Raw genomic sequence first — 230,686 nt, 5'->3', positions numbered from 1 at the left:
AATACGTTTGTTACGTTTTTTAAGTAACTGAAGTTTTATTTGTTTCTGTCTTTGTGCTTCGTTTAATAAAGTATCTTCCTCAATAACTACTTCTACAGGAATTGCGCTGTCTAGAGTAAGGATTGCTTTTTGAATTTTATTTCTGTCTTCGGTAATTTCAAAATCTAAAGGTTTAGATTTTGCAAATTTCACTAAATCGGCTTGTTTTAATACACGCTCTAAGTTCTCGACAGTTTCGGGTGTTAAAGCCATTTTTTTCTTTACAGAAGCAGCTCTAATTCCTTGTATTAACTCAGAAGTGGTGCTTTCCATTGCTGGAATTTCGATAGCTTCCTCGATATAATTTCTAGCAATATCGGTTAATTCACTATAATAAGCTTTGACTTCACCTTTTTGCCAAAGTTCTTTTTTCTCTAATGTGTTAAGCAAACTTGTTGCTTTCTCGATAGGAGTTTTATAAACTTCTTCTTCAATTTTCTTTTGTTGTCTTTTTTTGATAAACCAATATACAAAAGCACCAATTCCTAAAATTAAAGCTAGAATCAATAGGTATTTCCACCAATTTCCAATTCCATCTTCAACTTTGGTTATGTCTTTAATGTCATACATTTTTTGTTGCAAGGTGTCTACTTTTACATTTGCAACTTCTACTCTGATAGAATCGGATAAGTACGATTTTTTATCAATAATAATTGGAATACTAGGAATGGTATATCTTCCAGAATCAAATTGAGTTAAACCATATTTTTTAATCAATTCATAACGGTCTTCTTTCTTGACAGTATCAATTGGGTACGATTTAATTACCTCAAGAGGTCCGATATTTTTAAGTTTAGGGAAAACTACTTTCGACTTAGCATCGACAGAGGTTTTGATTGTTAACTTAAACTCAGCTCCAATTTTATTTTTAGTAGTATCTATGCTCGTCTCAATTTGTTTTTGTTGCCCAAAAACAGTTGCAGATAGCAAGAATAAAAATATGTAAAGTTTTAATTTCATTTGATTTTTTTGATTTCAGATTTTAGTCTAAAACAGATGCTTAAAAATGGAACGTTGATGATACAGATTTAAGCGGATTTTCTTTTTATTTTTTTCTTCAGATTATATTTAAAAATCTAATTTTCTAACAATCTAAGAAGTCTAATAATCTAATTCTTTATCTCGATTTAAAATAGCCTAATAGTTTGGTTACATAACTTTCGTCTACACGAGTATTTACAACACCAGCGCCCGATTTGCTAAAAGTTTCTTTAAAATAAGCTACTTTGCTATGGTAATGTTTTTCGTAATTTGCTCGTATTGTTTTAGAACCTGTATTGATTAATTGTGTTTTACCAGTTTCGGCATCAAGCATTGAAACCATCCCGATGTTTGGTATTTTTTCTTCTCGAATATCATATACTCGAACACCTGTAATATCGTGTTTTTTGGATGCAATTTTTAAAGTATGCTCATAATCATCAGACATGAAATCTGAGATTACAAAAACAATAGCTTTCTTTTTTTGTGTACCCGATAAGAACTTTAATGCTTGTGCAATATCGGTTTTTTGACTTTTAGGTTCAAACTCGATTAATTCGCGGATAATACGTAATACGTGTGATCTTCCTTTTTTAGGTGGAATATACAATTCGACTGTATCCGAGAATAATATTAAACCAATTTTATCATTATTTTGGGTTGCCGAAAAAGCCATTGTAGCTGCGATTTCGGTTACAATATCTTTTTTAAACTGATTTTTAGAACCAAAACTTTCAGAACCCGAAATATCTACCATAAGAACCATGGTAAGTTCGCGTTCTTCTTCAAAAACTTTTACGTGGGCTTCATTATAGCGTGCGGTTACATTCCAATCGATAGCACGTATATCATCACCATATTGGTACTGACGCACCTCGCTAAAAGTCATACCACGACCTTTAAATGAAGAGTGATATTCTCCCGAAAAGATATGATTACTCAATCTTTTGGTTTTGATTTCTATTTTACGTACTTTTTTTAATAGGTCTTTTGTATCCATTTTTTCGGATTGCAGATTTTAGACTTTAGACTTTAGATTCCGAGTTAATAAATACTTTCTAGATTGCAAATTTTAAATCTGCAATCTAAAATCTAAATTTTTTTAAGGTACTTCAATCTCATTTACAATTTTATTGATGATGTCTACAGAAGTGATATTCTCAGCCTCTGCTTCGTAAGTAATACCTACTCTGTGGCGTAATACATCGTGTACAACTGCACGTACATCTTCTGGAATTACATATCCACGACGTTTAATAAAAGCATAACATTTTGCTGCATTAGCTAAGTTGATACTTCCACGCGGAGATGCTCCAAAACTGATAAGTGGTTTTAGATCAGCTAATTTATATTTTTCAGGGTAACGTGTTGCAAAAATAATATCAAGAATATATTTCTCTATTTTTTCGTCCATGTAAACTTCACGAACAGCTTCTTGTGCACGTAAAATTTGCTCAACAGAAACAACAGCATTTACTTTTTCGTAGCTTCCTTTTAAATTCTGACGAATTACAAAACGTTCTTCGTCGATTTTTGGGTAGTCAATTACAGTCTTAAGCATAAAACGGTCAACTTGAGCTTCTGGCAGTTGATATGTTCCTTCTTGCTCAACAGGGTTTTGTGTTGCAAGTACTAAAAACGGACGGTCAAGTTTGAAAGTCGTATCGCCAATAGTAACTTGTTTTTCTTGCATCGCCTCCAAAAGTGCTGACTGAACCTTTGCCGGAGCACGGTTAATTTCATCGGCAAGAACGAAATTGGCAAAAATTGGTCCTTTTTTGATAGAAAATTCATTTTGCTTGATGTTGTATATCATCGTACCAACAACATCGGCAGGTAATAAATCGGGTGTAAATTGGATACGGCTAAACGAACCTTGTACTGCTTGGGAGAGTGTATTTATCGCTAATGTTTTGGCTAATCCAGGAACACCTTCTAATAAAATATGGCCTTGACCTAGTAGTCCAATTAATAAACGTTCGACCATATGTTTCTGGCCCACAATAACTTTGTTCATCTCCATTGTGAGAAGGTCTATAAAAGCACTTTCTCTTTCAATTTTTTCATTGATCGCTCTAATGTCTAAAGTCGTTGTATTTTCTTCCATATAAATATTTTTAAAACCTTGAATTTAATGCCTTACTTTTGAGAGTGCAAATTGAATATTTTTTGAGAAGTAAGATGTTAAAGAATGGTTAAAACTTCGACCAAAGCTCTAATTTTAAGGTTGAATTGTGATTCTATTTTTATATTTTTAAGAACTTTGATGATTATGTTTTAGAAAGCAAGATTTATTACTACAAATAATGTTATATTACCATGAGCAAAACGCTATTATCGCCTATAATTGTGGGCACTATGAATTGGGGAGTTTGGGATAAAAATCTGACTCCGAAAGAAATGGAAAATCTTATCCAGATATGTTTAGAGAATAAAATAACCACCTTTGATCACGCAGATATTTACGGTTCATATACTACCGAAGCTGATTTTGGAAAAGCATTCGCAGCAAGTAAAATTTCAAGAGAGAAATTACAACTGATTTCGAAGTGCGGAATTCAGATGATTGCCGAAAAGAGAAACAATAAAATTAAGCATTACGACTATTCTAAAGAATATATTATTTGGTCAGTAGAAAACTCTTTAAAGAATTTAAAAACGGATTATTTAGATGTTTTTTTACTACACCGACCAAGCCCTTTAATGCAAGCAGATGAAATTGCTGAAGCTGTTGAGAAATTAAGAACTGAGGGTAAGATAGTTGATTTTGGATTGTCGAATTTTACAACTTCACAAACAGAATTAATTCGCCAAAAAATCGATGTTAGTTTTAATCAAGTACAATTTTCGGCTACAAATTATGAGCCGATGGTTGACGGTAGTTTTGATTATATGCAAATGCACGGAATTCGTCCGATGTCATGGAATCCGTTAGGAACTGTATTTAGAGAAGATAATAAACAAACAAGAAGATTAAAGAAATTATTGGCAACATTGGTTTCTAAATATAGTTTAGGTTCAGATACTATTTTGCTAAGTTGGATTTTAAGACATCCTGCAAAAGCTATTCCGATAGCAGGAACAGTAAACGTAGCCAGAATTCAATCTTTAATGAAAGCTGTAGAGTTAGAATTAGATAAAGAAGATTGGTTTGCTATTTGGTCAGAAAGCATGGGAGATGATGTGCCTTAATTTTTAGTGTTGAGTTAAATCCTTTTAAAAAAATATGTGCCACAGATTTCAAGAAAATATTTTAGGACTTTGACACCCGAGCGATAGCGAACGGACGAAGTAAAGAGTTGCTAACTCAGGATTGTCTATAAAAGGGACGCGGATGATACGGATTTACAAAAGTAAAGCCGCGGATTAAAACTGATTTCAAAACAATCAAAAATAAAATCCGTTTTAATCCGTGTTTTCGCGATAGCGAATCCGCATAATCTGCGTTCCTTTCGCAAAGAGTTAGATAGAATTAAGAACTCTAATGATTTTTAATCTGTGGCAATAAAATAAAAACAAGCATGAAAAAAACAGTTTTAATTACTGGAGCCACAAGCGGTATAGGTAAAGCCACTGCACAATTAATGGCGAAAAACAATTATAAAATTATTCTTTGCGGAAGAAGACATGATCGACTATCAGAACTTGAGACAGAGCTTTCAGAATATACAGAAGTGCATACTTTGACATTTGATGTTAGAGATAAAAAAGCAGTTTTGGAGCGTATTGGTTCTTTGCCTGAATCATTTTCTACGATAGATGTTCTTGTTAATAATGCAGGAAATGCACATGGATTGGATCCAATTCAAACAGGTGATTTAGACGATTGGGATGCAATGATTGATATTAATGTGAAAGGGCTTTTGTATGTTTCTAAAGCGATTATTCCGCAAATGACAGCAAGAAAATCAGGACATATTATCAATATTGGTTCAACTGCTGCCAAAGAAGTGTATCCAAACGGAAATGTTTACTGTGGTACAAAACATGCTGTTGATGCAATAAGTCAGGGAATGCGAATTGATTTAAATCCTTTCGGAATTAAGGTAGGAGCAATTCATCCTGGAATGGTTGAAACAGAGTTTAGCGAAGTACGTTTTAAAGGAGATACTGATAGAGCCGCGAATGTTTATAAAGGATTTACTCCGTTGCAAGCAGATGATATTGCTGATATTATTCATTTTGTAGTTTCAAGGCCTTATCATGTAAATATTGCCGATTTGGTGGTTATGAGTACTGCTCAGGCATCATCGACGATAGTAAAAAGGGACTAGCTTAGATTTTTAGACTAACTTAGACTTCTTAGATTTGAAGTTTATGCAATCCAAGTAATCTAAGAAGTTAAAGATTCAAAAGTCCGACAGTCTAAGAAGTTTAAAATTCTAACAATCTAAGAAGTCTAAAAAAAATGATCAATAAGCGCCTTTTAATAAAAAACCTACTCGCTCATAATGATGAGAGTAGTTTTTATGATAAAAAAAGGCAATTAAATTTGCATTCTCGCGAAGGGAAAGCTAAGTTTTTAAAGCATATTTGTGCTTTGTCGAATTCTAATCCTACTAATAATTCTTATATAGTTGTGGGGGTTGAGGATCAGGATAATGAGATTGTAGGAGACGACTTTTTTGACGATAGTCGAATTCAGAATTTAGTAAATGCTTTTCTCGAAAATCCACCAAAAATTCAATACGAAAATGTGCCTTTTCCTAATCTCCCAAAAGATAAAGTAATAGGATTGGTTACAATTAAGCCTAAGAGGAAAATATCTTATTTTAAAAAAGGAATTCATACCATTGTTGCTAATAGTGTTTTTATTAGGCGAGGAAGTAATTCGGTTCCGGTTGAAGAAGGAGAAGTTGAGAAGAATTATCAGAATACCGAAACTGTAATTGGGATTGAGAATAGTTCTCGTAATAGTATAGAATATACGCTTGATGGTGTAATCGACTTTATGAATTATCGACATAAGGATATGTCGCCAAAATATAAGGTCTTTAAAGAGTTATTTGTTATTTGTTGGGCTGGAGTCCCTAACAAATCCCGCGATAAAACGTTTTTATCTCGTGTTGATATCGAACTGATAAATGAGCAAATTAAGTTGTTTTATTCGGCACAAGACGTAGTTACAATTACTTTTGATGAAGATACTTTTACTATTCTCGAATATGTTCCGTTAGGGTTAAATGACAAAACAAGTTATTATCCGCTGGAAAAACAAACAATTCATTTTTTTGATAATGGCTACTATAAAATAGATAGAGAAATACTTTTTCAACCGCCAGAGTTTAATCGAAAAATGCTTTATCATATATATAATTCAAATATTGCATTGCTTGCTAAATTACAAAAAGGACTTGTCTTGTCTAATCGTGAGATGCAAGATTTAGAAAACTTACCATCAACTTTTATGATTTGTTATCTTAATGGTTTTGAAGATGCAAAGCAAAAACTAATTGATGCAAAATTGCTTTTAAAGCCTTTCACGCAAGTGTATTTGTCTTTTAAAGAAGCTTTACGAATTTTGAGAAAGATGAAATATGATGTTCAGTCAGAAAGGGACTGAGGTTCTGAGAGGCAAAGGTTCAAAGGTTTTCTGTAGAGATGCACCGCAGTGCGTCTAACTTATAAAGATCTAATCTTTTAAATTCAAATAAGAATTATTTAAAAACTAAATACTCATTTACTTTATCATAAGGTAATACTAATTCTTTAGGCCCGTCGGCATACGAAGCAGCTTCATAAGAATTGTAATAAAGTAGCAATCCATCTTTAGTATAAAAAATATTTAAAGGCAGATTGAATTTTTCATTTTCGAACATTAGCCCAGTTGCATTGATACTTCCTGTTGCAGGGATCTTATATTTGTTTCTGAATTCTTTTTCGGCGAAAGCCTTAAAATCTTTTTCGTTTTTAAATAATTGATTGTTTGTAATTGTTTTTCCCGTTTTAGGGTTAAACAATAAAGAACGATATCCTTGGTAACCATGAGCGCCACCAGTAAAGGTGTAGTGGTTAATTTTTATATTTAAAATACTATCCGATTGGTATTCTATATTACCTTCAACTTTGGCTTCCCAACCAAATTTATCTTCAGGGAATTTTTTCTGCATTTCCTCGTAAGAGTTAATGAAGGAAGCAGCTAAATTGTTATAGTCGGTTGATTGAAATGGTTTGTCTCCAAAATAAACGATTTCTTTTAAAACAGAAAACACCTTTTTATTAATGCTGTCTGCTACAATTGGAATATTTTGAGCGATTGGAATTTTTAAACTAATCTGAGGACAATTGCTTTTGCATGGTAAAGTTGATTTCTTTTCGAAGGCTTGTTCTTTAAAAGAAAGTTCTCGAGAGCAACTTGTTAAAATGAAAAGGGTTACGAATAAAAAAGTGTAATGTCTCATCTTGAAAAGTGTTAATTAAATACAAAGGTATTAACTTGTAATTTGATTAAAATAAATTAAAGGGTAAATTTGTAAAAGATTTAGTGCTTTAAAATATAAAGATATGAAATTGTCAAGATTTAGAGCATAAAATTATAATTAAGTAAAAACAGTGCCATATTGCATTAAAAAAATAAATATTATCTACATATGAAATTCAATACAAAAGTTATACATGGTGGTCAGCATCATGACCCAAGTACAGGGGCAGTAATGCCTCCGGTGTATCAAACATCAACATTTATCCAAACAAGTCCAGGGCAACCTCTTGGAGATTATGAATATAGTAGAGCGTCAAACCCAACAAGATCTGCTTTAGAAAATGCTTTGGCTAGTATTGAAAACGGAACACGTGGATTGGCTTTTTCATCAGGATTAGCTGCTACTGATTGTGTTTTGCGTTCGTTTAAAGCCGGTGATGAAATCATTGCTATGGATGATTTGTACGGAGGAACATACCGTATGTTTACAAGAATTTATAAAGATTCAGGAATAAAATTCCATTTTGTAGATATGAATGATATCGCAAAATTTGAATCTTTAATAAACGAAAACACAAAATTGGTTTGGGTAGAAACACCAACAAATCCGTTGATGAAATTGGCAGATATTCAAGAAATTGCCAAAATAACAAAAGAAAAGAAAATACTATTTGCTGTTGATAATACTTTTGCAACACCGTATTTACAAAAACCTTTAGATTTAGGAGCTGATATTGTAATGCATTCTGCAACTAAATATCTAGGCGGGCATTCAGATGTTATTGCTGGTGCTTTAATCGTAAAAGATGAAGCTCTAGGTGATCAGTTACATTTTCAGCAATTTGCTACAGGAGCTACTTTAGGACCAATGGATAGTTTCTTGGTTTTAAGAGGAATTAAAACGCTTCATTTACGTGTGCAAAGACATTGCGAAAATGGAGAAAAAGTAGTTGAATTTTTAAGTAATCACCCTAAAATAAAAACAGTTTATTATCCGGGATTACCTAATCATCCTTTTCATGAAATTGCTAAAAAGCAAATGAAAGCTTTTGGAGGGATGGTTTCTTTTACTTTTACTTCTGGAAAGAAAGAAGACTCGATTGCTTTCTTAGAAAAATTGAGGGTATTTACTCTGGCTGAATCTTTGGGTGGAGTAGAGTCTTTAGCAAATCATCCTGCTTTAATGACTCATGCTTCGATTCCTGCAGATAAGAGAGCGGAAGTTGGAATTACAGATGATTTAGTTCGATTAAGCGTAGGTATTGAAGATGCTGAAGACTTAATCGCCGATTTAAAGCAAGCTTTAGAATAATAGACAAATTAGGAGAAATAAAAAACGCCAACATTTATTAAATGTTGGCGTTTTGTTTTATGTAGAAGTTTCTAATAATCTAAGTAATATACATATCCTAATGTAAACCAAACTTGAGAATCATTGGATTTGTTTTCTGTAAATACTTTGGAGTTTGGGTTTAATCCATCTATCCAGTCAGAGTTGTAAAATTGAGCTCTCATTTCAAATAATAAGTCGTGCATAGGAGCTAATTTAAAATGTGTTCCGATACCAGCGGTTAGTGATAATACGGTTCCGCTTTCGCTAGAAAACCCGTATGGATGACCGTCTGAAGGAACTAAGTATTTGTAAAAAGTAGTTGCAGGATTTCCTAAAGGACCAAGTGAAGAGCTTACTTTAGTATTGTAATAACTAAATTGAACTCCTCCACTTATATAAGGGCTAAAGCTTCCTATAGTATTTTCGTAATCATGCATTTTCATAAATGGCGAATACTCTAGTTGGGTACCAAGATTTGCAACGGATGTTTTTCCGCTCATGGCTTTAAGCTGGATAACTCCTATTTTAGTAGGGTTGCCGTCAACTGTTTTTCCAAAGTGATCAAAATTTGTTTGGTTGTATGAAATTTCAGTTCGTACTTTAAAGTGCTCGTTGAAATATGCTTCGCGTCTTGAATTGTATGAGAAATTTAGAAAGTGTACTACCCCAACACCAAACCCGGTGTTTTTGGTATTTGTTGTGTTGTCATTTCTTTGTCCATAGTCGGACTTGAAAGCAGAGGGGCCAAAAATCACACCAACTTCATGAGCTAGCCTCGATTGCGCCTCGGAATTGTATGAAAAAATAAACGAAATTAATAGTGAGATTACTGTGTTTTTGAACATTAGGTTTAAATTTCTTTTCGCGACAAAGATATAAATATCCCTCACAAATCATAAAATTTTCAAAAAAAATAAAATTGGTAAGGAGACTGTTGTTTTGGCACTAAAACTATAACGTTTTCGTATAAGATATTGCGTTAAAAATATCTATTTTTAAAAATATGTATTAATAATACAATTCTACTCATAATTTATAAAATATCAACCCCAATTTCTTTATTAGACGTATATTTGTGGAAAATAACAAAAGAACGCTTTTATGTGTGTTTTTTGTTGTTTGGTTGAGTAAATAATAAAATTAATTTATTTGATAATTTTTTTAGAAAATGAAACAAAAAATAAATGAATTTATGGCTCTTGTAGAGTCAAAAAATCCAAATGAACCTGAGTTTATTCAGGCAGTTAGAGAATTTGCTGAAACAGTAATTCCTTTCATTGCTGAACAAAAAAAATATGACGGTAAGAACTTGCTTCTTAGAATTGCAGAGCCGGAACGTTCTATCATCTTTAGAGTGCCGTGGGTTGATGATAAAGGAGAAATTATAGTAAACAGAGGTTTTAGAATTCAGATGAATTCGGCAATCGGACCATATAAAGGTGGAATTAGATTTCACCACACAGTAAACTTGTCAGTTTTGAAATTTTTGGCTTTCGAGCAGGTTTTCAAAAATAGTTTAACTACACTTCCTATGGGAGGTGGTAAAGGAGGTTCTGATTTTGATCCTGAAGGAAAATCTGACGGTGAGATTATGCGTTTTTGTCAATCGTTTATGACGGAATTATGTCGTCATATCGGACCAGACTTAGATGTACCTGCTGGAGATATTGGTGTTGGAGCTAGAGAAATCGGATACTTATTTGGTCAATACAAAAGAATCAAAAATGAGTTTACAGGAGTTTTAACTGGTAAAGGAATTGCTTATGGTGGTTCATTAATCAGACCAGAAGCTACTGGATATGGTGTTGTATATTTTACAGATCAAATGTTACGTACTATCGGACACGAGATTAAAGGAAAAAGAGTTGCAATTTCAGGTTTCGGAAACGTTGCTTGGGGTGTGGCTTTGAAAATAAATGAATTAGGAGGGAAATTGGTGACAATTTCTGGTCCTGATGGATACATTTATGATGAAGAAGGAATTTCTGGAGAGAAAATCGAGCATATGGTAGAAATGAGAGCAAGTGGGAATAACAGAGCAGAAATGTATGTTAAGAAATATCCAAACGCTCAATTCCATAAGGGGAAAAGCCCATGGGAAGTAAAAGTAGATATTGCTATTCCTTGTGCTACTCAAAACGAATTAACGGGAGAAGATGCTAAAAAACTAATTGATAATGGTGTTTTATGTGTTACAGAAGCTGCAAACATGCCTTCGACACTTGATGCAATTAAATTATTCTTAGATAATAAAGTTCTTTTTGCTCCAGGAAAAGCTGCAAATGCTGGTGGAGTTGCTGCATCTGGATTAGAAATGACACAAAACTCAATTCGTTTGAACTGGACTAGTGAAGAAGTAGATCTTAGACTAAAAGACATAATGGTAGGAATTCATAACCAATGTAAGAAATACGGAGTTGGTCCAGATGGTTACGTAAATTATGTAAAAGGTGCTAATATTGCTGGATTTGTAAAAGTGGCAGACGCTATGCTTGCTCAAGGAGTAGTATAGTTTTTTAAATATATTTAAGATGCCTCCATTCGAGTTTTCGAATCGGAGGCATTTTTTATTTATATCAGAACGAAATTCTAATACTTTCGTTTGTATTATATTTGTGGAACCAATTGTATAGGTATAGATAATGGAAAAAAAGTTTCTTTACGGTTTGTTCTTATTGCTCATGCAATTTGGTTTTGCGCAAAACAAATTATTATGGCAAGGTTATTTTTCTTATAACCAAATAAAAGATGTTTCGGATTCGCCTACGGCAATTTATGCTGCTACCGAAAATGCATTGTTTTCTAAAAATACCGCAACAAATATTGTTAAGACTATAAATACTGTTGACGGTCTTTCTGGTCAGGCTATTTCATCTTTATATCATAGCGAATCATTTCGTAAAACACTCATTGGCTACGAAAACGGATTAATGATAGTTATTAACGAAGTTGATGGAAGCATTATAAAAGTGGTTGATATTATTAATAAACAACTTCCTGCTAATCTTAAAAAAATTAATCATTTTATGGAATATGACGGAAAGGTTTATGTTTCATGTGATTTTGGAATTGTTCAGTTTAATCTCAAAACATTGCAGTTTGGAGATACTTATTTTATTGGAGACAATGGAGCTCAGATTAGTGTAAGACAAACTACAATTTACAACGGATTTATTTACGCGGCGACCAATAGTGGTATTAGGAAAGCTAATGTTGCGAATCCTAATTTAGTCGATTATACTCAATGGGCATTAGTAACTGCGGGCGATTGGTCGAGTGTAGAAACAAATGACACAAAACTTATAGCTATTAACGCATTAGGTAATATTAATAGCTACGATTCGGGTTCTAATATTTTTGTTGGTTTTATGTCGCTTCCTCAACCATCAAAAGATATGAGAGCTAAAAATCATAATTTGTTTATAACCACTTCAAGTGCAGTTTATGTGTATAATAACCAAATGGTTTTACTACGCCAGATAAATAATAGTGATGTTTCGGCTACGGGATTGAGTTTTACTTGTGCGACTGCGATAGGTGATAATATTTATATTGGTACAAATGAAAGCGGACTTTTTGTGTCTACACTTTCGGGAGCTTCTATGTTCGAAAACACAATGCCAGCTGGGCCATCATTGAATAATATTTTTGCTATTAATGTTACTCCAAATTCACTTTGGGCAGTTTATGGTACTTATGATGTTGCTTATAATCCATATCCATTGGATAGTTATGGGATTAGTAAATACAATACCGCAGGATGGTTAAATATACCATACGAAAAATTGTTTCAGGCTAAATCAATATCAAGGATTATTGTTAATCCTAATAATGAAAATCAAGTATATGCGAGTTCGTTTTTCTCAGGATTATTAAAAATAGATAATGAAACCCCTTCAATTTTATATAATCAAGCAAATAGCGGATTAGAGACGCTTACATTTGTAGGACCCAATTATATCGATGTTAGGATAAACGGAACTGCTTTTGATAAATCAGGAAATTTATGGATAACCAATAGTTTAATCAAAAATGGATTAAAGCTTTTGAGAACTAACGGACAGTGGCAAACATTTCCTATTAGTACAGTTCTTATCAAAGGGGAGGACGCTAGTTTTAGTAATATAGCTATAGATAAGAATAGTACAAAATGGATTGGTACAAACAAAGATGGTGTAGTTGGTTTTAACGAAGGTTCAAATACATTCAAAAAGATTACTGTAGGCCTAGATAATGGGAATTTACCAATTGCAGATGTAAGAGCGGTTGCTGTTGATGCTAAAAATCAGCTTTGGATAGGTACAACAAGAGGGCTTCGTGTTTTGAGTAATGTGAATAATTTTCAAACAGAAAATCAACTAAAAACAAATCCTATAATTATAATGGATGATGGTTTGGCTCAGGAATTACTTTATGAGCAATTTATCTCGGCAATTGTTGTAGATGGTGCAAACAATAAATGGATTGGAACCTCAGATTCTGGAGTGTTTTTTGTTTCTCCAAATGGACAGGAAACCAAATATCATTTTACTATAAATAATTCGCCATTACCAAGTAATCAGATTAATGATATTGGTATTAATAGTGTTACCGGAGAAGTTTACATTGCGACAAACAAAGGAATGGTTTCGTTTAAAGGAATCGCTACCGAAGCCAATGAAAATTTAAACAACGTATATGTGTATCCTAATCCTGTACGTCCAGAGTTTTCTGGGACGGTAAAAATTGCAGGATTACTCGATAAAGCCAATATTAAAATTACAGATATCGAAGGTAATTTGGTTTACGAAACTACATCCGAAGGAGGGACAATTGAATGGGATACAACTGCTTTTGGAAAATACAAAGTGGCCTCTGGTGTGTATATGATTGTAGTTTCTGCTCAAGACGGAGGAGAAACCAAAGTTAAGAAAGTAATGATTATTCGATAGTTTTCAATATCAGTTTTTAGTTTCAGTCTCAGTAATCTGTACAGAGCTTTTAGTTCTAAAAATCTAAGTAAGTCTAAAAAAAATATAAGAAGTCTATTTTGCAAGTAAAAACCAAGGCAATTGTCATTTCGGCTATAAAATTCCAGGAAAAAAGCTTGATTGCCAAGTGTTTTACACTTTCGCATGGGTTGAAAACTTATTTTGTTAGAGACGCTTTTTCAACCCGTAAATCCAGCCAGAAAATTGCTTATTTTCAACCTTTAACTATTCTTGAAATTGAAGCAGTACATAAAAATAAAGGTACATTAGAAAATTTTAAGGAGATAAAAATTGGAACACCTTTTCAAACCATTCATACTGATATCGTAAAAAGTACGATTGTAATGTTTTTGTCTGAGATTTTGCATTACTCAATTCAGGAAGAAGAAAAAAACGAATCACTTTTTATTTTTTTAGAAACAGCTTTGTTTTGGTTAGACCAACATGATGAAATTACCAATTTTCATCTCATTTTGATGCTGGAAACCACTAAATACTTAGGTTTTTATCCTGATGTTTCAGATGCTGATCTACCGTTTTTTGAAATGAACGAAGGTGTTTTTACGCTTTTTCATGGGTTAAGTGCTCTAACTGAACATGAAACTAATTTGTTTAAAAAGTTAATAGATTTAAAGTTTGATAACGACCAAAAGACCTTTCATGTTATTGAGCGACAACTACTCCTGAAAATTTTAATAGACTATTATAGTTTCCATCTCGATGGCTTTAAAAGGCCGAAATCACTAGAGGTTTTGAAAGAAATATTTTCTTAAAAACCGAATCCTATTTTTATATATTTGCGCTGGAATTTTTATAAAATTTTGAAGTTTTCATTCTTTTATAATTAATTTCAAGAACATTATTCATTCTTAACTATAAAATTTTAAAAAACCAAACATGAAGAAAATTACTTTTTCGATTATGCTACTTTTATTAGTGAGTATTTCGGCTTTTTCCCAAAGGAAATATGACGAAATCGTAAACACAGACAGTGCTGTACAGGATTTGGTACAGAACGGGATTACAGGAATTGTTGTTTTTAAAGAAGGAGGAACTGTAAAAGGTTTGGATCCTGAAACTAAAAAAGTGGTGTGGACTTTGACCAAAGAGGATTTTGGAGGTAAATCAGCAGCAGATATCATAGGTGATACAGATCTTACAAAACTTTTTGCTGATAAAAGTACTTTAACAAACGTTGCCGGAAGTCCTTATGTTGAAGCTTACATAAATAGTAAGTACATTATCATTAATACTGATACTGGAAAAGTAGTTTATAATTCATCTAAAGAATCTTTTTGGGTAACACAATCAGATTTTATTCCTGAAACAAATGAGTATTTGCTTACTTTGAAAAAAGATGGCGACATGGCAATTGCATTATTGGATATGACGACAGGTGAGTTAAAATGGAATACTACTGTAGACAAAGCAAAATCATTATTTAGCTTCTCTTTCAGAGAATCCGTAAATACAAATATTGCTACAGTTCACGGATCAGTAATTTACTATTTACTATACGGAAAATTATATTCTTTTGACAGAGCGACAGGAAAGTTAAACTGGAAAGGTGAAGAAGATTATTCGAAATTCTTTTTAACTCAAAATGATAAAAATATTGTTGTAGTGAATAACACTGGAACTTTTTCGACAAAACAATATTTGAATGTTTTGAATACAGAAACAGGAAAAAGTATCTGGAAAGAATCAATCAAAACAAAAAGAGTTGTTTATCTTGAAGATTGGGGAACAAAAATATTAGTTGCTCACTATAGTGGTTTTAACTTTTTTGATTTAAAAACAGGTGAAAAAATCTGGAAAAAAGATGCACGTGGAGATGGATTGAAAAGAGTAATTCCTATCGATCAGGATTTCTTATATGTTGCTGAAAACGAAATGATGTTAATTAACAAAGACGGAGAAAAACTTTGGAAAAAATTCATCGAAATTTCTGATGATAAAGAAGATCCTATTTATTACTTAGGAAAAGTTGGTGAAAAAGTAATGTACCTTACTGGGACTTACGGGAACATGGTTGATTATAAAACAGGAGCTAAACTTTGGAAACGTAACATCAATTTTGATAAAAATCGTCCAGTTTTGCCAACTTATGACGAGGCTACAAATTCTTACTTAGTATATAATGACGAGAAATTGTACAAATTTGATCCAAGCATTAGCGACAAACCAGAACCATTTGCTAAAGTAAACATCAAAAAAGAAAAAGAATTAAACAGTATCGAATTATTTCCTTGGGGAGTTGTGCTTTCTGGGCCACTTGAAGTAATGGGAGTTAACATGGATGGTACGGTTAAGTATCACCTTACATACTCACAACCTGGAGAAGGAACAAGACGTCTTCTTAAAAGTGCAGCCATTGTTGGAAGTATCGGTTTAGGAGTTGCTGCAGGAGTAAGTGACTTTAAAGGATCTGAGGTAACAATGACTTACCGTGATTCTGAAGGAAAGATGAGAACTTCAGTAGTGAAGGAAGAAGATAAAACGAATAAAGATCAGGCAAAAGCTTATGCGGCAGGATCAGTAGCTCTAGGTATTGTAGCAGCTAAATTTAATTCTCGTTTTAATGCAATGAAACAAAACAGAGACTTCTCTTATATTTTTGCTAAAGCAGAAACGGGAGAAAAAATTCTTGTAAAAGTGAGTAAAGTAGACGGAGTTGAGGTTGATAAAATTATTTTCACAAACAATAAACCAGTTTACGAAGTAGATCCTGCGACACAAAACATTTTTTATGTGTCTGATAAATCTATTCAAATTTTTAATAAGAAATAAAAACCTTAAAGCCATCAGGATTTACTTCTGATGTTTTTTTTTTTTGCCTATGAAAAAAACATTACTCTTGCTACTTTTTTTGGCCTTCTCAGGAATTCAGGCACAAGAAAAAGTAAGCTATAAGAAAAAGAAATTCTTTCTCCCTTCAATTGTTTATTCAAAATACCCAATTCTTGATAATGTAATATCGCAAACCTCTTTTTATCAAATCGATAAAGGTTTGATTAGACAAGAACAATATTTAAAGAAAAAATATTTTGATATAGACGGGTACATAAAAGAACCTGTGAATGGGAAGCTTAAGATTTACGTAACTATTGCAATGCCTAAGTTTACAGCAACCAAGATTGATAGTACATATGATAAAAAAAGTAGAGCATGGGTATATCAGCCGTCATCACAATTTGATGTAAAGGTTAATATAGAAGTAAAATGTGCAGATAAACTGATTCTTTCGGAGGCATTCGTTACTTCTGAAGCATTTAATCTAAAGGCTACATATAGAAGGTCAGATTTAAAGACGATAGTGACGGAAAACAATAAAAAACTTCGAGATGAAGATTTAAAAGAAGCATTCGATGATGATTCGGGAGTTGAAGATGTGATATATTATTCAATGGATAAAGCTCAAAATTTTCTAAATTATAAATTGAGATATTATAAAACAGAGACCAAAGAAAAGTTTGAGTTTATGACATCCAAAGGGCATCCGGAATACAAACAGATGTTGGATTTTGAAAACGAAATAACAGCTCAACTTGAAAAAGTAACTCTTGAAAAAGGACTTGATGAAAAGTTATTAGCGCCACATTTAGCATATCTTGATGGATTGTTGGTTAAATACCCACAAACTCCCGAAAATGAAGCTATCCGCTTTATAATTACAAATGATTTAGCATTAACTTATTTGTTATTAGAGAACAAACAAAAAGCATTGTTTTATGCCGATTTGCTTATTAAAAATGATAAAAGAGACTCTAGAGGTTCAGATATTATAGATAGAGCTAATACGGCTGATTTTGTTGATAAAAAAATAAGAACCCATACTAATCGTTTTGTTGATTTGAAAAAGCTAGGCTTTAAGATAAGTGAAGAAAAAGAAGAATTAAGACTTGCTTTCTTTGAAAAAATAGATAGACAAGAAGCTGATTGGGAACAAGAAAAAGCGACAAGAGTTGATTTTTTGGAAAAGAGTAGAATTCAGAGAGATAATATGCTTGATTCTATAGCTTATCAGAGCAATCCAGATTTGTTAGCTAAAATAATAAACAGATTAGGAGGAAGCGAAAAACTAAAAAAAATAGACAAAACACATCTAACATCTAAGTTAGTATTAGAGGAAAGTAATGTGCCTCATACAGAGGAAAGATGGGCGACTTCGACAAATTTTTTACTTAAAAAGAAAATGCCCGAAACTTATTATCAAATAGTAAATGGTCCGGAATCTTGGAGCCATGACGATAGAGAAAGTGGAGTAGGAGCAAAATGGAAAAAATCATCTTCAACAGATTATTCAAATCATTCTGCAAATCTTGATCCGATTAATTTGATTACTGGTTTTAGACTTGATTTATGGAATAAATACGAATTATTGGGAGAGGAAATGATTGCAGGACAGCCGTGTTATCATTTAACTTATTTTGAGAAAACATTAAATTCTAGCAATAGAACAATCCCGAAAACAGAACATCATCTTTTTATTGACAAAGAAAATTTTAATATCGTTTCAGTTGAGAAAACAGAATTTGATGATGGAAATAAAAGTTTCTTCGAAAAGAGAACTTTCAAAGATTATCGCGAAGTTGTGGCTTTGAATAATGGTAAAGTTCCATATAAGATTCAATACGAAATAGAAGATTTTTACGGAGACACATTGTATGAAGAGCAAAGGGATAAAGTAGAGATTAATCCTATGTTTGCTAACCGAATTTTTATTAAAGAAGTATACTTCGGGTCTTTTAAATAAAGATTAAGACTATTAATAAAGGCTCTTTTTTGTAATAAAAAGGGTGTTGTATTTTTATTTTCAGACACATTAAGAAATATTTTCTTGAAGATTGAATCCCTAGGGTTTTCGGTTTTTGAGGAAATATTTCTGCTTAAATCAATAACTATTTTTTGATAAATGCGGAATTATAAATGTATTAACAAATTTAATTAGTGAATTGGTGGCTAAAAAAATCAAAATTCCTTACTTTCGCACTTCGATTTAAGAAAAGGATAAAATGAGCACAAAATTTACTGAATACAAAGGACTTGACTTGCCTACTGTAGCGTCTGAAGTACTTGACTTTTGGAAGAAAGAAAATATATTTGAAAAGAGTGTAACTACTCGCGAAGGTGCAGTGCCTTACGTATTTTTTGAAGGTCCACCTTCGGCAAATGGATTACCAGGAATTCACCACGTGATGGCGCGTGCTATTAAAGATATTTTTTGCAGATATAAAACTCAAAAAGGTTTTCAGGTAAAACGTAAAGCAGGGTGGGATACTCACGGATTGCCTGTAGAGTTAGGTACCGAAAAAGAACTAGGAATTACAAAAGAAGATATTGGTAAAACAATTTCTATCGAAGAATATAACGAGGCGTGTAAAAAAACCGTAATGCGTTATACCGACGTATGGAATGACCTAACCGAAAAAATGGGATATTGGGTAGATATGGAAGATCCATATGTAACGTATAAACCAAAGTACATGGAGTCGGTTTGGTGGCTTTTAAAACAAATCTATGATAAAGGTTTGATGTACAAAGGGTATACAATACAACCATATTCTCCAAAAGCAGGAACGGGATTATCTTCGCATGAAGTAAACCAACCAGGAAGTTACAGAGATGTAACAGATACAACTGTTGTAGCTCAATTTAAAGCAACTACAGAAACATTGCCAAGTTTCCTTCAGGGATTTGGAGATATTCATATTTTGGCTTGGACGACAACTCCTTGGACATTGCCTAGTAATACAGCATTAACAGTTGGGCCAAAAATCGATTATGTTTTAGTAAAAACTTTTAATCAATATACGTTTGAGCCTATTAATGTAATTCTAGCTAAGAATTTAGTTGGAAAACAATTCAGTAAAGGTTTCTTCGAAAGTAGTGAAGCTGCTGACTTTGAAAATTTTGCAGCAGGAGATAAAAAAATCCCATACCAAATCTTAACCGAAGCAAAAGGTTTAGATTTAGTTGATATTCGTTATGAACAATTATTACCTTTCGTTTTACCATATCAAAATCCAGAGAATGCTTTTAGAGTAATCTCAGGAGATTTTGTAACTACCGAAGACGGAACAGGAATTGTGCATACCGCACCTACATTTGGAGCAGATGATGCTAAAGTAGCAAAAGAAGCTAAGCCAGAAGTTCCGCCAATGTTAGTATTGGATGAAAATGGGAATCCAGTTCCTTTGGTAGATTTACAAGGGAAATTCACTTCGCATGTGGGTGAATACGCTGGGAAATATGTAAAAAATGAATATTATGACGAAGGTACAGCGCCAGAACGTTCTGTTGATGTAGAAATAGCCATTCGTCTTAAAGAAGAAAATAAAGCATTTAAGGTAGAGAAATATGTACACAGTTATCCACATAGCTGGAGAACTGATGAACCTTTATTATACTATCCACTAGATTCATGGTTTGTAAAAATCACAGATGTAAGAGATAGAATGTTTGATCTTAACGAAACTATCAACTGGAAGCCAAAAGCAACTGGAGAAGGACGTTTCGGGAATTGGTTAAAAAATGCTAATGATTGGAACTTATCGCGCTCTCGTTATTGGGGGATTCCATTACCAATATGGAGAACTGACGATAAACAAGAAGAAGTTTTAATTGGTTCAGTTGAAGAATTATATAATGAAATCGAAAAATCTATAGTAGCTGGTTTTCAAAAAGAAAATCCTTTTAAAGGTTTTGAAATCGGAAACATGAGCGAAAGTAATTATGATTTAATCGATTTACATAAAAATATAGTAGATAAGATTACTTTGGTTTCTCCAACAGGAAAACCAATGCAGCGCGAAGCTGATTTAATTGATGTTTGGTTTGACTCTGGTGCAATGCCTTATGCGCAATGGCACTATCCTTTTGAGAATAAAGATAAAATTGATGGAAATAAAGATTTTCCAGCCGATTTTATTGCCGAAGGAGTAGATCAAACTCGTGGATGGTTTTATACACTACATGCAATCGGAACATTAGTTTTTGATAAAGTAGCTTATAAAAATGTTGTTTCAAACGGATTAGTTTTGGATAAAAACGGACAAAAAATGTCTAAACGTTTGGGTAATGCAACAGATCCATTTAAAACACTAGAAGAATTTGGTCCAGATGCAACACGTTGGTACATGATTTCGAATGCAAATCCGTGGGATAATTTGAAATTTGATATTGAGGGAATTGCTGAGGTTCGTCGTAAGTTCTTCGGAACATTATATAATACCTATTCATTCTTTTCGTTGTATGCAAACATCGATGGGTTTAAATATGCAGAAGCAGAAATTCCGTTAAACGAAAGACCAGAAATTGATCAATGGATTATTTCTGAATTAAATACTCTTATCAAAGAAGTAGATAGCTTTTATGCCGATTATGAGCCAACAAGAGCAGCTCGTGCAATTTCAGACTTTGTACAAGAGAATTTAAGTAATTGGTATGTTCGTTTATGTCGTCGTCGTTTCTGGAAAGGCGAGTATGCACATGATAAAATAGCAGCATATCAAACACTTTATACGTGTTTGTTAACTATAAGTAAACTAAGTGCTCCAATTGCTCCATTTTTTATGGATAAGCTTTACAGAGACTTAACAACTTCGACACAGTCAGAAAATTATGACAGTGTACATTTGGCAGAGTTTCCAAAATACGTTGAAAACTTTGTTAATAAAACGTTAGAAAGCAAAATGCAGAAAGCGCAAACTATCTCATCACTTGTTTTGTCACTTCGTAAGAAGGAAATGATTAAGGTACGTCAACCATTGCAAAAGGTAATGATTCCAGTACTTGACGACAATCAACGTAGTGAAATTGAGGCAGTTTCGGAGCTTGTAAAAGCCGAAGTTAACGTGAAAGAAATCGTTCTTTTAGATGATGCTTCTGGTATTTTAGTAAAGCAAATTAAGCCTAATTTTAAAGCATTAGGACCTCGATTTGGTAAGGATATGGGATTGATTTCCAAGGAGATACGGTCTTTTACGGCGCAGCAAATCAGCCAGTTAGATAAGGAAGGCTCGTTAGATATTGTTATTGCAGGAAATAATGTAACTTTATCATTAGAAGATGTCGAAATTACATCGCAAGACATCGAAGGTTGGTTGGTTGCAAATTCAAACGGAATAACAGTTGCGCTTGATATTACAATCACGGAAGAGCTAAAAAATGAGGGTATCGCAAGAGAGTTGGTAAATAGAATTCAGAACATCCGTAAAGATTCAGGATTTGAAGTAACCGATAAGATAAAGGTACAAATAAAGAAAAGCGGTATATTAGAAACTGCAATTCTTAAAAATGAAGACTATATTAAGTCTGAAACATTAACAGATAGTTTGGTTTTCTTAGACGAATTAGAAAGCGGCATAGAAATTGAATTTGATGATATTAGAACAATGATATTAATTTCAAAATAATATAAAAATGGTAGATGAAATTACAAGATACTCTGACGCTGATTTAGCTGAATTCAAAGAGATCATTTTGAGCAAAATACAAAAAGCGCAAGCAGATTTAGACTTGATTAAAAGTGCTTACATGAATGACTTAAATAATGGTACAGATGATACATCACCAACATTTAAAGCATTTGAAGAAGGAAGCGAAACTATGTCCAAAGAAGCAAACTCACAGTTAGCTATCAGACAAGAAAAGTTTATTCGAGATTTAAAGAATGCGCTATTCCGTGTAGAAAACAAAACATACGGTGTTTGCAAAGTAACAGGAAAGTTAATCGGAAAAGAAAGATTAAAAATAGTTCCTCATGCTACAATGAGTATTGAAGCTAAAAATTTGCAACGATAATGTTCAAATAAAAACAAAGCGCTCCTATTTAAGGAGCGTTTTTTGTTTTGTAATAAATCGTAAAGAATTATTTTAGGATATAAGAGAAGAAGTTGAAAAATATTAGTTATGATATTTAATTAACAACTATCTTTAAAAAGACAGTTGTTAATTAAGAAAGTAATGCTGTTACGCTAGATTTTTTTCTAAATCAGTTTTGTATTTTCTTAAAACAGCTCTTGTCATTCCTAGATTGGCTTTTGTTGAGTCTGCGACTAAATAAACCATGAACTTATTATTTGGCGAAATGTCAATAATGTGAATTTGGTTGGTAAGAGTGATCAAGATGTCCTCGATGTCTTGTTTTAAATTTAAGGCTTTTACAGCGCTTAATTTAGCTTTAACAACCTCAAGGTTATATGCGGAAGCTAATTCAGGATCAAATGCCGAATCGATGCTTATATTGCCATAACTTAACCCTGTCTCAATCTCGGTTACAGCTACAGCTATAAAACCATTAACATTTGTTTTCATTTCAGTTAGAAAAACATTTAAAAAGTCGTTGCTCATAATTTTGGGGATTTATTGGTTATTAATTATTTTAAAAGACTGATTTTGTTAAGCTGAGTGGCTAATTCATCGATATTGCGCAGAAACAACCCGAGATTACTACCATCATTAGAGAAAACAATAATGCTATGAGAATTATTTATTTTATTCATCACAGCAACTCCATTGGTAGTTTTAAGGTATAATTGTTTTAATAGTCCCTTGTCCAGGTCTGTAAGGAATTTATCGCTCATAGATAGGATAGCGTCGCTCATTGCGGCAACACTATCGCTATAATCTAAGTGCAAAGAGGTGATCAATTTTCCTTTTGTACCCGATATAAGTGCTGATGTTGATTTGGTTTGAATTAAAAACTCATTTAGCAAGGAAGTGATTTCATTCATTGTGTGGAGATTTGGGGAGTTGTTAAAAAATAATTGATTAAGCTAATTTAATTAAAAAATCATTGCTTTATCATGTATTATCTCGTTAATTTATTTAACAAATATAAATTTTTTGCGTATTATTGTAAGAAGGAAATAGAAGATTAAGCTAATATTAATTTAAGTTAAAACGTTATGGCTAAAGTGTTGAAGTTTAAAGATGTGAAATCGGATGTTGATAGTAGAATAAAAGAATTTGATAAAATAAGGATTAAGCTTAATGTTGCTAAAGCAAAAAAGGCACAGAGTAATATTGAGAAGGCTACAGAAGGAAAAAAAGAAGCCAAAGGATTGTTCAATTCAATCTCAAGTTTTTTTTCTGAAGGATCGAAGCCAGTTAGAAATAACGGAAAATAATAATGAAACATTTTGTTACGAAATAATTAACGCTCTTAAGGGGGCGTTTTTTTTGATTTAATTGTTACTTTTGCGCCAATAAAAAATTATAAAATGTCACTACGAAGAGCGTATTTACTTATTTTCATTATTTTACTTATTGATCAGGTTTCTAAAATTTACATAAAAACCAACTTTGTTTTAGGCGAAGAGGTAGAGGTTTTTAAATGGTTTAAGATTCTTTTTATTGAAAATGAAGGAATGGCTTGGGGAACAAAAATTCCAGGGGAATATGGGAAATTGATTTTAACCGTTTTTAGGATTTTTGCCGTTTTTGGTATTGGGTACTGGTTATATGATTCGATTAAAAAGCATAGCTCAACATATCTAGTTGTTGCTATTTCTTTAATTTTGGCAGGAGCTGCAGGAAATATTATAGATTCTGTTTTTTATGGTGTAATATTCGATGATAGTTATAATAATCTAGCAACACTATTTGCTCCAGAGCATTACGGAACTTGGTTTCATGGTAAGGTAGTAGATATGTTGTATTTTCCTATTTGGGAAGGATATCTGCCAACTTGGTTACCAGTATGGGGTGGACAACAATTTAAGTTTTTTAATGCAATTTTTAATTTTGCCGATATGGCAATTTCTACAGGTGTGGGTATTTTAATTGTTTTTAATAAAAAAGCATTTAACAAACACTAATAAATTTACTTTATAGAATTTTAGTTTTTTGCAACCGAATAGTTCTCGGGATGTTTTATTTTTACAGTTCGAAAAAATTAAAAAATGCAAAGACCTTCCTTCTCTATATATGATGCATCCGCAGGTTCAGGAAAGACATATACCTTAGTTAAGGAATATCTTAAAATTATACTTTCGGCTCCTAAAAATGATGCGTATCGCAATATCCTTGCAATCACGTTTACGAATAAGGCAGTTCATGAAATGAAAAGCCGTATTGTAGGCAGTTTATCTGAGTTTGCCAAAGAAGAGCCTTCCGCGAAAGCGATAGATTTAATGGAGGATTTGGCTAGGGAAACTGGACTTTCAATCATTGAGCTAAAAACAAAATCACAAAATATCATTAAGCATATTATTCATAATTATGCTGCTTTTGATATTTCTACAATCGATAAATTTACTCATAAAGTTATTCGTGCTTTTGCGCATGATTTAAATTTACCTATGACTTTTGAGGTAACTCTGGATACAGAAAATTTACTTATTGAGGCTGTAGATGCAATTATAGCACAAGCAGGACAAGATGAAACTTTGACTAAGTTGTTGGTTGATTTTACGATGGAGAAAACCGACGATGATAAAAGTTGGGATGTTTCTCGTGAAATTCTTGATACAGGAAGATTAATTTTAAATGAAAATAATCGAAATGAGATTACTCATTTTCATGATAAATCAATAGGAGAGTTTGTCGAAATAAAAAAGAAGTTAAAGGAGTTATGTAAAGATCTGGAAGAAGAGAATGCTGGTTTTGCTACAAATGCACTTTCTTTAATTGAAAAGAACGGAATTGATTTAAAATCTTTTTCAAGAGGAACATTTCCAAATCATCTAGAAAGTATTAGAGATGGAAAGTTTAATCCTAAGAATAAAACATTTCATGAGTTTGATGATATTGCGATTAATAAAACGGCCAAAGACAAGGCTATAATAGAAAATATTATTCCTGAATTACTTCAGATTCTGGATAAGATTTATAAGAACTTTGAAAAAAGAGATTTTTACAAGGCATTCCTCAAAAACATCACGCCTCTTTCGTTACTGAATACAGTAAGTAATGAATTGGAAAAGATTCAGAATGAACAAAATGTTTTATCTATTTCTGAGTTTAATGCAATTATTCATCGCGAAATTCAAAATCAACCTGCGCCTTTTATCTATGAACGTTTAGGTGAAAAGTACCGTCATTTTTTTATTGATGAGTTTCAGGATACTTCCGAAATGCAATGGCAGAATTTAATTCCGTTAATTGATAATGCACTTTCAGGTCAAGATGATTATGGAGTAAAAGGGACTTTGATGATTGTGGGAGATCCAAAACAATCTATTTATCGCTGGCGAGGAGGGAAAGCGGAGCAGTTTATTGAGTTAAGCAAGGATTTAAATCCGTTTAATAATCCAGATAAGAAAATAACACATTTAGATACTAATTATCGTAGTTATAGTGAGGTTATTGAATTTAATAATGGCTTTTTTAAATTAATCTCTTCAGAGTTTGAAAATGCCGATTATAAAGATTTATATGAAAATCATAGTTATCAAAAAACAAATGCAAAGAAAGGTGGATATGTAAATATTTCGTTTCTTCCTGCGATTGATAAAAATGAACAAATTGATGAAGATGCAGTTCTGGAGAAAACAGATTTGTATGTTTTGGCAACTTTAAATACGATCCAGAAAGTATTACGTGAAGGGTTTGAGTATAAAGATATTGTTATACTGACTCGTAAAAGAGATCAAGGTATCGCTGTCGCGAATTATCTCACGGAGCAAAACATTCCGTTATTGTCATCAGAAACTTTAATGATTCAAAATGCAACCGAAGTTCGATTGATTGTTCATTTATTAAAGTATTTGAATAATAACGCAGATTTAGAAGCTAAAGCTAATTTTTTGCATTTCTTGACAAAGAATATTGATATAAAAAAACCTGTTCATGATTTTATAGCCGAAGGGATGAACGAAAGGAATGAAGCTGCTTTTGAAAAATGGTTAGAAAAATTTGATATTTCGCTTTCGTTCGAAAATATCCGAAAGAAATCACTTTATGAAGCAGTAGAAACTATCGTTTCTAAATTCGTGCGTCTGGAATATAATAATGCCTATGTTCAGTATTTTCTTGATATAGTTTTAGAGCGAGATATTAGGAATCAAGCGGGGATTTCCGATTTTTTAAGTTACTGGGATAAGAATGCAGGGAAATTTAGTATTCCGTCACCCGAAGGGAATAATGCCGTTCGTATCATGACAATTCATAAATCTAAAGGATTAGAGTTTCCAGTGGTAATTATGCCTTTTGCAGAAGAAGATTATAGTCGAAAACCCAAAGATAAGTTATGGTTAAATGCAGAAGAATCAGATTTTGGGTTACCAAAAGTATTAATAGATAATAGTAGTGCGGTGGCTGGTTTCGGAGAAGATGCAGCTGTTGTTTTTAATTCAAAAAAACAGGAAGAACTTCTTGATAATGTAAATGTTTTATATGTTGCCTTAACTCGTGCTGAAGAACAATTATATGTCATTTCACAAGAAATAAAGCCTAGAAAAGATGGAGAATTTCCGGGTAATATGGCCTCTTTTTTTATAAAATATTTAATTAATGCAGGCGTTTATGATGAAGGTAAGTTAGAATATGAATTCGGAAATTCTAAAAAATTATCCTCAGGAGCTAAGCATTCTTCATTTACCAAAACGATTCCGCTAGTTTCTGAAGTTTTAAATCCTAAGAATATTAAAATCGCGCAACGTGAAGCATTAATGTGGGGTACGCATCAGCAAGAGGCGATATCTTATGGGAATGTAATTCATGAAATCTTGGCTTTTGTAAAATATAAATCAGATATTGATTTAGCAATTGTAAAAGCATTAGAGAGTGGGTTAATTACTTTTGATCAAAAAGAGATAGTTTTAAAAACAATTCAGGAAATTGTAAATCATCCAGAAATCAGTATTTGTTTTGAGGAAAATAATAGAGTTTTGAATGAAGAAACGATAATTCAAAAAGAAGGAAAGATATTGAAGCCAGACAGAGTGGTTGTCACTCCAAGTGGCGAAGCTTTTCTTTTAGATTATAAAACAGGATTGAGTAATCCTAAATACAAGCAACAAGTAGAAGAATATCAAGTTGCTATTGAAAATATGGGTTTCAAAGTGTTAAAAAAAGCATTGGTGTATATAGGAACCGATATCGTTGTAGTAAATTTGTGAAAAAATTAATCAGACGTTAAAAAATAGAATCAGACTAACTTGTTAAAATTTAACATATTAAATAAATAAAAATGTACGGAAAAATTAAAGAGCATTTGCAGAATGAATTGCAAACTATTGAAGAAAACGGAATTTTTAAAAAAGAAAGAATTATAACTTCTGCTCAAGATGCTGAAATAACAATTTCTACAGGAGAGAAGGTTTTAAATTTTTGTGCCAATAATTATTTAGGATTGTCTTCGCATCCAGAAGTAGTTCAAGCAGCAAAGGACGCGATGGATACTCATGGTTTCGGAATGTCATCTGTACGTTTTATATGTGGAACGCAAGATATTCATAAAACATTAGAGAAAAAGATTGCTGATTTTTACGGAACAGAGGATACAATTTTGTACGCAGCAGCTTTTGATGCTAATGGAGGTGTTTTTGAGCCTTTATTAGGAGAGAATGATGCAATTATTTCAGATAGTTTAAATCATGCTTCTATTATAGATGGAGTTCGTTTGTGTAAAGCAGCTCGTTATCGTTATGAAAATAGTAACATGGAAGACTTGGAGCAACAGCTAATAAAAGCAAATGCTGCAGGAACTCGTTTTAAGATTATTGTTACGGATGGTGTATTTTCTATGGATGGACTTGTAGCTCCATTAGATAAAATATGTGACCTGGCAGATAAATATGATGCAATGGTTATGGTAGATGAGTGTCATGCTGCTGGATTTATTGGTGCAACAGGAAAAGGTACTCTTGAGGCAAAAGGAGTAATGGGTAGAGTTGATATTATTACAGGAACACTTGGTAAAGCTTTAGGTGGAGCCATGGGAGGTTATACAACAGCCAAAAAAGAGATTATAGAGTTGTTACGTCAAAGATCAAGACCATATTTGTTTTCAAATTCATTAGCACCTGCAATTGTAGGGGCTTCTATAAAGGTGTTTGAGCTTTTAGAAAAAGATACAGTATTAAGAGATAGATTAGAGTGGAATACTAATTATTTTAAAGAAGGTTTAAAGAAAGCTGGCTTTGATATAATAGATGGTGATTCGGCTATCGTTCCTGTTATGTTATATGATGCAAAATTATCGCAAAATATGGCAAATGAGCTTTTAAAGGAAGGAATTTACGTAATTGGGTTCTTTTTTCCGGTAGTTCCTAAAGAAAAAGCAAGGATAAGAGTGCAGTTGTCTGCGGCTCATACTAAAGACCATTTGGATAGAGCCTTAGCGGCTTTTGTTAAAGTAGGCAAAATGTTAAAAGTTGTATAATTCCCACTTTTTACACTTCTTAATGCTTTTTTTTAACATTTCATTTTGTAGTTAAAAATTTACGCATTACTTTTGTCTATAATTAACTAAATTGTAATTAAATAAATTAAGTATGAAACATCTTAACAAACTTTTAGTTGCTGTGATGATGGCGATGGGTTTAACTTCTCACGCACAAGACAGTAACAATCCATGGGCGATCTCTTTTGGAGTTAATGCCGTTGACACAAGAACAAGTTCTGGTGCAGGGAGTGGTTTCTTTGATCAACACTTCTCTCAGCCATTTGCAGTGAAAGACAACTGGAATATTCTTCCTTCTGTATCTTATATTAGCGTATCAAGATATGTAGGTAGTAATTTTTCTGTAGGATTGCAAGGTTCTGTGAACAAAATTGATAAATTAGTTACTTTTGCTCCAACAGCTCCAGGACATGATTCAAGAGGAAATGTTGTAACTAATCCTGGTGATTTGATGTATTATGGAATTGATGCTACTATTAAATATAGCTTCCAAGAATTAATCAAATCTAAAGTAATCGATCCTTCGTTATCTGTTGGTGGAGGTTACACATTCTTCGGAGATAGTAGTTTTGGTACAGTTAATCCAGGTGCTGGAGTAACTTTCTGGTTTACTGAAGCTATTGGTCTTGAGTTAGCTACAAAATACAAATGGGTTGCTTCTCCTAACGAGAATAAAATTGCTGACAGATCTGTTTTCCAACACACTGCTGGTATCGTTTTCAAATTTGGAGGTAAAGATACTGACGGTGATGGTATCTACGATAAAGATGATGCTTGTCCAGATGTTGCTGGTTTAAAACAATTCAACGGATGTCCTGATACTGACGGAGACGGAATCGTTGACGCAAGTGATGCTTGTCCTACTGAATTTGGTTTAGCTGCTTTAAACGGTTGTCCTGATAGAGACGGTGATGGTGTTGCTGATAAAGATGACGCTTGTCCAGACGTATTTGGTTTAGCTGCTTTAAAAGGTTGTCCAGATGCTGACGGTGATGGTATTGCTGATAAAGATGACAAATGTCCTACTGTAGCAGGTCCTAAAGAAAACGGTGGATGTCCTTGGCCAGACGCTGATAAAGATGGTGTACTTGACAAAGATGACGATTGTCCTACTGTAGCTGGTCCAGCTAGTAACAGAGGTTGTCCAGAAGTAACTACTGCTGTATTAGATGATCTTAAAGTTCAAGCTAGAGCGGTATTCTTTGACACTGGAAAAGCTACTTTCAAAAAAGGTGATGCTCAAACTCCAGCTAGATTAGATGCTATCAAAGAAATCCTTAAAGATTATCCAAATGCTAAATTCAGCATTGAAGGACACACAGATAGTACAGGTTCTGCAAAAATTAACGATAAATTATCTCAAGAAAGAGCTGATGCTGTAATGAACGCATTAATCGCTAGAGGTGTTAATCCAGCTAACTTATCTGCTAAAGGATTCGGTTCATCTCAACCAGTTGCAAGTAACAAAACTGCTAAAGGTAGAGCTGAAAACAGAAGAACAGAAATTAGACACGTAGGTTCTAAATACGAAGGTAAATTGTAATTTACTTTTCTAAATAATTTTAAAAAGCCATTCTTAATTGAATGGCTTTTTTTATTTTTATACAATGACAGAGACTTACTTTTTAGATAAGATTGCAAAGGTTATTATTGAAAACTATTCGGATAAATTGGCCGAAACCACAATTGTGTTGCCGAATAAAAGAGCTAAAATTTTTCTTATTGAAGCTCTAAAAAAACAAATTACTAGTACAGTTATTAGCCCGAAAATAATTAGTATAGAAGACTTTATCCAAGATATAGCTTCTGTGCGTTCAGTCGATTCTATAGAATTGTTGTTTGAGTTTTATGAAGTTTACTTATCTGTTACAGAAAAACAAAACCAACAGTCATTTGAGTTGTTTGCAAACTGGGCAAAAACATTATTACAAGATTTTAACGAGATTGATCGTTATCTGTTAGATCCGTCTCACGTTCTTTCTTACCTTAATGATATTGAAGATATCAAAAAATGGGGGATAGAGGTTGAAAACAAAACACAGTTATTAGAGAATTATATAGATTTCTGGAAGTTGCTTCCTAAATACTATGAATCGCTGTATGCTCATTTGTTGAATAAACAAATCGGTTATCAAGGATTAATTTATAGAGAAGCGGTTAATAATATAAATCATTTTACGAATTCAGTTCCGGGACAGCATTTTGTTTTCGGAGGATTTAATGCTTTAAATGCTGCAGAAGAAAAAATCATTCAACATTTAATTGCTTCAGATCAAGCTAAGATTTATTGGGATATCGACAGAGTATTCTTAAATGATCCTTATCATGACGCAGGGTTATTTGTACGACGTTTTAAGCAAGATTGGAAACATTATAAAGCCAATGATTTTGAGTGGATATTCGATGATTTTTCTCAGTCTAAAAATATACAAGTTATTGGAACGCCAAAAACAATCGGTCAGGCTAAAATAACAGGTAGTATAATAGAAGAAATAATCACTAACAATCCAGGTTCGTCATTAGATAAAGTTGCTGTAGTATTAGGAGATGAGAATTTATTGATTCCGCTTTTATATGCTTTGCCATCTACAGTTGGAGCTTTAAATATTACGATGGGGTATTCTAGCAAGAATAATCCAACACAAATTTTAATTGCAAAGTTGTTTAAAATGCATACTAATGCATTGTCTAGAAATGGTGCTTCTTATGTTTTTTATTACAAAGATGTTTTAGATATACTAACGCATCCGTTAGTCGAACCTTTTGCAAATGTAAAAGAGTTGGTAAAAAAGATAAATCAGAATAATTATACTTTTATAACTCATTCTAAAATCATTGAACTTAATGATGACCCTTCTGATTTATTTTTGCTGCTTTTTCAGAAATGGGATTCGGGTTCAGTTGCGGTTTTAAATAATATTTCTACCCTTTTACTTGTAATAAAAGAGAACCTAAGTAATGACAGCGAAGAAGATAAAATAGCCAAGACGTTTGTTTTTGCCATTTTTAAAGTAATAAATAAATTAATAAACTATTACTCTCAACATAAGCATATTGATAAGATAGAAACGCTCTATGCTATTTATAAACAGGTTATTGATGTTGCCGAAGTTTCGTTTGAAGGAGAACCTTTAAATGGTTTGCAGATAATGGGAGTTTTAGAGAGTCGTGTCTTAGATTTTGATACTGTTATTGTCACTTCTATGAACGAAGGGAAATTTCCAGCAGGAAAATCAATGAATTCGTTTATTCCTTATGATGTAAAACGCGAATTAGGTTTGCCAACTTTTAAAGAAAAAGATGCTATCTATACATTTCACTTTTACCACTTATTGCAACGCGCCAAGAATATTTATTTGCTATATAATACCGAAAGTGAAGGGTTAGATGCGGGAGAAAGAAGCCGTTTTATAACACAACTAGAAGTAGAGAAAAAGCCAAAACATAATTTGACTCAGGAAATTTATAATGCAGTTTTACCAGAAACGGCTTATCAGCCCATGGTTGTTCCGAAGTCTGAAGCTGTAATGACACGTTTAAAAGAAATTGCAACTGCAGGATTCTCGCCATCAGCGTTAACGAGTTACATTAGAAATCCGATTCAGTTTTATTTCCAAAAAATATTACGAATTCGTGAGGTCGAGGAAGTAGAAGAGAATATCGCTTTAAATACGTTAGGAACTATTATTCACGAAACATTAAAGGCACTTTACGAGCCTTTTATTGGGAAGCTTATCTCTGAGAGCGATATTGCAAATTGTTTCAAATTATTAGACGATGAAGTACTAAAACAATTTAAAGTAGTTTACAAAGAGGGAGAAATTAAAAAAGGACGTAACCTTTTGGCTTTTGAAGTTGCTAAACGTAATGTTACTAATTTCTTAAAAGTTGAGTTAGATAGTATTAAAGATGGCGATGCGATTAAAATTTTGGCAATCGAAGAAACTTTCGAAAGAACATTAACGCATCCAAGTTTACCATTTCCTGTATTGATAAAAGGAAATGTCGATAGGATTGAACAACGTAACGGAATTATTAGAATTATAGATTATAAAACAGGTAAGGTCGAAAAGGCTAATGTTGTTCTCAAGAATTGGGATGGGCTTACGGCAGATATAAAAAACGACAAAATTATTCAGGTTTTGGCGTATGCTTTTATGTATGAAAACAATGCTCAAGGATTACCTATCGAAGCTGGAATTATTTCTTTTAAGAATTTAAAATCAGGATTTTTACCTTTTGGATTTAAGGAAGAGAAGGATGTTAATATGATTATTAGTAATGAAATAATGCATAATTATTTGGAGCAAATCGTGTTATTGCTCAATGAAATATTGGATATTGCAATTCCTTTTGAAGAAAAAATACTATGAGTGCAATAACCAAGAAGTTAGGAAATACTTTTGAGTTTTTTAAAAGTACAATAGCCATTAATTTGGCTGTGAGTATTTTGCCTTTGCTTTTTGGAGGGCTACTTGTTTTTAATTATTCGGTTGTGAGTTTTGGCTTTGCCATAAGTTTAGCGGTAAAAGAAATTAATTCTAAAAATGAATATTTATTTTATTTCAATAATGGTCTTTCCAGAGGAGCACTTTGGTTTTATTCCTGGTGTTTTAATCTGGTTTTTCTAATATCCGGAATTTTCATTTTTAATCTAATAAATAGATTATTTTGAAAAGACATATTTTAGAAATCGACAGTATTAAAAAATCTTTTGGTGATAAAATAATTCTTTCCGATGTTTATTTGCAATGCGAAACAAATGATATTATCGGGCTTTTGGGAAGAAATGGTTCAGGAAAATCTACTTTTCTTAAAATTATTTTCGGAGTTATATCTGCAGATTTTAAGTTTGTTAGAGTTGATGGTGTTATGAAAACCAAGACCAAAGAATTAATGAATGAATTAAGTTATCTGAGTCAGGATAATTTTATTCCAAATAATTTTTCTGTCAAAAAAGCGATTCGACTTTCGATTGCAAAAGAAAGGATTGATTCGTTTTGTAATGACGAAATGATAAAGAGATTAACCGACAAAAACATTTCGCATTTGTCTGGAGGCGAATTGCGTTATCTCGAAATAAAGCTTGTGTTAGAGAATTCTTCAAAATTTGTATTACTTGATGAACCTTATAACGGATTATCTCCTTTGATGATCGAAAAAGTAAATCAATTAATTATAATGAATTCGTCTAAAAAAGGAATCATAATATCAGACCATAATTATAGAAATGTAATTAGTATTTCGACAAGATTAGTTTTAATTAAAGATGGAAAACTAAATCATCTAAAAGATAAAAACGAACTCATAGAAAAAGGATATTTAAGTTCTGAGATGATTTAAATCGTTTTAAAAAAATCTAATAAAACGGTAGTTAATTCCGTTTCATTTTCGATCGAACTCATATGTCCGTCAGGAAAAGTTACAAGAGATACATTCGTATTTTCTATTTGTAAGATACTTTCTTCGTAATTTAAAACAGGGTCTTTTTCTCCTAAAACTAATAACATCGGGAAAAGATTAGTGTGCAAAATAATTTCCTTGTCTTTTCTTATTTTCATTCCTTCTAAGGATGCAATTATTCCCTGAAGAGGAGTTTTTAGAGCTTCCTCTTTTACAAGTTCTATAGTTGTGGAAAGTCTTTCTCGGTTGTTTTCGCTAAACAAATTCCCAATGGCAAGACCTATAAAAGCAGCATAGTTTTGTTTAACGGCCTTAATAGCTCGATTTCGGTTCAACTTTCGTTCCGCACTATCAGGTTTAGAAGTAGAATTTAATAAAACCAAACCTTCTACCTTTTCTGTATATAATTCGGCGAAAGCCAAAGCAACATAACCGCCCATCGAATGACCTACAAAAACAGCCTTATCGATGCCAAGATGAGATAAAACCTCATTAACCACATCGGCATTATCCTCCATGGTATGAACGTAACCTTGAGGTTCAGTTTTTCCATGACCTAATAAATCGATAGTAACGACACGGTAATTTTTAGAAAATGCATCAACATAATGATTCCACATCGTTTTGTTTTCTAAAAAGCCATGAAGCAGAACAATGGTCGTTCCTTTTCCTGTGTCTGAATATGAAATGTTGGTGTTTTTAAAAAGAATATTTTTCAATGAGAGTATATTTAATAATGCAAAAATAAAGGTTTGTTGTGTAAGGAAAAGAAAAACGGCCAACATTTCTGAAAGCCGTTTTCTAATTTTATGATTTTAAGAAAGAATCAATTTCGTCAAAATATTTTTCTTTAGCGTCCAGCCAGCCGTAATGTTTGCAATTTTCTAGTAAAACCATTTTTGAATTAGGAAAAGCTTTTAACGCAATTTCGCCAATTTCTTTACTAATTACATCTTGCTTTCCTTGAATAATCAGTACTGGTTTCTTAAAAGATTTTAGCTTGTCTTTACAATCAAAATTTATCTTTTGTAAATCACCCCATACTAAAGAATTTATAGTCGAATTTCCTTGAGTAAGTCTTTCGGCAATAACAGGGATAAATTTTTGGTTGTAAACATACGCAGGAGCCATTGCTCTTCCTCTTCCAATTTTGGCTGTATATGTTGTGTCGCCTTTTTCGATTTTGTTATTCCAGTATTTTAAGGAATCTTTTTCAGTAGAACTTAAATTTTCCTGAATAATGTCTCCACCTTTTAATAAGCTCAAATCTATTCCGCCAGACGATGATAAAATTAATTTATTAATGCTGTTAGGATAAACCGTTGCGTAATAAGAAGCAAGCATTCCTCCAAAAGAATGTCCAAGAATATCCCACTTTTTTATATTCAAATGTTTTCTCAAAGCTTCAATATCATCAGCCATTAACTTCATCGAGATTGTTTCGGCATTCAGATTTTTGAGTTTTGATTTTCCAGTTCCTCTTTGGTCATAAATAATGGTTTGATACTTTTCGGCCAAAATTTTTGCCAAAGGTTCAAAACCATTACTATTCATTCCGGGACCACCATTTATTATCAAAATAGGATAGCCCTTGCCAAATACCTTATAATAGGTTTGGCTAGCATCTGTGTTTTTTGCAAAACCTTCAGTTTGAGCAAATGAATGCGAAATAAATGATAAGAATATAAAAAGGAATACTTTTTTCATCATCGAGATTAAACGTTCATCAAGCTTTCTATTTCATCAGCTTCGATAGGGATGTTACGCATTAAATTAAATGGTTCTCCAGTTTCCTGAATCACAACATTATCTTCTAAGCGAATACCAAAACCTTCGGCAGGAATATAAATTCCAGGCTCAACCGTAAAAACCATATTAGCTTTCATTGGTTCGTGTAGCAATCCATAATCATGCGTGTCTAGACCCATGTGGTGAGAAGTTCCGTGCATGAAATATTTTTTATATGCAGGCCAATCAGGGTTTTCATTTTGTACATCGGCTTTATCAATTAGTTTTAAATCTAATAATTCCGAAGTCATTATTTTTCCAACCTCTACATGATATTGTTTCCAAAGCGTTCCAGGTGTAAGCATTTTTGTAGCTTCATTCTTTACGCGTAAAACAGCATTGTAAACAGCTTTTTGGCGCGCCGAGAAAGAACCCGAAACAGGAATAGTACGCGACATATCGCTAGAATAATTAGCATATTCGGCAGCAACATCCAGCAAGATTAAATCTCCAGCTTTACATTGTTGGTTGTTTTCGATATAGTGTAAAACATTTGCATTATTCCCCGAAGCAATAATCGGAGTATAAGCAAAACCTTTAGAGCGATTACGAATAAATTCGTGAATAAGTTCCGCTTCAATCTCGTATTCCGTTACATTAGGTTTTACAAAAGGCAATAATCTTCGGAAACCTTTTTCGGTAATATTACAAGCTTGCTGAATCAAATCGATTTCTTCGCTTTCCTTTACCGAACGAATGCGTTGTAAAATTGGGTTACTTTTAGCAACCTGATGAGCAGGATAACGCTCTTTCCACCATTTTACAAAACGAGCCTCACGAGTTTCAGTCTCAACAGTTGCACGATAATGCTCATTAGTATTAATGTACATAGTATCGGCATAAGTCATCATTTCGTTCAGAACCTTATGAAAATCCTGTAACCAATAAACCGTTTTAATTCCCGAAACTTCAAATGCACGTTGTTTAGTAAGTTTTTCCCCTTCCCAAACAGCAATATGATCATTAGTTTCTTTCAAAAACAAAATCTCACGCTGATTTTCGTACGGAGCATCAGGAAAAAGCAACAAGACGCTTTCTTCTTGATCCACACCACTTAAGTAAAAAATATCTCTATGTTGAGCAAAAGGTAATGTACTATCGGCGCTAACTGGGTAAATATCATTTGAATTAAAAACCGCTACACTATTAGGCTTCATTTGAGCCATGAATTTTTCGCGATTTTTTATAAAAAGAGAGCTGTTTATTTGATGATATTTCATGTTAATTTAGTTTTATACTTTGAATACTCAAAAATACTAATTTTAGAAATACGAGATTGGTTTGGTTTATTAAAAATTTCTTATTTGTTTGGGAATTTTTTCTCTACACAATGCTCACACAAACTTGTCTTTCTGAGGAACGAAGAATCTCCACTAGGAACTCGGCAAAGATTGACGATTTTGATTACGGAGTTTCTCGCGAAGATTTCTCCTCTGTCGAAATGACAATATTGAGAAAATCTTAGTAACTCAGAACCTTAGAATCTTAATAATGGCGTGTCCCTCCGGGTCGGGCTTTCGGCTATATCTTTTATTGCGCTATCGCTTCATAAAAGGATACCGCTTCTATCCCTCACGCAAACTCGGTTTCATAAGTAATTTATCGTTTTGAGGTTAAAATCGATTTTTTGAATTATGGTATTTTGTATATTGCAGTGTAATCAAAACTATTCGATTTATTTAATATGGAAATAATAAAAAATATTAATGAAATATTTTCAAATAGAGAATTAGCGACAATAGTTTGGCTCGCAATTATTCTTATCTTAATAAATTTAAATAAAGAAATTAGAAATTCAGCTTTTCAGGTTATCAAAGCATTTTTTGTAAAACAAATTTTACTTGTATTTTTTTTATTAGCCGTTTATGCTTTTTTTATTGTTTTGTTTTTAAAATATTATCGATTTTGGGATTTTACTTTACTGAAAGAAACCTTATTTTGGTTTTTTGGCTTTGCACTTATGACACTTTTTAAATTGGAAAAAGCGAATGAAGCGTCATTTTTTTTTAAGATTCTAATTGAAAGTTTTAAACTAACAATTTTTTTAGAATTTTTCCTGAATTTTTATACTTTTAGTTTCGTTACAGAAATGATTGTAATTCCGATTTTTACTTTTGTTTTTTTAATGAATTTAATTTCAGAAAACAAAGATGAGTATAAGCCTGTCTTTAAATTAACTAAAATAGTTATTGGATTTGTTGGTGCATTTTATATTGTTTTTGCTATTTATAAATTCATTTTTCATAACGAAAATATTCTAAGTGTTCATAATCTTAACTCTTTGATTTTACCAGTTCAACTTACGATTTTGAGTATTCCTTTTTTTTATTTCCTATCGCTTTATAGTAACTATGAAAGGCTTTTTTTAAGAGTAGAATTTATGAATAAGGATTCTGCAGTTCAACGTAACTTGAAGCTACAAATTCTAAAAAAAGCAAACATAAATCTAAGTAAGCTAAAAAAAATAGATGAAAAACTTACGGGATTTAATTTGTTTGAATTAACAGATATTAACCGAAAAGATGAAAACTCCAATAATGCGGATTTGTAATCCATACCCATAACAATAATCAAATCCATAAAAAAAACCGAAGCAATCAAACTTCGGTTTTTCTATAAATATATTTTTGTAAAAATTATTTCTCGCTTAGTAATTTTTCTAAAAGAGCTACTTTTTCTTTTTCAGCCTGAACCAATCTTTCATAAAGTTTTTCATTTTTATCAAAAGCTTCAAGAAGTTTATCAAGCGGATTAAAAGTGCAATTTTGATTTATAGAAGAAGAACCATTATCATATGTATTTCCAATAATATTAAAAACAGCTTCTTCCGAAAAGTTTCTTATCACTTCGGCGGGAACGCCCAAAGCTTCGGCAATTGCTTTTAGTTTTTCATCATCAACGCTTTCGCTTCCCTCAATAATAGATATAGATTGTTGCGTAGTACCAATCGCAAGAGCAAGGGCTTCTTGTTTCATGTCTCTAAGCTCTCTGATTCGGCTTATGTTTCGACCGATATGTCTTGGTTTTGTTTCTGTGCTCATAGTTCAAAGATATTTAAAAATCTGTTACATTTTTGTTTTCGGTAGAAAACAAGCCTTTGTTTGTGAGATACATTTTACGATTTGTTTCCCATGATGTAAAAATACAATTTTTCAGACTATTGTTGATTTTGAAAAGAATATTTCTAATTTGTATCGGTTTTTATGATTCCTGTAAATGACAAGATTTTGTAATATTGTTGTATCAAAGAACAACCAAAAATTATGACAATAGAAAAAGCAAATATAACCGACCACGAAATCTTAACAGAAATAACCAAAAAGTCAAAAGCATATTGGGGATATTCGGCAGAACAGATTTTGCAATGGGATAAAAATCTAACAATTACCAAAGAGTATATTAAAGATAATTATGTGTTTAAGTTACTAGGCGAAGATTTAATTATTGGCTATTATTCCTATTTTATTGAAGAAAAACATAATGTAATACTAGACAACTTATTTATAAGACCAGAATATATTGGGAAAGGATTCGGGAAATACTTAATGGACGATTTTTTAAATAGGATTAAAGAAAGTAAATTCGAAAAAATAACACTCGATTCAGAACCAAATGCAGAAGCATTTTATTCGAAAGTCGGATTTGTAAAAGTTGGCGAATTCGAAACTTCAATAAAAAACAGATTCATGCCAATTATGGAAATGAAACTGGAAGAAAATACGAAATAAATAGGATTAACCTGTTTTAATGTAATTAATTTTAACACATAGAAGCATAGGTTTTTGTATTTTCAAAAAAGGCGCTTCGCTTGTTTAAAATACACAAAGCTTGCTATGTGAAAGAAATGTATTTCTTTTTTGTGCTCTTTTTTACACATATAAATCTATGTTTCTATGTGTTAAATGAAACTTTATGACCTAAGCAAAGCAAATAGGTAAAGTTATCACACTCAAGGGGCGTGTTAAATTATTAATACATACATTAGAATATATAAAATAAGGTAATAGAAAATGAATAAGTCAGGTTTTGAATTAATTACTATAAAAGAAATTAAAATAGAATATCCTTTTTTGATAGAGCGAGAAGGCTTTGATTATTTTGAAGAATGGGAAGATCAGGATTTCTTTCTTGTAGCACGACAAGAGATAAATTATGATGGTAATTTCTATTTAGACCTTTATGAGGATAAAGAGAAAAAATGGCTTAGTAATCTATTAAACCTGTCATTAAAAGAAATTGATACAAGAAGAATAGAAGGCATTTTAATAAACGGAGATTTCTCGACAAACGGAACAATTATAAATGCCGAAGGAGATTATGGTCCTTATGTTTATATAAACGGTAATGTTACTTGCCAGAGTTTGCTATTAGGAGGTTCTTATACCGAAATAATAGGGAATGTTAAGGCAACAGAAGTTGTAATGACATCTTATAATCACGGAAATTTTAAATGTACAGGACTTATAGAAGCGCCCGTTTTTATAGTCGAAGACCATTATACAACATTTGCGGAGCGTAAAAATGATTTGTTTTATTACAATGATAGAGCAGACGATTTTGATGCCGAAAACGAATGTCAATACGATGAAGTTTCAGGAGAAGATATTATCTCGATAGAATTGCGAAAACATCTTGATAATCCGTTAATAGAAACCTTCGAAGAATTAAAAAGGGAATTAGAATTTGGAGAATTGGTTCTTAAACAAAATAATCCTCCTGCAAAAACTTATGAATATTGGCACAAAAGAGTATTGTCAAATTATAGAGATCTTAAGTTGGTTCCAAAAGAATTTAAAACCGAAGAACTTTGTAATCAGGTATTAAATATTACCTACCATGCTTTGCCATTTATTGATGAGAACTTAATAACGTTTGAATTCTGCGATAAATTAGTTGACAAAGATGGTTTTGCAATTCAGGTTATTCCAGATGAATTTATGACAAAAGAACTTTGTTTTAAAGCAGCTGAAAATGGAACAATGTTAAGATTAATTCCAGAAGAATATTATTCTGAAGAATTGATTCTGTTAGTTTTCAAGAATGGAAAACATCAACCGGATATTAATGATGTTCCTTCAGAGTTTATTACCGAAAGTTTGCTTAAAGAATATGTGAAAATTGGAAAAGGATTATGGCTTGATAAGGCTTGTAAAGAAAATGAAATTGATAAATTATCTATTTTAAAACAAGTTATAGATTCTGGAATAGAATATTTGGATACTGTTTTTGGGAATCATTTTAGTAAAGAAATAGTCGATTATGCTTTTTCTGTTTATGGTAGTAAAAGCAAAGAGAATTGGAATAAATATGTTGAAAAATATAAGGTTAAATTTGAGCGTTTAGAGTTGAATAATTATTTAAGTAATAATGAATGAACTTATAATTGAGAGTAAAGGAATTAGAACCAATCAATATTTTATACCGCCTTTTGAGTTAAGGAAAGGAGAACTAGTTGTTATTTATTTGGGAGGGGGTTTACATTTTGATATAATGAAAGCAGAATTAATAGCTATTTTTGCAGGAAGAGCCCATCACGAAAATGTAAAGATATATAAGCCTTTGACTTTTGCGGAACCTTTTAAAGAGTCATTTTTCAGAAGAATGTTTCATCCTGTTACGGTAAGTAATTATTTGAAGAAAAATTCAGATCCAAAAAGTACAATGATTTCAAAAATATTTGAAATTGATACGTTTGCTAGAAAAGACAAGATGAATGATCTCGATACTAGTCAAAAAAAGAGACTTTCGTTGTGTTCAGTTCTTTCAAGAACAAGAAATGTAGTTTTTGACCTGAGGGGAGAAGGACCTGTAGGAGCAAATGAAACAGTTAAGTTTTTAAATGGCGAGATTAAAAATGATGGTGCAGCAATTTTAATTGATTGGGCAGATGATATGAAAGATAATTGTTCGAAATTTATAGCGATTGAATGGTTGTTGGATGATGAAGAATTAAGAAAGATGGGCAATAGAAGTTTAAAACTTTCTCAAATGTATTAGCTAAAGTGGGCGCTTTTAATGAATATGGATTCGAAAATAAAAATCAGGAAAATAAAATTTAGAAATATTTAATGAAAACATTTCGAACCCGAATAATTTAATAAATTGCAGTAAATAATTATCCAAATAAAATAGATTGAAAAAACATTTAAAATACCTGATTTATCTTTTTCTGGCTTTTGTCGTGATTGCAGGTGATGGTGCTTTGAGTTTTCAATCAAAATCAGCCGATTATTATCAGTCTTCACTTATTAATGTAAGCAGAGAATTAAATTTTAAAGACTCTGGTTTATATGTTTACAATCAAGTAAAAACTCAAGGAAAGACTTTCTTTCCAATTCCTTTAAAACTCGTAGAATTTACAGCTGTTTTTAGCTTTCAAATTAACATTGTTTTAAAGTTGCAAAGGCTTATTTATCAAAAATTAAGTTTATTTGTGGCTCAGTCTGTTTTTATAAATGAAATAATCACTTCCAATACTCCTTATTAAAAGTTTGTACAACGCTTAGGGAATCTTTTCTAGGCATTTATGCTATTCAAGCATAATGGTGATAAAAAAATGTCTAATCATTTATCATTTACAAAATGTATAAACGTAATAATAAAATACGCTTAGAGCAATCTAGGCGACCAATACTTTGGCTAAAAAGAAAAGTAATCCTAATTATAACCGCATTCATGCTCGGAATGGCAAACGGAATGAATGTACACGATGAAGCTCTTAAAGGAAATCAAAATTATACAGAACAACATAAGAAGGATTGATTTGTTGTTTAACCGCAAAGGGCATAAAGTTTTGTAGTATTGGAATTGTTTGTAGACCTTTGTCAAATTTTTAAACTTTGACAAAGGTCTTAATTTACAATTCAAATTTAAAGTTTGTCTTGTTTGTCTTTTCAACTAAAAAATGGCTTATGCAAAAATTTATTATCGGAACAAATGATTTTGGAGTTGGAGAAGTAACTTGCAAAATTGATAAAGAAAATTCGATTATTAACAACTTGACAATTGTTGCTGATGAGGAAACTTTTGAAAAATTATCTGATGATGAGGATGGTGAATGGTTTTGGTTGTTATACCCTCCTCGACTTTATTTTAAGGAAATTCCTTTTGAATTAAAAGATGATAAAATAGAAATTATAATTACCGAGGAAATTCTTGATAATTGTGATGTTGCCCTTTATTTAATGGAACATAATGATATAGGAGGAAAGTTTATAATTAACAAAAACGGAATATTTGTATTCGAAGGTTGTACATATATCTCAGGTAAAGAAGTTAAATTAGAACTAGAAGTGAATCTCACATTATAGAAGAAACCATCTTCAAAATTCTGAATTTTGAAGATGGTTTTTAATTAATTGTATTGATTGATTAAGATTTTAATCAATCCATTTATAATATCTCGCCCCAATTAAATTAGGGATTTCTTTTTCGATTCTATCTAAAACCCATTCGTTTTTAGGAGTTCGGATGCTTTGTTTTGGTAAGTTTTGTATTTTTTTCAGGATAAAAGTATGTTTAATTGGTCTAGCAAAGAGAAAAGATAGTAGTTGGAGAAGTTTTCTTAAATGAATCTAATTATGGATTAAATTTCTTACTTTCGCCGTGTTCAATAAATTATGTAAAAATTTAATTATTGAATCGTTTATTAACAATTAAAAACCAAGATTCATATCTATGAAGGCAAAATTCTACCAATTTACAATCTTATTATTTATTTCTTTTTTAATATTTTCATGTGCTTCAGATGAAAAAACGGTGCCATTGAGTACCGAGAATAAAATTCTATCATTTAATATTATTAAAGGAGATGTTTCTAAGCAGTTTGATGTTTTAGAAGGCTCGGTAACAGGCAAGGTAGCTAGCGACTTTGAGTTGAATGATATAAAAATATCCGTTTCAATTCCTAAAGGGGCGACAATTAGCCCTGATCCAAGTATAATCAAATCTATTACAGGACCATTTAATCTTACTGTTACTGCCGAAAATGGAGATAAGAAAGCGTACGAGATATCGATAAAAAGAGAATTAAGTGTAGATAATTTTATTTTAGAGGCTAACATTAATACTCCGTATTTTGTAACTAGTCCAAAAATTGATGGAGAAACTGGAATCATAACAAAGAGATTGCCAGAATCTGTTGATTTGAAAAATTTAAGTATAGATTTAAAATATTCAAAATATGCTACAATTACACCTGACCCAAGGACTGTTAAAGATTATTCGTCTCCAGTAAATTTCACAGTTAAGTCTGAATCTGGAGTAGAAAAAGTTTATCAGGTTAAGTTAGAGCACATGGATATCAATAAATTTGAATCATGTTCTGAGGCCAATGCTTGGAAATGGTTTGGGGGGGATGACAGAACTAATGTTCCTGATTTTTTACCTTATGATAGGAATGTTGGAACAGGGCAAGCAATTGTATTGAATAAAGATTTAAGCCCTTCTGTTTTTAGTATACATCTTCGTGAAGGTTTCCGTTATGATAAGACTAAAACCCAATATGGGAAAGCTGTTACGTTAAAGTTGATTATAAGGGATGGAAATAATAAAATATTAGCGTTTACTATGACAGATGTTTCTGGGCAGTTTAATGGAGGATTTATTCCATTTAATTTAGAAAAATTAAATCTTTTTTTAGAAGCTGGTAAGACATATGTTTTTTACTGGTACTTGGTAAATGGGGAATCATTAGGTGTTATGGCAGCTAGTTCTGCTAATAAAAATTCTGACTCTGGATTCTGTTTTAGCAAAGGTTATTATGGACAGTCTAAAATTAGTGAAAATAATACTCTCGAAGATTTTAGTGTTTGGGGCGAACAAGAAGGTTGGCATTTTAATATTCAGTTAGAAGGTAAAGAATAAAAAGTATATATAAAAAAAAACTGAAGCATTTTACTTGAAATAGCTTCGGTTTTTTTTTATAATTTAATTGATTTATTGTGTAGTAGATATGTCAATTATGTTTGTAAACCTTTGTCAAAGTTTTAAACTTTGACAAAGGTCTTAATGAAAAGCTTTGCGAACTCTGCTGTTTTCAACATTACGTAGATAGAAGCCTTAGCGCACTTTGCGGTTAAATTTAAAAGTGTAACATAAAAAAACCGAAACTTAACGTTTCGGTTTTAAATAATTTAATCAACCCATTTATAATATCTCGCCCCAATTAAATTAGGGATTTCTTTTTCGATTCTATCTAAAACCCATTCGTTTTTAGGAGTTCGGATGCTTTGTTTTTGTTCTTTTTTGTGAAGCTTTTCATAAGTTTCAAAATCAATTTCGGTGCTTTTTTCTAAAGTCTCAAAAAGTTTGGTTTCAGTAAGAGCAGATTTCCATTCCGGTTGAATTGTTCCTTCAAAAACTTTAGATTTTGATCCGCTTCCGTAAGCTAGAAAGCCAAATTTAGTTTCGGTAACTTCTTGCTTTGTGTCATAAAAATGAGCCAAAGTCGATAATAATCCCATAAAAATAGATCCTGTATAAAGGTTTCCTATTAAGGAAGAGGCTAACTCAGCAGGTTGCAATTTATCGGTAACAAAGGTTCTGTATTTTTCGGATTTGCTTATTTCTTTTAGTTTATTTTGGTATTCAGCTGTTGATTCATCTCCCGAAATAATTTTAGAATTGTTGTCTAGAGCATAAATTTCAGATAACATTCTTCGTCCTTGAAAAGAATATGGTAAATGCATGATGATACTTTTCCAGGAATTGTAAACAGTCTCAGAAGTGTTTTTTAATTTCTTAAAAGAAAAATAAGCATTACGAGTACGATCCATATAACACTGATTCGAGTATTGTCCGTCGAAAACTGGTTGGTCTTTGTGGATTTCTATTTCGGCTTCAAGATTGTCAAACCAAGATTCATTGGTTACATTTCCTGATATAGATTCTTTCGAAATTGTTCGGTATGGTTTAAAAAAGTCGAAAACACCTTTAGTACTTGTCGCCCAATTGTTTTCGAAAGCAATAATTCTTGGATTTGAAGTTACAAGCATTGCAAGAGCTCCAGCGCCTTGGGTATATTCTCCAGTTGAATTTAAGTCATATTTTGCAAAATCGGTAGTAACAACAATCGCTTTTTTAGTTGGATTCAATTTTACAAAATCAATACAATTTTGTAAAGCATCTACGCCACCAATACAAGCAAATGTAAAATCGACAACATCACATTCGGCCAAAGTATCTTCGCCAAATTTTTGTTCTATCAAAGCAATCAAAAATGAACTAATAGGTTTAGAGCTATCAATAGCACTTTCGGTTCCAACATAAATACGACCAATTTCGCTTAAATTAATCTTATTTTCTTCTATTATTTTGGTTAAAGCATTTGCTCCAAAAACTACGGTATCTTGATAAGTGTCTGGAAGGGTCATTTTAATTAAACCCAAACCTTTTTCTAGTTTTTCGGGTTCTATATTTCTGGCGGTTGCCAATGTTTTTATAGGTAAATGTATTTTGGCTACATCAAATGTAATAGCATCAATTCCTGTTTTCATTCTGGTTTTTTTGAGCCGATAAAGGTAAAATTAAGCTATCAAACTTCGATTGTTTTAAAAGGATAAAATTCGGTTTTGGTATACTTTTGAGGATAACAAATTAAAATGTTGAAAAAAATATCAATTTGGTAATTATATAAAAAGTAGGTTTTTGTTAAAACAACCTTAGGAAAAAATCTATTTTATTGTTTTTAAATAATTTGCAATAAAATCATTTAAAACTCTTTAAAATCATTATAAATAACAACGAAATGGTTGTAGTTCATGTCTATTTGAGTTATTTTTGTCTAATTTTTTAAAACAAACTACTTAAACACTTATGGCACAATCTGCACTATTGAATGCTTCCATCTTAAAGAAAGTGGCTATGGCTCTTTCGGGAATATTCTTAATCACGTTTTTAGCGCTGCATGTTTCCTTAAATTTCATTTCTATTATTAGTGAAGATGTTTTTAACGAAGCTTCTCACTTTATGGGATACAATCCGCTGATTCAATATGTAATGCAACCAGTTTTGGCAATCGGAGTAATTTTCCATTTTGTAATGGGATTTGTATTGACGTTGCAAAACAGCGCTGCAAGACCAATTGCATATGCAAAATACAACGGAGCTGCAAATGCTTCTTGGAGTTCTAGAAATATGATTATTTCTGGATTGGTTATTTTAGCATTCTTAGGATTGCATTTTTATGATTTTTGGTTTCCTGAGGTTGCCTACAAATATATTGCAGGTACAGCACCAGATGCTACGAGATATTATGGAGAGTTAGTTCATAAATTTCATGACCCAATTCGTACAGGGTTATATTGCATTTCTTTTGTGTTATTAGGATTTCACCTTTGGCACGGATTCAGTTCTTCTCTTCAATCTATGGGAATGAACAATAAGTACTCAAGATCTTTAAGTAGATTCGGTTATGGATTTGCGGTAGTAGTACCAGCACTTTTCGTTATAATCGCATTATTTCATCATTTCAATAATTAATATAAATTATAATGGCATTAGATTCAAAAATTCCACACGGCCCAATATCGGACAAATGGACAGATTATAAAGATCATATTAATTTAGTAAACCCTGCTAACAAACGTAATTTAGATATTATCATTGTTGGTACAGGTTTGGCTGGAGGTTCAGCTGCGGCTACTTTGGCTGAGCAGGGATATAACGTAAAAGCTTTTTGTTTTCAGGATTCACCAAGACGTGCGCACTCTATTGCAGCACAAGGGGGTATCAACGCAGCAAAAAACTATAAAGGTGATGGTGACTCTGTTTACAGATTATTTTATGATACTGTAAAAGGTGGTGACTACCGTGCGCGTGAAGCAAACGTTCACCGTTTGGCTGAAGTTTCGGCTAATATTATCGACCAGTGTGTGGCTCAAGGGGTGCCATTGGCAAGAGAGTATGGTGGTCTTTTAGATAACCGTTCTTTTGGAGGAACTTTAGTTTCTCGTACTTTTTATGCACAAGGACAAACAGGACAACAATTATTGTTAGGAGCTTATTCTGCAATGAACCGTCAGATTGGTCGTGGAAAAGTAAAAATGTACAACCGTCACGAAATGCTAGATATAGTTATCGTAAACGGAAAAGCGAGAGGAATTATCGCTCGTAACCTTGTTACAGGAGAAATAGAAAGACATTCTGCTCACGCGGTAGTAGTTGGTTCTGGAGGATACGGAAACGTATTTTTCTTGTCAACAAATGCTATGGGAAGTAACGCAACAGCAGCTTGGAAAATACATAAAAAAGGAGCGTTTTTTGCAAATCCTTGTTATACACAAATTCACCCAACTTGTATTCCGGTTTCAGGAGATCACCAGTCTAAATTGACTTTGATGTCTGAGTCGTTACGTAATGATGGTCGTATTTGGGTTCCTGCAAAACAAGAAGATGCTAAAGCAATCCGTGAAGGAAAGAAAAAAGCAACTGATTTATCTGAGGCTGAAAGAGATTATTTCTTAGAAAGAAGATATCCTGCTTTTGGTAACTTAGTACCTCGTGACGTTGCGTCTCGTGCTGCAAAAGAAAGATGTGATGCTGGTTTTGGAGTTAACAAAACTGGAGAAGCTGTTTACTTAGATTTCGCTGCAGCGATTAAACGTTACGGAACTGAAGAAGCTTTCGTAAAAGGTTTAGATGATAAAGATGCTGCTTTGGTAACTAAATTAGGAGCTGAAATCGTGAAAAGTAAATACGGAAACTTATTCCAAATGTATTACAAAATCGTCGATGAAGATCCTTATACTACACCTATGATGATTTACCCAGCGGTTCACTACACAATGGGTGGAACTTGGGTTGATTATAACTTAATGACTACAATTCCGGGATGTTTCTCAATCGGGGAGTCTAACTTCTCTGATCACGGAGCAAACAGACTTGGAGCTTCTGCTTTAATGCAAGGTTTAGCTGATGGATATTTCGTATTACCTTATACTATTGGAGATTATCTTGCTCCGGATATTAAAATGGGAGAAATTTCTACAGATTTGCCAGAATTCGTAGCAGCAGAAAAAGAAGTAAAAGATCAAATCGATAGATTTATCAATAATAAAGGAACTCATTCTGTAGATTATTTCCATAAGAAATTAGGAAAAATCATGTGGGATAAAGTAGGTATGGCTCGTAATGCTAAAGGTTTAGCTGAAGCTATTGTTGAGATTGCTGCTTTACGTGAAGAGTTTTATAAAGATGTAAAAGTGCCAGGAAGCGCTAACGAATTTAATCAGGAATTAGAGAAAGCGACACGTGTTGCCGATTTCTTAGAGTTAGGAGAATTATTCGCGAAAGATGCATTACACCGTAATGAATCTTGTGGAGGTCACTTCCGTGAAGAATACCAAACAGAAGAAGGAGAAGCACTTCGTGATGACGAAAACTTTGCATACGTTGCAGCTTGGGAATACAAAGGAAAACCAAGTGATGCCGTATTACACAAAGAACCTCTGGTTTACGAAAACATTAAATTAGTTCAAAGAAGCTACAAATAAGAATTTGGTCGAAAGCCCAAAGTCTTAAAGTCCAAAAGACAAATGCGTCAAGTGACTTTCGACTTTTGGACTTTATGACTTTCAAACTAAAACGGTATGAAACTTACATTAAAAATATGGCGTCAGAAAAACGCCCAAGATAAAGGGGGAATTGTTGATTACCCAATCGACGGAATCGAACCAGATATGTCTTTCCTTGAAATGCTTGATGTTCTTAATGAACAATTAATCAACAAAGGAGAAGAGCCAGTAGCATTTGACCACGATTGTCGTGAAGGAATCTGTGGTATGTGTTCTTTATTCATTAACGGAGAAGCACACGGACCAGACAGAGGAGTAACTACTTGTCAGTTACACATGCGTATGTTTAAAGATGGCGATACGATTTTTATCGAACCATTTAGAGCAAAAGCTTTCCCAGTAATTAAAGATTTAGTTGTTGACAGAAGTTCTTTTGACAGAATTCAACACGCAGGAGGTTTTATCTCGGTAAATACTTCAGGTAACACAATTGATGCTAATACAATTCCGATAAACAAACATGATGCAGATAAGTCTTTTGATGCTGCTGCTTGTATTGGTTGTGGAGCTTGTGTTGCAACTTGTAAAAACTCATCGGCAATGTTATTCGTTGCTGCAAAAGTATCTCAATATGCTTTATTGCCTCAAGGTAAGATTGAAGCTGTTGATCGTGTTTTAAACATGGTACACCAGATGGATCACGAAGGTTTTGGTAACTGTACTAATACTGGAGCTTGTGAAGTAGAATGTCCTAAAGGGATTTCTCTAGAGAATATTGCACGTATGAACCGTGAGTATTTATCTGCAAGTTTAAAAGGATAAATCTAAAATAAAATTCAATTTAGTTTTTATAAAAAACGCATTCGCCGCGGCGAATGCGTTTTTTTGTTTCTGTCTATTCGTAATATAATTGAGAGGCACTTATTTCTTGCTTTTCTTTACCTTCTTGTCGGATAAAGCATTGTAATGTCGAACTTCCTGCAGCGTCAAAATAACTGATGTTTATTTTGTGAAATCCTTTTTCGAGTTTTGTTGCTCCAAAAGCTTCATTAATCCAATGTCTTCCGTCATTATCAACAATTAGCTGATTATCTATAAATAATTTAGCACCGTCATCTACAATAGTAGAAAACTCATATTGTGCTGTTTCGGGAATATAGATATAACCTTCAAATTTTAACCCCATATATAGGTTTTCTTTTGATTTGTATCTTTTCATTTCGATTACTCCTTCGTGAATTCCAGATTTTGTAAATTTTATAGTATCTAGTTCAAGTGTTTGTTGAACGAGTTTGTTTGTATAGGAATATTTTAATCCATTTTTAGTAGGCTTAATAGCCAAAGCTGGTTGAGTTTCGGAATTTTTAACGGAAATTGTGGTAATAGAACTTCTTCTCCCGCTAGGGCTTATTTGGACTACTTTGATGTTTCTAAACTCTCCTTTCGGAATGTAAACTGTAACGGGTTTTGTGTATTTGCTGGCTGTTTCATCTGGATTGTAGCCATCGATTGTATAGAAAATTTGTCCGTTTTTAATTGTTGGTTGCATCTCTAATATATATTTAGAAGCTATAACAGTAGTATCCTGAATCCCAAATGGAGTAGGGACCTTATAGAGTCTTTTTTGAGATTCTAATTTTTCTATATGATGCGGAAATCTTTTCAGTATTAAATTTGGATAATTTTTATTCTTCGTTTCTGTCCAAGCTATTTCTGCAAAAGGAAATAATCTAGGGTAAAGCATATAATTTAGCTTCGCAGGACTAGTTACATATTCTGACCATATATTTGCCTGAACTCCATGAATGTATTTTTGCTGTTCTATAGTTAAGCTATCTACAGGAGTAGGGTTGTAGTTGTATACTTCGTGTACGGTGGTTAATCGGCCTACAGATAATGGTTCTTGTAAAGAATAGCCTTGATTATGGTCAAAATAAACATAATCTTCAGGGGTCATTACTACTTTGTGTTTGTCTCTGGCGGCAGCAATTCCTCCAGATTCTCCACGCCATGACATAACCGCAGCATTAGGAGCAAGACCTCCTTCTAGAATTTCATCCCATCCAAAAATCTGTCTTCCGTTTGCATTTAGAAACTTTTCCATGCGTTTGATAAAATAACTTTGTAGCTCATGTTCGTTTTTTAAACCAAGGTCTTTTATTCTTTTTTGACAATTTGGGCATTTCTCCCATCGTGATTTAGGACATTCGTCTCCGCCAATATGTATGTATTCACTAGGAAAAAGAGCCATTACTTCTTTTAAAACATCTTCTAAGAAAACAAAAGTTTCTTCTTTGCCTGCGCAAAATACATCTTCGAAAACACCCCAAGATTCAATTAATTTTAAGTCTGTAGACGGAAAGCAAGCTAAGTTTGGGTAAGCGGCAACAGCTGCGGATGCATGCCCTGGCATTTCGATTTCGGGAATAACGTTTACAAAATGTTCTTCGGCAAATTTTACAACATCTTTTATTTCTTCTTGTGTATAATATCCTTCGTAGGGAATGTTATCAAAAAATCTAGGAAATCTTTCAAATTTGTTTCCTACGAGGGTTTGTGCTCTTTTTGATCCGATTTCGGTAAGTTTTGGGTATTTTTTTATTTCGATTCTCCAGCCTTGATCATCTGTTAAATGCCAATGAAAATTATTTAGTTTGTAATAAGACATTTGTGCAATGAAGTCTTTAATTACATCTGCGGAGAAAAAGTGACGACACACATCTAGATGTAATCCTCTATACGGATATCTAGGCTGGTCGATAATCTCAACGCATGGTAATTTAATCTGTGAACTTGCAGTTAAGTTATTTGGTAAAAGCTGAAGCAAACTTTGAACTGCATAAAATAATCCTTGTTCTTGACCGATAACAGAAATGCCTTTTGCAGTAATATTTATTTTGTAGGCTTCCTTATCTGCTTTCGCGGAAGCGGGTTCTGTAGAGAATTGAACCAAAATATCGGCTTTCTTTTTAGGAGTATTTTTGTTTATAACAGATTCGAAAAGTTGAGCTGTTTTGAGTTCTTTGGAAGTGTATTTATTATTCTTGAAAACAATTTTTATTTGTCCTTTTATAGCGATGCTATCACCTGTTGCTTTGTAAAAATTTGGTGCAGGAATTATAGTTGAGTTATTTAAAGATTCTTGTGCATTCCCAAGAGAATAGCACAGTGTTAAAATAAATAGGAGGATTTTTTTCATGTTAGAGTTTTGGTTGGTTAAAAACAAATTTAAAGTTTATAGTGACGTAAATTGATTGTTTTGCAAAAAAATTGCACTACGTGTTTCTGTGTGTAATGTGTTGTAAATGATAATATTGTGTTATATGTGGGTGAGTTTTTTATTCATGCGAGCAATATTATTGCATTATTTGTGTACTTTTGTTATAATAAATGGAAACGCATGAATGATAATGAATTGGTAAATTACACCAAGGAAGAAAGAAAAGCTCATATCTTAAAAGAGATTAACTTACATACCCGAGTGAGTTTCGACACACTTTCTAATCAATTGTTTGTTTCTGAGGATACTATTCGAAGAGATATAAATGAACTTGAAGCGGAGTCATTATTGATAAAAGTGAAAGGTGGTGCTATGACTAAAGCCTACCATCATTCTTCGGTAACACAAACTTACGCTGGTGAATCTAAACAAATAATTGCAAAAAAAACCGTTGGATTACTTCATGACGGAATGGTTTTGTTAATTGGTGGAGGAACTACAATTAGAGAGTTTATTCGTTTAATTCCTAATGATTTAAATCTTACCATTTTTACCGTAACGGTTTTATCTGCTGTAGAGCTTTTAGATAAACCGAATGTAAAAGTCATAATGATTGGAGGGAGTATTTCGCCTTATAGTCAGATGTGTGTGAGTGGAGATGTGTATCATCAGTTATCAAGTATTAAGGTTGATTTATTAATTTTAGGAACAAATGCATTAGATATCAAGGGAGGTTTTTCCGACTCTGATTGGGAAACTGTTCAGGTAAAGAAAGCAATGATTCAAGCTTCTCAAAAAACGGCTATACTTACCATATCCGAAAAATTGGATACGGTTTTAAAAATGAAAATCGCCAGCTTATCCGAAGTAGATTTTGTAATAACTGAGGTTGATCCTAATCATGAAAAACTTCAATCGTATAAGCAGGCTGTTCCAAATTTGACTTTTATTTAATGCCAATTCTTTATTAGGAAGTCTATCCAGTTTTGGTGAAAGATTTTTTTCAAATCCTCTTCGGAATAACCATTACTTCTAAAAATAAAAACTAATTTTTGTAAATCGGCGATAGTGTTTAGGTCGTATGGTGTTTGTTCTGTACCGAATGCACCATCTAGATCTGAACCTACGCCAATATGATTTGCATTTCCTGCCAATTGGCATATATGATCCATGTGTTTAAAAACGGTTTCGAGATTACATTGCATCCCAAGCGGAGTAGAAACGCCTCGTTCCCAATTTGGTACTAACATCCAAGCATCTAAAGCACCACCAATTACTGCTCCTCTAGAAATGAGTTCCTTGATTTGCTCATCACTATATTGTCTGTTATGATTTACTAAGCTTCGGCAATTATTGTGGCTTGCCCAAACAGGCCCGTTGTAATTTTCTAATGCTTGCCAAAAAGCATCATCGCATAAATGTGTTGCATCCAGAATAATATTTAGGCGCTCCATTTCTTTAAGCAATTCGATTCCGTTTGCACCCATTTTTCCTGTAGAGTCAGTTCCGTTAGCATAACGACCTGGGCCGTAATGTGCAGGACCAATAGCTCTTAGTCCGTAATTGTATGCTTTCTCTACATACGAAATGTCAATAAGAGAATCTGCACCTTCGAGACTTAAAATATAACCAATAGGTTTCTTGTCATTTGGTGTGCCATCATTCCATAATTCAACTTGTTTTAGGAGTGATTTCTTATCGGTAATTGCAACCATTTCGCCTTCTTCTTCCATGCATTTGTACCATGAAACTTGCGCTTGTGTTTGTGCCCAAGCTTGTTGTGGTGAGTTCCAACCAGGAATTTTGCTATCGGGTTTAACAAATCGTGCTATTTGAGTTGCTACTACAATACCGATGTTTCCTTTTCTTAAATCAGGAAAGGATACGGTAGCTTTTTCTCTATCGGGTTTGTCATTCATTCCTTTTTCTAAATGACGTAATGTTGATACATCATTTCTTAAATCTCTGTTCCATTCCATAGCATTCATGCTTAGGTCTAGATGTGCATCAAATATGAACATAGTGTTGCATTTTATTTTTAAATACTTATTTTTTTATTACGGGCAAGAACTATCCATTGGTTATAAATTTCTTGCTGGGTGTTTACTACTTGAACTGTTTCGTACAGAGCACAAGTAGGGCAAATGTGGTATGGAATAGCATAAATGGTATCGCCTAATTTGTATTGTTTGTTTCCTTTGTTTTCGAGAACTAAATGCTCTTCGGAATGGGATATCGGAACTAATTTGTTATCATTTAAAATTGTCAAACGTTTGTCTAGTGGATTTTCTGAAGCTACAGATTTGTATCCAATATCGATGCATAAAGTATTTTCTGAAGGCTTAGAAATTATTGTTCCCACTAAAACTGCAGCAGGTTTAAACTGTTGCTCAGGCAAATTAGTTTGATAATTAATATCCCAGAATACAAATGTGCCTGGACTAGATTCTACATTTTCCTGAGTAGCATAAAATGGAAAAGTATTAGAGCCGCCTGCGACAATTTTTAGTTTGTGACCAAGTTTTCGCTCAAGCGTAAAAAGTTTATTTTTTATTTGAGTAAATGTATCTGATGCTTCTTCAATTCGTTGTTCGACTGTACCTTTTAAATGACCATCATAAATATGTAATCCTAAGAAATTGATATTTGGTAATTGAGTTATGGCGCTAGCTAAATTATCCCAATTGCTTTTAAAATTTACTCCAGTTCTGTCCATTCCAGCATTTATATCTAGATAGATATTTAGCTTTAGGTTGTAGTTTTTTCCTAGTTCAGATAGTTCGTTTGCCGTATCAATGTTATCAATAATAGTCGAAAAATTAAGACTAGAATATTTATGTAGTAACGTGATCCAGCGTTTTTGTTTTAATCCTGTAGGTTGGTAGGCTAGTAGTATATCTGGAACATTATGAATGGCACATAATTCGACCTCAGCAATAGTTGCGCATTTTACTTTATTGATTTGATATGTTCTAAACAAATCAAGGACTTCTCCTAGTTTGTGTGTTTTTATATGTGGTCTTAATTTTTGAATGTCACCGTTTACGGATTCAATTAAGTGCTCGATATTGTATCGAATACGGTCGATATAAAGTGCTAAGAAAGGAGTGTCGATACGTGTTCCTGGATTTATTTCCCACCAATTATTTCCCATGTTTTTTTATTTTCTGGATTTTTCAACTACTGCAATTAAATTTTTAAAAGCTTCAAATGATTTATCATAATCTAGTTGTGATAACATTTCTTTGGAGAACAAATGAGAGCCAATCCCCACGCAAACAACTCCTACTTTAAACCAGGATTTTAAGTTGCTTTCTTCTAATGTTACTCCGCCTGTTGGCATTAGTTTTAAATTAGGAAACGGCGCTTTTATGGCTTTTACATAACTGGGTCCTCCTATTTTATCAGCAGGGAAAACCTTAACTATTTCGGCTCCTAATTTATTGGCATGGAGAACTTCGTTTAGAGTAGCAGCACCAGGAATCCAGTATAAATTATTCTTTAAACAATAATTTCCTATTTCTAAATCGGTATGTGGGCATATAATACAATCTGCACCAAGTTTATGGTACGTTTCGGCATCATTTACGTTTAAAACTGATCCAACAGCTAATTTTATATCTAGGTTGTTTGCGTTTTTAAAACTTACCATTTGGGCAAAAACTTCTTTTGCATCATCGGCACGTGCAGCAAATTCAACGATTTTAATTCCTGAATCTGCAGCGGATTGTAATATGATTTCGGCGGTTTTAATTCCGATTTGTGTAACTAAAGGAAGTACTCCTTGCGTTTTTAAAATATGGTACATTTTATAACTATGTTTTATCTATTAATTCTATTGCTTGAGCCGTTCTTAATGAAATGGTTTATCTCTTCGGGTGTAGTTATGGCAAAATCTCCTACTACGCTTTGTTTTATAACGCCACAAGCGGTTGCCCAATCTATACATTCTTGTCCTGATAGGTTGTTTTTAAGGCTGTAAAGTAATCCTGCAGTAAAGGCATCTCCTGAGCCAATCTGGTCGGTAACTAAATGTATAAGGTATTGTTTTGATTCGTAAAAGTTACCTTCATGAAACAGCATTCCTGAATACAAATGGGTTTGTCCTTCTGATTTTCTGAAACTCATTGCCAGTGTTTGCAGATGGGGCATTTTTTCTTTTAGCAATTCATACGTTTTTAGAAACCTATTAGAATCGGAATCGTTTTTATCTGTTTTAATATCAAAATATATTTCTGTTGAGTCTAAATCGGCTACAGTAATTGTGCTGTAATAAAGTAGTTCGGGCATAATCTCTGAAGGACTTTTTCCGTATTGCCATAATTTTGTACGGAAGTTAAAGTCGGATGATATGGTTATGCCTTTATTATGAGCTGCTAATATTGCTTTTTTACAAACTAAACCAGCCTCATTAGAAACTCCCGGACTAATGCCTGACCAATGAAAATGGGTTGTGTTTTCTAAAACTTGATCCCAGTTTATTGCATCTTCGGCAATAGTTGCAAAAGCCGAATTATTACGATCGTAAATTACCTGTGATTGCCTTATTTGGTTACCAGATTCTATAAAATATAAACCTATTCTATCTCCTCCATAAATACAATCTGTGGTATTTACATTGTATTTATGGAGTTCATTTAGTGCAAGTTGAGATAGATCGTTGCTAGGTAAACGTGTTATGTAATTGGTATTTATGCCTAATTGAGAAAGTAGTACACAAACATTTGCTTCGGCTCCTCCTATATGAACCTGCATTTCTTTGGCTTGCGTAAATCGATTGCCATTGGCTATGCCCATTCGTAATAGAAGTTCTCCAAATGTTGCAATTTTTGTTTGTGGGGTATTTGTATTCATAGTTATTATTTTTTTGCTACAGATTTCAGATCAAACATTTAATGTTTTTTTTACCATTAAGATATTAAGCCCGACTTTTTAATGAAACTTAATATCTTAATGGTTCAATTAAAAAAAATTAATGTTAATCATTTTAATCCGTTACATAACTTTTTTAATATAATTCGAAAATTGCTTCTACTTCTACAGGAATATTGTCGGGTAAAGAGCCCATTCCTACGGCGCTTCTTACTCCAATTCCGTTTTCTTGCCCCCATATCTCAGCAAATAATTCGCTGCATCCATTAATTACATAAGGATGGCGTAAAAAATCTGAAGTACAATTTACCATTCCGAGTACTTTAATTACTCTTTTTACTGCGTTTAGACTATCAAAATTGGTAACAATTGTAGACAACATTGTTAAGCCTACTTGTCTTGCAGCTAGTTTACCTTCTTCAATATCCATGTCTTCTCCAATTCTTCCTATAATTAAAGACTTATCATCTTTAACAGGCCCATGGCCAGATAAATATAAATATTTACCATCGACTAAGTATGGTTTGTATATACCCAGCGGTTTAGGAGCTGGAGGTAATGTTAGACCAAGTGATTCGAATTTTTCTTGTGGTAATAAGCTCATAATATTAGTGTATAAAAATGTTTAATATAAATATAAAAATAATTCCAAGGACGGATACTAAGGACTCCATCACTGTCCAGGATTTAATAGTGTCTTTCATGCTGGTACCAAAGTATTCCTTGAACATCCAGAATCCAGGATCATTTACGTGAGAACACATAAGGCTACCTGCGCCTATAGAAAGAACCAATAAGTTTGGGTCTAATGATTTTAATTGTAATAAAGGTACTAAAACTCCAGCAGTCATTAAACCAGCTGCAGTAGCTGATCCTACACAAATCCTTATTAATGCCGCTATTAACCAAGCAAGTAGGTAAGGGTGGATGTCAATTTGTATTAAAGATTCAACAATGGTTTGGCTTACGCCGCTTACCATCATTACTTCTTTTAGACTTCCGGCTCCGCCAATAATAAGCACTATTAATGCAACATCTTTTATTGCAACGGCATATTCATCCATGATAGTTTTCATGTTTTTTCCTGTACGAAAACCTAATGTATAGGTGCAAATGATTAATGAAATTAACATGATTATGCTTGGGTCGCCTATGGTTTTGCATAGTAGTTCGACTTGCTCATTTTTCCAAATTAATGGTAATAAGGAAGTGATTGTTAAACCAAATACCGGAAATAATGAAGAAGCTATACTTGTAAAAAAGCTAGGTCTTGCCCCATGATTTGTTGGTTCTTCGGTTGGTACAATAGTATTTTTAGTATCAGATTTAATATTCTTAAGTGTGTTTGAGAATAATAAGCCTGCAATAAGTATTGTTGGTATAGAAACAATAATACCGTAGGTTAGAACTAAACCAATATCGGCACTTAAGGTATTGCTTAAGGCCATTGGTGATGGGTGAGGCGGTAAAAAACCATGTGCAACCGAAAGTGATGCAAGCATTGGGATACCTATATATACTTTGGGTAGTTTAAATTGATTGGCTACAGAAAATATTAAGGGAACTAAAAGTATAAAGCCTACACTATAAAATAAAGGGATTCCAACAATAAATCCTGTAATCATTAAACCTAAGCGTACATATTTTTCGCCTGTCCATTTCATAACAGTTTCTGCAATTACAGATGCAGCTCCCGAAGAAACGGTAAGTTTACCAATACAAGTACCAAAAATGATAATTAAGGCAATTGAGCCTAGCATATCACCCAAACCTTTCTGAACGGTTTGTGTTAACGTTATTATTGGCAAGCCTAATAATAGGCCTGCCAATAATGATGTTATAATAAAGGCGATAAATGGGTTGATTTTAAACCAAGTTATTTGAAGCACTAAAAAGATAATGCATGCCGAAAGAATTATAATACTCATTTAATTTATTTATATTATTGTTTATCCCACCACATTCTTGTTGTGAACGCATCGCTGCCCTGACGCTTAACTGCTTCTGCTAAGTTAGCAGAATTAACAGAATATTCGGCAGTAGGATATTTAAAACGCCTTGGTATTGTGCCGTTTGTCACGTTTCCGGGAAAATTTACAGGAGTTAATATTGGGTAACCAGTTCTTCTCCAGTTTGCATAAACCTCTTGTTCATCTACAAATAAAGCAATCCAGAATTGAGTATGTATCTGATTCATTTTTTGATCAAATGTACCGCCTGCTAAATATGGATTTGCAGTTAAGTATGGCGTTGCATCAGTTATGGCATAAGATGGAGCATATATTCCAGCATTTAGGAAAGAAGCTCTTACAGCTTTTTCGTATAAACTTTGGTCAGATTCTCCCGCGTACCATCCTCTAAGAACTGCTTCTGCCAGATATAAATTGGTTTCGGCATTACTAAGTATCATAAGGGGAGAATCAACCTTAAAGACTGTACTTTGGTTTGGTTCAGAGTAAGTCGCTTGTTCAATTGGGGTAGGTGCTATTTTTGTTCCATTCGGGAAACCTTTTTGTATTGCAGGACTTGTGTTTTGTACATTACCTTGCCAAACACCTGCATATACACTAATCCTTGGGTCGTTAGTTGTTTTTAATACATCGATAAAGGTTTTGCTAAGTTTTCCGCCTTCATTATTTTTTTGTCCATTAGAATCTTTTACAAAATCAAGATTTCTTGGGTCTAAGGCCGAAGGGTTACGGTTTATGTCGTTTGGTCCGTCGTAATATCTCATTACAGCATTATCGGCACCATTAAGAATTACTCCACCAGCAATTGCTTTGGTTACCCAGGTTTTAGAAAGCGCTGGGTCAACTTTAGATAATCTCATTCCTAAACGAAGCATTAAGGAGTATGAAAATTTCTTCCATTTATCAATATCGCCTTTGTATATTAAATCAGCTCCACCATAACTAGGTTTAGCTGTTGTTAATGCCAATGCTGCTTCATCTAATTCTTTTAGTAAGTCTTTGTATATAAACTCCTGACTATCGTATTTAGGTAAAAAAAGTAGATCTGAATTTCCTTTCGCAGCTTGAGAGTACGGAACGTCTCCGTATAGATCTGTAACACGGTGAAACAAATATGCTCTCCAGATTCTGGCAATATTATACCTGTTTACGTTTTCTGGATTATCCTTTAATGCATTTATTACAATAGTAACTTCGTTTATAGAATTTGGATATATTCTTGCAAAAAAAGCAGAGTAATATACTTCGTTATCAAGGTATTTGTCTCCAGCTCCTGATGCTTCTTTGTAGGTTGAATAATGTTGCATCATTTGACCACATTCAATAATCGAAGTGAAAAAATAATTATTGTTTAATCCGTCAAGCTGAGATCTACTAAATATAAAATTAGGTGTAGGTTTATCTACCGCATTTGGATTTGTATTCGTGTCTTCAAAATCTTTAGTACAAGCTGATATACTTAATAAAAGGATGCCTGCTATATATAGGGTTGTTATCTTTTTCATATCTTTTATTTTTATATTTTAACATTTAAGCTTAAACCAAAACTTCTGGTTCTAGGCACACCAAATTGTTCTATACCTTGAGCATTACCTGCACTAAAAACAGATTCAGGATCTACGTTTGGAGTCTTCTTATAAAGAATGAATAAATTTCGGGCAACAAATGAAATGGATGCTGATTGAATTACAGATAGCCCTTTTATTCTGTTAATAGGTAATTGGTATCCGATAATTACTTGTCTCAGTTTTACAAAACTAGCATCATAAACAAATTCTGATGTTATGTTTTTTAAACCATCATAATATGTTCTTAAGTTTTCTGGAGTAATAACCATATCTACAGTTCCGCCGTTTTTATCGACACCTTTTATTGGTAAACCATTTTCACGCCCTTCCAGAGTAAGTTTTGTTAATCCCATACGTGTACCATATAAGTCGGTTCCAGAATATAAGCTACCTCCAAATTTAGCATCTATCAGGAAGCTGAATGTTATTGCTTTGTATCTAAACTCATTACTAAGTCCTGCTCCCCAAGGATGTACTCCCTGACCTAATTCTTCTAGAGGGCCTCTTTCTGTAGTTGCAGAACCTCCGCTTACATTATAAACCGTATTTCCGTTTGCATCTTTAAGAGGTTTGTATCCTTTTATAATGCTATAAGGCCTGCCAACATCACTTGTAATAAGGGCATAATTATTTACAGAAGTAGCCATTGTTATAGAGCTTAATTGCTCTGTTAGTTCTTCGACAGTATTTTTGTTGTAAGATCCATTGAAAGTAACATCCCATGAGAAATTCTCAGAACTCATAATTTTTCCATTGATTAAAAGCTCTACACCTTCGTTTCTCATTTTACCAATATTTAATAATGAAGTACTTGCTCCTGATGCATTAGAGATAGTCGTTTCTACAATATCATTGGTTGTTTTACGATTGTACCAAGCAAAATCAATATTCATACGATTATTAAAAAAGCCTAAATCGGTACCTAATTCAAATGTTGTCGAAGTTAAAGGGCTTAATGTAGGGCTAGGTACTCTCGAGCTTGTCGGAGCTTGTATTTGTTCCCCGCCATGTCCGCCTTGCGTCATTGTGTATGAAGGGTTCAATGCGTATGGGTCTGGAGTTGCTCCTCCTACTTGTGCCCATGAACCTCTTAATTTTGCAAATGAAACCCAGCTTGGCATTGTTAATATATCCGATACTATTAAGCTTGATCCGATAGAAGGATAAAAAATAGTATTGTTCTCTTTAGATAAAGTAGAGAACCAATCCTGACGTCCAGTAAAGTTTAAAAAGAATACATTTTTATAATCTAAATCTATTGCACCGTAAACAGAGTTAGTCTTGGTTTTTCCGTAAGGATATGTATAGCTTACAGTTTTTAAATTTGTTAGCGAGTAGAAGTCGTCAAGAACAAATCCTGTTCCGTCTACTCTTACTTCGTCTCTTAATGTAGTTCTTGAGTTAACTCCTAATAATGAGCTTAACGAAATTCCTCTGTAGATGTTTTTCTTGTTGTAATTAAGTATTGCTTCTGAATTTATATTGGATAATATCATTTTTGAACCTTGAACATAACCATCAGGAGTATTTAAAGATGTTTTAGGGATGTATCCAAAGAACTCATAGTTTGTGTAATCTTGACCTATACGACCTTGCAAAAATAAATCAGGTGTGAAATTTAGCTTTACGTTTGCCATCCCAACAAAACGATTTTTAGTATCGTTATTTTTGATCCTATTTACTACAAATTGAGGGTTTGTTGCAACAGGAACAGGATTCCATGCTACCTCCCTTCCGTTTTCATCATATCCAGGTGCTAAGTTTCTTATGTCTACCGTATTTGCAATTAAGTAAGTTCCCCAGTTAGGGTTTGCTTCAGCATCAGATACAGTTGGTCTGTTGTTTGATTTTTCTAGATTGTATTGCGTTACTACATCAAATTTTAGCCAATCGGTTAGGTTTACATTACTTGCTAAATTGATTGTCTTGCGATTAAAGTCGGCGTTAGGTACAATTCCTTCGCTATTCATATTAGAGAACGAAAGACGACCACTAGCTTTATCAGTACCTCCCGATAATGCAATCGAGTTTATATAAGTAGTTCCAGGTCTGTAGAAATTTTTAATATTATCTTTTTGTGGGCTATAAGGTCTTTTTACTCCATCAAATTGAACTACATCAGTTCCGTCCATTTTAGCTCCCCAAGACCAGCGTCCTGTTGCTATGGCTTCATTTTTAGTTAATGGTTTTTTACCAGCATCTCCAGCTCCGTATTCATATTGCCAATCTGGTATAACTGCAGGAGTTTCTAAAGTAAAAGATGTGTTATAGTCTATCCCGATTCCTTTTTGAGCAGAACCTCTTTTGGTTTGAATCAAGATTACTCCATTTGCGGCATTAGCACCATATAAAGCTGCGGCAGTTCCTCCTTTAAGAACAGTTATAGATTTAATATCGTCAGGATTTATTAATGCAGTTCCATCTCCTCTGTCAACATTTAATTTTGGAGAGCCAGGTGCATTTCCAGTTCCAGGTAAATTAAGTTGCGTGTTGTCTATCGGTAAATCATTTACAACATACATAGGTTGGTTATTTCCGTTTAAGGAACCATTTCCTCGTATTACAACTCTTGTAGAACCATTTGGTCCTGTTGCAGTACTACTAACATTTACTCCGGCAATTTTACCAACCAAAGCGTTAGATATATTGGCTTCTTTTGCTTTATTAAACTCAGATCCTTTTAGCTCGGTTACTGCATAGGTTAGAGATTTGCTTACTTTTTTTACACCCAATGCAGTAACAAAAACTTGTTCTAAAACATTTTCAGATGGTTTTAAACTTATAAGTAATTGATTTGTGCCATTTATTTTAGATTCGCTTGTTCCGTATCCCATATAGTTAACTACAACAAAACTTTCGTTTTCAGGAACATTTAGTTTAAAGTTTCCGTTTTCATCTGTAATTGTTGCTATTCTATTATTGCTTTTTGCATATACGGTTGCTCCAGCAATTGGCATTCCGTCATCTTGGCCTACTACTTTACCAGTTATCTCAATTTGACTTGTGCTTTGCTCTAAAGAATGCTTTTTTATTGCATTTCCATGTGCGTTTATTGTAAGACTCATTCCTCCAATAAATACTAAAGATAATAATTTGGTTTTCATAATTTTCTGGTTTTCATGGTTTTAAGTTTTGGTTGGTTATTTGTTCGTGGTCAAATATATATAATTTATTCTCACGATTTGAAATATTTTTGCAATATTTTGCAAAAATATTGCAATATTTTTTTACATACTGTTTTTTTATTCCCAAAAGTGTGATGTTTATTGGGTTGGACGATTTTTAAGAGAGAAATAGCTTTGAGCTAAAGTCAAAAGGAGTGATTTGTTTTAAAAAAGAGTATTTTTACAATATGAAAATCGCACTAATTCAAACAAGTCTTTACTGGGAAAATCCAGAAAAAAACAGAAATTATTTCGAGCAAAAAATTAATGAAATCAACGAAGCTGTTGATTTAATTGTACTTCCCGAAATGTTTTCTACGGGATTTACTATGAATCCTTCTCGCGTTGCCGAAAAAATGCAAGGAGAGACTGTTTCGTGGTTGAGGTCATTAGCTAAAGCTAAAAAAACAGCAATTACCGGAAGTTTGGTAATCGAAGAGAACGGTAATTTTTATAATAGATTATTGTTTGTTTTTCCTTCGGGAGAAATGCAACATTACGATAAACGACATTTGTTTACCCTTGCAGGAGAAGATAAAATCTATACCAAAGGAACTCAGAAACTAATAGTAGATTATCTGGGCTGGAAAATTTGTCCGCTTATTTGTTATGATCTTAGGTTTCCTGTTTTTTCCAGAAATGCAGAATCTTATGATTTGCTATTATATGTGGCAAATTGGCCAAAAGTACGTACCAATGCATGGGATACATTGCTGAAAGCACGTGCTATTGAAAATGTAAGTTATTCGATAGGTGTAAACAGAATTGGTTTGGATTATCATGAATACGAGCACATAGGGCACTCGCAAGTAATAGATTTTCTTGGGGAATATTTAATTAAACCCCAAGAAACAGAAGGTGTTTTTATTACGGAACTAGATAAAGAAAAAATGTACGAAACAAGAAAAAAACTTGATTTCCTAAATGATAGAGATCAATTTATAATCGAGGGATTATAATTTATTTCTTTTTATCATTTTTCTTCTTGTCTGTTTTTTTATCGATATCTGGATTGTAAGGAATGCTTAAATCAAAAACTTGATCAACATCCCAATTGGCTCTAACATCGACTTCTTTTGAGAAATAAATCACCTCTTCGGCATATCTTTTTTCTAAAAAGTTTCCTGGATCGTATTGTTTATTTTTATTATCGTCATAAATCGCACGAAGAGTAAACAAAGTTGGTTCCAAAAGGTCAAATTCTATTTTGGTATTGCCTTCAGTATATTCGTTAGCAAGAATAGTTTCTCCTTTTGAATTTGTTAGTTCAATGATTATAGGAAAACGTTTTGCGTTTTGTAAATTAAGAGTTAGATTCCCGTAATCGGCAGGAGTTCTTGTTGTTAAAGTATATTTTAAAGTATCGTTTGTCTTTTCGTAAAAATCAATTAATGCTCCAGGCAAAAGAGTAAATGTATATTTTTCCGAAGGCTCTTTTTTGAAGTCGAAGAACAGATGCTGGTTAAAATCATCATATTCAGTTTTGAAAGGAACTGCGACAGAATCTTTGTTTATTAATTTTATTTTCGATTCATCAAAACGAACTAATGGAGTTCCGCTTTCTAATGTAAATCGATCTCTAAAATGTAAGACTCCGCTTTGTAATGCAGTAATGTGTACAGTGTCTTTCTTTTGATCTTTTACTTTAAATGTGTAATTTTTTTTGTAATTGTCTTTATTAATTTCCATTGATAAAGAATCTACTTTTAGTGGTTTATACCATACCTGAAGGGAGTCTTTTTTAGGAAACTGAGTTACAATTGTTGGGAGAACTTCTCCATTGTTTTTTAAGATAATTTTAGGTCTTGAGTTCTTAAAATTTTGTTTTCCATCATAACCTACAATAAGTCTGTTGCCAGAAACTTGTGCTGGTTTATATGTTTTTAAAGGAAGAACTTCTTTAAATAATTCTAATTCATAAATAGTATCATTAGGTATAGTAATAGGGTGTTTTATGAATCCTATTTTGTCATCCTTAGGGTTGAATTTGTTGTTGTTTCCTTTATCTTTTAGGGCAACCAAAAGATATTTTCCAGCCTTTAGATTTTCTAATCTAAATGTTTTTAAACTATCTAAAGTGTTGGTAATGTATCGTGGGTTTTGTTTGTAAACAACAGAGTCTTTGTAGGTGTCGTTTATTTCATAAAGCATTACAGATACAAAAGAATCTGATTGTTTGTCATGCGCATCTTTTATTTTTCCGCCAAGGGCTAATGAGTCTATGTAGCTTCCTGTAGAAAAAATGTACTTAAATTGGTTGTACGGATTTCCCTCGTTATTATCAGTAATACTTTGCCCGAAATTAAAGCTATAAGTAGTATTAGGCTGTAAAGTGTCGTTTATTTTTATAGTAATGTATTTGCTAGCCGTAGTTGGGGTTATAAGTGGCTCATGCTTCATTGGTGGCGAAATAATCAATTGTTTATTCGCGTTTTTAATTTTTACATACTCATCAAATGTCAGTTTTATGGTGTTTCCTTTAAATTCGGTACTGAAATTTTTAGGAACACTAGATAATAAAACAGGCGCAAGAGTGTCTTTTAATCCCCCAGTTATGCTTCCGCGTTTAGCGCAACTTACCATTAATAAGGTCAATAAAAAGAAAATATATTTTAAGATGCTTTTCAACATAATCGGTTTAGATTTTTATTGCACAAAATAACAATTATATTTGCTTTAATCGAAATTTTTTATCGAATTATTGGGAGTTCTTGCTTCAGATTGAAATAAAGGGAGTTCGGATTTATCTTAAATTATTTATAGATAAACCTGTTTGTATTCTTTCGCTAAAATAAAATGTATCCTTACATTTGACAGTAAATTTAATTTAGAATATTTTGAAATTTCGCATTGTTTTTAGTGTTTTGTTTTTATTATTGCTTTCATGTAATAAACAAGAAAAACCAGTTGCAGCTTTTTATTATTGGAAAACTATCTTCAAATTATCTACAGCAGAGAGAGAAGCTTTACAGCAAAATAATATCAGTAAGGTTTATATTCGATATTTTGATGTCGATTTACATCCAAAAAGTCAAGAAGCATTTCCGCTTAGTCCAATTCATTTCGAAAATAAAACAGAAAACTTAACGATAGTTCCAGTAGTATACATCAAAAATAAAGTGATGTTAAAAAAAGGAATAAATGTAGATAGTCTGGCTAAAAAAACATTTGATTTTATCGAGTTAATAAATAAGAAAAATGGAATCTCGTGTCAGGAAATTCAAATCGATTGCGATTGGACATTGGCAAGTAAATCAAATTATTTAAAATTTATAGAAACTTTCAAGAAGATATCTCAAAAAAAACTTTCGGCTACAATACGGTTGCATCAGGTAAAGTATTTTGAAAAAACTAAAATTCCAAATGTAGATACGGGAGTTTTAATGTATTACAATATGGGAACAATTGCGCCAGATTCTCTTAATTCAATTTACGACAGAAGAGTTGCGCAACGTTATATAAAGAGTTTAAAAAAATATCCTTTACCGCTTGATTTTGCTTTGCCAATTTATTCCTGGGCGGTACATATTCGAGACAATAAAGTAATAGGATTAAAAAGTAAAATGAATGTAGAAGAATTGCAAAATGATGCTAATTTTGTACTAAGTCGAAAAAAATATTTCACTGTAAAGAACTCAAATTATAAAAATGGGACTTTTTACAAACAGGGTGATATTTTAAAAATGGAGATGATATCGAGGGATGATTTGCTGGAAATGGCTTCCGATTTAGAAGAGAATACAGTTCAATATCCTAAAGAAATTATTTTTTACGACTTAGATGAATTCAATTTAAAAAATTATGAAAAAAATGTTTTTAAACAAGTTCTTTCTTGTTTCTAGTGGTGTTTTATTATTTGCTTACGGTATAATTTATGCTTGCGGAGGAGGTGATGATTGGGGAATGGGGTATAGTTCTAATTTTACTCCCGAAACTTTTGTTGAGAAATCATATAGACCATTATTTTTATCAGGAGAAGTTTTTTACGGAATCGGTTTTGATACCGAACATAATTCTAGATTTAATGATGATATTAAATCAGATTGGAATGCTTACTTAAAAACTAAAGTTGATACTGCTACAGTAAGTTATTTTTTAATAGGAGATAATACATCAAGTTATTCGTATGATAAAGAAAAAGCTTCAAAATATAAAGGAGAAATTGAGCAACTTCATGTTTTTTTTAAAAACAAAAAAGCGAATCAGTCTTCTTTAAAATGGGGTAAGAAAATAAACCTGAAAGATGATAAAACAAAAGCTTTTATTGAGTTTTTATATTTGGCACAAAAGATAGAAACAGTTTCAGTCGGAGAAAATTATTGGAGTTATGAGCCAAGAGTAGCTGATACTTTTGATGATTTTAAAATGATCCAATCTATCGAAAATGTATACAATACCATATCAGATCCGTTCCTGAAAAACAGATATTGGTTTCTTACTATGAAAGCTTATTTTTATAGTAGTAATAAACAAAAAGCAATTACATTTTTTAATAAAACTGAAGCATCAGTTCCTAAAAATGTATTGTATTATCGTGCGCTTGCTTATGTGGCAGGAATAAATCACCAACAAGGTAAATATCCGGTATCTAATTATTTATATGCACAAGTATTTGATAAATGTCCAGAATTGAGAGTTGTTACGGCTTATAGTTTTCGCCCAGAAAATGAAGCAGATTGGAATAAATCTTTGGCTATGGCCAAAAATAATAAAGAAAAAGCAGCACTTTGGGCAATTCATGGATATTATAAAGATGAAGCGCAGGCAATTGATAAAATTTACCAATTAGACCCTAAAAATCAACACTTAAATTATTTGCTTACAAGATTGGTTAATCAACAGGAGCAAGGAATTAATAATTCATTTGAGTTGGCTAAAGTTAATTCTGAGGGTTCTACAGATTATAGTGCACCTGCAATAAAACAAACTGTTGCAGAAAACAAAAAAGAAAATCAAGCTAAAATTGATATTAAGGCATTCAATTTAGTGTCTAAGATAGCTGCAACAGGAAATACAGAAAAACCTTATTTGTGGGATATTGCTTTGGGGTATTTGCAAACATTAAAAGGAGAGTTTGCTAAAGCAGATGACAATTTTACGAAAGCAGAAAAAACAATGCCTAAAACAGAGTTGGCAAATAATCAGCTTAGGTTGCTTCGTTTTGTGAATAACATGAGTAAAATTGATAAGTTAACTTCTAAAAATGAAAAAACAATCCTTAAAGATTTAAATTGGTTGTATCAAGAACTTCCAAAGCAAAAGGTAGGTGATTTTCGCTATGAAAACGCTTCTAGTTGGAGTAAAACGTATTTGATGACACTTTATACAGAGCAGAAAGATTATGTAATGGCAGAATTGTTTGCAAATACTTCGGCTTATGGTTATTGGGGAACGGGGAATTCTTTTTACGATGTCGAGAAGAATTTGTTAGGAATGAAAGCATTTTTGGCTAAGCCAAATAAAACTGAAATAGAAAAAATAGGTTTTAGTATTTATAATCTGAGTTTAAATAACATTAATAATTTTCAGGCAATACAGGCAACGTATCAAAATAAAATTCCTGAGGCAATTGCTTTCATGCAGCAAACGGATACATTACAAAATGCGGTTTTTTACGGAAATCCATTTAATGGTAATATAAAAGATTGTCACGATTGTGATCATTCAGCATTTCAAAAAAAGAAATATTCTCAAATAGAGTTTTTAACGACAATAAAAACGATGCAAGATAAACTTGCAAAAAATGAAGATGTATATACGAATAGCTTATTGTTAGGAAATGCATTTTATAATATTACACATTTTGGAAACGGAAGAAGTTTTTATGAAATCGGAATTGTTGGGTATGGTTCAAGTCCATATTCGTTTAGAGATTCTATGAAAAAAATGATTACAAATTGCTCGGTTCCTAAAATGTATTATCAAAAAGCGCTTGAAGCTGCGACTACAAAAGAGCAAAAAGCAAAATGTGTTTATATGCTGGCAAAATGTGAGCGAAATGAATATTATAATAAAAAGTATAATTTGGCAAAAAACTGGTGGGATGTTCCGGATGATAAGATTAATTTCTTAGCGTGGAATAATTTTAAAATTTTGAAAAAAGATTATTCTGATACAAAATATTATCAAGACGTAATTGCCGAATGTGGTTACTTTAATACATACGTTAATCAATAAAAGAATCGGTGTTTTTTAAATCAATTTAAGATGATGAATAAAATAGAACATATAGGAATTGCAGTTAAAGATTTAGAAGTCTCGAATCTTTTGTTTGAAAAGCTTTTCGGAGTTCCTGCATATAAATCAGAAGCAGTAGAAAGCGAAGGGGTGATAACTTCGTTTTTTCAAAACGGACCAAATAAAATAGAGCTTCTGGCTGCAACAAATCCAGAAAGTCCGATTGCTAAGTTTTTAGAGAAAAAAGGAGAAGGGATTCATCATATAGCTTTTGATGTAACAGATATCATTGCCGAAGTGGAGCGTTTAAAAAATGAAGGTTTTGTTGTTTTAAATGAAACTCCCAAAAAAGGAGCAGACAATAAATTGGTAGTTTTTTTACATCCCAAAAGCACAAATGGAGTTTTGATTGAGTTGTGTCAGGAAATTAAATAATTTTAGAGTATTTAATGCGTAAGTTAGAGGTTTAGTAATCAGGTAGTTTTGATTTTGCTGAAATTATTAACGAAATTAATGTAAAAATCATCCCCAAATATTTGCTACAAATGAAAAATAGTAGTAATATTGCAACCTCGAAACCGGTCCTATAGCTCAGCTGGTTAGAGCACCTGACTCATAATCAGGTGGTCCCTGGTTCGAGCCCAGGTGGGACCACATTTTAAGCTTAAAAGCCTTTGCAGCAATGTAGAGGCTTTTTTTGTGGCTTTTTTTAAAAAACAACAGGGAATTTTTTTAAACCTCTTACAATTGTACTAGCTCGCCATTCGGGAGGGTTGGATTTGGTGTCAAATTTTATGTTTGGCAAGCGTTTTAAGATGGTATTTATGGCTATCTCGCATTCTAAACGCGCTAAAGGCGCTCCGATACAAAAATGGATTCCGTAACCAAAAGCAAGATGTTGAGATGATTTTCTCGTGATATCAAACTTTAGTGGATTGTCAAATTGAGTTTCATCTTGATTTGCAGAGGATAATAATACTAGTACTCCTTCTCCTTTTTTAATTGTGATATTATTGATAACGATGTCTACTGCAGCCAATCGCATTGTTGAAGTTAATACTGGTCCATTGTATCTCAGTATTTCTTCGACGGCGGAATGAATTAAATGAGGATTGTTTTTTAACAGATTTAGTTGTTCTGGGTGAGAAAGTAAAGCGTGTATTCCGTTACCGATTAAGTTAACTGTAGTTTCATGGCCGGCAATTATGAGTAAGAAGATTGTTGCGTAGAGTTCGTCTTCTGTCATGTGATTCTTGGTTTCTTCAAGTTTTAAAAAAGAACTGATGAGGTCATTACCTGGTTTTTTTCTGCGTAAAGCAAAGATATTTTTTAAATAATCAGTAAAGGCTTGTGAGTTTTCATTGATGGATTGTTTGTTTTTCTCGGTTATTTGGACTTCAATTAAAATATCAGACCAATTCCTGATTTTTTCTCGATCTTCGATCGGGAGGTCTAATAATTCTGTAATTACGATAATGGGTAATTGGTATGCGAAATCATCGATGAAATCTATTTTTTGGGTATTGTAAATGGTGTCTATTAATCCATTGGTGATTTGTAGAATTCGAGAACGCATCTCTTTGATTATTTTTGGAGTAAAAGCTTTTTTAGAAAAATTTCTTAAGCGGGTGTGTTGAGGTGGGTCTTTGGCAAGCATATGCCACCTTCGGAGTACGTAGGCGGGAGTGTTTCTTTCTGTTTTTCCTTTTAAGGGTTCATTAGTTGATGATCTTAAATTGTCAGGAGATTTAATAAATCTGGAATCTCGTAATACATTGGTTATATCGTCGTATCTAGAAATTAGCCAGACGGGGAATTCGTCTCCTAGTGTAATTTGCTGAATCGGAGCTGTATTTCTTAGTTTTTGAAATGTTAGTTCAGGGTTTGCAATAAATTCAGGGTTATAAAAATCAATCGGAACCTGTGGTTTTGTAGTGTAAGGACAGGTGTTTTGGTTTTCGATAAAGTTTGTCTTGTCGTTAATAACAGGATTTTTCATGGTAGGTATTTTTAGTGGAGTTGCGTTTGGGGTGAAACTCATTATAAAAATACGTAAAAACTAATTGAAACAACTGTAATGTATTGATTTTTAATTATTTAAATATTATAGATGCTTTTGAATTTGATAAGTGGAGCTAGAAGTTTGATATTTAAAGATGTGTTTTGTCGGTGCCTTATGTAGGTTTTTTAGTGCATTAGGTGTTGCAGCGAATATGTGTGTTTAAAATAGAATTTGCTTGTATTCAGTAAGTTGTGTGTTTTTAAAGGTGTGAGTTGTTTTGGTCTTTGGAATTTGTTAAAGCTTTTTTTGTTAAGGTGTTGCAACTTTCTATTAAATTTATACATTTGTCCGGCAATTTTGTTTTGAGTTTTTCATTGCAGGATTTAATAAAAAAAAAACAGATTTCCTTTATTTATTGTGTTGAACTCAGGTAGCTAATATTTTTATATGAAAATTATTTCAAGTAAGTTTTTAATGGTTTTTTTCTTGTTGTTTAATATGGCTACGGCTTTGGCGGGTCCGCCACCAAGCCCTCCCCGAAAAGGACCACCGTTACCACCAGTACCTATTGATGAAAATCTAGTATTGCTGCTTGTAGGAGCATTATCATTCGGAATTTATAGTATATATAAATATAAATTAAAACAAAAAACTCCAGCATAACTGGAGTTTTTTGTTTTTTTAATGCTTTTATTTTTTAGTTGTTTTTGTATAATCTGGATACGTATTTTCCAATCACATCAAACTCTAAATTTATTTTAGTTCCAACTTTAAAATCTTTGAAATTAGTATTCTCAAAAGTATAAGGGATAATGGAAACGCTAAATTGATTTTTCTTAGAATTTACAACTGTCAAGCTAACTCCGTTTACGGTAATTGATCCTTTTTCGATTGTGATATTGCTTAGTTTTTCGTCGTACTCGAAAGTGTAGTTCCAGCTTCCGTTTGCTTCTTCTATTGCTATGCAATTCCCTGTTTGGTCTACGTGACCTTGTACAATATGTCCGTCAAGACGGTCGCTAAGTTTCATACCTCTTTCTAGGTTAACGATGTCGCCAGTTTTCCAGTCTCCAATATTTGTTTTTTGTATTGTCTCGGCGATGGCTGTAACGGTGTAAAGTGAATCCTGTATATTTACAACTGTTAAGCAAATACCATTGTGGGATACGCTTTGGTCAATTTTAAGTTCATTTGTAATGGTAGAATCTACAGTTATATGAAGATTGTCTCTGTCTTTTCTTATTTCGGTTACTTTGCCAAGGGTTTCTATGATTCCTGTAAACATTTCTTATTTTATTTTACTAAATTTGCACATCAAAATTAGTAATAAATAACCTGAGGTCATGATAAAAAATGCAGAAAATATAATCGTTGGAATTTCAATAGGAGATTTAAACGGTATTGGAAGCGAAGTTGTACTTAAAACATTCGAAGATTCTCGGATGCTTGAGCTATGCACACCAGTTATTTTTGCAAATGTAAAAATCCTTTCTTTTATCAAGAAGAATTTCACGTCATCAGTAATGTTGCATGGGATCGATAAATTAGATCAGATTTTGCCAGGGAAAATTAATGTATTTAATCTTTGGAGAGAAGGTATTGATATTAATCTGGGGACTAATGATGATAAAGTGGGGGAGTATGCGATAAAATCTTTTGTTGCTGCTACTAAAGCTTTAAAAGAAGGGGTGGTAGATGTTTTGGTAACGGCACCTATTAATAAGTATAATATTCAATCGGAAACATTTAAATTTCCTGGACATACTGATTATTTGGATCAAGAGTTAGAAGGTAATGCTTTGATGATGATGGTTCAGGATAATCTAAGAGTTGGTTTGTTAACAGATCATATTCCGCTAAGTGAGGTTGCATCACATCTTACAGAGGAATTAATAGAGCGTAAAATCCAAACAATTAAGCAGTCACTGATTCAGGATTTTAGTATCAATAAGCCGAAAATTGCTGTTTTAGGAATTAATCCACATTGTGGTGATGGAGGAGTAATTGGTAAAGAAGATGATGCGATTTTAAAACCAGCTTTAAAGAAAATATTTGATAAAGGAACATTGGTTTTTGGACCTTTTCCAGCAGATGGTTTTTTTGGGAGTGGTCAATATGAGAAATATGATGCAATTGTAGCAACATATCATGATCAGGGATTGGTTCCTTTTAAAACGTTGGCATTTGGTAAAGGAGTTAATTATACTGCAGGTTTAAACAAGGTGAGAACCTCACCAGATCACGGTACAGCTTATGATATTGCAGGAAAAGATGTTGCGGATTACAATTCATTTAAAGAGGCTGTTTATTTAGCAATAGACATATTTCGCTCTCGTAATCAATATGAGGAGATTAGCAAAAAACCTCTTAAAATAAAAGAAAAACAGTTATAAACAAAAAAAGGTGAATAAGATTATTAGTTTTACAATAATTTTATATCTTTGCACCCCGATTCAGACTTCTATGGTTTAGAATATGAATTAGGAAAAATGATGTTGAAATGAGCAAGACAAAAGAATATTTAATTCCTTTCGTAGGATTAAAGTTAGGGAAACACCATTTTGAGTATCAAATAAATAATGTGTTCTTTGAGAACTTTGAGTATGAAGAATTTCAAAATTCTGATATCAAAGTAAATGTAGTTTTAGAGAAGAAAAGCAACATGTTAGAGTTGGGTTTCAAACACAAAGGTACTGTAAATGTACCATGTGACTTAACAAGCGAAGATTTTGATTTACCTTTAAAAGGTAGTATGAAGTTGATAGTGCGTTTTGGAGAAGCTTTTAATAATGACAATGAAGAATTGCTTATTCTGCCTTATGGTGAATTCGAAATAGATATTGCACAATATATCTATGAAATGATTGCACTTTCGGTTCCTCTAAAAAGAATTCATCCAGGAGTTAAAGATGGAAGTTTAAAAACGGAAGCTTTAGATAAACTAAATGAATTAACTATAAAAGAACAAAAAGTAGAGAGTACAAAAGAAGAAGATATTGACCCTCGTTGGGACAAATTAAAGAAACTATTAACGGATAAATAATATAGTAAAATGGCACATCCTAAGAGAAAAATCTCGAAAACAAGAAGAGATAAGAGAAGAACACATTATAAAGCTACTGTAGCTCAAATCGCTACATGTCCTATTACTGGAGAAGCACATTTATACCACAGAGCTTACTGGCATGAAGGAAAAATGTACTACAGAGGGCAAGTTGTTATAGATAAATCTGTAGCTGTTGCTTAATACATTTTTGTAAATGATATTAGAACTCTCACTATGTGAGAGTTTTTTTTGTTAGTAATAATTTTCGTTATTTAAGAAAATTAAGACATTACGTTTAGAATTTTTTTTGTAATTTTCAAGTCTTTTAAAAATTTTTCAAATACTAGTATTTGAAAGGAAATAATTGAATATAATGAATACAATCACAGCCGCAATAACCGCTGTTGGAGCTTATGTTCCAGACTTTGTACTTTCAAACAAAGTCTTAGAAACTATGGTAGATACCAACGATGAATGGATTACTACCCGCACCGGAATAAAAGAAAGAAGAATTCTTAAAGATACTGATAAAGGAACCTCATTCCTTGCTATAAAAGCAGCACAAGATTTAATAGCCAAAGCAAATATTGATCCTTTAGAGATTGATATGGTAATAATGGCAACCGCTACAGCAGATATGCCAGTAGCTTCTACAGGAGTTTATGTTGCAACAGAAATTGGCGCAACAAATGCATTCGCATACGATTTACAAGCAGCTTGTTCTAGCTTCCTTTACGGAATGTCTACAGCTGCAGCATACATTCAATCAGGAAGATATAAAAAAGTATTACTAATAGGGGCAGATAAAATGTCTTCGATAGTAGATTATACAGACAGATCAACTTGTATTATTTTTGGAGATGGAGCAGGAGCAGTATTATTTGAACCAAATTACGAAGGTTTAGGCTTACAAGACGAATACTTGCGTAGTGATGGAGTAGGTCGTGATTTCTTGAAAATATCAGCTGGTGGGTCATTAACCCCAACTACTTTAGAAACGGTTCAAAATAATAAACATAATATTATTCAAGACGGGAAAACTGTATTTAAATATGCTGTTACCAATATGGCTGATGCAAGCGAATTAATTCTTAAGAGAAATAATTTAACAAATCAAGACGTAAATTGGTTAGTGCCACATCAGGCAAATAAGCGTATCATTGATGCTACTGCACACAGGATGGACTTAGAAGACTCAAAAGTATTAATGAATATCGAAAGATACGGAAATACAACATCGGCTACATTACCATTGGTACTTAGCGATTTTGAGCATTTATTCAAAAAAGGAGATAACATTATTTTTGCCGCTTTTGGAGGTGGATTCACTTGGGGATCTATTTACCTAAAATGGGCTTACGATAAAAAATAAATTTAAACTAAAAACGAATATTATGGATTTAAAAGAAATTCAAAACCTAATCAAATTTGTAGCAAATTCGGGAGTTGCTGAAGTAAAATTGGAGATGGATGATGTTAAGATCACCATTAGAACTACTTTAGAGGGGAATGTAACAGAGACTACTTATGTACAACAATTACCTACTCAAGCTACATTACCACAAGCTGTAGTGCCACAAGCTATTCCGGTAGTAACAAATACAGAAGCTCCAGCAGCAGCTGAAAATTCTAAATTTATCACTATAAAATCACCAATTATTGGAACTTTTTATAGAAAACCTTCACCAGACAAACCAGCTTTTGCAGAGGTAGGTTCAACAATTGCAAAAGGAGATGTACTTTGTGTTATTGAAGCAATGAAATTATTCAATGAAATTGAATCTGAAGTTTCTGGTAAAATTGTTAAGATTTTAGTAGACGATATGTCTCCAGTTGAGTTTGATCAACCATTGTTTTTAGTAGATCCATCATAAAAATTTAGATTTTAGATTTTGGATTGTAGAAATTTTCTATAATCTAATGATCAAACTATCTAATTATCTAATTATCTAATTTTAAAAAGATGTTTAAAAAAATATTAATTGCGAATAGAGGGGAAATTGCACTTCGTGTAATTCGTACATGTAAGGAAATGGGGATTAAGACTGTTGCAGTTTACTCTACAGCCGATGCCGAAAGTTTGCATGTTAAATTTGCAGATGAAGCAGTTTGTATAGGTCCTCCTCCGAGTAACTTATCGTATTTGAAAATGTCAAATATTATTGCTGCTGCAGAAATTACTAACGCAGATGCAATACATCCGGGATACGGATTTCTTTCTGAAAATTCTAAATTTTCTAAAATATGTCAGGAACACGGAATCAAATTTATTGGTGCTGCTCCTGAAATGATTGACAGAATGGGAGATAAAGCTTCTGCTAAAGCTACAATGAAAGAAGCAGGAGTTCCTTGTGTACCAGGTTCAGATGGATTATTAGAATCATTTGAACAAACACAAAAATTAGCTGAAGAATTTGGTTATCCAGTAATGCTTAAAGCTACTGCCGGTGGTGGTGGAAAAGGTATGAGAGCTGTTTGGAAACCTGAAGAACTTCAAAAAGCTTGGGATAGTGCACGTCAAGAATCACTTGCAGCTTTTGGTAATGACGGAATGTACCTTGAGAAATTAATCGAGGAACCACGTCATATCGAAATTCAGATTGTTGGTGATGCTTATGGTAAAGCATGTCACCTTTCTGAAAGAGATTGTTCTGTACAACGTCGTCACCAGAAATTAACTGAAGAAACTCCTTCGCCATTCATGACAGATGATTTGCGTGCTAAAATGGGTGAAGCTGCTGTAAAAGCTGCTGAATTTATTAAGTATGAAGGAGCTGGAACAGTAGAATTTTTGGTAGATAAACACAGAAATTTCTATTTCATGGAGATGAATACACGTATTCAGGTTGAGCACCCAATTACAGAACAAGTTATTGATTATGACTTGATCCGTGAGCAAATTATGGTGGCAGCTGGAATTCCAATCTCAGGAAAAAATTATTTACCACAATTACACGCTATAGAATGTCGTATTAATGCTGAAGATCCTTATAACGATTTTCGTCCTTCGCCAGGAAAAATTACTACGCTTCATATGCCAGGAGGGCACGGTGTACGTTTAGATACTCACGTGTATTCAGGATATAGCATTCCGCCAAACTACGATTCTATGATTGCTAAATTGATTACTACTGCACAATCTCGTGAAGAAGCAATTAGCAAAATGAGAAGAGCCTTGGATGAGTTTGTAATCGAAGGAGTAAAAACTACAATTCCTTTCCATAGACAATTAATGGATGATCCACGTTATATTGCAGGAGATTATACAACTGCTTTTATGGACACATTTAAAATGAAAGATCCAGAATAAAACTTTACTATATTATTCTAAAAGCCTCACAGCAATGTGAGGCTTTTTTTTGTTTCCGCCTTTTCTTAATGAAAAAGTGTGTACTTTTTACACACTTTTTATCCAGTTTACACACTTTATGATTGTGTGTAACATGATTTATTTTATTTAAATAGCTAAAAATCAACATGTTGTTATGTTTTGTGATTTGTTGAATTTTGCGGCATAATAATTTCTTTATCTGAAGTGTAAAACAACACAAATAATTTAAAATCTATTATTATGAAAAAGTTAATCTTATCAGCCGCAATCGTATTAGGAAGTCTATCTTCATTTGCAACAACTTTACCAACTTCAGTTTTAGATGTTAAAACAACATCAGTTCAAGAGGAATATACTGAAGTAAAAATCGAAGAAGTACCAGCGCCAATTACAGCAGCTTTGAAAAAAGCATATCCAGATGCAGTACTTACTAAAGCATATGTAAATGCAAACAAAGAGTACAAACTAGATGTAACTGTAGGAGATAAAGTAGGAAATCTTTTTGCAGATGCTACAGGAAATTGGATTAAAAAATAATTCAATCTAGAAACTATAAACCCAAAATAAAATAAAAACATTAAAAATATATCATTATGAAAAAGTTAATCTTATCAGCAGCAATCGTATTAGGAAGTTTGTCTTCATTTGCAACAACTTTACCAACTTCAGTTTTAGATGTTAAAACTACATCAGTTCAAGAGGAATATACTGAAGTAAAAATCGAAGAATTGCCAGCAGCTATCACAGCAGCTTTGAAAAAAGCGTATCCAGATGCAGTTCTTAATAAAGCATATGTAAATGCAAACAAAGAATATAAACTAGATGTTACTGTAGGAGATAAAGTAGGAAATCTTTTTGCAGACGCTACTGGAAACTGGATTAAAAAATAATCTAACTTAGTGGTTTAAAATAAATTAAAAACATTAAAATCTATTATTATGAAAAAGTTAATCTTATCAGCAGCAATCGTATTAGGTGGTTTATCAGTTAATGCTGCAACTGTAGCTAGTACACAACCAACAGTAAAAGTAATTAGTATTCAAGATGAGTACACAGAAATTGGAGCAGATGCACTTCCTGCAGAAGTAAAAGCGACCCTTGAAAAATCTTTTCCGGGAGCAAAACTTGAGAAAGCATACAAAAATGAGAAAAATGTGTACAAACTAGAAATCGCTCATGGTGATAAAAAGTATACTATTTTTTCTGATGCATCAGGAAATTTGATAAAGAAATAATTACAAGCCAAATAAATTAAAACATATATCATTATGAAAAAGTTAATCTTATCCGCAGCAGTTGTTTTTGGGAGTTTATCAATTTACGCAGCAACTATAACAACTACAGAGCCAGTTACTAAAATTGTAACAGTGCAAGATGGTTATACAGAAGTTAGTGTAGATGCAGTACCGGTACCGGTAAAAACAGCTTTACAAAAGGCTTATCCGGATGCGAAACTTGATAAGGCATATGTAAATGAAAAAAAAGAATATAAATTAGAAATTTCAGTTGGTGACCAAAAGGCTACTGTCTATTCAGATGTCAATGGCAATTGGATAAAAATATAATTTAGGTAGATTAGTTTAGGTTTTTTTAAAGAGAGATTGCATTTGCAATCTCTTTTTTTTTGCAAAATTTTATGAGAATACAATTATTTTAGTCTTATTTTAGCCTGAAAAGCCCAAATACTAATGCCGAAGATTTTATTAATAGAAGATGATATTTCGTTTTGTAAATTGTTAGATAAATTTCTAACAAAAAAATCATACACAGTCGTGACTGCTTTTTCTGCAGCCGAAGCACGAAATATAATCAAAGAAGAATCTTTTGATCTTATTATTACAGACTTGAGGCTTCCAGATTCTGATGGGATTGGTTTGATGTCTGAGTTTAAAAAAATGTATCCTGAAATTCCGGTTATTTTAATGACAGGATATTCAGATGTAAATACTGCTGTAAAAGCAATTAAAAATGGTGCTGCAGATTATATCTCGAAACCATTTAATCCAGAAGAAGTTTTACTTGTAATTACAAATGCTTTACAAACCTCACCTGAGGTCCCTGAGAAAGAACAAAAAACTAAAGTTCAGAAAAAATCTAGTGGATTTGAATTTGTAAAAGGAATTTCTAAAGCTTCAAAAAAATTAGCAGAACATATCGAGTTAGTAAGTCCAACGAATATGTCGGTTTTAATTATTGGCGAAAGCGGTACAGGAAAAGAGATCATTGCCAAAAGTATTCATGAACAAAGCCCCAGAAAAGGCAATAATTTTATTGCGGTAGATTGTGGTGCAATACCAAAAGAATTGGCTGCAAGTGAGTTTTTTGGTCATTTAAAAGGTTCTTTTACTGGAGCGGTAACAGATAAGATAGGTTATTTTGAAGCGGCAAATGGAGGAACAATATTTCTGGACGAAATTGGGAATCTTTCGTATGAAAACCAAATTCAGCTTTTAAGAGCTTTGCAGGAACGAAAGATAAAGCCTGTAGGAAGTAATAAAGAAATCGATGTTGATATACGTATAGTAACGGCGACCAATGAAGATTTGCGCGAAGCTGTAAAAAAAGGAGACTTTCGTGAGGATTTATACCACCGAATTAATGAGTTTTCTATACATTCGCCTTCATTGATTGATAGGGAAGAAGATTTGATGTTATTTGCAGATTTCTTTCTTGAAAAAGCCAATGAACAATTAAATAAAAATATCATAGGTTTCTCTGCCGAAGTAATTGCTATTTTTCAGAAATATAGGTGGCCAGGTAATTTAAGGGAACTTCAGAATTGCGTGAAGCGGGCAACACTTTTATCACAAGGAGATTTTATAGAAAGTAATGTATTGCCAATAGAATTTTTTCATGTTGAAAAACAAGTTCCAAATGATTTTTCATTATCTGAAAATGAAAAAGAAGCTATTATTCATGCTTTGGCAAAAGCCAAAAACAATAAATCGGAAGCGGCAAAAATGCTTAAGATTACTAGAAAAACATTATACAATAAGCTAAAACAATACGATATAGATTAAGCTATTTCTTTTTCTAAGATTAGGAGTAGCGAATTAATCTCTGTTTTTAATGTATCGAAAATTGTTTCTAGATCAGTGTCAGTATATTTCTTGCGCTCTAGATTATCCAGAATTTTACTGATTTCAGAAGCTTGAATTTGTTTAAACATCGGAGCTATTCTATGTGCAATAGCTCTTATCTCAATCATATCTTTCTCGGCAATACTTTTTTCTAAAACTACTAGGTTTTCCTTTGTTGTTTTTATGAAAGTTTTAAGTACTTCTTGCAAGGCATCTTTATCATTCGATAAAAATGATTTTAAAGGGGCAAGAGAGAATCCTTTTTCTAAATCGGTATTATCACTTTCGTTCTCTTCTTGATTAATCTCAGACGAATTATCAAAGAGAAAAAGTATTGTTTGTAATAATGCTTTAGGCGAATATGGTTTTTTTACAACAGTTGTAAATCCTGCATTGGTATAAACGTCTAGATCTAGATCATCTCTTCCTGTTAAAGCAATTATAGGTTGGTCTTTATATTGAGAATTACTGCTTTCTTTTAGTTTTTCTAAAAACTGAAAACCATCAACTTCTGGCATTTGAATATCTGTTATGATAAAATCAAAAGGAGTATTTTCTATAGCTTTTAATGCTTCATTGGCATTCCCAAAAGCTAAAACCGTGTAATTATGTTGTTTTAAAACCTCAGAAGTTAAGCCTAATAAATTGCTATCGTCATCTATTACAATTGCAGTTTTGGCACTAATAATAGGAGCAATATGAATTTCTTTATTTGTTTCTTCAAACTCAAATTCTGTATTAGTATCGAAAACTAACGGAAGTTGAATTTCGAAAGTACTACCTTTTCCAAAAACACTTTTTAGATGTAAATCACCACCCAAAAGAGTTGCTATCTTTTTAGATATTGCAAGTCCTAAACCTGTACCGCCATATTTTTTTTCTATATTTTCATTTGCCTGAGCAAATTCCTCAAATACAAGATTCTGATTTTTTTTCTCAATCCCGATACCTGAATCTTCTACTTTTATAAAAACGAATCCTCCATTATGATTAATTGTAGCATCGATTTTTATAAAACCTTCTTCGGTAAATTTATAGGCATTCCCTATGATATTACTTAAAATCTGTTTTAATCGAAACGAATCTCCAATTATTCTTTGGTTTAATCTTTCGTCAGTTTTAATAATGAGTTCAATGTCTTTTTGTTTGTAAACCGATTGAATATTTTTAGCCACATCGGTTATAATTTCAGGAAGTAAGAAAGGTTTTTTCTCAATGGCAATTTTCCCTGCTTCGATTTGAGAAAAATCAAGTAAGTCTTGCACTAATTGCGAAATGTATTCTGATGAATTTTTGATATTCCTTATAAAATACGATTGCTTCGTATTTAAGTCAGAATTGCCTAAAAGTTCGGTATAACCTACAATTGTACTTAATGGTGTTTTTAAATCATGACTTACCGTAGAGATAAGTTGTTCACGACTTTTTAAGAGATTCTTAGTCTTAAAATTGGCAATTTCTAATTGTTTCTTATATAGTTGTGTTTTAGAGTAATCGCTGGCAATAAGTATAGAGAAAAAGACCGTAAGCAATAAACCAACAACGGCTGCTCCAGTTACAATTTGATTAATTTTTTTTAATGATTTTTCTTTATCAGTATTATATTTTATCGAGTTAATTATGATTTCTCGTTCAATAATTCGCAATACTTTTCGGAGTTGTTCCGATATTAAAATTTCATTTTTAAGTAATTTATTCTCCTGATAATTTAGAGATTCTTTTTTCTTTTCCGTTTCTCTTTTTACAGAGCTTAATAATTTTTTGGATGTAGATAAAATTGAATCTGATGCTTTTTTGCTTAACGTATTTGTGCTATCATCTGGGATATTTTGGTTGAGGTAATCAACATATTTTTGGAGTACATTACGCTGATAACTTCCTAATTGCCCTGGATTTTTTGTAAAATCTTCAAGTTGTAATTTACGTAAAGAAAATTCTAGTTTGGTTAATTCGTCTATGGCATTGTTTACCGTAACTTCATCATTAGCTTTGCTTTTGATGGTTTTTAATTGACGAATGTTTTTGGTTTTTTCGGCCAATAAATAATTTACGCTATCTAGCAAAACAATTTGCGATTGCGTAGTAACAATTTTTTTTAAAGAATCTATTCGAATTCGTAAAGAGTCAGATTCCTTAATGTAGTGTTCAAAGTCTGATTCCGAATTAGACTGAATTGTCTTTCGGGCAAGACTTTCTGTTTTGTATACATTCGAAAAAAGCTGACTAACTTTTAAAATTTTAGTCTTTTCAAAAGCAATTTTACTTTCTATTTTCGAATAAATAACGTTTTCTGAATATAAAACCCACCCCACACTAATTACAAGCGAAGCTAATGCTATATAACTTATAAAAACTTTAAGCGGAATGTAACTCTTCTTACTTTCCATATTATATGGTTGAAATAATTAGTATGGGATGTGTTTTTAAATTTTAATTATAGTGTTTCGTTTAACCATTTAAAGAATTCACCTTGCCAAACTTGAGCATTTTGTGGTTTTAAAACCCAGTGATTTTCTTCAGGGAAATACAATAATCTACTTTTTATACCACGTAATTGAGCAGCCTGAAAAGCTTCTTGAGATTGACCAATTGGCACACGGAAATCTTTTCCTCCTTGAATAATCAAGATTGGTTTGTTCCATTTTTCAACATGGTTTATTGGGTTAAAAGTAGTGTATGTTTTTTGAGCAGCTGCATTATCTTTTTCCCAATATGGACCACCAAAATCCCAGTTGTTAAAGAAAACTTCTTCGGTAGTACCAAACATACTTTGTGTATTAAAAACACCATCATGAGCTATAAAAGTCTTGAAACGATTGTTATGTATTCCAGCTAAATAGAAAACAGAATAACCACCATAACTTGCACCTACGCAACCTAAACGAGCTTTGTCTACATAGTTTTCTTTGGCAACATCATCAATAGCCGATAAGTAATCGTCCATAACTTGTCCGCCCCAATCTTTACTAATTTGTTCGTTCCATTCTACACCATGACCAGGCATTCCGCGACGGTTTGGAGCAACAACAACATAACCTTTAGCAGCCATTAATTGGAAATTCCAACGGAAAGAATACGATTGTGTCAAAGGAGATTGAGGTCCGCCTTGGCAAAACAAAAGAGTTGGATATTTTTTTGAAGCATCAAAATTTGGAGGTAAGATTACCCAAACCAACATTTTTTTACCATCAGTTGTAGTAACATAACGTTTTTCAGTTTTGCTTAAAGCCAAAGAATTGTAGGTAGTTGTGTTTACGTTTGATAATTGTTTCCAAGTATTTTTCTTTAAGTTAAAAGAGAAAATTTCATTGGCATGATTCATATCAGATCTTGTAAGGATGATATTATCATCTGCAAAACCTACGATGTCATTCACATCAAAATCACCATTTGTAAGCTGACGTACATTTATAGCAATTTTTGTTAATCCAGGAAAGTTTACTTCAAATAATTGTTTTGTACCATCAATAGGAGCGGTGAAAAATACTTTTTTACCGTCTTTACTCCACATAAAACCATCAACAGTTCCGTCCCAATTAGCTGTTAGGTTTGTTTTTATACCTTTAAAATCAACAATAATGTCGTTTTTATCAGCCTCATAACCATCACGTTTCATTTGTAACCAAGTAAGGTTTCCGGTTGGCGAAAATTGTGGAGCCATATCGTAACCTAAATTTCCTTCGGTTCTATTTGTTGTTTTACCAGTTTCTAGATTATACTCGTAAATATCAGTATTAGTAGAAATAGCATATTGAGTTCCTGCTTTTTTCTTGCTTACATATAAGATACTTTTGCCCTCAGGTGACCAGATATAATCTTCATCTCCACCAAAAGGTTTTTGCGGACTATCAAAATTTTCACCTTTTAAGATATCAGTTCCTGCAGCGCCATCTTTGTTTTCTTTGTAAAAAACATGATTAAATTTACCTTCGTTCCAAGTATCCCAATGGCGGTAATCTAGTCCATTGTATATTTGAACATCTGATTTATCTAGGCTAGGGTAAAAATCTTTTCCTAAAACTTTATCGATTTTTACTTCCTCATTATACACTAAAAACTTTCCGTCTGGTGAAATGTTTTTATCTGTTAAAACGGTTTTTGTATCCGAAATTTCGGTTGCATTTCCACCATTTACAGGTAAAGTATAATATTTTGATTGCGAATTATTTTCGGCAACAGATGGTGTTGTAACCTTATAAACAACGTTTTTTCCATCTTTGGAAAGTCCAAGTGCAGTAACTCGTCCTAATTTCCATAATAACTCTGGTGACATTACATTCTGTGCCATGGTGCTTAAACTCATCATTACTAAGGTTGTAAATAGTACTTTTTTCATAAACTTAATCTAAAAATTTTAAGGTTTTAAAAGTACAAAATTAAATCCAGCAAGCTGGCTATCGTGCATCGCAGATAGTCTTAAATAAAATATAAAGTTAACTCATGATTAAGACGTGTAAAATGGTTTTATTTAAAAAGTTTAACCATGTAAGTGATATAAGTTCATTTAAATTTTATTTGTTTGAGGTCATGTTTATATGGACTTAAATTTCTTATATGGTTTAAAAAAACATTATTTTTATAAAAAATATCGAAATGGAATTAAGCTATTGGGAACTCAAAAATTGGTTTACAAATGTAGATTTCACCATCGTAGGTAGTGGAATCGTAGGTTTGCATGCAGGATTGCGCTTACGCGAAAAATTTCCAAAAGCCAAAATTCTGATTCTCGAGAAAGGAATGTTACCACAAGGAGCGAGTACCAAAAATGCTGGTTTTGCTTGCTTTGGGAGTCTTTCGGAAATAATAGAAGATCTAAAAACGCATACTGAAGAAGATGTAATCAAACTTATCGAAAAACGCTGGAGAGGATTACAATTATTACGTAAACGCTTGGGGGATTATGCAATAGATTTTAAACCTTATGGAGGATACGAATTATTCCTAAAAGAAGATGAAAATGGATATGAAGAATGTTCTAGCAAATTATCTTTTGTAAACGAAATTCTCAAGCCACTTTTTAAAACTGACGTTTTTGCCAAAGAAATAGATCGTTTTGAGTTTAAAGGCATTCATGAGTATTTGGTTTTTAATCCTTTTGAAGGACAAATTGATACAGGTAATATGATGCAGGCATTGCTAAAAGAAGCAATCGAGGCTAATATTTTAATCTTAAACCAACAAACGGTAACTTCCTATTTAGACACGGGGAATAATGTAGAAATTGGGCTGAAAGATTTTAGTTTTACTACAAATAAAATTCTTTTTGCTACCAATGGATTTGCAAACACACTTACAAACGGAGGAGTAAAGCCTGCTAGAGCACAAGTTTTAATTACAGAACCAATTCCTGATTTAGAAATTAAAGGTACATTTCACTTAGACAGAGGGTATTATTATTTTAGAAATGTAGGTAATAGAATTTTATTGGGAGGAGGACGGAATCTGGATTTTGAGACTGAAACTACAACGGAATTCGGGAACACAGAAATAATACAAAATAAATTGGAAGATTTGTTGAAAAATGTAATTTTACCGAATCAAAAAATAGATATCGCTCATAGATGGAGCGGGATAATGGGAGTAGGAAATAGCAAAAATCCTATCGTAACTCAATTATCCGAAAATGTATATTGCGGCGTTCGATTAGGAGGGATGGGAGTGGCAATAGGAAGTTTAATAGGAACAGAATTAGCAGATTTAATATAATGGCGACTAAAAAAGCAGCACCAAAAAAAACAACACCGAGTAAAACAAAACCAGCATCAAAAAAGAATAATCGCTCATTTGGGAGCAAAATAGTTCGTTTCTTTTTCAAGCTATTTTTGTGGTTCTTCGGACTTTCAATATTTTTTGTGGTACTCTTTAAATATGTTCCTGTACCATTTACACCTTTAATGATTATTAGAGGTATTGAGAACAAAATGGCCGGTAAAGAAAATTACTTTAGCCACGATTGGGAACCAATAGAAAACTTATCTGTAAACTTACAAAAAGCGGTTATTGCCAGCGAAGATGGAACTTTTTTAACACATAATGGTTTTGATTTTAAAGCATTGCAAAAAGCATATAAGAGTAATGAGCGTGGTAGAAGAATAAGAGGAGGAAGTACCATATCACAACAAACTGCCAAGAATGTCTTTTTATGGCAAGGAAAGAGTTATTTCCGTAAAGGACTCGAAGCTTATTTTACAGTTTTAATCGAGTTGGTTTGGGGAAAAGAGCGTATTATGGAGGTATATCTTAATAGTATCGAGATGGGCGATGGCGTTTATGGAGCCGAGGCTGCAGCTCAACATTGGTATCGCAAGAGTGCTAAGAGCCTTACGCCTATACAAGCTGCAGGAATTGCTGCAATCTTACCGAATCCGCGTAAATTTAAAGCAACTGGATCTTCTAGTTATATAAATAAAAGGAAAAATAAAATTGTTAAAATAATGCGTAGCGTTGGTAAACTTAATTATGAATGATACCAAGAAAAGCATTTAGCATTCTTTTTATTTTAACTGTCACGGTTATTTTTGCGCAAGGCAAAACCAAAGAGATAGGACTGATTACCGATAATGATTTATATACATCGTCTAAAAATGACATGTATTATACCAATGGTATAGAGCTTTTTTATCGTTTTTTGTCAAAGAATGAGAACGAAAAAATAAATAAGAAAATAACAGAATTTCGTCTGGGGCAATATATCTACAATCCGAGATTTATTAATAAGTCGGCGGTTGATAAAAATGACCGTCCTTTTACAGGGTATCTTTTTGCGGAAGTTGGTCGAAGTTTTTTTTATAAAAGTGAATCGGTTTTAAAAACAGATTTCCAGTTAGGTTTCATGGGACCGAATGCTTTAGGGAAAGAAACTCAGGAAAGTTTTCACCATTTAATAGGCTACAAAAACGTATATGGTTGGGAAAATCAGCTTAGTAATGCTTTTGCCGTGCAGGCGCATGTTATGTATTCTAAGAAATTATTCCCAACGAAGCACAATGATTTTGTTGATCTTCATTTTCAGTCTGAAGCAAATCTTGGAACCATTTTTACAGGAGTTTCTACAGGATTATTAACCCGTATAGGTTTTAAGAGATTGCTCCCAATTTATGATTCTAATTTGCACGATGCTTCTGTAAGTTTTGAACCGCAATATAATATTAGAGAATTTTACTTTTATGCGATGCCAAGTGTTAATTATCAGTTTTACGATGCCACGATTCAAGGCAGTATGTTTAGTGATAAAAGCCCAATAACTTTTGATCTAGAACCGCTTCGTTTTAATGCGGAGTTTGGTTTAAAATACCGCCACAACAATTTTAATATGTCTTATTCTTTCATCTATCGAGGCAGAGAATTAAAAGGCGATCCTTATAATACCAATACAGGATATTTTTTCGGCTCGATTAGATTTGGGTATTTGTTGAAGTAAGTTTTTTTAAAGTTGCTAAGGTTCTGAGATACTGAGATTCTAAGGTTTTCTTGGCTGGCGCGCAATGTCATTTAAGTTAAAGAAATATTTCCAATACTTTTCGGAATAAATCTCTCGCAAAGACGAAAAATCGCAAAGAAATCTCCGTGGCTAGTGCGAGCGTCTCTCTCGTATACAATTTAAATTAAATCTTTCAAATCTCCTAGTATCCATCATTTATTGTTACATTATTAAAGAAAGCATTATACATTGTAAAATAGCCGAATTGTGAATCTTGAAAACTAATATCGGCAACGACAAAATTAAGTAGTTTGTTTGGGAGTTTTCTATACAGAAATTTATCTTCAATTATCGTTTCAATTTCTAAAACTAATTCATTTATTTTTCTTGTTTCTGTATTTTTATTCTCTAATTCAGTGATTTCAGATTCGGAAAAAAATATTTCAATCATATTCTTCTGTACATTGATTACATAGTAAGGTATTATTATACTTATAAACAATGATATTGTATATAATTCCCTACCTTCAATGATTGACACATTAAACGTCATGCATCTATCTTTCAAATGGAACAATGAGAAGTCTGCAAATTTTTTTAAAGTTTTATCATTTTCAAATTTTTCAAGAATACTATTGCTAGAAACTTTTCGATCCTTGGTATCAAAATCAGTTACTATTTGATTTAATCTTTTATATTCCTCACTAACTAAATACTTGTCTTTTTCTGTATAAGCACATATATTTCGAGGATAGAGTAAATGTATTAAATTAGTTAAGGTTTTTGTAATCATGAAGTTGGAGTTGTTTTGAATCTTCTACTATGAAAAAAATATATAGTATTAAAGAAAATAACAATATGGTTGTTTTTACTAGGAAATATGTAAATCTTATAAATTATTTCTAATCTGTCTGCTTTTTATGAAATAGAAAACAGTACCAATTATCAGAATTGGTAAAACAAGATAATAGTAACTCACAAAATGGTAAGCGCCATTATAGCTAACCAAATAAAAATAATCCGCAAGATAAAGATAGACAGATAACAAAATACAGAGCGCCACAAAAATTAAATAGTATTTAGTAATTGAATCTATTTTTAGATATGAAATCGGTGTCAAAAACATCAATAAATATTTTAAATAATTTCTCTCTTGAGATTCCTCTAGATGTTTTTTTAGTTTTTTTATTAAAATTTCCCTCAAATAAAAAACTGTTCCAATAATAAAAGCAGCAACCACAAAAAAGAAATAACTTATTAGATAGTAAGTGTCATACAAATTAATGGTATAGAAATATTGATAAAAGTAAAAATAGATAAATAACAAAATGCAGAATGTCACAAAAATTAAATAATTTCTATTTAGTGTTTTCATATACTTTTATTGTTTAAAAAAAACATACATTTTGAGATGCTGCTTTTTCTTTAATTTGAATTATAATTTTATAATGTTTTTTTTATCTTTAAGATTACTTTATTTTTTTATACAAAAAAGTAACGATATGAAGTATCAAAGAAAAAAACAGTACAATTGTTGCCACTGGTAAATAAGTTAGCAGATAAAAAGTATCATGAATATTGATGTCTAAACAATATTCAGTTGGATAAATACAACCATAGGTTAACAAACTTATTCCTAAAACTAAAAAGAAGCAAATAAAATATTTCATAATCTCCGTATAGTATTCATCTCAAAAGAATGCGTTGAAAAAAGTAAAACCCTCAAATTTTTTAAACTTGAGGATTTATGTTCAATTTATTTTTATTGTTTTGTTAAAACGATTTGATTTATAGGCATAATTTGTGAAGAGATACCTTGAGGGCAAGAACTAGACGAAATCATTATTTTTTCAGGTAATAAGTATAGTTTCATCTTAGTATTATTGCTATTTTTTAAAATCTCTATATATATTGTTCCTAGCTGTCCACAAGCACTTTCTCTCCCAACATAATCTAAATGATAAGTTGATTTCTGAATATAATCTCCTTTAATTATCAAATAATTATCATCTGATAGTGTCATTGTATTTTCAATCTGTGTTCCATTAGCATTTGTGATAATGTAACGCATTAGTAAGACATCTTCTTTAGTAAGCCCTGAATAGTTGTTTACAAATTTATCAATTCTAAAATTGTAAGTTTTATTGTCATAAGTACCTATCCAAGTACCAACATATTTATCCAATAAATTATTAATATCTTTTAAGTAAGTATTGTCAGGAATCCCATTTTCTGCTAATCGGTAATCTATGGCTTTTTCAATAGGAATAATTTGTTGTGCTTTACACGATAAGTTTGCTATAATGATAAGGCTAAGTATTATTATTTTTTTCATGTTATATGCTATTAAGTTATTGACAAGGTGTCGTATTTAGTTTGTTATTTGCATCTAATGTTTTGTTTTCACTCTTTCCATCTTTTTTAATTTTATACAAAGATATTCCCTTGATTCCTATATTGTCATTTAAGAATTTTAGAAAACCTAATTCATTTCCGTCTTTTTTGATAGCAGCTTTGTAAGTTGATTTGAGGGCTCCCCAATTATAATCTGTTTTTACATCTTCAATATTACCTGTAAAACGTAGAGTATAATCTCCCGTACTTGAGACCATAGTACCAAAAATATTTTCGATAGGAATTTTATTAATTTTTGCATTAATTAATAGTAACAGGAATTGTTGCACATCTGCTGGAGAAAACATTTTTATTGGTGCTTCCTGTTCAGGATTACCATCTTCATCATATTTACCATTTTCATAAGGATCTATATGCACGTGCATATATCCGACAATATCAGGTTCAATAGTAAATTCTAATGAGTTTATATTAGTTCCTCCACTGCCGTTTTGTAATTCCTTAAATGTACCATCCTTTTTCTGTGCAAATCCACTTTCTTTTTTTAAACTTGTTTTTGTTTTTAAAACATCCATTTTTGCTTTGAATTCAGGGTTTAAATTTTGATTCTTAATACTTTCACAAGGATTAACAGTTGTTGTTGGTGGAACAGTACCGCTACCACCCCCACCTCCTCCAGGTGAAGTAAAACCGCTAGGATTTGTTCCTCCAGTTACAGGAGTGCGTGGTCCAAAATAGGCACTCGGAGCTCCATTCGGGGGAGTTGAAGTGTTTTTAGGAGGAATATTAACATTTCTTAATTGCACTGGGTCACCTAAACCTCCAGGACCTGTTTGACACATATCATCAACACATGGAAGAATAGCAGGGGCTTTGCCTGTCTTTTTATCAATCGAAACTACTGCTACAATTCCATTTTCAACGACTTGATTGTTTTTAAATCTAGATGCTCTTACAAACCCCGTTTTTAAATCCCATGCAGCCATGTAGCCATTGAAATTTCCTTCTTCAATTGTTTGACTGCCTGAGGGAACATCTTTATCGGGATATATCTCGAATAATAATGCTTTGTAAGCTCCTGCACCCAATTTATAAAGATATAATTTTTGTGACCAAATTTCTGTTTGGTCTTTTTTTAATTCATTAATTGGTACAATAATAGTCTCTGTTCCATCTTCTGATTTTGTCAGGTTTGCTTCATTCCAGTTGTATTCTAAATTCTGAAATAATTCATAATTAATACCATTAGATTCATATTTATCAAACCATGTTTTTGCTGATAGAATATTTTTTGTCTGAGGTGTTTGTTCATCAGTAACTAATTTTTCAGTTTCACACCCTAATATGATGAGAAGAAAAGAACATAGTAATACTTGTGTAATTCTTTGTAATTTGTTTTTCATTTTTCACTGGTTAAGTTGTTTAATTTTAAATTGTTGAATTATTAAAATTTGAAATCTTTCATGAAATTATACAAAAAAAAACAAGTCACTATCCAAAACTAACAATTGAGTATTATTGCGTAATAACTTTCTATAAATCGATTAAAATGGATAAGATTTATTGTTTTTTTGAAAAAATAATATCTTTTAGATATACATGTAAAATCATTTATTAGTTCATAACATGATTTAGTTTTTGTAATAAGAGTGGTATTGTCATTGCAGACCGTTATGCAAGGTTTGCGACTTTGTAGTGACTACGAGAGAGAAATATAGTTTTGGTAGAAAAAAATAAAAGAAAAATAAATTGGGGCGGGTGTAAAAACAATTACATGATAAATCAAAAAAAAGCCATTCTAAATAGAATGGCTTTTTTGATTATTTGCAAATCAACGTTTATCGCTGTTTATGTATCGTTTTATTTCTCTTTCAATAATTTTTCTAAATACTCCACTTTTTCTTTTTCAGCCTGAACTAGGCGTTCGTAAAGTTCAACTACTTTATCGAGAGGATTGAATGTGCAACTATTATTTCCAAAATTCCCAAAGTTTCCTTGGCTGTCATTGAAAGTATTAAAATAAGTAATCATATTTTCTTCTGAAAAATTCTTTATTGCTTCTGCGGTTACACCAAGTGCTTTTGCAACTTCGATAAGTTTTTCTTCATCTATAGTTTCACTGTTTTCTATGGCTGATATAGCTTGTTGGTTTGTTCCTAAAGCTTGTGCCAAAGCTTCTTGTTTCATATCTCGAAGTTCACGAATACGGCTTATTTTTCGTCCTATATGATTTGGTTTTGTTGCTGTGCTCATAATTCAAAGGTATTTAAAATTCTTTTACAAAATAATTTTTAGTAAAAAACAGGGTTGTTTCGGTACGATACAATTTTGACTAGTTTACTATCGCATAATCTATCTTTTTTGCTGTAAACAAAAATACAATTTTTCATACAAGTATTGTAAGATGAAATGGTTCTTATAAAATCTAAAACTTCTAATCTAGCCCCGATGGAAACGGCATCCTTTTTATCCGTCTTTTTTGCGGATAAAAAGATATAGTGTACAGCGGGAGGGAAAGGTGTTTTTGAAAACGGAACTTTCTGCTTCTTAAAAAAAATAAGCCGCAATCAGGTAATAGTGATTACGGCTTTATATTTGTTTTTTCTTGAACATTTTTAATTTGTATTTAATTTCTACGTACTAATTCAGAAATATTTAAAAATGTTATATCATAAAAAAACAAATAACAATACTCTGTTTATTTAAACAGAGTAATTTAATTATCTCATAAGACTCTTAATGTGAATAATTGTTACGGTATTAGTAAAAAATTTTTTAAAAAGAATAAAATAAATTAAGCGAGTCCAGTAAAATCAAAGAAATTGTTTGTGATTTTGTTAAAACAAAAAAGCCGTAAATCATTTAATTAAAAATAATTTACGGCCTTTAGGCTCATTTTTATTTGAGCAAGAATTTTTGGGAACCTATTGTTTTATGTAATTTCCGGGCAGGTGTCCTTTTGATTCCATTTTTGTATCTGATGTTTTTACAAAACTAAAACGGATTATAGAACCTTCTTTTCCTTGAGAAAAATCGGATACATATAAATTTGGTGTAGAAGATATTTCTTGTGCTAATACATTAGTAAATTTAGTTGTTTGCTTGCTAAAGGAGTAGGAATTACCATCTGTGCTATATTTTATGTCGCGTTGGGTAAAGGTTAATGTTGCTCCAGTTGCCTCGTCTTTCCAGACTCCTTGTATCCAGGTTGGGGGACTAAATATACCGCTGGTGTCTTCATCGCTAGAAGAACATGATGATGTAATGATGATTAAACTAAATAATAGGAGTAATTTTTTCATGCAAAATATTTTAAAGTGATTAAAAAAAATAATGAGGTATAGTAAGAGATTAGGCTCTTTCTATAAGAAATTTACTAAATTCAAAAAACGTACCACTTATAGAGGTTAACTACATTTTAACTCTTATTTTATTGGGAATTCTAACCGACTTATGTTTTATAAAGGTTTATAATCGAAAAGAAAACTTCGTTTGTGATAATTAGATAACAGTGTATTTATTTTCCTAACTTAGTTTTTTTAATATAGAAATTAAAATAAATTAATTAGTGTAAATGATTGTATTTCAGTTTATTGGTGTTTGTTTTTAAAATAAATGAAAAATATTTTATTTAATTTGTCCAATTCTGGAAGTTCGATTGTTATTAGAGTATAACAATTAAAAATTTAAACAAAATGGAAACAAGAATCAACATTCAGGAAAAAGGACAAAGTGCATTAAAACCACTTTTTGGAATTGGAGCATATTTAAAAAAATCTGCGGTAGAGGAAACATTATTAGAATTAGTTTACTTTAGGGTATCACAAATTAATGGTTGTGCTTATTGTTTGGATATGCACTCTAAAGATTTGCGTGCCAAAGGAGAAACTGAGCAACGTTTGTATGGCTTAAGTGCGTGGCATGAAGCTCCATATTATACCGTGAGAGAAAGAGCTGCGCTGGCTTGGGCGGAAGCATTAACAAAATGTGATGTGCCAGATTCTGTTTACAACGAAGTAAAAGGTCAGTTTTCTGAACAGGATTTAATAGATTTAACTCTGGCGATTACAACTATCAATACTTGGAATCGTATTAATCTTGCATTTCCATTTGGAGTAGGAACATATCAGGTTGGACAATTTGGAGGATAATTAAAATATAATTTTATTAAAATAATAAGAAATGGAAGAATTTGTATTGATATTTAGAAGAGATAGTATAACCAAAGAAATACAACCTTCGCCCGAAGAAATGCAATCATCAATTAAGTTATGGCAAGATTGGCTTGGCGGAATCGCTGCTCAGGATAAATTGGCTAGACCGCTACAACGCTGGGATGGTGAAGGAAGAGTTGTAAAACAAAATAATAATGTAACCAATGGGCCTTTTGTAGAAATTAAAGAAGCTATAGGCGGTTTAATTATGATAAAAGTTGCCAATTATGATGAAGCTGTAGAAGTTGCCAAAGGTTGCCCTATCCTTTTATGGGGCGGAAATGTAGAAATACGAATGGCTGTTGTTTTTGAAGGTCATTAACTAAAAATAAAAAATGCTTTTGTGTGTAATAAAAGCATCAGGATTTGATTTTATGGAAGACAATCAGCTTTTACCACATTTATTTAGAACAGAGTATCGGAAAATAGTTTCGGTGCTCTGTTATTTATTTGGGATTAATCATATCGAAATTGCCGAAGATATTGTGAGTGACACATTTCTTTCGGCTACCGAATTATGGAGTTTAAAAGGAATTCCCGAAAACCCGACCGCTTGGCTTTATACGGTTGCCAAAAATAAAACCAAAAATTATTTAAAGCGTGATGCTCTTTTTGAACAAAAACTTTCGGTTGAAATAAAACATAATGCTCCCAAAGCCGAAGAAATCGAGATAGATTTGTCTAGCAAGAACATTGCAGATAGTCAGCTTGCTATGATTTTTACGGTTTGTGATCCTTGTATTTCACAGGAATCGCAAGTTGCGCTTGCGCTAAATTTACTTTGTGGTTTTGGTATCCAGGAGATTGCCGATGCATTTTTGACTAATAAGGAAGTTATTTACAAACGTATAAATCGAGCGAAAGACAAGTTAAAAACCGAGCAAATAAAAATTGAGCAGCCTACGCCAAATGAAATCGATAAAAGATTAGATACGGTTTTAACAACGATATATTTATTGTTTTCGGAAGGGTATTATTCGACTTCTCAAAATGCAATTTTGCGCAAAGATCTTTGTGTAGAAGCAATGCGACTATGTTACTTGCTTATCGAGAATGAAGGAACTAATAAACCAGCTGTAAATGCTTTGTTTGCTTTAATGTGTTTTCATTCTTCGAGATTTGAAGCTAGAATGAATGAAAATGGGGAAACGATTTTATACGAAGATCAGGATGAAACACTTTGGAATATAGAATTAATAAATAAAGGAAAAGAATATTTGAGTAAATCCTCTACAGGGAATAAAATCTCAAAATATCATCTCGAAGCAGGAATAGGGTATTGGCATACACATAAAGAAGATTCTTCCGAAAAATGGGAAAACATTTTGCAATTATATAATAGTTTACTGATCTTGGAATATTCGCCCATTGCAGCTTTAAACAGAACGTATGCTTTGGCAAAAACTGGCGGGAAAGCTGTAGCCATAAAAGAAGCCGAAAAATTAAATCTCTCCGATAATCATTTTTATTATTCGTTATTGGGTAATCTATATACTGATGTCGATAATGAGAAAGCATTACAGCATTTTAGAACAGCTTTAAAACTAGCCAACACAACTGCTGATAAATCGACAATTACTAAAAATATAGAAAATCTTGTTGTTTAAGAAAAATAATCAGCATTTAATGAAATCAAAAAAGGGTTCAGCTTTAATTAAAAAGCAGAACCCTTTTGTTTTTAAACGTACAGGATTTTATTCTTCGTTCTTTTTCTCTATATGTTCTTCTGGACTGTCGATTCCTTTTAAATAAGTTGGTAAATTTAATCCTGCCATATTAAACAAGTCGTTTAATGGAGGAACAGTTTTCATCATTCCTGAAACAAAGTTTGCAGTAGATGAATTACCGTTTTCACTATTTCCACTGCCAGAATCCCAAACAGTAATTTTATCAATTTTAATGTTTTTAACAGCCTCAACTTGTATTCTTACTAGTTCTGGTAGTTTTTCTAATAAAAGTAATTGGAATGCTTTACTTGGATCTCCACCAGCCGCAGCAACTACTTCTTTATATCCATCTGCTTGCTTAGTTAAGATTTCAAAAAGTCCTTTTGCTTCCGCTTCCATTTTTGCAAAAATAGCATCGGCTTCCCCTTTAGCATTTTCTCTTGTCGTTTCTGCAGCAGCTTGTGCTTCGATAATAGCTCTTTGTTTAGCAATTTCGGCAGGAATTACAATGTTTGCAATTTGTGTGGAGCGTTCTCTTTCCGAACGGGCTAACTCGGCTATTTGTTCAGCTACATAAGATTCTTCTAGTGCTTTTGCTTGTTGTACTTTTTCGGCAGTTATTGCAATACGTAATGACTCAGCTTCTTTTTCTCTACGAAGTGCTTCTGAATTTGCAATAGCAATTCTTGCTTGGTTTTCTCCCTCTATAGCAATCGCGTTAGCTTCGGATGTTTTAACTCTGGTATCTCTGTCTGCTTCTGCTTTTCCGATTGTTTCATCTTTTGCAGCAGTTGCAATACTAATTTCTCTGTCTTTTTGAGTAATAGCAATCTTTACGTCTCTATCTCTGTGGGTTTCGGCTATTTGAGTGTCTTTTTCTCTATCTGCTAATGCTTTCCCCGTTTCTCCTATTTTTTCTTGTTCAGCTACACTAATTTTGGCTTCGTTAATTGCTTTTGCAGCAGCTTCTTTTCCTAGTGCTTCAATGTAACCTGATTCATCTTTAATGTCGGTAACGTTGACGTTGATTAATTTTAAACCGATTTTTTTCAATTCGCTATCAACGTTTTTCGAAATATTATCAAGGAATTTATCACGGTCAGAGTTGATTTCTTCGATAGTCATTGTTGCAATTACCAAACGTAACTGACCAAACAAAATATCTTTGGCTAATTCCTGAATTTGCTCAGATGATAATCCTAAAAGTCTTTCAGCAGCAGTATTCATACTATCAGATTCAGTAGAAATAGCAATTGTAAAACGACAAGGAACATCTACTCTAATGTTTTGTCGGCTTAAAGCATTTGTTAAGTTTGCTTCGATAGATAAAGGCTTTAAATCTAAGAATGAATAGTCTTGAATTACTGGCCAGATAAAAGCACCTCCACCGTGAACACATTTTGCTGATGTACCTCCAGTACGTCCGTAAATGACTAATATTTTGTCAGACGGACAACGTTTGTATCTCGATACTAATGCTGAGATTGTTGCAAATAAAACTACAGCTGCAACTACTATGATTATCATTGGTGTCATCATGTTTTTTAAATTAAATTGTTTCTACTATTAGAATATTATCGTTTTCTATTTTTACTACTTTCACTACTGCGCCAGACGCGATTGTGTTTTTTTCGGTCATTGCATCTAATTCGTGAAATGCACCATTTACACTAATCATAATCTTGCCTCTTCCTTTTTTACTTTCGGGAATGGTTAAATAAACTTCGGCTGTTTTGTTTAATGTATTTATGATTTTAAAAGAATTGTCTTCGGCTAATTTTTGTAGTTGTTTGATAATTATGAAAAACAAAAAGACAAACACAATCCCCACTAAGAGCGCTAAAATGACAATTAAAGTTTTGTTAGGAACGGTTGAATAAAAGGAAATTCCTGTCCAGCTAAAACCTAGTAGAAAATTAATTAAATTCCTTAAAGAGAATAGTTGGAACGGTGCGTCAGCTCCTCCTAAATCATTATCAAAATCAGCATCAAGCCCGTGTAAAGAATCAGCCCCGATGAATGATAAAATAGTTTGAATAATAAAGATTACACTGGTAGGTATAGCAACAAACCAAAAGGCACGAAGTAAAGGGTCTAGGTTTTCTAGCATTTCCATAATTGTGATTTTTTTTAGCTAAAAAGCTTTAGGTTCTATGATAAAATAGATAGCGATTTGTATTTGCTATTTATGATAAAATTTTTTGCAAAAGTAGAACTAGTTTAAATCAGGAAAAGCCACAATAAGATTTTAAAGCAAAAGAATAAGTTTAAAATTATGTGGTTGATTTTTAATGGATTATGTAAAAATAAGAAACCCTTGCAAAAACTAATTTACAAGGGTTTGTTTTTTTATTTTGTGGAGAATATCGGATTCGAACCGATCACCTCTTGCCTGCCAGGCAAGCACTCTAGCCAAATGAGCTAATCCCCCAATGTGTTTACAAATAAAGTCAATTAATTCTCAAAAAACAAATTTCAAATAGTATCGGCTGAAAATATTCTTAAAACCGTAACTTTACAATAAAAACAACAATATGAGTTCAGAAAATCAAAATGGTTTACTTCATACCATAATCCAAAATAAAATAGCAACTATTGAGTTTGGTCATCCGGCTAGTAATTCTTTTCCTAGAACTTTGCTTAACAGACTAACTAAGGAAATTGATAATTTGAGTAAAGATAAGTCTGTAACAGTTATTATTTTAAGAAGTGAGGGAAGTGGCGCTTTTTGTGCAGGAGCTTCTTTTGATGAACTTCTAGCAGTTGAAAATGAAGAACAAGGAACGGAATTTTTCTCTGGATTTGCACATCTTATCAATGCTATACGTAATTGCTCCAAAATAATTATTGGGCGTATTCATGGTAAATCTGTTGGAGGCGGAGTTGGTATTGCTGCTGCTTGCGATTATGCTTTTGCAACACAAGACAGTTCTGTTAAACTTTCTGAGCTTGCAATCGGGATTGGACCTTTTGTTATAGAACCAGCAGTTTCTAGAAAAATTGGAAAAACTGCAATGACCGAAATGACTCTTGCTGCCCACGAATGGAAATCGGCGATTTGGGCAAACCATAAAGGTCTTTTTGCCAAAGTACTTGAAAATGAATTAGAATTGGATGAAGAATTATCTCATTTTGCTTTAAAATTAGCAAGTTACAATCCAGAAGCTTTAGCCGAGATGAAAAAAGTTATTTGGGAAGGAACCGAAAAATGGGATTCATTACTTTTTGAGCGCGCTCGTATTTCAGGAAAATTAGTTTTGTCTGATTTTACTAAAAAGGCCTTAGCACAATTTAAAAATTAATAATATGAATATTGCTTTATTCGTTCAGAAAGTGGATGTTGCGGAGAAAATTAAGTCGGCTCCTGATGCGAGTTATCAAATAGGAGTAGTTATAGGCTCCTTTATTCCGTTTGTAATTTTGGTAGGAGTTGCTTACTGGATGTATAGTAGAGCCAAAAAAAGAGAAAAAAACGGTTTTTAATTTTGTAAATTTGCAATCTAAAATACAACTCGATGAGTAATATCAGAATTACAAAACAATTTAGTTTCGAAACAGGACATGCGCTTTACGGATATGATGGAAAATGTAAAAATGTTCACGGACATAGTTATAAGCTTTCTGTAACTGTTATTGGTTCGCCAATTACAGACCGTGATAATGTAAAGCACGGAATGGTAATTGATTTTTCGGATCTAAAGAAAATTGTAAAAGAAGAAATCGTAGATCAGTTTGATCACGCTACCGTTTTTAATGAAACGACACCACATATAGAATTAGCAAACGAACTTAAAAATCGTGGACATCATGTAATTCTAGTTAAATATCAGCCTACAAGTGAAAATATGGTTGTAGATTTTTCTGAAAGAATCATCAAAAGATTGCCAACAAATATCTCTCTTTTCTCTTTAAAACTTCAAGAAACTGAATCATCATTTGCTGAATGGTACGCAAGCGATAATTTGTAATCGAAATCTATTTTCATGCAATTACCCAATAATAAAAAAGTATATTTTGCTTCCGATCAACATTTTGGAGCACCAACACCTGAGTTAAGTTTTCCGCGCGAACAAAAATTTGTGGCGTGGCTTGATGAGGTAAAAAAAGATGCTGAAGCAATTTTTTTATTAGGTGATTTATTTGATTTTTGGTTCGAATATAAAACTGTTGTACCAAAAGGATTTATTCGCGTTTTGGGTAAATTGGCAGAAATTCGCGATAGCGGAATCCCTGTTTATTTTTTTGTAGGGAATCATGATTTATGGATGAACGATTATTTTGAAACCGAACTTAATATTCCTGTTTTTCACGATAATGCAGCGTTCTCTTTTGGAGGAAAAACATTCTTGATTGGTCATGGCGACGGAAAAGGTCCTGGAGATAAAGGGTATAAAAGAATGAAAAAAGTCTTTACAAACCCATTCTCAAAATGGATTTTTCGTTGGCTTCATCCAGATGTTGGTGTAAAATTAGCACAATACTTATCTGTAAAAAATAAATTGATTTCTGGCGACGAAGACGTTAAATTCTTAGGTGAAGAAAACGAATGGTTGGTATTGTATGCCAAACGCAAACTAGAAACCAAACATTATAATTACTTCGTTTTTGGTCACCGTCATTTACCTATGATTATTTCTGTAGGTGAGGATTCTAATTATGTTAACCTAGGAGATTGGATAGGATATTTTACCTACGGTGTTTTTGATGGTGAAACTTTTGAACTAAAAGAATTCGGGAAATAATTCTCTTGCTGATTTAACCATTTAAGTTATATAAGTTCATTTAAGGCAAGTATTCTAAACTTATATTTTCTTATATGACTTATATGTTTAAAGTGATCTAATAATTATTTTTTCTTAGTTGGGTAAATAGCAATTTTATGTGTTCTTAGCATATAATTGGAATCTTTGGTTGCTTTAGAAAGTCGGAAGCTAATTACTCCAGATGGTTTTTTCGGCATATGACATTCTATACAATTATCCTGCAATAAATTATCCGAGATTGTTTTAACGGTTGCTGTATTGTGTTTTACAGTGTTATGGCAACTCATGCATATTTTGGAGTAAGTAGCTAAGTTTTTAGTTGCATTTTCATGTGGATTATGGCAAGAAATACAATCCATAGTTTCACTTTTTGTAAAACATTTGCTTTGCGATAATAACTTAAATTGATTTCCGTGTACATCAAAATCGGTTGTATCGGTTGCACTATGCGAACTTCTAAAATACTCTGAAAGATTGTCTCCAGGTTTAAAGTCAAATCTGGATTTCATTTTCATTCCGTCATTTCCAGAATGGCATAATGCACAAGCGTCTAATTTTTGTTGTCTGGTTAATGATTTATAAGTAACAATCTTTTTTGCAACTTTTAAGTCAGGAAATTTCAAGTGTTGGTTTACGTGTTCTTTGGCAGGACCATGGCAACGCTCACAATCAATACCATAAACGATTGTTTTTTTATTAATGACATCTTCCACATCCATAGACATAAAATTCTTGTCTTTAGAGTTTTGGTCTATATTTCGGCTGCTTATATTAGAACTATGGCAGGCATAACAATCTTTAACTACCTTTCGGTCAAAATAAGGTTTTTCAGCCGAAAATCCAGGACTTGTAGCCCAACTATGAACAGATGTATAATAGGAAAGCGGTAATTCGTATGTATTGTTATTACGCCAGAATACGGAAGTTTGAGCGTGTTTGGTTCCGAAAACTATTTCGAGTTTATGAGCTTCAACTTCTTTTCCGTTTTTGTATAAAACCTGATAAAGACTATCATTTCTTTCTTCCATGACCATTTTGGTGTTTTTATCGTAAATAAAAACATGATCTCCTGAATTAAAATTACCTAAAACATTCCCTTTTATTGCTGCTGCGGTAGCTTTGTAGTGTGAACTTTGTATTGCTTTTTGATATACGGCTTGATGACATTGTATGCAGCTTTCGGAGCCAGCATAATCGGTTCCGCGAGGATCAATATATTCATCGGATTTATTGCTGCAGTTAGATAATAAAACGACTAAAAATAAAAGGATAAAAAGCCTGCTGGTATTTTTCATTAATGTAAATATACTTTTTTTTGAATAAAATCAAAATACATTTAATTATGAAAAGATAAGTGTTAAAAAGATAAGAATCTGTCTTAGTTTAAACCAACTCCATAAACATATTCTTCAAGTTCAATTTTAAATAAAGATCCTTTTACCAAATCCTCAATCGCTTTTAATTCTTCCATCGAAACGGCTAAATCTATTTGTGTACAAGGCGTTTTTAGCAAAAACTTATGACATTTGTTTTTTAAAGCACATTCATCACAACATGCATTTGTAAGCAAACTATCTTCGATTAAATCGTCAAAATCTTTTAGCTCAGCTACTGAAAAATAAAATCCTGTTTCTTTAAAAATCAGTTGTATTTTGTCAAAAAGAGTCTCATTATGGTTTTTCCAATAAAAGGAAATCCCAAAGTCGTTATGATATATTTGTTCTATTTCTCTCATGTTCTTCAATTATAGAAACAAATATAATTATTATTTATATCAATTCTAAATAAAAAAATCACAAAATAGGTTAATTTTTGTTAACGAAATAAATAGCCTAAAATTAGATTAGGTGAATTTTGATCAACATTCTTAATAATTGCATTAAGAAGGGGAAATGAACCATATAAGTTATACAAGTAAATATAAGACGAAACTTATTTGCGCAAAACTTACATGAACTTATATCACTTATATGGTTTTATATAACTGAACTAAATGATTTAAAAATTGTCTGATTTATTTAAGCCACTTATAAATGCTATCTAGAAATTCTTTTTGCTGGTCTACAAATAGGTAATGCGAACAATTGTCAATAAGTACAAAGTTTTGTTTTCCTACAATATTCTTTAAAGCATCGATTTCCGAAACAGAAAATATACCGTCTTGTTTTCCATATATGGCATAAATAGGCATTCTTTTCTTTTTTAATTGCTGTAGAATAGGTTTTGTGTCGATATTGTTTTGTTTTTCATTTTTATAAAACAAGAGAGGAGCATTTTTATTTCGGATATTCGTTTTGTAAAAATCACTTATTTCATATTGATGATATAAAGCTTTAGATTCAACTGTAGGTTTTGGAATTTTAAAGAAGTTATTTTCTCCAGCCAGTTCAAAGCATCCTTTTCTGTATTCGGCAGAATTTTTGTCGAGTTTTTCTACATGAGAAACTTTATCTAGCATAGCTAAATCATTATTTTTAGTATAGATTTTTTTGACAGAATCCAGAATATGATTGTATGTTTTTTGTTGCGAAAATAAAGCACCAGCAAGAACAAGTGATTTAATTTTTTCAGGATATTTTTGTACATAAAGTGTAGCAACCAATCCTCCAAAACTATGTGCGAGTAATGTTGCTTTTTTTAGATTGTAAGTTTTATAAATAGTGTTTAAATCCTTAAAAGCTTCATTATAGGTAAATGTCGCATTTGTATCTATAGATCTTCCTTCGCCTCGACGATCATAAGCAATTACATAAAATCCTCTTTTCGAAAGTTCTTCGGCTGTATTAGTGCCTTCAAAAAGAGTAGCGTTTCCACTTGGTCCACCATGGATAAATATAATCGGGCTATCCGTTTTGTTTCCGTATGTTTTTATATATAGTGTTTGAGCATTCGTTAAAAATGCCAAAAAGAGAAACGAGAATAAGAATGTTATTTTCATTTATTAGTTTGTATTTTGATGATCATCCATGTCTTTTTGTAAATCTAGGTTTCTGAAAGTTGGAGATGCTATTCCAAAACCTAAAACAGTTAATAGCGTCATGCTTCCGCCAAAGACAACTGAAATTACAGGTGTCATTAATTTAGCAGTTAAGCCACTCTCAAAAGCTCCTAATTCATTAGATGAACCTACAAACATAGAGTTTACAGCAGCAACACGACCACGCATATGATCTGGTGTTTTAAGTTGTAGAATGGTTTGTCGGATAACAACCGAAATTCCATCGGCAATACCACTTAAAAATAAAGCAGCAACTGAAAGCCAGAATATGGTAGAAACTCCAAATAGAATAATACACAAACCAAAAACAAAAATGGCTGCTAAAAGTTTCATTCCTGCTTTTTTATATAAAGGAACATAAGCAGAAATTAGCATTGTAATAAAAGCGCCTATTGCTGGTGCGGCACGCAATATACCAAAACCTTCTGGGCCAACTTTTAAAATGTCTTGAGCAAATATGGGTAATAAAGCAACAGCTCCACCAAAAAGAACGGCTACCATATCAAGAGATAATACTCCTAGAATGGTTTTATTATTGAATACAAACTTGATTCCTTCTTTTAAACTATCCATGACTGGCTCGCCAATTTTTGGATTCAAAATAGGTTTGGTGCTTATTTGTGATAAGGCAATTAAAGCAAAAAGGGAACAGGCAAAAACAGAACACATAGACCAATGTACGCCAATCCAGTTGATAGAGAAACCTGCAACTGCAGGGCCTAAAACTGAACCTACTTGCCAAACTGAACTACTCCAGGTTGCAGCATTTGGGTATAATTTTTTAGGAACAATTAAAGATATAAGAGAAAAAATAGTTGGGCCTAGAAAAGCTCTAACTAATCCGCCTAGGAAAACTAAAAAGTAAATAGAATATAAAATAGCATCTTTAGAAAAACCACTTACTACTTTTGGCCATGTCAATAAAAATAAGCCAAAACTAATAACCGAAAAGCCTAAAATACATTTGACCAATAGACCCTTTTTTTCTTTTTGATCTACAATATGACCAGCAAATAAAGCCATTGAAACTGCTGGAATAACTTCCATTAAACCTATAATTCCTAACGAAAGAGGATTTTTGGTTAAACTATAAACTTCCCATTCGATTACGATAAATTGCATTGACCAAGCAAAAACCATAGCAAAACGCAATAATAAAAAAACATTGAATTCTTTAATACGCAATGCTGCGTATGGATCACTTTTTTTTGCCTTATCTTTCATGTTACTGGATATCTTTTAACATTAATTGGATTGAAACGTTGCCATTCCATTCGTTTTCTGAGATGCAATATGCGGCTTGAAACTCTTTTTGATTAGTTGCTAAGTCTAGTTTTTTACCTAAACCAAATCCTATTGCCGAAATTCCTTCGGAGTTGTTTTGCTTCACAAAAAGTTTAAGATGATCTTCATCTGCTCCCATTGCTTTTGCGTAACCTGTGTCTTTTACGTTTTTTGTCATAAAAACAGGAGTCATATTAAGAGGACCAAAAGGTTCGAACTGTTTTAAAATCCGAATTAGTTTTGGGGTGATATCCGTAAAGTTAATTTCGGCATCGACCTCAATTTCGGGAGTTAGCATTTCGGGTAGAATAGTTTTTTCTACTTGTCTTTCAAAAGCTTCTTTAAAAGCAGGATAATTTTCTTCTTTTAGAGTCATTCCGGCAGCATACATATGTCCTCCAAATTGTTCTAAATGAGAGGAACAAGCATCTAGAGCATTATATACATCAAAACCTTTTACAGAACGGGCAGAAGCGGCATATTTATCACCACTTTTTGTAAAAACAAGCGTAGGGCGATAATAGGTTTCTATTAATCTAGAAGCCACAATACCGATTACGCCTTTGTGCCAGTCTTCCTGAAAAACAACTGTAGAGAAACGATCTTGTTCCTGATTTTTTTCTATTTGCTGAAAAGCTTCTTTGGTAATTTGTTTGTCCAGATCCTTACGATCGGCATTATATTTTTCTATTTCTGATGCAAATTGTTGTGCTTGCTCAAAATCAAATTCAGTTAATAATTCTACAGCGTGATTACCGTGCTTAATACGACCAGCCGCATTAATTCTTGGGGCTACGATAAAAACAACATCGGTAATGTCGAGTACTTTTTTCTTTACTTGGTGAACCAAAGCCTTAATTCCGGGTCTTGGATTACTATTAATAACTTGTAAACCATAATAAGCCAAAACTCTGTTTTCGCCTGTCATTGGTACAATATCCGCAGCAATTGCAGTTGCAACCAAGTCTAAGTAAGGAAATAAATCGTCAATAGTTTCATTACGATTTGTACCTAAAGCCTGAATTAATTTAAAACCTACGCCACAACCACATAACTCGTCATAAGGATAAAAACAATCTTCTCTTTTTGGATCTAAAACGGCAACAGCATCGGGAAGAAATTCTCCCGGACGGTGGTGATCACAAATAATAAAATCGATGTTTCGTTCTTTTGCGTAAGCGATATGATCAATAGATTTTATACCGCAATCGAGCGCAATAATCAGCGAGAATCCGTTATCGTCGGCAAAGTCAATTCCTTTAAAAGAAATTCCATAACCTTCGGCATAACGATCCGGAATATAGGTTGCTACATTCGGGTAATGCGATTTTAAGTAGGAAGAAACTAAAGAAACCGCTGTTGTACCATCGACATCATAATCGCCAAAAACAAGAATATTTTCCTGATTAGCAATTGCTTCCTCTATTCGGGAAACGGCTTTGTCCATGTCTTTCATCAAGTATGGATCATGAAGATGTTCTAACGACGGGCGAAAGAAATTCTTGGCATCGTCAAAAGTTTCGATGCCACGTTGGATTAAAAGTGTTGCTACAAAATCTTCTACATTTAAAACTTGAGCTAAATGTTTGATTTTATCTTCAGAAGGTTTTGGTTTTAATGTCCAACGCATTGTTAATTTTAGATTTTAGAGTGTAGATTTTAGATTCTAGATTTCTGAAATCAAAAATCATTAATCAAAAATCTTAAATTTTTTATCGGTTTTACCTTTGTCAAAGTTTAAACTTTGACAAAGGTTTTTGATCTAGAGTTGCTTCGGGAGAGATTGTTTGCGTGGTTTCGACTCCGCTCAACCTGACAAAAAGGAACGTCTATTTTTTATTTCAATTCCAATGCTTCACCTTCAAACTTAATTCCGTCCCAACCTAAGTTGATGAAATTTCTAATGTTTTGATGATTACTTCCGTTTGGATCTCCTAGAACTTCTTCGAAATAAAAAGCTCCAAAACATGCTAAAGTTTCTTCCTTAGAAAGGTTTTGTAATTTTGCGAAAGAAAATAATTTACAAGAACCTGAGTTTTCACCAGCAGCATTGTGTTGTGTTCCGTTCTGGAAAGCAGTTGGAGTAAACGTGTAATTTTCTTCGATTACAGCAATAGTTTCAGGGAAAGTTATTTCGGTTGGAGTTTGTTTTAGTTTTTCTAAAAAGGCTTGTATGCTCATGATATGTATTGTTTTTCTGCTTTGCAGTTTAAGGTTTTCATGCCACAGATTAAAATGATTAGAATGATTTTTTTGCCACGAATTACTCGAATTTACACTAATTAAATTCGTGATAATTCGTGACAAACTTTTTATTAATCTGTAATAATCATTTTAATCTGTGGCATAAATATTTTAATCTTCTTCGTCTTCTTTGTCGTCCTTAGAAAATTTACTTTTCTTAGGCTCTTTTATTATTGTTTTTCCGGCAACAACTACAACAATTTCTCCTCGTGGAGCTGTTTTTTCAAAATGAGCTAACACTTCTTTTGCCGTTCCACGAACGTTTTCTTCATGTAGTTTTGATAATTCTCGGCATACACAAACTTGTCTGTCTTCACCAAAATACTGAATAAATTCAGCTAAGGTTTTAACGAGTTTATGTGGAGAAACATATAAAATCATGGTTCGGGTTTCTTCCGCAAGAACTAAATAACGGGTTTGTCTCCCTTTTTTATCAGGCAAGAAACCTTCAAAAATAAATTTGTCGTTTGGTAATCCGCTATTTACAAGTGCAGGAACAAAAGCTGTTGCACCAGGTAAACATTCTACTTCGATTTTGTTTTCGACGCAAGCACGAGTAAGTAAAAAACCAGGATCGGAGATTGCAGGAGTTCCCGCATCCGAGATCAAGGCAATAGTCTCACCCGCTTTTAATCTTGCAATTAAGTTCTCGGTAGTTTTATGTTCGTTATGCATATGATGGCTGTGCATATGCGTGCCAATCTCAAAATGTTTTAAGAGTTTGCCACTTGTACGAGTATCTTCGGCTAAAATTAAATCTACTTCTTTAAGAATACGAATGGCTCGAAAAGTCATGTCTTCTAGATTGCCAATAGGCGTAGGAACGATATATAATTTAGACATAATTTTTTCTGAATTCTGTTTAATCAATTTTTAGTTAACACAAATTAAAATAGATTGCAAGTGCTTTAAAAAACACGCTAACAAATAATTCTATTTAACTCTTTGCGAAAGGAACGCGGATTATGCGGATTCGCTATCGCGAAAACACGGATTAAAGCGGATTTTATTTTTGATTGTTTTTAAATCAGTTTTAATCCGCGGCTTTACTTTTGTAAATCCGTATCATCCACGTCTCTTTATAGACAATTTAAGTTAGTAACTCTTTATTTCATCCGTTCGCTATCGCTCGGGTGTCAAAGTCCTAAAATATTATCTTAAAATCTGTGTTTTATTTTTATGAGAATTTTTTCTCGATAATAGCTACGAAACGTTCTGCATATTCGTCTTTTCCATCCCAGTTGTTGTAATCTGGTTTCACCATGTTTTCAAGAAACTCATTGGCTTCACCAAAACTATCAAACGTGATTAATTGGTTTAAAACACGATTGTAATCTTCTGGACTGTTCCCAAAAAGATGTTTTGTAAATGCAATACGGTCGTTTAGGTCAACATGAAATCCTTTTGAAAGTTTTTCGTTCAAAGAAACTGGTTTAGGTTCTTCTAGAACTGCTGTTGCAGCTACTTCTTTCTTTTTCTCTTTAAATTCTGGAGCAGGCGTAACAGGTGATACAGCTTCAAAACTATCTACTTTTACAAACGTAGCATTGCTATAATCGATACCCATTAAGTCTTCAAAAGAAATATGTACTACATCAGATTTTACTGGAGTTTCTTCTTTTTCTTCTTCTATTTCAGAAGTTAGCTCAAATGCTGGAGCAAAATCTAGAACTGGAGTTTCTACTACTTTCTCGATTTTTTCCTCTTCGGCTTTTATTGGTTCAGGAATTTCGGCAACAATTTCTTCTGTAATCTCTTCCGTTTTGGTTTCGATTACTTCTTTTAAAAATGGTTCCGGAATTTCTTCGTCAGCTTCTTCGATTTCCGCAACAACTTCTTCTTCTATAATCTTTTCCGTTTTGGTTTCGATTACTTCTTTTAAGAAAGGTTCAGGGATCTCTTCGGTAGTTTCTTCAGTTTCTGCAGCAACTTCTTCTATTGCCTCTTCGGCTTTAGTTTCGATTACAGTTTCTTCTACAACTGGCTCAGGAACTTCTTCGATAGGAGTTTCCACAATTTCATTTACAATGATCTCTTCTTTTGCAGTTGGTTCTTCTATTACAACAGTTTTTTCTGGTTGTATAGTTTCTTCTTTTTCAAACGCAGTTTCTATGGTAGCATCTATTTGGCTACGACCAATAGTAGGTTTAGTATCTTCAAAATTCTCATCAATAAATTTTAAAACCGCCAATTTTTCATATAATTTCTGCGTTTCAAGATATAATTGATTGATATCGGACTTATTTTTAAGTTTTAAAATTCGATGTGCAATGCTGATTAAATCGGCTTCCAATTTTTTTTTCATAACGTTTGAAAATTATAATGTGTTAGGCATGTTTATTAATGAGTATTCTCCTTGATGAAATCGAAAAATGAAAGAAACATTGTGCAATATTTTTTTTATTTCTTTAAAATGCTGCTCCCGAATCTTTGATTTGATAAAAATTTTCTACTTTTGAAAAAACGTAAAAGTATCGAATTTTTATGTTGATTTATTACCAGTACAAAGTAATAAAAACTATTCATCTTTAAAGGTAGAAAAATACAAAATGTTTCTCGAAAATACAGTAAATCACAAAGAACAATTTGGATGGATTGAAGTTATTTGTGGGTCAATGTTTTCGGGTAAAACCGAAGAATTAATTCGCAGATTAAAACGAGCTCAATTCGCCAAGCAAAAGGTCGAAATTTTTAAACCAGCTATTGATACCCGCTATCATGACGAAATGGTTGTGTCGCATGATGCAAACGAAATTCGTTCAACACCAGTTCCTGCAGCAGCTAATATTGCTATTCTTGCACAAGGCTGTGATGTTATCGGGATTGATGAAGCTCAGTTTTTTGACGAAGAAATTATTACCGTTTGTAACGACCTTGCTAATCAGGGAATTCGTGTAATTGTTGCAGGATTGGATATGGATTTTAAAGGGAATCCGTTTGGTCCAATGCCGGGACTTATGGCAACAGCCGAGTACGTAACCAAAGTTCATGCAGTTTGCACAAGAACAGGAAATCTGGCAAATTATAGTTTCCGTAAGACTGATAATGATAAATTAGTTATGCTAGGTGAAACCGAAGAATATGAGCCTTTGAGCCGTGCCGCTTATTTTAATGCCATGAAAAAGAGTCAGGAAAAATAGAATTTAATTTCATTTAAGCTTTAATAAACAATGCAAGAAAAGAAAAGTAAAAAGCAACAGAATATTTTATTGTTAGTTGTAATTGGAATTGCGGTAGCTTTGGCTGTTTATTTTCAGTTTTATCTTTCTGAAAATGCTAGTGAAGTAAAGACTGAAGTAACAGAGTTAGTTGGGAAATATAATAAAAATTGTCCATTAACAATTCAGGAAGGAATACGTTTAGATAGTGTGAGCTTGCCTGAAAAAAGAGTTGTTCAGTATAATTTGACATTGATGAATGTAGCAAAAGAAACTGCAGAAATTAATGTAATACAAGAAGAAATCAAAAAAAGTCTGCTTAGTACTGCTAAAGCAAATTCGGGACTTCAGGTTTTTAGAGACAATGATTTTTCCCTTATTTATAGTTATTACGACAAAAAGAAAGAGTTTTTGTTTAAAATAAACATATTGCCAGATCAGTATAAATAACGAAATTAAAAATAAAAAAGAAAACCCGACAACTATTAATTGTCGGGTTTTCTTTTTTGTGTTTAACTTATAAAGAGTCTAAACGTATGTTTTCTTAATTCTTTAATGGTCAAAAATTACATTTTTTTTCTCATTCTTGCTACAGGAATATCAAGTTGCTCACGATATTTTGCAATAGTTCTTCGGGCTATAGGATATCCTTTTTCTTTTAGGATTTCGGCAAGTTGATCATCCGGAAGAGGTTTTCTTTTGTCTTCTTCTTCGATTGTATTTTGTAAAATCTTCTTGATTTCCAAAGTCGAAACATCTTCACCCTGATCATTCTTCATCGCTTCCGAGAAGAATTCCTTTATCAGTTTTGTTCCATAAGGAGTTTCTACATATTTGCTGTTTGCAACACGCGAAATGGTCGAAATATCCAACCCAACCATATCGGCGATATCTTTAAGAATCATCGGTTTTAGCTTGGTTTCGTCACCATCCAAGAAGTATTCTTCCTGATAATGCATAATTGCATTCATGGTTACAAATAGGGTTTCCTGACGCTGACGTATGGCATCTATAAACCATTTGGCCGAATCTAGTTTTTGCTTTATAAATTGTACTGCATCTTTTTGAGCGGTCGATTTATCTCTGGAATCCTTATACGTTTGCATCATTTCCTGATAATCTTTAGAAACATGCAGCGAAGGAGCATTTCTTCCGTTTAAGGTTAATTCAAGCTCGCCATCTACAATACGTATGGCAAAATCGGGAACTACATTCTCAGTAACTTTATTGTTTCCTGTAAATGCACCACCTGGTTTAGGATTTAATTTTTCTATTTCGTGAACAGCTTTTTTAAGTTGCTCATTCGAAACATTATATTTTTGTAGCAGTTTATCGTAGTGCTTTTTAGTAAAAGCATCAAATTGGTTTTCGATAATATCAATTGCCAGTTCTACGTATTCTGTTGGAGTTCGGTGTTTTAACTGCAATAACAAGCATTCCTGTAAATCACGTGCACCAACGCCCGAAGGTTCTAGTTCATGAATTACATTTAGCATTTTCTCGACCATTGCCTCATCGGTATAAATACCTTGCGTAAATGCCATATCGTCTACAATATCAGGAATACTTCTTCTTATGTATCCCATATCATCGATACTACCTACAAGAAATTCGGCAATTTCGCGTTCTTCATCATTTAAGATAAAGGTATTTAACTGATTAATTAAGTCTTGATGAAAACTAACAGGCGAAGCAAAAGGAGTTTCTCTTTCTTCGTCATCGCTATAGTTATTCACTTGAGTTTTATAATCTGGAGTATCGTCGTCGCTTAAGTATTCGTCAATATTTATATCGTCTGCTTCAATTCTGTCCGATTCAGCATCGTCATAATCGTCGTAGTCTTCATTGGCAAATTCATCCGCTTCATATTCCTCTTCTTTTCCTGCTTCAAGAGCCGGATTTTCGTTCATTTCTTCTAATAAACGTTGCTCAAAAGCTTGCGTAGGCAATTGAATTAACTTCATCAGCTGAATTTGCTGAGGAGATAATTTTTGGGATAATTTTAAATTTAAAAATTGCTTTAGCATTTATAATGTTTAATCGTTTATTTGTTTAATTGTCAATTCGGTATTCGTGAAAATCGGTTAACCGAATGAACGATTAACCGATTAAACTTTTTTTAGAATTCAGCATTTCCAGGAGTTCTCGGGAAAGGAATTACGTCTCTAATATTTGTCATTCCTGTTACAAAAAGAACAAGTCTTTCAAACCCAAGTCCGAAACCTGCGTGAGTTGCAGATCCAAATCTTCTGGTGTCTAAATACCAAGATAATTCTTCTTCGTCAATCTCTAAAGCTTTCATTTTTTCGATCAAAACGTCGTAACGTTCTTCTCTTTCAGATCCACCAACGATTTCTCCAATTCCAGGGAAAAGGATATCCATTGCACGAACCGTTTCTCTTCCTGGCTCCGTGTTATCGTTTAAACGCATGTAAAACGCTTTAATATTTGCTGGGTAATCAAACAAAATTACCGGACATTTAAAGTGTTTTTCAACCAAGTAACGCTCGTGTTCTGATTGTAAATCAGCTCCCCATTCGTTAATGATATATTGGAATTTTTTCTTTTTATTAGGAGTAGAATCTCTCAAGATGTCAATAGCTTCAGTATAAGAAACACGTTTAAAGTTGTTCTCTAATACAAAGTTCAATTTCTCTAATAGAGCCATTTCGCTTCTTTCTGCTTGAGGTTTAGATTTTTCTTCGTCAAGAAGTCTTCCTTCCAAGAATTTTAAATCATCCTGACAGTTGTCTAAAGCATATTTAATTACGTACTGAATAAAATCTTCAGCCAAATCCATGTTGTCATCAAGGTTGTTGAAAGCAACTTCTGGCTCAATCATCCAGAATTCAGCAAGGTGACGAGAAGTATTAGAGTTTTCTGCTCTAAAAGTTGGTCCAAAAGTATAAATCTGACCCAAAGCCATCGCATACGTTTCACCTTCTAATTGTCCCGAAACCGTTAAGTTCGTTTCTTTTTCGAAGAAATCTTCTTTATAGTTTACTTTTCCGTCTTCAGTTCTTGGTGTGTTGTCAAAAGGTAAAGCCGTAACTTTAAACATTTCTCCAGCACCTTCAGCATCAGAACCAGTGATAATTGGCGTATTTACATACACAAATCCTTTTTGTTGAAAGTAGTTGTGAACCGCAAATGATAATACCGAACGGACACGCATAATAGCACCAAACATATTGGTACGTACACGTAAATGTGCATTCTCACGTAAGAAATCCAAACTAGGTTTGTTTTTTGGTTGTATCGGGAATTTTTCTGCATCAGAATCTCCTAAAATCTCCAATTTGTTTACCTGAATTTCATATTTCTGACCAGCACCTTTACTTTCAATCAAAGTTCCTATTACAGAAACTGCAGCACCAGTAGTGATTCTTTTTAAAGTTTCATCAGGTGTATTTTCAAAATCAACAACACATTGTATATTATTAATGGTAGAACCGTCATTAAGCGCAATGAACTGATTATTTCTAAAAGTTCTTACCCATCCTTTTGCATTAACCTCCTGAAGCGTCGTAGTACTGTTTAATAAGTCTTTAACTTTTGTGTGTCTCATTTTAATTTTAGAATTGATATTAAAAATTGTCTTTCAATCGAAATGCAAATATAATCGAAATGTTTGTAATTGCCATATTGAGATGTTAAGTAAGGAGCTATTTCCTACTATCCGCTATATCTTTATGTTTTTAAAGAAAAAACATAAAGGATGCCGCTACTATTAGGGCTAGAATTGGGAATAAATTAGATAATGTGTCTAATTAGATAATTAGGCAATTAGAAAATGTATAAATCCTACAAGGTTTTAGAAACTTTGCGGGATTATAAAAACAAACCCCGATAGAAATTTAATTCTGTCGGGGGGGTAATTTCATTCACATATTATCAAATACTTATTGAGCCATAAAGCCTAACCAAGTCAGTAATATTATTAACATTGTAAAAAAACCTATAATTAGAATAATAACAAATGCTATTTTTTTCAAAAATAAAAAAATAGGGCTTTTTGGTCTTATACCCGCTACAGCTCCAGTATTACCATTAACGTAAAAGATATTTTTCTGACCATTATAGTCATATGTAGCAACGTAAAGAGGTAACAAGATATGTTTGAATTTTATATCGTTGTATTGACTCTGGATAGACTTAATTGTTATATTACTACCTATTCCAAATTGAGAACTAATTTTACTTCTAATCGCTTCGTCAACAGCTCTTTTACCTACGTAAAACCCTTGTTTTAAGCCTAGTTTGTATTTCTCAACAATATAATCACTTAAGTATTGGTCGTTGGTATTAACGAGATTCTTTGTGATCCAAGGGCCTACTTTTGCTAATAAATTAGCATCAACAGTTCCAGAAGCAGGAACTACGACATCATCAAAAAAGAGCGATAGATTGCCCGACGTAGATTGAAGATAAGTATTGTTGCCATTTACTTGTTTTTTCTCTAGCGCATAATTTGTATTGGTTTGCACGTCAAATGTCCAATGAGGAACATAAACTGCAGATAAATCTATAAAAGAAGGTTGTATTTTTTTTGTAAACCAAGTGTTTTTTGCCCAATTATACCCCAATTGGGCTGCCTTTTGTTTATCTATTTTAAAAGGTAATAAATATTGAGGTTTAATGGCGCGATCTTCCTTTGTACTAGCATCTATTAATGGAGTGCTGCAATACGGACAATCAGAAGATTTTGAATTTATGTTTATTGTCGAAGCTGCACCACAACTTTTGCATTGTAATGTTTCTTCTACAACTGAATTTTCAGACTCTAATTTTTCAAGATAAGCTACAAAATCATTTTCCTTGATGATAGTTTGTTCTTGCGGAATGATGTTTTTGGTATTACAATATTCGCACATCAAAGTTGTTGTACCAGGCTTATATTTTAATCCAGCTCCACAATTAGAGCAGTCGAAAGCTTTTAATGTTTCGTTTTTAATTTCGGCGTTTTCCATTTTATAGATTAGATGTTAGGTAGAGGAGGAGGCATTTGGGTAAATAAATTTTGTAACCCAGGAACACTCGACGCTTTTTGCCATCCCGTCATTCCTTGATTCCATACCAAAGTATCTGCTACGAGTTGTCCTTTTTCTATTAAAAGCGAAAGTTGACTTTCGTCAAAAGGTCCTGCTTGTGCATTATTAATAGCAACAAAATAAGTCACTCCTGTTGTTGGTAAAGGTGGAGGAGCTTGAGGAGGAACCTGGTGACTTGAAAAAGAGGAGAAAGATGTTGTTTGAAACGGCTCTTCAAAAGCTTGCATCATTTGTCTTGCCATATTCATACCTGTTCCAAAACTAAAGGCAGTTCCTGCTATTCCAGACGGATTTTCGGCAGCTTTTTCAATAGACTGAGCTGTTTTATATTGTGTGAACTTTTTCATGTCAATCTTGTTAAGACGACTTAATTCAAAAATCTCTTTTTTAATTTCCTCTGGCATAGAGGTATTTTCTAGTAAGAATTTGCTAAGCTCAATTCCGTAGGCTGCAAAATCATCTTTCATGATAGCAAAGATGGTAGCCGAAAGTTCGTTAGTATTGCCTACGTAAGATTCTATAGGTAAGTTGGCTTCGCCTATGGCATCGGTAAAACGAGATACTATAATGCTTTTTAATTGCTCGTTAATCTCTTCGGTAGTAAAATGCCCGTCAGTACCAACAATTTCTTTTATGAATTTTTGAGCATCGACAATTTTAAATGTATACGTTCCAAAAGCTCTAATTTCGAGCATTCCGAAACGATCATCATTTAAAATTAGAGGATTTTTAGTTCCCCATTTTTGATCGATAAAATTTCGGGTGTTTATAAAGTAAACTTCAGCTTTAAACGGACTATTAAAATCGTATTTCCAACCTTTTAAAGTAGATAGAATAGGTAAGTTTTGCGTGTTTAAGTTGTAAGTTCCTGCATTGAAAATATCGGCAATCTTACCTTCATTCATAAAGATGGCTTGCTGGCCTTCTCTAACAATAAGTTTACTATTGTTTTTTATTTCATTCTGAAATCTTTCAAATCTGTAAACAAGAGTGTTATTACTATTGTCTATAAATTCGATGATATCTAGAAACTCATTTTTTAACCTATCAAATATTCCCATTTTAAATCTAATTAATTTAGAAATCAAATGTAAGAATAATTTGTTTTCTTTTAAAATGGGTTAATTAGATAATGTGCCAATTAGATAATGTGAAAAAGACCTTGCAGGATTAAAAACCGAAATCATATAAATAAAAAAATCCGTTTTGTAAAAAACGGATTTTTTTATAGAACCTTAGAACCTCAGTTTAATTTCTTCTTCCTCCCATATAAATAGAGATATAATATAATAAAGTAGCAATCGAACCAATAGCGGCTACTACATATGTTCTTGCAGCCCATTTTAAAGCATCTTTTGCACCAGCTTGTTCTTGTTGTGTAAGCATTCTTTTGTTCTCAAGCCAAGCAAGAGCACGATTACTAGCATCATATTCTACAGGCAAAGTCACAATCGAAAATATTGTTGTTGCTGCAAAAATGATAATCCCAATTAGTAATAATTGCGGAAAGCTACGAAGCATAAGGATACCTGCAAGCAAAATCCATTGCATATAAGTCGAAGCAACACTCACGATCGGTACCAATTTAGAACGCATTGTTAACCACTCGTAACCTACAGCATGTTGTACCGCATGTCCGCATTCGTGTGCAGCAACAGCTGCCGCAGCGGCATTACGCTGGTTGTAAACGGCCTCACTTAAATTTACTGTTTTATCTACTGGATTATAGTGGTCTGTTAGCTGACCAGGAGTCGAAATTACTCTAACATCACGAATACCGTTATCGGCAAGCATTTTTTCGGCAATCTCTGCACCGCTCATTCCGTTTTGCAATTGCAATTTCGAATATTGTTCGAATTTACTCTTTAGTCTTGAACTAACTAACCAGCTAAATAACATAATCGCTCCAGCAAGAATTAAATAACTCATTCCCATATCTTTTGTTTTTTAGTTTATTATTTAAAGTTACTAGATAAATAGCAATTTCTGAACCAAATTATAAAAATGTCATTTTGTCATTTTAAACTTTATATTTAGTTTAAAAGGTTGTTTTTAAGAAGATGTGTCATTAATTCGGCAACATTTTTCATTTTATATTTTTGCAGAATGTTTCGTCTATGTGTTTGTACAGTCAAAAAACTTAAAAATAATTCATCGGCAATTTCCTGAGTCGATTTTCCTTTAGAGAGTAATACCGCAATATCTTTTTCTCTGCGACTAAGACTCGGAACTTGTTCTAAATCTTCAGATAATGGCTGGCTAATAATTGTTTTTACTTCGTCGCTAAATACAATTTCGCCATCGATAGCTTTATAAATGCAACGTTTAAACTCTTCAAAAGAAGCATTTTTAAGGATATAACCATTTCCTCCGTTTTGGATAAATTGCATGACCAAGCTTCTTTCAGATTGACTGCTTATGCCGATTATTATTACTTTAGGATATTTTTGCTTAATTGTTTTACATAAATCGGTACCGTTGATTACAGGCAAAAAAATGTCCATCAAAATTAAATCGACTTGGTTAGTTTGGATATAATCAAGAAGTGTAATTCCAGACTCAAATGTTTGGATAATCTCAATGGCATCTAAATCGGATAATAATCCCGAAACTCCCGAGATTACAATCGGGTGATCATCTACAATAACAGTTTTATAAGTCTTCATGTTTTACTTTTAATTCGATATAGGTAGAAGTTCCTTTGTTTTCTTTGCTCTCAATTTCTAATTTTCCGTTTAAGAATTCTACACGGTTTTTAATATTTCTTAAACCCATTCCGGTATTGTCTTTTAATCTAGATACATCAAAACCAATTCCGTTGTCTTCGACAGTAATAAAAAACACATTCTGATTTAGAGAACAAGAAACTAAAATTTGTGAGGCATTAGCATATTTTAATGCATTGTTTAATAATTCCTGAATAATTCTGTAAATCATGATTTCATAATTCTTAGGTAAATTCTGGTTTTGTACTAAATACTGAAACTCTATATTAGTTTTTGAATTAGTGTTGGCTATGCATAAATCTCTTAACGCATTCTCTAAGTTTAATTTTAATAAACTTTCGGGCATTAAGTTTTGAGAAATATTTCTTAGTTCTTTAATTGAGTTGTCTAATAAAGTTCCGACTTCTACTTTATTTGTAGCATTTTCTTTTTCGGCTAAATTCATATGCATTTTTAATCCCGAAAGCATACTACCAAGTCCGTCATGTAAATCTCTTGCGATTCTTTTTCTTTCTACTTCTTCACCTTCTATCAAGGCGTTTGAAACAGATAGCTTTTTCTGGTTTTCGAGTGCGGCTAACTCTTGTTGGTGATTAACTTCTTTTTGGAAACTTAATTTTTTTTGATTTTTGTTTAATATCCATAAAAATAAAACCGTAAGAAATAAAACGAATGATAACACACCAAAAAGGATAGAGTTTAAACGATTGTTATTTGCTAATAAAGCTGCTTTATCGTTTTGTGCTTGTAGGAGTGTTATTTTTTTCTCGCTTTCAGCTTTTTTATATTTAGCTTCAAGCTCTACTATTTCATTCTGAAATTTAGATTTATTCAAACTATCATTTACAGTATTGTATTTATTAGAATAGAAATAAGCTTTTTCATGATTTTTGGTTGCATTATAAACTTTTGCTAATTCATTATAATAATTTTTTTTATCTACAATAAACGGAGTGTTCACTAAAAGATATTCCAGATTTTTTTTAGCCTTTTCGTAATCTTTTAATTTGAAAAGAACCTGATATTCTGCAAATTTTAATCGGTTTAAAGCAATTAGATTTTGATGCTTTTGGGCTGATTTAATTCCTTTTTCATAACTTTCTAAAGCTTTAGAGTGTTGGTTTTGTTTTGCATAATATATTCCCTCTGCATAAAAGTAAGAATCGTTAAGGTTTGATTCTGGATATTTTGATAATTTAGAATATGCTTTGTCTAATGTTTTTTTTGCATCATAAAAACGCTTCAATTCTATCAGATTTTCAGCATTAATAATGTAGGTTTCCATTTTAGATTCTGCTAGAGTAGGAGATCTTTTGGTTGCTTTTTCGATGTAATATTGCGCTTCATTTAGATATTCACTTGCCTTTTCGCGTTCATTCGTATTCATAAAAATAATAGCAATGGCTTTGTATAAACTACTTATTAGTTCATAATCGCCACTTTTCTTTGCAACAGGAATAGCTTCGTAAACTAATATTTTCATATAGCCTTTTTCATTGTTTTTCCTTTGTTGCATGATACCATAATTCTGGAGTATAATGGCACGTAATCTATAGGCTTCGGTATTATTGTATTTTTTTAATTTATTATTGGCTTCAACTAATGTTTTTTCATAGCCATCAGCATCACCTTTTTCTAGAAAACTAAAAGCATTATAATAAATAGAAACATCTTTTAAAAAAGGGAATTTCATTTTTAGCTTATTGGCGTCTTGCAAATATTCTTTAGATTTTTTTATGTCCTGTACCATTAGGTACAATTTAGATAATCTAAAACTGTATAACGTTTTTAAACTATCAGACGGGGTGTTTTTAGCAACTCTGGCAATACTGTCTATATAAACGCTATCATCATCTAGCGAAAGTATAACTTGTGAGTAAGTGGTAGTTGAGAATAATATAAGGGATAAATAAAAGTAGATTTTGGACATAAATTGTGTTTTATCAAATTTATTAAAATTAAATTTTTATCAAAATCTTTTTCAATTTTTTACCTGATATCAGGTAGAATAAATTACATTTTATCAGGTATTGTCCTATTTTTTGTTCAGGTTTATATTTGTTAAAATGATTATTAAACATAAATAAACCCAAAGAATTCAATCATGAAAACGACTTTAAAAAAAATTATGTTCTTGCTAACCTTGGTTTTTGTAACTGCATCATGTAGTAGTAGCGACGACAATAATGAGGCAGAACAGGTAACTAAATCAAGAGATGTAAAATATGAAATAACAGGAAATTTTACTGGAGAACTTAGCGCAGTTTATTTTGATAAAGGCGGAAATCCACTAAACGAAGATGTTACTAGTCTTCCTTGGACTAAACAAATTACTGTAGATGCAGGTGTTCCAGGAATAACATTCAGCTCAAGCGGTCATGGTGGCGTTAAGGATCAAACATTAACTGCTAAAATCTATGTTGGCGGAGAAGTAGTAAAAGAATCTACCGCAAAAGCAAACAATGACGGAATCATTGTTGTAACTCTTGCACCTTATCTTTTTCCAAGATAATATCCTAAGAATGGTTTGTAAATAAAAAAGCAAGGAATGTAATTTTACAGACCTTGCTTTTTTTTATTCAATTGATTGTTTTAAAAAGGTGTTATCGATATTACAAGTTTGTTCTTAACTGATTGTTTATTTCTTCAAATCTAGAAATTAGATTGTTGATTTTAGTATTTTGTTTTTTGATTTCTTTAGGTCTTAAATAAAACCATACTATTCCTATCCAGAATAACATTATTACGTAAGTGAAAATTCCCCAAAACAACGACATCTTCAAGGCATATTCGTACATGTATAAACACAATCCGGCGCCAAGTAATATAAAGTACAAACTCAATATGGTCGATTGTAAGAACTGTTGCTTTGTTTTAATCGAAATTAATTTCTGTAGGTAATCGTTATTGCTTTGGGTACTGTCAATACTTTTATAAAACATAGCCAGTTTATTGTAAACGAATAAATACATCGTCATTGCCAGAACGGTTAAAATAATACCGATTTTGGTCGAAATATATTCAGGTTGATAATGATACCAAATAAAAATTATAAAAGCACTTGTTACTATAAGTAAGATATTTGTTAGCATCAATTTTTTTAAACTTCCTCTTTTAAACTGTTTTAGTTTAGAAAGTAACTCATCTATATTGGGCTGACTTACGGTTTGTTTTTTCCATAAATCTTTAAAGTCTATATTATTGTCCATTTTCTTTAAATTTTAGAGTTAGTTTTTCTTTAATTCTATGAATTTTCACTCTTATATTCGCTTCTGAGAGACCTACAATTTTGGCTATTTCGGCTTGCTTTACATCTTCTAGTTCGAGCGAAATAATAATACGATCGGTTTCTGGTAACTCGGCAATGCATTTGTATAAAAATTGAATTTGTGGTTCTAGCGAATATTCTTTTTCCTCGGTAATATGTATCGGAAGCTCAGATTTAGGGAAACGTTTTCCTTTTTCTATTTGTCGTAAACAATTATTAGAAGCAATCTTAAAAATCCATGTTCCAATACTAGCTTCGTTTCTAAAAGTGTGAAGCTTTTGCCAGACAATAATAAAAGTTTCCTGAGCTATATCTTGCGCAATGTCATAATCATTTACGTAACCCATGCACAACCTAAATATCTTTTGCCAATAAGATTTGTATAATTCTTCAAACTCCATTATTTCGATTTTACAAAGTTGGATAGTTGGGCTAAATACCAATCTTTATCATCATACATAATAAAATGTAATCCTTTGTTAGCATATTGAAGATTGGCTGTTTTTAAGTTTTTATATTGTGATTCAATAGCAGGTTTCATGTTTACAAAATAAGCTTCAAGTAATATAAGAGAAGGACATTTTATGGTTGCAATTTTATCTCTTAAATCAGTATTGGAGAAATCGCAAAACATTTCGGCAAATGTCTTTCTGTCGGATTTTACGCTCCAACTAAGTAACAAATCTCGTTTAGTAGCATCTTCTAAAAGTCTTGGAAGGTATTTTTTTTGATTTTCAGAAAATTGTTCATCAGACATTGATGTCATTTGATTTACTATCGGAGTACAATCATTATTTTCTTTTGTTTTAAAAGAAGGATCCATGAGAGCCGATAAACAAGGTAGAGCATCGACTACTACAATTTTACCGATTAGTTCCGGATAATCAGCGGCGAGAGCTAATGCGAGTCCGCCACCCATACTATGACCAACTATAATTGGGTTTTCGATTTTGTTTGCTTTTATGTAATTAGCGATTTCTGTTTCCCAATTTATAAAAGAAGGATTTGGTTGAGGTTTTACTCCTGCAAAACCAGCCATTGTAAAAACATAACAGGTAAAATCTTTTTCGAAGTTAGATTTTGTTTCATTCCATACGTCTCCAGAACTTGCAAATCCTGGTAAGAAGATTATAGATTGTTTTCCTTTTCCGGTTTTGGTAATTTCAAACGGATACGATTTTGTTTGTCCGAATACATTTAAACACAATGCTGAAAATAAAAGGGCGATAACCAAGAAGATATACTTTTTCATTTTAATAGTTTTAAGTTGTTAAATGATAGAATTCGCCTTTTAGATACAAGAGTTATTAAAATGTTACAAAAGTTAGAAATATTTTTTAATTAATTGTTATTTAGTTGTTTGTATGTGTTTCGGTTGGGCTTGTAGAGACGCACTGCAGTGCGTCTCCACATAGATGATCGTTTCCTGAAAAACGTACAGACGTAAGACGCACTGCGGTGCGTCTCTACAATAATACGTGGGTAAATATTGGCGATTCTCTTTGTGGAATTTATTGTGGTGATCCTTTGACTTCGCTCAGGAGGACAAACTATACGCAAAAAAAATCCTAATTCTAAATTTTAGAATTAGGATTTTAAATCTTGTGAAGACGCACTGCGGTGCGTCTCTACAGGTGTATGTGTATATTGTTATCCAACCAAATTAATGATTTTTCCAGGAACGATAATTACTTTGTTTGGTGTTCTACCATCCAATTGTTTTAAGGTTCTTTCGTCTTTCATAATGATTTCTTCGATTTGCGCTGCAGTTAAATCCAAAGGCAATTCGATTGTAAAACGCATTTTTCCATTAAACGAAACTGGATATTCTTTGCTGCTTTCTACTAAATACTTAGGCTCAAAAGTAGGGAATGCAACAGCTGCAATAGATGTTGTATGACCTAATAACGACCATAATTCCTCAGCGATATGTGGTGCATAAGGCGAAATTACAATTGCCAAAGGCTCAAGTATAGCACGAGAATGACAGTTTTGTGTAGATAATTCGTTTACGCAAATCATAAACTGAGAAACAGAGGTATTGAAAGAGAAACTCTCAATATCTTCTGCTACTTTTTTAATGGTTTTATGTAATGATTTTAAGTTGTCTTTTGTTGGTTCGTCATTGGTAATAATTAAGCCATTATCATCAAAATACAAACGACATAGTTTTTTCAAGAAACCAAATACTCCCGAAATTCCAGCAGTATTCCAAGGTTTAGCTTGTTCTAATGGACCTAAGAACATTTCGTATAAACGTAAGGTATCAGCACCATATTCATTACAAATATCATCTGGTGTAACTACATTATAATATGATTTCGACATTTTTTCGACCTCACGACCTACAATATATTTACCGTTTTCATCAAAAATAAATTCGGCAGTATTAAAGTCCTCTCTCCAAACTTTAAATTTTTCAATATCTAATTCATCTGAAGAGTTTACAAAATGAACGTCAACACGAATTGGTTGTACATTTTGACCTTCAATTTTATTTTTAGAAATAAATGTATTTGTACCTTCAAGTCTGTAAACATAAGCCGTCGTACCCAAAATCATTCCCTGATTAATCAGTTTTTTGAATGGTTCTTCAGTTGGAGCAAAACCTTTGTCTTTTAAAAATTTATTCCAAAAACGAGAATATAATAAATGTCCAGTTGCATGCTCGCTTCCTCCAATGTACAAATCGACACTTTCCCAATAAGCCAAAGCTTCTTTGCTTGCAAATTCGTTTTCGTTATGCGCATCCATATAGCGCATCCAGTACCAAGAACTTCCTGCCCAACCTGGCATAGTGTTTAGTTCAAGAGGAAAAATCGTTACATGATCTACTAAATCAGTATTTACAACTGTATTCGTTTTAGTATCCCAAGCCCAAACAGCCGCATTTCCTAAAGGTGGCAATCCGTCTTCGGTTGGTAAATATTTCTCTACTTCAGGCAAAATAATTGGTAAATGTTGCGCCTCAATCATTTGTGGCAATCCATTTACATAATATACAGGGAAAGGTTCTCCCCAATAACGCTGACGTGAGAATACTGCATCACGCAAACGGTAATTGGTTTTTCCTGTTCCTTGTCCTATTTTTTCTAACTCAGCAATTGCTAATTGAGTTGCCTTTTTATAATTTAATCCGTTTAAGAAATCAGAATTTGCAATTTCTACATTGTCTTTTGAACCATAAGCTGCCTCAGAAATATCAACATTAGCAAAAATATTCTTGATTTCTGGCATTCCGTTTTGACCTTTAAAGAAATTTGCAAAAGCATAATCTCTTTCGTCTCCACAAGGAACCGCCATTACTGCACCAGTTCCGTATCCTGCCAAAACATAATCGCCAATCCAAACCGGAATTGGTTCTTTTGTAAAAGGATGCTCCGCATAAGCTCCTGTAAATACTCCCGAAATAGCTTTTACATCTGCCATACGCTCACGCTCAGAACGTTTTGCCGTTTTTTCGATGTACGCTTCAATCGCTGCTTTTTGTTCAGGAGTTGTAATTTCTGCAACCAAAGGATGTTCTGGTGCCAAAGTCATAAAAGTAACCCCGAAGATAGTATCAGGACGAGTCGTAAATACTTCGATATTGTTAGTTTCAGGTTTAATGTTTAAAGTTGCTTCAGTTTGAGAACTGTTACTTAAAACTGGGAACTTTACTAATGCTCCAACCGATTTCCCTATCCAGTTACGTTGGCTTTCTTTGATGCTTTCGCTCCAGTCGATATCGTTAAGACCTTGTAACAAACGTTCTGCATAAGCAGAGATACGCATGCTCCATTGTGTCATCTTTTTACGGATTACAGGATAACCACCACGCTCAGAAACTCCGTTTACGATTTCGTCATTTGCCAAAACAGTTCCTAAACCAGGACACCAGTTTACTTCTGTTTCTGCCAAATAAGTTAATCTGTATTGTAATAGAATTTTTTGTTGCTCATCTGAAGAAAATGATGTCCATTCGCTTGACGAAAAGCCTATTATATTATCATCGCAAACTGCATTTACAGTCGCATTTCCTTCTTTTTCGAAAATAGAAACTAAAGTCGAAATATCTTCGGCTTTATCAGCATCTTTATTGTACCAAGAATTGAACAATTGGATGAAAATCCATTGTGTATGCTTGTAATAATCAGGATTTGAAGTACGAACTTCTCTGTCCCAATCAAATGAGAATCCTATTTTATCTAATTGTTTTCTGTATCCAGCAATTTGCTTTCCTTCTTTATCTACACCACCATCGATATTTACACGAGTAGTATCTTCCGGACGCTGACCTGTTTGTATAGCATATTGCTCAGCAGGTAATCCGAAACTATCGTACCCCATTGGGTGTAAAACATTAAATCCTTGGTGTCTTTTAAAACGAGAATATACATCTGAAGCAATATAACCTAGCGGATGTCCAACGTGTAATCCCGCTCCAGATGGATAAGGAAACATATCGAGTACGTAATGTTTCGGCTTTTCGGAATTATTTTCGGCTGCAAAAGTTTTATTGTCTGCCCAATATTTTTGCCATTTGGCGTCTATTTCAATCGGATTGTACTTCATTATAAAAGGTTCAAAGTTGCAAAGTGATAAAGATTCAAAAGTTTATCACTGAATTATAAGTTCGCAAATTTACGTTTATTGTGCATTGTACCAAAGTAATTTTTCAAGATATAGGATTAATGATAAAAATCAGTATTTAAAAGAACCTGGACACTTAATTTTGTGTTTTGCAGATAGAAGAGATTTTTTTGATTTTTCAACATTTAAGCAATTGAAAGAATAGTTTTACTTAAAATTTGAGTATTTTAGAGGAGTTTTTAAAAGATAAATGGGAGATAATAAAAAATATTCTATCGAGGTTCGACTTTGGATTGAAGAAGCCGAAGGTCCTTTTTTAGGTATTGGTAAGATTTGGTTATTAGAGAATATAAAAAAAACAGGATCTATTACTAATGCTGCCAAAGAGATGAAAATGGCATACAGACAAGCTTGGCAATTGGTTGAAGAGATGAATCAACGTGCCGAATCTCCTTTGGTGGAGAAGCTTTTGGGCGGAAAAGGTGGTGGAGGTGCACGATTGACAGAAGCTGGCGAAAATGCAATTACAGTATTTTATGAAATCGAAAAAAGAATTAAAGATTTTGCTCAAAAAGAAGTTCAAAATTTAAAGTTCTAATTTTTTTAATAATCAGTATTCATTTTAAAACACACTGCAAGGGTTGACTAATTGTAATCCAAAATATAAATGCTAACCATCAGTATTCTTTTAAAAACATACTGAAAAACTATTGAAAATTATGAAGCTAAAAATTATAATGTTTTTATTATTTCCGCTCATTGGCTTATGCCAAAAAAATAATTCAGTTGTAACAGATTCAGTAAAACCTACTAATATGTTTATGCTTGGAGAAGTTATTATAAAAAATAATAAAAGCAAGGACACACTAAATAGGGTGACGACCAAAAAAATGGAGTCGCAAAATAAAATGGATGTTTCTCAGGCATTAAATATGCTTCCGGGTGTGAGTTTAACTGCTTCGGGGCCAAGAAATGAATCTATGGTTTCGATTCGGGGGTTTGATTTAAGGCAAGTTCCAGTTTATATGGATGGAATTCCGGTTTATGTTCCTTATGATGGTTATGTAGATTTGGCTCGATTTACCACTTTTGATCTTGCTGCGATAGATGTTTCTAAAGGATTCTCGTCAGTACTTTATGGTCCGAATTCGCTTGGAGGAGCTATTAATCTTATTTCCAGAAAACCTTCAAGAATATTAGAATATGATGGTTCGTTTGGTATGATTAATTCTAATGGGTATAAAGGCAATATTAATATAGGTTCTAATCTGGGGAAGTTTTATGTTCAGGGAGGATATTCGTATTTGCATCGCAATTCGTTTAGAATGTCGTCTAATTATGTTCCTTCTAAAAACGAAGATGGAGGCGAAAGAGACAATTCCTATCGTACGGACCAGAAAATTAGCTTTAAAGTAGGGTGGACTCCAACCGAAAAGAGCGAATATGCAATAGGGTATATTAATCAGCAAGGCGAGAAGGGAAATCCTGTATATGCGGGCGATGATGTATTGAACTCGCTTTATGCAAAACCTCGATATTGGCAATGGCCTAATTGGGATAAGGAGAGTTATTATTTTATCTCCAATTCAAATTTTGATGATAAGAACAGTTTTAAAACTAGAATATACTACGATAGATTTAAAAACACATTAGATAGTTATGATGATAATACGTATTCTACCCAAACTAAGCCGTACGCTTTTCAGAGCAATTATAACGATTATACGTATGGAGGGAATCTGGAATATGATACCCAAATAATCCCGAAAAATGACCTTAAAATCGCATTTCATTTTAAAGAAGATGTGCATCGGGAAAATAACCTTGGCGAACCTGTACGCAATTTTGTAGACAATACAATATTGATTGGTATTGAAGATGTTTATAAAATTTCGAACAAATTTACATTGGTTCCCGGAGTGAGTTACAACATCAGAAAAAACAAAGAAGCCGAAGATTATAATAGCACAACAAAAGTAATTTCTGATTATCCAACGGCAGATGCTAGTGATGCCTTTAATGCGCAAATAGGATTTTTTTATCAGCTAAATGAGAATCAAAAACTAGGAGCAACCGTTTCGCAGAAAACACGATTTGCAACAATCAAAGACCGATATTCGTACCGAATGGGAACTGCAATTCCTAATCCTGACCTGAAACCAGAAAAAGCGGTAAACTATGAAATAAATTATACCGCAAATCTTTTTAGTAAAATAACATTTCAAACAGCTGTGTTCTATAGTTCGCTTACCGATGCGATTTTAAATGTAAGTAATGTTGCGCCGGGGAAATCGCAAATGCAAAACTTTGGCGAAGCCGAATACATGGGAATTGAAGCGCAACTGAATTATTCGCTTTTGCAGAATTTAGCTTTTAATGTTAATTACACTTACGTGGAAAGAAATAACCTGACGGATCCTACCATTCATTTTACCGATGTACCAAATACTAAAGTTATGGGAACGGTAGAATACGAGCCAATAAAATACCTGAGATTAATAGCTAACTCTGAGTTTAATTCGTCTAGAATTAGTACTAGTTATGGTACGAGAGTTCCAGATTACACCCTTTTGAATCTTTATGGTTCGGGTAAAATTGCTAAAAACTTTAACATCGACGCTGGAGTAAATAACATATTTGATAAGAACTATAGTCTTGTAGAAGGATATCCTGAAGAAGGGCGCAACTTTTTTGTGACACTTCGTTTTTTTAATAACTAAATCAAAAATAAATTTATATGAAAACTCAAAATTACATTCTCATTCTATTAATCGCATTTTCATGCACGATGTGTAATTCTTCTAAAAAAGAAAAAGAAGATACTATTACAACTGAAAAAGTTTCAGAAACAGATAACGATAAACATCCTGTTCTTACGCCAGCTGATAGCTTAAAATTAGTAAATCACCAAATAGAAGTAAAGGGAGAAGTTGAATTTCCGTTGCAATTAACGGTAGATTCATTGCGTAAAATGAAAGTGGCTACTATAACAGATTTTAAAGTAGTTTGCCAGAGCGGAGAAGTTAAAAAAGATGATAAAACCTGCAAAGGAGTTTTGCTAAAAGATATCTTGGAGAAGGCAAAAATTAAACAAAGTGGACATAAAGACCGTAATTTTTATATTGTAGCAAGAGCTTCAGATGGGTATATGGCAACGTTCTCGTGGGCAGAAATTTTTAATAATCCAACAGGAGAAAATGCCTATGTTCTTTTTGAAGAAAATGGTAAGCCTGTAAAAAACGGAGAAATGATTACGATTTGTAAAAACGATATAAAAACGGGTCCACGTCATGTTTCCTGGCTTAAAAGTATCGAAGTTTATAAAGTTAAGTAAGGCTCTGAGTTGCTAAGATTCTAAGTGGCTAAGGTTTTTGAGGATCTAACCGCAAAGTGCGCAAAGGGGTACGCAAAGTTCGCAAAGCTTTGCGTTTTTATAAAACTATATATTTAAAACCTTTGCGCGCTTTGCGGTTAAATTAATTTTAAAGGCTCTAAGTGGCTAAGATTTTTTGAGGATCTAACCGCAAAGTACGCAAAGGGGGACACAAAGTTCGCAAAGTTTTGAAAATTAGTGCAATTAGTATAATTGGCAAACTTTTTTAAAATCCTTTTAATCTGTGGCGAAAATTAACCGCAAAGTGCACAAAAGGGTACGCAAAGTTCGCAAAGCTTTGTGTACTTTGCGTTTTTATAAAACTAAATATTTAAAACCTTTGCGTGCTTTGCGTTTAAATCAACACAAAACTTTTCGCACTTTGCGGTTAAATCAACTTTTTATTCGATGACTAATTGTATAATTAAAGTATAAAAGTTCGTTATAAGCTGTAAATAATGAAATTCTTTATTATTTTTACCACATAATTTAAGCAAACTATGAGTTCTAACTTTGATAAATTTCAAAAACGCAGGTTAATTTCCTCTTATTTTTCGGTTGTATTAAGTGTATTTCTGGTTTTATTCCTTTTGGGAGTACTAGGATTGTTCATTATTAATTCTAAAAAATTAGCAGATGATTTTAAAGAAAAAATCGCAATGACGGTTTTCTTCAAAAACGAAGCTAATGATAGTATTATAAAGGCATTTAATACCGAATTGAAAAAAGCTCCTTTTGCAAGATCGTTTGTTTATGTTACTAAAGAAGCTGCTGCTAAACAACATACCGATATTATTGGCGAAGATTTCCTAACGTTTCTAGGAGAGAATCCATTGCTGAATTCTTACGATATTCACTTAAAAGCCGATTACGTTGTTAGAGATAGTATTACTAAAATAGAAACTAACTTACGTAAAAATACTATGGTTTCGGATATTGTTTATGACAAACAATTAGTAAATCTGGTTAATGATAACATCAAAAAAGTAAGTATGTGGATTTTAATTATAAGCGGATTTTTAACTGTAATTGCAGTACTGCTTATTAATAGTTCATTACGTTTATCGATACATTCTAATCGATTTATTATTAAAACAATGCAAATGGTTGGTGCTACAAAATCGTTTATTCGTAAACCATTTGTAATGCGAAGCATTAAATTAGGATTAATTGGTGCTGGTTTGGCAATTGTTGCTTTAATCGGACTTTTAATATATGTAAACACAAACTACCCAGGACTTGGAATATTAGATGATAAAGGTCTTATAGGCTTAGTATTATTGGCAGTTTTAGGAATCGGAGTTTTAATTACTTGGTTAAGTACACACTTTGCTACACAACGTTTCTTGAACTTAAGAACCGACGATCTTTATTAATTTTAGATTGCAGATTAACGATTTTAGAATTTTTTAAAAATAAAAATGAAAAATAAAGAAGAACAAAAAAAACAGGAATTCCTTTTTGATAAAGTAAACTATAAAATTTTATTAGTTGGGATTGGTGTAATTGCATTAGGATTTATCTTAATGGCAGGTGGAGGAAGTGATGATCCAAATGTTTTTAATGAAGCTATTTTTAATTTCAGACGTATTCGTTTGGCTCCAACTACAGTTTTGATTGGCTTTGGAATCACAATTTATGCTATTCTTAAAAACCCTAAAACAGACTAATTAGTCTCCTTAGGCATTTTAGATCTTTAGATTATTAGATTAATCTTTTCTGAAAAATCTAAGTAGTTTAATATTCTAAACAATCTAACAATCTAATAAATGGATACTTTACAAGCTATTGTTTTAGCCATTATTGAAGGAATTACAGAATTTTTACCTGTTTCTTCAACTGGCCACATGATTATTGCCTCTTCTTTTTTTGGGATTGCCCATGATGATTTTACAAAACTTTTTACAATTGTAATTCAGCTAGGAGCAATTCTTTCGGTAGTAGTTTTATACTTTAAACGTTTTTTTCAAACACTAGACTTTTACTTTAAATTATTGGTTGCTTTTATACCAGCAGTAGTTTTAGGATTATTGCTAAGTGATTTTATAGATGGTTTATTAGAAAATCCAGTTACAGTTGCAATATCACTTTTACTAGGAGGACTTATTTTATTAAAAGTTGATGAATGGTTTAATAAACCAAATACAGCCGAAACATCACAAGAAATAACCTATTTGCAAGCTTTTAAAATAGGAATGTTCCAGTGTTTAGCAATGATTCCTGGAGTTTCTAGAAGTGGAGCAAGCATAGTAGGAGGAATGTCGCAAAAACTAACAAGAACTACAGCTGCAGAATTTTCATTCTTTTTAGCAGTTCCTACAATGTTTGGAGCTACTGCCAAAAAATGTTACGATTATTATAAAGCAGGATTTGAATTATCACATGATCAAGTTAATTTATTGATTATTGGTAACATTGTAGCCTTTATAGTAGCGCTTTTAGCTATTAAAACTTTCATTGGATTTTTGACTAAAAATGGATTCAAAGTATTTGGATATTACCGAATTATTGCTGGAATTGTATTGTTGCTAATTCATTTCTTTATTCATCCGCTTACTATTATATAATGAACACTCCCGAAGATTTTTTAAACGGACAAATTTTACTAATAGATAAGCCATTAAATTGGAGTTCTTTTCAGGCAGTGAATAAGTTAAAATATGCACTGATAAATAAAGTTGGACTTCCGAAGAAATTTAAAATTGGTCATGCAGGAACATTAGATCCTCTGGCTACAGGATTGTTACTTATTTGTACAGGTAAGTTTACCAAAAGAATTACCGAGTTACAAGGTCAAGCCAAAGAATATATGGGAACTTTCTTTATAGGAGCCACCACACCTTCTTATGATTTAGAAACCGAAATCGATCAGACTTTTCCAACGGAACATATCGATGAGGTACTTATTCATGAAACGGTAAAACAATTTTTGGGCGAAATAGATCAAAAACCACCTATTTTCTCGGCTATAAAAAAAGATGGAGTTCGTTTGTACGAGCATGCGCGTGCAGGAGAAACTATCGAAATTGCAAGTCGTAAAACTACAATTCACGAATTTGAAATTACAAGAATTGCACTTCCAGAAATCGATTTTAGAGTAGTTTGCAGCAAAGGAACCTATATTCGTTCATTAGCTTTTGATTTTGGAAAAGCAATGAATTCGGGTTCTCATTTAACTGCTTTAAGAAGAACCAAAATTGGTGATTACGATGTAAAGAATGCAACTGATGTTATTTTGTTTGAAGCTTCTTTAGGGTTGAACAAAGAATAAGCTATTTCAAAAGAAATTTGTTTTAAATTTTTAGTTAACTTTACTATTATGAAAATCAAAAAAAATAATTCCGATAATCTTGCGATACCTGGTAAACCAATGTCTCAAAAAAAATTTGCTTCAATGATTAAAGAAGCAGAAGGCGGAGCTTTTTATTCATTAGAAGAGTCTAAAAAACATTTTCAAGAATGGAAATCCCAAAAAAAGAAGTAGTTACTTCTTCACTTTTTGATTTTGTTGATCTTCCTTCAATTCATGAATATGGAACCGAAACTTTTGGTTTAAAACTTGCAGATTATTTTATTGAAGAAATATATTCTTATTTAGGTAATTTATCTAAAGATTACTTACTTCATCCAGAATGCCATCATCTTAAAACTAAAACTAAGAAATATAGAAATATTATCTTAGGTTCTTATCTAATTATTTATCGTATAAGACCCAATAGAATTGAAGTTTTAAGAGCTTTTCATGGAAGTCGTTCTCCTAAGATTATTGAGAAGATTAGAAAAATGGCTATTGATTAAGTTTTAATAGAATATCCATAACAATCAATCTTCATAAAAATAAAATTAGCACATTACAAATAAGATATTGTAATGTGCTAATACCAGAGTATCGCTATTCCATAATTGAGTGTTTTGAGGTTAATAATGAGAAATGTTTTTCCCTCCAAACAAGAAACGCGAAAAAAAATCGTAAAACTTTTCAAATAACTTTTTCATAATAGTGTATTTTTTAATTGTTAGATATTAAATAAACACCAATAAATAGAGCAAATCAAAAAGTAAATAATAGATTGGGACTATAGCAGCAAGTTACAAAAAATAAATTATAAATAAATATTTTTTCACTGTATAATCCTTGTTGTCAATATGTTAGTTTTTGGCTTGTGTGTTTTTAAATTTTTTATTTAAAAAACACAATCAGTTATGCTTCCTGTTTTTCCATGATTTCCATAATTTCATCTTGTGTAGAAACTCCTTTATCATGCAAATACCATAATTGCAAATTGGTTTTGATCGTTTCATCAAAAGCTCCAAATTCTTTTTTGTAGTTACTTACTAAATCGGTTGCTCCTTTTGGGCGAGGTCCCCAATCGGCAAGAACTTCGAGTTTTTCCTTATCGATTATGATTAATTTTGGGATTGCTTTTCCTCCATTTGTCAAAAACAAATTCATTAAATCTGGATTTTCGTCACGAAGCACAATTTTTAATTCGATTTTGTTTTCAGATTCTGCAGCCATTTTATAAATAATAGGCAAAAGTTGTGCAGCATCTCCACACCAACCTTCAGAAATAACAAGCCAAATGTAATTTTTGCGAACGTTTTGTAGCTTAGAAATTGTTGTTTCAGTAATTTTTATTGTTTTTTCCAGCCTGTTCATTCGAGTTTCATTCAAGCTACTATAATGAGTTAAATCTTCAGACTGTTCTGCGCCTGTTGATTTTCCTTCGGATAATAAATCGGTAACTAGTTTTCGGTATTCGGTATATGAATAACTGTTGGACAAGGCGTTGGTGATACTCTTTTGCATAAACTTTATTTTTTTTATGAAATACAAATTTACAGCTTTAATAGAAACTGATAGTGACTTTTGTCATATTGAGAGCTAAATACATTGTTTAAATGAACCTTTTATGCAAAAAATAGAAGATAAATTAATTTTTGTAAAACACTATTTTTAAAAATGAGAATATGTCTATATTTGCACAAACCAACGCAACATAGAAATGAAATACAAAAGAATTCTTCTTAAATTAAGTGGAGAAGCTTTAATGGGAGATTTACAATACGGAATTGACCCAAAAAGATTGGACGAATATGCCGAAGAAATTAAGCAAATTCATGCAAAGGGAGTAGAAATTGCCATTGTAATTGGAGGAGGAAACATTTTTAGAGGAGTTTCTGGGGTAAGTTCAGGAATGGATAGAGTACAAGGCGATTATATGGGAATGTTAGCTACTGTAATTAACGGAATGGCATTACAAGGCGCTTTGGAAAATAAAGGAATGTTAACACGTTTGCAAACGGCTCTAAAAATAGAATCAATTGCAGAACCTTATATCAAAAGAAGAGCAGTACGCCACCTTGAAAAAAACAGAATTGTAATTTTTGGTGCAGGTACAGGAAATCCTTACTTTACAACAGATACAGCAGCAGTTTTAAGAGGTATCGAAATTAATGCAGATGTTATCTTAAAAGGAACTCGTGTAGATGGTGTTTACGACTCAGATCCTGAGAAAAACGCATCAGCTGTAAAGTTTGATTTTATCTCTTTTGAAGATGTACTTAAAAAAGGATTAAATGTAATGGATACTACAGCTTTTACATTAAGTCAAGAAAATAAATTACCAATTGTAGTTTTTGATATGAACAAAATCGGAAATTTATTGAGAATTTGCGAAGGCGAAAATATCGGAACTGTAGTAAATATATAGTATTCAGTTACAGCTTATGGTCGTTATTGTCGACTTAAACTGAGAACTGAGATTGAAAACTGAAAACTTAAAAATATGACTGAAGAAATCGAATTTATCTTAGATAGCACTAAAGAATCAATGGCAAATTCTATTGCGCATTTAGAAAAAGAATTTCTAAATATTCGTGCAGGAAAAGCATCTCCAGCAATGCTAGGAAGTGTTTTTGTAGATTATTATGGTTCAGCAACACCACTTTCGCAAGTAGCTAAAATTAGTGTTCCAGATGCAAGAACAATTACTTTGCAACCATTTGAAAAAAACATGTTGCAAACAATTGAAAAAGCAATCATGGTAGCTAACATTGGTTTTAATCCTATGAACAATGGAGATGTGGTTATCATAAGTGTTCCACCATTAACAGAAGAGCGTCGTAGAGATTTGGCAAAACAAGCAAAATCTGAAGCAGAAGATGCTAAAATCGGTGTGAGAAACGTTCGTAAAGACGCTAACACAGATATTAAAAAATTAGAAAAAGAAGGAACTTCAGAAGATGTTTGCAAAAGCGCAGAAGAAGAAGTACAGAATTTGACTAACAAATATATTAAACTTATTGATGAATTATTAGCTGCTAAAGAAGCTGAAATCATGAAGGTTTAATATTTTCATAACGATTAAAAAATCCGTCTTGTTAATTTTATACGAGACGGATTTTTTTATTCTTACTTTTGTGTACCAAAGCCAATTTATAATATTGTTTTCTGTATGAAGTTATTGTGTTTCTTGACATTGTTTTTCACGCTTTCTATACAAGCGCAATTCCAGATAAACGGAATTGTAACAGAAAACGCTACCAATAAACCACTTCCTTTTGCAACGATCGTTACTGATGGTGGGATGAATACCATTACAGATGTTGACGGAAAATTTACACTCCAATCGATTTCTAGCATCGAATATTTTTCGGTTTCTTATATTGGTTACGCATCAATCACAATTTATACTTCGCCTAATAAGAAGTTTTATAAAATAAGCTTAGCCGAATCGACAGATGCTTTAAAAGAAGTTGTTATTTCAAACGAGAATCCTGCTCTCGAAATTATAAGAAAAACAATTGCAGATAAGAACAAAAATAACCCACAAAAGAAATTAACGAGTTTTGAGTATAAAACCTATAACAAATTAATTGTAACGGCTAATCCTGATTCTATAAACTCAAGATTAGATTCTATTTTTGTACAAGAAGCCATAGGACGAAGATTTATTAAGGTAGATTCTGCCAATTATAAATTCAAAGAGATTTCTAATAAGCAGCATTTATTTCAAACAGAAAAAGTATCTCAATACCAGTTTGGAAACAAAAAACTAAAAGAAACCATTCTGGGAACAAAAATGGCAGGTTTCAAGCAGCCTATTTATGAAATTATAGCATTTAATCTGCAGTCGATTTCTATATACGATTCTAATTACGAACTTTTCGAAACTAAGTATAATAGTCCAATTGCCAAAGATGCTTTAAAAGACTACAACTATAAGTTGCTGGATACCGTTATGATACAAGGAAGGCAAACCTATATGGTTTACTTTAAAAACCGAATGAAGAAATCTGAATTAGGTCTGGAAGGAGTTCTTTATATTGATCAGGATAGTTATGCTATTGCAAAAGCTGTAATGCGTATAAAAGGCGTACTCGATATAAGCGGAATTCATGAGTTTGATTATATTCCGGAGGAGAAAATTTGGTTTCCAAAAAATACAACCTTCAAGATTGTAAAAGGAAAGAATGACGACGATATTAAAATTCTTGGCGGAACAATTCAGTTTGATGGAGATGCCGAACAAGAAGACACACACAGAAAAAAAGGAGCTTCGGATTATACTTATTTAATGTCCGAGAGCAACAATTTTGATGTTCATTATAACACACCAATAGAAATAAAAAATCCATCTATCTATATTGAGGTAAAGGATGATGCTATAAAAAAAACAGAGAGTTTTTGGAACAAATATCGAAAAGATAGTTTAGATATTCGCTCACAAAAAACGTACATGCTACTGGATAGTATTTCGTTAAAGAAAAGAGTTGAAAGTAAAATTAGGTTTGGTCGAAAAATAATTAATGGTTATTTGCCAATAAGTGTAGTAGATTTAGATTTAAGGAAACTCTTTAGCTATAATAATTACGAGGGATTTCGCTTTGGTTTAGGAGGAGTTACAAATGAACTATTTTCTAAAAAATATAAGATTGGTGGTTATACAGGTTACGGAACCAAAGATGGGAATTTTAAATACAACCTGGATTTATCCACCAGAGTCGAAAGATTTTCGAATACATGGGTAGGAGCATCATACACCAATGATGTAAGAGAGATTGCGAGTACCGTTTTTGCCGTAGATAAAAGAATGTTTAAGTTGTATGATCCTCGACCTATAAATATTAGTACATTTTATAATTATGTTAGTTGGGCTAGCTATGTAGGTACGCGTATTGTACCTAAGACAGAAAGCATTTTTGAACTTTCACGCTCCTTTATCGAACCCAAATTTGATTATGTCTATAATTTAAACGGAAGATTATATACCAATTATGTTATGACAACGGCAATGTTATCATTGGCATGGAATCCGTTTAGTGATTATATGCAAACACCAAACGGACGAATTGAGACAGAAAAAAGATTTCCGAAGTTTACGATACAATACACACAATCGTTGCCTAAAGTGATGGAAAATGATTTTAATTTCTCTAAAATAGATTTTAAAACAGAGTATGAGAAAAAATATCTAAACGGGCAAAAAACAAGTTTACTCTTGCAGGCTGGATATGCTATGGGCGATGTACCAATTACACATTTATACAATACCTCTCCGAATAATATTACCAAAGAAACAATGATTCAGAGAATTACGTTTGCAGGTAGAAACAGTTTTGAAACCATGTTTTTTAATGAGTTTTTCTCTAGCGAATATGCTATTTTTCAGGTAAAGCACGGATTTAATCGTTTTAAAATCATCAAGAAAGTAAGGCCATCATTGGTATTGGTTTCGCGTATGGCATGGGGAAATATGAAAAATCCAGAGCAACACGTTGGGATAGATTACAAGACATTAAATAAAGGATTTTTTGAGTCTGGTATAGAAATTAATCAAATATTTAATGGTTTAGGATTAAGCGGATTCTATCGCTACGGACCAAACCAACTACCAAAATTAGAAGACAATATTGCCATTAAATTAAGTTTTGTGCTTAATTTGGGTATCTAGATAAAAAAAATCCCATTCGTAACGAATGGGATTTTTAAAACTATTAAGGTTTAAGAATTAAAACCGACGGCGTATTATTAAGCCATGTGCTTTGAGATTCGATTAGTTTTTTCCAGCTGTCTAAACTAATAATCATTAAATCTTGATTTTCTAAAAACTCTTTTTTAATAGTTCTATCAGACATTAGCATGATATGATTTGGGGCAATTTGTTCTATAGATCGAATGGTTTCCTGCATTTCGCGTGTGCTTTTTAATTCTCCACTCGCATCTAGAATAGTAATTTGGGAGCCATTATTGTTAATTAACTTCTTAGCATATTCGATAAGGAATGCATCTTCTTTGCTAAAAATAGGCATGAAAACCTGATTTATTTCTTCCAATTCTTTATCGATAAAAATCCCAACTGGCATTTTGCTTTTGGCAATAACGTGTCTTGTTCTTTCATCAAAAGGAGAATTTTCAAACAATCCTTCCTTTCCTGTGAATTTATCTATTAAACGGTCTGGATTTACGATTCTGGTCGTGAAACCAAGGATCTTACCTAACAACGTTCCGTCGAAAATAGATTGTCCTAAACTAACCAATAATAAATCATATTCGCCTTGATTTGCTGTTTCGGTTATATCAGCATCAATATCATTAGATACTTTAAAAAGACTAACCATGTTTTGGTTTAAAACTTCAGACTCAGAAATAACAGGCAGCAGCATTTCTCTTTCATAATCTTTCACTTCAAACGAGTGTAATTCAGAACTCAATGATAAGTGCATTGCAGTTACAATAGTATTATCAGGTTGTTTTTTAGTCAAACTATTTGCAATTCGCAATAAAGTTTTTCCTTTTTCGGGAGTGTCAAATGAAAATAGAATTTTGTATTTGCTTTTATTACCTATTTCTTCTGGAATAATGGTCTTTTTATCTTTAAATATAAAATTGATAAAGTCTAAAGCTGGACCAGTCATAAATGTAGTAACCAGCGCCATGATTACCATCATAGTAAAAATTTCGGTAGATAATACGCCTAAATCATAACCTATGTTTAGCACCACTAACTCCATTAAACCACGAGTATTCATTAAGGCACCGATAGCTAAACTATCTTTCCAGTTTTGTCCCACAAATTTGGCTGCAAGTGCGCTTCCAAAGAATTTACCAACTACAGCTACAGCAATAATTACTCCCGTAACTTTCCATAAATAAGGATCGTTTAATAAGCCGATTTGCGTACGTAATCCTGTAAAAACAAAGAATAAAGGAAGTAAAAGTATCACAGATACATCTTCTACTTTTTCGATAAAAATATTACGGAATTTATTGTTTTCTGGCATAATCGCTCCTGCTAAAAACGCACCAAATAAAGCGTGGATTCCTATTAGTTCTGAAGCGTATGAAGAAAATAAAAGTGTTAAGAAGAAAATAGCAACAACTGGTTTATTTAAACTTTCACGAGTTGAATTTAAGTCGCCTACACGTTTTAAAAACGGACGAACTATTTTTAGCATTACAATTACATACAAAATAGCTAATCCTATTACATATAATGAACTTGTAAATGAACCTGCTTTTACAATCGCAATTACTACAGCCAGAATACACCAAGCAGTAATATCATCGGCAGCAGCACACGTTATGGCGATAGTACCGAGTTTAGTTTTTTGTAAACCTCGTTCCTGAACAATTCGAGCCAAAACAGGAAATGCTGTTATGCTCATGGCGATACCCATAAATAGTCCGAAAGAAGAAAATTCGACTCCTACTGGAGCAAAAGTATGATAAATGAAATAAGCTAGTGTTAGACCTAAAGCAAATGGAATTACAATACTTGCGTGGCTAATTACAACAGATTCATGCGCTTTGTTTTTTAGTACTTTTAAGTCTAGTTCCATACCAATTACGAACATGAAAAGGATTAAACCAATCTGACTTAAAAATTGTAAGTTTCCTAAGGATTCTTTTGGGAATAAAGTGGCTGAGAATTCAGGAAAATACATTCCGATAAGAGATGGCCCTAAAACAATACCTGCAACCATTTCTCCAATTACCGATGGTTGCCCAATTTTTCTAAAAACCCATCCAAAGAAACGTGCTACCAAAATAATCGTAATAATCTGGGCAAGTAAAATAGCAAGCGGATGTTGTAGATTTTCGATCATTGCCGAAATAAAATCATTCCAATGGCTATTCTCTGTTTTTTTTACAACGATTTCCCTTCCTATTTCTAATGCTTTTCCTTTTGAGATTACCAAATAGATTAAAGTCGAAAACCCGCCAATAATTATTAGATAAAATAATGAGTTTTTGATGTTTTTCATATCACGTCATTTTGATTTATTGTGCAAATATGAGAAGTGACTTTTAAGGAAAAAAGTAAATCAGATGCTAATTCCCTTTTGATGTAATAAGACGGAAAAACTTTGTAATAAGTTATATTTTTACTTTAAGTAAAAAGTCTGATCGATACGTTTCACTTAAAGAAAGAGTGATATTTTCTCCGTTTTTTTTCTGATGAAGTAGTACAATTTCATTGTGATTAAAGAATTGTATAGCATTCATGGCAATGATTTCCTTTTTATTAACCCGACAAAAATGAGCGTCTGGTAATTGTTTTAAAAGGGTGTCAAAATTGATGTTTTTTAAGGTAAGCTCACTACCATCTGTAAGTAGCACCGTTTTATCCCGACTATCTGTTGTGGCAGTTTTTATGTATTGAATTTGATTAAAATACAATAAGGTTTTGCCTTTGTCGGTGTTTAAGTGCATGAATTTTTTTGTAGCCTCAGGTTTGCTGAATTGTTCAAGCGCTTTAGAAATTGCTTTTTGCAAACGTTCTATTTTTACAGGCTTTGTAATATAATCTACAGCATCAATATTAAATGCTTCGGCAGCATAATCTTTATAGGCAGTACAAAAAATGATTAATTTATTCTCAAGTAAATTGGCAAGACTCAATCCGTCAATTCCCGGCATTTCGATATCTGAGATTAATAAATCGAAATCAAGATTAGGAATTTCGGCTAGTAATTTTTCGGGATTATTAAACGTTTTTACAATCTCTAATGCTGGAATTTGCTCGCAAAGCATCTTTAGATAAGTTAAACCAAGTAACTCATCATCCAGTAGTAAGCATTTGAGTTTTGTATTCAAGTAGATTTATTTTTAAATGAGCAATGTAAATATCGTTCTCTACAAATTTATCAAGTTTGAATTGATTTTTATAGATAATTTTTAAGCGTTGTTCTAATGTGGTGTTTCCGATACCGCTTCGTTCTTTTTTTAATACTTTTTTATCAGATATTTTATTAGAAACCGTCAAAGAAAAATGATTGTCTTTAAATTCGAATATTACCGAGATAAAAGCATCTGCATTTTGTATATCGGCATGTTTAAAGGCGTTTTCGATTAAATCGATAGAAATTAAAGGAGCGAGTAAAGGTTGGTCATATAATTTTTCGTCTTCACCGATAATGGTCTTCACCTTTAATTCAAAAAGCGGGCTTATTTTTATTTTATTGATTTCGATAAGATTCAGCGCAAACTCGATTTCTTCTTTAGGTGTTACAAGTTTTTTTTTGCTTTCGTAAAGAATATAATCTAGCACATTTGCCAGTTTGTCCAGAGCAAAATAAGTTTGGTACGCATGAGATTGAATCGAATTAAGAATATTCTTGAAAAGATGCGGATTTAGTTTAGATTCTAATGTTTCCAATTGCAAATCATTTACTTTCATCTCGAGTAAGTAAAAATTCTTTTCGGCTATTTCTTTTGCTTTTCTGGATTGAATTAATTGATAAACGATATAACCAATTAAAACTACTAGCAAAAGAATTATTGCTAGTAGAAAATTAGTTATAGTATTGCTTGTTTGCATGTTATTAGTGGCTAGAAACAAATTTTAACCCAATAATTGAAGCTATTAAAGTTGATAAGAAAAATATTCTCCAGAATGTTGCTGGTTCTTTAAAGATAAAAATCCCAACCAAAACAGTTCCTACAGCTCCAATTCCTGTCCAGACAGCATAAGCCGTTCCTATAGGTAAAACCTGAGTTGCTTTAAATAATAACACCATACTTATAGTAAGGCATACAAAAAATCCAATCATCCAGTAGGTCGATACCATTCCGGATGTTTCTTTGGCTTTGCCAAGACAAGAGGCAAAACCTACTTCGAATAGCCCAGCTATTATAAGTAAAATCCAATTCATTTTTTAGGGTTTAATAATTAATACAGAAGGCACATTGCTTAACCAGGTGCTTCTGGAATCGACTAAGGCTTTCCAGCTTTCAAGACTAATAATCATTAGGTCTTGTTTATCTAAAAATTCCTTTTTGATGATGCGGTCGCTCATCATTGATATGTTTTTAGGGAATTTTTGCTCTAAGGTACTAATAGCACTCTTAATTACAAAATTAGACTCTATGTTTCCGTTTACATCAAGAATCATGATGTGTGAATTGTTATTGAAAATTAGCTTCTGAGCATAATCTATCAAGAACGTATCTTCGACACTAAAGATTGGTATAAAAACGTAATTTACATTTTGCAATTCTTTGTCAATCAATATACCTAAAGGCATTTTGGTTTTCGAAACAATCAATCGGGTTCTTTCGTCAAAAGGAGAATTTTGGAACAATCCTTCTTTACCTATAAACTTGTCTATAAGCCTGTCAGGATTAATAATTCGGGTTGTAAAACCAATTACTTTTCCTAATAATGTTCCTTCAAAAATAGATTGTCCTAAACCAACCAGTAATAAATCGTAATTACCTTGATTGGCAATGTCGGCAATATCGCTTTCGATGTCTATGGTTGCTTTAAAAATAGTGGTGATTTCCTGTTTAAGAATTTTTGATTCTTCGACAAGCGGAATAAAACTGTCTTTCTCTTTATCTTCAATATTAAAAGCATGCATCTCGTCGCTTAAAGATAAGTGCATTGCTGTAACTTGAGAGTTATCTTGCTGTTTCTTGACCATACTATGTGCCAATCGCAAAAGAGACTTTCCTCTTTCGTTGTTTCCAAACGAAATTAAAATTCGGTATTTATTACTAATCGAAGGTGTTTCGAGAACAGGAGCTTCTTTGGTTTTAAACACAAAATCGATTAAATCCAGAGCAGGCCCAGTCATAAAAGTAGTTACCAATGCCATGATAACCATCATTGTGAAAACTTCTGGAGTTAGTACTTTAAGCTCTAATCCTATATTCAACACGACGAGTTCCATTAAACCTCTTGTATTCATTAAGGCTCCAATGGTTAAGCTGTCTTTCCAGCTTTGTCCTACGAATTTGGCTGCAAGTGCGCTTCCGAAAAATTTCCCAACAACAGCTACCAAGATAATCATTCCGGTTACTGTCCATAAATAAGGATCATTTATAAGTCCTATTTCGGTTTTCAAACCCGTAAAAACGAAGAAAAGCGGTAGTAATAAAATTACCGATACATCTTCGACTTTCTCGATAAACATGGTTCGGAATTTAGGAACATCAGGCATGATTGCTCCAGTCATAAATGCGCCAAAAAGAGCATGAATGCCAATAACTTCAGTAGCGTATGAAGAAACAATAAGTGTAAGTACAAAAATAGCAACTACAGGTTTGTCTATATTTGATTTTGCTCCGTATAAATCACCAATTCTTTTTAAGAATGGTTTTACAATGTATAACATTGCCAAAACATAAATAACTGCTAGAAAGATGATGTAAATTGAGCTAACAAAAGTCCCAGCTTTTACAATAGCAATTACCACAGCAAGCAAACACCAGGCAGTAATATCATCGGCAGCAGCACAAGTAATAACAATTGTACCTAATTTGGTTTTATGAATACCTCGTTCCTGAACGATTCTTGCTAAAACGGGAAATGCCGTAATGCTCATGGCGATTCCCATAAATAAACTAAAGGATAGGAATTTTACACCTTCGGGAGCAAATTGGTTGTATACAAAATAAGCGAGCCCGATACCTAATGCAAAAGGAATTACTATACTGGCGTGACTTATTACAACGGCTTCATTGGCCTTGTTTTTTAATGCGTTTAAGTCGAGTTCCATTCCTATTACAAACATGAAAAGTATTAAACCAATCTGACTTAAAAACTTTAAGTTTCCTAAAGATTCGACAGGGAATAGCGCCATTGCAAATTCAGGGAAATACAAGCCTAATAAGGACGGACCAAGAGCAATACCAGCAATGATTTCGCCTATTACAGATGGTTGCCCGATACGTTTGAAAATCCACCCAAAAAAGCGGGCGACAAAGATAATTGTTATAATTTGGGCTAATAATATTGCCAGTGGGTCTTGAAAATTAGATTGCATCGAAGAAATAAAATCTTGCCAAGAACCTTTTCCTGTACCTACAACTTCTATTGTTTTATTTGCCTCTAAGTATTTACCTTTAGTAATGATCCAGTAAATTAAAGCTGTAAAACCTCCGGTTACTCCTATATAAAACAATGCGTTTTTGTAGTTCTTCATCCTATATTTTAAATAATGTAATTATTTTCTCAAAAATAATACAAATATGAGAAAAGGTAGCTAAGAAATCGTATCAATTTCAATTAACTTATTGTAAAAAAATAACTATAATTTATATAAATATCAGTATAAAAGTGCATTCAAATTTTAACCTTTCCTGTGTTTTTCACTACATTTGCAACCATTTTTAATACTTTTATGAGAAAGAAATCAAATGTAGGTTTCTGGGAATCCATTGCCAGAATCATACTTAAAAATAGAATCCTAATATTAGGGATTATTATTGCAATTACACTTTTCCTTGGCTATCAATGGAAAAACCTTGCCATGACATATACAGAGGCAAACTTGCTTCCAAAAGAGCATATAGCAAATAAAGATTATCAAAAATTCTTAGATAAGTTTGGAGAAGAAGGAAATCTTATCGTTATAGGTTTTAAAGATCCAACTTTTTTTACACCAAAAAACTACGCTGCCTGGAATGAATTAATGACAGGTCTAAAGAAATCTAAAGAAGTTGATTTGGTGGTTTCTTTAAATGATTTAAAGAAATTAGAAAAAGATACTGTAAACGAAAAATTTGTTCTAGCTCCGTTTATTGATCAAAAAAAAGCACTAGATCCTGAATATCTAAAAAAGGTACAATACGACTTGTTTCATAATTTGCCGTTTTATGAAGGGTTATTGTTCAATAAAGAAAGCGGAAGTATTCGGTCTGCGGTTTATATGAACAAAAAGCTTGTAAATACAGCGGAGAGAAAAACGTTTATTCTTGAAAATTTAGTTCCTAAAATCGATAAGTTTGAGAAAACAACCGGAATCGATTTGCGTGTTTCGGGAATGCCTTACATCAGAACGATCAATGCAGATAACATGAAAGGCGAAATTGGTCTTTTTATAGGCGCAGCTTTGCTTACAGTTTCTCTGATTTTCTTTTTCTTTTTCCGTTCGTTCAGAGCTACTTTTATTTCTGTTTGTATCTTAATTGTCGGAGTAATATGGTCCTTTGGAACACTAGGATTATTTCATTATAAAATCACGATCTTAACGGCTATAATTCCGCCTTTAATAATTGTTATTGGTATAACCAACTGTATTTTCCTGATTAATAAATACCAGCAGGAAATAAAATTGCATAACAATCAGGCAAAAGCATTACAGCGTATTATTTCTAAAATTGGAGTTTCAACTCTAATGACGAATCTAACTACTGCAATGGGATTTGCGACTTTTATGATTACGGGCAATGACTTACTTTTTGAATTTGGATTAGTAACATCAATAAATGTTATTTCGGTTTATTTACTAACGCTTTTAATTGTGCCAATTGTGTACAGTTTTATGTCGATTCCAAAAGAAAAACACTTGCATCATTTAACTAAAACCTACATTTCGGTACTATTGGATTGGGTAGAGAGTGTAGTGAAAAACAAACGTAAAGTTATATATACCATCTACGGATTGCTTTTGCTGTTTAGTATTATTGGGGTATCGCAAATGAAAGTTTCTGGAAGTTTGATTGGAGAAATGCCAAAAAGCGCTTCTTTCTTTAAAGATATTTTGTTTTACGAAAAGGAATTTAATGGAGTGATGCCATTAGAAATTATGATTGACACCAAACATAAAAAAGGAGTCATGAAATTATCGACAATGCGTAAAATGGACGAGTTGCAGGCTACAATCGAAGGAATGCCAGAATTATCTAAACCAGTTTCTATAGTAAATTTGGTTAAGTATTCAAAGCAAGCCTTTTATAATGGTAATCCCGAATATTACCAATTGCCAACTTCGCAAGAGCAAACATTTATTTTAACGTATGCTAAAAATGCGACCAAAAATAGCAAAGACAATTTAATGAAAAGCTACGTAGATTCGACAGGGCAATACGCTCGAATCACGACTTTTATGAGAGATATAGGTACAGATGAAATGGCTAAAGTCGAGAAGAAACTTCATTCTAAAATAGATGAAATTTTTCCGAAAGACCGTTATGAAGTTACAATAACAGGTAAAGCATTAGTTTTCCAGAAAGGGACTTCATATTTAGTAGATAATTTAATTGAATCACTAATTTTTGCCATTTTTGTTATTGCAGTACTTATGTTGTATTTGTTCAGATCGTTCAAAATGGTTTTTGCTTCGGTTATAACAAATATATTACCACTTTGTATTACATCTGGATTAATGGGGTATTTTGGGATTCCGCTTAAGCCATCAACAATATTAGTGTTTAGTATTGCATTTGGGATATCTGTAGATAATGCAATTCAGTTTATGGCAAAATACCGACATGATTTGTTACAGAATAATGGAAAGGTGAAAAAATCAGTTTTCAGTGCATTAAGAGAAACTGGAATAAGTACTTTTTATACTTCGGTTGTATTGATCTTAGGATTTGCAACGTTTACACTTTCAAGCTTTAGCGGAACAATCGCATTAGGAGGATTAATTTCCTGTACGCTGGCATTTGCGATGTTTGCAAACATATTAGTCTTACCAGCTTTGGTATTGACATTTGAAAAGAAAAAGGCAAAAAAAGAAGATAATATAAAAGGAGAGATTTAATCTCTCCTTTTTTTATAAATATATTTCAGGAAGTTATAACTGAATTTGTCTGTCGATTTGTTGGTCTAACGAGATGAAGGTTTCTGTTCTGGAAACGCCCTCAATTGCCTGAATTTTGGTGTTTAATAACTGCATTAAATGTTCGTTGTCACGACATATTATTTTAATTAATATCGACCAGTTTCCTGTTGTGTAGTGGCATTCGAGAACTTCAGGTATTTTTTTTAATTCTCTTACAGCTTCTGGATTTCGTGCAGCTTTATCAAGATATACACCTACAAACGCCATTGTGTTATATCCAAGAACTTTATTGTTTACGGTAAATTTTGAGCCAGATATTACACCCGATTGTTCTAGTTTGCGTAATCGCTGGTGGATTGCTGCACCCGAAATTCCGATTTTATTAGCAATCTGTAATATTGGTTTTCGTGCATCCTCCATTAAGTGTCGCAAAATTTCTTTATCGATACCATCTATTTCTATAACGAGTGAGTTGATTTTCATGTATTGTGATTTGAAACTAATTTGAGTAGTTTGGTTAAAGATAGAAACCAAATTTAATGATAAAACTTTAATTTTATACAAAACAATCCCAAACTTGTCATTTCGACGAAGGAGAAATCTCCACGAGTAGCTATCCTATTTTTATTATAGCCCATGGTTTCAACCGTGCGGTACAGATTGTGAAAATGCATTGCGCTCCAACGGTTGAAACCGTTGGCAATGTCTGCAATGTGTTATTGGTGTTTGTAATCTGTTATTGGGTTATTATTTTGATAAAAGCACAAGTTTAAAGTTTTTCTCCGATATTATCTCATTCTGGCGGAGTCGAAGAATGAAATCGGAATCTTTGTCAAAGTTTAGAACTTTGAGAAAGATGGGTTGGGATTAAAGTTGAAATAAAACAAAAATTTCAAGTTATAAGTGATGTAGGTTTTTGTATTGTTTGAAGTTAGGATTTGAGCATAAAAAAAGCCGCGAATTTCGCAGCTTTTTTATTTATTTAGATAAAAGGATTATTTTCCTTTATTTGCTTCAGCAATATATTTTTCTAATGCCATTGTCATTGATGGAGTCTCTGGAGTTGGAGCAAGAATATCTATTCTTAAACCATAATCTAAAGCCTCTTTTTGAGTCGTGCTTCCAAAAACTGCTATCCTAGTATCATTTTGTTTGAAATCAGGAAAGTTTTTAAATAATGATTTTATTCCCGTTGGGCTGAAAAAAGCTAAGATGTCATAATAAACATCTGCCAAATCAGATAAATCGCTCATTACAGTTTTGTAAAAAATTGCTTGAGTCCAATCTACTTTTAAGTTATTTAAAGTAATAGGAGCATCCGCATTTAATTGATCAGAAGCTGGTAGTAAGAATTTTTCGTCTTTGTACTTTTTGATTAATGGAGATAAATCTGCAAAATCTTTTGCACCAACATAAATTTTACGTTTTCTGTACACTACATATTTTTGTAGGTAAAAAGCAACGGCTTCCGATTGACAAAAATATTTTAATCCTTCAGGAACTTTATAACGCATTTCCTCAGCTACTCTAAAAAAATGATCAACAGCGTTTCTGCTTGTTAATATGATTGCAGTGTAATGATTAAGATCGATTTTTTGAAGTCGAATCTCTTTAGCGTTAACTCCTTCCACGTGAATGAAAGGTCTGAAATCAATTTTTATTTTGTGTTTCTGTTGGAGCTCAAAATAAGGGGAGTTTTCCACTTTAGGTTCAGGCTGTGACACCAAAATTGTTTTCACTTTCATAAGTTGTAATATTTTCTAAGCACTCCCTTTGGTAAACCAATAATACATAAAATAATAAGGGGCTATTTCAAGAGTGCAAAGATATAAAATAAAATAAAATAACTTACTCAATATTACGTTTTGATAGTTTTTAATTGAAATAAAATAAGAGAACAGGCTAATACATAGGGAAATAGCGAGTATTGTTAGCGGTACATTTTTTGAAATACCGTCATAATAGAACAAAATAGCATTAACAGGAAGGATCAAAATACCTATATAAGCTCTGTAGGTAACTTTTTGTAAGTTAAAATGCTCGATAAATTCTTCAATATTGAATGAAGTAGCAATTATTTTCTCAATTAAGTATTTTGATAAAATAAAGAATCCTAGTAAAGTTGTGATTTGGATATAAAGAGTCCAATCGGTTTTTGATGCATGTCCAAAACTACTTAGGGTAAGTTGTATAAAGAATGCAAAAGAAATGATTTGCAAGAAAAATAAGGCGATTGTAAAACCGCTTTTTATGTGGCTACTATCTCTGTATATTTTGGCATATTTATCAGAGAAAATCAATTTTGTGAAGTCTCCAAAACGGCTTTCATATATAGACTTTGTCATAGCAATAACAGCAAAGCATAACACAAATAAAAGTGTTGCCCAGTCTTTGTTTTCAGTAATTCTTGGATGAAGTTGTTCAATCATAGCGATGCAAAATTAGTAATTTTTTGTCTCAATACTTTTATTATAACTTTATTATGAATGAAATGCTATAAAAAGTTTACTTTTGCGGTGAAATTACTCAGAAAAATGAATGATTGTATTGTCATAATTCCCACTTACAACGAAATCGAAAACATTGAAAGCATTATTAGAGCTGTGCTTTCTCAACATAAATCTTTTCACCTTCTTATTGTTGATGATAATTCGCCAGATCGCACTGCAGATAAGGTTGTTATGCTTCAGGAAGAGTTTGAGGGGAAATTATTTTTAGAAAACAGAGCTAAAAAAGCAGGCTTAGGAACTGCTTATGTTCATGGTTTTAAATGGGCTCTAGAGCGAAAATATAATTACATCTTCGAAATGGATGCTGATTTTTCGCATAATCCAAATGATCTCGAAAAACTTTTTGATGCCTGTCATTTTGGTGGAGCAGATTTGGCTATTGGGTCAAGATATGTAAAAGGAGTAAACGTTGTAAACTGGCCGTTAAGCCGTGTATTGATGTCTTATTTTGCATCGGTGTATGTGAAATTCATTACAGGAATGAAAATACATGATGCTACAGCTGGATTTGTATGTTATAAAAGAGAAGTCTTGGAAGCTATTAATCTTAACAAAATAAAATTTGTAGGATATGCTTTTCAGATTGAAATGAAATATAGAACGTATTGCAAAAAGTTTGAAATTGTCGAAGTTCCTATTATTTTTACAGATAGAACTAAGGGGGTTTCTAAAATGAGTAATGCTATTATTAAAGAGGCAATTTTTGGAGTTATCTCACTTCGACTAAGAAAATTAGTCAATTCATTATAAACCAATATTAAGGATGAATAGGATTTTAATAAAAAATGCTAAGATTGTAAACGAAGGATCAATTTTTGAAGGCGATTTGCTAATCGAAAATGATATAATTGTAGAGATTTCGGATAGTATAAGTTTGAAGTCTTCTAATTGTGTTGTGATTGATGCCGAAGGAAATTACTTAATGCCGGGAGCTATAGATGATCAAGTACATTTTAGAGAGCCTGGATTAACACATAAAGGAGATATCGAATCGGAGTCTAAGGCAGCAGTTGCTGGAGGAATTACTTCGTTTATTGAGCAGCCTAACACGGTTCCTAATGCTGTAACTCAGGAAATATTAGAAGAAAAATACCAGATAGCATCAAAGAAATCATATGCGAATTATTCGTTTATGATGGGAGCTACCAACGATAATTTGGAAGAAGTTTTAAAAACAAATCCAAAAAATGTAGCTGGAATTAAGATATTTCTAGGTTCATCAACCGGAAATATGTTAGTGGATAATGAAGCTACACTCGAAAAAATATTCTCTAGTACACCAATGCTTATTGCGGTACATTGTGAGGACGAAACAACAATCCAGAATAATCTGGAAAAATATAAAGCTGAGTATGGCGAAGATGTTCCTGTAACAGTACATCATTTAATTCGTAGTGCAGAGGCGTGTTATTTGTCTTCATCCAAGGCAATTGCTTTGGCTAAGAAAACTGGAGCTCGTTTGCATATTTTTCATCTTTCGACTGCTAAAGAAATGGAATTGTTTACAAACAAAATTCCTTTGGAAGAAAAGAAAATCACTGCCGAGGTTTGTGTACATCATTTATGGTTTACAGATGAGGATTATAAAACTAAAGGGAACTTTATAAAATGGAATCCTGCTGTAAAAACGGCAGATGATCGTAAAGCACTTTGGGAAGCTTTGATAGATGGGCGAATTGATGTAATTGCTACAGATCATGCGCCACATACTAAAGAAGAAAAGAAACAATCATATTTAAAAGCTCCTTCGGGAGGACCTTTGGTTCAGCATGCTGTGGTAGCTATGTTTGAAGCACATCATCAAGGAAAAATTAGCGTTGAGAAAATCGTTGAGAAAATGTGTCACAATCCTGCTAAGATTTTTAAGATCGAAAAAAGAGGTTTTATCAGAGAAGGGTATTATGCCGATTTGGTAATTGTAAATCCAGGTTTGCCTTGGAGTGTGAATACAGATAATATTTTAGCAAAATGTAAATGGTCTCCATTTGAAGGTTTTACATTTAAATCTAGAATCACACATACTTTTGTTAATGGACAATTAGTTTACAATTCTTTCAAAGTAAAAAATGTTCACGCTGGAAAAAGATTATTATTTGATAGATAAGATATGAAGAAAATAATCATAATTATTTCAGTATTAATGCTTGCAGTTGGATGCAAAAAAGAATTGGTTCCAAAACCAGAAGGACTTGTTGAAAGAGAAAAGATGATAGATATTATGTATGATTTATCATTGTTGGAAGCAATAAAATACCAAAATCCAATGTCTCTTGATTCTAGCGATACTAATCCTACCAGATTTATATTGAAAAAATATAAAGTAGATAGTTTGCAATTTGTAAAGAGTAATATGTATTACGCTGCAAATTATAATGATTATAAAGATATGTTTGATCAGATTAGTGCGCGTATAGAAAAAAATAAAAAGAAAGTAGATTCATTAATTAAAATTGAGGAAAAGAAAAAGAAATTGCTCGAAAAGAAAGGCAAAGTAGTTAAAAAAGACTCAATTGAAATTAAAGTGAAGCTTAAAGCAGATGATTCGGAACAGATAAATAATCCTGATTCGATAAAAGGAAAACAGAAGCTAAAATTAAAATAATTAGCTTTCTTATAAGGTAGAAACCTCTTTAATGTATTGATGGATATTTATGAAGTCAGTTTTTAAAGAGGTTTTTATTTTTTCATTAGAGTATAAGTCTTTTGTATAAGACGATTTTGCAGTCGCTTTTGTAATCTGCCTCTTCTTGAAGAAAAAAGTAGATAAAAACCAATCGATACGCCATATTATTTTCATAAATAAAGGACTTGCATGAATTGTAGGTCTTTTTACTTTTAATGCGTCAGCGATAGTATTTAAAACATCTTGGAAAACGACATTATCAGCGATTAAAGTAAATCGTTCGTTTTTTATATCGCTTTTCATTAATGTTACCGCGATTCTCACAACATCATCTACAGCAACAAATCCGGTACTTCCTAGTGTGTAAAAAGGGAGCCCGTTGGCTACTTTAGTATAAAGTTCCGCGCTTCCTTGTTCGTCATTTTTAGATTTTGGGATAGGACCTAAAATAACTCCAGGATTTATAATAACAACATCTAGGCCTTCTTGCCAACTACGCCAAACTTCCATTTCGGCACCATATTTAGATATTGCATAATCACTATGTGGTTTCTCAGGATTCCATTCCGTTTCTTCGGTTATAATAGTTTCATGCGCGGCAAGGTCGCCAAGAGCTGCTATGGAACTTACAAAACATAATTTTTTTATTTGCTTTGCAATACAAAAATTGACAATGTTTGCTGTGCCTTCGATATTGGTTTTTCTAACTAAGTCTTCGTCCTTTGGATTAAATGAGATTAAAGCTGCGCAATGATATACATAATCAATATCTACAAAAGCAGTTTCTAGCGAAGGAACATCTAGGATATCGGCTTCTATCCACTGGATAGATTCGAATAAATGTGATTTTTTATATAAATCAAAAACTGATTTTGTTCTTTCTATTTTATTTGCATTTCGGTAAATTGCCCGAACGTTGTCTCCATTTTTAATTAAATGAAGTAATAAATGTGCACCAACTAAACCTGTTCCTCCTGTTACTAAAACCATTTTGTAAAGATAATACTTTCGATTTATCTACATACAAATTTTGTTCGATTCAGAGTATAGATAATAAATAAGGCATATTAAAAACTGTCTTTTTAATATGCCTTATTTGTTTGTAAGATTATAAGTTTTGTTTCTTAGAAGATTGTGTATCCTAAAACAAAATCTATTGAGCTATATTTTGCAGAATAATCTAGATACTCGCGCATTAATTCTTTTTTGGTATTTAATCTTGCTTCTACGCTAAATTTATTTTTGAAGTTATACCCCAAACCGAAAGCAAAATTACCTCCTGAATAACTGTTGTATTCTTTTGTGCTTTTATTTGTTACATCGGTGTAAGTAATATCTGTTTTACTTCCTGCATCAAATGCATAAGCTACGTTTATAAAAATTTTGGAGGTTTGATTTAAAAACATATAATGTCTTATTCCGATAGGGATTTGTACAGAAGTGTATTTTACTTTTGCATTATGAGGAGTTTCAGGGCTTATTATAAATCCACTAGGAACATTATATGTTTTTTCATCCTGGTAGGTTTGATACGCAGGATTTATAAAAATACTCCATTTGTTTTTGTTGTATGGGAGGATATACTCAGCCTCGGCACCAAACTTGAAGTTAATTTTATTATCAAGGTCTACGTTCTCGCGAGCAACGTAATCATTTTTAATAGATAATGATGCAATGCTTACGCTAGGTGTTATTTTGACTGAGAAATGACCTTTATTTACTTGCTTTTTTTTCTCCACATCAGCAAGATTAGGCTGAGCGTTATTGTATTTTGTGAAATACTTGGTAAGATCGGATTTGTTGTAACTAAGTTTTATAATATCTTTTTCAGTTGTGTTTTCTGTTTTTACATTTTGAAACAATTGTTGTTTGTATTCATTGTTTTCGGCTAGTTTTGTTGGAGCATCGTTACCATCAATCTGATAATATTTTATATAAATAAGTTGTCCTACAGGGATCGTTTTTGTTTCGTAGAAATATCTATTAAGGTTTTGATCGGTATAGCTATATAGTGTAGCATCTCCTTTTATAAGTACTTTTAAGAAAATTACTTCTTCTTTAAAAACAGGGTTTCTATCAGCTAATAACTTATTTGGTTCGTCACTTGTGCGATCTATTTTTATTTTAAATCTTTTAAATGTGGTTTCATTATCGATTCCAAACTCTTGGACATTTCTGATATTCTCAACTTTAAAGTCGTTGTCGCCAAAGTTTGTTTTGTATTTAAAATCTGTTGGATTGTTTTTCCAGTCTATGTTTTTGATAAAACATTCTATGCGGTTTCCATTATTTAAAATATAATATCCTTTTTCGAAAGATATTTGAGCATAAGAAAAAGTGAAGCAGAAAAATAATAGAATTGTAATTAATAGTGGTTTTTTCATGGTAATTTGTTAATTTCTTGCGAAAGTAGCTATTTTAAATTGCATATTCTGATTTATATTATAAATGCGCAATTAAAACATAAATTGTTTATCTAGGTATAGTCTTCATTGTTTAAATCCAACGGTTAATATTTTATAGGACAGAAATGAAAAATCTTTTACAACATGAGCGTTTTATAGTATTTACTCCTAATGGAATTAATTATATTTGTAAAAATTATTTTAAAAGAAATGAAAAATTTTATTGAAGAAGTAACTTGGAGAGGAATGCTTCACGACGTTATGCCAGGTACTGAAGAACATTTGATGGAACAAATGAGAGTGGCATATGTGGGAATTGATCCAACTGCGGATTCATTACATATAGGGCACTTGGTTAGTGTAATGCTATTAAGACATTTTCAGTTATCAGGGCACAAACCATTAGCGTTAGTTGGTGGGGCAACAGGTATGATTGGTGATCCATCAGGAAAATCGAATGAAAGAAATTTACTTGACGAAACAACTTTACGTCATAACCAAGAAGCTATAAAAGGGCAGTTGTCTCGATTTTTAGACTTTACTTCAGACGCTGCTAATGCTGCTGAATTGGTGAATAATTATGATTGGATGAAAGAATTTTCATTCCTTGATTTTATTCGTGATGTGGGTAAACATATTACAGTAAACTATATGATGGCGAAAGATTCTGTAAAGAAAAGATTGACATCTGAAGCTGCCGAAGGTATGTCGTTTACAGAGTTTACATATCAGTTAGTTCAAGGATATGACTTTTTGCACTTGTATAAAAACAAAAAATGTACCCTACAAATGGGGGGAAGTGACCAATGGGGGAATATCACCACGGGAACGGAATTGGTAAGAAGAATGGAAAGCGGAAAAGCTTATGCTTTAACTTGCCCGTTAATTACAAAAGCTGACGGAACAAAATTCGGAAAATCAGAAGGTGGAAATATCTGGCTGGATGCAGCAAGAACATCTCCATACAAGTTTTACCAATATTGGTTAAACACATCAGATGTTGATGCTGAAAAATATATCAAAATTTTCACTTTCTTATCAAAAGAAGAAATTGAATCTTTGACAATAGAACATAGAGAAACACCACATTTGCGTATTTTGCAAAAAAGATTAGCTGAAGAAATTACTGTAATGGTACACTCTGCTGCGGATTTAGAAAATGCAATTAAAGCTTCGGGCATCTTATTCGGAAATTCTACTTCAGATGATTTAAAGCAATTAGATGAAGCGACTTTCTTAGATGTTTTTGATGGTGTGCCTCAAGCAGAAATTGCAAAAGCTGACCTTGAAAGCGGATTAGAGATTATAAGCGTTCTGAATGAAAAAACAGGATTCTTTAAATCAAATGGAGAAGCAAGACGTGCTCTTACAGCTAATTCTATTTCGGTTAACCGAGAAAAAATAACAGAAGAATTTGTTCTTTCTAATAAAGATTTAATCAATAATCAATTTGTATTATTACAAAGCGGAAAGAAAAATTATTTTGTGATAAGAGTGGTTTAATCGTAAGTTTCGGTTAACCGATTTAACAAATAAACAAATCAACTTTTTTACAAAACCATTAGGTTACAACCTCTAATATCAGAGTTATCAAAACGTCCCAATACCTCGAAAGAGTTGTTGGGATATTTTTTTCCCAAATCTTGCGTAGCGATAAAGGAGCATGAATTAATATTAGCCAAGTCGATTACGTTTATACCACCAGTTTTTCCTTCTTTTACATAAGTTAAAGCATCTTCGGTATCACGAATAAGTACTTGAATCCATGAAGGACATTCGAATATTCCTTCTCCTAAAGAATAAGCTTGCGATAATAATTCGGTCATACCATACTCAGAATGAATTGCCGATACTCCAAAACCTTCACATAATTCTTTATGTAATTCTTCGCGAATCATTTCTTTGCGTTTGCCTTTCATTCCGCCAGTTTCCATTATGATGGTATTTTGCAGTTTAAAGGAGTTTTTTTCGATTAAATCTAATAAAGCGTATGTTACACCAATTAAGATAGTATTTTGTCCTGACTGGTCTAATTCGATTAGTTTTTGGGTAAGTTCTTCGTGGTTGTGTAAATAAAACCCGCTTTCTGGACGATTTGATAATTTAATTAAATCTTCGACCATGTATATTAAAGAAGATCCGTCACGTTCTAAATAAGAAGGTAAAAGTGCTAGTACAACATAATCTTCGATATTGCCGTAAAACTCAGAAAATCCTTTGCGATAACTTTCTTCATACAAAGAAACATCAGTAACAATATGCCTGCTAGTAATCATTCCTGTTGTACCGCTACTAGTAAAAGTAACTTGCGCAGGATTAGGATTTGAAACTACATTATGGCTCTTAAAGAACTGGATTGGTAAGAAAGGAATTTGCGTAAGAGATTTTACTTTTTGCGGATCTGTTTTAAGATAATCACAGAATGTTCGATATACTACGTTGTTTTCATATTGAAAGCGAAACACTTTCAATGCTATTTTTTCAAATTGCTTGTGATTGGAAATCGTAAATATATCGGTTGTTGTAATCAAGATCTTTTTTTTGCAAAGGTAATTTATTTAAAAGAAAAAGCTCCAAAATTACTTTGGAGCTTTTTTATGTTTTTATTTTGAAAATTTACCTGACAATTAACTTTCTAGTTGCAGTTGCGTTCTCTTCATTTATTTTTATGATATAAACCCCTGGAGAAAGATTAGAAACATTAAGTTCTTTTGAACTTAATTGTGTTTGTAGGACTTTTTTCCCCAGTACGTCAAAAATGGTTATCTCTTTTTCTAAATCATTTTTAGACGAAATGTATACTTTACCATTACTCACAGGGTTTGGGTACAAACTTAAGCCCTCTATAACAGTGCCGTCTTGCGGTTTTGGCAGTTGTTTACTGTCTTGTGCCGAGACACTTACAGTAAAGAAAAAAGCCAATAAGAATGTAATATAAAAGTAGTTTTTTGCCATCACTTAAATTTAGTATTAGTAAATATACAAAAAAGTTTTCAAAAACTACGCCAAAAAAAAACATCCTATAATTTTAGGATGTTTTTAACATTTATAAGTGTATTTTCTTGATTAGAAACCTACTGACCAACCTGTTGCCCATGTTGGTTGTGCGATACCGCTTCCAGCTCCTGTAGCAGCAGCAGATTCAGTAGCAACAGCACTAACATCAGCAGCAGTTCCGTCTGTTTTCTTTCCTTTAGTTTTAGCAGCTATATCAGAGATATAGTTTACGTTAGATACTTTTAAAGCTGTTCCAACAAAAGCAATAGTTTCGTCGTTTTCAACATCAATACCAGTTTTCCATCCGCTTAAAACAACATTTGAGATAAGACCTTTAGTTCCTCTTCTTAATTTGATAGCTTGGTTTTCTGTGTAAGTAGTTGCATCAGCAGCACTTCCAGGTCCAACAAGAGTCATGTTTGTAATAGTAGGGTTAGCGATTGGAGTATTAGCAAAACCTAATTCAAAGTTATCAGCTTCAATACCTCTATTTCCTTTTCCGAAATTTAATTTTCCGTACCAGTTAGTGTTTGTTCCATTCCATCCTTCAGTCCAGTCAAACTGATCGTCTTCGTTACCGATAGCGATTAAGTTTGTAGTGTTTACAGAACCTCCGAAGAATTCAAATCCATCATCAGCACCGTGAAAAGCTTGTACGTTTTCAACAACTGTACCCGAACCAACTCCAAAGAAAGAAAGTCCGTTAAATTCTTTTTCAGTGTTAAAAGCAGCTCCAGCATATTCAATTCTTAAAAATTTGATAGAACCTGAATTGTCATTAGATACAGTTCCACCGTAAGTTAAATCAGCAACTTCAGATTGAGCTGTACTTGCTCCACCACTAACGCGGTTAATTGGAGCTTTACCACAAATGACCAATCCTCCCCAGTCTCCAGCAGCTTTAGTCGCTAAACCACTTGTCATAACAACTGGTTTTGCAGCAGTACCATTTACATTAATTTTTCCTCCTTGAGCAATTGCTATATAAGCAGATGTTCCACCTGTACCTTGGATAACAGTTCCTGCAGGGATAGTTAAAGTAGCTCCACTGTTTACTTGTATTTTTCCAGTTAATTTGTACACTGTACCAGCATCAAGTACTACTTCTCCGTCGCTAATAATTCCTTTAAAGTTGTTTGCATCTACAACAAATGTTGAAGTTGGTTTGCTGTCTTTATTATTGTCATCACTAGAACAGCTTGTAAGTAAGCTAGTTGATAAAGCAATAATTCCAAATAGTTTTACAATTGATTTTTTCATGGTTGTTTTGATAATTTTTTTGTTTAATATCTTATTGCAAAGATGAATTAGAAATCTTTTACGGATGTTATGTAAGTGTGATTGTTAGTTTAATAAAAGCCTATGTTAAGATTAACTTAATGTTACTTACTTGTTAACTAAAGTTTTGATTTATAGGGAGTAATTGTTAATGGGCTGTTTGCGTGTGTTGTTTAAATGAAAAAAGGATCAACAATTTAATGTTGATCCTTTTCTTATTTTGTATTGGGTGTATTTTAGAAAGTATAATTAAGTTTGAAGCTTAATCCTAATCCTTTTTTGTATGATAAAACATTTACATCTCCAGAGCTGTTTTCCTGAACTCTATTAATTGTAGGATCTAGAATGTTTTTTACAACAAGATCTAATCCTAAATTTTTATTCAGCTTAGTTTTTGCGATAAAGTCTAATGAACCAAATGCTTTGTCTACTAAATCACCTCTACCGTTTGTTCCGATAGCATTTATTCTGTCTGAAAAATAAGAGTATGCAATAGTCGTGTTTAAACTTTTTTCTTTATTGCTCCATTCTGTCAAATAAGAAAGGTCGGCATTTAAAAGCAAATCAGAAGCTCCGGTAAATTGACTCTTTTTATTTGTAAAGTCAACTTGGTAATCTGTTTCGTTGTTAACTTTATCAGAATTTAATTCTTGATTACTATATAAGTAAGATGCATTAATACCAGCAGTAAGTTTTTTTGAATCGTTAAAGCTAAAAATCTGTTTACGGTATTCAACTTCACCTCCAGCAACGTATCCGTAATCTCCTGTATTAATATATGAGATATCATTTGAAGAAGATGCAATTGTAACTTCATTCATTGGGTTAAGGATGTATTTACCAAAAGCTGTAAACGAAATTAACTCATCGCTTTTAGGGAACATTTCCCATTTCAAGTCTAAGTTGTAATCATCTGATTCGTATAAATATGGGTTACCTACTTTTACTTGTAAAACTTCTTCGTAAACAAATAATGCTCTTTCTTTAAACTGAGGTAAAGTATATGTTTTACTAAATCCTAAACGAAGATTTTGTTTTTCATTCAACTCATATTTCATTGTTAAGCTTGGTAAAAAAGCTAATTTTTCTAATTTATCACTTCCAACATCTCCTAATTGAGTATCCCAGTTAACATCTTGAACTACTGATTCTAAACGAAGACCTAAAACAGCTGTTAATTTAGGGTTGAATTTGTATTCTGTATTAATAAAACCACCGTAGATAGTTTGTTTTCCATCGTAAGTTTGAGGATCTAAAGAGTTAGCAACTTGTGAATTTCCTCTAAAAGTAGAAATATTAAAGTATCCATTGTTTAAGTTGTCATTGTTGTAAAACAAATCTAAATTGTTTGGATCTACAATGAAGTTTCTGTAACCATCATTCGATTGAAAGTTAAATTGAGTAGCTTCAAAATTTCTGTTTTTAATTCTTCCAGATGCTCCTAAAGTGAATTTTCCTTTAAATTCATCATCACTAGTTTTATTAAACTTATAATCTATAGAAACATTTGCAGCTAATTCATTTTCTTTCAGTTTTTGAAAATATCTGTTATTTTCTGGTCTAGAAATAGTAGATAATACATACCCGGTTGGCTCGTTTCTAAAAGTGTTTTGAACTCTGTCTGGCATTGATCCGTCTACAAGATTGTATGAAACTCCCCAGTTTAATTTTGATCTGTCTGTTAGTTTGTGATCTCCTAATAATTGATTTACCCAAAGACTGTTTTTTTCGTAATTAAAACGACGAATTAAACCATTTCCGTTATTAGCGATATCTACAATGTAACCGTAATACTCTTCTTTAGATTGAGTAGAGGTGTTGATGTAAAGTGTATTGAAGTTGATTTTATTGTTAGCGTTAACTTTGTATCCTACATTTAATAAACCAGTAGAGTTCGTTTGGTAGCTCATATCTGTGTAAGAATAGAAATCTTTATATGCTACACCAGCTCCATTTACACTTCCTTTTGCAGTACCGTTTTTAACAGCATTATATTCATTACCAAAATTAGCTGTGGCAAAAAAGCTTAATTTTCCTTGTTCACCTACGTTGAAAGATTTTCCTCCAGAAAGACCAATTGATCCTGCAAAAGGAGCTTTTCCGTCCATTTGTAAAGTGTTGTAATTGTATTGAGTAAGTGGATTATTAGGAATTGACGGGTTTGAAAAACCAAAACTATTAATACCTCTTTGTAATTTAAAATCATCTTGAGTTATTGCGTTTGTGTTAACATTTGATCCCATTTCGATTTTAAAATAACCATTACCTTTGTAATCTTTAGATGCGATATCTACGTTTCCTCCAGCAAAATCTCCATATAATTTACTACTGTAAACTTTATCAACAGATACATATTCAACAATATCAGTAGAGAAAATATCTAAATTAATGTTTTTCTTCTCTGGATCATTTGATGGTATTGGTAAGCCATTCATGGTTGTAGAGTTGTAACGGTCCCCTAAACCTCTTACAAATATATTACCAGTTCCTTCTTGTTTTGTAATACCAGTAGTTTTGGTAACAGCAGTTGCTACATCGCTAACCCCTTTACGTGAAAGTTCTTGAGCCCCAATAGATTGTTTTATTTCTACCGCATTTTTTTGTTCTAAAAGTAAAGCAGATTCTTTTTGTTTGCTTACAGATGAAGCTTTTACTACAACATCTTTTAGTGTATAACTCCCCGAAGATAACGTTTGGTTAACAGTTGTAGTTTCATTCGATTTAACAATTACTGGAACTTCTACAGTTTCATACCCCAAGAAACTATAAATTACAGTATAGCTACCAGGAGCTATGCTTATTGTATATTTACCATCGATGTCGGTATTTGCACTGTTGTTTGTTCCTTTAATAAGGATATTTGCAAATGGTAGTGCTTCATTATTAGTTTGTTTGTCTGTTAAAACCCCAGAAATTGTACCTTTGGTCTGAGCCATAGAAACAGCACAAATAAATAATGTAATAAATAGAAATTTTAAGTTGAATTTCATTTTCGTTTGTTGTTTGTTTATTTTTTTGCAAATAAAAGACGGCTTTGTAAAGTTCGTGTTAGCTACTTGTTATTGTTTTGTCTCTAATATATTATGAAATTGTTATGAGATTAAATTACGGTTAACACTACTTTTTAACAGTCGATTTATTATTATCTTTACACTCGCAACTACAATCATTGAATATTATATAGTATAAGTATCAATGAGATAACCCAATTTTTGCTATTTTATGAAAAAAACACAAACTAAGATTTTACTAGTAGATGATGAACCGGATATTTTAGAAATTGTTGGATATAACCTTTCTCAAGAAGGGTATCAAATAATTACAGCCTCAAACGGAAAAGATGCAATTGCAAAAGCACAAAAGGAATTGCCAGATCTTATAATAATGGATGTTATGATGGCCGAAATGGATGGTATGGAAGCTTGTGAACACATCCGAAAAATACCCGAATTAAATAATGTTATCATTACTTTCCTAACAGCAAGAAGCGAAGATTACTCGCAAGTAGCTGGTTTTGATGCTGGAGCTGATGATTATATCACTAAACCTATTAAACCAAAATTATTGGTAAGTAAGGTAAAAGCATTATTAAGACGTTTAAAAGAGCAAGAAGTTAGTAGCGATACATTAAATGTAGGTGGAATCGAAATTAACCGTGAAGAATATAAAATCGTAAAAGATAATATAGAGATTGCTTTACCTAGAAAAGAATTCGAATTATTCTATTTATTAGCTTCAAAACCAGGAAAAGTATTCAAACGTGATGAAATACTTGATAAAGTTTGGGGTAATGAAGTAGTTGTAGGAGGAAGAACGATTGACGTGCACATTCGAAAATTAAGAGAAAAAATAGGCGAAGATTTATTCAAAACCATCAAAGGAGTAGGTTACAAATTCGAGGTTTAAAATAAAGATTACCAACCAAAAGCATAATGCAAAGAAATCAGAATTATCTTTGTAGAAAGCTATCAATGAATTAAATGAAAATAAGTTTTAAAAAAACCTATAAGTTTGCTGTAAAGTCAGCACTATATATAAGTCTCTTTTCTACAGGATTCGTAATAATCCTGATTTTATTATTTTTCAAAAATAAAACAGAACATTTATTACCATTTAGCCTTGTTTTTCTTGTATCTGTGTATGCGTTCTCATTTATGGTTTTACAATACCGTGTAGAACGTTTTATTTACCGCAGAGTAAAGAAAATCTACGATGAGGTTTCGTTACTGGAATCCAGTACACTTATCAACCAGCCGATAACTACCGACATGGAAACGCTTTCGCGTGAAGTCAAAAAATTTGCTACCGATAAAAAGTTAGAAATTGAAATGCTCGAAATTCGTGAAGAATACCGTCGTGAATTTCTAGGTAATGTTTCGCACGAACTTAAAACACCATTATTTACAGTTCAAGGTTATATTTCGACTTTATTAGATGGAGCAATGGAAGACAAAACCATCAGAAAAAAATATCTTAAACGTGCCGAAAAAGGAGTAGAGCGATTAATTTATATTGTCGAAGATTTAGACATGATTACTAAATTAGAAACGGGCGATTTAAATTTGATTATTACCGATTTTGATATCATCGAACTTATCCAGAATGTTTTTGATTTATTGGAAATGAAAGCCGATAAAAAGAAGATAAAATTAACATACGAGAAAAAATTCCTTCAGCCAATTTTAGTTAAAGGAGATAAAGACAGAATCCAACAGATACTAGAGAATTTGATTGTGAACTCTATCAAATACGGTAAACAAGGCGGAACTACAGAGGTAGGAGTTGTAAATCTTACAAAGAAAAAAGTACTTATTCGTATTAGCGATAACGGAGAAGGTGTTGAAAAACAAAATATACCAAGGCTTTTTGAGCGTTTTTATAGAGTAGATAAAAGTGGAGCACGATCTGAGGGTGGTTCTGGTTTAGGTCTTGCTATTGTAAAACATATTATCGAAGCTCATAAAGAAAAAGTGTACGTAGAGAGTGAGTTTGGAATAGGTTCGGAGTTTTCGTTTACCCTAGAAAAAGCTCATAAAAGCACTAATGTCGAGGTTAAATAATTGTAATTAAAATACTTTAAATAAAGGAGTAATCATCCCGTTTTAACATGCATTTAAAGTTGTAGATTACCTCTTAATATTAAATTCTTATTATGATAACATCTTGGTAACGTTATGTTAACCTTGATGATTGAATTTTGCACCCTGAACGAGGAGTTTAAAAAAGTAAGATGAGAAAAGTTTTAGTAGTAGCTTTATCTTTAATGGCAGGGTTAACCTATGCACAGGAAGGAAAAGTAAATAAGGATGAGATTAAGAAAGAGGTAGTTCGAATTTTAGACTCTATAAATAAGGCAAAAGAAATTGCAACTATAGCAGAACCAAAGTTGGAACCTGTTCATAAAAATGAAGAAAAGGAACACTGGTACGAAAAAATTTCTTTGCGAGGTTATGCACAAATAAGATATAACGGATTGTTGTCTACAAATGATAAGGTTTCATGCGAGCAGTGTGATAGATCATGGGGAACAACATCTACAGAGCCAGATGCAAAATCTAATAATGGATTTTTTATCAGACGTGCTCGATTGGTATTTTCGGGACAAATTCACCCGAACGTATTTTTTTACTTCCAACCCGATTTTGCAAGTTCACCAAGTACAGGAATCAACAACTTTGTTCAGGTTAGAGATATATACTTCGATGTTTCATTTGATCCTAAGAGAGAATATCGTGTTCGTGTAGGACAAAGTAAAATTCCTTATGGTTTTGAAAACATGCAATCTAGTTCTGTAAGACTTGCCTTAGATAGAAATGATGCGATGAATAGTGCTATATTAAATGAGCGTGATTTAGGAGTGTTTTTTTATTGGGCACCAAGCAAAATAAGAGAACGTTTTGAAATGTTAGTTAAAGATGGTTACAAAGGATCAGGTGATTATGGTGTTTTTGCTTTTGGAGTTTACAACGGACAAATTGCTAATAAATTAGATAGCAACAGAGATTTAAATGTTGTAGCGAGAGTAACTTATCCTTTTGTAGTAGGAAGCCAGATTATTGAACCAGGAATCCAAGCTTATTCAGGAAAATGGGCATTTACAACCGAGGTTTCATCGGGAGTAGCAATAGATAATAAGCAATATGTAAAAGATCAGAGAGTAGGTGCAACATTTGTATTATATCCTAGACCTTTCGGAATTCAAACGGAGTATAATATTGGTAAAGGACCTCGTTATAATAAAGAAACAAATAGTATCGATGTAACAAACATAAATGGTGGTTATGTTTTACTAAATTATAAACTGGATTTAGGAAAACAATTATTATATCCTTTTGCAAAATTCCAATATTATGATGGAGGAAAGAAATATGAAAAGGATGCCAGAAGTTATGTGGTTAGAGATTATGAAATAGGAATAGAATGGCAACCTCTAAAAGCACTAGAACTTACAGCAGAATATGTTATCGCCGATAGAACTTTTGAAGATAGTGTATTGCCTAATAATCGCCAACAAGGTAATTTGTTGAGATTACAAGCTCAATTTAATTTCTAAAAAAAAATAGAAACATATAAATGGAGTTTGTTATTTTTCGAAAACGGAAAATAATGAACTCCATTTTGCTTTCTTCTTATATTGAGGCAATCCTTTATATTCTTTAATCTTTGCAATATCCTCAATCTTAAAATCATCTTGTAGTGCATAAGGCACAAGACCTTCTTCTTGTAATTTCTCAGCAAGATATAATTGCTCATATTGCCCGGGAGTAGGTATAAAAAAAGCTTTTTTCTCTAGTTTTACTAAATCCATAACGGTCGTATAACCCGAGCGACATAAGATTTGTTCACTTTCGTTAAAAGTTTGTTCTAGCTGACGCGTATTCATGAAATTGTAATACGTAACATTCCCAACGATTTCCTTTTTTTGATCTTTTTCGACAATACCTTTTACAAAAACTACTTTTCCGTCGTAGCGAAGAGTTTCGTGCTTTAATTTCTCTTCAAGGTAACCACGCTGAGGTTCTGGTCCAGATAAGATAACCATTAAATCATATACTTTAGGCGTTTCTTTCTTGCGCATTCTGCTCATTGGACCTATGTACCTTAACTTGATTTTTTTAGTTTTTAAATGACCTAAATCTCCAGTTAAATTTGGACTCTTTTTCATGTCGGGAACCCAACACTCAGTATATTTTTTTATAAAATATTGATGACATTTACTCGTAAACCAAGTAGTATTACCTGTCATAACATTTAGTTGATGCGTTATAAAAACCGAAGGTATTTTGTCGCTGTAAACTCCCAAACGATTATCAGAAATGATACCGTCGATACCATATTTTTTTATCCAGGATTTTACCATTTTTTTTTCGTCTAAAATAGCTTCAATCATCTTAGGACAATTTTTGATTAATTTCCATTTAAAGTTTTTACCATTCTTGGCATATTCTATTTGATAAGAAGGTAATTCTAGTGTTTGGATATATGGGAACTCTTTTCGTAATAGCTCTAAAGCAATACCATCAGAGGCAATTATTGGGATGTAATTATTTTCCTGTAATGCTTTAATTATCGGGATGCATCTTGTGGCGTGACCTAAACCCCAATTTAATGGAGCAATTAAAATAGTTTTATTGGTTGAATCTAAATTCATATAGAATTGGGTTATGTTAAGTTAACCCTGCGAAAGTTACAAATAGTAAGTGTTTTCCTTATTTATAAATGATTACTAAAATATTAAATTATTATTTTAGTAAAAACAAAAAGGTTAGACGTTATAAAATGTCTAACCTTTTTAAGTGTATCAAGAAAAAGTTTAATCTTGAATATAAGTTTTATTTCCGTTAGAATTAATGTAGTATTTACCACCTCTTGGCCCCGTATATACTTTTTTACCATTATATTCTCCAGTAACTTTATCAGCTACTTTAGGAGCTTTTTCATTAGTTTCTTTAACTGTTTTTGTAGCAGTCTTAGCAGTAGATTTTGTTGTTGCTTTAGTATCAGCTTTAGCTTTATCTACTTTGTCAGTAGCGGTTTTTGTGTCAGCTTTAGCTTTAGTTACTTTTTTAGTAGCGTCATCAGTTGCAGTTTTAGCATCCGTTTTTGCTTTAGTAGCTTTTTTAGTAGTTGACTCTTCTGCTTTAGTAGTTTTTGCTTTGGCATCAGCTTTAGTTTTAGCAGCTTTATCATCTACACTTTTAGTAGCAGATGCTTTTTCTTTAGTTGCCTTTTTTTCTGTAGCAGTTTTTGCGTCAGTAGCTTTTGTAGTAGCAGCTTTTGCTTCCTTGGTAGCTTTTGCTTTCGTAGTTTTAACGGCAGTTTCTTGTGCATAAAAATTGCTAGAGAAAACTAACATAAAACAAAGTAATAATAATTTTTTCATGATTTTTAGTGTTAAAGTTTATAATAAAATTAATCAATTTATTGTAATGTTTTTTTAAATGTATCAAAAATAAGCTCTTAACTGAACATTTCCGGTATGAATAGTTGGCCCAGTTTCTCCCTTTCTTCCTTGATAGTTTACATTAACATCCAGAAATTGTGTAATATTTTTTTGTAATAGCAATCTCCATACCAAATTTTGTCCTGTTTGTAAACCTTCTAACATTTGAAAACCTACAGATGAAAATTCATTTCCTGTAAATTTATTCTTGTAAAATGAAAATTCACCATTTAATGTGATTTTTTTATCGCCTGCATAAGAAAAAGATGTTCCGAGTCGGGTTTGTTCTAAAGTTTCTTCATCGCCAATCTGGTTATCCTTGTTCTGAATTTCATAAAAGAAATCCAAACTAGTGCTTTTAGAAAATAAATAACTAATCTTTGGAGCAAGCTGATAACCTTTTAGTTTATAGTTTTTTTCGGGGAAACTTTCAGAGATAAGATCGGTTTGAATAGTTTTTGTAAAAAATCCGAAGAGCCAACTTTTATCATACAAATGAGAATACTGCAATTGATGTGAACTGTTTCTAGCCTGTTGCGATCCTATAGTAAGTAAGTTTGTACTCTTGTTTTGTAAGTAAGTATAAGTTGTAGAATGTTTTTGTTTACCACGATTATAAAATAAACTGTTTCTGAAACTAGAATTTAATCCCAAAACATTTTCATCAGAGGAATTAAAAGGATTGAGTTCAAAACGGTCGCCATTACTTTTTACTTTTCTATCTAATATAAAAGAGGTTTGGTTATAAAAATAAGAGATTACCTTTTTTATTCCCGTTTCATTAAGCCATTGGTTTGGATTTAAGGTTACCGATTGGGAGAATTTATTCTGATTTGTTTTAATATAAACCCGATTTGGTAAAAATATTCTAATATATTTTGCCTGATCAATAAATGCAGCTACTTCAAATTCTTGTAATTCCTGGATTCCGTTGTTGTTATAATCATTCCAGGTATATACACCTTGTCCTGCAGGAACTTCTACATAAGTGTAATCTTGTTGTGGCATTGTTCCTGAACTGGTTTCGTAAGCTATAGTAGTTTGAATAAATTGATTGAAAAAACGATCATTATAAAGAATCCTAGAATTTAATGATGGTTCTCTTTTTTTAGTAACATCTTCAAAATTCAATACCCTGTAACTTGCATATACAGATAAATCACTTTTGGCAGTTTGTATTAATTTAGATCTTAAATAATAAGTCTGTGAGTTGTTTACACGTTGTAATAATCCGTTTTGTAAACTATCATTACTTCGTTTTAAAAAACCTAATTCAACAAAAACTTTAGTACTATCACCACGACCTACAAATAAACCGTATTCATTAAATCTTTGGCTTAAAGCCGAAAACTGATTGGTTTGTTTATTCTTTTCTTGATTATCCTCAAGTTGTACCGTACCTCCAACCCAGTTTTTGCCAAAATGGTAACGAGCTTGAGTTTGGTTTCTTAAAAACTTAGATGTCGATATTGTACTGCTACTATTTAATAAGCTTCCTTGGTTTTGAATAAGCCAGTCTTTTAATTTAAAAAGACCATTAATAGTATGTCGGCTTCCAGAATAGTTTTCGCTAAAGTCTAAATTCTCAAATTGATAAGTAACCAATCCTATATCAGAAGATTTTTTTTGAGGAAATAAATCGAAGTTTAATCCAGAAATCAATAAACTCTGATTTCCAAATCGATTAGCAGGAAGATTCCAATCCCGATCAAACTCGATGTTATAAAGACGTTCTACCGATTTAAAATCTTGCTGAATAAATTGATAATTTACAAATGCATCCAGATTCCAACTTCTGGAAAACAAACGTTGTTTAGCATTTATTTTGGTCGCAATTCCTTTGTTGTTTCCATCTTGCAGATTCGAGAATAAGTTTGCATCATTATTACTAACACCTACCTCAAAATCAAAAGTTGTTTTTTCAGTTGGGTTATATTTACCCAAAAAAGTAGCGACTTGTACTTTTGTCGGAGCAACAAGTTTAATGATTGGAGCATAATTCCCTTGCGGAATGCCATTTATAGGTGCAATATATTCATAAATACGATCAATAGTATTGACATTCTTAATGATGTAATTGCCAGATTTTGCACCAATTAAATTGAATCTTACATTGTATAACTCTTCTTTAGAATCGTTGGAGAATTCGTAAATTTCCTCACCATTTACAATTATTTTTCTGTAAAGAATTTTATTGTCAGAATAAGTATCAACATAAGCAGATGGGGCAATCATAGCATTTGTATCATCTCCTGCATTACTTAATATTTCTACCTGTTCCTTAGTTAAATTTTGTTGTAGAGGTTGGTTTTTTAAATCATTCTCGGAGTATAGATATCCTCCAAAGCTCCATTTTTTACTTTCATGAGTGACACCAGCATAGGTTACAAATCGGGTATAATTTTGATTTGTATATTGATATTCCACACTTATACGCATTTCTGAAGTAATGGTAAAAAGAGAAGTAAAAGTGATTTCACCTGCATTATAATCGATAGTATAATCTTTGTTTTCCCCTCGTTTTAATAAAACGCCATTTACATATACTCTCTCAGAGCCCGAAATTACTAATATGTATAACTCCCCGTTCTGACCAGTTAATTTATAAGGACCTTGATTTCCTTCCTTTCCTGTAATGTTACTTTTGGCATATTGACCTCTTACCAGTGCAGCCGAAGCAAATACATTGGTTTTATTATCTTCATCACCAAAATTAAAATTAACGGCAAGACCCTGAACTTTTTTATCGAAATTAAGGAATTGTGTTTTTTTGTTCTCAAGGAAAATATCTCCTGCTCGTATTGCCCAATCATTGCTAAAGAGCTCTATGAATATATTATCGAATTGATCTAGTTTTTGGGAGTAACCACCATCTTGTAGCGGAATATTGTTGTCTTGTAATGAAGCACGAAGACTTACTTTTTCTGAAATTTTTCCTGTAATCTGTAAATCAAGATTAGAGTTTAAAACTGCATTTTGATTGTTACCAATAGTAATTCCTCTAGTAATACTTCCGGAGGTGTTCAAACCGTCAAAAGGAGTTACAGTTTTGGTTGTTTTAGGTTGTATCTGATATAAAGATTCTGTGGTTGTACCATTACTTACGATTCGGTTAGAATCATAAATTTTATATTCCTTGGTTAAAAAATCGGGGAACTTTAAATACTCAACTGTTAGAGAATCAGTATTCGAAATCATTTTCTCATTTAAGAGTAATGTACCATTTTGGAAATTTACTTTATAGAAACTACTATCAATAGGTTGTTTATTGTTGTCGTATAATTGAAAAAAACTCGAATTAATACTAACATTTTCAAGATGAATAGTATCTCGGGTAATACCAATTTTTTTGGTTTTATAGTGCGAGTTTATTTCCTGGGCTTGAAGTCCAGAACAAAAAATAATTACAGCCCAAAAGAGTAATTTTTTTAACATAAATACTTTAACTCCAAAACGTCAAAAGTAGTATTTAATAATTAAACTTATAAGAGGAAGAAATTTATAAAAAAGTAAAAAGGCTTCACTTTTTTGGTGAAGCCTTAAGAGGATTTGATAACGTATTAATTTATTTAGAAATAGAATGTTTGTTCATCCCATTTTATTTTGAAGGAGGAAATTTGCTACCATACAATATTCCCACATGTATAAAAAGGGCTGATATAAAGGCATATAATAAAGTTATATACATTTTTATGTCTTTGCGATGTTGATATATAGTACTCCAGCTAAAATCTTTATCGTTAAAAAAATGAGCACAAAAAAATAGTATTGTTGTCACAAAAAATAAAAAAATAAACTGACGTATGCCTATTTTGCGTATTTTTTCAAAAATTTTCATTTATTCTAGTGTAAAGGTTAATGATGCATCTTTAGGTATTTCTAATATAGAATTAATAAATTTAATTTTTTCTACATCTAATTCTAAACGTTCCTCAGGAAATACTTGTAGTTTTAGATTTGAAGAACAATCAATTGCAGCCCAAACTGCAGCAGTAGCTCCTCCTCCAATAGCACCTGCAGTAGCCCCAAATACAGCTCCTCCAACTGCACCAGTTGCAGTTCCGATTCCTGGTAATGTTAACGTACCACCTGCTGCGCCAGTTTTTGCACCCGTTATAGCTCCACCTATAGCTCCGGTTGCGATACCTCTTGCTATGTTTTTTCCTTGACTTCCCATGCAATTCCAAAAACCTGTACTTCTAGAATGGAGTGTGTTTTCTTTATATAAAATTGGGTAAATTTTAGCAGTTGTTTCTTCAATAACATCAAAAATAAGATTTACTTCTTGTTTAAAAGCAGAAGTAAATGAAGTTTTATCAAGAAATTTTCTTTTAGAATCAAGTAAGTTCAAAATATCTTTATCGTAGCAATTAGCTAAATCTTGATAGAACGTTAGCATAAATATTGCTTCTTTTGTATTGTAATGTGGGGCTAAAGTAATTTTGAATTCTATTTGTTCCAGAAACTTTATTTGTTTAGAATGCGATTGCTCCTTTGTAATGAAGTATTTAGATATTTCATTTTCTATAGATGTTTTACTACTTAATTTTTCATCAAGTTTAGATATGTTTCTTGTTGCATCTAGTCTAATTTCAGAATAATTTGTTTGCTCGATTAAGTTATTCTCAAAAGTACTGTCTTTACTATCACATGAATAAAACAATTTGATTAGCAAGACTATTACCAAAGTAAATTTTAATTTTTTCATAATTCATACTTTAATGGTTAATAAAGAAGTTGCCTATCTGACAAATATATGAGTGAATTTAAATTAGTCTTATGCAGAAACTGGTTGTTTTTAGTCGATTTTTGGGTATTCAGAAGAGATTAGTTTCACCCTATTTTTTCATGATTTTATTTAAAAGCGATTTTTAACAAGGCTTTATGAGTATATTTTAATAAAACTGACCTCTATTATCTTACAAGTAAAACTGATTTTTATGAATGTTATCGTAGGAAATAAGCTAAAGCAGTTGCGTAAAAGTAAGGATATGTCGCAAGAGCAATTAGCAGATTGTTTGCGTATATCTCAGTCTGCCTATGCTAGGATAGAAAGAGGAGAAGGTACTTCTTGGGCAAGTTACGCTAATAAAATATGTGAGTTTTTTCAAATAACTCCAGGAGAATTGGTAACAAAAGATATAGGACAGAATAAAGAAACTACAAATAATTTAAATGAAGCTTTTATAATAAATAAATTGTCGGATAAAATCGTAGAACAATACGAAGCACGAATTAAAGAGCTGAAAAAAACAATTAAAGATTTAAAAAGAAAACAGAAACCATAAAGAAAGGCTTCACCGAAAAAGTGAAGCCTTTCTTTATATTGAATTTTGTAATTAACTCTTTCTTAAAGAAAACTAATTAGATTCCTTAGTTACTATTTGCATAGTTTCGCGGCTTACTTGTTTTAGTAAAACGACTTTGTTTTCTTCAACCGTTTCGGCAGCTTTATCATCAAAATGGCGAATAGTATATAAAGTTACATTCTCGCTGAAATCAACTTTGAATTTTTTAGAAAGAATAGCATTCAAATCATTGAAATTTTCAAATTTATCCTCTACACAAACAGAAAAGCTAATCGCTGAGTTTTGAATTAAATTCACCTTAATTTTAAATTCATGGAATAAAGCAAAAATCTCGCTGATGTTTTCTTCCATGATAAAAGAAAAATCTATCGATGAAAGAGAAATCAAAAGTTGGTTTCTTTTTACAATAAAACAAGGCAAATAAGGTTCTAAATCGACACCTTTAGAAACACTTGTTCCTTTTAATAATGGGTTTATAAATGACTTTACATACAACGGAATTTCTTTTTTCTGTAAAGGTTGTAATGTTTTAGGGTGAATAACTGTTGCTCCGTAAAAAGCTAATTCGATAGCTTCACGATATGAAATTTGGTTAAGCAAACTTGCATTTTCAAAATAACGAGGGTCAGCATTCATTACCCCAGGAACATCTTTCCAGATAGTAACACTTTCGGCATTTAAACAATATGCAAAAATTGCAGCAGTATAATCTGAACCTTCACGACCTAAAGTAGTAGTAAAGTTATTTTCATCGGCACCTAAAAATCCCTGTGTAATGTTTAGCATTTTTCGCTTTACATTACTGCCAATGTTTTTCTGAGTTAATTCCCAATCAACTTCAGCATCTCTGTAATTAGCATTAGTTTTTATAAAGTTACGTACATCAATCCATTGTGTTTGGATGCCCATAAAATTCATGAAATGACTTAAGATAGTAGTCGAAATTAATTCTCCAAAACTTACAATTTGGTCATAAACAAAGTTATAATTAGGAGATTTGTTATGAGCAAGAAAATATTCTAACTCCGAAAATAATGCACTTACAGCTGTAAAAACCTCATGTTTTTCATTCTCGAATAAATCTAATAATATCTGATTATGGTACTTTTTTACTTCTTGAACAGATGAACTTAACTCCGATGATTTTTCAAAATAATTCTTTATTACAACCTCAAGAGCGTTTGTGGTTTTTCCCATAGCCGAAACCACAAGCAATACATCTTCATAACCTACTTTTTGTAAAACGTCATATACGTTTTTAATCCCTTCAGCATCTTTCACTGAGGCACCACCAAATTTGAATACTCTCATTATTATTTATTATATCTTAATTATATATTGTGTCTTAATTTTTATTTTTCTCTAAAAAAGTGTCAACTCCGGCTTCATCCATTTGTACAACACGCCATTCTTCGATAATTTTAGCGCCAGAATTTTCATAGAATTTTACTGCGGGAGTATTCCAATCAAGTACATTCCATTCAACCCTTCTTACTTTATCTCTTTTTGCCTGCTTCATTATTTCGGAATATAAAGCAAATCCTAAACCAGTTCCACGCATTTTATCTTTTACAATTAAATCCTCCAGATGTATCGTTTTGCCTTTCCAGGTCGAGAATCGATAATAGTACAAGGCAATTCCAACTATTTCGGCATCTACCTCGGCTACAAATACATGAAAAAGAGGGTTTTCTCCAAAGCCATCGCGAACTAAATCGCTTTCAGTAACCAAAACTGCGTCTGGTTCTTTTTCGAATATGGCCAGTTCCTGAATCAAGCCTAAAACAGCTTTCATGTCTTCAGGGTTTCCTTTTCTAATATTCATAAATTCTTATTATTAATGTATTTATATCTAAAATAATGGTTTTTTTGAACTCAATTATTACTTTTGGTTAACAAATATACAATACGGACAAACTAACTAAATAATTTTTAAACCAATTTCACAAAAAAGGCGATATTTGTGACTTCAAAAAAAATCTACAACGATATAGTATAATGGAAGAACGCAATAAAACACTAGGAGAGTTTATTATTGAGAACCAAAAAGCATTTCAGTATTCGTCGGGGGAGCTTTCCCGAATTATCAACTCTATACGATTGGCAGCCAAAGTTGTTAATTATAAAGTAAACAAAGCTGGTTTGGTCGACATCGTTGGTGCGGCTGGTGAGCAAAACATACAAGGAGAAGATCAGCAAAAACTAGATGTGTATGCAAATGAGGTTTTTATTCAAACCTTAATTAATCGTGAGATTGTTTGCGGAATCGCATCAGAAGAAAATGATGATTTTATTACTGTTCAAGGAAGCGATAACAGTCATAATAATAAATATGTAGTTTTGATGGATCCTCTTGATGGATCTTCTAATATTGATGTAAATGTTTCTGTAGGAACTATTTTTTCGGTTTATAGAAGAATTACACCAATAGGAACACCAGTTACACTCGAAGATTTTTTACAACCAGGAGTTAATCAAGTAGCAGCAGGATATGTAATTTACGGAACTTCTACAATGTTGGTTTACACAACAGGTCATGGTGTAAACGGATTTACACTGAATCCAGCAATTGGAACATTCTATTTGTCACATCCAAATATGAAATATTCAAAAGATGGACATATTTATTCTGTAAATGAAGGAAACTATGTTCATTTCCCACAAGGAGTAAAAGATTATATTAAATATTGCCAACACGAAGAAGATGATAGACCTTATACTTCGAGATATATAGGAAGTTTAGTTTCAGATTTTCATCGAAATATGATTAAAGGCGGAATTTATTTATACCCAACAAGTAGTAAAGCACCAAAAGGAAAACTACGTTTATTATACGAATGTAACCCAATGGCATTTGTTGCAGAGCAAGCAGGAGGAAAAGCATCTGATGGTTTTAATAGAATCATGGAAATTAATCCAACCGAATTACACCAACGCGTTCCGTTCTTTTGCGGAAGCTATAATATGGTCGAAAAAGCAGAAGAGTTTATGCTTAAGGCAAAGTAATAAAAATAAAACCCGACTAGTAATAGTCGGGTTTTTGTTTTTTAGTAACAGTTTAGTTTTCAGTCTCAGTTTTTAGTACCAGTTAGAAAACTGAATCATGCGACTGTAGACTTTTTAAATATTAGTCTCAGTTTTTAGTACCAGTTAGTAAACTGAATACTGCGACTGTAAACTTTTTTAGTAACAGTTTCAGTTTTTTGTACAAGCTAGAAAACTGAATACTGCGACTGAATACTGAATACTTTCTATTTATTCATATTTTGCATTTCGAAAGTAAAAGTATCTAAATCTACTTTTTTATCTACTAATGAAAGTGCTTTTGCAATAATGTAATTTACGTTTCCAGGAGTAAATCCTAGTGCTAGTCCAAGTCTTCTTAACATAATTTCTTGGCTGTCTCCCATGTGGTGATCTACGTGTACCATACGAGCCAAATCGTATAAACGCTCTAAACGTTGAGAATACAAATAAGGCGCATTTATAGGGTGCTTTAATGGATCTGCAAGAATTTCTTTATACTCTTCGTCCGAAATTTCTAATCTAGAAGCTAGCTTGTCTAAAAAAGCTTTTTCTTCTTGATTTGTTTTTCCGTCTGCAAGAGCTACGCGAACAATAGCCGAAAAATGACCTTTATTTCTTAGTTTAAATTCGCTATCAAATAAATCTGAAAATGACATAATTAATTGGTTTTTTGTATCACAAAGATAAATCTATTTTTAAATTATTAATTTTAATTTTCTCATAATTTTTATAATTCAGGAAACTGCAATTTTAACTTATTTTTATTTAATGATTTTAGAATAGCAATCTACCATTTTCAAAATTAATCGTAAGTTTACACACCCTTTATCAATTTTAAATTAAAATACCCATGTCAGATTTTTGGATTTATTTTCAAATAGGATTAAAACACGTTCTAGATATTCATGCTTACGACCACGTAATGTTTCTAATGGCTTTAACCATTCCTTATGCATTTAAGGATTGGAAAAGAATTTTGCTTCTTGTAACTATTTTTACAGTTGGGCATACATTAGCATTGTTACTTTCGGTTTACGGAATCGTTACTATTAAAGTAAATATTATCGAATTTTTAATTCCGATAACTATTTTAATAACAGCCTTTTTTAATTTTTTTACAGCAGGAAAATCATCCAAGACAGAGAGTATTAATGTGGTGTTTTTTATAACACTTTTCTTTGGAATAATTCATGGTTTAGGATTCTCTAATTATTTTAAAACAATATTAGGAGGAAGTCCATCATCAAAGTTATTACCATTAGGAGAATTTGCGCTAGGGATTGAGGCAGCTCAAATTATTGTGGTTTTTGTAGTTTTAATACTCTCATATATAGTACAAACTATTTTTCGTTTTTCAAAACGTGACTGGACTTTAACGATGTCGGCATTTATAATAGGTGTTGTAATCCCGATGGTTGTTGAGAGCGAAATATGGAACAGATAAAAAATGGAAAAGAAAAAGTTAAATAGATACGACAAAGCCTATTTGCGAATAGCAAAAGAATGGAGCTTGTTGTCGTATTGCAAGCGCAAGCAAGTTGGTGCAATTATCGTAAAAGACCGTATGATTATTTCAGATGGTTACAACGGAACGCCAACTGGATTTGAGAATTGCTGCGAGGACGAAGACGGATTAACGCGCTGGGATGTTTTGCATGCCGAGGCAAATGCTATTTTAAAGGTAGCACGATCTACACAATCTTGCGAAGGAGCAACGTTATATATAACACTTTCTCCATGCAAAGAATGTAGTAAATTAATTCATCAATCGGGGATAAAAAGAGTTGTTTACCAAACCGGATATCGTGATGATGCAGGTATACAATTCTTAATAAAAGCAGGAGTAGAGGTAGAACATATTCCTGTTTTAGAAGAAGAATAAAGCTACAGAAATTTCAAGATACACGGTTACTTATGAAGAATGGCAATAGCCTGTATTCATAAAATAAATATTAACTACATATGAAATTCAATCCTAAATATTTGCCAATAGTTATTGGAGTAACTTTAGCTCTGGGAACTGTCCTTGGAGGTATGCTAAACGCTCCAGTACAGGATCAGTTTTTGGCTAAAACCAACTCTAAGAACAAGCTCAACAAATTAATTGATTTCATCAATAATGAGTATGTAGATAGCGTTAATACCGATTCTATTGTAAACCTTACAGTAGATAATATATTATCAAAACTAGATCCCCATTCCGTTTATATTCCGCCAAGCGAACAAGCAGAAGTTGCCGAAAGTATGAAAGGTGATTTTGTAGGCATTGGTGTGAATTTTTATATGTATAGAGATTCTGTAGCAATTATAAAACCTGTAGAAAATGGCCCTTCGGCAAAAGCAGGAATTCTGGCTGGCGATAGGATTTTATACGTAGGAAAAACAAAATTGTTTGGTCGAAAACTTCCTTCAGACAGCTTATTTGCTAAGCTAAAAGGAGAGAAAGGAACAGAGATTGAATTGACAGTTTACAGAAAATCAGAACAAAAGAAATTAAAAGTAAAAATAAAGAGAGACGTCATCCTGATAAAGAGTGTTGATGTCACGATGTTATTAGATAAAACCACAGGATATATTAAGATTAATCGTTTTGCAGAGACCACTTTTGCAGAGTTTAAATCAGGTTTAACCAAGCTAAAGCAAAAAGGAATCGAGTCGCTTATTATCGACCTTCGTGATAACGGAGGAGGATATATGGAAGAAGCAGTTGCGATTGCCGATGAATTCCTAAAAAATAAACAACTGATTGTTTTTACCAAAAATAAAAATGGTGATACAGAGAAAACCTATGCTACAGGAACCGGAAGTTTTGAAAACGGAAAAGTATCTATTCTAATCAATGAAAATAGCGCTTCGGCAAGTGAGATTCTTGCAGGAGCAATCCAGGATAACGATAGAGGGAATATAATTGGTCGCCGTTCTTTCGGAAAAGGATTGGTGCAGCGCGAAATGGATTTTAATGATGGCTCTGCCGTGAGATTAACCGTTGCGAGATATTACACACCAACAGGACGTTCTATCCAGAAGCCATATAGCCACGGAAACGAAGATTATTTTAAAGAATCAGATTCACGTTTTAATAACGGAGAACTATATAGCAAAGACAGCATTAAAGTTGTTGACACATTAAAATATAAAACCCCAAAGGGAAAAATTGTTTACGGAGGTGGAGGTATAGTGCCAGATGTTTTTGTGCCGATCGAAATGGAACATGGAAATGAAGGTGCGGCTTATTTATTACAAACAGGTATTGTAGGACATTTTGTTTTTGAGCAATTAGATAAAAACCGAAAAGCATTCACGGGATTAAACTATAAAGATTTTGTTGTTAAAATGCATGCAACAGATGATTATTTTAAATCTTTTCAAAAATACCTTTCTATAAACGGATTAGATTTAAAATTAGAGAAAAATAAAGCAATCATTAGTCGTTATATCACAGCCGAATTTGCTCGACAATTGTATGGCGAAATTTACTATTATGATATGATTCTTAAAAATGATGCAATGATTAAAGCTGTTTTAAATCAGAAGAAATAACGCTAAATTTTATCAAAATGGAAGTAAGTACTATTGTAAATGCCGAAATCGAGCTTTTAGCTGCTGTTAAAGATGCAGATGTTCTAGCTCTGGAAAAAATCCTTCACGATGATTTACTATTTAATTTGCCAGATGGACAAACGATTACTAAACAATTCGATTTAGGTACCTATCGTTCTGGTAAAATGAAAATAGATGTACTAGAAGCTTCAGATCAGATAATTAATGTAATCGATGATTCAGCTGTTGTGGGAGTTACAGTTTTGCTAAAAGGAAAATATGATAACGAACCATTTGATGGTGTTTTTAGATACATAAGAGTCTGGAAACAATTTGAAGATTTAAAAGTAATTGCTGGAAGTTGTATTCAATTAAGGTAGAATTAATAATAATTTGAGTAATGCTTAGGGAACTTCGCGGTTAAATAATAAACATGAAAAATATAAAAAGAATAAGTTTCCTATTCGTTTTAATGACTTTTGTAATTTCTTGCGCTTGTATGAAAGATAAAAACACTATTTCAGGAAAAGTAGAATCTATCGAGTTTGGTAAAGACGGATACACGGCAAAAGTAAAGACAGAAAAAAACGAAATTTATTATGCTACAATAAGTATTGTGAATGTGGGCGGTCCTGAAAATTACAAAAAATTAAAAGAAGGAGATGAAGTTTCCTTAAAAGGAGAAATCTGGAAAGCCGACACCGAGAAACATATAAAAGTAAAAGAAATCGTTTCTGTTAAATAAAGATTTAAACCATATAAGTTATATAAGTTCATTTAATATATGCGCAATGCATTATATTGACTTATATAACTTATATGGTTTAATAATTTTACAGCAAAATATTATCGAGTACTATCGTGTGCATGAGTTTGCACACCATTATTCCATATTGTTAAGATATCGGTCGCAACGGCAGCGCCACTTCCTGCAGCAATTGCTAGTTGGCTTCTCCAGCCAGCCAGAGTACCAATTACATAAATACCTTCGGCAACTTTATGGTCGATGTTTTTTAACTGAATGCGTTGTTTTTCGGGAAGAGCTTTTTTATGAGGTTCGATATATTGCATCAAGCCTTCGATAGCAAATGTATTTGCGGAACCAATCCCTACAACTACCATTTTAGTTTTATACGAGCTTCTGTTTGTGGAAACTAAAAATTCAGGATATTCACCTTCTATTTTTATTACCTTTTCATTTGGTATTTGCTCAATATGCGGATATGCTTGGCTTAAATGTTCGGTGCTTTCAGATAATAATTCAGAACCTAATTTTCCCGGTGCAATACCATACGCATTATTAAATAGAGCCTCTTGAAGAGAAGAGTTTTTTTGGTGAGTAAAAACTCCAATTTTTTTGTCAATAGCAAAAGGTTTGTTTTGTGCAGATCCTAAAACAAGTGCACAGGACATACTTGATACCCCTCCGCCAATAATTAAAACGTCAAACATATTATTGTTGATCGTTCATCTTTTCTTCTATTTTTTTAGAAATTCTAAAAATTAGAAGGATTAGTACAGCGCAAAATGAAGCAGCGATTCCAATAAAAGCTACCATGCTATCTCCTTGTAAAGGATTTTGAAAATCAAGCAAAGTAATATTGAAAACAATCAATGCTAATGCTAAAAGCACTAATATGGAAGTAAAAATTTTCATAGGACAATTATTTGTTTCTAACTATTAAGAGAAATATATAAAAACCGAATTGTTGTTTTTGGGATTCCTAAAACGAAGATTCTGGTATTTAAGTATTTCTGAGGGGGTAAATTTATGAAAATAAATGTTAGACAAACAAACCTTTAACATTAGCTGCAAATAATTTAACAGCAATGGCTAAAAGGACTACACCAAAAGTCTTACGAACTACGCCAAGGCCATTCTCGCCCAGTAATTTTTCGATTTTCGAAGAAGATTTTAAAACGATATATACCAAGATAATATTCAGTACAATTGCTATAACTATATTTATAGTATGAAATTGAGAACGTAAGGATAATAAAGTTGTCATTGTACCTGCTCCCGCAATTAACGGAAAAGCTAACGGAACAATAGATGCAGAACTTGCCTCTTCGTTACGATAAATATGTATACCAAGAATCATCTCTAAAGCTAAGAAGAATAAAACAAAAGAACCAGCTACAGCAAAAGAGTGTACATCGATACCGATTATTTTAAGAAAGCCTTCTCCGATAAAAAGGAAAATAATCATTATAAGACCAGCAACGATTGAAGCTTTTTCAGATTCGATATGCCCAACTTTTGATCTTAGGTTAACAATGATTGGGATAGAACCCACAATATCAATTACTGCAAATAACACCATCCCGACAGTGATAATTTCCTTAAAATCAATTTCTAGCATAATTTTTTGATTTAGTGTTTAAAGATGTGCAAAGTTAGATAATAAAGTTAGGGCTTTTTCATAAGATTATAACAATAGTGCATTTTTGTTATAAAAACACGTGTTAAGCTGTAAAATAATGATTTTTATAACAAAATTTTGTTTTTACTTCAAGGATTCGCAAAGATTTTCAGTAAAGTTCTGAGCGGAAATGTCTGGTTGAGATTCGTAAAGATTTTAAAATGTCTACTAAAACTTAATTTTTCATTGTTTTTGTTGATGAAAAAAAAACTTTGGGGTTAAATTTCAACAGATTCTGCAGTAAAAATTTAATCTCATTTCATCTGTTTTCTTTGCCTATCTTTGCACTTTATAAATTACAGTATTTTATTATCATGTTTCAATTAGGAAAAACCATCGTTTCAGAAGATATTCTTGAAAAAGAATTTGTTTGCAATTTGTCAGCTTGTAAAGGTGCTTGCTGTGTTGATGGCGATGCTGGAGCTCCGCTAAGTGAGGAGGAAACAAAGATATTAGAAGAAATATATCCTAAAGTGAAGCCTTTTTTACGTAAAGAAGGTATTGAAGCTATCGAAGCTCAGGGAACTTGGGTAAAAGGAACCGATGGAGACTTAGAGACTCCATTAATTGATAATAAAGATTGCGCCTATGTAATCTTTGATGGTAAAACCGCTCTTTGCGGAATCGAACAAGCCTATAATCAGGGAATCGTAACTTGGAAAAAACCAGTTTCTTGTCATTTATACCCAATTCGAGTAAAAGACTTTACCGAGTTTGCTGCGGTTAATTATGACAAATGGGATATTTGTGATGCTGCCTGTTCTTTAGGTCAGGAGCTTGAAGTTCCTGTTTATAAATTCGTAAAAGAAGCGTTAATTCGCAAGTTTGGAGAAGATTGGTATATGGAACTTGATAAAGTTGCCGAAGAACTGAAACGCTCTTAAAAACATCTCATTTTTTTTACAACCAAACAATGCAGATATTGCAATAAAAATTATTGCAAATGATCTAAAAAAAGATTTTTAAAAATTATAAAAAAGTCTTGCATTTTATTTCAAAAATCCTATATTTTACGCTTGCTAACGTGAATTTGGACAGATTTAACTGTCTAATTTTCAGAATGTTAGGAATTGTATGAAAATTATTCTGTTTTTGTCCCTTTGTTAAAAACTAGACTCGATTGTGAATAAGTTTGACTTTTATTTTAGCCAACAAATGACAATCTTTGTAGTCTACAGAAATGGATGAAAATCTATTGAAAATATTTAAAATAAAACACAACAATAATGTCACAAGTCGAACCAATTTTACAAGAAAATAAGAACCGTTTCGTAATTTTTCCTATCAAACATCATGATATATGGGAATGGTACAAAAAAATGGAAGCTAGTTTTTGGACTGCTGAAGAAATTGATTTGCACCAAGACTTGAATGACTGGAATAATAAGTTGTCTGACGATGAAAGATATTTTATCAAACATATATTAGCATTCTTTGCTGCATCTGATGGAATTGTAAATGAAAATCTTGCTGAGAATTTTGTAAACGAAGTACAATATGCAGAAGCAAAGTTTTTCTACGGATTCCAAATTATGATGGAGAATATTCATAGTGAAACCTATTCATTATTGATAGATACTTACGTAAAAGACGAAGCAGAGAAAGATGAATTATTTAATGCATTAGATGTTTTTCCAGCAATTGCAAAAAAAGCAAAATGGGCATTAAAGTGGATTGAGTCAGATTCATTTGCAGAGCGATTAATTGCTTTTGCAGCAGTAGAAGGAATCTTCTTTTCAGGAGCTTTCTGTTCTATTTATTGGTTGAAAAAACGTGGATTAATGCCAGGATTAACTTTCTCAAACGAGTTAATTTCTCGTGACGAAGGAGTTCACTGTGATTTTGCAGTGCATTTACATAATCATCATTTAGTAAACAAAGTTCCTAAAGATAGAATTAAAGAAATTATCGTTGATGCTTTAAACATCGAAAGAGAGTTCGTTACAGAATCTCTTCCAGTAAGTTTAATCGGTATGAATGCAGTCTTAATGACACAATATCTAGAATTTGTTGCCGATAGACTACTTGTTGAATTAGGATGTGACCGTGTTTACGGTTCAGCAAATCCGTTCGACTTTATGGATATGATTTCACTTCAAGGAAAAACTAATTTCTTTGAAAAACGTGTTGCAGAGTATCAAAAATCAGGTGTGATGAACACAGATAGTGATGCTCAAAAAATTTCATTCGATGCAGATTTTTAGACAACAAAGTATTTTTTAGCGACTACCACGACGCTCAAAAAAACAAAAAATTAAGAAACGAAGGTTTCTATAACTAAACAATTTTAAAGTTGAATCTGATTTCCCCCAAATCGTAGATTCAGCACAATTACGGACTAATTTTCGGCCTATATTAGGTTGAGGAGAGGGTAACTATTGGAAATCTACTAATTTCCAAATAAATAAAAAAACACGCAATGTTTAAATATAGAGGTTAGCTCCTCTATGTTTTCATTTTTTCAATAATAATTATAAAGGTAAGCTTATGTATGTAGTAAAAAGAGATGGCCACAGAGAGCCAGTAATGTTTGATAAGATTACAGAAAGAATCAAAAAATTGTGTTACGGGTTAAATGAACTCGTAGATCCTGTTAAGGTAGCTATGCGCGTTATCGAAGGATTGTATGATGGGGTTTCGACTTCGGAACTAGATAATCTTGCTGCCGAAACTGCAGCTTCAATGACGATTGCACACCCGGATTATGCTCAATTGGCTGCTCGAGTTGCAATTTCAAATTTACACTCTAATACTAAAAAATCGTTCTCAGAAACGATGAAGGATATGTATAACTACGTAAATCCAAGAAATGGGCAAGAAGCACCACTTCTTTCGGACGAAGTTTACAAGGTAATTCAGGAAAATGCTGAGTTTTTAGATTCACATATCATATACACAAGAGATTTTAATTACGATTACTTCGGGTTCAAAACTTTGGAGCGTTCGTATTTACTTAAAATAAATGGTAAAATTGTCGAGAGACCACAACATATGTTAATGCGTGTGTCTGTAGGTATTCACCTTGATGATTTAAAATCGGTAATGGAAACATACGACTTAATGTCTAAAAAATTCTTTACCCATGCAACGCCTACATTGTTTAATGCAGGAACTCCAAAACCGCAAATGTCATCTTGTTTCCTTCTTGCAATGCAAGACGATAGCATCGATGGAATTTACGATACATTGAAACAAACGGCTAAAATCTCGCAATCAGCGGGAGGAATCGGACTTTCTATTCATAACGTACGTGCAACAGGTTCTTACATTCGTGGAACTAACGGAACATCAAACGGAATTGTTCCTATGTTGAGAGTATTTAACGATACGGCACGTTATGTAGATCAAGGTGGGGGAAAACGTAAAGGTAGTTTTGCAATTTACATCGAAACTTGGCACGCAGATATCTTTGAATTTTTAGATTTAAAGAAAAACACAGGAAAAGAAGAAATGCGTGCGCGTGATTTATTCTTCGCCATGTGGACATCTGATTTATTCATGAAACGTGTACAGGAAGATGCATCTTGGACATTAATGTGTCCTAACGAATGTCCGGGATTATACGATGTTTACGGAGAAGAATTCGAAGCAATGTACCTTGACTACGAATTTAGAGGAAAAGGAAGAAAAACAATCCGTGCTCGTGAATTATGGGAGAAAATCCTTGAATCACAAATCGAGACCGGAACACCATATATGTTGTACAAAGATGCAGCAAACCGTAAATCTAACCACAAGAATTTAGGAACAATTCGTTCATCAAACTTGTGTACAGAGATTATGGAGTTCACCTCTAAAGATGAAATTGCAGTTTGTAACCTAGCTTCTATTTCGTTACCAATGTTTATCGAGAACGGAAAATTTGATCACGAAGCGCTTTACAACGTAACAAAACGTGTAACTCGCAACTTAAACAAAGTAATCGACAGAAACTACTATCCGGTAAAAGAAGCAGAAAATTCTAACATGCGTCACCGTCCGGTAGGTCTTGGTGTACAAGGATTAGCAGATGCTTTTATCTTGTTGCGTATGCCATTTACAAGTGATGAGGCTAAGAAATTAAACCAGGAAATTTTCGAAACATTATACTTTGCAGCTGTAACCGCATCTATGGAAATGGCTCAAGAAGAAGGACCATATTCTACATTTGCAGGATCTCCAATGTCACAAGGAGAATTCCAATACAATATGTGGGGAATGAAAGACGAAGAATTATCAGGACGTTGGGACTGGGCTTCGTTACGTAAAGAAGTAATGGAACATGGAGTTCGTAACTCATTATTAGTTGCGCCAATGCCTACAGCTTCGACTTCACAAATTTTAGGAAACAACGAAGCTTTCGAGCCATATACATCAAACATTTATACACGTCGTGTATTGTCAGGAGAATTTATCGTTGTAAACAAACACTTACTAGAAGATTTAGTAAAACTAGGATTGTGGAACGAAACATTGAAACAAGAAATCATGCGTCATAACGGATCAGTTCAAAACATTGATATTATCCCGCAAGACTTAAAAGATTTGTATAAAACAGTTTGGGAAATGTCGATGAAAGATATTATCGATATGTCACGCCAAAGAGGTTACTTTATAGATCAATCGCAATCATTAAACTTGTTTATGCAAGATGCGAACTATTCTAAACTTACATCAATGCACTTTTACGCTTGGCAATCAGGTTTAAAAACAGGAATGTATTACCTACGTACTAAATCAGCTGTAGATGCAATTAAATTTACATTAAACAACGATAAAAAAGAAGAAGATGCACCAACAGCTTTAGTTCCAGAAACCGAAGCAATAAGTGTTGAAGATTACAAAGCAATGTTGCTAAAAGCACAAGCAGGAGATCCAGACGATTGTGAAATGTGTGGTTCTTAATTAGAAGAAAGAAAATAGAATAAAGAGAAAAGATTTATTCTTAAGTTAGTAGAAAGCAGTTATCGTTATGATAGCTGCTTTTGTTTTTTTAGGAGCTTTTTCCCGCTTTTCGTTGCAATCTTTTTATTTTTAAAGGAAAAATAAAAAGGATTTCCACTGCAATCGGGGCTAGGAATTGAGATGCTAGCATTAATTTTTGCCCAATTTTGTCTTTCTGAGGAACGAAGAATCTCCGTTAGTAGCTCGGCTATCTTCAATTTTCGGTATAGCCCAAGGTTTCAACCTTGGGGATACAATGATGTTTAATTAAATTCGTATCCAAGGTTGAAACCTTGGACTATGTTATTATATCGTTTTGAATAAAAAATGAGGTATTACAAATAGGTATTCACTCTTGTTTGGATGATTCCGCTCGTTTCCTGTTAATTAGATTTAGATAATATCCCCAAAAATTCTCCGTTCTAATTATACTACCTAATTAAAAAAAAACTTAGCGCCTTAGCATCTAAGAAACTCAGAACCTCCCTTTTAAACCTTTTAAGAAAAGTTAAGTCTTATTCTCAAATAATTCCTGCGTTATGAAAAAAAGCAATGTTTGGTCGTTACGATTGGGTTTCTCTGGAAAAGAATCCGACAAGATTGAAAAACTAGGATTAGAAAAATTTCTAAAACATTCCTATGATTCAAAGTTTGACAAACAACTTCCTGCTTTTTTAGACGATGATCCCAAAACACTTATTGAACTTAAAGAACTACGTGAATCTATAAAAACGGCTGATTCAGAAGCAAAAAAGAAGATTCTTAAAAAAGAAATCTACTCGGCAGTCGAATTAAAAAAATGGTGGATAGCCAAGATGCGAAACGATGAATTTCCGCTACGCGAAAACATGGTTTGTTTCTGGCATAATCATTTCGTTTCGACTTCCCAGAAAGTAAAAGTCAATTATTGGATTTATCAGCACAATATGATTTTGCGAGAGCATGCTTTTGGAAACTTCAAAGAACTCACCAAGCAAATCATAAAATCAAATGCAATGGTGAAATACCTGGATAATGTCGATAATAAAAAAGGAAAGTACAACGAAAATCTAAGCCGTGAATTACTTGAGTTGTTCACAATCGGAATTGGAAATTATACCGAAAATGATATTAAAAATGGAGCAAGAGCTTTAGCAGGATTAAATCTGGGAGATGATGGAGCAGTTTACAGGCGCTTTGCCGAAGATGATAGTGATAAAACCTATTTCGGGAAAACTGGAAATTGGAAAGTAGATGATCTCGTAGATATTATTTTTGAGCAGAAAAGCATTCCGTACTTAATTACCCGAAAAATTCTGAAATGGTTTATTTACGATAATCCTTCAGAAGATTTGGTAATTTATTATGGTGATTATTTCAGGAAAGTAAAGTTCGAAATACAACCATTGCTAACTAAAATATTTACCGAAGAATATGCTAAAGATGTTTCTGGAACTAAAATAAAAGATCCATTGGTTTATATTTTGCAGCTTTTAGATGAATTGCATATTGATGATCTCGACGATGGTATAGTCATGTTTTTTTTGAAACAACAAGGAATGGACTTATACAATCAGGTTAATGTGAAAGGTTGGGATGGTGGAAATTCATGGCTGACTTCTCAAGTTTATTTACAACGTAACAATACATCAGATTTACTTTGCAGTGGAAGAAGTATTACAAGAAAGGTACTAAATACAATGAGTGATGAAAGTGAGAAACCAAAGACTGAAATCGAAAAAATTGATATTAAAATAGATTTTGATTCTAATGGGAGTAATAAAACAATTATTGCCGAATTGTCAAACAGGCTTTTGTTTAATGTCAATGACGCAATGCAAAAAGACATGGAGAATTTGCTTAAATATGATTTTGACCCGAAAGAACCTCATGCCAATTTTGCAGTAATCCGACTGTTTAATTACATTACCAAGTTACCCGAATACCAATTAATCTAGAAGTTTAAAGCAATGAACAGAAGGAATTTTATATCGATAACAGGAACATTTACTGGCGGAATGCTTTTGCTTCCTGATTTTTTGCATGCTTATGGTTCTCAAAATAGTTTGGTAATTGGCGAGCAATGCGTTGTATTTGTACAGCTTAACGGAGGGAATGACGGATTGAATACTTTTATCCCGTATGATAATCCTTTGTATTATGATTTAAGAACAAAAATAGCTTTAGATAAAGATGTTGTGATAGGGAAAAATAAAGGAATGGCATTTCATCCTTCTTTAAAAGATTTTGCACAAATGCAACAAAACGGAGATTTAACCGTAATTCAAAATGTAGGTTATCCAGAGCCGATTCGTTCGCATTTTCGTAGTCAGGAGATTTGGCAAACAGCAACAGATTCGGATAAATATATAAATGAAGGTTGGCTCGGACGATATCTGGACTTGCAATGTAAAGGACATCAGGCTACGGCTGGAATAAATATAGACACAATAGATAATTTGGCTTTAAAAGGAATTGAGCCAAATTCAATCACGGTAAAAGATCCAAACCGATTTAAAGTAAAATCGGATAAGGAAGAAAATGTAACATTATCGAATAATCCTCAGTTGGATTTTGTTCGGAAAATCGCCAATTCGGTTACCGAAGGATCCGATGAAATTCAGAAAGCATTGGCGAAATCTAAAACAGAAATAAGTTATCCTAAAACCGAACTATCTAAAAATCTGGAATGGATTAGTCGATTAATAAAAGGAAATCTAAATTCGAAAGTATATTATACATCGCTTGGCGGATTTGATACACATGATAATCAACTTGCAATTCATGAGAAAAAATTAACTGATTTAAATGATGCGTTGTACAGTTTTTATCAGGATTTAAAACAAGCACAATTACTTCAGAATGTTACAGTTGTTGTATTCTCGGAATTTGGTAGGAGAGTAAAAGACAACGGAAACGGAACAGATCATGGAACGGCAGCACCAATGTTTATTATAGGAGGGAATAATAAAGGAACAATTTTAGGAAAAAATCCTGATTTGTCTAACTTGGATAATGGCGATTTAAAATATGAAATTGATTTTAGAAGTGTTTATGCTTCTTTGTTACAGCAAAAAATGAGCTTTGATTATTCTAAAATAGGAATAAGTAACAAACCTGTTGCTGGATTGTTTACTTAAGTTAGTATTGAATTGTATCATACTTTGACTGGAGACAATTCTGAAACGCCATCATTATGATGTTTTTTATGGGAAAGCCTTTTGTCGATAAAGTTTATGAAATAATTGCGCTCTATAAATCGAAGAAAATAATTGTTTAAATTTGTAAAAAAAAAGTGATGAGTTATCCGGTTTTACAAATTGCACATAAAATTATTGCACATACAGACGCTAGTCAGGGAGAGATTATTTCTAACTTGAAATTGCAAAAAATACTTTATTATATGCAGGGTTTTTTTATTGCTGTATATGATAAGAAATTATTTGAGGAAGAATTTGAGGCTTGGCAATATGGTCCTGTTGTGAGAGGGATGTATGATCATTTTAAAGACTTTGGTTCCGGTGCTATTACGTTAAACGGAGATGAGCAAATTGTAGAATTGACTGAAGATGAAAATGAATTGTTTATAGAAGTAATGACTGAATTTGGACAATTTTCGGCTGTAAAGTTGATGCAAATGACGCATGCAGAGTTACCATGGAAGAGAATTTTTCATGAAAATCCTCAAGGAGAAATCTCTTATGACTTGTTGAGAGAGTATTTTAAAACTCAAATCATCGAGTAGATGGGAAAAATTAAAAAGAGAGATATTAAGGAAAGTAAAATAACAGTTCCTAATCAAAATAATACCGAATTAAACTATCCGATTTTTTGCTTCAAGCATTTACAGACTGAACCAAATAAAGATTTTAAGTTTTATGCCGATTTTATTGAGAGATTAAAAAAGCTGTCTAATTTAACTTGGAATCAGATAAATGTAGCTCAAAAACATGGTTTTGGAACTGAAAAAATACCTGTTGGACAAATAAAACCTGATTTACCTAAATTTGTTTCTCCAGATGTGACTGACTTAACAGTTTTTAGAGCAAATGGGGATAATAGACCTTTTCTTGGTTTAAGAAATCAGAATGTTTTTCATATCATATTCTTAGAAGAGAGGTTTGGAGACATCTATAATCACTAATTAGCAATTGGTTAAATCGCATTTTAAGATCGTTTTATTTAAATATCTTACAAAATTGAGCTTATTTGTTAAGAAATCCTTTTTTGTTTCATAAAAAGCATTATTTTTTTTGGTGCGGTAAAAATAATTTATACATTCGCAAAGTATTTATTGAAAAACACAAACAAAATGTCAAGCAACCGTTTTTATTTTAGCAACTCTTTTTATTTCTTCTTTAGTAGAAGTGAGGATTGTGCTATGGTTATTTGAGAAAATTTAAAAGACAAATAAAACTAATATACAATCCTGATGCAAATCAGGATTTTTTTTTGAGTATATGACAACAAAAATTGCAATACAAGGTATTAAAGGTTCATTTCATCATCAGGTAGTGAATGAGTATTTCTCTGAAAACGTGGATATTGATGAGTGTTTATCATTTGAGGAATTAATTGATAGCGTTCTTTCTGGTAAATCAGATCAGGCCGTAATGGCTATCGAAAACTCGATTGCAGGGCCAATTATTCCGAATTATGCGTTGATAGATAAGAATAATTTACACATAATTGGAGAGCATTATTTAAATATTTCTCAGAATTTAATGGCATTGAAAGGTCAAAAAATGGAGGATATTACAGAGGTTCATTCGCACCCAATGGCATTATTACAATGTATGGATTTCTTAAAAAAATATCCAAATATAAAATTGGTAGAGGATAAAGATACTGCCGAAACGGCAAGAAGAATCCAAGAGAAACAATTAAAGGGGATTGCCGCAATTGCAAGTAAAACGGCTTCGGTTATGTATGATTTAGAGATTATTGCGCCAGGAATTCAGACAATAAAAAATAACATGACCCGCTTTGTGATTATCAAGAAAGAAAATTCTTTTTTGCCAAAAAATGAAATCAACAGAGCATCGATTAAATTCGAATTAAATCATAAAAGAGGAAGTCTGGCAGCAGTTTTAAACGTAATGAGCGATTGCAAACTGAATTTAACAAAGATTCAATCGTTGCCAAAAATAGAGACGCCTTGGAAATATTCATTTTTCGTAGATGTAACTTTTGAAGATTACGAAGATTACGCAAAAGCAAAACGATTAACCGAAATAATGGCGGAGTATTTTAAAGTTTTGGGAGAATATAAAAACACAAAACCTTTAAATGAGGTTTAAAAGTCATAAAGTCAAAGTAAAAAGAGCCTAAAGCTTACGGCTTAAAGCCTAAAGCAAAAACATAAAAACCATGATTACAACAGCAAAAAGATTAGATGTCGTAGAGGAATACTACTTTTCTTCGAAACTTAGAGAAGTAAGACAATTACAATCTGAAGGAAAACCAATCATCAATATGGGAATTGGAAGTCCAGATTTAAAACCTTCGAAAGCGGTTGTCGAAGCAGTAGTTTCGGCAATGCAGGATGAAAATGCACATCAATATCAAAGTTATCAGGGATTGCCAGAATTAAGAAAAGGAATGGCCGATTTTTATCAGCATAATTATGGTGTTACTTTAAACCCAGCTAATGAGATTTTGCCGTTAATGGGTTCTAAAGAAGGAATTATGCATATATCGTTGGCTTTCTTAAATGAAGGTGACCATGTTTTAATTCCGAATCCAGGATATCCAACATATACTTCGGTTACAAATTTGGTTGGTGCAGTTCCTGTTTATTACGACTTGAAAGAAGATAATAATTGGGAACCTGATTTTGAAGCTTTAGAGCAATTAGATCTTTCCAAAGTAAAGATTATGTGGTTAGGTTATCCGCATATGCCAACTGGAGCAAGAGGTAGTTTGGAGTTATTTGAAAAATTGGTTGCATTTGCTAAAAAACATAAAATTTTATTGATTAATGATAATCCGTATAGTTTTGTTTTGAATGATAAACCAATGAGTTTATTACAAGTAGAAGGTGCAAAAGAAGTGGCTTTAGAGCTTAATTCGTTAAGTAAGACCTTTAACATGGCAGGCTGGAGAGTTGGGATGGTTTTAGGAAATCCTGAAATTATAGATGCTGTCTTGAAAGTAAAAAGTAATATGGACAGCGGTATGTTCTACGGAATCCAGAAAGGTGCAGTTGCAGCTTTGAATTGTGATAAATCATGGTTTGAAGATCAAAATGCGATTTACAGACGCCGTCGTGAATTAACAGAAAAGTTAGCAGAAAAGTTAGGCTGCAAAGTTTATAAAGAAGGAGTTGGACTTTTTGTTTGGGCAAAACTTCCGGAAGGAATTGAGTCATCAGAAAAGTTCATTGACGAAATATTATACGAGAAACATATTTTCATCACACCGGGAACAATCTTCGGGAGTAATGGTGAAGGTTATATTAGATTCTCGTTGTGTGTGAAAGAAGAAAAAGTACAAGAAGCGATAGAGAGGTTTTAAATTTTAGATTTCTGATTTTAGAGTTTAGATTTCCTGCAAGGTTTTTTAAACCTTGTAGGTATTAATTAGAAGTTCTTGAAAAAATATGAAGTCCTAGCCCTGATAGAAGTGGAAATCCTTTTGTGCCGGGGTTCGGCAGAAAAGATTGAAACAGATAGCAGGATTAGCTTTAAAATAAAATTAAAAAATGAATATACACGTAATAGGAATAGGGTTAATAGGAGGTTCGATGGTTTTAGATATCAAAGAATTATATCCAGAGGCTACTATTTATGGAATCGATAATAATGAAGCGCATCTGAAAGAAGCTATTGCGCTTGGGGTTATTGATAAAGCGTCAACTTTTGATGATTTGGTAACTGCCGATTTTGTAATTGTTTCGGTTCCTGTAGATGTTGCGCTTACTGTTTTGCCTAAAGTTCTGGATGTGATTGGTGAGAACACAATTGTTTTTGAAGTTGGTTCTACTAAAAAACCAATTTGCGAAGCGGTAGCAAATCATCCGAGAAGAAGAAATTTTATAGCAACTCATCCGATTGCGGGAACGGAATTCTCTGGTCCTTCGGCAGCGATCAAAGGACTCTTTAAAGGGAAAACAAATATAATTTGCGAGGTGGAAAAAACCACTTTTAAATTGCAAGAAAAGGCGTTGCAGCTTTTTACAGCAATCGGAATGCGTATAAGATATATGGAACCAAAATCGCATGATAAACATATTGCTTATGTTTCGCATTTGTCACACATAAGTTCGTTTATGCTCGGGAAAACGGTTATAAATAAGGAGAAAGACGAGCAGGATATTTTTGATATGGCGGGAAGTGGATTTGAAAGTACCGTGCGTTTGGCAAAAAGTTCTCCCGCAATGTGGACTCCGATTTTTAAACAGAATAAAAAACAGGTTATTGAAACCCTGGAAGAATATATATCAAATCTTACCCAGTTTAAGGATTTGCTGGTTGCAGATGATTATAATGCCATTTATGAGGAAATGGAAAGTGTGAATAAAATAAAAGAAATCTTAAACGGAATAACAATAAAAAAATAATTAAAAAAATGGAAAACAAGAAAGAAATGAGAAATTGGTTAAATGACTTCAATTTAACTCATCCGCTTGTAATTGCAGGGCCTTGTAGTGCTGAAACTGAAGAACAAGTATTGAAAATTGCTCACGAATTAAAAGATTCTGATGTAAGTATATTCAGAGCTGGAATCTGGAAACCAAGAACGCGTCCGGGAGGATTTGAAGGTGTAGGAGAAATTGGTTTGAAATGGTTACAAAAAGCTAAAAAAGAAACTGGTTTATTAATGGGAACTGAAGTTGCGACTGCTGCTCATTGTAAACTTGCTTTGGAGCATGATATCGATGTTTTATGGGTTGGTGCTCGTACTACAGCAAATCCATTTGCGGTTCAGGAAATTGCAGATACGCTTAAAGGAACTGATAAAATTGTTTTGATTAAAAACCCTGTTAACCCAGATTTATCTTTGTGGTTAGGTGGTGTTGAGCGTTTACATATGGCGGGAATCGAGAAATTAGGTGTTATACACAGAGGATTCTCGACTTATGAAAAAACTAAATACAGAAATATTCCAGAATGGCAAATTGCTATCGAATTACAAAATAAATTTCCTGATTTACCTTTAATCATTGACCCATCTCATATTACTGGAGATCGTAAAATGATTCTTGAAGTAACTCAAGAAGCTTTAGATTTAAATTATGATGGTATGATTATCGAAACTCATACTGATCCTGATAATGCATGGAGTGATGCTGCACAACAAGTTACGCCAGATGCTTTAAAACAAATTTTTAAAGATTTGAGAGTAAGAAAAACTGATGATAAAACTGATGAGTATAGCCAAAAAATGTCGAAATTAAGAGCTAATATCGATGTTCTTGATGCTACTTTGTTAGACTTATTAGGAAAACGTATGAAGGTTGCTGACGAAATTGGTCAGGTGAAGAAAGATGCAAACGTTGCTATTCTTCAAAACAACCGTTGGAACGAAATTCTTGGTAAAATGATTCTTGAAGGTGAGAAAAAAGGATTATCGGAAGAATTTGTTCTTAAAATGTTTAAAGCAATTCACCAAGAAAGTATTAGCCACCAAGAAAGAATTCTTAACGCATAATTCTTTTTTAGACTATTAAGAGGTATAAGTTTGTATAAGGGTTTGTAAGCATTAACCTTAAATATATTTGTATTACTTAAATGGATAATATTTCTTGAAAATAGAATCTCCATCGCTTTTAATTAAGTGATGGGGATTTTTTGTTTACAGACATTTGTAAAAATTTTAGACTTTGAACTTTTAACGGAAAACAATCATTTATCTTTGCAAAGATTTTGGTTTTGAATCTAAAAGCTAAAATCAGATAATTAAAATTATAAAATGACAGGAACCGTTTACAAATCTACAGGAAGTTGGTACACCGTAAAATCTGAAAATGGAGATTTTATTGAGTGTAGAATGAAAGGAAAGTTTAGGATGAAAGGTATTAAAAGTACTAATCCTATAGCTGTAGGTGATGTTGTGGATTATGAACTTGAGGAAAGTTCGGATACTATAACTGGAACGATTCATAATATCCACGAAAGAAAGAATTACATCGTTCGTAAATCAGTAAATTTATCTCACCAGATGCATATTATTGCGTCTAATATAGATTGCGTTTTTTTATTGGTAACCATCAATAATCCCCCAACTACATTTAATTTTATTGACCGTTTCTTGGTTACAGCTGAAGCTTATGGTATTGAAACGATTTTGATTTTTAATAAAATCGATACTTTTGATGAAGCTACACTTGATGAGCAATTGTACATGCAACATGTGTATCAGGAAATAGGGTATAAATGTTTGCGTATTTCATCGACAGAAGGAAAAGGTGTTGAGGAATTAAAAGATATGATGATTGGTAAGGTAACGATGTTCTCAGGACATTCTGGAGTTGGTAAATCGACTCTTGTAAATGCGATGGAACCTAGCTTACATCTTAAAACGAAAATGATTTCGACTGCGAGTAAACAAGGACAACATACAACAACATTTGCAGAAATGTTTGATTTGTCTTTTGGCGCTCGTATTATTGATACACCAGGAATTAAAGGTTTCGGAATTGTCGATATGGAGAAAGAAGAGGTTAGTGGTTATTTTCCTGAGTTTTTTAAATTAAAAGACCAGTGTAAATTTAACAACTGTTTACATAAAGATGAACCTCATTGTGCTATTAAAGCTGCTCTGGAAAGAGATGAAATTGCTTGGTCACGTTATAATAGTTATCTTAAAATTCTAGAAGGAGAAGATGAACATTATCGTACAGATATTTATAATGATGATCGTGCAGCCAGCGATGAAACTAGAAAATAATTATTAATGGTTAGTTATTACTGAGAGCGTAATATAATCCTTTTACTAAAAACAATATTTTTACGAAATGAATTCCCAATTAACCATTTATAATTCACCATTATTTTGAGAGTTGTTATTCAAAGAGTTTCTTCAGCTTCGGTAGTGGTTGATGGTGATAAAGTAGCCGATATCCAAAAAGGGTTGCTTGTTTTTGTAGGGATTGAGGATGCCGATACACAGGAAGATATTGACTGGTTGACTGGAAAAATAACTAAAATTAGAATTTTTAGCGACGAAAATGATGTCATGAACTGCTCTGTTCAGGATATCAATGGCGAGATTATAGCCGTAAGCCAGTTTACACTTCATGCTGGAACTAAAAAAGGAAATCGTCCGTCGTATATAAAAGCTTCAAAACCAGATGTCGCAATTCCATTGTATGAAAGTTTTGTAACAACGCTGGAAAAGGAATTTGGAAATAAGATTCAGACCGGAATCTTTGGTGCTGACATGAAAATCAGCCTGTTAAATGATGGTCCTGTAACAATAATAATGGACAGTAAAAATAGAGAGTAAAAAGGATAAACATTTGTTAAACATTTCTAAAAATAATATATATTTGGCGAAATTACTTATAAAATGAAATCGATTTTTTGTTCTCTGTTTTTTGTATTGTTTACCCTTTCTTCTACTGCTCAAAAAGGAGAATATATTGCTATAGGCATTTCTGATAGTCTCAAAGAAAATGCTGAAGCTGTTATCCGTTTAAATCAAATTGATATTGTGATTGCTTCTCAAAGAAGTATGAAAACTAAGCATAAAAGAGTTATAACAGTATTTAATGAAAAGGGTTTAAATGCGATTGATGCTACTGAATATTACGATAAATCGGTAACGGTTAAAAATATTGAAGCTACTGTTTTTGATGCATTTGGGAAAGAAATAAAAAAAATAAGACGAAAAGATTTTAAAGATCAAAGTGTTATAAGTGGCGGAACGTTATTCTCAGAAAGCCGTTATATTTACTTAGACTATACCCCAGTTCAATATCCGTTTACTTTAGTATACGAAAGTGAAGTTGAAACTTCTACAACTGCTTTTATCCCTAAATGGTTGCCTCTTGATAATTATTATACGAGTGTAGAAAAAAGTATCTTGAATGTGACATACCCAAACAATTTAGGATTTAAGAAAAAAGAACTTAATTTCTCAGGATTTGATGTAAAGAAAACAAAAGATACCGATACTCAATTATCTTATGTAGCAACTAATATTCTGGCTCAAAAAAAAGAAGATCATAGTCCTGCATTTAGCAATATCTTTCCTTGTGTTATGATGGGATTAGAGAATTTCCATCTTGAAGGAGTAGATGGAAGTGCAACAACATGGGGAGCTTTTGGAAAATGGTATGCCGATAAAATTTTATTGGGTACAATAGATTTATCTGATGAAACAAAAGCAAAAATTAAAGCACTTGTTGGAACTGAAAAAGATCCTGTTAAAAAAGCAAAAATAGTATATGACTATGTACAGAAAAAATCAAGATATGTAAATATTGCGATTGGTATAGGCGGATGGAAACCTATGTTTGCAAATGATGTAGATAGATTAGGTTATGGAGATTGTAAAGCATTAACGAATTATACAAAAGCACTTTTAGAAGCCGTTGGTGTTCCTTCTTATAATACGATTTTATATGGAAGCCCGTATAAGATGGATATAGATTCAGACTTTGTTTCTATGCAAGGAAACCATATGATATTATCTATCCCGAATGGAGATAAATATATTTGGCTTGAATGTACGAGCCAAGACGATCCTTTTGGCTACCAAGGAACTTTTACAGATGATAGAGATGTATTGATAATTAAACCTGAAGGAGGAGTAATTGTTAGAACAACTATTTATGATGATAAAAATAATACGCAGATAAGTAAAGGAAATTATACTCTGTCTGATGAAGGAAATTTATCTGGAGCTATAGCAATTGTTTCAGGAGGTTCTCAGTACAGTAAAAAAATGGGAGTTGAAAAGTTACAACCTACAGATAAAGATGCGCATTATAAAAACTATTGGGATAATATTAATAATTTAAAAATTAATAAGACTGTTTTTTTAAATGACAAAGAGAATGTAAAATTCACTGAAGATGTCCAAATAAATGCTTCTAATTATGGAGTTATTTCAGGAGGTAAAATGATGTTTGTGGTAGATGCCTTTAATCAATATACAGGAAGTATAAAGAGAATTAGAAATCGAAAAAGCCCGTTAGAAATACAAAGAGGTTATTTTGATACTGATGAAATAGAAATTAATTTACCAGCAGGTTTTGCAATCGAATTTTTACCAGCAGGTTATGAAGTGAAAGGGAAATTTGGAGAATATAAAACGGAAATAATTAAAAAAGAGAATAATAAATTGCTCTACAAACGCTCTATGCTTTTAAATAAAGGAAAATATTCGAGTAAAGAATATGATGAGTATCGCCTTTTTATGGAGCAGATTAATAGAAATGATAATGCCAAAATTATACTAACCAAGAACTAAAACTAATGAAAATTAACCAACTAACTATTGTTTTATTTATTGTGCTTTCTGTTTCAAAGATTACAGCACAAGAATTTAAATTAGGGAAAGTATCCATTCCTGAATTACAGGAAAAAGTACATGCTAAAGACACTTCAGCTTCAGCTGCAATTTTATTCAGAAAAGGGACTTCCTTTTTTGAATATGATCCAGTTGATGGTTTTGTAATTATAACCGAGGTTGAAAGCCGAATTAAAATTTATAAAAAAGAAGGTTATGACTGGGCTAATCAAGGCGTAAGATATTACATAGGAGATTCTAATTCTAAGGAAAGTGTTTCGTTTTCTGATGCGGTTACTTATAACCTTGTAGATGGAAAAATAGAGAAGACCAAACTTAAGAGTGATGGGGTTTTTGATGAGAATTTTAATAAATATTACAATAAGAAAAAAATAACAATGCCTAATGTAAAAGAGGGTTCTGTTATTGAATATAAATATAGAATAAAAGCTTTGACGATTGGTTCAATGAGAGATTGGTACTTTCAATCGTCTGTTCCGGTTAATTATTCTGAATTTATAACCAGAATTCCAGAATATTTTGTTTATAATGTTAAGCAAAAGGGGTATGTTTTTCCTAAAGTTAATAAAGAAACAAGTACGAAGTATATTGTATTTAATAATAAAGAAAGATCTGGAGGGGATGTTTCGACAACCAGCTATTCTCAGAATAAAGTAGAATATCAGGAAGAGAAAGCTACTTATACAGCAGAGAATTTGCCAGCGATGAAAGATGAGGCGTATGTTAATAACATTAATAATTACACCTCAAGTCTGGAGCTCGAATTGTCTATGACAAAATACCCTAATCAGCCAATAAAGTTATTTTCAACGGATTGGAATTCAGTTGTAAAAACAATATATAATTATGAGAGTTTTGGCCCGGAATTAAATAAAACGGGATATTTTGAAGATGATTTAAAAGTATTGCTTGCAGGCGTAGATACTCAAGACGAAAGAATTAATAAAATATTAAATTTCGTAAAAACAAGAGTTAAATGGAATGGTTATACTGATTATGGATGTGATAATGGGGTAAAAAAAGCCTATAAGGAAAAAACAGGAAATGTGGCTGATATAAATCTTATGTTAACGGCTATGTTGAGACATTCAGGATTAACAGCAAATCCAGTTTTAGTAAGTACACGTTCTAACGGAATTGCAATTTCTCCTAACAGAACGGCTTTTAATTATGTAATTGCGGCTGTTGAAACTCCTAATGGGATTATCTTGCTAGATGCTTCAGATAAATATTCAAATCCAAATATTTTGCCTTTTAGAGCTTTAAATTGGATGGGTAGATTAATACGTAAAGACGGAACTTCTGAAGAAATTGATTTAATGCCAAAAATCGTATCTGCAAACAATGTGTCTATGAGTTATAATGTAGATGCTAGCGGGAAAGTGAGCGGAAAAACAAGAAAGCAATATACAAACTATAATGCCATGATGTTTAGGGATAATATTGGTGATGTGAAAGAAGATGTATATCTTGAAAAATTAGAAAATGATAATAATAAAATAGAGATAAGCGAGTATTCTAGAATAAATGAAAAGGAATTATTACTACCAGTGATAGAGACTTATTCGTTTTCTGGAAATAACCTTTGCGAAATAATTGGGGATAAAATTTATATAGATCCAATGTTGTTTCTTACAGACAGGAAGAATCCTTTTACACAAGAGAATCGTGAATATCCTGTAGATTATGGTTTTCCATCTTCAGATAAGTATAATATTAATATCACTATTCCAGAAGGATTTGCAATTGAAACTATGCCAGCTTCAGGAGGATTTGCTATGGAAAATGATTTAGGTTTGTTTAAATTTATGAGTACTGTAAACGGAAATATTTTACAATTAATAATAACACACCAGATAAATGAGCCAGTAATACTACCAGACGATTACTCAGTGTTAAAAGAGTATTACAAAGGGATGATTGCTAAAGAGAATGAAAAAATAGTTTTAAAAAGAATATAATATGAGGTTTTGGAGTTTAGTAATGGTTGTTTTTCTGTTTTTTTATTTTTCAAAAATTGCAGCACAAGAATTTAAATTAGGAAAAGTATCTATTTCTGAATTACAGGAAAAAGTGCATGCCAAAGACACTTCGGCAGCAGCAGCAATTTTATATAAAAAAGGTGTTTCTCGTCTTGAATATGATATGACAGACGGATTTATAATTATGACAGAGGTCGAAAGCCGAATTAAGATTTATAAAAAAGAAGGTTATGATTGGGCAAATCAAAACATATCATATTATATAGGAGCTTCTGGTTTAAAAGAGAATGTTACTTTTTCGGATGCGGTTACTTATAACCTTGTAGATGGAAAAATCGAGAAAACTAAACTTAAAAGTGATGGGGTATTTGATGAGAATTTTAATAAATATTTTAATATGAAAAAGATAACAATGCCTAATGTAAAAGAAGGTTCTGTTATTGAATATAAGTACACCATAAAATCACCAAGTATAAGCTCAATGAGAGATTGGTATTTTCAAGCCTCTATACCAGTAAACTATTCTGAATTTGTAACTAAAATTCCAGAATTTTATGTTTTTAATACAAAGCAAAAAGGATATATTTTTCCAGAGGTAAACGTCGAGAAAAATACTAGGTCTATCATGTTTGTGAGTAAAGAGCAATCACGAGGCGGTGGGTTTAACGTGGCTCAAACTAGTTATTCCAATGAGAAAGTTGATTATGTGGAAAACAAAACTACTTATACAGCAAAGAATTTACCTGCTATGAAAGAGGAAGGGTATGTTAATAATATACGTAATTATACTTCATGTATTGAGCATGAATTGTCTGCGAAGAAGTTTCCTAATGAACCAGTTAAATCATTTTCAACCGATTGGAATTCAGTTGTAAAAACAATATATAATTATGAGAGTTTTGGCCCGGAATTAAATAAAACAGGATATTTTGAAGATGATTTAAAAACCTTGCTTGCAGGTGTAGATACTCAAGATGAAAGAATTTATCTAATATTAAATTTTGTGAAATCTAGAGTGAAATGGAATGGGTATACTGATTATGGATGTGATAATGGAGTAAAAAAAGCGTATAAGGAAAAAACAGGAAATGTGGCTGATATAAATCTTATGTTAACGGCTATGTTAAGTCATTCAGGATTAACGGCAAATCCAGTTTTAGTAAGTACACGTTCTAACGGAATTGCAATTTCTCCTAACAGAACGGCTTTTAATTATGTAATTGCGGCTGTTGAAACGGCTAATGGAATTATCTTGCTAGATGCTTCAGATAAATATTCAAATCCAAATATATTACCATTTAGAGCTTTAAATTGGATGGGGAGATTAATACGTAAAGACGGAACTTCTGAAGAAATTAATTTAATGCCTAAAATCGTATCTGCAAACAATGTGTCTATGAGTTATAATGTAGATGCTAGCGGAAATGTGAGCGGAAAAACAAGAAAGCAGTATACAAATTACAATGCCATGATGTTTAGGAATAATATTGGTAATGTGAAAGAAGATGTATATCTTGAAAAATTAGAAAATGATAATAATAAAATAGAGATAAGCGAGTATTCTAGAACAAATGAAAAAGAATTATTACTTCCAGTGATAGAGACTTATTCGTTTTCAGGAAATAACCTTTGCGAAATAATTGGAGGTAAAATTTATATAGATCCAATGTTATTCTTTACAAATAAGCAAAATCCTTTTACACAAGAGAATCGTGAATATCCTGTAGATTATGGTTTTCCATCTTCAAATAAGTATAGTATTAATATCACTATTCCAGAAGGATTTGCAGTTGAATCGATGCCAGTATCAGGAGGATTTGCTATGGAAAATGATTTAGGTTTATTTAAGTTTATGAGTACTGTAAATCAAAACGTATTACAAATAGTAATGACACACCAGATAAATGAAGCAATAATACTAGCTGAATATTATCCTATGTTAAAAGGTTATTACAAAGGGATGATTGCTAAAGAGAATGAGAAAATAGTTTTAAAAAGAATATAAAAATGGATTTAAAAAACGCACAACTAGATGTCGATACTTGGATAAAAGAACATGGAGTTCGCTATTTTAATGAATTGACTAACATGGCACAACTTACAGAAGAAGTAGGTGAAGTTGCTAGGATTATTGCTCGTCGTTATGGCGAACAATCAGAAAAAGAAAGTGATAAGAATAAAGACCTTGGCGAAGAATTAGCCGATGTAGTTTTTGTGGTTTTATGTTTAGCAAATCAAACAGGGATTGATCTTCAGGCTGCATTTGATAAAAAAATGGATTTAAAGTCTGTTCGAGATAAAGACCGTCATAAAAACAACGATAAACTAAAATAATGTGATAAGTTAGGGTAAAGCTTTGGAGTATCCTTTTTTTAAAATAAATTTGCAAAAACGCATAAAACAATTACCCTATAATGAATTTACTATTAAAGACATCTCAAGCTAATTTACAAGGACAAATTGCAGTAACTGGCTCAAAAAGCGAAACGAATCGATTATTATTGTTACAAGCATTGTTTCCTAATATTACTTTGGCAAATACATCAAATTCTGATGATAGCGAAGTAATGCAAAAAGCATTAGTTGGTAATGAAGAAATAGTAGATATTCATCATGCAGGAACGGCAATGCGTTTTTTAACTGCTTATTTTGCGGTAAAGGAAGGAAGAGAAGTTGTAATGACGGGTTCTAGCAGAATGCAAGAGCGTCCGATTAAAATTTTGGTAGAGGCTTTGGCTCAATTAGGAGTAGAGATTTCATATCTAAAAGAAGAAGGATATCCGCCAATTCGCATTAAAGGAAAAAAAATTACTGCTTCAAAAGTTACATTAGCTGCTAATGTAAGTAGCCAGTATATTTCGGCATTGTTACTTGTTGCACCTAAATTAGAAAATGGTTTAGAGCTAACATTAGAGGGAGAAATAACTTCGATTCCGTATATCAAAATGACTTTGGCTTTGCTTAATGATTTAGAAATTCAAACTAGTTTTGAAGGTAACGTAATCAAAGTATACCCAAAAGCTGAAGTGGCTACAAAAGAAATGGTGGTAGAGTCTGATTGGAGTTCGGCTTCTTACTTTTTTAGTTTAGTAGCTTTGGCCGATACAACTTCAATAACCTTAAGTAGTTATAAAGAAAATAGCTTACAAGGAGATTCAGAATTGGTTTCACTCTATGAAAAACTAGGAGTAAAAACTACTTTTCAGGATAATAAAATGACTTTGGTAAAACAAGAAAATTTTAAATTCGAAACAGTAAATTTTGAACTAAATAATACTCCGGATATTGCACAGACAATTGTGGTGACTTGTCTTGGTTTAGGAATTGGTTGTCATTTAACGGGGTTACATACTCTAAAAATTAAAGAAACCGATAGACTTGAAGCATTAAGAATTGAGCTAACTAAATTAGGTGCTAATATCTCAGTTACTAATGATAGTTTAACGCTTGTTGCTACAAATACAATAAATCCAAATGTAAAAATTGCTACTTATAATGATCACCGTATGGCAATGGCATTTGCTCCATTGGCATTAAAAGTGCCAATAATAATCGAAGATGCAGGAGTGGTTTCTAAATCTTATCCGGATTTTTGGAAAGATTTAACAAATTTAGGTTTTGAGACATCAGAAATAGGTGCATAATAATCAATGTTTACAGCTAAAAACAAGAATAAATTTTGAAGTTTGCAATTTTCTAACTAAATAAAAGCCAAAACACTTGACAACGCCTATCTCACAATCGTATATTTGCACTCTAAATAAATAGACTACATGAAATTATCTCATTTTCAATTTAATTTACCAAAAGAACTTCTAGCCGAATTTCCAGCTGAAAACAGAGATGAGTCTCGCTTGATGGTAATTGATCGTAAAAAACAAACTATAGAGCACAAAATGTTCAAAGATGTAATCAATTACTTTGATGATGGTGATGTTCTTATATTAAATAACACTAAAGTTTTCCCTGCTCGTTTGTACGGAAACAAAGAAAAAACTGGAGCAAGAATCGAAGTTTTTTTATTAAGAGAACTAAATTCAGAGCAACGTCTTTGGGATGTTTTGGTTGATCCTGCTCGTAAAATCCGTATCGGAAATAAATTATATTTTGGTGATGACGATTCGTTAGTTGCTGAGGTAATCGACAATACTACTTCTCGTGGTAGAACATTGCGTTTTCTTTACGATGGTTCTTACGAAGAATTCAGAAATAAACTAACAGAACTTGGAGAAACTCCAATTCCTAAATACATCAGTAGAGATGTAACTCCAGAAGATGCTGAAAGATACCAAACGATTTATGCTAAAGAAGAAGGAGCTGTTGCAGCACCAACTGCTGGATTGCATTTCTCTAAACATCTTTTGAAAAAACTGGAAATTAAAGGAGTAAACTTTGCAGAAGTTACACTTCACGTAGGTTTAGGAACTTTTAATCCAGTTGAGGTTGAAGATTTATCAAAACACAAAATGGATTCTGAAGAGTTAATTATTACTGAAGAAGCTTGTGAAATTGTAAATCTGGCAAAGCAAAACAAGAAACGTATCTGTGCTGTAGGAACAACATCAATGCGTGCTATTGAAAGTTCAGTTTCATCACAAAATACATTAAATCCTTTTGAAGGTTGGACAAATAAATTTATTTTCCCTCCTCACGATTTTAGTATTGCAAACTGTATGATTACAAACTTCCATACGCCAAAATCAACATTATTAATGATGATTTCTGCGTTCTGTGGACATGATTTAATGAAAAGAGCATATGAAGAAGCTATAAAAGAAGGATACAAATTCTACTCTTATGGTGATGCAATGCTTATCATCTAAGAAATATAGAATAAGGTTAATTCAAAAATCTCGCTAGTAATAGCGAGATTTTTTTTTGAAATCTAGTTAACCTGATAGACTAGTTTTACTGTAATATTAGCTGTTTTATTTTTAGAAGTTGTATTAAACGAACCTCCATAAGAAAAATCTTCAGAGGAGTTTTGCCCAGTAATCTGGAAAACGCCCATATCAGATTTTTTTAATTTTCCTAAAGATGCATCTGCATTTTCGGCAATGCTTTTGGCTCTGGAACTAGCATCTTTAGTTGCCTCAGCAATCATTTTTATTTTAAGTTCAGCTAATTTAGTGTAATAATATTCAGGAGGATTAGAGTAGAATTCGACCCCGGAATTTATTAATTCGCTAGATTGTCTGGAGATTTCCTCAATTTTATTTACATCTTTAGATTGGATGCTTACATTTTGTGTTAATGTAAATCCTGTGAAAACTTGTTGTTTTGGTGTTCCGTTTTCATTGTACGAAGTATCAAAATCTTTATTGAAGTTTACCGCCGAGAAAACCATTTCTGAAGCTTTGATCCCTTTGCTGGTTAAGTAGCTTTTTATTTTTTCTCTATCACTGTCTAATGAGGCATAGGCTTCTTTTAGGGTAAGACTCTTTTTAGAGAATGAACCACTCCAGACAATTAAATCCGAAACAAAATCTTTTTTCCCCAGACCTGTAACGCTAATAGTATCATTACTTTTATTTCTGTTTTGAAATGCATTAGAAAATAAATAGGCAGAAATAATCACTGCTAAAGAGATAATAATAACATTCAGATTGTTTTTGAACATGGCTTATAATTTTAAATTCAATCAAATATATCGAATTAATTGTGTTCATTTTTAACACAGGCTTATATTTTTCTCCTTTTGTCTTCGTGGTTTTTTTTCTACATTTACCAAACAAAATTCAAACAATGACTTTCGAAAATACACGTGAATTTGCACAAAAACTTGATTCACAAGATATATTGCATAAATACCAAGATGAATTTATTTTTCCTGAAGTGAATAATAAAAAGGTTATTTATTTTACAGGAAACTCTTTAGGATTACAGCCAAAGCGTACAAAATCCTATGTTGATGAAGTAATGGCCGATTGGGCAAATCTTGCTGTTGAAGGGCATTTTTATGCCGAAAAACCTTGGTGGGATTATCAGGAGCGTTTTGCTAAACCACTTAGTAAAATTGTTGGTGCTTTGCCAAGCGAAGTAACTGTAATGAATACATTAACGGTTAATCTTCATTTATTGATGGTGTCTTTTTATAGACCAACTGCAACTAGATACAAGATTATTTGCGAAGAAAAAGCATTTCCTTCAGATCAATATATGTTTCAGAGCCAAGTACATTTTCATGGTTATAAAACAGAAGATGCTATTGTAGAGATTAAGCGTCGTGAAGGAGAGCACAATATCCGATTAGAAGATATTTTGGCTAAAATTGAAGAAGTTGGTGATGAATTGGCTCTAGTATTAATTGGTGGAGTAAATTACTATACAGGACAAGTTTTTGATATGAAAACCATTACTGCGGCTGGGCAAAAAGCAGGAGCCAAAGTAGGTTGGGATTTAGCACACGCTGCAGGAAATATAAAATTAGAATTACACGATTGGAATGTCGATTTTGCTGCTTGGTGTAGTTATAAATACATGAACTCAGGACCAGGAAATGCATCTGGTTGTTTCGTGCATGAAAAGCATCATAATAATCCTGATTTGCCTCGTTTTGCGGGCTGGTGGGGACATAATAAAGAACGTCGTTTTAAGATGGAGCCTACTTTTGATCCAGTTCATGGGGCAGATGGCTGGCAAATAAGTAATTTACCAGTGCTTTCTTTGGCACCTTACCTGGCATCAGTAGAAATGTTTGATGAAGTAGGAATGGATGTTTTGATTACTAAAAGAGATAAAATAACAGCTTATCTTGAGTTTATCTTACAAGAAATAGATAAAGAAGTAAAAGGAAATTTCGAGGTTATTACTCCTGCAGATCCTAAGGAAAGAGCTTCGCAACTATCTGTGTTTTTGCATGGAGAAGGACGTAGTTTATTCGATTATTTAATGAAGAATGGGGTCATTACAGATTGGCGCGAACCTAATGTTATTCGTTTAGCTCCAGTTCCTTTGTATTGTTCTTTTGAAGATATGTATGAGTTTGGACAAATTTTAAAAAGAGGAATTTTAGAATAATCTAACATATATAAAAATATTTTAAAGCCTGCTAATTCAGATTGTTATGAATTAGCAGGCTTTTTTGCATAGTTTAATTTTATAACGATCTCTTAAAATTATGTAATTTAAAGGCACAAGTTTAGACTTTACTTTGCTATGTTATAAAACCTAAAGTTTAAAATCATGAAAGCATTATATTTAATATTATTCTCTTTTGCGATTATCTCGTGTCAGAATCAAGGGAAAATAGATATTCAAAAAGCAAAACAAGCGAGTATTGACTCTATGAAAGTTGAAATTAATAAGCAAAAAGTTATTGATTCAATGAAAACAGAGATGGCAAAAATTCAAGAAGAAAAAGAGCAAGTACAATCTCAGGCAGAATTAGCGCCTCAAAAAGTTGTTGTTGTAAATCAGCAAGCCCCAGCTGCAGCTGCACCAAAGAAAAAAGGATGGAGTTCGACTGCTAAAGGAGCTGTAATTGGTGCAGGAGTTGGAGCAGTTACAGGAGCAATTATCAGTAAGAAAAAAGGTGAAGGTGCAATAATCGGCGGATTAGCAGGTGCTGGAGTTGGAGCAGGAACTGGAGCAATTATAGATGGAAAAAAGAAAAAAGAATAGAAGAGACCACTATTCTCGAATAAATGTTAGTTATATTCAAATAGAAAAACCACCTCAAATTAATTTTAGAGGTGGTTTTTTGTATAATAAAGAAATGGTATTAATTGTTTTAAGCCGGAATAGCTATAGCAATAAGCTTCGTTCTATAATCATTAAATTGATTTTGAATTTCTGTTTTGTCCTTTTTAAAGTAAGAAGAAGCTGCAAGCAGATTTTCGTAATATTCAATTCCGCTTAAAAGATTGTCTTTAAAAGCGTGTAATTTTTTAGTTTGCGCCGCTGTTATTTCTGACGAAATATTTTCGATATCTTTCTTAAAATAATCCAGATACATCTTTAATTCTTTCACGAATAAATTCGGACGATTTTTAACACGTATTACGGACTTGTTTCCGTAAATGTGCTGCACCATATCAGATAAAGATACTTCTTGGTCAAAATAGGCCATATTTGGACCAGGGCATATAACAACACCTTGAGCTTGTCCTTTTATTTTAATATCATTCTCGATATAAGATGCATTTGCAAGACCTACACACAAACATGATTTCTCGGTAATAGCAGCTTTAGATTTTTCAAAAGATGCTAAAGAAAGAGTATCTTTTATAGTTTCTAATTCGGCTAACTTCAGGTCCTGATATTTTTTTGAAGCCGAACAAGTTCCTTTTGGATCATATTCTTTGCTCAACGCCAAAAATTTCTTCGGGCAAGAACTTCCTGCTTTATTATCGTGAATACGTTTCTGTTTAAGAATTTCGTTAGATGTTCCTCTTAAAGTATTAAATGGTACACCTAAAGGAGAAATATGACTTAAATATAAATCTTCTTCTTGGGCTTTCATTAATAAGTTTCGAGTAGGCTGATCAACAGATGTTGCTTCTGGAACGAGTAAAAAAGGAGTTCCCCAACCTACAGAATCTACACTATAATTATCTAATAAAAACTCATGTTCTTCAGCAGTTCCTACACCTCCTTGTACAGTAATTTTAAGAGGCAAAGGATTTTCTGGAACTAAAAATTGTTTTTGCTGTAGCGCTTTTACCATTAAATCATGAGCAGATTGAATCAATTGGTCTTTTTTCTGTTTGAATTCTTCCAAGATAGGACCTAATAATAAACCTTCGGTAGCAAATGCATGTCCACCACAGTTTAATCCTGATTCTATACGATATTCAGAAACCCAAAGTCCTTTTTTAGCCAAAAAGTTACCTTGAATCATGGCAGATCTAAAGTCGCTTACTTTTAATATAATTTTCTTTTTAAGCTCATTATTGCTATTTGGGAAAAAGTCTGGAAAATTCTCAAAGTAGCTATATAATCTAGGATTCATTCCAGCAGAAAGAACTAAAGAAGAGTCAAGATTACTGTTTGCAAAACCACGAAGTGCAGCATGAGCATCATTAAATTCAATAGGTAATTGTTCGTCTTTGATATAATTATCTTTATCAAGTTTTGTCATGATATTTACATCAATGGCACCTGCAGAAAGATGAGATTCAATATAGTTTTGGATATTTTCTTTAAAAGAAATACCATCTTCCATTAAGTTTAAAAAACCTTTTTTTATCTCAGAACTATTAGGCAACATTGAGATGTAGTTCTCTAGCGCTTGTTTGCTTTCAGATAATTCGGTTTTAAAACTTTCAAATTTTTGTTTTACGATTTTGTCTACTAAGTTTAAGTAGGTTGTAATGCGTTTGGCTCTGTAATCGTGTATTTTTTGGCTTATTTCCTGATAAGAAGAATTGAATTTTTCAGAATAAAAAGCGGTCATCTTTTCAATTAACTCATCATCTGCAATCGAAATTACGGATGAAATACCATATTTAGCTACTCGAATCGGGCTGTCAATAGTATAAGCGAGTCCCATTACAGGAATATGAAAAGAGTGTATGGGGTTTTTTGTCATTTGCGATTATTATAAAATTTAATAAATGACAAATGTTGTAAAATCATTTTATAAAAAAACTGATATATATCATGTTTATAGTGGGTTAAGTTTATTCCTTAAATTAAAATTTTCTTAAAAGATTCTGCAATACACCTCCATAAAAAATTATAAAATGACTTTTCCTGAATTCGTTCCAGTTCTATTTCAGCTTTTTTAGCTTCATTATCAGAGTCTTTTTTAAGGATTAAATTGGCTAAAGAACTTTTTAATTTTGCTTCTTTTTCGGGATTTTTCTTTTTGTATAAAGTAACTTTTAAGTCCTTGTATTTTAAACTGGCATTTCCTGTGGCTTTTTTATCGTTTCCAGTAATATCAAAATGATAATCATCAAAAGTACCTTTAAACGAAGTATTAGTATATGGTTTTGTAAACGCATACATTGCCTGAACATCAAATTTTGCAATACTTCCTTTTATGCGAAAACCATCGTTTTTATCCAGAACGTTTAATGTCCAATGTACATTTAAAGGAGAATTTTTCATAAAAACACAATTGATTTTGATATCTAAATCGGCTGCTTTTTTTAATCCAAAACCACTCTGAAGATTTATAGCTTTTAAGTTAAAACGACTGAAAGTTAATATTGCCGGACCTTTCTGGAAATTGATTTCTTCTTCATATACTAATTTTGAATTTTGGATAGAAAGAGTGTCAATTTTTAGGGGAAACGGAATTTTTCTGAGCAAAGAATTATATAATGGCTTTTTGCTTACATCGTCTTCGGGTATTTTATTTCGATAGATATTTGCGTCTAAATCATCAAAAACAATAGAATTTGCATTAAAGAAAAACACATCATTTTTAAATCCCCAATTCATCGAATTGATATTTATATCTGTTGCTTTTACGGTAAAAATATCTTTTTCTTTAGTTATTTTTTGTACAAATTGCTGGCGAGAATATAAAGGGATATAACTGAAGTTTTTTACTTTTAAAGAATGATTATTAGTTGCTATTTTCGAAGCATTAATCGTGTAAAACTGATTGGGTTTGTAATAGATACTATCACAATTTAGAGCATATTTTTGATATGAAAAAGGGATTTTCTGTTTAAGTATTTCATCATTAATAACAATTCCTTCTAATACAAGCGCAATATTTCGAGTGTATAAAATAGGCTTGTTTGTTTTGGTAGACATAATATCTAAACTTGCCTTATTGAGATAGATATTAGAAACAACAATGATTTTTTGGAAAGGTTCAATTACTTGTGTTCTAATGCTATTGCTGTTGTCTATTGCTTTTTCATCCTTTTTGTATAAGATTACTCTAGCATGGTCTATGGTGATGCTTTTCGCACGTAAAATATCATTAAAGATAAGATTCCAGATGCTAAAATCATTTATTGCAACGGTACCTATTTTAGAATAAATCCCTATTTTGGTAGTGCTATCTTTTGGAGCATTTTTAGGATTAATAACAATATTCGAAGCATAAATATCTGCCGCCCAAAGGTCAATTTTTATATCTTCATACGTAATTTGATATGGTGTTTTATTGTTGTCTTGAATAATTTTGGGAAGTTGTTTTTTTACCCAGAAATTTAGCCCTGAATTTATTAAAAACAAGAGCGCTAAAAATGAAACGATTCCTATGATTATTTTTTTATTTAAAGACATTTAGTGCATATTTTATTTTAAATATATAAATTTAAAGACTTAAAAGGAATAACTTTTGGATACAATTGTGATTTTGATAATAATACATTTCGTTAAAATATTTATTTATACAGTTTAGAAACATGAAAAAAATCAAAAAAATACTGCTTGTTTTGTTCTTGATACTTGTTGTTTTAGGAATCGGTTTATGTACTTATATTTTTCATTTAAAACCCAAATATGAAGGAGAAGTAAAACTGAAAAACATTCAAAAAGAGACAACGGTATATTTTGATGATTTTGGAGTCCCACATATTTATGCAAATTCTCAAAAAGAAGCCATGACTGTTTTGGGTTATGTGCATGCTCAGGATCGTTTGTGGCAAATGGAATTGATGCGTCGTATTGCATCAGGGCGATTGTCGGAAATTTTTGGTTCGGTAATGTTAAAGAACGATAAGTTTTTTTCGGGATTAGGAATAGAAGAAGCTTCGGCGAAAGCAATTGCACAATTGGATAAAAATAGTCAGAGTTATCAGTTAACATTGGCTTATTTGGACGGAATTAATCAGTACTTGGATGAAGGTGTTACGCCAATAGAATTTCAGTTGGTTGGCGTGAAAAAAGAAAAATTTACGATAAAAGATGTTTATAATATTTTTGGCTATATGTCTTTTAGTTTTGCAATGGCCCAAAAAACGGATCCATTAATGACTGATATTCGTAATAAATACGGAAGTGAATATTTAAAAGATTTGGGTTTAAATGGCGAATTTAATACCACTCAAATAAGAAATGCAAAAGAGAATCCAGAGGAATTTGCGGCGATTTCAAAATCGGTTGCTTCACTTCTTGAGAAATCCCCAATTCCTCCTTTTATAGGTAGTAATAGTTGGGTGGTTTCGCCTCAGAAAACTAAAAATGGTAAAGTTATTTTTGCCAATGACCCACATATCGGATTTTCGCAACCAGGAACTTGGTACGAAGCTCATATAATAACTCCCGATTTTGAATTATACGGTTGTTATCTTGCTGGAACGCCATATCCTTTATTAGGACATAATCGTGATTATGCATACGGATTAACAATGTTTGAAAATGATGATATCGATTTTTATCAAGAAGAAAATAAATCGGGAGATGATAATGAATATAAAATACCAAATGGTTTTGCGAAATACGAAACCAGAAAGAAGGTTATAAAGGTTAAAGATTCATCGGATGTTGTTGTAGATGTAAAAATAAGTCGTCATGGTCCTGTTATGAATGGATTAATCGAAGATTTAAAGAATAACAATAAACCTATAGCAATGTCTTGGGTTTATACACAACAACCTATAAAAATCCTCGATGCTGTTTACGGACTTTCGCATGCTAAGAATAAAAATGATTTTAAGAAAGCAGTTTCTCTTGTTGCTGCACCAGGTTTAAATGTAATGTATGGTGATGCAAAAGGCAATGTAGGTTGGTGGGCAACAGGAACTTTATACAAACATAATAAAGGAGTAAATCCTAATTTTATTCTTGACGGTGCAAGCGGTAAGGATGATATTGCCGAATATTTGGATTTCTCCAAAAACCCTTCGGCAGAGAATCCAAAATGGGGTTATGTATATTCGGCTAATAATCAGCCAGAAGCTATCGATGGATTTTTATATCCAGGATATTATTTGCCAGAAGATCGTGCTAAGAGAATTACACAATTGCTTGATGCAAAATCGGATTGGGATAAAGAATCGATTAGTAAAATGATTTTTGATAATACATCTTCAGTTTCTCCAACAGTGGTTCAGAATTTACTTTTGAATATGAAAAATGAATCGCTTACAGCAAATGAAAAACAGGCATTATCTATTCTTAAAGAATGGAAGGGAACCAATAATCTAGAAGATGTTGCGCCTACGATTTATAATAAATGGATTTATGCTTATTTAAAAAATACTTTTGAAGATGAGCTGGATAAAGAAAATTTTAAAAATTTCTTGGAGACACATCTTGTAAAACAAATTATTGCGAAACAAATACAAAACGATAACTCGGTTTGGTGGGATAATATACTAACGAAGAATGTAAAAGAGACTAAGAAGGATATTCTAGAAAAATCGTTTCACGAAGCAATTGCGGGACTTGAAAAACAATTAGGTAATACGGTTCAGGACTGGAAATGGGAGAAAGTGCATACTGTAGAGTATCATCATCCTTTAGGGCAAGTGGCTGCTTTACGAGGAATCTTTAATGCAGGACCTTTTGCAGTTTCGGGCTCAACAGAAGTAATTAATAATCAGTTTTTTGATTTTACTGATAAAGGGGTTTATGACGTAAAAGGTGGACCATCGACAAGAAGGATTATTGATTTTTCGGATATAGAAAATAGTTGGAGTATTTTGCCAACTGGACAATCAGGGAATCCGTTTAGTAAACATTATACGGATCAAGCGGAGCTTTATAATGCAGGAAAGTTCCGAAAAATGAAATTAAATAGAGAAGAGATTGTAAAAACTTCTACTAAACTGGTTTTTAAACCGAGATAGAAAATGGAAGGTTTTGTGTCTGGATTTATTTTATTATCTAACTGATTGCGTGAAGGATTGAAGTGAAAATCCTTTTTTGAGGAACGAAAAAAAGATTGTAACGAAAAGCCTGACCCGACCTTTTTGGGAGGGGCACGCCCAAACATTTCTTTGATTTATAGTTTATTCTATAGATTATATACTTATTTTTACGAGCGTATAATCACATTTTTTTTTGATGCAAACTCCACTTAAAATTGCTATTGTAGGTTCTGGATTGGTTGGCTCATTGTTGGCAATTTATCTTAAAAAGGAAGGTCATGAAGTTCATGTTTATGATCGAAGCCCAGATATTCGTAAAATAAATTTTTCGGGACGATCGATAAATTTGGCAATGTCTAATCGAGGCTGGAAAGCACTAGATGGTGTTGGTGTAGGAGATGCTGTTCGCGAAATTGCTATTCCTATGGATAAGCGAGCGATACATTTGGTCGATAAACTTAATTTTCAGAATTACGGTCAGGAAGGAGAAAGTATTTATTCGATTTCTAGAGGAACCTTAAATCGTAAAATGATTGATTTGGCAGAAAATGCCGGAGCCGATTTTTTCTTTGAGCAAAAAATATGGGATGTAACGTTAAGCGATGCTACATTACATATTGGTGATACGGAAAGAGGGGAGTGGGAAGAGAAAAAATACGATATGGTTTTTGGAGCCGATGGTGCTTTTTCAAGAATTCGTCATCGTATGCAACGCCAAAGCATGTTTAATTATTCGCAGGAATTCTTGAATATGGGATATAAGGAGTTAAACATTCCTGCAAATCCTAATGCTACACATAAACTAGATAAAAACTCATTTCATATTTGGCCACGTGGGGAATATATGCTTATTGCATTGCCTAACTTAGATGGTAGTTTTACGTGTACTTTGTTTATGCCTTTTGAAGGTGAAAATTCTTTTGATTCGCTAACGGATAGAAAACAGGTAGAAGACTTTTTTGAGAAAAACTTCCCAGATTCTATTGAGGTTATACCAAAATTAGCAGAAGATTTCTTTAATAATCCTACAAGTACATTGGTAACGATGAAATGTTTTCCTTGGACTTATAGCGATAAAATTGCTTTAATTGGTGATGCTTGTCATGCTATTGTTCCTTTTTATGGACAGGGTATGAATGCTGGTTTTGAAGATATAACCGTTTTATATGAAATGATTCTTCAATATGGAGATGATTGGAAAAAGATTTTCTCTGAGTATGAAATTTCGCGTAAACCAAATGCCGATGCAATTGCAGAACTTTCGTATCGCAATTTTATGGAAATGAGTACGAAAACTGCCGATGAAAAATTCTTGTTGCAAAAGAAGATAGAAAAAGCCTTTTCGGATAAACATCCAGATAAATGGATTCCGCTTTACAGTCGTGTTACTTTTAGTGATCGTCCTTATGCCGAAGCATTGGCAATTGGGGATTTTCAGAATACGATTATGGAAGAGGTTTTAAAAATGGAAAATATAGAAAGCATTTGGGACACTCCTGAAATTGAAAATAAGATTTTGGAGTTGTTGGGAAAAGCATAAATTTTTAAACCATATAAGAGATGTAAGTTCATTTAAGTATAGCGCTGATTAATCACGCTTATATTTACTTATATCTCTTATATGGTTTAGTTTTTTGTTTACTTCTTGAACATTTTTGATAAAACGCCAAATACTCCTCTTATAAAGGTAGCACTTGTAACTACTTTTAGTACCGATTTACCAACTACACTTGCAGTACTTGGTTCGTTACTCGCTTTCTCCGAAGTTTTTTCTTCTTGTTGTGATGCTACTTCTTGTTCGGCATCGCTAATTTTTTTGGTTAATATTTCGTAAGCACTTTCGCGGTCGATTACCTCGCTATATTTTTTTACCAATTTTGATTTTTGGTTAATTTCCTGAATTTCGCTTTCGGTTAAAACGTCCATTCTGCTCATAGGTGCTCGCATCATAGTAGCTACTAATGGTGTTGGAACTCCTTTTTCGTTTAAAGCAGTAACCAGAGCTTCTCCTATACCTAAACTCGTAAGTAACTCATCTGTCTTGTAATATTTAGAGGTAGGGTAGTTATCGGCTGTTTTCTTGATGGCTTGTCTGTCATTTGCAGTAAAAGCTCTTAAAGCATGTTGAATCTTTAATCCTAATTGTGCTAGAACGCCGCTTGGAACATCCATTGGGTTTTGGGTTACAAAATAAACTCCAACACCTTTTGAACGGATAAGTTTTACAATAGTCTCAATTTGATCTAGTAACACCTTACTAGCTTCGTTGAAGATTAAGTGCGCTTCGTCTATAAAAATGACTAATTCTGGTTGGTCAACATCTCCTTTTTCAGGCATTTGTTGGTATATTTCGGAAAGTAAACTCAACATAAAAGTCGAGAATAATTTAGGTTTATCCTGAATATCTGTTAAACGAATGATATTTACGTATCCTTTACCATTCTCGTCAATGCGCATTAAGTCATCAATTTCAAATGATAATTCACCAAAAAAGATGTCGGCTCCTTGTTGTTCTAGTTCGATTATTTTACGGAGGATTGTTCCGGTTGTAGCTGTAGATATTTTGCCATAACTCGCTGCGATTTCATCTTTTCCTTCTTCAGTAATATAATTAATGACCTTTTTAATGTCTTTTAAATCTAATAAAGGCATTTTATTATCGGCACAATATTTAAAAATTACCGAAATAACCCCCGATTGAGTATCATTTAAACCTAATATTCTTGAGAATAAAACAGGTCCAAATTCTGAAACTGTAGCACGTAATCTAACTCCGCTTTGTTCAGAAATAGTCATTAATTCTACAGGAAATTGGGATACATTATAAGGTATATCGATTTTAGCATGACGTTCTGTAATAAAACTCTTTTCCTCACCTTCTTTTGCAATACCACTAAAATCCCCCTTAATATCCATCATTAAAACAGGAATTCCTGCCGACGAAAGTTGCTCGGATAACACCTGAATTGTCTTAGTTTTTCCAGTTCCAGTCGCTCCGGCTATTAATCCGTGGCGGTTTAATGTCTTTAAAGGTATTTTTACGTGAGCATTTAAAGGTTCCCCATCGAAAATTGCTCCACCAAGAATAATACTTTCTCCTTTGGTTTGATAACCGTCATTTATACTTTGAATAAATTCGTCTTTCTGGCTCATATTTATGTAACATTAATTGCGTTGCAAGGTATAGTTTTTTTCTTAAAACGTTTAATTTAGCGATGTTAGCGTGAAAAAAAACTAATTTTGTTAAAAATAATGATAAAAAATATTTTCTTAACACATTATGAAGATTTTGAGAGATTGCATTGCTTTTTACTAAATCGTTGTAAATTTTCTCATAAATAATTATTTTTTTACTTCGATTTTATTTAAAATACAATTAATTCAATTAGATATTTTTTGTTTTAAGGTTAAATTAATTGGAATTAAATTGAAAAAAGTTTTTTTATTTAAACTAAAAATATAAATTTGCTGCACTACAAGTTTATTATAACTAAAAAATAAAAATTATTTAAAACTATTAAAATTAAAAAAAATGGCAAACGTTAAAGTTAAAAAGGAAAGTACTTCAAATGGCGGAGGAATGGTGTCAGGATTGATTATTGCAGCATGTATTTTTGTGGGTTGGTGTATTTGGAATTTCCTAATGGGTTCTCCATCGAATTTTGAAGGTGGAACAGTTGAAGGGCACCCATTAAATATATTAGGTATGGTTTACCACGGAGGTATTATCGTTCCTGTTTTGTTAGGTATGTTGTTAATGGTTATCGTATTTTCTATTGAAAGATTTACAGTTATCTCTAAAGCTGCTGGAAAAGCAAACTTGGATAAATTCATGAAAAGTGTACAAGGAAGCATTAAAGAAGGTAACATTGATGCAGCTATCGCTTCTTGTGACAAACAACAAGGTTCAGTTGCAAATGCAATTAAATCAGCTTTAATTAAATATCAAGAAGTTAAAAAAGAAGGTTTCAACAGTGAAGAAGCTTCTGAAACTATCCACAAAGAAATCGAAGAGATTACTTCATTAGAAATGCCAATGTTAGAGAAAAACATGACAATCATTTCTTCATTAGTATCTTTAGGTACATTAGGAGGATTATTAGGAACAGTATCTGGTATGATTAAAGCATTTAGCGCGTTAGCTTCTACAGGTTCTCCTGACCAAGCTGCACTTGCAAATGGTATTTCTGAGGCACTTGTAAATACTGCAACTGGTATTAGTACTTCTATCTTTGCTATTATTGCTTACAACTTCTTTACATCTAAAATTGACGATTTAACTTATTCTATTGATGAAGCAGGTACTACAATCGTAAATACTTACAGACACTTTAGAGGAAGTTTAAAACAATAAATAATTTTTTAGCATGATTATTGTGCTAAATTTAAAATAAAAGATAATGGCAAAAATAAAAATGAAAAAAAAGTCAACGTCTACGGACATGACTGCCATGTGTGATGTTGCATTTCTTTTGTTGACATTCTTTATTTTGACTGCTACTGCAAAAGTGCCTGAGGCACTTCCTGTAGACACGCCTTCATCTACTGTACAAACTAAATTACCTGAAACGGATTTAGCTACACTTACAATAGGAAAAGGAAAAGTATTTTTTGATTTAAAAGGAAGAGAAGTTCGTAAAAGAACTTTGGAGCTAATGGGTGAGAAATACGGTGTTGCTTTTTCTGACAATGATAAAACTGAATTTGCTCTAATGGAAGGATTTGGAGTTCCAATTACAAGTTTAAAACAAATCATTGACATGAAAGCGGCTGATAGAAGTAAAGCTAATCAACCTGGTATTCCTAAAGATTCTTTAGATAATCAGTTAAAAGAGTGGATTTACAATGCGCGTATTGCAAACATTGAAGTTGCTGATAAGGAATTACAGTTTGCGATAAAAGGCGATGCTAAAGAAGAGTATCCTGCGATTCATAAAGTAATGGACATCTTGCAAGAGCAAAAAATCAATACCTTTAGCTTAGTTACTGGTTTGAGAGGAAAAGACTTTTAATTAAAAAACATACACTAAAATGGCTGAATTAAATACCGACGGCGGTGGAGGCGGAAAAGGTGGTAAAGTAAGAAGTAAAAAGCAAAACTCTAAAGTAGATTTAACTGCGATGGTGGATTTAGCTTTCTTGCTAATCACATTCTTTATGCTTACCACAACGTTGTCAAAGCCTCAATCGATGAATTTGGGGTTGCCAGATAAAGAGGATGATAAAACCCCAAATAAAAATATTAAAGTTGATGAAAATCGTACAATGACTTTGTTATTGGGGCCTGATAATAAATTAACTTATTATATGGGATTGTTAGCAACTCCTATCGCTGGACCTAAAGATATTGCTTATGGGAAAGACGGAATCCGTAAAGAATTAGTAAGCAGAAAAAAATCTGTTTTAGAATATTCTGCTGGAATTGGGAAACCAAAAAACGGAATTATCGTAATTATAAAACCTACGAAAAAATCTAGTTACCGTAATTTGGTTGATATCTTGGATGAAATGGCTATTACTGGCGTAGAAACCTATGCAATCGTTAATGAGTTTTCGCCAGAGGAAACAAAATTGGTAGAGAAAAAATAAGAGCAATCTTATCTTTTAACACCCTAATAATCAAGAAAAATGAAATTAGATATTATAAAAAACCAGTGGCTTGATATCGTATTCGAAGGGCGTAATAAGATATATGGTGCATATGAGTTAAGAAAATCTAACACAAAAACTACGGTAAGAGCACTTATCGTTGGGTCTGTTATTTTTTCAATTGCTGTTGCTGCGCCAGTTATTGCGAGCCTTTTGCCAGATTCTAAAGCAGATGAAGCAAGTAAGGATATTAAGATTACCACTGTAAAATTGCCACCTAAAAAAGAGGAGGTAAAACCAAATCTTCCGCCTCCACCACCTCCACCTCCAAAAGTGGATCAAGTGAAGTTCGTGAAGCCAGTTGTAGCAAAAGCCGATGAAGTAACTGAAGAGCCACCAAAATTAGTGGAGCTTAAAGAGAAAAAAATTGGTGCTGAAACTATTAAAGGAGATCCAGATGCAGTATTAACTGTTGAACCAGTAGGTACAGGAACTGCAGCAGTAGTTGAAGAAGATACACAAATTTACAACACAGCAGGTATCGAAGTAAAACCTGAATTCCCTGGAGGGATTGAAAAATTCTACAAATTTGTAGGTAATAACTATAAGACTCCAGAAGAAGAAGGATTGAAAGGTAAAGTATATGTTACTTTCGTAGTTGAAAAAGACGGTTCATTAACAGACATTAAAGTTTTAAGAGATATTGGTTACGGAACAGGAACCGAAGCTATTAGAGTTTTAAAGAAATGTCCAAAATGGAATCCGGGTGAGCAAAATGGTAAAAAAGTTAGGGTATTATATTCTCTTCCTATTACTATTCAATCTGCAGACTAATGTTGAAGAAACTGCTTGATAATATTAAGAAGAAATCGCTAAAAGAGCGATTTCTTCTTGTTTTAGGAATGTTCTTCTTCCTAATGTACTTCGTAATAGGTTTAGTAATTATTTTCTGGAAAGACATGCCAATTGCGATGGAATTTAAATATAGAGTTGCTTTTGGTATATTATTAATCGTATATTCGTTTATAAGATTTGTGAGATTTTTTAATTCAAACACTGATTAGTTATGCTAAAGAATAGTAAAGTTTTGTTTTTAGTATTGTTCGGTTTGTTGTTTATTACTTGTAATCAGAAAGATAAAAGTAAAGTAGACAAAGAATCGATACTTAAAGGATCTATGGATATTACTGTAGATGAAACATTGGTTCCTATAGTCGAGGATCAAGTGCTTATTTTTGAAAGTACGTATGATGCGAAGATTACTATTAAACCAAAATCTGAAGCGGAACTTATCAATGATTTATTAAATCAAAAGGCTACTGTTGCTTTCACAGCAAGAGATTTAACTAAAGAAGAGAGAGAAGTTTTTAATAAAAAGAAAATTGCACCTAGAGTAACAGCAGTTGCTACAGACGCAATTGCATTTATTTCAAACAAAGACAATAATGATACTTTAATTGCGTTGAAAACTGTAATTAATTTTATGCAAGGAAAACCCGAAGCAAGTATCAAAGGATTAGTTTTTGATAATCCAAACTCTAGTACAGTACGTTATTTAAAGACTTTGGCAGGAACTAAAGATATTCCTAAAGAAGGTGTTTTTTCATTTAAAACAAATGAAGAAGTAATTAAATTCGTAGCCGAGAATAAAGGAATGATTGGAGTTGTAGGAGTAAATTGGTTATCACAACCATCTCCTAAAATGAAAGATTTTGTTGCTAAAGTTAATGTATTGAGCGTAAAAAGCCTTACTAGCGATAAATTTTTTGCTCCTACCCAAAATAATATAGCAGAAGGTGTTTATCCTTTGGCACGTGATTTGTTTATTATCAATTGTCAGGGATACTCAGGATTAGGTATTGGGTTTGCTTCTTTTGTAGGAGGTGATATCGGACAAAGAATAGTTCTGAAATCTGGATTATTACCAATACGAGTTCCTGGAAGAAAACTTAATGTTAGAAGTGAAATTATTAACGAAAAAGAATAAATTAATTACAACAGAGATGAATAAATTTAAAATTTTTAGTGTTGCGTTAATGGCTACAGCTGCTGGAACTTATGCACAAGACATAAGCCAGGCAAAAAAAGCTATCGATGCAGAGCAATTTGAAAAAGCAAAATCGGTTTTACAATCAATTATAAAAGCAAAACCATCAGATGGTGAAGCTCCATTTATATTGGGTAATGTTTACTTAAGTCAACAAGTTGCTGACTCAGCTAAAATATATTACCTTAATAGTACTGCTGCATCTAGCCGTGCTAATCTTGGATATATTGGTTTAGGTCAATTAGATTTAGATAATAAAAATACAACTGCAGCTCAGGCTAATTTTGCTACAGCTATAAAACCAATGAAAAGAAAAGATGTAGAGGAGTTTATCTATATCGGTAGAGCATACATGAATTCTGTTAATCCAGATTACAAAAGTGCTATCACTTCTTTAAATCGTGCAGTAGCAGTAGATCCACAAAATGCACAAGTACTTTTAGCACTTGGAGATGCGTATTATGGAGATAACAACCAAAACGAAGCTTACAAATCATACCGTAATGCATTTCAAGCGGATCCAACATTGTTGAGAGCAAAAATGCAATTAGGAGTATTATTAAAAGGAGCTAAATCTTATGATGAAGCTATTAAATCTTTTAATGAAGTTATTGCTATAGACCCAAATTATGGTCCTGTTTACAGAGAATTAGCTGAAACATATTACAAATGGGGAAGAAACAAGCCTTCTAAGTCTGAGGAGAATATGAAAAAAGCTATCACTAGCTATGAAAAATATTTAACTCTTACAGATTATTCTATTCATTCAAGAATGCGTCATGCAGACTTTTTAATTCTTGTAAAAGATTATAAAGCTCTAGAGACTGAAGCAAACAAAATGATTGAATTAGATAAAGTAAATCCTAGAATCTTCAGATATTTAGGATATGCTGCATACGAAAATGGTAATGTAGATGTTGCTATTAAATCATTAGAGGATTATGTAAAAAACCCTAAGAACAAAATCATTGCAAAAGATTATTTGTATTTAGGATTTGCTAAAATTAAAAAAGGAACAAACGCTGATGGTACAGTTATAGAGCCAGCTGCATTCGAAGCAGGTTTGGTAGAAATTAGAAAAGCTATCGCAATGGAACCTTTAGCAGTTCAGGATTTAGGAGATTTAGGGAAAGTATTGTTTACTAAAAAATTATACAAAGAAGCAGGAGCGCTTTTCGAATTTGGTACAAAAGTTCCTGAGTCAGCAACATACTTAGATGATAATATCTATTATGGTTTATCTATATACTATGATAACAACAAAGCTAATACTAAGCCAGATGCAATTGCTTTGCAAAAAGCAGATGCAGCATTTACAAATGTAATTACAGCTTCGCCAACATATCAAGAAGCTTATCTTTATAAAGCAAGAACAAACAGATTGCTTGAAAATGATGAGGCAATGACTAAAAACTACGAAGATTATATTGCAAAATCTACTGAAAAAGGAGCTGAAGAAATTGCTAAACCAGCAGTTAAAGCTAAATTCATAGAAGCTTACAATAATATCGCAGCAAGTTATGCAAATACAGATAAAGCGAAAGCAATTGAGTATTTCAATAAGACTTTAGCATTGGATCCAACAAATGCTTATGCTACACAATCTTTGAATACTTTAAAATAATTTAAAGATTCTTAACATTTTAAAACCGATAGTTCTTTGAATTATCGGTTTTTTTATTGTTCCATTTTTTATTGACTATCTTTGCACTTTAAAATTTAGTAATGTTATCAAAAGAAATACAATTAGAAGTAAATAAAGGTGCAATGTTACCCTTAATGGAAGAGTTCTACACGATTCAGGGAGAAGGATTTCATACAGGAACAGCAGCTTATTTTATCCGTATTGGAGGGTGTGATGTAGGTTGTCATTGGTGTGATGTTAAAGAAAGTTGGAATGCAGAATTGCATCCGCCTACAAGTGTTGATTTAATTGTGGAAAATGCAAGTAAATATGCAGATACAGTTGTTGTTACAGGTGGAGAACCATTAACATGGGATATGACTGTACTGACGACAGAATTAAAAAATAAAAATCTAAAAGTCCACATCGAAACCTCAGGAGCTTATCCGCTTACAGGAACGTGGGATTGGATTTGTCTTTCGCCCAAAAAGAATAAATTGCCAACGCAAACAGTTTATGATAATGCTCATGAATTAAAAGTAATTATTTACAACAAACATGATTTTATCTTTGCCGAAGAACAAGCAGAACTAGTAAACGGAAATGCAATATTGTTTCTTCAGCCAGAATGGAGTAAAAAAGAAGAAATGACTCCTCTTATTGTAGAGTATGTCATGAACAATCCAAAATGGAGAGTATCACTTCAAACTCACAAATATTTAAATATTCCTTAATCAAGGATACTTATAACACAAAAGCCTCTTCATTTGAAGAGGCTTTTGTGTTTGTTATAAACTATATATTAAATCCAATTTGTATAAATAGTATACACGCTGTATAAAAAATTTTCAATTTGTGTTTACTAAAAAAATAAGATTACCATTCCTTGCGTTTCTTCAGGGCGGTTATATGAGCTAAATGATGGTTACCGTGCCAAGCATACGTTCCAATCATTTGTTTGATAGAAACTATAGAATCATTTTCAGGATGAATAAAAGCTTTTTCAAGTTCAGTTTGAGATAAATTTTTCAGGATATACGCTATGCGAAAATGTAAACCATCCAGCAAAGATAAAGTGGGATGTATAGGCATTGTTAAATTATCGGGTAATTGAGCCCAAAGATCCTCGTGGTAGGCTTTTATTATTGGCTTTTCCTCAGTCAAAGCCCATTTAATTCGTATAAAACAATTCATGTGGCTTTCAGCACAATGATGAATGAGTTGTCTTACCGTCCATCCCTCAGGTCGATAAGGAGTGTCGAGTTGCTCATCGGATAAATTAAGTGCCTCTTTCCTTAGTCTTTCTGGGAAAGAAGAAATTTCTTCAATTTTATTCAAAATATAATCAGGAGAATAATCTTCAGGAGCTATAAATTTACCAATAGGGTACTTTAATTTTTCTAAATCTAAATTTTCCATGTTGAGAGTTTATTTTTAAATAGAAAGTTTCGCTAAATAGTCATAGTGCTCTCCTTCTAAAACAAGTTCGCATTTAAAACCATTAGCGATTGCTGCATTTTGGAGCGTATTATAATCTAAGTATAACCAGTCAAAAGCAGATTCTTTTTCGTCTTTATACGAAATATTAAAAACTACTTCCCCGTAATATTCATTATCAGATGGAATCCATTTTCCTCCATCTTCATCTTCGTCAAACATATATATAATGTCCGAGCTATCCAGCAAGATTTGCCCGCCAAGATTTAAAAGCGATTTAAGCTTAGATAAAAAGGTATTGCAATTCTGAAGCTTCCCAAAAATACCAACACCATTCATTAATAATACAATTGTATCATATTTTTCACCATCTAGAGTTAGTACATCTTGTACTCTAGTGTTTTTTACACCGCGGAGATTACAAGTTTCAATTGCGTTTCTCGAAATATCTATAGAGGTAACGTCTAATTTTCTTTCATTTTGTAAATACAAACTATGACTTCCTGCTCCGCACCCTACATCAAGAGTTTTTCCTTTTGCAAGTTCTAATGCTTTTTGCTCCAGTTTAGGCATATCTTCAAAAGAGCGAAACAAATAAGCAACACTCATTTCGTCAGCTTCAGAAATGGTGGTTTCGGTAATTAAATCCTCAGGCGAATTATTGGTCTGGAAATCTAGCATTGCTTTCCCAAAAAGGTCTTTCATTGTATTTTAGTTCAAAGTTTAAGGTTTCACGTTTAAAGTTGTTTAATTTTGCAAATCAACTTTAAAAAATAAACTTGAAAGAAATTTTAAACAACTTAAATAAGTTAGCCAAAGATAAGCATATCGAAAACAAAAAGTATTTCGATAAGCTTAAAAAGAAACAACCTAAGAATTTAGATTATGTAATGCAGGAATTACATGATGCTGAATTCAGGAAAACAGATTGCTTAAAATGTGCTAACTGTTGTAAAACGACAGGTCCTTTATTTACAGATGCAGACATCGAGCGTATCTCAAAACATTTGCGACAAAAACCGCAACAGTTCATTGAGCAATACCTACGTATAGATGAAGATAAAGATTATGTTTTGCAAAATGTTCCATGCACGTTCTTAGATAATGAGAATTATTGCATGATTTACGATGTGCGACCAAAAGCCTGCCGTGAGTTTCCACATACAGATCGTAAAAAGTTCCAGCAAATTTCAGACCTAACACTTAAAAACGTAGCAATGTGTCCAGCAGCATTCAATATTGTCGAAGCTATGAAAAAGCGTTTACCTTTATAAGAGTTTTTTTTGCCTTAAATATTTTGTAATTGTTTTTACAAGTAATTTAAGTTTATTTATTAAACCGTATTTTTGAACTTATTATAAGACAACCCAATCAATTTTGAATCTAGAATATTTCATAGCCAAAAGACTCATCACTGCAAAAGATTATAAAAGCAGTATATCAGCGCCAATTATAAAAATTGCAATCTCGGCTATTGCAATCGGAATAATAATGATGTTGGTTTCAGTAGCAACCGGAATTGGGTTGCAACAAAAAATCCGCGAAAAAGTATCCGCTTTCAATGGTCAGGTAATTATTTCAAATTACGATAATAACCAATCAGAAGTAACACTAAGTCCAATTTCCAAAAAACAAGACTTTTATCCTAAGTTTACTTCCGTTCCAGAGGTAAGGCATATCCAGGCAATAGCTAGTAAGGCAGGAATAATAAGAACCGAAACTGCTTTTGAAGGAATAATATTCAAAGGAGTTGGAGATGATTATGATTGGAATAATATAAAGGAGTATTTAGTCGACGGAAAACTTCCTGATTATTCCAAAGCAATTAATCAAGAAGTGTTGCTGTCAAGATTTCTTGCCGATAGATTAAACTTAAAGGTAGGAGATGAATTTAATACCTTCTTTATAAAAGAAGATCAGAATAAATTACCAAATGTTCGTCGATTCAAAATCGCTGGAATCTTCAATTCAGGATTTCAAGATTTTGATGCAACCTATATAATAGGAGACATTCGTCATATACAACGTATTAATAAATGGACTCCAAATGAAGTTGGGGCATTTGAAGTTTTCTTAAAAGACTTTGATAATATAAAAGTAACAGGAGATGAAATCTATCAGCAAACATCATCAACATTAGATACTAAAACTATAATCGAGAAATACAGTTATATATTTGATTGGTTGCAGCTCTTCGATTTTAATATTATAGTCATTCTTGCAATCATGATTATTGTGGCAACCATAAATATGGTAGTAGCTTTATTGGTGCTGATACTAGAACGCACACAGATGATAGGAATCTTAAAAGCATTAGGAGCTAATAACTGGGTTATTCGTAAAATCTTCCTTTATAATGCACTTTACCTTATATTAAGAGGATTGTTCTGGGGGAACCTTATCGGGATTTCAATTTTGCTAATACAACAGCACTTTGGGATAGTTCAGCTTAATCCAGAAAACTATTATGTTAACCAAGCGCCAGTTTATCTCAATTGGGGATATGTATTATTGGTAAATCTACTTACAGTGACAGTTTGTTTCTTGGTGCTGTTGGTTCCTTCCTATATAATAACGAAGATTTCTCCGGTCAAAGCAATACGATTCGAATAGTTTTCGGGAGCTATTTCCTGCTATCTGCTCCAATCTTTACCTTTTTAAAGAAAAAAGGTAAAGGATTTCCGCTACTATCAGGGCTAGGGGAGGTAAAACGGAAAGGAAGTCCAATTTTAAAGACAAAAAAGGAAGCTTTGCGTCTTAGCGACTTCGCGAGAAACTAGGAAAAACCCAGTAAAACCAGGAAAAAAACAGGCTAAACACCCTAAAGTCCCCAAAGCAGCTATAAAAGAACAAAAAATAACAGGCCGTAAAGGGTATGTTATCAAAGCATTAAGGAAAGAATAGAAAATAAACAAAAAATAGTTTCAAAAAGGTATTGTTTATCTAGATAAAGGTGGTAGTTTTGCACCCGCAACAACGACAAACGTTCCTTTAAATACTG

204 protein-coding genes and 2 tRNA genes (1 of these 206 cut by a window edge) are annotated in these 230,686 nt (G+C 32.5%); 121 read left to right on the top strand and 85 right to left on the bottom strand.

The window, feature by feature from the left end; genetic code table 11:
• The 3 genes from IW20_RS01025 to IW20_RS01015 form a co-directional block, all read right to left on the bottom strand.
• On the bottom strand, positions 1–999 hold the 5' portion of the coding sequence (locus tag IW20_RS01025) for a hypothetical protein (RefSeq protein ID WP_035617645.1). The gene continues 633 nt to the left of window position 1, outside the view; only the first 999 of its 1,632 coding nucleotides appear in the window; it begins with the start codon at positions 997–999; its stop codon lies off the left edge, out of view.
• Between the two features lie 157 nt (positions 1,000–1,156).
• Positions 1,157–2,020 carry a DUF58 domain-containing protein gene (locus IW20_RS01020; RefSeq protein WP_035617643.1) on the bottom strand — a complete coding sequence of 288 codons (864 nt, stop codon included), beginning with the start codon at positions 2,018–2,020 and terminating at the stop codon, positions 1,157–1,159.
• A gap of 102 nt (positions 2,021–2,122) precedes the next feature.
• On the bottom strand, positions 2,123–3,127 hold the full coding sequence (locus IW20_RS01015) for an AAA family ATPase (protein WP_035617641.1): 1,005 nt from the start codon (positions 3,125–3,127) through the stop codon (positions 2,123–2,125).
• 212 nt (positions 3,128–3,339) lie between these two features.
• Here IW20_RS01015 and IW20_RS01010 point away from each other — a divergent pair, with 212 nt between their 5' ends.
• The 3 genes from IW20_RS01010 to IW20_RS01000 all read left to right on the top strand — a co-directional run bounded on the left by IW20_RS01010 (position 3,340) and on the right by IW20_RS01000 (position 6,583).
• Positions 3,340–4,212 (top strand): aldo/keto reductase, encoded by an 873-nt coding sequence (locus IW20_RS01010; RefSeq protein WP_035617639.1) that lies wholly within the window; start codon positions 3,340–3,342, stop codon positions 4,210–4,212.
• Between the two features lie 329 nt (positions 4,213–4,541).
• On the top strand, positions 4,542–5,294 hold the full coding sequence (locus IW20_RS01005; protein WP_035617637.1) for an SDR family NAD(P)-dependent oxidoreductase: 753 nt from the start codon (positions 4,542–4,544) through the stop codon (positions 5,292–5,294).
• 134 nt (positions 5,295–5,428) lie between these two features.
• Positions 5,429–6,583, top strand: coding sequence for an ATP-binding protein (locus IW20_RS01000; RefSeq protein WP_035617635.1), 1,155 nt, complete (start codon positions 5,429–5,431; stop codon positions 6,581–6,583).
• Positions 6,584–6,677: 94 nt separating this feature from the next.
• Here the strand turns inward: IW20_RS01000 and IW20_RS00995 are convergent, their stop codons facing one another.
• Entirely contained in the window at positions 6,678–7,421 is a 744-nt protein-coding gene (locus tag IW20_RS00995; protein WP_035617631.1) for a DUF3298 and DUF4163 domain-containing protein, read from the bottom strand.
• 189 nt (positions 7,422–7,610) lie between these two features.
• On the opposite strand from IW20_RS00995, the gene IW20_RS00990 reads away from it, so the two are divergent.
• Complete coding sequence (locus IW20_RS00990; RefSeq protein ID WP_035617629.1) at positions 7,611–8,753, top strand: cystathionine gamma-synthase; 1,143 nt, start codon at positions 7,611–7,613, stop codon at positions 8,751–8,753.
• A 71-nt stretch (positions 8,754–8,824) separates the two neighbouring features.
• Here IW20_RS00990 and IW20_RS00985 read toward each other — a convergent pair whose 3' ends face one another.
• Complete coding sequence (locus tag IW20_RS00985) at positions 8,825–9,619, bottom strand: THC0290_0291 family protein (protein WP_035617627.1); 795 nt, start codon at positions 9,617–9,619, stop codon at positions 8,825–8,827.
• Positions 9,620–9,942: 323 nt separating this feature from the next.
• Here IW20_RS00985 and gdhA point away from each other — a divergent pair, with 323 nt between their 5' ends.
• The 7 genes from gdhA to IW20_RS00950 all read left to right on the top strand — a co-directional run bounded on the left by gdhA (position 9,943) and on the right by IW20_RS00950 (position 22,549).
• Positions 9,943–11,286, top strand: a complete 1,344-nt coding sequence (gdhA, locus tag IW20_RS00980) for an NADP-specific glutamate dehydrogenase (RefSeq protein WP_035617626.1) — start codon at positions 9,943–9,945, stop codon at positions 11,284–11,286.
• A 130-nt stretch (positions 11,287–11,416) separates the two neighbouring features.
• Complete coding sequence (porZ, locus tag IW20_RS00975) at positions 11,417–13,705, top strand: type IX secretion system anionic LPS delivery protein PorZ (RefSeq protein WP_035617623.1); 2,289 nt, start codon at positions 11,417–11,419, stop codon at positions 13,703–13,705.
• Between the two features lie 98 nt (positions 13,706–13,803).
• The gene (recO, locus tag IW20_RS00970) at positions 13,804–14,517 is read left to right on the top strand and encodes a DNA repair protein RecO (protein WP_035617622.1); all 714 of its coding nucleotides are present in this window, start codon (positions 13,804–13,806) and stop codon (positions 14,515–14,517) included.
• Positions 14,518–14,641: 124 nt separating this feature from the next.
• Complete coding sequence (locus IW20_RS00965) at positions 14,642–16,534, top strand: outer membrane protein assembly factor BamB family protein (protein ID WP_035617620.1); 1,893 nt, start codon at positions 14,642–14,644, stop codon at positions 16,532–16,534.
• Positions 16,535–16,583: 49 nt separating this feature from the next.
• Complete coding sequence (locus tag IW20_RS00960; RefSeq protein ID WP_035617617.1) at positions 16,584–18,500, top strand: hypothetical protein; 1,917 nt, start codon at positions 16,584–16,586, stop codon at positions 18,498–18,500.
• 259 nt (positions 18,501–18,759) lie between these two features.
• On the top strand, positions 18,760–22,161 hold the full coding sequence (gene ileS, locus IW20_RS00955; RefSeq protein ID WP_035617615.1) for an isoleucine--tRNA ligase: 3,402 nt from the start codon (positions 18,760–18,762) through the stop codon (positions 22,159–22,161).
• Between the two features lie 7 nt (positions 22,162–22,168).
• A complete protein-coding gene (locus IW20_RS00950; RefSeq protein WP_081912418.1) occupies positions 22,169–22,549 on the top strand; it encodes a TraR/DksA family transcriptional regulator in 381 nt (126 codons plus the stop codon).
• A gap of 168 nt (positions 22,550–22,717) precedes the next feature.
• Here IW20_RS00950 and IW20_RS00945 read toward each other — a convergent pair whose 3' ends face one another.
• Complete coding sequence (locus tag IW20_RS00945; RefSeq protein WP_035617609.1) at positions 22,718–23,098, bottom strand: hypothetical protein; 381 nt, start codon at positions 23,096–23,098, stop codon at positions 22,718–22,720.
• Positions 23,099–23,124: 26 nt separating this feature from the next.
• A complete protein-coding gene (locus tag IW20_RS00940; protein ID WP_035617607.1) occupies positions 23,125–23,481 on the bottom strand; it encodes a roadblock/LC7 domain-containing protein in 357 nt (118 codons plus the stop codon).
• Between the two features lie 174 nt (positions 23,482–23,655).
• Here IW20_RS00940 and IW20_RS00935 point away from each other — a divergent pair, with 174 nt between their 5' ends.
• From IW20_RS00935 to IW20_RS00900, 8 genes are all read left to right on the top strand, one after another.
• On the top strand, positions 23,656–23,877 hold the full coding sequence (locus IW20_RS00935; RefSeq protein WP_035617605.1) for a hypothetical protein: 222 nt from the start codon (positions 23,656–23,658) through the stop codon (positions 23,875–23,877).
• Between the two features lie 93 nt (positions 23,878–23,970).
• Entirely contained in the window at positions 23,971–24,567 is a 597-nt protein-coding gene (locus IW20_RS00930; protein WP_035617603.1) for a lipoprotein signal peptidase, read from the top strand.
• 84 nt (positions 24,568–24,651) lie between these two features.
• Positions 24,652–27,810 carry a UvrD-helicase domain-containing protein gene (locus tag IW20_RS00925; RefSeq protein WP_035617601.1) on the top strand — a complete coding sequence of 1,053 codons (3,159 nt, stop codon included), beginning with the start codon at positions 24,652–24,654 and terminating at the stop codon, positions 27,808–27,810.
• A gap of 71 nt (positions 27,811–27,881) precedes the next feature.
• Complete coding sequence (kbl, locus tag IW20_RS00920; RefSeq protein WP_035617599.1) at positions 27,882–29,075, top strand: glycine C-acetyltransferase; 1,194 nt, start codon at positions 27,882–27,884, stop codon at positions 29,073–29,075.
• A 112-nt stretch (positions 29,076–29,187) separates the two neighbouring features.
• The gene (locus tag IW20_RS00915; protein WP_035617597.1) at positions 29,188–30,639 is read left to right on the top strand and encodes an OmpA family protein; all 1,452 of its coding nucleotides are present in this window, start codon (positions 29,188–29,190) and stop codon (positions 30,637–30,639) included.
• 64 nt (positions 30,640–30,703) lie between these two features.
• On the top strand, positions 30,704–33,469 hold the full coding sequence (locus IW20_RS00910) for a PD-(D/E)XK nuclease family protein (protein WP_035617594.1): 2,766 nt from the start codon (positions 30,704–30,706) through the stop codon (positions 33,467–33,469).
• Positions 33,466–33,771 carry a hypothetical protein gene (locus IW20_RS00905; protein ID WP_035617591.1) on the top strand — a complete coding sequence of 102 codons (306 nt, stop codon included), beginning with the start codon at positions 33,466–33,468 and terminating at the stop codon, positions 33,769–33,771. Before IW20_RS00910 ends, IW20_RS00905 begins: the two co-directional genes overlap by 4 nt.
• The gene (locus IW20_RS00900; RefSeq protein ID WP_035617589.1) at positions 33,768–34,439 is read left to right on the top strand and encodes an ATP-binding cassette domain-containing protein; all 672 of its coding nucleotides are present in this window, start codon (positions 33,768–33,770) and stop codon (positions 34,437–34,439) included. Before IW20_RS00905 ends, IW20_RS00900 begins: the two co-directional genes overlap by 4 nt.
• Here the strand turns inward: IW20_RS00900 and IW20_RS00895 are convergent.
• From IW20_RS00895 to IW20_RS00885, 3 genes are all read right to left on the bottom strand, one after another.
• On the bottom strand, positions 34,436–35,218 hold the full coding sequence (locus tag IW20_RS00895) for an alpha/beta fold hydrolase (RefSeq protein ID WP_035617785.1): 783 nt from the start codon (positions 35,216–35,218) through the stop codon (positions 34,436–34,438). The genes IW20_RS00900 and IW20_RS00895 overlap by 4 nt on opposite strands.
• A gap of 88 nt (positions 35,219–35,306) precedes the next feature.
• Complete coding sequence (locus tag IW20_RS00890) at positions 35,307–36,209, bottom strand: alpha/beta fold hydrolase (RefSeq protein WP_035617587.1); 903 nt, start codon at positions 36,207–36,209, stop codon at positions 35,307–35,309.
• Between the two features lie 5 nt (positions 36,210–36,214).
• Positions 36,215–37,507 (bottom strand): aminopeptidase P family protein, encoded by a 1,293-nt coding sequence (locus tag IW20_RS00885; protein WP_035617584.1) that lies wholly within the window; start codon positions 37,505–37,507, stop codon positions 36,215–36,217.
• Between the two features lie 464 nt (positions 37,508–37,971).
• On the opposite strand from IW20_RS00885, the gene IW20_RS00875 reads away from it, so the two are divergent.
• On the top strand, positions 37,972–38,838 hold the full coding sequence (locus IW20_RS00875) for a hypothetical protein (protein ID WP_035617578.1): 867 nt from the start codon (positions 37,972–37,974) through the stop codon (positions 38,836–38,838).
• Positions 38,839–38,923: 85 nt separating this feature from the next.
• Here IW20_RS00875 and IW20_RS00870 read toward each other — a convergent pair whose 3' ends face one another.
• Positions 38,924–39,328, bottom strand: coding sequence for a helix-turn-helix domain-containing protein (locus IW20_RS00870; protein ID WP_035617575.1), 405 nt, complete (start codon positions 39,326–39,328; stop codon positions 38,924–38,926).
• Positions 39,329–39,550: 222 nt separating this feature from the next.
• Here IW20_RS00870 and IW20_RS00865 point away from each other — a divergent pair, with 222 nt between their 5' ends.
• From IW20_RS00865 to IW20_RS00835, 7 genes are all read left to right on the top strand, one after another.
• Positions 39,551–40,015, top strand: a complete 465-nt coding sequence (locus tag IW20_RS00865) for a GNAT family N-acetyltransferase (RefSeq protein WP_035617573.1) — start codon at positions 39,551–39,553, stop codon at positions 40,013–40,015.
• 282 nt (positions 40,016–40,297) lie between these two features.
• Positions 40,298–41,662, top strand: a complete 1,365-nt coding sequence (locus IW20_RS00860; RefSeq protein WP_035617571.1) for a polymer-forming cytoskeletal protein — start codon at positions 40,298–40,300, stop codon at positions 41,660–41,662.
• Positions 41,655–42,284, top strand: coding sequence for a hypothetical protein (locus tag IW20_RS00855; protein WP_035617569.1), 630 nt, complete (start codon positions 41,655–41,657; stop codon positions 42,282–42,284). Before IW20_RS00860 ends, IW20_RS00855 begins: the two co-directional genes overlap by 8 nt.
• A gap of 136 nt (positions 42,285–42,420) precedes the next feature.
• Positions 42,421–42,774, top strand: a complete 354-nt coding sequence (locus IW20_RS00850) for a hypothetical protein (protein WP_035617567.1) — start codon at positions 42,421–42,423, stop codon at positions 42,772–42,774.
• Positions 42,775–42,869: 95 nt separating this feature from the next.
• Positions 42,870–43,049, top strand: a complete 180-nt coding sequence (locus IW20_RS00845; protein ID WP_035617565.1) for a hypothetical protein — start codon at positions 42,870–42,872, stop codon at positions 43,047–43,049.
• Positions 43,050–43,198: 149 nt separating this feature from the next.
• A complete protein-coding gene (locus IW20_RS00840; RefSeq protein WP_035617562.1) occupies positions 43,199–43,597 on the top strand; it encodes a hypothetical protein in 399 nt (132 codons plus the stop codon).
• Between the two features lie 367 nt (positions 43,598–43,964).
• Positions 43,965–45,152 (top strand): DUF5018 domain-containing protein, encoded by a 1,188-nt coding sequence (locus IW20_RS00835; RefSeq protein WP_035617559.1) that lies wholly within the window; start codon positions 43,965–43,967, stop codon positions 45,150–45,152.
• Between the two features lie 269 nt (positions 45,153–45,421).
• Here IW20_RS00835 and IW20_RS00830 read toward each other — a convergent pair whose 3' ends face one another.
• On the bottom strand, positions 45,422–46,783 hold the full coding sequence (locus IW20_RS00830; RefSeq protein ID WP_035617557.1) for a hydroxymethylglutaryl-CoA synthase family protein: 1,362 nt from the start codon (positions 46,781–46,783) through the stop codon (positions 45,422–45,424).
• Positions 46,784–47,102: 319 nt separating this feature from the next.
• Between IW20_RS00830 and IW20_RS00825 the strand changes: the two genes are divergently transcribed.
• The 3 genes from IW20_RS00825 to IW20_RS00815 all read left to right on the top strand — a co-directional run bounded on the left by IW20_RS00825 (position 47,103) and on the right by IW20_RS00815 (position 50,623).
• The gene (locus tag IW20_RS00825; protein ID WP_035617555.1) at positions 47,103–47,768 is read left to right on the top strand and encodes a succinate dehydrogenase cytochrome b subunit; all 666 of its coding nucleotides are present in this window, start codon (positions 47,103–47,105) and stop codon (positions 47,766–47,768) included.
• An 11-nt stretch (positions 47,769–47,779) separates the two neighbouring features.
• A complete protein-coding gene (locus IW20_RS00820; RefSeq protein WP_035617553.1) occupies positions 47,780–49,780 on the top strand; it encodes a fumarate reductase/succinate dehydrogenase flavoprotein subunit in 2,001 nt (666 codons plus the stop codon).
• A 96-nt stretch (positions 49,781–49,876) separates the two neighbouring features.
• Positions 49,877–50,623: a succinate dehydrogenase/fumarate reductase iron-sulfur subunit gene (locus IW20_RS00815; protein ID WP_035617551.1), complete on the top strand. Its 747-nt coding sequence runs from the start codon at positions 49,877–49,879 to the stop codon at positions 50,621–50,623.
• Positions 50,624–50,696: 73 nt separating this feature from the next.
• On the opposite strand, the gene IW20_RS00810 is transcribed toward IW20_RS00815, so the two are convergent.
• The gene (locus tag IW20_RS00810) at positions 50,697–53,000 is read right to left on the bottom strand and encodes a family 20 glycosylhydrolase (RefSeq protein WP_035617549.1); all 2,304 of its coding nucleotides are present in this window, start codon (positions 52,998–53,000) and stop codon (positions 50,697–50,699) included.
• Positions 53,001–53,201: 201 nt separating this feature from the next.
• Here IW20_RS00810 and IW20_RS00805 point away from each other — a divergent pair, with 201 nt between their 5' ends.
• Positions 53,202–53,975: a DeoR/GlpR family DNA-binding transcription regulator gene (locus IW20_RS00805; RefSeq protein WP_035617547.1), complete on the top strand. Its 774-nt coding sequence runs from the start codon at positions 53,202–53,204 to the stop codon at positions 53,973–53,975.
• Here the strand turns inward: IW20_RS00805 and IW20_RS00800 are convergent.
• The 8 genes from IW20_RS00800 to IW20_RS00765 form a co-directional block, all read right to left on the bottom strand.
• Positions 53,972–55,042 (bottom strand): dipeptidase, encoded by a 1,071-nt coding sequence (locus tag IW20_RS00800; protein WP_035617545.1) that lies wholly within the window; start codon positions 55,040–55,042, stop codon positions 53,972–53,974. The two genes, IW20_RS00805 and IW20_RS00800, sit on opposite strands and share 4 nt — an antisense overlap.
• A 17-nt stretch (positions 55,043–55,059) precedes the next feature.
• Complete coding sequence (locus IW20_RS00795; protein WP_035617543.1) at positions 55,060–56,175, bottom strand: D-TA family PLP-dependent enzyme; 1,116 nt, start codon at positions 56,173–56,175, stop codon at positions 55,060–55,062.
• Positions 56,176–56,181: 6 nt separating this feature from the next.
• On the bottom strand, positions 56,182–56,829 hold the full coding sequence (locus IW20_RS00790) for a bifunctional 4-hydroxy-2-oxoglutarate aldolase/2-dehydro-3-deoxy-phosphogluconate aldolase (protein ID WP_035617541.1): 648 nt from the start codon (positions 56,827–56,829) through the stop codon (positions 56,182–56,184).
• A gap of 14 nt (positions 56,830–56,843) precedes the next feature.
• A complete protein-coding gene (locus IW20_RS00785; RefSeq protein WP_035617539.1) occupies positions 56,844–57,875 on the bottom strand; it encodes a sugar kinase in 1,032 nt (343 codons plus the stop codon).
• Positions 57,876–58,029: 154 nt separating this feature from the next.
• Entirely contained in the window at positions 58,030–58,497 is a 468-nt protein-coding gene (locus tag IW20_RS00780) for a RidA family protein (RefSeq protein WP_035617535.1), read from the bottom strand.
• Between the two features lie 4 nt (positions 58,498–58,501).
• On the bottom strand, positions 58,502–59,821 hold the full coding sequence (locus IW20_RS00775; protein WP_035617532.1) for a GntP family permease: 1,320 nt from the start codon (positions 59,819–59,821) through the stop codon (positions 58,502–58,504).
• A 14-nt stretch (positions 59,822–59,835) separates the two neighbouring features.
• Complete coding sequence (locus tag IW20_RS00770) at positions 59,836–61,368, bottom strand: SusD/RagB family nutrient-binding outer membrane lipoprotein (protein ID WP_035617530.1); 1,533 nt, start codon at positions 61,366–61,368, stop codon at positions 59,836–59,838.
• A gap of 11 nt (positions 61,369–61,379) precedes the next feature.
• Positions 61,380–64,535: a SusC/RagA family TonB-linked outer membrane protein gene (locus tag IW20_RS00765; RefSeq protein ID WP_035617527.1), complete on the bottom strand. Its 3,156-nt coding sequence runs from the start codon at positions 64,533–64,535 to the stop codon at positions 61,380–61,382.
• 248 nt (positions 64,536–64,783) lie between these two features.
• Here IW20_RS00765 and IW20_RS00760 point away from each other — a divergent pair, with 248 nt between their 5' ends.
• Positions 64,784–65,554, top strand: a complete 771-nt coding sequence (locus tag IW20_RS00760) for a nitrilase family protein (RefSeq protein ID WP_035617525.1) — start codon at positions 64,784–64,786, stop codon at positions 65,552–65,554.
• A gap of 1 nt (position 65,555) precedes the next feature.
• Here IW20_RS00760 and IW20_RS00755 read toward each other — a convergent pair whose 3' ends face one another.
• Positions 65,556–67,226: an Ig-like domain-containing protein gene (locus IW20_RS00755; RefSeq protein WP_035617523.1), complete on the bottom strand. Its 1,671-nt coding sequence runs from the start codon at positions 67,224–67,226 to the stop codon at positions 65,556–65,558.
• Between the two features lie 206 nt (positions 67,227–67,432).
• On the opposite strand from IW20_RS00755, the gene IW20_RS00750 reads away from it, so the two are divergent.
• The 4 genes from IW20_RS00750 (at position 67,433) to IW20_RS00735 (ending at position 71,426) form a co-directional block, all read left to right on the top strand.
• Positions 67,433–68,437 carry a hypothetical protein gene (locus IW20_RS00750; protein ID WP_035617521.1) on the top strand — a complete coding sequence of 335 codons (1,005 nt, stop codon included), beginning with the start codon at positions 67,433–67,435 and terminating at the stop codon, positions 68,435–68,437.
• On the top strand, positions 68,397–70,772 hold the full coding sequence (locus tag IW20_RS00745) for a hypothetical protein (protein WP_035617519.1): 2,376 nt from the start codon (positions 68,397–68,399) through the stop codon (positions 70,770–70,772). The genes IW20_RS00750 and IW20_RS00745 overlap by 41 nt, the downstream gene beginning before the upstream one ends.
• Positions 70,773–70,805: 33 nt before the next feature.
• Positions 70,806–71,207 (top strand): methylmalonyl-CoA epimerase, encoded by a 402-nt coding sequence (mce, locus tag IW20_RS00740; RefSeq protein WP_081912417.1) that lies wholly within the window; start codon positions 70,806–70,808, stop codon positions 71,205–71,207.
• 145 nt (positions 71,208–71,352) lie between these two features.
• Positions 71,353–71,426 (top strand) — tRNA-Ile (locus IW20_RS00735).
• Positions 71,427–71,481: 55 nt separating this feature from the next.
• Here IW20_RS00735 and IW20_RS00730 read toward each other — a convergent pair.
• Positions 71,482–72,771, bottom strand: coding sequence for a cytochrome P450 family protein (locus IW20_RS00730; RefSeq protein WP_165571399.1), 1,290 nt, complete (start codon positions 72,769–72,771; stop codon positions 71,482–71,484).
• A 450-nt stretch (positions 72,772–73,221) separates the two neighbouring features.
• Here IW20_RS00730 and IW20_RS00725 point away from each other — a divergent pair, with 450 nt between their 5' ends.
• The gene (locus IW20_RS00725) at positions 73,222–73,437 is read left to right on the top strand and encodes a hypothetical protein (protein WP_035617514.1); all 216 of its coding nucleotides are present in this window, start codon (positions 73,222–73,224) and stop codon (positions 73,435–73,437) included.
• A 34-nt stretch (positions 73,438–73,471) separates the two neighbouring features.
• On the opposite strand, the gene IW20_RS00720 is transcribed toward IW20_RS00725, so the two are convergent.
• A complete protein-coding gene (locus tag IW20_RS00720; RefSeq protein ID WP_035617512.1) occupies positions 73,472–74,059 on the bottom strand; it encodes a riboflavin synthase in 588 nt (195 codons plus the stop codon).
• 58 nt (positions 74,060–74,117) lie between these two features.
• Here IW20_RS00720 and pdxA point away from each other — a divergent pair, with 58 nt between their 5' ends.
• From pdxA to IW20_RS00665, 11 genes are all read left to right on the top strand, one after another.
• Positions 74,118–75,167 (top strand): 4-hydroxythreonine-4-phosphate dehydrogenase PdxA, encoded by a 1,050-nt coding sequence (gene pdxA, locus IW20_RS00715; protein ID WP_035617510.1) that lies wholly within the window; start codon positions 74,118–74,120, stop codon positions 75,165–75,167.
• 107 nt (positions 75,168–75,274) lie between these two features.
• The gene (locus IW20_RS00710; RefSeq protein WP_035617507.1) at positions 75,275–75,817 is read left to right on the top strand and encodes a YceD family protein; all 543 of its coding nucleotides are present in this window, start codon (positions 75,275–75,277) and stop codon (positions 75,815–75,817) included.
• A gap of 9 nt (positions 75,818–75,826) precedes the next feature.
• A complete protein-coding gene (rpmF, locus tag IW20_RS00705) occupies positions 75,827–76,021 on the top strand; it encodes a 50S ribosomal protein L32 (RefSeq protein WP_007137315.1) in 195 nt (64 codons plus the stop codon).
• A 172-nt stretch (positions 76,022–76,193) separates the two neighbouring features.
• Positions 76,194–77,192 carry a beta-ketoacyl-ACP synthase III gene (locus tag IW20_RS00700; protein ID WP_035617505.1) on the top strand — a complete coding sequence of 333 codons (999 nt, stop codon included), beginning with the start codon at positions 76,194–76,196 and terminating at the stop codon, positions 77,190–77,192.
• Between the two features lie 22 nt (positions 77,193–77,214).
• Entirely contained in the window at positions 77,215–77,694 is a 480-nt protein-coding gene (gene accB / locus IW20_RS00695; protein ID WP_035617503.1) for an acetyl-CoA carboxylase biotin carboxyl carrier protein, read from the top strand.
• Between the two features lie 89 nt (positions 77,695–77,783).
• Positions 77,784–79,130 carry an acetyl-CoA carboxylase biotin carboxylase subunit gene (accC, locus tag IW20_RS00690; RefSeq protein ID WP_035617499.1) on the top strand — a complete coding sequence of 449 codons (1,347 nt, stop codon included), beginning with the start codon at positions 77,784–77,786 and terminating at the stop codon, positions 79,128–79,130.
• A 261-nt stretch (positions 79,131–79,391) separates the two neighbouring features.
• On the top strand, positions 79,392–79,688 hold the full coding sequence (locus IW20_RS00685; protein ID WP_035617497.1) for a hypothetical protein: 297 nt from the start codon (positions 79,392–79,394) through the stop codon (positions 79,686–79,688).
• 56 nt (positions 79,689–79,744) lie between these two features.
• Positions 79,745–80,041, top strand: a complete 297-nt coding sequence (locus IW20_RS00680) for a hypothetical protein (protein WP_035617491.1) — start codon at positions 79,745–79,747, stop codon at positions 80,039–80,041.
• Positions 80,042–80,089: 48 nt separating this feature from the next.
• Positions 80,090–80,386, top strand: coding sequence for a hypothetical protein (locus IW20_RS00675; RefSeq protein ID WP_035617489.1), 297 nt, complete (start codon positions 80,090–80,092; stop codon positions 80,384–80,386).
• 33 nt (positions 80,387–80,419) lie between these two features.
• Positions 80,420–80,716, top strand: coding sequence for a hypothetical protein (locus IW20_RS00670; protein WP_035617487.1), 297 nt, complete (start codon positions 80,420–80,422; stop codon positions 80,714–80,716).
• A gap of 123 nt (positions 80,717–80,839) precedes the next feature.
• Positions 80,840–82,171, top strand: a complete 1,332-nt coding sequence (locus tag IW20_RS00665; RefSeq protein WP_035617485.1) for a sigma-54-dependent transcriptional regulator — start codon at positions 80,840–80,842, stop codon at positions 82,169–82,171.
• On the opposite strand, the gene IW20_RS00660 is transcribed toward IW20_RS00665, so the two are convergent.
• On the bottom strand, positions 82,168–84,618 hold the full coding sequence (locus IW20_RS00660) for an ATP-binding protein (protein WP_035617483.1): 2,451 nt from the start codon (positions 84,616–84,618) through the stop codon (positions 82,168–82,170). The two genes, IW20_RS00665 and IW20_RS00660, sit on opposite strands and share 4 nt — an antisense overlap.
• A gap of 47 nt (positions 84,619–84,665) precedes the next feature.
• Positions 84,666–86,567, bottom strand: coding sequence for a S9 family peptidase (locus IW20_RS00655; protein ID WP_035617481.1), 1,902 nt, complete (start codon positions 86,565–86,567; stop codon positions 84,666–84,668).
• Between the two features lie 257 nt (positions 86,568–86,824).
• Here IW20_RS00655 and IW20_RS00650 point away from each other — a divergent pair, with 257 nt between their 5' ends.
• Genes IW20_RS00650 through IW20_RS00640 form a run of 3 tightly spaced genes read left to right on the top strand, consistent with a single transcriptional unit; the run spans position 86,825 to position 89,651 of the window.
• Complete coding sequence (locus IW20_RS00650) at positions 86,825–87,937, top strand: NAD(P)/FAD-dependent oxidoreductase (protein WP_035617479.1); 1,113 nt, start codon at positions 86,825–86,827, stop codon at positions 87,935–87,937.
• Positions 87,937–88,698, top strand: a complete 762-nt coding sequence (mtgA, locus tag IW20_RS00645) for a monofunctional biosynthetic peptidoglycan transglycosylase (RefSeq protein ID WP_035617476.1) — start codon at positions 87,937–87,939, stop codon at positions 88,696–88,698. Before IW20_RS00650 ends, mtgA begins: the two co-directional genes overlap by 1 nt.
• Positions 88,695–89,651: a lipid A deacylase LpxR family protein gene (locus IW20_RS00640; protein WP_035617474.1), complete on the top strand. Its 957-nt coding sequence runs from the start codon at positions 88,695–88,697 to the stop codon at positions 89,649–89,651. Before mtgA ends, IW20_RS00640 begins: the two co-directional genes overlap by 4 nt.
• Before the next feature lie 202 nt (positions 89,652–89,853).
• On the opposite strand, the gene IW20_RS00635 is transcribed toward IW20_RS00640, so the two are convergent.
• The 6 genes from IW20_RS00635 to IW20_RS00615 all read right to left on the bottom strand — a co-directional run bounded on the left by IW20_RS00635 (position 89,854) and on the right by IW20_RS00615 (position 95,308).
• A complete protein-coding gene (locus IW20_RS00635; protein ID WP_035617472.1) occupies positions 89,854–90,444 on the bottom strand; it encodes a hypothetical protein in 591 nt (196 codons plus the stop codon).
• Between the two features lie 96 nt (positions 90,445–90,540).
• Positions 90,541–91,026, bottom strand: coding sequence for a hypothetical protein (locus IW20_RS26095; protein WP_131494828.1), 486 nt, complete (start codon positions 91,024–91,026; stop codon positions 90,541–90,543).
• Positions 91,027–91,413: 387 nt separating this feature from the next.
• Positions 91,414–91,986, bottom strand: coding sequence for a DUF6705 family protein (locus IW20_RS00630; RefSeq protein WP_051885481.1), 573 nt, complete (start codon positions 91,984–91,986; stop codon positions 91,414–91,416).
• Positions 91,987–92,002: 16 nt separating this feature from the next.
• The gene (locus IW20_RS00625) at positions 92,003–93,409 is read right to left on the bottom strand and encodes a hypothetical protein (protein WP_035617469.1); all 1,407 of its coding nucleotides are present in this window, start codon (positions 93,407–93,409) and stop codon (positions 92,003–92,005) included.
• A 457-nt stretch (positions 93,410–93,866) separates the two neighbouring features.
• On the bottom strand, positions 93,867–94,259 hold the full coding sequence (locus tag IW20_RS00620; protein WP_035617466.1) for a helix-turn-helix domain-containing protein: 393 nt from the start codon (positions 94,257–94,259) through the stop codon (positions 93,867–93,869).
• 671 nt (positions 94,260–94,930) lie between these two features.
• Positions 94,931–95,308 carry a hypothetical protein gene (locus IW20_RS00615; RefSeq protein WP_035617464.1) on the bottom strand — a complete coding sequence of 126 codons (378 nt, stop codon included), beginning with the start codon at positions 95,306–95,308 and terminating at the stop codon, positions 94,931–94,933.
• A gap of 393 nt (positions 95,309–95,701) precedes the next feature.
• Between IW20_RS00615 and IW20_RS00610 the strand changes: the two genes are divergently transcribed.
• Genes IW20_RS00610 through IW20_RS00600 form a run of 3 tightly spaced genes read left to right on the top strand, consistent with a single transcriptional unit; the run spans position 95,702 to position 97,827 of the window.
• Positions 95,702–96,157, top strand: coding sequence for a carboxymuconolactone decarboxylase family protein (locus IW20_RS00610; RefSeq protein WP_035617462.1), 456 nt, complete (start codon positions 95,702–95,704; stop codon positions 96,155–96,157).
• 31 nt (positions 96,158–96,188) lie between these two features.
• On the top strand, positions 96,189–96,542 hold the full coding sequence (locus tag IW20_RS00605) for a YciI family protein (RefSeq protein WP_035617460.1): 354 nt from the start codon (positions 96,189–96,191) through the stop codon (positions 96,540–96,542).
• Between the two features lie 52 nt (positions 96,543–96,594).
• Positions 96,595–97,827, top strand: a complete 1,233-nt coding sequence (locus IW20_RS00600) for an RNA polymerase sigma factor (protein ID WP_035617779.1) — start codon at positions 96,595–96,597, stop codon at positions 97,825–97,827.
• An 87-nt stretch (positions 97,828–97,914) separates the two neighbouring features.
• Here IW20_RS00600 and IW20_RS00595 read toward each other — a convergent pair whose 3' ends face one another.
• From IW20_RS00595 to IW20_RS00585, 3 genes are all read right to left on the bottom strand, one after another.
• A complete protein-coding gene (locus IW20_RS00595) occupies positions 97,915–99,423 on the bottom strand; it encodes a flotillin family protein (protein WP_035617459.1) in 1,509 nt (502 codons plus the stop codon).
• Positions 99,424–99,436: 13 nt separating this feature from the next.
• A complete protein-coding gene (locus IW20_RS00590; RefSeq protein WP_205625895.1) occupies positions 99,437–100,003 on the bottom strand; it encodes an NfeD family protein in 567 nt (188 codons plus the stop codon).
• 241 nt (positions 100,004–100,244) lie between these two features.
• A tRNA-Ala gene (locus IW20_RS00585) sits at positions 100,245–100,318 on the bottom strand.
• Between the two features lie 103 nt (positions 100,319–100,421).
• On the opposite strand from IW20_RS00585, the gene IW20_RS00580 reads away from it, so the two are divergent.
• The 4 genes from IW20_RS00580 to IW20_RS00570 are packed head-to-tail and all read left to right on the top strand — an operon-like array spanning position 100,422 to position 102,629.
• A complete protein-coding gene (locus tag IW20_RS00580) occupies positions 100,422–101,189 on the top strand; it encodes an enoyl-CoA hydratase/isomerase family protein (protein ID WP_035617453.1) in 768 nt (255 codons plus the stop codon).
• A gap of 4 nt (positions 101,190–101,193) precedes the next feature.
• Positions 101,194–101,370 (top strand): hypothetical protein, encoded by a 177-nt coding sequence (locus tag IW20_RS26150; RefSeq protein WP_165571398.1) that lies wholly within the window; start codon positions 101,194–101,196, stop codon positions 101,368–101,370.
• A 32-nt stretch (positions 101,371–101,402) separates the two neighbouring features.
• Positions 101,403–101,855 (top strand): 6-pyruvoyl trahydropterin synthase family protein, encoded by a 453-nt coding sequence (locus IW20_RS00575; RefSeq protein ID WP_035617451.1) that lies wholly within the window; start codon positions 101,403–101,405, stop codon positions 101,853–101,855.
• A 15-nt stretch (positions 101,856–101,870) separates the two neighbouring features.
• Positions 101,871–102,629, top strand: a complete 759-nt coding sequence (locus IW20_RS00570) for a UDP-2,3-diacylglucosamine diphosphatase (protein WP_035617450.1) — start codon at positions 101,871–101,873, stop codon at positions 102,627–102,629.
• A 104-nt stretch (positions 102,630–102,733) separates the two neighbouring features.
• On the opposite strand, the gene IW20_RS00565 is transcribed toward IW20_RS00570, so the two are convergent.
• From IW20_RS00565 to IW20_RS00530, 8 genes are all read right to left on the bottom strand, one after another.
• Positions 102,734–103,945, bottom strand: a complete 1,212-nt coding sequence (locus tag IW20_RS00565; protein ID WP_035617448.1) for a cytochrome c3 family protein — start codon at positions 103,943–103,945, stop codon at positions 102,734–102,736.
• An 83-nt stretch (positions 103,946–104,028) separates the two neighbouring features.
• On the bottom strand, positions 104,029–104,385 hold the full coding sequence (locus IW20_RS00560; protein WP_035617446.1) for a PH domain-containing protein: 357 nt from the start codon (positions 104,383–104,385) through the stop codon (positions 104,029–104,031).
• A gap of 279 nt (positions 104,386–104,664) precedes the next feature.
• A complete protein-coding gene (locus IW20_RS00555; protein WP_035617444.1) occupies positions 104,665–105,588 on the bottom strand; it encodes an alpha/beta hydrolase in 924 nt (307 codons plus the stop codon).
• A gap of 3 nt (positions 105,589–105,591) precedes the next feature.
• Complete coding sequence (locus tag IW20_RS00550; RefSeq protein WP_035617441.1) at positions 105,592–106,872, bottom strand: MFS transporter; 1,281 nt, start codon at positions 106,870–106,872, stop codon at positions 105,592–105,594.
• Between the two features lies 1 nt (position 106,873).
• Positions 106,874–108,562 (bottom strand): single-stranded-DNA-specific exonuclease RecJ, encoded by a 1,689-nt coding sequence (recJ, locus tag IW20_RS00545; RefSeq protein ID WP_035617435.1) that lies wholly within the window; start codon positions 108,560–108,562, stop codon positions 106,874–106,876.
• Between the two features lie 206 nt (positions 108,563–108,768).
• On the bottom strand, positions 108,769–109,113 hold the full coding sequence (locus IW20_RS00540; RefSeq protein ID WP_035617433.1) for a HopJ type III effector protein: 345 nt from the start codon (positions 109,111–109,113) through the stop codon (positions 108,769–108,771).
• A gap of 174 nt (positions 109,114–109,287) precedes the next feature.
• On the bottom strand, positions 109,288–110,019 hold the full coding sequence (gene rsmI / locus IW20_RS00535) for a 16S rRNA (cytidine(1402)-2'-O)-methyltransferase (protein ID WP_035617777.1): 732 nt from the start codon (positions 110,017–110,019) through the stop codon (positions 109,288–109,290).
• A 334-nt stretch (positions 110,020–110,353) separates the two neighbouring features.
• Entirely contained in the window at positions 110,354–111,481 is a 1,128-nt protein-coding gene (locus tag IW20_RS00530) for a hypothetical protein (RefSeq protein WP_035617430.1), read from the bottom strand.
• Positions 111,482–111,725: 244 nt separating this feature from the next.
• Between IW20_RS00530 and IW20_RS00525 the strand changes: the two genes are divergently transcribed.
• Both IW20_RS00525 and IW20_RS00520 read left to right on the top strand, forming a co-directional pair.
• Positions 111,726–112,316: a thymidine kinase gene (locus IW20_RS00525; RefSeq protein WP_035617428.1), complete on the top strand. Its 591-nt coding sequence runs from the start codon at positions 111,726–111,728 to the stop codon at positions 112,314–112,316.
• A 30-nt stretch (positions 112,317–112,346) separates the two neighbouring features.
• Entirely contained in the window at positions 112,347–112,784 is a 438-nt protein-coding gene (locus IW20_RS00520; protein WP_035617427.1) for a hypothetical protein, read from the top strand.
• A gap of 116 nt (positions 112,785–112,900) precedes the next feature.
• On the opposite strand, the gene rpoN is transcribed toward IW20_RS00520, so the two are convergent.
• The 7 genes from rpoN to IW20_RS00485 all read right to left on the bottom strand — a co-directional run bounded on the left by rpoN (position 112,901) and on the right by IW20_RS00485 (position 122,041).
• On the bottom strand, positions 112,901–114,361 hold the full coding sequence (rpoN, locus tag IW20_RS00515) for an RNA polymerase factor sigma-54 (RefSeq protein WP_035617426.1): 1,461 nt from the start codon (positions 114,359–114,361) through the stop codon (positions 112,901–112,903).
• A 92-nt stretch (positions 114,362–114,453) separates the two neighbouring features.
• Positions 114,454–115,902 carry an asparagine--tRNA ligase gene (gene asnS, locus IW20_RS00510; protein ID WP_035617424.1) on the bottom strand — a complete coding sequence of 483 codons (1,449 nt, stop codon included), beginning with the start codon at positions 115,900–115,902 and terminating at the stop codon, positions 114,454–114,456.
• A 334-nt stretch (positions 115,903–116,236) separates the two neighbouring features.
• Positions 116,237–117,304 carry a zinc finger domain-containing protein gene (locus IW20_RS00505; RefSeq protein ID WP_035617421.1) on the bottom strand — a complete coding sequence of 356 codons (1,068 nt, stop codon included), beginning with the start codon at positions 117,302–117,304 and terminating at the stop codon, positions 116,237–116,239.
• Positions 117,305–117,312: 8 nt separating this feature from the next.
• A complete protein-coding gene (locus IW20_RS00500; RefSeq protein WP_035617419.1) occupies positions 117,313–118,446 on the bottom strand; it encodes an SPFH domain-containing protein in 1,134 nt (377 codons plus the stop codon).
• Between the two features lie 187 nt (positions 118,447–118,633).
• Positions 118,634–119,320, bottom strand: a complete 687-nt coding sequence (locus IW20_RS00495; protein WP_089052118.1) for a zinc metallopeptidase — start codon at positions 119,318–119,320, stop codon at positions 118,634–118,636.
• 98 nt (positions 119,321–119,418) lie between these two features.
• The gene (locus IW20_RS00490; RefSeq protein ID WP_035617418.1) at positions 119,419–120,051 is read right to left on the bottom strand and encodes a response regulator transcription factor; all 633 of its coding nucleotides are present in this window, start codon (positions 120,049–120,051) and stop codon (positions 119,419–119,421) included.
• A complete protein-coding gene (locus tag IW20_RS00485) occupies positions 120,038–122,041 on the bottom strand; it encodes a tetratricopeptide repeat-containing sensor histidine kinase (RefSeq protein ID WP_035617416.1) in 2,004 nt (667 codons plus the stop codon). Before IW20_RS00485 ends, IW20_RS00490 begins: the two co-directional genes overlap by 14 nt.
• Before the next feature lie 174 nt (positions 122,042–122,215).
• Here IW20_RS00485 and IW20_RS00480 point away from each other — a divergent pair, with 174 nt between their 5' ends.
• Positions 122,216–122,623 (top strand): MmpS family transport accessory protein, encoded by a 408-nt coding sequence (locus IW20_RS00480; protein ID WP_035617413.1) that lies wholly within the window; start codon positions 122,216–122,218, stop codon positions 122,621–122,623.
• A 100-nt stretch (positions 122,624–122,723) separates the two neighbouring features.
• On the opposite strand, the gene IW20_RS00475 is transcribed toward IW20_RS00480, so the two are convergent.
• From IW20_RS00475 to leuS, 4 genes are all read right to left on the bottom strand, one after another.
• The gene (locus IW20_RS00475; RefSeq protein ID WP_035617411.1) at positions 122,724–123,320 is read right to left on the bottom strand and encodes a hypothetical protein; all 597 of its coding nucleotides are present in this window, start codon (positions 123,318–123,320) and stop codon (positions 122,724–122,726) included.
• Entirely contained in the window at positions 123,310–123,780 is a 471-nt protein-coding gene (locus IW20_RS00470; RefSeq protein WP_035617409.1) for an RNA polymerase sigma factor, read from the bottom strand. The genes IW20_RS00475 and IW20_RS00470 overlap by 11 nt, the downstream gene beginning before the upstream one ends.
• A complete protein-coding gene (locus IW20_RS00465) occupies positions 123,780–124,631 on the bottom strand; it encodes an alpha/beta fold hydrolase (protein WP_081912416.1) in 852 nt (283 codons plus the stop codon). The genes IW20_RS00470 and IW20_RS00465 overlap by 1 nt, the downstream gene beginning before the upstream one ends.
• Positions 124,632–125,029: 398 nt before the next feature.
• The gene (gene leuS / locus IW20_RS00460; RefSeq protein ID WP_035617404.1) at positions 125,030–127,933 is read right to left on the bottom strand and encodes a leucine--tRNA ligase; all 2,904 of its coding nucleotides are present in this window, start codon (positions 127,931–127,933) and stop codon (positions 125,030–125,032) included.
• A 268-nt stretch (positions 127,934–128,201) separates the two neighbouring features.
• On the opposite strand from leuS, the gene IW20_RS00455 reads away from it, so the two are divergent.
• The 9 genes from IW20_RS00455 to IW20_RS00420 all read left to right on the top strand — a co-directional run bounded on the left by IW20_RS00455 (position 128,202) and on the right by IW20_RS00420 (position 135,122).
• Positions 128,202–128,549 carry a winged helix-turn-helix domain-containing protein gene (locus IW20_RS00455; RefSeq protein WP_035617401.1) on the top strand — a complete coding sequence of 116 codons (348 nt, stop codon included), beginning with the start codon at positions 128,202–128,204 and terminating at the stop codon, positions 128,547–128,549.
• A gap of 121 nt (positions 128,550–128,670) precedes the next feature.
• Positions 128,671–130,671 carry a TonB-dependent receptor plug domain-containing protein gene (locus tag IW20_RS00450; protein ID WP_035617397.1) on the top strand — a complete coding sequence of 667 codons (2,001 nt, stop codon included), beginning with the start codon at positions 128,671–128,673 and terminating at the stop codon, positions 130,669–130,671.
• A gap of 17 nt (positions 130,672–130,688) precedes the next feature.
• Positions 130,689–131,285: a molybdopterin-dependent oxidoreductase gene (locus IW20_RS00445; RefSeq protein ID WP_035617394.1), complete on the top strand. Its 597-nt coding sequence runs from the start codon at positions 130,689–130,691 to the stop codon at positions 131,283–131,285.
• Between the two features lie 539 nt (positions 131,286–131,824).
• Positions 131,825–132,700 (top strand): cell division protein FtsX, encoded by an 876-nt coding sequence (locus tag IW20_RS00440; protein WP_035617391.1) that lies wholly within the window; start codon positions 131,825–131,827, stop codon positions 132,698–132,700.
• Positions 132,701–132,745: 45 nt separating this feature from the next.
• Complete coding sequence (locus IW20_RS00435; RefSeq protein WP_035617389.1) at positions 132,746–132,994, top strand: DUF3098 domain-containing protein; 249 nt, start codon at positions 132,746–132,748, stop codon at positions 132,992–132,994.
• 99 nt (positions 132,995–133,093) lie between these two features.
• Complete coding sequence (locus tag IW20_RS00430; protein WP_035617387.1) at positions 133,094–133,891, top strand: undecaprenyl-diphosphate phosphatase; 798 nt, start codon at positions 133,094–133,096, stop codon at positions 133,889–133,891.
• Entirely contained in the window at positions 133,891–134,595 is a 705-nt protein-coding gene (gene truB, locus IW20_RS00425) for a tRNA pseudouridine(55) synthase TruB (RefSeq protein ID WP_035617385.1), read from the top strand. Before IW20_RS00430 ends, truB begins: the two co-directional genes overlap by 1 nt.
• A 48-nt stretch (positions 134,596–134,643) precedes the next feature.
• Complete coding sequence (locus IW20_RS26145) at positions 134,644–134,808, top strand: hypothetical protein (protein ID WP_165571397.1); 165 nt, start codon at positions 134,644–134,646, stop codon at positions 134,806–134,808.
• On the top strand, positions 134,784–135,122 hold the full coding sequence (locus IW20_RS00420) for a type II toxin-antitoxin system RelE/ParE family toxin (RefSeq protein WP_035617383.1): 339 nt from the start codon (positions 134,784–134,786) through the stop codon (positions 135,120–135,122). The genes IW20_RS26145 and IW20_RS00420 overlap by 25 nt, the downstream gene beginning before the upstream one ends.
• Before the next feature lie 403 nt (positions 135,123–135,525).
• Here IW20_RS00420 and IW20_RS00415 read toward each other — a convergent pair whose 3' ends face one another.
• A complete protein-coding gene (locus IW20_RS00415) occupies positions 135,526–136,134 on the bottom strand; it encodes a thioredoxin family protein (protein ID WP_035617381.1) in 609 nt (202 codons plus the stop codon).
• Positions 136,135–136,330: 196 nt separating this feature from the next.
• Here IW20_RS00415 and pyrH point away from each other — a divergent pair, with 196 nt between their 5' ends.
• From pyrH to IW20_RS00400, 3 genes are all read left to right on the top strand, one after another.
• Positions 136,331–137,038, top strand: a complete 708-nt coding sequence (gene pyrH / locus IW20_RS00410; RefSeq protein ID WP_035617376.1) for a UMP kinase — start codon at positions 136,331–136,333, stop codon at positions 137,036–137,038.
• A 75-nt stretch (positions 137,039–137,113) separates the two neighbouring features.
• The gene (gene frr / locus IW20_RS00405) at positions 137,114–137,677 is read left to right on the top strand and encodes a ribosome recycling factor (RefSeq protein WP_035617374.1); all 564 of its coding nucleotides are present in this window, start codon (positions 137,114–137,116) and stop codon (positions 137,675–137,677) included.
• Positions 137,678–137,782: 105 nt separating this feature from the next.
• On the top strand, positions 137,783–140,281 hold the full coding sequence (locus IW20_RS00400; protein ID WP_035617371.1) for a DUF5686 family protein: 2,499 nt from the start codon (positions 137,783–137,785) through the stop codon (positions 140,279–140,281).
• A 43-nt stretch (positions 140,282–140,324) separates the two neighbouring features.
• On the opposite strand, the gene IW20_RS00395 is transcribed toward IW20_RS00400, so the two are convergent.
• From IW20_RS00395 to IW20_RS00375, 5 genes are all read right to left on the bottom strand, one after another.
• Positions 140,325–142,595 carry a cation:proton antiporter gene (locus IW20_RS00395; protein WP_035617365.1) on the bottom strand — a complete coding sequence of 757 codons (2,271 nt, stop codon included), beginning with the start codon at positions 142,593–142,595 and terminating at the stop codon, positions 140,325–140,327.
• A gap of 112 nt (positions 142,596–142,707) precedes the next feature.
• Positions 142,708–143,427 (bottom strand): LytR/AlgR family response regulator transcription factor, encoded by a 720-nt coding sequence (locus tag IW20_RS00390; RefSeq protein WP_035617364.1) that lies wholly within the window; start codon positions 143,425–143,427, stop codon positions 142,708–142,710.
• Positions 143,393–144,151, bottom strand: a complete 759-nt coding sequence (locus IW20_RS00385; protein ID WP_035617363.1) for a sensor histidine kinase — start codon at positions 144,149–144,151, stop codon at positions 143,393–143,395. The genes IW20_RS00390 and IW20_RS00385 overlap by 35 nt, the downstream gene beginning before the upstream one ends.
• 4 nt (positions 144,152–144,155) lie before the next feature.
• Entirely contained in the window at positions 144,156–144,485 is a 330-nt protein-coding gene (locus tag IW20_RS00380) for a DMT family transporter (protein ID WP_035617362.1), read from the bottom strand.
• A 3-nt stretch (positions 144,486–144,488) separates the two neighbouring features.
• Positions 144,489–146,759, bottom strand: coding sequence for a cation:proton antiporter (locus IW20_RS00375; protein ID WP_035617356.1), 2,271 nt, complete (start codon positions 146,757–146,759; stop codon positions 144,489–144,491).
• Between the two features lie 198 nt (positions 146,760–146,957).
• On the opposite strand from IW20_RS00375, the gene IW20_RS00370 reads away from it, so the two are divergent.
• Positions 146,958–149,324, top strand: coding sequence for an efflux RND transporter permease subunit (locus IW20_RS00370; protein WP_035617355.1), 2,367 nt, complete (start codon positions 146,958–146,960; stop codon positions 149,322–149,324).
• A gap of 33 nt (positions 149,325–149,357) precedes the next feature.
• On the opposite strand, the gene IW20_RS00365 is transcribed toward IW20_RS00370, so the two are convergent.
• The 3 genes from IW20_RS00365 to IW20_RS00355 form a co-directional block, all read right to left on the bottom strand.
• Positions 149,358–149,828 carry an Lrp/AsnC family transcriptional regulator gene (locus IW20_RS00365; protein ID WP_035617352.1) on the bottom strand — a complete coding sequence of 157 codons (471 nt, stop codon included), beginning with the start codon at positions 149,826–149,828 and terminating at the stop codon, positions 149,358–149,360.
• A gap of 512 nt (positions 149,829–150,340) precedes the next feature.
• A complete protein-coding gene (locus IW20_RS00360) occupies positions 150,341–151,090 on the bottom strand; it encodes a uroporphyrinogen-III synthase (RefSeq protein WP_035617350.1) in 750 nt (249 codons plus the stop codon).
• A gap of 15 nt (positions 151,091–151,105) precedes the next feature.
• Positions 151,106–151,774, bottom strand: coding sequence for a DUF4271 domain-containing protein (locus IW20_RS00355; protein WP_035617348.1), 669 nt, complete (start codon positions 151,772–151,774; stop codon positions 151,106–151,108).
• 105 nt (positions 151,775–151,879) lie between these two features.
• Between IW20_RS00355 and IW20_RS00350 the strand changes: the two genes are divergently transcribed.
• The 3 genes from IW20_RS00350 to IW20_RS00340 are packed head-to-tail and all read left to right on the top strand — an operon-like array spanning position 151,880 to position 154,457.
• Positions 151,880–152,605 (top strand): polyprenol monophosphomannose synthase, encoded by a 726-nt coding sequence (locus tag IW20_RS00350; protein ID WP_035617346.1) that lies wholly within the window; start codon positions 151,880–151,882, stop codon positions 152,603–152,605.
• 13 nt (positions 152,606–152,618) lie between these two features.
• On the top strand, positions 152,619–153,959 hold the full coding sequence (locus tag IW20_RS00345; protein ID WP_035617344.1) for a dihydroorotase: 1,341 nt from the start codon (positions 152,619–152,621) through the stop codon (positions 153,957–153,959).
• 3 nt (positions 153,960–153,962) lie between these two features.
• Entirely contained in the window at positions 153,963–154,457 is a 495-nt protein-coding gene (locus IW20_RS00340) for a DUF4296 domain-containing protein (protein ID WP_035617341.1), read from the top strand.
• 9 nt (positions 154,458–154,466) lie between these two features.
• On the opposite strand, the gene IW20_RS00335 is transcribed toward IW20_RS00340, so the two are convergent.
• On the bottom strand, positions 154,467–155,468 hold the full coding sequence (locus IW20_RS00335; RefSeq protein WP_035617340.1) for an NAD-dependent epimerase/dehydratase family protein: 1,002 nt from the start codon (positions 155,466–155,468) through the stop codon (positions 154,467–154,469).
• A 134-nt stretch (positions 155,469–155,602) separates the two neighbouring features.
• On the bottom strand, positions 155,603–156,862 hold the full coding sequence (locus tag IW20_RS00330; protein WP_051885480.1) for an outer membrane beta-barrel protein: 1,260 nt from the start codon (positions 156,860–156,862) through the stop codon (positions 155,603–155,605).
• A 231-nt stretch (positions 156,863–157,093) separates the two neighbouring features.
• Here IW20_RS00330 and tyrS point away from each other — a divergent pair, with 231 nt between their 5' ends.
• A complete protein-coding gene (tyrS, locus tag IW20_RS00325) occupies positions 157,094–158,386 on the top strand; it encodes a tyrosine--tRNA ligase (RefSeq protein ID WP_035617771.1) in 1,293 nt (430 codons plus the stop codon).
• 47 nt (positions 158,387–158,433) lie between these two features.
• Here tyrS and IW20_RS00320 read toward each other — a convergent pair whose 3' ends face one another.
• The 4 genes from IW20_RS00320 to IW20_RS00305 form a co-directional block, all read right to left on the bottom strand.
• Positions 158,434–159,414: a LuxE/PaaK family acyltransferase gene (locus IW20_RS00320; RefSeq protein ID WP_035617339.1), complete on the bottom strand. Its 981-nt coding sequence runs from the start codon at positions 159,412–159,414 to the stop codon at positions 158,434–158,436.
• Between the two features lie 85 nt (positions 159,415–159,499).
• Positions 159,500–159,838 (bottom strand): T9SS type A sorting domain-containing protein, encoded by a 339-nt coding sequence (locus IW20_RS00315; protein ID WP_035617338.1) that lies wholly within the window; start codon positions 159,836–159,838, stop codon positions 159,500–159,502.
• A 111-nt stretch (positions 159,839–159,949) separates the two neighbouring features.
• Positions 159,950–161,140: a hypothetical protein gene (locus IW20_RS00310; RefSeq protein ID WP_035617336.1), complete on the bottom strand. Its 1,191-nt coding sequence runs from the start codon at positions 161,138–161,140 to the stop codon at positions 159,950–159,952.
• 254 nt (positions 161,141–161,394) lie between these two features.
• Positions 161,395–164,148, bottom strand: a complete 2,754-nt coding sequence (locus tag IW20_RS00305; RefSeq protein ID WP_035617333.1) for a TonB-dependent receptor — start codon at positions 164,146–164,148, stop codon at positions 161,395–161,397.
• Between the two features lie 232 nt (positions 164,149–164,380).
• On the opposite strand from IW20_RS00305, the gene IW20_RS00300 reads away from it, so the two are divergent.
• From IW20_RS00300 to IW20_RS00290, 3 genes are all read left to right on the top strand, one after another.
• The gene (locus tag IW20_RS00300) at positions 164,381–165,064 is read left to right on the top strand and encodes a response regulator transcription factor (RefSeq protein ID WP_035617332.1); all 684 of its coding nucleotides are present in this window, start codon (positions 164,381–164,383) and stop codon (positions 165,062–165,064) included.
• 74 nt (positions 165,065–165,138) lie between these two features.
• Entirely contained in the window at positions 165,139–166,218 is a 1,080-nt protein-coding gene (locus IW20_RS00295; protein ID WP_035617331.1) for a sensor histidine kinase, read from the top strand.
• Between the two features lie 170 nt (positions 166,219–166,388).
• Positions 166,389–167,711, top strand: coding sequence for a porin (locus IW20_RS00290; protein WP_035617329.1), 1,323 nt, complete (start codon positions 166,389–166,391; stop codon positions 167,709–167,711).
• Positions 167,712–167,741: 30 nt separating this feature from the next.
• On the opposite strand, the gene IW20_RS00285 is transcribed toward IW20_RS00290, so the two are convergent.
• The 4 genes from IW20_RS00285 to IW20_RS25990 all read right to left on the bottom strand — a co-directional run bounded on the left by IW20_RS00285 (position 167,742) and on the right by IW20_RS25990 (position 174,309).
• Positions 167,742–168,809: a glycosyltransferase gene (locus tag IW20_RS00285; protein ID WP_035617327.1), complete on the bottom strand. Its 1,068-nt coding sequence runs from the start codon at positions 168,807–168,809 to the stop codon at positions 167,742–167,744.
• A 162-nt stretch (positions 168,810–168,971) separates the two neighbouring features.
• On the bottom strand, positions 168,972–169,541 hold the full coding sequence (locus IW20_RS00280; protein WP_035617319.1) for a hypothetical protein: 570 nt from the start codon (positions 169,539–169,541) through the stop codon (positions 168,972–168,974).
• Positions 169,542–169,604: 63 nt separating this feature from the next.
• Entirely contained in the window at positions 169,605–173,036 is a 3,432-nt protein-coding gene (locus IW20_RS00275) for a hypothetical protein (RefSeq protein WP_035617317.1), read from the bottom strand.
• Positions 173,037–173,439: 403 nt separating this feature from the next.
• Positions 173,440–174,309 (bottom strand): bacteriocin class II family protein, encoded by an 870-nt coding sequence (locus IW20_RS25990; protein WP_035617312.1) that lies wholly within the window; start codon positions 174,307–174,309, stop codon positions 173,440–173,442.
• A 232-nt stretch (positions 174,310–174,541) separates the two neighbouring features.
• Here IW20_RS25990 and IW20_RS00260 point away from each other — a divergent pair, with 232 nt between their 5' ends.
• Positions 174,542–174,889 (top strand): helix-turn-helix transcriptional regulator, encoded by a 348-nt coding sequence (locus tag IW20_RS00260; protein WP_035617310.1) that lies wholly within the window; start codon positions 174,542–174,544, stop codon positions 174,887–174,889.
• Positions 174,890–174,961: 72 nt separating this feature from the next.
• Here IW20_RS00260 and IW20_RS00255 read toward each other — a convergent pair whose 3' ends face one another.
• Positions 174,962–176,221 carry an aspartate kinase gene (locus IW20_RS00255; RefSeq protein WP_035617308.1) on the bottom strand — a complete coding sequence of 420 codons (1,260 nt, stop codon included), beginning with the start codon at positions 176,219–176,221 and terminating at the stop codon, positions 174,962–174,964.
• A 34-nt stretch (positions 176,222–176,255) separates the two neighbouring features.
• Positions 176,256–176,735, bottom strand: a complete 480-nt coding sequence (locus IW20_RS00250) for a GNAT family N-acetyltransferase (RefSeq protein WP_035617306.1) — start codon at positions 176,733–176,735, stop codon at positions 176,256–176,258.
• Between the two features lie 173 nt (positions 176,736–176,908).
• On the opposite strand from IW20_RS00250, the gene fbp reads away from it, so the two are divergent.
• Complete coding sequence (gene fbp / locus IW20_RS00245) at positions 176,909–177,916, top strand: class 1 fructose-bisphosphatase (RefSeq protein ID WP_035617304.1); 1,008 nt, start codon at positions 176,909–176,911, stop codon at positions 177,914–177,916.
• A 245-nt stretch (positions 177,917–178,161) separates the two neighbouring features.
• Here the strand turns inward: fbp and IW20_RS00240 are convergent, their stop codons facing one another.
• Entirely contained in the window at positions 178,162–178,593 is a 432-nt protein-coding gene (locus tag IW20_RS00240) for a TerB family tellurite resistance protein (RefSeq protein WP_035617301.1), read from the bottom strand.
• Between the two features lie 194 nt (positions 178,594–178,787).
• Here IW20_RS00240 and IW20_RS00235 point away from each other — a divergent pair, with 194 nt between their 5' ends.
• The 5 genes from IW20_RS00235 (at position 178,788) to IW20_RS00215 (ending at position 182,222) form a co-directional block, all read left to right on the top strand.
• On the top strand, positions 178,788–179,381 hold the full coding sequence (locus IW20_RS00235) for a HupE/UreJ family protein (RefSeq protein WP_035617298.1): 594 nt from the start codon (positions 178,788–178,790) through the stop codon (positions 179,379–179,381).
• 3 nt (positions 179,382–179,384) lie between these two features.
• A complete protein-coding gene (locus tag IW20_RS00230) occupies positions 179,385–179,819 on the top strand; it encodes a deoxycytidylate deaminase (RefSeq protein ID WP_035617296.1) in 435 nt (144 codons plus the stop codon).
• Between the two features lie 80 nt (positions 179,820–179,899).
• On the top strand, positions 179,900–181,477 hold the full coding sequence (locus IW20_RS00225) for a S41 family peptidase (protein ID WP_035617294.1): 1,578 nt from the start codon (positions 179,900–179,902) through the stop codon (positions 181,475–181,477).
• A gap of 17 nt (positions 181,478–181,494) precedes the next feature.
• Entirely contained in the window at positions 181,495–181,857 is a 363-nt protein-coding gene (locus IW20_RS00220) for a nuclear transport factor 2 family protein (protein ID WP_035617293.1), read from the top strand.
• A 53-nt stretch (positions 181,858–181,910) separates the two neighbouring features.
• Positions 181,911–182,222 carry a hypothetical protein gene (locus IW20_RS00215; protein ID WP_035617292.1) on the top strand — a complete coding sequence of 104 codons (312 nt, stop codon included), beginning with the start codon at positions 181,911–181,913 and terminating at the stop codon, positions 182,220–182,222.
• 101 nt (positions 182,223–182,323) lie between these two features.
• On the opposite strand, the gene IW20_RS00210 is transcribed toward IW20_RS00215, so the two are convergent.
• From IW20_RS00210 to IW20_RS00200, 3 genes are all read right to left on the bottom strand, one after another.
• A complete protein-coding gene (locus tag IW20_RS00210) occupies positions 182,324–182,929 on the bottom strand; it encodes an FAD-dependent oxidoreductase (RefSeq protein WP_035617291.1) in 606 nt (201 codons plus the stop codon).
• 1 nt (position 182,930) lies between these two features.
• Positions 182,931–183,134, bottom strand: a complete 204-nt coding sequence (locus IW20_RS00205) for a hypothetical protein (protein WP_035617290.1) — start codon at positions 183,132–183,134, stop codon at positions 182,931–182,933.
• Positions 183,135–183,261: 127 nt separating this feature from the next.
• A complete protein-coding gene (locus IW20_RS00200) occupies positions 183,262–183,840 on the bottom strand; it encodes a MarC family protein (RefSeq protein WP_035617288.1) in 579 nt (192 codons plus the stop codon).
• A 374-nt stretch (positions 183,841–184,214) separates the two neighbouring features.
• Between IW20_RS00200 and IW20_RS00195 the strand changes: the two genes are divergently transcribed.
• The 19 genes from IW20_RS00195 (at position 184,215) to queA (ending at position 208,087) form a co-directional block, all read left to right on the top strand.
• Positions 184,215–184,784: a DUF3109 family protein gene (locus IW20_RS00195; RefSeq protein WP_035617286.1), complete on the top strand. Its 570-nt coding sequence runs from the start codon at positions 184,215–184,217 to the stop codon at positions 184,782–184,784.
• A 342-nt stretch (positions 184,785–185,126) separates the two neighbouring features.
• Positions 185,127–186,104 (top strand): ribonucleotide-diphosphate reductase subunit beta, encoded by a 978-nt coding sequence (locus IW20_RS00190; protein WP_035617284.1) that lies wholly within the window; start codon positions 185,127–185,129, stop codon positions 186,102–186,104.
• Positions 186,105–186,387: 283 nt separating this feature from the next.
• Complete coding sequence (locus IW20_RS00185) at positions 186,388–188,784, top strand: ribonucleoside-diphosphate reductase subunit alpha (protein ID WP_035617282.1); 2,397 nt, start codon at positions 186,388–186,390, stop codon at positions 188,782–188,784.
• A gap of 578 nt (positions 188,785–189,362) precedes the next feature.
• On the top strand, positions 189,363–190,760 hold the full coding sequence (locus IW20_RS00180) for a DUF1800 domain-containing protein (protein WP_035617280.1): 1,398 nt from the start codon (positions 189,363–189,365) through the stop codon (positions 190,758–190,760).
• Between the two features lie 12 nt (positions 190,761–190,772).
• Positions 190,773–191,942, top strand: coding sequence for a DUF1501 domain-containing protein (locus IW20_RS00175; protein ID WP_035617275.1), 1,170 nt, complete (start codon positions 190,773–190,775; stop codon positions 191,940–191,942).
• A 158-nt stretch (positions 191,943–192,100) separates the two neighbouring features.
• Complete coding sequence (locus IW20_RS00170) at positions 192,101–192,547, top strand: Panacea domain-containing protein (protein ID WP_035617273.1); 447 nt, start codon at positions 192,101–192,103, stop codon at positions 192,545–192,547.
• On the top strand, positions 192,548–192,946 hold the full coding sequence (locus IW20_RS00165; RefSeq protein WP_035617271.1) for a hypothetical protein: 399 nt from the start codon (positions 192,548–192,550) through the stop codon (positions 192,944–192,946).
• A 316-nt stretch (positions 192,947–193,262) separates the two neighbouring features.
• Positions 193,263–194,102, top strand: a complete 840-nt coding sequence (locus tag IW20_RS00160; protein WP_035617269.1) for a prephenate dehydratase — start codon at positions 193,263–193,265, stop codon at positions 194,100–194,102.
• 70 nt (positions 194,103–194,172) lie between these two features.
• Complete coding sequence (locus tag IW20_RS00155; protein ID WP_035617268.1) at positions 194,173–195,318, top strand: pyridoxal phosphate-dependent aminotransferase; 1,146 nt, start codon at positions 194,173–194,175, stop codon at positions 195,316–195,318.
• Between the two features lie 187 nt (positions 195,319–195,505).
• Positions 195,506–196,363 (top strand): prephenate dehydrogenase, encoded by an 858-nt coding sequence (locus tag IW20_RS00150; protein WP_035617263.1) that lies wholly within the window; start codon positions 195,506–195,508, stop codon positions 196,361–196,363.
• 8 nt (positions 196,364–196,371) lie between these two features.
• Complete coding sequence (locus IW20_RS00145; RefSeq protein ID WP_035617262.1) at positions 196,372–197,454, top strand: bifunctional 3-deoxy-7-phosphoheptulonate synthase/chorismate mutase type II; 1,083 nt, start codon at positions 196,372–196,374, stop codon at positions 197,452–197,454.
• Positions 197,455–197,715: 261 nt separating this feature from the next.
• Entirely contained in the window at positions 197,716–198,693 is a 978-nt protein-coding gene (gene rsgA, locus IW20_RS00140; protein ID WP_035617261.1) for a ribosome small subunit-dependent GTPase A, read from the top strand.
• A gap of 105 nt (positions 198,694–198,798) precedes the next feature.
• Positions 198,799–199,251 carry a D-aminoacyl-tRNA deacylase gene (gene dtd, locus IW20_RS00135; RefSeq protein WP_035617260.1) on the top strand — a complete coding sequence of 151 codons (453 nt, stop codon included), beginning with the start codon at positions 198,799–198,801 and terminating at the stop codon, positions 199,249–199,251.
• A 63-nt stretch (positions 199,252–199,314) separates the two neighbouring features.
• On the top strand, positions 199,315–201,222 hold the full coding sequence (locus IW20_RS00130; protein ID WP_035617259.1) for a DUF3857 domain-containing protein: 1,908 nt from the start codon (positions 199,315–199,317) through the stop codon (positions 201,220–201,222).
• Between the two features lie 5 nt (positions 201,223–201,227).
• The gene (locus IW20_RS00125; RefSeq protein ID WP_035617258.1) at positions 201,228–203,243 is read left to right on the top strand and encodes a DUF3857 domain-containing protein; all 2,016 of its coding nucleotides are present in this window, start codon (positions 201,228–201,230) and stop codon (positions 203,241–203,243) included.
• A gap of 1 nt (position 203,244) precedes the next feature.
• The gene (locus IW20_RS00120) at positions 203,245–205,269 is read left to right on the top strand and encodes a DUF3857 domain-containing protein (protein WP_035617257.1); all 2,025 of its coding nucleotides are present in this window, start codon (positions 203,245–203,247) and stop codon (positions 205,267–205,269) included.
• A 2-nt stretch (positions 205,270–205,271) separates the two neighbouring features.
• Positions 205,272–205,598: a nucleotide pyrophosphohydrolase gene (locus tag IW20_RS00115; RefSeq protein ID WP_012022600.1), complete on the top strand. Its 327-nt coding sequence runs from the start codon at positions 205,272–205,274 to the stop codon at positions 205,596–205,598.
• 80 nt (positions 205,599–205,678) lie between these two features.
• Complete coding sequence (aroA, locus tag IW20_RS00110; protein ID WP_035617256.1) at positions 205,679–206,908, top strand: 3-phosphoshikimate 1-carboxyvinyltransferase; 1,230 nt, start codon at positions 205,679–205,681, stop codon at positions 206,906–206,908.
• Positions 206,909–207,037: 129 nt separating this feature from the next.
• Positions 207,038–208,087, top strand: a complete 1,050-nt coding sequence (queA, locus tag IW20_RS00105) for a tRNA preQ1(34) S-adenosylmethionine ribosyltransferase-isomerase QueA (protein WP_035617255.1) — start codon at positions 207,038–207,040, stop codon at positions 208,085–208,087.
• Positions 208,088–208,149: 62 nt separating this feature from the next.
• Here the strand turns inward: queA and IW20_RS00100 are convergent, their stop codons facing one another.
• Positions 208,150–208,884 carry an SIMPL domain-containing protein gene (locus IW20_RS00100; RefSeq protein ID WP_035617254.1) on the bottom strand — a complete coding sequence of 245 codons (735 nt, stop codon included), beginning with the start codon at positions 208,882–208,884 and terminating at the stop codon, positions 208,150–208,152.
• Positions 208,885–209,009: 125 nt separating this feature from the next.
• Between IW20_RS00100 and kynU the strand changes: the two genes are divergently transcribed.
• A complete protein-coding gene (gene kynU / locus IW20_RS00095) occupies positions 209,010–210,284 on the top strand; it encodes a kynureninase (RefSeq protein WP_035617253.1) in 1,275 nt (424 codons plus the stop codon).
• Positions 210,285–210,449: 165 nt separating this feature from the next.
• A complete protein-coding gene (locus IW20_RS00090; RefSeq protein WP_035617252.1) occupies positions 210,450–210,887 on the top strand; it encodes a glycine zipper family protein in 438 nt (145 codons plus the stop codon).
• A gap of 109 nt (positions 210,888–210,996) precedes the next feature.
• Here IW20_RS00090 and IW20_RS00085 read toward each other — a convergent pair whose 3' ends face one another.
• Both IW20_RS00085 and IW20_RS00080 read right to left on the bottom strand, forming a co-directional pair.
• The gene (locus tag IW20_RS00085; protein ID WP_035617251.1) at positions 210,997–212,796 is read right to left on the bottom strand and encodes a hypothetical protein; all 1,800 of its coding nucleotides are present in this window, start codon (positions 212,794–212,796) and stop codon (positions 210,997–210,999) included.
• Positions 212,797–212,894: 98 nt separating this feature from the next.
• Complete coding sequence (locus IW20_RS00080; RefSeq protein WP_035617250.1) at positions 212,895–214,457, bottom strand: hypothetical protein; 1,563 nt, start codon at positions 214,455–214,457, stop codon at positions 212,895–212,897.
• 122 nt (positions 214,458–214,579) lie between these two features.
• Between IW20_RS00080 and IW20_RS00075 the strand changes: the two genes are divergently transcribed.
• Both IW20_RS00075 and IW20_RS00070 read left to right on the top strand, forming a co-directional pair.
• On the top strand, positions 214,580–216,967 hold the full coding sequence (locus IW20_RS00075) for a penicillin acylase family protein (protein WP_035617249.1): 2,388 nt from the start codon (positions 214,580–214,582) through the stop codon (positions 216,965–216,967).
• A gap of 217 nt (positions 216,968–217,184) precedes the next feature.
• Positions 217,185–218,528 carry an FAD-dependent oxidoreductase gene (locus IW20_RS00070; protein ID WP_035617247.1) on the top strand — a complete coding sequence of 448 codons (1,344 nt, stop codon included), beginning with the start codon at positions 217,185–217,187 and terminating at the stop codon, positions 218,526–218,528.
• 98 nt (positions 218,529–218,626) lie between these two features.
• Here IW20_RS00070 and IW20_RS00065 read toward each other — a convergent pair whose 3' ends face one another.
• Positions 218,627–220,141, bottom strand: a complete 1,515-nt coding sequence (locus tag IW20_RS00065; protein ID WP_035617245.1) for a helicase HerA-like domain-containing protein — start codon at positions 220,139–220,141, stop codon at positions 218,627–218,629.
• Positions 220,142–220,520: 379 nt separating this feature from the next.
• Between IW20_RS00065 and IW20_RS00060 the strand changes: the two genes are divergently transcribed.
• The 8 genes from IW20_RS00060 to IW20_RS00025 all read left to right on the top strand — a co-directional run bounded on the left by IW20_RS00060 (position 220,521) and on the right by IW20_RS00025 (position 226,982).
• Positions 220,521–221,342, top strand: coding sequence for a MotA/TolQ/ExbB proton channel family protein (locus tag IW20_RS00060; RefSeq protein WP_035617242.1), 822 nt, complete (start codon positions 220,521–220,523; stop codon positions 221,340–221,342).
• A 46-nt stretch (positions 221,343–221,388) separates the two neighbouring features.
• The gene (locus IW20_RS00055) at positions 221,389–222,000 is read left to right on the top strand and encodes an ExbD/TolR family protein (protein WP_035617240.1); all 612 of its coding nucleotides are present in this window, start codon (positions 221,389–221,391) and stop codon (positions 221,998–222,000) included.
• Between the two features lie 19 nt (positions 222,001–222,019).
• Complete coding sequence (locus IW20_RS00050) at positions 222,020–222,577, top strand: ExbD/TolR family protein (RefSeq protein WP_035617238.1); 558 nt, start codon at positions 222,020–222,022, stop codon at positions 222,575–222,577.
• A 39-nt stretch (positions 222,578–222,616) separates the two neighbouring features.
• A complete protein-coding gene (locus IW20_RS00045) occupies positions 222,617–223,411 on the top strand; it encodes an energy transducer TonB (protein ID WP_035617235.1) in 795 nt (264 codons plus the stop codon).
• Entirely contained in the window at positions 223,411–223,641 is a 231-nt protein-coding gene (locus IW20_RS00040; RefSeq protein WP_035617233.1) for a hypothetical protein, read from the top strand. Before IW20_RS00045 ends, IW20_RS00040 begins: the two co-directional genes overlap by 1 nt.
• 2 nt (positions 223,642–223,643) lie before the next feature.
• Entirely contained in the window at positions 223,644–224,564 is a 921-nt protein-coding gene (locus tag IW20_RS00035) for a PstS family phosphate ABC transporter substrate-binding protein (RefSeq protein ID WP_035617231.1), read from the top strand.
• Between the two features lie 16 nt (positions 224,565–224,580).
• Complete coding sequence (locus IW20_RS00030) at positions 224,581–226,248, top strand: tetratricopeptide repeat protein (protein WP_035617769.1); 1,668 nt, start codon at positions 224,581–224,583, stop codon at positions 226,246–226,248.
• Positions 226,249–226,349: 101 nt separating this feature from the next.
• Positions 226,350–226,982 carry a 7-carboxy-7-deazaguanine synthase QueE gene (locus IW20_RS00025; RefSeq protein WP_035617228.1) on the top strand — a complete coding sequence of 211 codons (633 nt, stop codon included), beginning with the start codon at positions 226,350–226,352 and terminating at the stop codon, positions 226,980–226,982.
• A 142-nt stretch (positions 226,983–227,124) separates the two neighbouring features.
• On the opposite strand, the gene IW20_RS00020 is transcribed toward IW20_RS00025, so the two are convergent.
• Complete coding sequence (locus IW20_RS00020; protein WP_035617225.1) at positions 227,125–227,667, bottom strand: YfiT family bacillithiol transferase; 543 nt, start codon at positions 227,665–227,667, stop codon at positions 227,125–227,127.
• Positions 227,668–227,682: 15 nt separating this feature from the next.
• On the bottom strand, positions 227,683–228,390 hold the full coding sequence (locus IW20_RS00015) for a class I SAM-dependent methyltransferase (RefSeq protein ID WP_035617223.1): 708 nt from the start codon (positions 228,388–228,390) through the stop codon (positions 227,683–227,685).
• Between the two features lie 74 nt (positions 228,391–228,464).
• Between IW20_RS00015 and IW20_RS00010 the strand changes: the two genes are divergently transcribed.
• Positions 228,465–228,959 (top strand): YkgJ family cysteine cluster protein, encoded by a 495-nt coding sequence (locus IW20_RS00010; RefSeq protein ID WP_035617219.1) that lies wholly within the window; start codon positions 228,465–228,467, stop codon positions 228,957–228,959.
• 103 nt (positions 228,960–229,062) lie between these two features.
• Positions 229,063–230,298: an ABC transporter permease gene (locus tag IW20_RS00005; RefSeq protein WP_035617217.1), complete on the top strand. Its 1,236-nt coding sequence runs from the start codon at positions 229,063–229,065 to the stop codon at positions 230,296–230,298.
• The last annotated feature ends 388 nt before the right edge of the window (positions 230,299–230,686 follow it).

It is taken from the genome of Flavobacterium hydatis (assembly GCF_000737695.1).
GTDB classification, from domain to species: domain Bacteria; phylum Bacteroidota; class Bacteroidia; order Flavobacteriales; family Flavobacteriaceae; genus Flavobacterium; species Flavobacterium hydatis.
Note: the sequence above shows the minus strand (reverse complement) of the source record. Positions and strands in the feature narration are given on the sequence as shown.

Coding starts and splice junctions, on each gene's coding strand:
- IW20_RS00090 (WP_035617252.1), top strand. CDS start 210,450: ATGAAAGCATTATATTTAATATTATTCTCTTTTGCGATTATCTCGTGT.
- kbl (WP_035617599.1), top strand. CDS start 27,882: ATGTACGGAAAAATTAAAGAGCATTTGCAGAATGAATTGCAAACTATT.
- IW20_RS00795 (WP_035617543.1), bottom strand. CDS start 56,175: ATGGGAAATAATTGGTGGGAAATAAATCCAGGAACACGTATCGACACT.
- IW20_RS00485 (WP_035617416.1), bottom strand. CDS start 122,041: ATGTCCAAAATCTACTTTTATTTATCCCTTATATTATTCTCAACTACC.
- truB (WP_035617385.1), top strand. CDS start 133,891: ATGAACACTCCCGAAGATTTTTTAAACGGACAAATTTTACTAATAGAT.
- IW20_RS00565 (WP_035617448.1), bottom strand. CDS start 103,945: ATGAAAAATACCAGCAGGCTTTTTATCCTTTTATTTTTAGTCGTTTTA.
- fbp (WP_035617304.1), top strand. CDS start 176,909: ATGGAAGAACGCAATAAAACACTAGGAGAGTTTATTATTGAGAACCAA.
- IW20_RS00890 (WP_035617587.1), bottom strand. CDS start 36,209: ATGATGAAAAAAGTATTCCTTTTTATATTCTTATCATTTATTTCGCAT.
- IW20_RS26095 (WP_131494828.1), bottom strand. CDS start 91,026: ATGAAAACACTAAATAGAAATTATTTAATTTTTGTGACATTCTGCATT.
- IW20_RS01010 (WP_035617639.1), top strand. CDS start 3,340: ATGAGCAAAACGCTATTATCGCCTATAATTGTGGGCACTATGAATTGG.
- IW20_RS00800 (WP_035617545.1), bottom strand. CDS start 55,042: ATGTTCATATTTGATGCACATCTAGACCTAAGCATGAATGCTATGGAA.
- recJ (WP_035617435.1), bottom strand. CDS start 108,562: ATGCGTTGGACATTAAAACCAAAACCTTCTGAAGATAAAATCAAACAT.
- IW20_RS00550 (WP_035617441.1), bottom strand. CDS start 106,872: ATGAAAGATAAGGCAAAAAAAAGTGATCCATACGCAGCATTGCGTATT.
- IW20_RS00665 (WP_035617485.1), top strand. CDS start 80,840: ATGCCGAAGATTTTATTAATAGAAGATGATATTTCGTTTTGTAAATTG.
- aroA (WP_035617256.1), top strand. CDS start 205,679: ATGAATTTACTATTAAAGACATCTCAAGCTAATTTACAAGGACAAATT.
- IW20_RS00150 (WP_035617263.1), top strand. CDS start 195,506: ATGAATATACACGTAATAGGAATAGGGTTAATAGGAGGTTCGATGGTT.
- IW20_RS00745 (WP_035617519.1), top strand. CDS start 68,397: ATGAAAAAAATGTTTTTAAACAAGTTCTTTCTTGTTTCTAGTGGTGTT.
- IW20_RS00120 (WP_035617257.1), top strand. CDS start 203,245: ATGAGGTTTTGGAGTTTAGTAATGGTTGTTTTTCTGTTTTTTTATTTT.
- rsgA (WP_035617261.1), top strand. CDS start 197,716: ATGACAGGAACCGTTTACAAATCTACAGGAAGTTGGTACACCGTAAAA.
- IW20_RS00640 (WP_035617474.1), top strand. CDS start 88,695: ATGATACCAAGAAAAGCATTTAGCATTCTTTTTATTTTAACTGTCACG.
- IW20_RS00700 (WP_035617505.1), top strand. CDS start 76,194: ATGAATACAATCACAGCCGCAATAACCGCTGTTGGAGCTTATGTTCCA.
- IW20_RS00660 (WP_035617483.1), bottom strand. CDS start 84,618: ATGGAAAGTAAGAAGAGTTACATTCCGCTTAAAGTTTTTATAAGTTAT.
- IW20_RS00240 (WP_035617301.1), bottom strand. CDS start 178,593: ATGTCATTTTCAGATTTATTTGATAGCGAATTTAAACTAAGAAATAAA.
- IW20_RS00590 (WP_205625895.1), bottom strand. CDS start 100,003: ATGGAAATGCTAGAAAACCTAGACCCTTTACTTCGTGCCTTTTGGTTT.
- IW20_RS00595 (WP_035617459.1), bottom strand. CDS start 99,423: ATGACACCAATGATAATCATAGTAGTTGCAGCTGTAGTTTTATTTGCA.
- IW20_RS00355 (WP_035617348.1), bottom strand. CDS start 151,774: ATGATTGAACAACTTCATCCAAGAATTACTGAAAACAAAGACTGGGCA.
- IW20_RS00505 (WP_035617421.1), bottom strand. CDS start 117,304: ATGGAAAACGCCGAAATTAAAAACGAAACATTAAAAGCTTTCGACTGC.
- IW20_RS00785 (WP_035617539.1), bottom strand. CDS start 57,875: ATGAATACAAATACCCCACAAACAAAAATTGCAACATTTGGAGAACTT.
- mtgA (WP_035617476.1), top strand. CDS start 87,937: ATGGCGACTAAAAAAGCAGCACCAAAAAAAACAACACCGAGTAAAACA.
- IW20_RS00100 (WP_035617254.1), bottom strand. CDS start 208,884: ATGTTCAAAAACAATCTGAATGTTATTATTATCTCTTTAGCAGTGATT.
- IW20_RS00610 (WP_035617462.1), top strand. CDS start 95,702: ATGGAAACAAGAATCAACATTCAGGAAAAAGGACAAAGTGCATTAAAA.
- porZ (WP_035617623.1), top strand. CDS start 11,417: ATGGAAAAAAAGTTTCTTTACGGTTTGTTCTTATTGCTCATGCAATTT.
- IW20_RS00385 (WP_035617363.1), bottom strand. CDS start 144,151: ATGCAAACAAGCAATACTATAACTAATTTTCTACTAGCAATAATTCTT.
- IW20_RS00395 (WP_035617365.1), bottom strand. CDS start 142,595: ATGAAAAACATCAAAAACTCATTATTTTATCTAATAATTATTGGCGGG.
- IW20_RS01020 (WP_035617643.1), bottom strand. CDS start 2,020: ATGGATACAAAAGACCTATTAAAAAAAGTACGTAAAATAGAAATCAAA.
- IW20_RS00620 (WP_035617466.1), bottom strand. CDS start 94,259: ATGAGCACAGCAACAAAACCAAATCATATAGGACGAAAAATAAGCCGT.
- IW20_RS00315 (WP_035617338.1), bottom strand. CDS start 159,838: ATGGCAAAAAACTACTTTTATATTACATTCTTATTGGCTTTTTTCTTT.
- IW20_RS00155 (WP_035617268.1), top strand. CDS start 194,173: ATGATTACAACAGCAAAAAGATTAGATGTCGTAGAGGAATACTACTTT.
- IW20_RS00080 (WP_035617250.1), bottom strand. CDS start 214,457: ATGTCTTTAAATAAAAAAATAATCATAGGAATCGTTTCATTTTTAGCG.
- IW20_RS00835 (WP_035617559.1), top strand. CDS start 43,965: ATGAAGGCAAAATTCTACCAATTTACAATCTTATTATTTATTTCTTTT.
- IW20_RS00030 (WP_035617769.1), top strand. CDS start 224,581: ATGAATAAATTTAAAATTTTTAGTGTTGCGTTAATGGCTACAGCTGCT.
- IW20_RS00235 (WP_035617298.1), top strand. CDS start 178,788: ATGTCAGATTTTTGGATTTATTTTCAAATAGGATTAAAACACGTTCTA.
- IW20_RS00630 (WP_051885481.1), bottom strand. CDS start 91,986: ATGAAAAAAATAATAATACTTAGCCTTATCATTATAGCAAACTTATCG.
- rsmI (WP_035617777.1), bottom strand. CDS start 110,019: ATGTCTAAATTATATATCGTTCCTACGCCTATTGGCAATCTAGAAGAC.
- IW20_RS00985 (WP_035617627.1), bottom strand. CDS start 9,619: ATGTTCAAAAACACAGTAATCTCACTATTAATTTCGTTTATTTTTTCA.
- IW20_RS00375 (WP_035617356.1), bottom strand. CDS start 146,759: ATGAAGAACTACAAAAACGCATTGTTTTATATAGGAGTAACCGGAGGT.
- IW20_RS00430 (WP_035617387.1), top strand. CDS start 133,094: ATGGATACTTTACAAGCTATTGTTTTAGCCATTATTGAAGGAATTACA.
- IW20_RS00555 (WP_035617444.1), bottom strand. CDS start 105,588: ATGAAAATAACATTCTTATTCTCGTTTCTCTTTTTGGCATTTTTAACG.
- IW20_RS00905 (WP_035617591.1), top strand. CDS start 33,466: ATGAGTGCAATAACCAAGAAGTTAGGAAATACTTTTGAGTTTTTTAAA.
- kynU (WP_035617253.1), top strand. CDS start 209,010: ATGACTTTCGAAAATACACGTGAATTTGCACAAAAACTTGATTCACAA.
- IW20_RS00160 (WP_035617269.1), top strand. CDS start 193,263: ATGACAACAAAAATTGCAATACAAGGTATTAAAGGTTCATTTCATCAT.
- IW20_RS00070 (WP_035617247.1), top strand. CDS start 217,185: ATGCAAACTCCACTTAAAATTGCTATTGTAGGTTCTGGATTGGTTGGC.
- IW20_RS00225 (WP_035617294.1), top strand. CDS start 179,900: ATGAAATTCAATCCTAAATATTTGCCAATAGTTATTGGAGTAACTTTA.
- IW20_RS00805 (WP_035617547.1), top strand. CDS start 53,202: ATGAATGATAATGAATTGGTAAATTACACCAAGGAAGAAAGAAAAGCT.
- IW20_RS00495 (WP_089052118.1), bottom strand. CDS start 119,320: ATGGGAATGAGTTATTTAATTCTTGCTGGAGCGATTATGTTATTTAGC.
- accC (WP_035617499.1), top strand. CDS start 77,784: ATGTTTAAAAAAATATTAATTGCGAATAGAGGGGAAATTGCACTTCGT.
- pyrH (WP_035617376.1), top strand. CDS start 136,331: ATGAAATACAAAAGAATTCTTCTTAAATTAAGTGGAGAAGCTTTAATG.
- IW20_RS00290 (WP_035617329.1), top strand. CDS start 166,389: ATGAGAAAAGTTTTAGTAGTAGCTTTATCTTTAATGGCAGGGTTAACC.
- IW20_RS00260 (WP_035617310.1), top strand. CDS start 174,542: ATGAATGTTATCGTAGGAAATAAGCTAAAGCAGTTGCGTAAAAGTAAG.
- IW20_RS00045 (WP_035617235.1), top strand. CDS start 222,617: ATGAAATTAGATATTATAAAAAACCAGTGGCTTGATATCGTATTCGAA.
- IW20_RS00540 (WP_035617433.1), bottom strand. CDS start 109,113: ATGAGCATACAAGCCTTTTTAGAAAAACTAAAACAAACTCCAACCGAA.
- IW20_RS00020 (WP_035617225.1), bottom strand. CDS start 227,667: ATGGAAAATTTAGATTTAGAAAAATTAAAGTACCCTATTGGTAAATTT.
- IW20_RS00925 (WP_035617601.1), top strand. CDS start 24,652: ATGCAAAGACCTTCCTTCTCTATATATGATGCATCCGCAGGTTCAGGA.
- IW20_RS26145 (WP_165571397.1), top strand. CDS start 134,644: ATGAAAATCAAAAAAAATAATTCCGATAATCTTGCGATACCTGGTAAA.
- mce (WP_081912417.1), top strand. CDS start 70,806: ATGAATAAAATAGAACATATAGGAATTGCAGTTAAAGATTTAGAAGTC.
- IW20_RS00815 (WP_035617551.1), top strand. CDS start 49,877: ATGAAACTTACATTAAAAATATGGCGTCAGAAAAACGCCCAAGATAAA.
- IW20_RS00575 (WP_035617451.1), top strand. CDS start 101,403: ATGAGTAATATCAGAATTACAAAACAATTTAGTTTCGAAACAGGACAT.
- IW20_RS00365 (WP_035617352.1), bottom strand. CDS start 149,828: ATGAAAATCAACTCACTCGTTATAGAAATAGATGGTATCGATAAAGAA.
- IW20_RS00295 (WP_035617331.1), top strand. CDS start 165,139: ATGAAAATAAGTTTTAAAAAAACCTATAAGTTTGCTGTAAAGTCAGCA.
- IW20_RS00055 (WP_035617240.1), top strand. CDS start 221,389: ATGGCAAAAATAAAAATGAAAAAAAAGTCAACGTCTACGGACATGACT.
- IW20_RS00755 (WP_035617523.1), bottom strand. CDS start 67,226: ATGTTGAAAAGCATCTTAAAATATATTTTCTTTTTATTGACCTTATTA.
- IW20_RS00465 (WP_081912416.1), bottom strand. CDS start 124,631: ATGAAAAAGTATATCTTCTTGGTTATCGCCCTTTTATTTTCAGCATTG.
- IW20_RS00455 (WP_035617401.1), top strand. CDS start 128,202: ATGGGAGATAATAAAAAATATTCTATCGAGGTTCGACTTTGGATTGAA.
- rpoN (WP_035617426.1), bottom strand. CDS start 114,361: ATGCTAAAGCAATTTTTAAATTTAAAATTATCCCAAAAATTATCTCCT.
- IW20_RS00710 (WP_035617507.1), top strand. CDS start 75,275: ATGAGCAAGACAAAAGAATATTTAATTCCTTTCGTAGGATTAAAGTTA.
- IW20_RS00170 (WP_035617273.1), top strand. CDS start 192,101: ATGAGTTATCCGGTTTTACAAATTGCACATAAAATTATTGCACATACA.
- IW20_RS00560 (WP_035617446.1), bottom strand. CDS start 104,385: ATGAGAGAAATAGAACAAATATATCATAACGACTTTGGGATTTCCTTT.
- IW20_RS00305 (WP_035617333.1), bottom strand. CDS start 164,148: ATGAAATTCAACTTAAAATTTCTATTTATTACATTATTTATTTGTGCT.
- IW20_RS00280 (WP_035617319.1), bottom strand. CDS start 169,541: ATGAAAAAATTATTATTACTTTGTTTTATGTTAGTTTTCTCTAGCAAT.
- IW20_RS00370 (WP_035617355.1), top strand. CDS start 146,958: ATGAGAAAGAAATCAAATGTAGGTTTCTGGGAATCCATTGCCAGAATC.
- IW20_RS00960 (WP_035617617.1), top strand. CDS start 16,584: ATGAAAAAAACATTACTCTTGCTACTTTTTTTGGCCTTCTCAGGAATT.
- IW20_RS00635 (WP_035617472.1), bottom strand. CDS start 90,444: ATGATTACAAAAACCTTAACTAATTTAATACATTTACTCTATCCTCGA.
- IW20_RS00845 (WP_035617565.1), top strand. CDS start 42,870: ATGTATAAACGTAATAATAAAATACGCTTAGAGCAATCTAGGCGACCA.
- IW20_RS00935 (WP_035617605.1), top strand. CDS start 23,656: ATGGCTAAAGTGTTGAAGTTTAAAGATGTGAAATCGGATGTTGATAGT.
- IW20_RS00875 (WP_035617578.1), top strand. CDS start 37,972: ATGGAAATAATAAAAAATATTAATGAAATATTTTCAAATAGAGAATTA.
- IW20_RS00450 (WP_035617397.1), top strand. CDS start 128,671: ATGAAGCTAAAAATTATAATGTTTTTATTATTTCCGCTCATTGGCTTA.
- IW20_RS00205 (WP_035617290.1), bottom strand. CDS start 183,134: ATGAAAATTTTTACTTCCATATTAGTGCTTTTAGCATTAGCATTGATT.
- IW20_RS00945 (WP_035617609.1), bottom strand. CDS start 23,098: ATGAGCAACGACTTTTTAAATGTTTTTCTAACTGAAATGAAAACAAAT.
- IW20_RS00415 (WP_035617381.1), bottom strand. CDS start 136,134: ATGCAAAAGAGTATCACCAACGCCTTGTCCAACAGTTATTCATATACC.
- IW20_RS00275 (WP_035617317.1), bottom strand. CDS start 173,036: ATGTTAAAAAAATTACTCTTTTGGGCTGTAATTATTTTTTGTTCTGGA.
- pdxA (WP_035617510.1), top strand. CDS start 74,118: ATGATAAAAAATGCAGAAAATATAATCGTTGGAATTTCAATAGGAGAT.
- IW20_RS00655 (WP_035617481.1), bottom strand. CDS start 86,567: ATGAAAAAAGTACTATTTACAACCTTAGTAATGATGAGTTTAAGCACC.
- IW20_RS00015 (WP_035617223.1), bottom strand. CDS start 228,390: ATGAAAGACCTTTTTGGGAAAGCAATGCTAGATTTCCAGACCAATAAT.
- IW20_RS00175 (WP_035617275.1), top strand. CDS start 190,773: ATGAACAGAAGGAATTTTATATCGATAACAGGAACATTTACTGGCGGA.
- leuS (WP_035617404.1), bottom strand. CDS start 127,933: ATGAAGTACAATCCGATTGAAATAGACGCCAAATGGCAAAAATATTGG.
- IW20_RS25990 (WP_035617312.1), bottom strand. CDS start 174,309: ATGAAAAAATTAAAATTTACTTTGGTAATAGTCTTGCTAATCAAATTG.
- IW20_RS00855 (WP_035617569.1), top strand. CDS start 41,655: ATGAATGAACTTATAATTGAGAGTAAAGGAATTAGAACCAATCAATAT.
- IW20_RS00360 (WP_035617350.1), bottom strand. CDS start 151,090: ATGAAAGTGAAAACAATTTTGGTGTCACAGCCTGAACCTAAAGTGGAA.
- IW20_RS00195 (WP_035617286.1), top strand. CDS start 184,215: ATGTTTCAATTAGGAAAAACCATCGTTTCAGAAGATATTCTTGAAAAA.
- IW20_RS00570 (WP_035617450.1), top strand. CDS start 101,871: ATGCAATTACCCAATAATAAAAAAGTATATTTTGCTTCCGATCAACAT.
- IW20_RS26150 (WP_165571398.1), top strand. CDS start 101,194: ATGAATATTGCTTTATTCGTTCAGAAAGTGGATGTTGCGGAGAAAATT.
- IW20_RS01005 (WP_035617637.1), top strand. CDS start 4,542: ATGAAAAAAACAGTTTTAATTACTGGAGCCACAAGCGGTATAGGTAAA.
- gdhA (WP_035617626.1), top strand. CDS start 9,943: ATGAAACAAAAAATAAATGAATTTATGGCTCTTGTAGAGTCAAAAAAT.
- IW20_RS00380 (WP_035617362.1), bottom strand. CDS start 144,485: ATGAATTGGATTTTACTTATAATAGCTGGGCTATTCGAAGTAGGTTTT.
- IW20_RS00720 (WP_035617512.1), bottom strand. CDS start 74,059: ATGTTTACAGGAATCATAGAAACCCTTGGCAAAGTAACCGAAATAAGA.
- IW20_RS00180 (WP_035617280.1), top strand. CDS start 189,363: ATGAAAAAAAGCAATGTTTGGTCGTTACGATTGGGTTTCTCTGGAAAA.
- tyrS (WP_035617771.1), top strand. CDS start 157,094: ATGAAAAATTTTATTGAAGAAGTAACTTGGAGAGGAATGCTTCACGAC.
- IW20_RS00765 (WP_035617527.1), bottom strand. CDS start 64,535: ATGAAAACCAAATTATTATCTTTAGTATTTATTGGAGGAATGAGTCTT.
- IW20_RS00825 (WP_035617555.1), top strand. CDS start 47,103: ATGGCACAATCTGCACTATTGAATGCTTCCATCTTAAAGAAAGTGGCT.
- IW20_RS00865 (WP_035617573.1), top strand. CDS start 39,551: ATGACAATAGAAAAAGCAAATATAACCGACCACGAAATCTTAACAGAA.
- accB (WP_035617503.1), top strand. CDS start 77,215: ATGGATTTAAAAGAAATTCAAAACCTAATCAAATTTGTAGCAAATTCG.
- IW20_RS00950 (WP_081912418.1), top strand. CDS start 22,169: ATGGTAGATGAAATTACAAGATACTCTGACGCTGATTTAGCTGAATTC.
- IW20_RS01000 (WP_035617635.1), top strand. CDS start 5,429: ATGATCAATAAGCGCCTTTTAATAAAAAACCTACTCGCTCATAATGAT.
- IW20_RS00300 (WP_035617332.1), top strand. CDS start 164,381: ATGAAAAAAACACAAACTAAGATTTTACTAGTAGATGATGAACCGGAT.
- IW20_RS00870 (WP_035617575.1), bottom strand. CDS start 39,328: ATGAGCACAGAAACAAAACCAAGACATATCGGTCGAAACATAAGCCGA.
- rpmF (WP_007137315.1), top strand. CDS start 75,827: ATGGCACATCCTAAGAGAAAAATCTCGAAAACAAGAAGAGATAAGAGA.
- IW20_RS00115 (WP_012022600.1), top strand. CDS start 205,272: ATGGATTTAAAAAACGCACAACTAGATGTCGATACTTGGATAAAAGAA.
- IW20_RS00490 (WP_035617418.1), bottom strand. CDS start 120,051: ATGAAGACTTATAAAACTGTTATTGTAGATGATCACCCGATTGTAATC.
- frr (WP_035617374.1), top strand. CDS start 137,114: ATGACTGAAGAAATCGAATTTATCTTAGATAGCACTAAAGAATCAATG.
- IW20_RS00190 (WP_035617284.1), top strand. CDS start 185,127: ATGTCACAAGTCGAACCAATTTTACAAGAAAATAAGAACCGTTTCGTA.
- IW20_RS00345 (WP_035617344.1), top strand. CDS start 152,619: ATGAATAGGATTTTAATAAAAAATGCTAAGATTGTAAACGAAGGATCA.
- IW20_RS00085 (WP_035617251.1), bottom strand. CDS start 212,796: ATGACAAAAAACCCCATACACTCTTTTCATATTCCTGTAATGGGACTC.
- IW20_RS00420 (WP_035617383.1), top strand. CDS start 134,784: ATGGAAATCCCAAAAAAAGAAGTAGTTACTTCTTCACTTTTTGATTTT.
- IW20_RS00220 (WP_035617293.1), top strand. CDS start 181,495: ATGGAAGTAAGTACTATTGTAAATGCCGAAATCGAGCTTTTAGCTGCT.
- IW20_RS00910 (WP_035617594.1), top strand. CDS start 30,704: ATGACAGAGACTTACTTTTTAGATAAGATTGCAAAGGTTATTATTGAA.
- IW20_RS00350 (WP_035617346.1), top strand. CDS start 151,880: ATGAATGATTGTATTGTCATAATTCCCACTTACAACGAAATCGAAAAC.
- IW20_RS00310 (WP_035617336.1), bottom strand. CDS start 161,140: ATGAAAAAATCAATTGTAAAACTATTTGGAATTATTGCTTTATCAACT.
- IW20_RS00885 (WP_035617584.1), bottom strand. CDS start 37,507: ATGAAATATCATCAAATAAACAGCTCTCTTTTTATAAAAAATCGCGAA.
- IW20_RS00500 (WP_035617419.1), bottom strand. CDS start 118,446: ATGGGAATATTTGATAGGTTAAAAAATGAGTTTCTAGATATCATCGAA.
- IW20_RS00065 (WP_035617245.1), bottom strand. CDS start 220,141: ATGAGCCAGAAAGACGAATTTATTCAAAGTATAAATGACGGTTATCAA.
- asnS (WP_035617424.1), bottom strand. CDS start 115,902: ATGAGACACACAAAAGTTAAAGACTTATTAAACAGTACTACGACGCTT.
- IW20_RS00615 (WP_035617464.1), bottom strand. CDS start 95,308: ATGAAAAAATTACTCCTATTATTTAGTTTAATCATCATTACATCATCA.
- IW20_RS00650 (WP_035617479.1), top strand. CDS start 86,825: ATGGAATTAAGCTATTGGGAACTCAAAAATTGGTTTACAAATGTAGAT.
- IW20_RS00520 (WP_035617427.1), top strand. CDS start 112,347: ATGCAAGAAAAGAAAAGTAAAAAGCAACAGAATATTTTATTGTTAGTT.
- IW20_RS00840 (WP_035617562.1), top strand. CDS start 43,199: ATGCAAAAATTTATTATCGGAACAAATGATTTTGGAGTTGGAGAAGTA.
- IW20_RS00035 (WP_035617231.1), top strand. CDS start 223,644: ATGCTAAAGAATAGTAAAGTTTTGTTTTTAGTATTGTTCGGTTTGTTG.
- IW20_RS00600 (WP_035617779.1), top strand. CDS start 96,595: ATGGAAGACAATCAGCTTTTACCACATTTATTTAGAACAGAGTATCGG.
- queA (WP_035617255.1), top strand. CDS start 207,038: ATGAAATTATCTCATTTTCAATTTAATTTACCAAAAGAACTTCTAGCC.
- IW20_RS00965 (WP_035617620.1), top strand. CDS start 14,642: ATGAAGAAAATTACTTTTTCGATTATGCTACTTTTATTAGTGAGTATT.
- IW20_RS00435 (WP_035617389.1), top strand. CDS start 132,746: ATGAAAAATAAAGAAGAACAAAAAAAACAGGAATTCCTTTTTGATAAA.
- IW20_RS00230 (WP_035617296.1), top strand. CDS start 179,385: ATGGAAAAGAAAAAGTTAAATAGATACGACAAAGCCTATTTGCGAATA.
- IW20_RS00930 (WP_035617603.1), top strand. CDS start 23,971: ATGTCACTACGAAGAGCGTATTTACTTATTTTCATTATTTTACTTATT.
- IW20_RS00330 (WP_051885480.1), bottom strand. CDS start 156,862: ATGAAAAAACCACTATTAATTACAATTCTATTATTTTTCTGCTTCACT.
- IW20_RS00040 (WP_035617233.1), top strand. CDS start 223,411: ATGTTGAAGAAACTGCTTGATAATATTAAGAAGAAATCGCTAAAAGAG.
- IW20_RS00400 (WP_035617371.1), top strand. CDS start 137,783: ATGAAGTTATTGTGTTTCTTGACATTGTTTTTCACGCTTTCTATACAA.
- ileS (WP_035617615.1), top strand. CDS start 18,760: ATGAGCACAAAATTTACTGAATACAAAGGACTTGACTTGCCTACTGTA.
- IW20_RS00445 (WP_035617394.1), top strand. CDS start 130,689: ATGAAAACTCAAAATTACATTCTCATTCTATTAATCGCATTTTCATGC.
- IW20_RS00525 (WP_035617428.1), top strand. CDS start 111,726: ATGTTTCTCGAAAATACAGTAAATCACAAAGAACAATTTGGATGGATT.
- IW20_RS00025 (WP_035617228.1), top strand. CDS start 226,350: ATGTTATCAAAAGAAATACAATTAGAAGTAAATAAAGGTGCAATGTTA.
- IW20_RS00685 (WP_035617497.1), top strand. CDS start 79,392: ATGAAAAAGTTAATCTTATCAGCCGCAATCGTATTAGGAAGTCTATCT.
- IW20_RS00680 (WP_035617491.1), top strand. CDS start 79,745: ATGAAAAAGTTAATCTTATCAGCAGCAATCGTATTAGGAAGTTTGTCT.
- IW20_RS00440 (WP_035617391.1), top strand. CDS start 131,825: ATGAGTTCTAACTTTGATAAATTTCAAAAACGCAGGTTAATTTCCTCT.
- IW20_RS00940 (WP_035617607.1), bottom strand. CDS start 23,481: ATGAATGAAATCACTTCCTTGCTAAATGAGTTTTTAATTCAAACCAAA.
- IW20_RS00285 (WP_035617327.1), bottom strand. CDS start 168,809: ATGAATTTAGATTCAACCAATAAAACTATTTTAATTGCTCCATTAAAT.
- IW20_RS00760 (WP_035617525.1), top strand. CDS start 64,784: ATGAAAATCGCACTAATTCAAACAAGTCTTTACTGGGAAAATCCAGAA.
- IW20_RS00830 (WP_035617557.1), bottom strand. CDS start 46,783: ATGAAAACAGGAATTGATGCTATTACATTTGATGTAGCCAAAATACAT.
- IW20_RS00475 (WP_035617411.1), bottom strand. CDS start 123,320: ATGGACAATAATATAGACTTTAAAGATTTATGGAAAAAACAAACCGTA.
- IW20_RS00605 (WP_035617460.1), top strand. CDS start 96,189: ATGGAAGAATTTGTATTGATATTTAGAAGAGATAGTATAACCAAAGAA.
- IW20_RS00810 (WP_035617549.1), bottom strand. CDS start 53,000: ATGAAAAAAATCCTCCTATTTATTTTAACACTGTGCTATTCTCTTGGG.
- IW20_RS00255 (WP_035617308.1), bottom strand. CDS start 176,221: ATGAGAGTATTCAAATTTGGTGGTGCCTCAGTGAAAGATGCTGAAGGG.
- IW20_RS00860 (WP_035617571.1), top strand. CDS start 40,298: ATGAATAAGTCAGGTTTTGAATTAATTACTATAAAAGAAATTAAAATA.
- IW20_RS00780 (WP_035617535.1), bottom strand. CDS start 58,497: ATGAGCTTATTACCACAAGAAAAATTCGAATCACTTGGTCTAACATTA.
- IW20_RS00075 (WP_035617249.1), top strand. CDS start 214,580: ATGAAAAAAATCAAAAAAATACTGCTTGTTTTGTTCTTGATACTTGTT.
- IW20_RS00130 (WP_035617259.1), top strand. CDS start 199,315: ATGAAATCGATTTTTTGTTCTCTGTTTTTTGTATTGTTTACCCTTTCT.
- IW20_RS00200 (WP_035617288.1), bottom strand. CDS start 183,840: ATGCTAGAAATTGATTTTAAGGAAATTATCACTGTCGGGATGGTGTTA.
- IW20_RS00165 (WP_035617271.1), top strand. CDS start 192,548: ATGGGAAAAATTAAAAAGAGAGATATTAAGGAAAGTAAAATAACAGTT.
- IW20_RS00215 (WP_035617292.1), top strand. CDS start 181,911: ATGAAAAATATAAAAAGAATAAGTTTCCTATTCGTTTTAATGACTTTT.
- IW20_RS00990 (WP_035617629.1), top strand. CDS start 7,611: ATGAAATTCAATACAAAAGTTATACATGGTGGTCAGCATCATGACCCA.
- IW20_RS00470 (WP_035617409.1), bottom strand. CDS start 123,780: ATGGAGTTTGAAGAATTATACAAATCTTATTGGCAAAAGATATTTAGG.
- IW20_RS00625 (WP_035617469.1), bottom strand. CDS start 93,409: ATGAAAAACAAATTACAAAGAATTACACAAGTATTACTATGTTCTTTT.
- IW20_RS00530 (WP_035617430.1), bottom strand. CDS start 111,481: ATGAAAAAAAAATTGGAAGCCGATTTAATCAGCATTGCACATCGAATT.
- IW20_RS00210 (WP_035617291.1), bottom strand. CDS start 182,929: ATGTTTGACGTTTTAATTATTGGCGGAGGGGTATCAAGTATGTCCTGT.
- IW20_RS00725 (WP_035617514.1), top strand. CDS start 73,222: ATGAAAATTATTTCAAGTAAGTTTTTAATGGTTTTTTTCTTGTTGTTT.
- IW20_RS00050 (WP_035617238.1), top strand. CDS start 222,020: ATGGCTGAATTAAATACCGACGGCGGTGGAGGCGGAAAAGGTGGTAAA.
- IW20_RS00125 (WP_035617258.1), top strand. CDS start 201,228: ATGAAAATTAACCAACTAACTATTGTTTTATTTATTGTGCTTTCTGTT.
- IW20_RS00995 (WP_035617631.1), bottom strand. CDS start 7,421: ATGAGACATTACACTTTTTTATTCGTAACCCTTTTCATTTTAACAAGT.
- IW20_RS00770 (WP_035617530.1), bottom strand. CDS start 61,368: ATGAAAAAGATAACAACCCTATATATAGCAGGCATCCTTTTATTAAGT.
- IW20_RS00730 (WP_165571399.1), bottom strand. CDS start 72,771: ATGAAAAATCCTGTTATTAACGACAAGACAAACTTTATCGAAAACCAA.
- IW20_RS00480 (WP_035617413.1), top strand. CDS start 122,216: ATGAAAACGACTTTAAAAAAAATTATGTTCTTGCTAACCTTGGTTTTT.
- IW20_RS00340 (WP_035617341.1), top strand. CDS start 153,963: ATGAAGAAAATAATCATAATTATTTCAGTATTAATGCTTGCAGTTGGA.
- IW20_RS00915 (WP_035617597.1), top strand. CDS start 29,188: ATGAAACATCTTAACAAACTTTTAGTTGCTGTGATGATGGCGATGGGT.
- IW20_RS00250 (WP_035617306.1), bottom strand. CDS start 176,735: ATGAATATTAGAAAAGGAAACCCTGAAGACATGAAAGCTGTTTTAGGC.
- IW20_RS00775 (WP_035617532.1), bottom strand. CDS start 59,821: ATGAGTATTATAATTCTTTCGGCATGCATTATCTTTTTAGTGCTTCAA.
- IW20_RS00145 (WP_035617262.1), top strand. CDS start 196,372: ATGGAAAACAAGAAAGAAATGAGAAATTGGTTAAATGACTTCAATTTA.
- IW20_RS00185 (WP_035617282.1), top strand. CDS start 186,388: ATGTATGTAGTAAAAAGAGATGGCCACAGAGAGCCAGTAATGTTTGAT.
- IW20_RS00675 (WP_035617489.1), top strand. CDS start 80,090: ATGAAAAAGTTAATCTTATCAGCAGCAATCGTATTAGGTGGTTTATCA.
- IW20_RS00060 (WP_035617242.1), top strand. CDS start 220,521: ATGGCAAACGTTAAAGTTAAAAAGGAAAGTACTTCAAATGGCGGAGGA.
- IW20_RS00670 (WP_035617487.1), top strand. CDS start 80,420: ATGAAAAAGTTAATCTTATCCGCAGCAGTTGTTTTTGGGAGTTTATCA.
- IW20_RS00335 (WP_035617340.1), bottom strand. CDS start 155,468: ATGGTTTTAGTAACAGGAGGAACAGGTTTAGTTGGTGCACATTTATTA.
- IW20_RS00820 (WP_035617553.1), top strand. CDS start 47,780: ATGGCATTAGATTCAAAAATTCCACACGGCCCAATATCGGACAAATGG.
- IW20_RS01015 (WP_035617641.1), bottom strand. CDS start 3,127: ATGGAAGAAAATACAACGACTTTAGACATTAGAGCGATCAATGAAAAA.
- IW20_RS00580 (WP_035617453.1), top strand. CDS start 100,422: ATGAGTTCAGAAAATCAAAATGGTTTACTTCATACCATAATCCAAAAT.
- IW20_RS00790 (WP_035617541.1), bottom strand. CDS start 56,829: ATGTACCATATTTTAAAAACGCAAGGAGTACTTCCTTTAGTTACACAA.